General features: G+C 38.4%; 184 protein-coding genes, 1 tRNA gene and 1 pseudogene (1 of these 186 cut by a window edge). 127 read left to right on the forward strand and 59 right to left on the reverse strand.

The annotated features are described in order from the left end of the window. The 7 genes from R3X28_RS05400 to R3X28_RS05430 all read left to right on the forward strand — a co-directional run. On the forward strand, positions 1-1,229 hold a 1,229-nt coding region (locus R3X28_RS05400), incomplete at its 5' end, for a DUF4861 domain-containing protein (RefSeq protein ID WP_317663083.1). A gap of 365 nt (positions 1,230-1,594) precedes the next feature. Further along, positions 1,595-2,896: a sugar phosphate isomerase/epimerase family protein gene (locus R3X28_RS05405; RefSeq protein ID WP_317663085.1), complete on the forward strand. Its 1,302-nt coding sequence runs from the start codon at positions 1,595-1,597 to the stop codon at positions 2,894-2,896. A gap of 19 nt (positions 2,897-2,915) precedes the next feature. Next, entirely contained in the window at positions 2,916-3,692 is a 777-nt protein-coding gene (locus R3X28_RS05410) for a ThuA domain-containing protein (RefSeq protein WP_317663087.1), read from the forward strand. A 118-nt stretch (positions 3,693-3,810) separates the two neighbouring features. After that, positions 3,811-4,740: a gluconolaconase gene (locus tag R3X28_RS05415; RefSeq protein WP_317663089.1), complete on the forward strand. Its 930-nt coding sequence runs from the start codon at positions 3,811-3,813 to the stop codon at positions 4,738-4,740. Positions 4,741-5,139: 399 nt separating this feature from the next. After that, positions 5,140-6,285 (forward strand): helix-turn-helix domain-containing protein, encoded by a 1,146-nt coding sequence (locus R3X28_RS05420; RefSeq protein ID WP_317663091.1) that lies wholly within the window; start codon positions 5,140-5,142, stop codon positions 6,283-6,285. 610 nt (positions 6,286-6,895) lie between these two features. Continuing rightward, positions 6,896-12,949, forward strand: coding sequence for a BspA family leucine-rich repeat surface protein (locus tag R3X28_RS05425; RefSeq protein ID WP_317663093.1), 6,054 nt, complete (start codon positions 6,896-6,898; stop codon positions 12,947-12,949). 99 nt (positions 12,950-13,048) lie between these two features. Continuing rightward, positions 13,049-13,972, forward strand: coding sequence for a type IX secretion system membrane protein PorP/SprF (locus R3X28_RS05430; protein ID WP_317663095.1), 924 nt, complete (start codon positions 13,049-13,051; stop codon positions 13,970-13,972). Between the two features lie 507 nt (positions 13,973-14,479). Here the strand turns inward: R3X28_RS05430 and R3X28_RS05435 are convergent. From R3X28_RS05435 to R3X28_RS05455, 5 genes are all read right to left on the reverse strand, one after another. Continuing rightward, on the reverse strand, positions 14,480-15,091 hold the full coding sequence (locus R3X28_RS05435) for a TetR/AcrR family transcriptional regulator (RefSeq protein ID WP_317663097.1): 612 nt from the start codon (positions 15,089-15,091) through the stop codon (positions 14,480-14,482). Positions 15,092-15,096: 5 nt separating this feature from the next. Further along, a complete protein-coding gene (locus tag R3X28_RS05440) occupies positions 15,097-19,509 on the reverse strand; it encodes an efflux RND transporter permease subunit (RefSeq protein ID WP_317663099.1) in 4,413 nt (1,470 codons plus the stop codon). 21 nt (positions 19,510-19,530) lie between these two features. Further along, positions 19,531-20,547 (reverse strand): efflux RND transporter periplasmic adaptor subunit, encoded by a 1,017-nt coding sequence (locus R3X28_RS05445; RefSeq protein WP_317663101.1) that lies wholly within the window; start codon positions 20,545-20,547, stop codon positions 19,531-19,533. A gap of 171 nt (positions 20,548-20,718) precedes the next feature. Beyond that, positions 20,719-21,612 carry a helix-turn-helix domain-containing protein gene (locus R3X28_RS05450; RefSeq protein ID WP_317663103.1) on the reverse strand — a complete coding sequence of 298 codons (894 nt, stop codon included), beginning with the start codon at positions 21,610-21,612 and terminating at the stop codon, positions 20,719-20,721. Positions 21,613-21,714: 102 nt separating this feature from the next. Beyond that, positions 21,715-22,386, reverse strand: coding sequence for a hypothetical protein (locus R3X28_RS05455; protein WP_317663105.1), 672 nt, complete (start codon positions 22,384-22,386; stop codon positions 21,715-21,717). A gap of 174 nt (positions 22,387-22,560) precedes the next feature. Between R3X28_RS05455 and R3X28_RS05460 the strand changes: the two genes are divergently transcribed. From R3X28_RS05460 to R3X28_RS05595, 28 genes are all read left to right on the forward strand, one after another. Continuing rightward, positions 22,561-24,351 (forward strand): helix-turn-helix domain-containing protein, encoded by a 1,791-nt coding sequence (locus R3X28_RS05460; RefSeq protein ID WP_317663107.1) that lies wholly within the window; start codon positions 22,561-22,563, stop codon positions 24,349-24,351. A gap of 131 nt (positions 24,352-24,482) precedes the next feature. Further along, the gene (locus R3X28_RS05465) at positions 24,483-25,205 is read left to right on the forward strand and encodes a porin family protein (RefSeq protein WP_154370014.1); all 723 of its coding nucleotides are present in this window, start codon (positions 24,483-24,485) and stop codon (positions 25,203-25,205) included. Positions 25,206-25,225: 20 nt separating this feature from the next. Further along, the gene (locus R3X28_RS05470) at positions 25,226-25,918 is read left to right on the forward strand and encodes a DUF4386 domain-containing protein (RefSeq protein ID WP_317663111.1); all 693 of its coding nucleotides are present in this window, start codon (positions 25,226-25,228) and stop codon (positions 25,916-25,918) included. 263 nt (positions 25,919-26,181) lie between these two features. Beyond that, positions 26,182-27,438 (forward strand): serine hydrolase domain-containing protein, encoded by a 1,257-nt coding sequence (locus R3X28_RS05475; protein ID WP_317663113.1) that lies wholly within the window; start codon positions 26,182-26,184, stop codon positions 27,436-27,438. A gap of 48 nt (positions 27,439-27,486) precedes the next feature. Continuing rightward, a complete protein-coding gene (locus R3X28_RS05480) occupies positions 27,487-28,908 on the forward strand; it encodes an amidohydrolase family protein (protein WP_317663115.1) in 1,422 nt (473 codons plus the stop codon). Between the two features lie 123 nt (positions 28,909-29,031). Further along, positions 29,032-29,913: an SDR family oxidoreductase gene (locus tag R3X28_RS05485; RefSeq protein ID WP_317663117.1), complete on the forward strand. Its 882-nt coding sequence runs from the start codon at positions 29,032-29,034 to the stop codon at positions 29,911-29,913. A gap of 102 nt (positions 29,914-30,015) precedes the next feature. Then, positions 30,016-30,645 (forward strand): CatB-related O-acetyltransferase, encoded by a 630-nt coding sequence (locus tag R3X28_RS05490; protein ID WP_317663119.1) that lies wholly within the window; start codon positions 30,016-30,018, stop codon positions 30,643-30,645. Positions 30,646-30,813: 168 nt separating this feature from the next. Beyond that, on the forward strand, positions 30,814-31,215 hold the full coding sequence (locus tag R3X28_RS05495; protein ID WP_154370000.1) for a response regulator: 402 nt from the start codon (positions 30,814-30,816) through the stop codon (positions 31,213-31,215). Between the two features lie 72 nt (positions 31,216-31,287). After that, complete coding sequence (locus R3X28_RS05500) at positions 31,288-31,830, forward strand: heme NO-binding domain-containing protein (protein ID WP_154369997.1); 543 nt, start codon at positions 31,288-31,290, stop codon at positions 31,828-31,830. Continuing rightward, positions 31,823-34,189, forward strand: a complete 2,367-nt coding sequence (locus R3X28_RS05505; protein WP_317663122.1) for a PAS domain S-box protein — start codon at positions 31,823-31,825, stop codon at positions 34,187-34,189. Before R3X28_RS05500 ends, R3X28_RS05505 begins: the two co-directional genes overlap by 8 nt. Positions 34,190-34,204: 15 nt before the next feature. Continuing rightward, on the forward strand, positions 34,205-35,338 hold the full coding sequence (locus R3X28_RS05510; protein WP_317664078.1) for an FIST signal transduction protein: 1,134 nt from the start codon (positions 34,205-34,207) through the stop codon (positions 35,336-35,338). Next, positions 35,338-36,402: a HAMP domain-containing sensor histidine kinase gene (locus R3X28_RS05515; RefSeq protein ID WP_317663124.1), complete on the forward strand. Its 1,065-nt coding sequence runs from the start codon at positions 35,338-35,340 to the stop codon at positions 36,400-36,402. Before R3X28_RS05510 ends, R3X28_RS05515 begins: the two co-directional genes overlap by 1 nt. Beyond that, a complete protein-coding gene (locus tag R3X28_RS05520) occupies positions 36,399-36,719 on the forward strand; it encodes an Hpt domain-containing protein (protein ID WP_154369991.1) in 321 nt (106 codons plus the stop codon). Before R3X28_RS05515 ends, R3X28_RS05520 begins: the two co-directional genes overlap by 4 nt. 2 nt (positions 36,720-36,721) lie before the next feature. Next, on the forward strand, positions 36,722-37,420 hold the full coding sequence (locus tag R3X28_RS05525; RefSeq protein ID WP_317663127.1) for a LytTR family DNA-binding domain-containing protein: 699 nt from the start codon (positions 36,722-36,724) through the stop codon (positions 37,418-37,420). 547 nt (positions 37,421-37,967) lie between these two features. After that, positions 37,968-38,795, forward strand: coding sequence for a glycosyltransferase family 2 protein (locus R3X28_RS05530; protein WP_317663129.1), 828 nt, complete (start codon positions 37,968-37,970; stop codon positions 38,793-38,795). Between the two features lie 48 nt (positions 38,796-38,843). Beyond that, positions 38,844-39,209 carry a response regulator transcription factor gene (locus R3X28_RS05535; RefSeq protein ID WP_154369984.1) on the forward strand — a complete coding sequence of 122 codons (366 nt, stop codon included), beginning with the start codon at positions 38,844-38,846 and terminating at the stop codon, positions 39,207-39,209. Between the two features lie 290 nt (positions 39,210-39,499). Next, positions 39,500-40,702, forward strand: coding sequence for a sugar transferase (locus R3X28_RS05540; protein WP_317663132.1), 1,203 nt, complete (start codon positions 39,500-39,502; stop codon positions 40,700-40,702). 1 nt (position 40,703) lies between these two features. Further along, positions 40,704-41,444, forward strand: a complete 741-nt coding sequence (locus tag R3X28_RS05545; RefSeq protein WP_179955181.1) for a TolC family protein — start codon at positions 40,704-40,706, stop codon at positions 41,442-41,444. 1 nt (position 41,445) lies between these two features. Then, positions 41,446-43,677 carry a hypothetical protein gene (locus R3X28_RS05550; RefSeq protein ID WP_317663135.1) on the forward strand — a complete coding sequence of 744 codons (2,232 nt, stop codon included), beginning with the start codon at positions 41,446-41,448 and terminating at the stop codon, positions 43,675-43,677. Next, positions 43,623-45,023: an oligosaccharide flippase family protein gene (locus R3X28_RS05555; RefSeq protein WP_317663137.1), complete on the forward strand. Its 1,401-nt coding sequence runs from the start codon at positions 43,623-43,625 to the stop codon at positions 45,021-45,023. Before R3X28_RS05550 ends, R3X28_RS05555 begins: the two co-directional genes overlap by 55 nt. Next, a complete protein-coding gene (locus tag R3X28_RS05560) occupies positions 45,020-46,495 on the forward strand; it encodes an O-antigen ligase family protein (RefSeq protein ID WP_317663138.1) in 1,476 nt (491 codons plus the stop codon). The genes R3X28_RS05555 and R3X28_RS05560 overlap by 4 nt, the downstream gene beginning before the upstream one ends. Next, entirely contained in the window at positions 46,492-47,388 is an 897-nt protein-coding gene (locus R3X28_RS05565) for a glycosyltransferase family 2 protein (RefSeq protein WP_317663140.1), read from the forward strand. The genes R3X28_RS05560 and R3X28_RS05565 overlap by 4 nt, the downstream gene beginning before the upstream one ends. A gap of 238 nt (positions 47,389-47,626) precedes the next feature. Then, positions 47,627-48,595, forward strand: coding sequence for a UDP-glucuronic acid decarboxylase family protein (locus tag R3X28_RS05570; RefSeq protein ID WP_154369973.1), 969 nt, complete (start codon positions 47,627-47,629; stop codon positions 48,593-48,595). A 27-nt stretch (positions 48,596-48,622) separates the two neighbouring features. Continuing rightward, complete coding sequence (locus R3X28_RS05575) at positions 48,623-49,837, forward strand: glycosyltransferase (RefSeq protein ID WP_317663144.1); 1,215 nt, start codon at positions 48,623-48,625, stop codon at positions 49,835-49,837. A gap of 9 nt (positions 49,838-49,846) precedes the next feature. After that, a complete protein-coding gene (locus R3X28_RS05580; RefSeq protein ID WP_317663147.1) occupies positions 49,847-51,004 on the forward strand; it encodes a glycosyltransferase family 1 protein in 1,158 nt (385 codons plus the stop codon). A 1-nt stretch (position 51,005) separates the two neighbouring features. After that, positions 51,006-52,211, forward strand: a complete 1,206-nt coding sequence (locus tag R3X28_RS05585) for a glycosyltransferase (RefSeq protein ID WP_317663149.1) — start codon at positions 51,006-51,008, stop codon at positions 52,209-52,211. A 1-nt stretch (position 52,212) separates the two neighbouring features. Beyond that, on the forward strand, positions 52,213-52,851 hold the full coding sequence (locus R3X28_RS05590) for an acyltransferase (protein ID WP_317663151.1): 639 nt from the start codon (positions 52,213-52,215) through the stop codon (positions 52,849-52,851). An 11-nt stretch (positions 52,852-52,862) separates the two neighbouring features. Beyond that, positions 52,863-54,080 carry a glycosyltransferase family 2 protein gene (locus R3X28_RS05595; RefSeq protein WP_317663153.1) on the forward strand — a complete coding sequence of 406 codons (1,218 nt, stop codon included), beginning with the start codon at positions 52,863-52,865 and terminating at the stop codon, positions 54,078-54,080. Here the strand turns inward: R3X28_RS05595 and R3X28_RS05600 are convergent. After that, positions 54,077-55,186, reverse strand: a complete 1,110-nt coding sequence (locus R3X28_RS05600) for a hybrid sensor histidine kinase/response regulator (RefSeq protein ID WP_317663155.1) — start codon at positions 55,184-55,186, stop codon at positions 54,077-54,079. The two genes, R3X28_RS05595 and R3X28_RS05600, sit on opposite strands and share 4 nt — an antisense overlap. A gap of 289 nt (positions 55,187-55,475) precedes the next feature. Here R3X28_RS05600 and galE point away from each other — a divergent pair, with 289 nt between their 5' ends. Further along, positions 55,476-56,507, forward strand: a complete 1,032-nt coding sequence (gene galE, locus R3X28_RS05605; RefSeq protein WP_282056348.1) for a UDP-glucose 4-epimerase GalE — start codon at positions 55,476-55,478, stop codon at positions 56,505-56,507. A 655-nt stretch (positions 56,508-57,162) separates the two neighbouring features. Then, on the forward strand, positions 57,163-57,993 hold the full coding sequence (locus tag R3X28_RS05610; RefSeq protein ID WP_317663159.1) for a DMT family transporter: 831 nt from the start codon (positions 57,163-57,165) through the stop codon (positions 57,991-57,993). 53 nt (positions 57,994-58,046) lie between these two features. On the opposite strand, the gene R3X28_RS05615 is transcribed toward R3X28_RS05610, so the two are convergent. Next, complete coding sequence (locus R3X28_RS05615) at positions 58,047-61,844, reverse strand: glycoside hydrolase family 2 TIM barrel-domain containing protein (RefSeq protein ID WP_317663161.1); 3,798 nt, start codon at positions 61,842-61,844, stop codon at positions 58,047-58,049. A 212-nt stretch (positions 61,845-62,056) separates the two neighbouring features. Between R3X28_RS05615 and R3X28_RS05620 the strand changes: the two genes are divergently transcribed. From R3X28_RS05620 to R3X28_RS05630, 3 genes are all read left to right on the forward strand, one after another. Next, positions 62,057-62,794, forward strand: a complete 738-nt coding sequence (locus tag R3X28_RS05620; protein ID WP_317663163.1) for an NUDIX hydrolase — start codon at positions 62,057-62,059, stop codon at positions 62,792-62,794. 84 nt (positions 62,795-62,878) lie between these two features. After that, positions 62,879-63,703, forward strand: a complete 825-nt coding sequence (locus R3X28_RS05625) for a sugar phosphate isomerase/epimerase (protein ID WP_317664079.1) — start codon at positions 62,879-62,881, stop codon at positions 63,701-63,703. 26 nt (positions 63,704-63,729) lie between these two features. Continuing rightward, positions 63,730-66,024, forward strand: a complete 2,295-nt coding sequence (locus R3X28_RS05630) for a glycoside hydrolase family 3 protein (protein WP_317663165.1) — start codon at positions 63,730-63,732, stop codon at positions 66,022-66,024. A 94-nt stretch (positions 66,025-66,118) separates the two neighbouring features. On the opposite strand, the gene R3X28_RS05635 is transcribed toward R3X28_RS05630, so the two are convergent. Next, on the reverse strand, positions 66,119-66,799 hold the full coding sequence (locus R3X28_RS05635; protein WP_282056357.1) for a hypothetical protein: 681 nt from the start codon (positions 66,797-66,799) through the stop codon (positions 66,119-66,121). A gap of 276 nt (positions 66,800-67,075) precedes the next feature. On the opposite strand from R3X28_RS05635, the gene R3X28_RS05640 reads away from it, so the two are divergent. The 6 genes from R3X28_RS05640 to R3X28_RS05665 all read left to right on the forward strand — a co-directional run bounded on the left by R3X28_RS05640 (position 67,076) and on the right by R3X28_RS05665 (position 72,299). Further along, positions 67,076-68,578: an aminotransferase class V-fold PLP-dependent enzyme gene (locus R3X28_RS05640; protein ID WP_317663168.1), complete on the forward strand. Its 1,503-nt coding sequence runs from the start codon at positions 67,076-67,078 to the stop codon at positions 68,576-68,578. Between the two features lie 177 nt (positions 68,579-68,755). After that, the gene (locus tag R3X28_RS05645; protein ID WP_154369939.1) at positions 68,756-69,388 is read left to right on the forward strand and encodes a Crp/Fnr family transcriptional regulator; all 633 of its coding nucleotides are present in this window, start codon (positions 68,756-68,758) and stop codon (positions 69,386-69,388) included. Between the two features lie 316 nt (positions 69,389-69,704). Further along, complete coding sequence (locus R3X28_RS05650) at positions 69,705-70,046, forward strand: rhodanese-like domain-containing protein (RefSeq protein ID WP_154369937.1); 342 nt, start codon at positions 69,705-69,707, stop codon at positions 70,044-70,046. Positions 70,047-70,103: 57 nt separating this feature from the next. Next, positions 70,104-70,376, forward strand: coding sequence for a heavy-metal-associated domain-containing protein (locus R3X28_RS05655; RefSeq protein WP_154369935.1), 273 nt, complete (start codon positions 70,104-70,106; stop codon positions 70,374-70,376). After that, positions 70,373-71,392 (forward strand): DUF3365 domain-containing protein, encoded by a 1,020-nt coding sequence (locus tag R3X28_RS05660; protein WP_317663171.1) that lies wholly within the window; start codon positions 70,373-70,375, stop codon positions 71,390-71,392. Before R3X28_RS05655 ends, R3X28_RS05660 begins: the two co-directional genes overlap by 4 nt. A 106-nt stretch (positions 71,393-71,498) precedes the next feature. Next, the gene (locus R3X28_RS05665) at positions 71,499-72,299 is read left to right on the forward strand and encodes a carbonic anhydrase family protein (protein ID WP_317663173.1); all 801 of its coding nucleotides are present in this window, start codon (positions 71,499-71,501) and stop codon (positions 72,297-72,299) included. 33 nt (positions 72,300-72,332) lie between these two features. Here the strand turns inward: R3X28_RS05665 and R3X28_RS05670 are convergent, their stop codons facing one another. The 3 genes from R3X28_RS05670 to R3X28_RS05680 form a co-directional block, all read right to left on the reverse strand. Then, the gene (locus tag R3X28_RS05670; RefSeq protein ID WP_154369929.1) at positions 72,333-73,211 is read right to left on the reverse strand and encodes a sterol desaturase family protein; all 879 of its coding nucleotides are present in this window, start codon (positions 73,209-73,211) and stop codon (positions 72,333-72,335) included. 138 nt (positions 73,212-73,349) lie between these two features. Further along, complete coding sequence (locus R3X28_RS05675) at positions 73,350-73,835, reverse strand: monoheme cytochrome C (protein ID WP_282056365.1); 486 nt, start codon at positions 73,833-73,835, stop codon at positions 73,350-73,352. Continuing rightward, entirely contained in the window at positions 73,836-75,056 is a 1,221-nt protein-coding gene (locus tag R3X28_RS05680; RefSeq protein WP_317663177.1) for a sulfite oxidase, read from the reverse strand. It abuts the gene before it with no gap. A 591-nt stretch (positions 75,057-75,647) separates the two neighbouring features. On the opposite strand from R3X28_RS05680, the gene R3X28_RS05685 reads away from it, so the two are divergent. Beyond that, positions 75,648-76,961: an OmpP1/FadL family transporter gene (locus R3X28_RS05685; protein WP_317663179.1), complete on the forward strand. Its 1,314-nt coding sequence runs from the start codon at positions 75,648-75,650 to the stop codon at positions 76,959-76,961. 55 nt (positions 76,962-77,016) lie between these two features. Here R3X28_RS05685 and R3X28_RS05690 read toward each other — a convergent pair whose 3' ends face one another. Both R3X28_RS05690 and R3X28_RS05695 read right to left on the reverse strand, forming a co-directional pair. After that, positions 77,017-79,293 (reverse strand): TonB-dependent receptor domain-containing protein, encoded by a 2,277-nt coding sequence (locus tag R3X28_RS05690; RefSeq protein WP_317663181.1) that lies wholly within the window; start codon positions 79,291-79,293, stop codon positions 77,017-77,019. 88 nt (positions 79,294-79,381) lie between these two features. Next, positions 79,382-79,759, reverse strand: coding sequence for a hypothetical protein (locus R3X28_RS05695; RefSeq protein WP_154369918.1), 378 nt, complete (start codon positions 79,757-79,759; stop codon positions 79,382-79,384). A gap of 133 nt (positions 79,760-79,892) precedes the next feature. On the opposite strand from R3X28_RS05695, the gene R3X28_RS05700 reads away from it, so the two are divergent. From R3X28_RS05700 to R3X28_RS05760, 13 genes are all read left to right on the forward strand, one after another. Continuing rightward, positions 79,893-80,603: a DUF542 domain-containing protein gene (locus tag R3X28_RS05700; protein WP_317663184.1), complete on the forward strand. Its 711-nt coding sequence runs from the start codon at positions 79,893-79,895 to the stop codon at positions 80,601-80,603. Beyond that, positions 80,603-81,577, forward strand: a complete 975-nt coding sequence (locus R3X28_RS05705; RefSeq protein ID WP_317663186.1) for a DUF438 domain-containing protein — start codon at positions 80,603-80,605, stop codon at positions 81,575-81,577. The genes R3X28_RS05700 and R3X28_RS05705 overlap by 1 nt, the downstream gene beginning before the upstream one ends. A gap of 282 nt (positions 81,578-81,859) precedes the next feature. Beyond that, positions 81,860-83,191 (forward strand): cytochrome ubiquinol oxidase subunit I, encoded by a 1,332-nt coding sequence (locus R3X28_RS05710; RefSeq protein ID WP_282056374.1) that lies wholly within the window; start codon positions 81,860-81,862, stop codon positions 83,189-83,191. A 2-nt stretch (positions 83,192-83,193) separates the two neighbouring features. Next, on the forward strand, positions 83,194-84,270 hold the full coding sequence (gene cydB / locus R3X28_RS05715) for a cytochrome d ubiquinol oxidase subunit II (protein WP_317663188.1): 1,077 nt from the start codon (positions 83,194-83,196) through the stop codon (positions 84,268-84,270). Between the two features lie 197 nt (positions 84,271-84,467). Further along, positions 84,468-85,925 carry an NAD(P)/FAD-dependent oxidoreductase gene (locus tag R3X28_RS05720; protein WP_282056377.1) on the forward strand — a complete coding sequence of 486 codons (1,458 nt, stop codon included), beginning with the start codon at positions 84,468-84,470 and terminating at the stop codon, positions 85,923-85,925. A 502-nt stretch (positions 85,926-86,427) separates the two neighbouring features. Beyond that, a complete protein-coding gene (locus R3X28_RS05725) occupies positions 86,428-86,886 on the forward strand; it encodes a hypothetical protein (protein WP_317663192.1) in 459 nt (152 codons plus the stop codon). 73 nt (positions 86,887-86,959) lie between these two features. Continuing rightward, entirely contained in the window at positions 86,960-87,613 is a 654-nt protein-coding gene (gene upp / locus R3X28_RS05730; RefSeq protein WP_154369904.1) for a uracil phosphoribosyltransferase, read from the forward strand. 144 nt (positions 87,614-87,757) lie between these two features. Beyond that, entirely contained in the window at positions 87,758-89,062 is a 1,305-nt protein-coding gene (locus tag R3X28_RS05735; RefSeq protein WP_317663195.1) for a TolC family protein, read from the forward strand. A gap of 27 nt (positions 89,063-89,089) precedes the next feature. Further along, a complete protein-coding gene (locus tag R3X28_RS05740; protein WP_317663197.1) occupies positions 89,090-90,166 on the forward strand; it encodes an efflux RND transporter periplasmic adaptor subunit in 1,077 nt (358 codons plus the stop codon). Positions 90,167-90,316: 150 nt separating this feature from the next. Continuing rightward, the gene (locus tag R3X28_RS05745) at positions 90,317-93,511 is read left to right on the forward strand and encodes an efflux RND transporter permease subunit (RefSeq protein WP_317663199.1); all 3,195 of its coding nucleotides are present in this window, start codon (positions 90,317-90,319) and stop codon (positions 93,509-93,511) included. A 70-nt stretch (positions 93,512-93,581) separates the two neighbouring features. Next, positions 93,582-93,887 carry a hypothetical protein gene (locus R3X28_RS05750; protein ID WP_282056384.1) on the forward strand — a complete coding sequence of 102 codons (306 nt, stop codon included), beginning with the start codon at positions 93,582-93,584 and terminating at the stop codon, positions 93,885-93,887. A gap of 22 nt (positions 93,888-93,909) precedes the next feature. Continuing rightward, positions 93,910-94,095: a DUF2892 domain-containing protein gene (locus R3X28_RS05755; RefSeq protein WP_282056386.1), complete on the forward strand. Its 186-nt coding sequence runs from the start codon at positions 93,910-93,912 to the stop codon at positions 94,093-94,095. A 459-nt stretch (positions 94,096-94,554) separates the two neighbouring features. Continuing rightward, positions 94,555-95,433 carry an AraC family transcriptional regulator gene (locus tag R3X28_RS05760; protein WP_154369891.1) on the forward strand — a complete coding sequence of 293 codons (879 nt, stop codon included), beginning with the start codon at positions 94,555-94,557 and terminating at the stop codon, positions 95,431-95,433. On the opposite strand, the gene R3X28_RS05765 is transcribed toward R3X28_RS05760, so the two are convergent. From R3X28_RS05765 to R3X28_RS05780, 4 genes are read right to left on the reverse strand one after another with little or no spacing between them, the layout of a single operon-like run. Beyond that, on the reverse strand, positions 95,430-96,635 hold the full coding sequence (locus R3X28_RS05765; RefSeq protein ID WP_317663203.1) for an AGE family epimerase/isomerase: 1,206 nt from the start codon (positions 96,633-96,635) through the stop codon (positions 95,430-95,432). The two genes, R3X28_RS05760 and R3X28_RS05765, sit on opposite strands and share 4 nt — an antisense overlap. 16 nt (positions 96,636-96,651) lie before the next feature. Then, positions 96,652-97,839, reverse strand: coding sequence for a glycosidase (locus R3X28_RS05770; RefSeq protein WP_317663205.1), 1,188 nt, complete (start codon positions 97,837-97,839; stop codon positions 96,652-96,654). Positions 97,840-97,841: 2 nt separating this feature from the next. Next, positions 97,842-99,245, reverse strand: a complete 1,404-nt coding sequence (locus tag R3X28_RS05775) for an MFS transporter (RefSeq protein ID WP_317663207.1) — start codon at positions 99,243-99,245, stop codon at positions 97,842-97,844. Positions 99,246-99,281: 36 nt separating this feature from the next. Beyond that, positions 99,282-100,328: a glycoside hydrolase family 26 protein gene (locus R3X28_RS05780; protein WP_317663209.1), complete on the reverse strand. Its 1,047-nt coding sequence runs from the start codon at positions 100,326-100,328 to the stop codon at positions 99,282-99,284. 407 nt (positions 100,329-100,735) lie between these two features. Here R3X28_RS05780 and R3X28_RS05785 point away from each other — a divergent pair, with 407 nt between their 5' ends. Together R3X28_RS05785 and R3X28_RS05790 are read left to right on the forward strand one after the other, a co-directional pair. After that, on the forward strand, positions 100,736-102,457 hold the full coding sequence (locus R3X28_RS05785; protein ID WP_317663212.1) for a GMC family oxidoreductase: 1,722 nt from the start codon (positions 100,736-100,738) through the stop codon (positions 102,455-102,457). Positions 102,458-102,461: 4 nt separating this feature from the next. Then, a complete protein-coding gene (locus tag R3X28_RS05790; RefSeq protein WP_179955179.1) occupies positions 102,462-103,184 on the forward strand; it encodes a gluconate 2-dehydrogenase subunit 3 family protein in 723 nt (240 codons plus the stop codon). A gap of 328 nt (positions 103,185-103,512) precedes the next feature. Here R3X28_RS05790 and R3X28_RS05795 read toward each other — a convergent pair whose 3' ends face one another. Both R3X28_RS05795 and R3X28_RS05800 read right to left on the reverse strand, forming a co-directional pair. Further along, positions 103,513-105,294, reverse strand: a complete 1,782-nt coding sequence (locus tag R3X28_RS05795; RefSeq protein WP_317663214.1) for an arylsulfatase — start codon at positions 105,292-105,294, stop codon at positions 103,513-103,515. 77 nt (positions 105,295-105,371) lie between these two features. Beyond that, the gene (locus R3X28_RS05800) at positions 105,372-106,505 is read right to left on the reverse strand and encodes a glycoside hydrolase family 130 protein (RefSeq protein WP_317663216.1); all 1,134 of its coding nucleotides are present in this window, start codon (positions 106,503-106,505) and stop codon (positions 105,372-105,374) included. 107 nt (positions 106,506-106,612) lie between these two features. On the opposite strand from R3X28_RS05800, the gene R3X28_RS05805 reads away from it, so the two are divergent. Then, entirely contained in the window at positions 106,613-107,326 is a 714-nt protein-coding gene (locus R3X28_RS05805; RefSeq protein ID WP_317663218.1) for a M15 family metallopeptidase, read from the forward strand. 15 nt (positions 107,327-107,341) lie between these two features. Then, complete coding sequence (locus R3X28_RS05810) at positions 107,342-108,253, forward strand: alpha/beta hydrolase (protein WP_154369873.1); 912 nt, start codon at positions 107,342-107,344, stop codon at positions 108,251-108,253. Positions 108,254-108,338: 85 nt separating this feature from the next. Here the strand turns inward: R3X28_RS05810 and R3X28_RS05815 are convergent, their stop codons facing one another. Continuing rightward, positions 108,339-109,358, reverse strand: a complete 1,020-nt coding sequence (locus R3X28_RS05815; RefSeq protein WP_317663220.1) for a bile acid:sodium symporter family protein — start codon at positions 109,356-109,358, stop codon at positions 108,339-108,341. A gap of 416 nt (positions 109,359-109,774) precedes the next feature. Here R3X28_RS05815 and R3X28_RS05820 point away from each other — a divergent pair. The 7 genes from R3X28_RS05820 to R3X28_RS05850 all read left to right on the forward strand — a co-directional run bounded on the left by R3X28_RS05820 (position 109,775) and on the right by R3X28_RS05850 (position 125,407). Beyond that, positions 109,775-109,851 (forward strand) — tRNA-Pro (locus R3X28_RS05820). Positions 109,852-110,618: 767 nt separating this feature from the next. Next, entirely contained in the window at positions 110,619-114,797 is a 4,179-nt protein-coding gene (locus tag R3X28_RS05825; protein WP_317663222.1) for a two-component regulator propeller domain-containing protein, read from the forward strand. Positions 114,798-115,379: 582 nt separating this feature from the next. After that, positions 115,380-118,058, forward strand: coding sequence for a glycoside hydrolase family 3 protein (locus R3X28_RS05830; protein WP_154369847.1), 2,679 nt, complete (start codon positions 115,380-115,382; stop codon positions 118,056-118,058). Positions 118,059-118,095: 37 nt separating this feature from the next. Continuing rightward, positions 118,096-121,248 carry a TonB-dependent receptor gene (locus tag R3X28_RS05835; protein WP_317663225.1) on the forward strand — a complete coding sequence of 1,051 codons (3,153 nt, stop codon included), beginning with the start codon at positions 118,096-118,098 and terminating at the stop codon, positions 121,246-121,248. Between the two features lie 20 nt (positions 121,249-121,268). After that, on the forward strand, positions 121,269-122,786 hold the full coding sequence (locus R3X28_RS05840; RefSeq protein WP_154369844.1) for a RagB/SusD family nutrient uptake outer membrane protein: 1,518 nt from the start codon (positions 121,269-121,271) through the stop codon (positions 122,784-122,786). A gap of 9 nt (positions 122,787-122,795) precedes the next feature. Next, complete coding sequence (locus tag R3X28_RS05845) at positions 122,796-123,926, forward strand: IPT/TIG domain-containing protein (RefSeq protein WP_317663229.1); 1,131 nt, start codon at positions 122,796-122,798, stop codon at positions 123,924-123,926. A 71-nt stretch (positions 123,927-123,997) separates the two neighbouring features. Beyond that, positions 123,998-125,407 carry an endo-1,4-beta-xylanase gene (locus R3X28_RS05850; RefSeq protein ID WP_317663231.1) on the forward strand — a complete coding sequence of 470 codons (1,410 nt, stop codon included), beginning with the start codon at positions 123,998-124,000 and terminating at the stop codon, positions 125,405-125,407. Positions 125,408-125,942: 535 nt separating this feature from the next. Here R3X28_RS05850 and R3X28_RS05855 read toward each other — a convergent pair. Beyond that, positions 125,943-128,162: a beta-glucosidase family protein gene (locus R3X28_RS05855; protein ID WP_317663233.1), complete on the reverse strand. Its 2,220-nt coding sequence runs from the start codon at positions 128,160-128,162 to the stop codon at positions 125,943-125,945. Positions 128,163-129,063: 901 nt separating this feature from the next. Here R3X28_RS05855 and R3X28_RS05860 point away from each other — a divergent pair. From R3X28_RS05860 to R3X28_RS05900, 9 genes are all read left to right on the forward strand, one after another. Then, the gene (locus R3X28_RS05860) at positions 129,064-133,002 is read left to right on the forward strand and encodes a two-component regulator propeller domain-containing protein (RefSeq protein ID WP_317663235.1); all 3,939 of its coding nucleotides are present in this window, start codon (positions 129,064-129,066) and stop codon (positions 133,000-133,002) included. 381 nt (positions 133,003-133,383) lie between these two features. Further along, positions 133,384-134,367, forward strand: a complete 984-nt coding sequence (locus tag R3X28_RS05865; protein WP_317663237.1) for a hypothetical protein — start codon at positions 133,384-133,386, stop codon at positions 134,365-134,367. 19 nt (positions 134,368-134,386) lie between these two features. Then, positions 134,387-135,604, forward strand: a complete 1,218-nt coding sequence (locus R3X28_RS05870; protein WP_317663239.1) for a DUF11 domain-containing protein — start codon at positions 134,387-134,389, stop codon at positions 135,602-135,604. 83 nt (positions 135,605-135,687) lie between these two features. Further along, positions 135,688-136,203: an outer membrane protein gene (locus R3X28_RS05875; protein WP_317663241.1), complete on the forward strand. Its 516-nt coding sequence runs from the start codon at positions 135,688-135,690 to the stop codon at positions 136,201-136,203. A 252-nt stretch (positions 136,204-136,455) separates the two neighbouring features. Beyond that, on the forward strand, positions 136,456-136,827 hold the full coding sequence (locus tag R3X28_RS05880) for a hypothetical protein (protein ID WP_154369830.1): 372 nt from the start codon (positions 136,456-136,458) through the stop codon (positions 136,825-136,827). Between the two features lie 264 nt (positions 136,828-137,091). Beyond that, entirely contained in the window at positions 137,092-137,691 is a 600-nt protein-coding gene (locus R3X28_RS05885) for a hypothetical protein (protein ID WP_154369828.1), read from the forward strand. Between the two features lie 342 nt (positions 137,692-138,033). Next, positions 138,034-138,441 (forward strand): hypothetical protein, encoded by a 408-nt coding sequence (locus R3X28_RS05890; RefSeq protein ID WP_317663245.1) that lies wholly within the window; start codon positions 138,034-138,036, stop codon positions 138,439-138,441. 22 nt (positions 138,442-138,463) lie between these two features. Continuing rightward, on the forward strand, positions 138,464-139,015 hold the full coding sequence (locus tag R3X28_RS05895) for a hypothetical protein (protein WP_317663246.1): 552 nt from the start codon (positions 138,464-138,466) through the stop codon (positions 139,013-139,015). A gap of 11 nt (positions 139,016-139,026) precedes the next feature. Further along, positions 139,027-139,989 carry a hypothetical protein gene (locus tag R3X28_RS05900; RefSeq protein WP_317663248.1) on the forward strand — a complete coding sequence of 321 codons (963 nt, stop codon included), beginning with the start codon at positions 139,027-139,029 and terminating at the stop codon, positions 139,987-139,989. A 398-nt stretch (positions 139,990-140,387) separates the two neighbouring features. Here R3X28_RS05900 and R3X28_RS05905 read toward each other — a convergent pair whose 3' ends face one another. The 3 genes from R3X28_RS05905 to R3X28_RS05915 all read right to left on the reverse strand — a co-directional run bounded on the left by R3X28_RS05905 (position 140,388) and on the right by R3X28_RS05915 (position 146,709). Continuing rightward, positions 140,388-141,200: an FRG domain-containing protein gene (locus tag R3X28_RS05905; RefSeq protein ID WP_154369819.1), complete on the reverse strand. Its 813-nt coding sequence runs from the start codon at positions 141,198-141,200 to the stop codon at positions 140,388-140,390. 336 nt (positions 141,201-141,536) lie between these two features. Continuing rightward, the gene (locus R3X28_RS05910) at positions 141,537-144,773 is read right to left on the reverse strand and encodes a VPS10 domain-containing protein (protein WP_317663251.1); all 3,237 of its coding nucleotides are present in this window, start codon (positions 144,771-144,773) and stop codon (positions 141,537-141,539) included. Between the two features lie 199 nt (positions 144,774-144,972). After that, positions 144,973-146,709: a M14 family metallopeptidase gene (locus tag R3X28_RS05915; RefSeq protein WP_317663253.1), complete on the reverse strand. Its 1,737-nt coding sequence runs from the start codon at positions 146,707-146,709 to the stop codon at positions 144,973-144,975. A gap of 417 nt (positions 146,710-147,126) precedes the next feature. Between R3X28_RS05915 and R3X28_RS05920 the strand changes: the two genes are divergently transcribed. From R3X28_RS05920 to glgX, 3 genes are read left to right on the forward strand one after another with little or no spacing between them, the layout of a single operon-like run. Beyond that, positions 147,127-148,947: a pyruvate kinase gene (locus R3X28_RS05920; RefSeq protein WP_317663255.1), complete on the forward strand. Its 1,821-nt coding sequence runs from the start codon at positions 147,127-147,129 to the stop codon at positions 148,945-148,947. Then, a complete protein-coding gene (locus tag R3X28_RS05925) occupies positions 148,944-150,113 on the forward strand; it encodes an alpha-amylase family glycosyl hydrolase (RefSeq protein ID WP_317663257.1) in 1,170 nt (389 codons plus the stop codon). The genes R3X28_RS05920 and R3X28_RS05925 overlap by 4 nt, the downstream gene beginning before the upstream one ends. A gap of 26 nt (positions 150,114-150,139) precedes the next feature. Continuing rightward, entirely contained in the window at positions 150,140-152,224 is a 2,085-nt protein-coding gene (gene glgX / locus R3X28_RS05930; protein WP_317663259.1) for a glycogen debranching protein GlgX, read from the forward strand. A 48-nt stretch (positions 152,225-152,272) separates the two neighbouring features. On the opposite strand, the gene R3X28_RS05935 is transcribed toward glgX, so the two are convergent. From R3X28_RS05935 to R3X28_RS05955, 5 genes and pseudogenes are all read right to left on the reverse strand, one after another. Beyond that, positions 152,273-153,469, reverse strand: a complete 1,197-nt coding sequence (locus tag R3X28_RS05935) for an ABC transporter permease (protein WP_317663261.1) — start codon at positions 153,467-153,469, stop codon at positions 152,273-152,275. After that, positions 153,466-154,653 (reverse strand): ABC transporter permease, encoded by a 1,188-nt coding sequence (locus tag R3X28_RS05940; protein WP_317663263.1) that lies wholly within the window; start codon positions 154,651-154,653, stop codon positions 153,466-153,468. The genes R3X28_RS05935 and R3X28_RS05940 overlap by 4 nt, the downstream gene beginning before the upstream one ends. 6 nt (positions 154,654-154,659) lie before the next feature. After that, positions 154,660-155,634, reverse strand: coding sequence for an HlyD family secretion protein (locus tag R3X28_RS05945; protein ID WP_317663265.1), 975 nt, complete (start codon positions 155,632-155,634; stop codon positions 154,660-154,662). An 8-nt stretch (positions 155,635-155,642) separates the two neighbouring features. Continuing rightward, entirely contained in the window at positions 155,643-157,151 is a 1,509-nt protein-coding gene (locus tag R3X28_RS05950) for a TolC family protein (protein ID WP_317663267.1), read from the reverse strand. A gap of 144 nt (positions 157,152-157,295) precedes the next feature. Beyond that, positions 157,296-157,933, reverse strand: a pseudogene (locus tag R3X28_RS05955) (NUDIX hydrolase). Between the two features lie 362 nt (positions 157,934-158,295). Here R3X28_RS05955 and R3X28_RS05960 point away from each other — a divergent pair. The 12 genes from R3X28_RS05960 (at position 158,296) to R3X28_RS06015 (ending at position 176,442) form a co-directional block, all read left to right on the forward strand. After that, positions 158,296-159,966, forward strand: a complete 1,671-nt coding sequence (locus R3X28_RS05960; protein ID WP_317663269.1) for a ribulokinase — start codon at positions 158,296-158,298, stop codon at positions 159,964-159,966. Between the two features lie 6 nt (positions 159,967-159,972). Beyond that, the gene (locus R3X28_RS05965) at positions 159,973-160,674 is read left to right on the forward strand and encodes an L-ribulose-5-phosphate 4-epimerase (protein ID WP_317663271.1); all 702 of its coding nucleotides are present in this window, start codon (positions 159,973-159,975) and stop codon (positions 160,672-160,674) included. A 20-nt stretch (positions 160,675-160,694) separates the two neighbouring features. Then, complete coding sequence (gene araA, locus R3X28_RS05970) at positions 160,695-162,197, forward strand: L-arabinose isomerase (protein WP_317663273.1); 1,503 nt, start codon at positions 160,695-160,697, stop codon at positions 162,195-162,197. Positions 162,198-162,331: 134 nt separating this feature from the next. After that, positions 162,332-163,408 carry an aldose epimerase family protein gene (locus R3X28_RS05975; RefSeq protein WP_317663275.1) on the forward strand — a complete coding sequence of 359 codons (1,077 nt, stop codon included), beginning with the start codon at positions 162,332-162,334 and terminating at the stop codon, positions 163,406-163,408. Positions 163,409-163,427: 19 nt separating this feature from the next. Beyond that, the gene (locus R3X28_RS05980; protein WP_317663278.1) at positions 163,428-165,047 is read left to right on the forward strand and encodes a sodium:solute symporter; all 1,620 of its coding nucleotides are present in this window, start codon (positions 163,428-163,430) and stop codon (positions 165,045-165,047) included. A 65-nt stretch (positions 165,048-165,112) separates the two neighbouring features. Further along, a complete protein-coding gene (locus tag R3X28_RS05985; protein WP_317663280.1) occupies positions 165,113-167,617 on the forward strand; it encodes a glycoside hydrolase family 9 protein in 2,505 nt (834 codons plus the stop codon). An 11-nt stretch (positions 167,618-167,628) separates the two neighbouring features. Beyond that, a complete protein-coding gene (locus R3X28_RS05990) occupies positions 167,629-168,627 on the forward strand; it encodes a glycosyl hydrolase (RefSeq protein WP_317663282.1) in 999 nt (332 codons plus the stop codon). A 121-nt stretch (positions 168,628-168,748) separates the two neighbouring features. Then, a complete protein-coding gene (locus R3X28_RS05995) occupies positions 168,749-171,565 on the forward strand; it encodes a TonB-dependent receptor (protein WP_317663284.1) in 2,817 nt (938 codons plus the stop codon). A gap of 434 nt (positions 171,566-171,999) precedes the next feature. Next, positions 172,000-174,030 carry a transketolase gene (locus R3X28_RS06000; RefSeq protein WP_317663286.1) on the forward strand — a complete coding sequence of 677 codons (2,031 nt, stop codon included), beginning with the start codon at positions 172,000-172,002 and terminating at the stop codon, positions 174,028-174,030. Between the two features lie 240 nt (positions 174,031-174,270). Beyond that, entirely contained in the window at positions 174,271-175,116 is an 846-nt protein-coding gene (locus R3X28_RS06005; RefSeq protein ID WP_317663288.1) for a sterol desaturase family protein, read from the forward strand. Between the two features lie 157 nt (positions 175,117-175,273). Continuing rightward, positions 175,274-175,573, forward strand: coding sequence for a ribosome hibernation-promoting factor, HPF/YfiA family (gene hpf / locus R3X28_RS06010; protein ID WP_154369795.1), 300 nt, complete (start codon positions 175,274-175,276; stop codon positions 175,571-175,573). A 32-nt stretch (positions 175,574-175,605) separates the two neighbouring features. Next, positions 175,606-176,442, forward strand: a complete 837-nt coding sequence (locus R3X28_RS06015; RefSeq protein WP_282056438.1) for a universal stress protein — start codon at positions 175,606-175,608, stop codon at positions 176,440-176,442. A gap of 2 nt (positions 176,443-176,444) precedes the next feature. On the opposite strand, the gene R3X28_RS06020 is transcribed toward R3X28_RS06015, so the two are convergent. Beyond that, positions 176,445-176,840, reverse strand: a complete 396-nt coding sequence (locus R3X28_RS06020) for a hypothetical protein (protein ID WP_317663292.1) — start codon at positions 176,838-176,840, stop codon at positions 176,445-176,447. A gap of 130 nt (positions 176,841-176,970) precedes the next feature. Here R3X28_RS06020 and R3X28_RS06025 point away from each other — a divergent pair, with 130 nt between their 5' ends. After that, positions 176,971-177,921 carry an ROK family protein gene (locus tag R3X28_RS06025; RefSeq protein WP_317663293.1) on the forward strand — a complete coding sequence of 317 codons (951 nt, stop codon included), beginning with the start codon at positions 176,971-176,973 and terminating at the stop codon, positions 177,919-177,921. A gap of 3 nt (positions 177,922-177,924) precedes the next feature. Here the strand turns inward: R3X28_RS06025 and R3X28_RS06030 are convergent, their stop codons facing one another. From R3X28_RS06030 to R3X28_RS06045, 4 genes are all read right to left on the reverse strand, one after another. After that, a complete protein-coding gene (locus tag R3X28_RS06030; RefSeq protein WP_154369786.1) occupies positions 177,925-178,374 on the reverse strand; it encodes a hypothetical protein in 450 nt (149 codons plus the stop codon). A 267-nt stretch (positions 178,375-178,641) separates the two neighbouring features. Continuing rightward, the gene (locus R3X28_RS06035) at positions 178,642-178,932 is read right to left on the reverse strand and encodes a chaperone modulator CbpM (RefSeq protein WP_154369784.1); all 291 of its coding nucleotides are present in this window, start codon (positions 178,930-178,932) and stop codon (positions 178,642-178,644) included. Then, positions 178,932-179,828 (reverse strand): J domain-containing protein, encoded by an 897-nt coding sequence (locus tag R3X28_RS06040; protein ID WP_317663296.1) that lies wholly within the window; start codon positions 179,826-179,828, stop codon positions 178,932-178,934. The genes R3X28_RS06035 and R3X28_RS06040 overlap by 1 nt, the downstream gene beginning before the upstream one ends. A 53-nt stretch (positions 179,829-179,881) precedes the next feature. After that, positions 179,882-180,334 carry a hypothetical protein gene (locus R3X28_RS06045; protein WP_154369780.1) on the reverse strand — a complete coding sequence of 151 codons (453 nt, stop codon included), beginning with the start codon at positions 180,332-180,334 and terminating at the stop codon, positions 179,882-179,884. Between the two features lie 156 nt (positions 180,335-180,490). Here R3X28_RS06045 and R3X28_RS06050 point away from each other — a divergent pair, with 156 nt between their 5' ends. From R3X28_RS06050 to R3X28_RS06060, 3 genes are all read left to right on the forward strand, one after another. Next, positions 180,491-181,735: a PAS domain-containing sensor histidine kinase gene (locus R3X28_RS06050; protein ID WP_317663298.1), complete on the forward strand. Its 1,245-nt coding sequence runs from the start codon at positions 180,491-180,493 to the stop codon at positions 181,733-181,735. Between the two features lie 6 nt (positions 181,736-181,741). Continuing rightward, complete coding sequence (locus R3X28_RS06055) at positions 181,742-182,794, forward strand: response regulator (RefSeq protein ID WP_154369776.1); 1,053 nt, start codon at positions 181,742-181,744, stop codon at positions 182,792-182,794. Positions 182,795-182,880: 86 nt separating this feature from the next. Then, positions 182,881-183,720, forward strand: a complete 840-nt coding sequence (locus R3X28_RS06060; RefSeq protein ID WP_154369773.1) for a universal stress protein — start codon at positions 182,881-182,883, stop codon at positions 183,718-183,720. A 9-nt stretch (positions 183,721-183,729) separates the two neighbouring features. On the opposite strand, the gene trxA is transcribed toward R3X28_RS06060, so the two are convergent. Then, complete coding sequence (gene trxA / locus R3X28_RS06065) at positions 183,730-184,029, reverse strand: thioredoxin (RefSeq protein ID WP_317663300.1); 300 nt, start codon at positions 184,027-184,029, stop codon at positions 183,730-183,732. Positions 184,030-184,143: 114 nt separating this feature from the next. Between trxA and R3X28_RS06070 the strand changes: the two genes are divergently transcribed. The 8 genes from R3X28_RS06070 to R3X28_RS06105 all read left to right on the forward strand — a co-directional run bounded on the left by R3X28_RS06070 (position 184,144) and on the right by R3X28_RS06105 (position 190,901). Then, on the forward strand, positions 184,144-184,989 hold the full coding sequence (locus R3X28_RS06070; protein ID WP_154369769.1) for a universal stress protein: 846 nt from the start codon (positions 184,144-184,146) through the stop codon (positions 184,987-184,989). A gap of 15 nt (positions 184,990-185,004) precedes the next feature. Continuing rightward, positions 185,005-185,853, forward strand: coding sequence for a universal stress protein (locus R3X28_RS06075; RefSeq protein WP_154369767.1), 849 nt, complete (start codon positions 185,005-185,007; stop codon positions 185,851-185,853). A gap of 2 nt (positions 185,854-185,855) precedes the next feature. Then, positions 185,856-186,716 carry a universal stress protein gene (locus R3X28_RS06080; protein ID WP_154369765.1) on the forward strand — a complete coding sequence of 287 codons (861 nt, stop codon included), beginning with the start codon at positions 185,856-185,858 and terminating at the stop codon, positions 186,714-186,716. Positions 186,717-186,779: 63 nt separating this feature from the next. Continuing rightward, entirely contained in the window at positions 186,780-187,187 is a 408-nt protein-coding gene (locus R3X28_RS06085) for a hypothetical protein (RefSeq protein WP_154369763.1), read from the forward strand. 19 nt (positions 187,188-187,206) lie between these two features. Then, positions 187,207-188,112 carry a mechanosensitive ion channel domain-containing protein gene (locus R3X28_RS06090; RefSeq protein ID WP_154369761.1) on the forward strand — a complete coding sequence of 302 codons (906 nt, stop codon included), beginning with the start codon at positions 187,207-187,209 and terminating at the stop codon, positions 188,110-188,112. Positions 188,113-188,178: 66 nt separating this feature from the next. Next, positions 188,179-189,024, forward strand: coding sequence for an ATP cone domain-containing protein (locus R3X28_RS06095; protein ID WP_154369759.1), 846 nt, complete (start codon positions 188,179-188,181; stop codon positions 189,022-189,024). Positions 189,025-189,030: 6 nt separating this feature from the next. Further along, positions 189,031-190,401, forward strand: a complete 1,371-nt coding sequence (locus R3X28_RS06100; protein ID WP_317663308.1) for an MBL fold metallo-hydrolase — start codon at positions 189,031-189,033, stop codon at positions 190,399-190,401. A gap of 86 nt (positions 190,402-190,487) precedes the next feature. Continuing rightward, entirely contained in the window at positions 190,488-190,901 is a 414-nt protein-coding gene (locus tag R3X28_RS06105) for a hypothetical protein (protein ID WP_317663310.1), read from the forward strand. Between the two features lie 14 nt (positions 190,902-190,915). Here the strand turns inward: R3X28_RS06105 and R3X28_RS06110 are convergent, their stop codons facing one another. Next, positions 190,916-191,623: a LytR/AlgR family response regulator transcription factor gene (locus R3X28_RS06110; RefSeq protein WP_154369752.1), complete on the reverse strand. Its 708-nt coding sequence runs from the start codon at positions 191,621-191,623 to the stop codon at positions 190,916-190,918. Between the two features lie 322 nt (positions 191,624-191,945). Here R3X28_RS06110 and R3X28_RS06115 point away from each other — a divergent pair, with 322 nt between their 5' ends. From R3X28_RS06115 to R3X28_RS06125, 3 genes are read left to right on the forward strand one after another with little or no spacing between them, the layout of a single operon-like run. Further along, the gene (locus R3X28_RS06115; RefSeq protein WP_317663313.1) at positions 191,946-192,389 is read left to right on the forward strand and encodes a hypothetical protein; all 444 of its coding nucleotides are present in this window, start codon (positions 191,946-191,948) and stop codon (positions 192,387-192,389) included. Positions 192,390-192,409: 20 nt separating this feature from the next. Next, positions 192,410-193,072 (forward strand): hypothetical protein, encoded by a 663-nt coding sequence (locus R3X28_RS06120; RefSeq protein WP_282056459.1) that lies wholly within the window; start codon positions 192,410-192,412, stop codon positions 193,070-193,072. Beyond that, on the forward strand, positions 193,053-194,060 hold the full coding sequence (locus tag R3X28_RS06125; protein WP_317663316.1) for a 2-hydroxyacid dehydrogenase: 1,008 nt from the start codon (positions 193,053-193,055) through the stop codon (positions 194,058-194,060). The genes R3X28_RS06120 and R3X28_RS06125 overlap by 20 nt, the downstream gene beginning before the upstream one ends. Here the strand turns inward: R3X28_RS06125 and cls are convergent. Continuing rightward, positions 194,055-195,482 carry a cardiolipin synthase gene (gene cls / locus R3X28_RS06130; RefSeq protein ID WP_154369743.1) on the reverse strand — a complete coding sequence of 476 codons (1,428 nt, stop codon included), beginning with the start codon at positions 195,480-195,482 and terminating at the stop codon, positions 194,055-194,057. The two genes, R3X28_RS06125 and cls, sit on opposite strands and share 6 nt — an antisense overlap. A 202-nt stretch (positions 195,483-195,684) precedes the next feature. On the opposite strand from cls, the gene trxB reads away from it, so the two are divergent. After that, positions 195,685-196,653, forward strand: coding sequence for a thioredoxin-disulfide reductase (gene trxB, locus R3X28_RS06135; RefSeq protein WP_154369741.1), 969 nt, complete (start codon positions 195,685-195,687; stop codon positions 196,651-196,653). Between the two features lie 79 nt (positions 196,654-196,732). Here trxB and R3X28_RS06140 read toward each other — a convergent pair whose 3' ends face one another. The 8 genes from R3X28_RS06140 to R3X28_RS06175 form a co-directional block, all read right to left on the reverse strand. After that, positions 196,733-197,203, reverse strand: a complete 471-nt coding sequence (locus R3X28_RS06140) for a hypothetical protein (protein ID WP_317663319.1) — start codon at positions 197,201-197,203, stop codon at positions 196,733-196,735. A gap of 119 nt (positions 197,204-197,322) precedes the next feature. After that, positions 197,323-198,369, reverse strand: a complete 1,047-nt coding sequence (locus tag R3X28_RS06145; protein WP_317663321.1) for a pyridoxal phosphate-dependent aminotransferase family protein — start codon at positions 198,367-198,369, stop codon at positions 197,323-197,325. Continuing rightward, complete coding sequence (locus R3X28_RS06150; RefSeq protein WP_154369735.1) at positions 198,369-199,379, reverse strand: dipeptide epimerase; 1,011 nt, start codon at positions 199,377-199,379, stop codon at positions 198,369-198,371. The genes R3X28_RS06145 and R3X28_RS06150 overlap by 1 nt, the downstream gene beginning before the upstream one ends. A gap of 105 nt (positions 199,380-199,484) precedes the next feature. Continuing rightward, positions 199,485-200,216, reverse strand: coding sequence for a head GIN domain-containing protein (locus tag R3X28_RS06155; protein WP_154369733.1), 732 nt, complete (start codon positions 200,214-200,216; stop codon positions 199,485-199,487). 166 nt (positions 200,217-200,382) lie between these two features. Beyond that, positions 200,383-202,215 carry a PspC domain-containing protein gene (locus tag R3X28_RS06160; protein ID WP_317663325.1) on the reverse strand — a complete coding sequence of 611 codons (1,833 nt, stop codon included), beginning with the start codon at positions 202,213-202,215 and terminating at the stop codon, positions 200,383-200,385. Further along, the gene (locus R3X28_RS06165; RefSeq protein WP_109650550.1) at positions 202,215-202,553 is read right to left on the reverse strand and encodes a PadR family transcriptional regulator; all 339 of its coding nucleotides are present in this window, start codon (positions 202,551-202,553) and stop codon (positions 202,215-202,217) included. The genes R3X28_RS06160 and R3X28_RS06165 overlap by 1 nt, the downstream gene beginning before the upstream one ends. 164 nt (positions 202,554-202,717) lie before the next feature. Then, on the reverse strand, positions 202,718-203,173 hold the full coding sequence (locus R3X28_RS06170; protein ID WP_282056470.1) for a nuclear transport factor 2 family protein: 456 nt from the start codon (positions 203,171-203,173) through the stop codon (positions 202,718-202,720). Continuing rightward, a complete protein-coding gene (locus R3X28_RS06175; protein WP_154369729.1) occupies positions 203,173-203,655 on the reverse strand; it encodes a DUF4870 domain-containing protein in 483 nt (160 codons plus the stop codon). Before R3X28_RS06175 ends, R3X28_RS06170 begins: the two co-directional genes overlap by 1 nt. Positions 203,656-203,788: 133 nt before the next feature. On the opposite strand from R3X28_RS06175, the gene R3X28_RS06180 reads away from it, so the two are divergent. The 3 genes from R3X28_RS06180 to R3X28_RS06190 all read left to right on the forward strand — a co-directional run bounded on the left by R3X28_RS06180 (position 203,789) and on the right by R3X28_RS06190 (position 206,271). Beyond that, a complete protein-coding gene (locus R3X28_RS06180) occupies positions 203,789-204,247 on the forward strand; it encodes a DUF4442 domain-containing protein (protein ID WP_317663331.1) in 459 nt (152 codons plus the stop codon). Between the two features lie 172 nt (positions 204,248-204,419). After that, positions 204,420-205,319, forward strand: a complete 900-nt coding sequence (locus tag R3X28_RS06185) for a DUF6268 family outer membrane beta-barrel protein (protein WP_154369727.1) — start codon at positions 204,420-204,422, stop codon at positions 205,317-205,319. A gap of 154 nt (positions 205,320-205,473) precedes the next feature. Next, on the forward strand, positions 205,474-206,271 hold the full coding sequence (locus R3X28_RS06190) for a TIGR00266 family protein (RefSeq protein WP_317663334.1): 798 nt from the start codon (positions 205,474-205,476) through the stop codon (positions 206,269-206,271). A 111-nt stretch (positions 206,272-206,382) separates the two neighbouring features. Here the strand turns inward: R3X28_RS06190 and R3X28_RS06195 are convergent, their stop codons facing one another. Beyond that, complete coding sequence (locus R3X28_RS06195; RefSeq protein ID WP_317663336.1) at positions 206,383-207,957, reverse strand: M81 family metallopeptidase; 1,575 nt, start codon at positions 207,955-207,957, stop codon at positions 206,383-206,385. 195 nt (positions 207,958-208,152) lie between these two features. Between R3X28_RS06195 and nudK the strand changes: the two genes are divergently transcribed. After that, complete coding sequence (gene nudK / locus R3X28_RS06200; protein WP_317663338.1) at positions 208,153-208,737, forward strand: GDP-mannose pyrophosphatase NudK; 585 nt, start codon at positions 208,153-208,155, stop codon at positions 208,735-208,737. Between the two features lie 34 nt (positions 208,738-208,771). Here nudK and R3X28_RS06205 read toward each other — a convergent pair whose 3' ends face one another. After that, entirely contained in the window at positions 208,772-210,040 is a 1,269-nt protein-coding gene (locus R3X28_RS06205) for a D-alanyl-D-alanine carboxypeptidase/D-alanyl-D-alanine-endopeptidase (RefSeq protein WP_317663340.1), read from the reverse strand. Positions 210,041-210,185: 145 nt separating this feature from the next. Between R3X28_RS06205 and R3X28_RS06210 the strand changes: the two genes are divergently transcribed. Next, positions 210,186-210,383, forward strand: a complete 198-nt coding sequence (locus tag R3X28_RS06210) for a hypothetical protein (protein WP_154369718.1) — start codon at positions 210,186-210,188, stop codon at positions 210,381-210,383. 110 nt (positions 210,384-210,493) lie between these two features. Beyond that, positions 210,494-210,889: a hypothetical protein gene (locus R3X28_RS06215; protein WP_317663342.1), complete on the forward strand. Its 396-nt coding sequence runs from the start codon at positions 210,494-210,496 to the stop codon at positions 210,887-210,889. Here R3X28_RS06215 and R3X28_RS06220 read toward each other — a convergent pair whose 3' ends face one another. Beyond that, positions 210,890-211,831: a LysR substrate-binding domain-containing protein gene (locus R3X28_RS06220; RefSeq protein ID WP_154369714.1), complete on the reverse strand. Its 942-nt coding sequence runs from the start codon at positions 211,829-211,831 to the stop codon at positions 210,890-210,892. It lies immediately after the preceding gene. 102 nt (positions 211,832-211,933) lie between these two features. On the opposite strand from R3X28_RS06220, the gene R3X28_RS06225 reads away from it, so the two are divergent. Next, positions 211,934-212,413, forward strand: a complete 480-nt coding sequence (locus R3X28_RS06225) for a Dps family protein (RefSeq protein ID WP_154369712.1) — start codon at positions 211,934-211,936, stop codon at positions 212,411-212,413. Between the two features lie 75 nt (positions 212,414-212,488). On the opposite strand, the gene R3X28_RS06230 is transcribed toward R3X28_RS06225, so the two are convergent. Both R3X28_RS06230 and R3X28_RS06235 read right to left on the reverse strand, forming a co-directional pair. After that, a complete protein-coding gene (locus R3X28_RS06230; RefSeq protein ID WP_282056478.1) occupies positions 212,489-212,911 on the reverse strand; it encodes a DUF2141 domain-containing protein in 423 nt (140 codons plus the stop codon). 202 nt (positions 212,912-213,113) lie between these two features. Continuing rightward, the gene (locus R3X28_RS06235; RefSeq protein WP_411556595.1) at positions 213,114-214,454 is read right to left on the reverse strand and encodes an MFS transporter; all 1,341 of its coding nucleotides are present in this window, start codon (positions 214,452-214,454) and stop codon (positions 213,114-213,116) included. Positions 214,455-214,763: 309 nt separating this feature from the next. Here R3X28_RS06235 and R3X28_RS06240 point away from each other — a divergent pair, with 309 nt between their 5' ends. Continuing rightward, entirely contained in the window at positions 214,764-215,753 is a 990-nt protein-coding gene (locus tag R3X28_RS06240) for an NAD-dependent epimerase/dehydratase family protein (protein WP_317663346.1), read from the forward strand. Positions 215,754-215,755: 2 nt separating this feature from the next. On the opposite strand, the gene R3X28_RS06245 is transcribed toward R3X28_RS06240, so the two are convergent. Together R3X28_RS06245 and R3X28_RS06250 are read right to left on the reverse strand one after the other, a co-directional pair. Next, complete coding sequence (locus R3X28_RS06245) at positions 215,756-216,358, reverse strand: FMN-binding negative transcriptional regulator (protein WP_317663348.1); 603 nt, start codon at positions 216,356-216,358, stop codon at positions 215,756-215,758. Further along, a complete protein-coding gene (locus R3X28_RS06250) occupies positions 216,358-217,197 on the reverse strand; it encodes an endonuclease/exonuclease/phosphatase family protein (RefSeq protein ID WP_246200224.1) in 840 nt (279 codons plus the stop codon). Before R3X28_RS06250 ends, R3X28_RS06245 begins: the two co-directional genes overlap by 1 nt. Before the next feature lie 65 nt (positions 217,198-217,262). On the opposite strand from R3X28_RS06250, the gene R3X28_RS06255 reads away from it, so the two are divergent. Continuing rightward, on the forward strand, positions 217,263-217,637 hold the full coding sequence (locus tag R3X28_RS06255; protein WP_317663352.1) for a glyoxalase superfamily protein: 375 nt from the start codon (positions 217,263-217,265) through the stop codon (positions 217,635-217,637). 78 nt (positions 217,638-217,715) lie between these two features. On the opposite strand, the gene R3X28_RS06260 is transcribed toward R3X28_RS06255, so the two are convergent. The 4 genes from R3X28_RS06260 to R3X28_RS06275 form a co-directional block, all read right to left on the reverse strand. Continuing rightward, entirely contained in the window at positions 217,716-218,597 is an 882-nt protein-coding gene (locus R3X28_RS06260; protein ID WP_317663354.1) for an ester cyclase, read from the reverse strand. Between the two features lie 123 nt (positions 218,598-218,720). Beyond that, positions 218,721-219,233 carry a nuclear transport factor 2 family protein gene (locus R3X28_RS06265; protein ID WP_317663356.1) on the reverse strand — a complete coding sequence of 171 codons (513 nt, stop codon included), beginning with the start codon at positions 219,231-219,233 and terminating at the stop codon, positions 218,721-218,723. Between the two features lie 57 nt (positions 219,234-219,290). After that, complete coding sequence (locus R3X28_RS06270; RefSeq protein ID WP_317663358.1) at positions 219,291-220,055, reverse strand: hypothetical protein; 765 nt, start codon at positions 220,053-220,055, stop codon at positions 219,291-219,293. Positions 220,056-220,144: 89 nt separating this feature from the next. Further along, on the reverse strand, positions 220,145-220,663 hold the full coding sequence (locus R3X28_RS06275; protein WP_179955172.1) for an ester cyclase: 519 nt from the start codon (positions 220,661-220,663) through the stop codon (positions 220,145-220,147). A gap of 209 nt (positions 220,664-220,872) precedes the next feature. On the opposite strand from R3X28_RS06275, the gene R3X28_RS06280 reads away from it, so the two are divergent. After that, positions 220,873-222,828 carry a sensor histidine kinase gene (locus R3X28_RS06280; protein WP_317663361.1) on the forward strand — a complete coding sequence of 652 codons (1,956 nt, stop codon included), beginning with the start codon at positions 220,873-220,875 and terminating at the stop codon, positions 222,826-222,828. Positions 222,829-222,830: 2 nt separating this feature from the next. Continuing rightward, positions 222,831-223,565, forward strand: a complete 735-nt coding sequence (locus tag R3X28_RS06285; RefSeq protein WP_317663363.1) for a response regulator — start codon at positions 222,831-222,833, stop codon at positions 223,563-223,565. A gap of 37 nt (positions 223,566-223,602) precedes the next feature. On the opposite strand, the gene R3X28_RS06290 is transcribed toward R3X28_RS06285, so the two are convergent. Further along, entirely contained in the window at positions 223,603-224,898 is a 1,296-nt protein-coding gene (locus R3X28_RS06290) for a DEAD/DEAH box helicase (protein ID WP_282056492.1), read from the reverse strand. A gap of 508 nt (positions 224,899-225,406) precedes the next feature. Between R3X28_RS06290 and R3X28_RS06295 the strand changes: the two genes are divergently transcribed. The 5 genes from R3X28_RS06295 to R3X28_RS06315 all read left to right on the forward strand — a co-directional run bounded on the left by R3X28_RS06295 (position 225,407) and on the right by R3X28_RS06315 (position 228,651). Further along, complete coding sequence (locus R3X28_RS06295; protein ID WP_317663366.1) at positions 225,407-226,729, forward strand: 2TM domain-containing protein; 1,323 nt, start codon at positions 225,407-225,409, stop codon at positions 226,727-226,729. A gap of 116 nt (positions 226,730-226,845) precedes the next feature. Further along, a complete protein-coding gene (locus R3X28_RS06300) occupies positions 226,846-227,151 on the forward strand; it encodes a 2TM domain-containing protein (RefSeq protein WP_317663368.1) in 306 nt (101 codons plus the stop codon). After that, on the forward strand, positions 227,151-227,471 hold the full coding sequence (locus R3X28_RS06305; RefSeq protein WP_317663370.1) for a 2TM domain-containing protein: 321 nt from the start codon (positions 227,151-227,153) through the stop codon (positions 227,469-227,471). The genes R3X28_RS06300 and R3X28_RS06305 overlap by 1 nt, the downstream gene beginning before the upstream one ends. Beyond that, complete coding sequence (locus R3X28_RS06310; RefSeq protein ID WP_154369685.1) at positions 227,468-227,800, forward strand: 2TM domain-containing protein; 333 nt, start codon at positions 227,468-227,470, stop codon at positions 227,798-227,800. The genes R3X28_RS06305 and R3X28_RS06310 overlap by 4 nt, the downstream gene beginning before the upstream one ends. Positions 227,801-227,895: 95 nt before the next feature. Then, complete coding sequence (locus tag R3X28_RS06315; protein WP_154369683.1) at positions 227,896-228,651, forward strand: LytR/AlgR family response regulator transcription factor; 756 nt, start codon at positions 227,896-227,898, stop codon at positions 228,649-228,651. 78 nt (positions 228,652-228,729) lie between these two features. Here R3X28_RS06315 and R3X28_RS06320 read toward each other — a convergent pair whose 3' ends face one another. After that, on the reverse strand, positions 228,730-229,920 hold the full coding sequence (locus R3X28_RS06320; RefSeq protein WP_154369681.1) for an LETM1-related biofilm-associated protein: 1,191 nt from the start codon (positions 229,918-229,920) through the stop codon (positions 228,730-228,732). A gap of 244 nt (positions 229,921-230,164) precedes the next feature. Further along, positions 230,165-230,686, reverse strand: partial view of a YceI family protein gene (locus tag R3X28_RS06325; protein ID WP_154369679.1) — the 3' portion only. 120 nt of this gene lie beyond the right edge of the window; the window shows 522 of its 642 coding nt (coding positions 121-642); its start codon lies off the right edge, out of view; its stop codon occupies positions 230,165-230,167.

Consider the following 230,686-nt stretch of genomic DNA (forward strand, 5'->3'; position numbering starts at 1 on the left):
CATTGGTAAACCATCAAACGAATAATACAATGAAAGTAACCCGTAATAAAAGTTTTATTTATTTAGTCCTGGCCTGTTTGGTTGCAGTTGCTTGTACCCAAAAACCTGAGGCATTGCCGAAGTTCATGGTAACGAATGACCTTAATATGGATCGCTCGTTCGAAACCGTGGAAATTGAACTAAAGGATATAAAATCTGAAGGGGAAACTCTTGATACTTCCAAAAACTACACCATTATCGATGCGGAAACGAAGAAAGAACAAGTTTCCCAGTTAAGCGATACCGATGGGGACGGTACCCCCGATGTTTTGTTGTTTCAGCCAGAAATAAAAGCGAATTCGACTAAAACTTATGAAGTTGTTTTAAAGGAAGATCAGTCTCATAAAGATACGATTCCAAGCTGCTACTCCCGATTTGTACCTGAAAGAACCGATGATTATGCTTGGGAGAATAATCGGGTAGCCTTTAGGACCTACGGTCCCGTAGCCCAAAAGATGATCGAGGAGAATGTTCCGGGAGGAACCCTATCCAGTGGCATTGATGCTTGGCTGAAAAGGGTAGATTACCCCATTATCAACCGATGGTATAAAAAAGAATTGGAAACCGAAGGTACGTACCATGAGGATACCGGTGAGGGCTTGGACAATTTTCACGTCGGTTCCAGTAGAGGGGTAGGCGGTATAGCGGTAAAGGTTGATACTACCTACAGTTTCTCAAAGAATTTCACTAAGTGGAAGACGTTGGAAACCGGTCCCATACGTACAAGTTTTTGGTTGGATTATGCCCCTTGGCAAGCTGGTGATAAAACTATTTCGGAACGAAAATACATATCACTCGATTATGGTAGTAACCTATCCAAGTTCGTTATTGAGGTCACCGGAACCGATGAGGTTTCAGTAGGGCTAACCTCCCATGAAAAAGACGGGGAAATAAGTACCCAAGTGAATCAAGGTTGGGTAAGCTACTGGGAACCACATGGCGATTCTGAAATAGGAACGGGAATTGTTGCCGCTGAGGGCACTATGACCGCCTATGATAACTATATAACCAACAAAACGGATCAGAGCAATTTATTTGCCCAATTAGGGGTTGCTGATGGCCGCGTAACGTATTACGCAGGTTTTGGTTGGAAAAAAAGTGGACAATTTACCACTAAGGAAAATTGGAATACTTACCTAAAGGATTTTGCCCAAAAAATCAATAATCCTTTAAAAATCAGTAAATTATAGTATTTGTAAATAGCGGCCTTGACACAAAAGTTGATTTCGATTCTCTTGGCCGCTATTTTTATATATCTTCTTTTGAGAAGGAGGTTTTAAAAGTTTTGTTATTTTACAATAAACCCCATGTTGATCCTCCCGGCCAAGAAAAAGGTTAGGGCTTATCCTTTCCGTTGAACATGGGTTTGTTATTGAAACGTTTTGGTTCCCTTCACATCGATTCCGGATTTGGGATACTGATAAATTATTGGGTAAAACCATAATTCATTCGTACAATGCATCAAAAGTGCTATTCTTTGCTTCCGTTCTCCTAGAATGGCATTATGATAAATCGATATTTTTGATTGTATTATGTATGTATAAAACAATTTATGATGAGTTTATCGATTTCTCCCTTGAACAATCGTTTTATAATTTCCATTATTTTCATTTCTTTTTTTATTGCCACTCTTTTTTCCCAAAAACCATTGGAACATCAAAAAGATATGTTACATCAGTATTCTGGAGTTTGGTATAGCAGTATTGATGCCCAAACGGACAGTATCGCTTCCAATCCATTACTTAGGATGACCAACACCCCAACAATGGATAAAAGTGCCATGTTCGTTAATGTGGAGCAATGGGAAGATGGCGACTATGATTTTATACTTTCAGAATTCATAGGGTATGATATTAAGACCAATGCAATAATAGCAACGGGTCAAAATGGGTTGGGGGAAATGTTCCATGGTGAAGGAAGCTTTTCAAATCCGAACAATTGGCATATGGAAGATACCGATATGCTTGATAACAAAATCTTGCTAGTCGACTTTAAATTCTATGATCAAACCGATGTATTGGTAACAGGTACAACGCCAGAACATAAAGAACTTTGGTCTACCCGATACGTTAAACAGAATCCCAAGGACAAGAATATCGGTATCCAATTGGTTTCCGCACATAAGCAAATGCAGTTGGATCCAGAAAAAACCTTACGGTTATTAGATCGGTTTGGTTATAGTTTTATAGAGACATTTGTTTATAAAGACCGTGGTTTTTATGGGTTTTCCCCGAGTGAATTTAAAAAAATGGTAAACGACAATCATTTGAAATTCAAAGGGTCCATGACTTTTTATGATTTGCCAAAAAATGCGGAAGACTGGGACAATGCATTGCAATGGTGGGCCAATTGTATTGATGACCATTTGGAGGCCGGGGTTGAATATTTGACCACCTCCAATACCAATTTGAAAAATCTGGATTCTCTAGAAGAATTAAGGGCCTACTGTCACTATTATAACATCATTGGTAAAATGTGTGCGGAAAAAGGATTGAAGTTTGCCTATCACAACCATGCAGATGAATTTCTAAAAATAGAAGGAAAGACTATGTATGACTTTCTCTTAAAAAACACCGATTCTGAGGTGGTATCCTTTCAGGCAGACCTCTATTGGATGCATGTGGGTAAGGCCGACCCTGTCGATTATTTAAAGGCATTTCCAGGAAGGTTTTTTAGCTGGCACGTTAAAGATTACCAAGAACTCGGGGAAAGCGGTAAGATGGATTTTACCCGTTATTTTGAATATGCGGGTATTGCTGGCCTTCAATATGTAGTTGCCGAGGTGGAAGATTATAATTTTCCACCACTTTTTAGTGTGGAACGCGCTTGGAGCTATCTTTACTACTCTATTTTGTAAATTGTAAATCCTTAAATCAATGTACTATCCTAACAAAAAGAACATTTTTTCGATTATATTCCTTATGGCTTTTATTAATGGGGCTTGGGCCCAAGATCAGTTTAAAGTTTTATTGTATACTAGGCAAGATGCCTGGCATTACGAAAGCATTCCGACAGCCATTGAAGCTTTCAGAAAGATGTCGGATCAACATCAATTCGATTTTTCATGGACCCAAAATGCAGATGATCTTACCCAAGACCTTTCGTCTTATGGTGCGGTAGTCTTCTTAAATGCAAATGCAGATATCTTAACACAGGAACAGTTGGCCGGACTTAAAACTTATATGAATGCCGGCGGCGGATTTGTGGGTATTCATGCCTGTTCCAATGGGGATATAAGAAAACCTTGGTTCGATAAACTTATTGGAGGGGTGTTTAAGGATCATCCAAAATTACAAACGGGTATAGTGCAAAATGTGGCACCATTGTTTCCTTCCAATCTACATTTGCCCGAACAATTTCTTTGGAGCGATGAATGGTATAATTTTACCCATTTACAAAGTCAAGCTATGCGTGTGGTGCTCACCGTTGATGAAAGTTCTTACGACCCTGCGATGGGTTATAATGAAACACCACTTACGGGGATGGGTAAAGTACACCCAGTGGCTTGGTATCAAGAGTATGATGGTGGCCGTTCTTTTTACACATCTTTAGGGCACAAACCAGAAGTTTTTTTAAGCCAAATGTTCTTAGACCATATTTATGGCGGACTCTATTGGGTTGTAAATGGCAAAAAGGCGAATAATGAACATTGAAAAATAGGCAAATTACCTACTTTTATAAAGAAGGTGGTTCGGGATGGTCTAATTTGATTTATGACGGTATGAGTACCCAAGGATAAAATGTCTATTAATAGTAAGTAAACATAAAACCATGAAAACTTTAAAAATGCGGTTTAAAGCAAAAACAATGTCAATCAATTTTTATCTATTGTTGCTGTGTTTAACATTTGGCTATGGCCAAGCACCCCAAATTACCTTCCCTATAGAAGTAGGGGTGAAACCGGAAAGTATAACCAAAGGTTTTAAGGGTAACTATTATGTGACCATAATGAACGGCAAAGAAGAAGGGGATGGTGAGGTGGTTGAAATTTCCGAGGATGGTGTTAAGGTATTCTCAACAGGTTTTAATGAACCAAAAGGAATCGTTTATTTGGACGGTCATCTTTACTTTTCCGATATCAACCGTATTTGGAAAGTTGATGAAAACGGCAAGGCAACTATTTTTGTATCTAAAGACCAATTTCCCGTAGAAGCCTTATATCTTAATGATGTCTCGTTGGATGCGGATAAAAAAGGAATTTACGTTGCGGATATGGGGGCTTCAAATTATATGCGTGATGAAAATGGCGATCTTTGGCCTTTGGAAAGTGAGCAGGCCAAAAAAATACCCCAAGTAGGGCGCATCTTCCATATTTCCAAAGACGGCAAAATTACCATTGAGCAAGATACTTCCCCGTTAATGTTAAACCCAAATGGGGTAGGGGTCGATAACAATGGAAACATTATGGTCAGTGCTTTTTTTCTTGGTAATTTATTGGTGCATAAAGATGGCGAATTCAGACCATTGAAAGGGCTTTTTCGGGGAGGTGATGCGGTAGAACAGGATAGTAAGGGAAATTATTATATAAGTAGTTGGGTACAAGGTAAGGTCTGGAAAATAAATGGGGAAACGGAAGAGGCCGAAGTGTTGGTGGAAGGTCTTCAGTCCGCCGCGGATTTTTATTTGGAAGAGGCCAATGGCCGATTATTATTGCCAGATATGAAGGCTGGTTTAATTTATTCGGTGGATATTGAAAAGTAAGAAGACACTAACAAAGGTTTTACTTTTAAATCACAATTTATTGTAATTGGCTTGTTTTTAGATATTTAGGAGAGCTGTGATTAGGCTGATTATATGCTTACCTATATAAAAGCCAATATTCGATATAATAGATAGCTAAAAGCTGTTCAGTTCAACGGGATATTACTTTAAGGTATAAAAAGGTTTGTCGATTATGTGTTTTGTCAAATTCAAATGAAAGAAACAGCATACATTTTCGCGTTTTGATATTTATGGAGATTGTTTTTTATACGATTGGGGTTTTAGTAAACCGAATTCGGTAAAACAAAAAAACGGAAATAAAATGTTAGGGGTAGTTTGTTTACATTGAAAAAAAATTAATTTTACGATTATTACCACGAATATGTAATAACCTACAATTTGCAAAATATTTTCTTAGTTCTTGGTGTTTTCGGAATGGTATTGGCAATTTCCTTTTTTGCCAGAAAGTCCGTTAATAGATATTCCACCTTCTTTTTGGGGGCGTTTTATGCGATATTCTCTATTTATACATTTCAAACCTACGTTATTGAATCCGGTTTACTGTTGAAGTTTAAATGGTTCTACGTATGGCCACTGCCTTTGTATAATTTAATAGCCGTACCCATATTTTTTTATTTTTTAACCCTGATCAAAGATGAATTTGTTTGGCGTTGGAGGTATTTGCTAGTGTTTATACCCTTTATAATCGGTTTTGTTGATGTTGTGAATGTTTATGCCAAACCACAAGAGGTATATGATGTTATTATTGAAAATGCGTATGCAAAACCAGAGGAAAGACTTGACGTGCAATATGGATTGTTTAATATAAACCAACATTATGCAATGCGCTTTCTATGGCAGTTTTTAGCCTTGATCAGTCTATTGCCTTTATTGTTGGATTTTATTCGAAACTTATTGAAGGAAAAAGATCGTAAGTTGCTTATTTGGGTAATTTCCTTATATGTCCTATTTATTTTAATGTCCTTATTGGCGACAATGTTCGCATTTGAAAAATTGCTGAAGATCGATTTCTTACGTTCTTCGGGACCAATTTTACAAACCGTCAATTTTGTATTTTATGTGGTCCTATTTGCCATAGGTATAATGCCCATATATTTTCCTTCAATTTTGTACGGGTATCCTAGGAGCAAAAAAACCAGAACAGTATTATCAACTGCACCGAAGCAAGAAGAATTGAAGTTCGGGTTGGATGTTGATGTATTGTTAAGTCAGTTAAATGGTATAAAAGAAAGTGGGGCGTTCTATGAACAGGATTTTGATTTGACAAGTTGTGCCAAGGCATTGGAAATACCTACACACCATTTATCCTATTTTCTAAATCAGCAATTAGGGCTCAGTTTTTCGGCGTATAGGAACAATGTGCGAATAGAAAAAGGAAAGAAACTTATTATCCTCGGTTATTTAGAGAGGAATACCATGGAGGCCCTTGCACAGCAATGTGGTTTTGCCAATAGAAGTTCTTTTAGCAAGACGTTTAAAAAGGTTACTACGATGAACGTTACGGAATTCAGCTCAAATAGTTGATAGAAAAACATTCTTTTTTTGGCATGAATACAGTCGAGGTTTGTCAGGTCGAGCGCAGTTGGGGTTTGTCAGGTCGAGCGCAGTCGATTTATGTCAGGTCGAGCGCAGTCGAGACCTAAATAACCAACTAAAAACTATCATAAAAATTACCATATTAAATGAGATAAGACCAATGATTTTTGCTCTGGAATCGAAACAATGCCCTTGGATTATCATACGGTTCCACTTAAAAAAACACGTCATTTAACTCATTTTTGTCGCTCATTCACCTATTTGTGTGTCCAAATCGTATTTGGACACATATTTAAAGATAATTTTTTAAGACATCGAGGTCATAAAAATATTCCTTTTTTACATGCAGTTTAATAGTCATTTAAATTACTTGTTTACAAGTAATTATATTGTAAGAAACTTCTTTCTTTCTTTTCTTTTTATGGGCCGTTAACGGTGTCCAAATCGTATGTAGGCCCATATTCGCCAAGTTCCCTATATATCATTCTCTTTCATGCTCCGTTCTAAACCCATCAGAAATAAATATCGGCATTTTCCTACATAGAATGTAAAGTCGATAAAGTATGTACAAATCAATTATCAACCAATTAAATTATTTATGAAAAAGAAATTTACACATCCCTTACTTATCCTGCTAGCGTTTTTAAGCTTCGGATTTTTACAGGCACAAGATGCATTTATTACCACCTGGAAAACGGATAATACCTCTTACCAATCTACGGATGACAATCAAATTACCATTCCCACAGGTGATGGCGCATTTGCCTATACGGTGGATTGGGGCGATGGTACTAACGATACTGCGGTATATACGGGTGATGCCACCCATACTTATGCAACAGCAGGCACCTATACGGTAAGTATCAGTGGAGATTTTCCTCATTTAAAATTTCCCTTTTATGGCGATAATGAAAAACTACTTTCTGTAGTACAGTGGGGAACCCAACAATGGGGCTCTATGCAGGAGGCTTTTAAAAGATGTGGAAACCTTGTGCTAAATGCTACAGATGTGCCGGATCTTTCTTTAGTTGCCAATATGAGTCAAATGTTTTATCAGGCTACTTCTTTTAATCAAAATATTAGTAGTTGGAATGTAAGCAACGTAACTGATATGGAGAAAATGTTTTACCATGCAACTTCATTTAACCAAGATATTGGCAGTTGGGATGTAAGTAGCGTAACCACTATGTCCGAAATGTTTTACTATGCAACTGCATTTAACCAAGATATTGGCAGTTGGGATGTAGGTAGCGTAGCCGATATGTCTGGAATGTTTTACAAGGCTTCTGCTTTTAACCAAAATATTGGTGGTTGGGATGTAAGTCTCGTACAAGATATGTCCGGTATGTTCGCAGATGCTATTCTCTTTAATCAGGATATCGGTAATTGGGATGTAAGCTCAGTCAGATTAATGGGAACATATTTGGATGTCATGACGGAACATATTGAGACCTATAAGGGAATGTTTGAAGGGGCAACAGATTTTAATCAAAATATTGGCAATTGGAATGTTAGCAATGTAGTTGGTATGGGCGGAATGTTCGCAGACGCAACTAACTTTAATCAGGATATCAGCGGATGGGCTGTAAGTAACGTAGTTACTTTTGGAAGTGTTCAAGATCCAATAAGGTTTGAAGACCCTTACTTTCCAGAGGAAGAATTTCTGATCGGTAAAGGTATGTTCGAAGAGGCTTCTGCTTTTGATCAAAACCTCGGGAATTGGGATATTAGTAATGTTTCCCATATGAAACGCATGTTTCAAGGAGCAAAACTTTCCATAACAAATTACGACAACACCCTAATTGGCTGGAGTACTTTAGATACAGCCGCAGGGGAAAGACAAATACCACTAAATATTACATTCAATGGCGGTAATAGCACCTATTGTGCTGGAGCATCAGCAAGACAATCTTTAATTGACACCTATGGGTGGACGATTAACGATGGGGGCAAGGATTGTTCTGAAACTGCCTTCGTCACCACTTGGAAAACCGATAATGAAGGGTCATCAAACGACAATCAAATTACCATACCCACCGGTGATGGTACATTTGCCTACACGGTGGATTGGGGCGATGGGACAACCGATACTGCAGTATATACGGGTGATGCCACCCATACCTATGCAGCTGAAGGCACCTACACGGTAAGCATCAGCGGGGTTTTTCCGCATTTAAAATTTCCGGATTCAGGGGATAATAAAAAATTACTTACCGTAGAACAATGGGGAGACCAGACATGGTTGAGTATGTACTATAGCTTTAGCGGGTGTACTAACCTTACTATTAACGCAGAAGACACCCCAGATCTTTCTTTGGTGACAGATATGGGAAGAATGTTTGCTAATGCAGGTTCCTTTAATAGTGATATAAGCAACTGGAATGTTAGCAATGTGACCAAAATGGGTCATATGTTCTATTTTGCCACATCGTTTAATCAAGATATCAGCAGTTGGGATGTGAGCAGTGTGACCGATATGAATCTAATGTTTTTTCGGGCATCATCTTTTAATCAAGATATCAGCAATTGGGATGTGGGTAATGTGAGTAACATGTACAGCATATTCGAAGCAGCATCGAATTTCGACCAAAATTTAGGAAGTTGGGATATAAGTAATGTAACGGATATGGAGTATTTCTTCGACGATACAAATATGTCAATGGAAAATTACGACAGCACCTTAATAGGCTGGAACACTTTGGATACAGCTGCCGGGGAAACACAAATACCAACAGACATTGTGTTTACAGCAAGACAAAGCAATTATTGTGAAGCAGCAACAGCACGGCAAGATTTAATTGACACCTATGGGTGGTCTATTACCGATGGCGGAGAGGATTGCCCCTTCTTGCCTTTTATCACCACTTGGAAAACGGAAAGTGCAAATGAACGGATTACCATCCCGGCCAATACATCAGAATACACCTACGCCTATACCGTAGATTGGGGTGATGGTTCTACGGATACTAGGGTTTATGAGAGTAGGGCAACCCACTACTATGATGATGAAGGTATTTATACCATAACGATTTCCGGTGTTTTTCCACATATTTATTTTGAAGGTATGACGCAACTTCTAACTATTGATCAATGGGGAAACCAACAATGGGCCAGTATGAACCGTAGTTTTTCGCTTTGTTCTAATTTGGAATATAATGCCACGGATGCGCCAGATCTTTCTTTGGTTACCGGTATGTATAAGATGTTCTACGAGGCAACTAAATTTAATGGGGATATCAGTGGTTGGGATGTGAGTAATGTTACCGATATGGGTTATATGTTTCATGGAGCATCAGAATTTAATCAAAATATTGGAGGCTGGGATGTAAGTGCTGTAACCAACATGGAATCTATGTTCCATATGGCAACTAAATTTAATGGGGATATAAGTGCTTGGGAGGTTTCTAATGTTACCAATATGGCGAGTATGTTCCGTAGTGCAGGAAATTTCAATCAGGATATTGGTTCCTGGGATGTGAGTAATGTTACCGATATGACTACTATGTTTTATATAGCAGAAGCATTTAACCAAGACATTGGCGGATGGAATGTAAGCAAGGTAACCAGTATGTCAGGTATGTTTTCCCAAACAACAGCTTTTAATCAAGATATCAGTAATTGGGATGTAGGCAATGTAACCATAATGGGAGGTATGTTTTACATGACAACGGCTTTTGACCAAAACCTGGGTAATTGGGATATAAGTAATGTAACCTCTATGGATTATATGTTCAAGAGCTCAACATTATCACAGGAGAACTACGATAAAACATTAATTGGCTGGAACACTTTGGATACAGTTGCCGGGGAAACACAAATACCAACAGGAATCATATTTAATGCCGATAATAGTACGTATTGTGAAGGAGAAACAGCAAGACAATCTTTAATTGATACCTATGGTTGGACGATTTTCGATGCCGGTGAGGGTTGCCCGGACATACCCTTTATCACCACTTGGAAAACCGATACTGCAAATGAGTCAATAACAATACCAATCTATGAATATGGAAATATTTACTATGCCTATACTGTGGATTGGGGCGATGGATCTAACGATACTAGAGTGTATGACAAATGGGTAGATGCCACCCATAAATATACAGCGGCAGGTACTTATACAGTAAGTATTAGTGGGGATTTTCCAAGGATATTTTCTAGTAATTCTGATAGTGATAATAGAAAGAAATTGCTTTCCGTAGAGCAATGGGGTAATCAAGAATGGATAAGTATGGCTTCAGCTTTTTCTGGTTGTGTTAATCTTGTTATCAATGCTACTGATGTGCCGGACCTTTCTTCGGTAACAGATATGCGTAGTATGTTTAGTAATTCCACTTCATTTAACGAAGACCTAAATGATTGGGATGTGTCCAATGTTACGAATATGGAAAATATGTTTACAGGGGCTTCGGCTTTCAATGGGGATATTAGCAATTGGAACGTTAGTAATGTTACCAATATGAATGAAATGTTTTATTATGCTTATGCATTTAATGGGGATATATCACAATGGGATGTAAGTAAGGTTACGAATATGGAGTCAATGTTTTACTATGCAACTGCATTTAACCAAGATATTGGCAGTTGGGATGTGAGTAGCGTGACAAATATGGCTAACATGTTCAATAATGCAAAAAGCTTTAATCAAGACTTAAATGATTGGGATGTGAGCAATGTTACTAGTATGTGGTCTATGTTTCATAGTGCTTATGATTTTAATGGCAAAATAGCTGATTGGGATGTAAGCAATGTGACCCTTATAGGTAGAATGTTTTACCGAGCAAGTACTTTTAACCAAGACCTAAATAATTGGGATGTGGGCAATATAATCAGTATGGAAAGTATGTTCTCCTTTGCAACAAAATTTAATGGAGACATCGGTGATTGGGATGTTTCTAATGTTACTTATATGACCTATATGTTCCATAGTGCAGAAAATTTCAATCAGGATATTGGTTCCTGGGAAGTCGGCAATGTTACAGATATGAGTCAAATGTTTAATAATTCGGGTTTCAATGGGAATATTGGTAATTGGGATGTGGGCAATGTAACTGATATGTCGGGAATGTTCTACTCTGCTTTAGCTTTTAATGGGGATATATCACAATGGGATGTGAGCAATGTTACTAATATGTGGTCTATGTTTGATGAGGCTTCGGATTTCAATCAGGATATTGGTAATTGGGACGTAGGCAATGTTACAGATATGAGGCAAATGTTTAATCGTTCCGGTTTATCAGCCACCAATTACGATAATATCTTAAATGGTTGGAGTGATTTGTCCCTGCAAAAAAATGTAAGTTTTAATGGTTATACCAGTTATTGTATAGGTGAAACCGCTCGCCAAAAAATTATCGATACCTACGGTTGGTTAATTTTCGATGCCGGTCTAAATTGTGACAATGTTGATTCGGATGAAGACGGTGTGTCAGATGATTTGGACAACTGTACAGATACCCCTGCTGGGGAAACCGTAGATGCCAATGGTTGTTCCGATTCCCAAAAAGATGCCGATACCGATGGTGATGGTACTCCTGATACGGAAGATGCTTTCCCATTGGATGAAAACGAAGATACCGACACCGACAATGATGGTACAGGAAACAATGCCGATACCGATGATGACGATGACGGCACCTTGGATACCGAAGATGCTTTTCCATTAGATGCAAGCGAAGATACCGATACCGATGGTGATGGTATGGGCGACAATGCCGATACCGATGACGATGATGATGGTGTTTTAGATGAAAACGATATCTGTGCCAATACACCGGTAAGCGAAACTGTAGATGCCAATGGGTGTTCCGATAGCCAAAAAGAGGCCGATAGCGATGAAGATGGTATCAACGATACCTTGGATATGTGTCCAGATACCCCAGCTGGCGAAACGGTAGACGCTGAAGGCTGTTCAGAGAGTCAAAAAGATTCCGATTTCGACGGGGTAAGCGATGCCGAGGACCAATGCCCCGATTCCCCGGAAGACGAGGCCGTGGATGCCAACGGATGTGCCGATAGCCAAAAGGATACGGACGGTGACGGTACTGCAGATGGGGAAGACACCGATGATGACAATGATGGCACCCCGGATACCGAAGACGCTTTCCCATTGGATGAAAACGAAGATACGGACACCGATGGCGATGGTACGGGCAACAATGCCGATACCGATGACGACAACGATGGCACTCTGGACACGGAAGATGCATTCCCATTGGATGCAGATGAAGATACCGACAACGATGGAGACGGAACAGGGGACAATGCCGATACGGATGACGACAACGATGGTTACACTGATGAGGATGAGCTGGATGAAAACACAGACCCTTTAGATCAGAACAGTTATCCGACAGATGAAGGTGCTGCCACCGAAGGGGCTACCTTGGTGCCCGCCCAGGCCTTTACCCCGAACGGCGATGGTATCAACGATGGTTGGGTCATAAACGGAATCGAAAATTACCCGAACTCAATCGTAAAAGTGTACAACCGATGGGGCCATGAGGTATTCTCGGCATTAGGTTACCAAAACGATTGGGGCGCTATTTATAACAATAAAAGCGAGAAGGTACCTACGGGATCCTACTATTACATCATTAACTTAAATGATGGTTCAGCACCACAGGACGGCTGGATTTTCATCAACTACTAATAAAAACAAAAAACCAATACTGTTGCATGGGTGAAGGTCGGGTCAGAATGTGTTCCCACAAAAAAACTCGGCCTTCATTAAACAACGAAAAAATATAATATGAGAAAAAACACGATCAAAACAACCGTTCTATGCTTACTGGGATTTTTAACACTGGTGAGTGTCATGGGGCAACAAGACCCCAACCGAGCTTTTTACCGTTATACGATGAACTTGGTGAATCCCGCCTATGCGGGTGCCGCTATGGGTGTTGAGGGTGTTGGGGTATCCCAGGGCACCGAAGTGGGGCTGAACATAAGGAGTCAATGGGTAAATGTAGAAGGTGCGCCGGAAAGCCAAAGTGTGTTTTTCGGGACCCCTATGGGCAAGAACCTGGGCTTGGGAATATCAATCATCAATGACCAAACGTTCATTGAGAAAAGTACATCCATAAATGTCGATGTATCCTATAAATTACAACTATCGGCGGTAACCGAACTCTATTTCGGGGTAAAGGCCGGGGCCAATTCCTATGATGCCAATCTTTCGGGTTTAACGACATTCGGTATTGGATCTGATCCAAATTTAAACAATATCGATGGTAGTTTTAAACCGAACATAGGTGCCGGGGCATTGCTCAAAGGGGAACGTTTTTTTGCTTCCCTTTCGGTACCGGCACTATTAAGTAATGATCGGTTAGAGGAAGAGGAAGGCGTGGCAACGTATGCAGCCGGTAAGCCACATGTGTATTTGGCCGGGGGATATGATTTTGAGCTTTCCAAGGGAATAATGTTCAAGCCCTCCACGATGTTCAGGTATGTAGAGGCTACCCCGCTTTCTGTGGATATTACGGCAGCGTTCAGTTTTAACGATAAGGTTGAGCTGGGCCCCACGTATAGGTATGAAGAAGGAATTGGGGGATTGTTTATCTTTAATGCGGCCAATTGGATCAATATGGGCTATGCCTATGAGGCACCGTTCGACAATGAGATCGCGTCACAATCGAACGGTACACACGAGGTATTCATTAAATTGAGGATGTGATCCAAAAGAGGGAAAGGTTTCCTGGGCTATGAACGTAGTCCAGGTTTCTGTGTTTGGGCTGGTCGGAAAGAGGTCTCGACTGCGCTCGACCGGACAGGGGTATATAAATGTGGCTTTTAGCGCACCAATGATAACGACCATATCAATAGTAATCCAAAAAACAAGGCAAGAATTGTTAGGCAGGCATAGTCGAGGTATGTCAAGTCGAGGTATGTCAAGTCGAGCGCAGTCGGGGTTTGTCAGGTCGAGCGCAGTCGTGGTTTGTCAGGTCGAGCGCAGTCGAGACCTCATGGGTATGATTTTCATTTTCACTGACCGGACAGGGTCACCAATAATTTTTAGCTATGCTTCTTATCAAATATCCAAGTCAAGGTTTGTCAGGTCGAGCGCAGTCGAGACCTAAAAAGGTCAAAAATAAAAAACAAAACCCCTTGTATGATTAGAATACAAGGGGTTTTTATCAGGTAAAAGTTTTGGGTAAGTATGTTATAAATTCTACAAGATGGTTTATGAGTTCTGTGCATTTAACTCATCCAATCCTCCCACTGTTACCAATCTATGCATCAATAGCTTTCCAAAAAAATCCAACGTTCCGTATGTATTTTCAATATGGGCGAGTGAATTTTCGCTAAAAATGTAGCTTAACATGTTCAAAACGGATTGGCTCATTTCTTCCTGGTCCAAATCTTGCTTATAAAGCCCTTCTAGTTGGCCTCTTTTTATATTTTTAAGGAAGAAAGGTAGTATGATTTCATTGTTGATATTCGAATATTTTACATAGAATATTAGTTCAGAGCGCTTTAAATCCCTTAAGAAAGTAGGTGAATAAGAGGATATTACTTCTTTGTAGTACATAAAAAACCAATGGAGTTCTACAACGGCATTTTTCGACTTCATGGTAATATCCTCTAAATTTTCTTGGAACCTTGTAATTTTTATTCCGATAATTTGATTAATGAGATCGGCCTTATTCTGGAAATATTTATAAACGGTCCTTTTTGAAACGCCACATTCATTTGCTATATCATCCATCGATAAGCTTTGGGTCCCATATTTTGTAAACAAGAGGGTTGCCTTCTTCAAGATGATGTCTTTTTTACCAAAGATTGTCGTTTCCATATCATTTACTGATTTAATTGCCCGATACTTTTGAAATATGTTGCCTTGCGAATATTGTAGTTGGCCTTTGCATCAATCAAGTCGGAATAGGCTTGTTGCCAAAGTACTTGGGCTTCCAAGACCTTACTGCCATTAACAGTTCCGGCATCAAACCTATCTTGATGTAGTTTCAGGTTTTCATCAGCTTGTTCCAATGATTTTTTCGCAATTTCGACTCTTTTTATAGCCTGATTCAGCTCTAAATTGGCGTTTTGAATTTCAATTGTGACCAATTCTTTTGTCTGTTCCAACTCGGCCTTTTGGGCCTCAACCTTAAAACGTTGTTCTTTTACCCGTTGTTTTCTTCCTCCCCAATCAAAAATGGGAATGTTCAAACTTGCCAATCCCACAAAGTTGGTTAAATCATCTTCGCCCTGAGTGGCATCTATATTATCACCGTACGTATAGGACTCGGATAGGCTTACACCAAGGGTAGGTTTTCTTTCTGCTTTCAACAAATCCGTTTGAAGGTTTCCAATTTCAACAGCGTTTTCCATCATAGCGATTTCAGGTCGATTTTCCACTGCAGACGAGATCATAGCTTCTTCTATCAAAATTGCTTCTTCGTTTATGGTGCCGTTCACATCAAAATGGGTGTTTTCCAATCCGGTCAATTGCGCCATCCGTAATTTGAGCATTTGTAGATTGTCATTGGCTATGGTCAGGTTCAACTCTGCCTGATTCGCTTCTACCTGCACTTCCAGTAAGTCATTTTTATAGGATAATCCGGCTTCAAACAGGTTAGTGAGATCGACCAATAATTCTTTCAACAACTTTTGATATTTCTGGGCCAATTCTACCTTTCCTTTTACATTGACCAATTGCCAATAAGTTGTTTCCACATCTAACAGCACCTCACTTTGTGTCAATTTCTTTTTCGAAGTTTGAAGATCAACGGCTGTATGGGCTAATTTCTTGGCTTTATTGATCCTGCCCCCTGCATATACCACTTGGGACACCCCAACTGAAGAATATAACATGGTATTCGGCAGTAAGTCCATAGGAATGTTATCAATATATATTCCATAAGCATTTGCCTCAATTGACGGTTTATCCATTGTTTTTGTAGCCTTTAGGGCGGCTCCGGCCGCATCTAACGAGTACTGTTCCTTAGCTATCTCTTTATTATTCTCAATCGCCAAAGCCTTTACATCGTCTAGACTCAGCTGTTGCTCTTGACCATAACCGATTTGTAACACAAACATGAAAAGGATTGCAGGCAGTATTTTTGATAATTTCATTTTCAACATTCCGAAACTTGGTTTGTATAAAATTTTCTTCACCTTTGGGCGATCATGTGTTCGTGGGTATTCTTTTTTGGCAAACTTGTAATATAGGATCGGAACTATGAACAAGGTCAAGACCATAGAGACAATCAATCCGACAGCCAAAACACTACCCAACGGAGCCCAAAGTGGGGACTTGCCCACAATCATGGGAATTACCCCTACTGCGGCAGCTGCGGAGGTCAAGAAAATTGGGCGCATTCTTCTTTTACCAGCGGCTTTGGCAGCTCCTTTAATGGAATAGTTATGGTCTATGGCGAGTTCGTCGGCATAATCCACCAGAATTATTCCGTTCCTTACCACAATACCGATTAAACTGATAACACCCATAAAGGCCGTAAATCCAAACGGATTTCCAGTAAGTTGTAATCCAAGGAAAGCACCGAGTAGGCTCAAGGGGAAGGTGGCCAAAACAATAAGGACCCGCGTAAAATTTTTGAACTGGAACAATAAGACCAAAAATATCAGAACTAGGCTAACAGCCAAAGAGGTTGCCATTTGTGGCATTGTTTCAGACGAACTTTCGTATTCGCCCCCGTAATTAAGGGTTATTCCTTCGGGCAATTCAAGATTGTCTATAGAGGGTTTTATTTTTTTTAGAATGTTAGAGGCCTTTATTCCCATTTGGGTCTCGGTTTGTACGGTCAAGGTCCTTAACCCATTTCTTCTGGCAATAACACCAGTGTGCCATTCAGGGGAAATCGAAGCAATTTCTTTTAACGGTATTTTGGTCCCGTAAAGGGTAGGAATACTTACTTCACCGACATCATCGATGTCATTTCTGTTTTCAACATCCAAACGCAGTAGAATATCAATTGGTTTATCGCCCTCGTATAATGTTGAAACTGGATAGCCACTTAAGCCGGCCCCTAAGGTTTGTGATACCATGGCATTGGTAACCCCGACCCGATTGGCTTTGTTATCGTCTAAATTTACATTAATACCGAAGTAATCGTCTTGATATGTGGTTCTGACCCAGTTCGTTCCCTCTGCATTTTCCAGAATGGTTTTTACCTGTTCGGCGACCTTTTTTTGATCGTTCATATCTTCCCCTACAATACGAATCTCTATAGGGGCAGGTGATTCTTTAAGTGCTAATTGCCGCACCCTTATATATCCGTCAGGAATATAGCCGTCAAATTTTTTCAAATATTCATGGGCCAACTCATCGGTTTCATCATTGCCTATTGTGGTAATGAAAATCTGTGCAAAATTCTCACGGGGAACTTCGGGGGCGTAGGTAGTATGGAAACGTGGGGAACTTGTGCCGACAAAACTGGCCACAGTAACTATGCGCTCATCATCTCTTATTTCTTTTTCGATTCGGTTGACCACTTTTTCGGTTTCTTTTAACGGGTAACCATTGGGCAACCAAACTTCAATATTGAACTGGTTTCTTTCGGCTGTCGGGAACAGTTCCTGTTCGGTGTTTCCGGCAATGATGAATGCCATTATAATTGAAACTATACCAAAGGCCAATGTAATATTAGGATGGCGAAAACTATAATCAAGCCAATTATTAAAACGGGATTGTATGCGATCAAGTAATGATAATTTTGGGGGTCGTTCACTTACCTTGTGTTTCAATCCTTTTTTGATAGATACATAACACATGTACGGCGTTAATAAAAGGGCAACTAAGAAAGAAGTGACCAAGGCGATAGCAACCGCTATGGGTAATGATTGTATAAATTCCTTGGCCAAACCATTCAAGAAAAGGGCTAAAGGTAGAAACGCGAATATGATGGCCAAGGTTGCCGTGAAGATTGGGACCATCAATTGGGTAGCAGCTTGCCAAGCGGCCGTCCAATTATCAATACCCTCATCAAGTTTTTCAATATAATTATCGACTACCACAATAGCATTGTCAACCACCATTCCTAGCACAATGATCAAAGCGGCAAGGGAAACCTGATGGATTTCTATACCTATCATGTTCAATATTCCGAAAGTGATGATAATGGCAATGGGACAGGCCAAGGCCGATACAACGGCAACCCTGAATGGTAATAAAAGGATTACCACTATGATTACGGAGGAAATGGCGATAATGAATTCCAGCATAAAATGATTTATGCTTTCTTTTACGACCTCAGGCTGGTTTACAATGGTTTTAATTTGAACATCTTGGGGTAAATGCTGCTTTATTTCGCTTATTTTTTCTTCGACTTTTTCTCCGAATTTCACGATATTATTTCCGGGCTGCATTTCAACCGACAGCATGGTGACACGTTGGTTGTCTACTTGAATGTAGCTTTCCTCTTCTTCGTATTTGCGTTCTATGGTCGCTATATCCTTCAAACGGATTATTTTACCCATTGGGTCACTAAAAACAATTTGATTACCCAGGGCCGTTGCGTTTTTGTATTGATTTTTCGCAAATACATTGGCATTTACATGCTGTAATTTTATTTCTCCGGCATACCCGGTAGCATTCTGGGTCTGGATAATCTGTGCTATATTGGAGATGTCTATCCCATATTGTTTTAGCTTTTCATTATTCAGGGTTACATAAATCTGTTCTTTCTGTTCGCCATACCGATTTATTTTTGATGTTTCATCAATGGTTTTCAGTCCGTCTTCCAACTTGTCCAAATAGGACTCTATTTCTGCATAGCTTCTACCGGGAGCTGAAACGGTGATCATTTGTGCGACTACATCACCAAAATTGCTGTTTACGATAGGCCCGACAATTCCATTTGGCAGGGTATAGTTCATACGGAAAGTGGTGTTCAATCCATTTTGTAAAGTAGCCCAAAACCTGTCGGTATCCTTGACGTTTTCATTCAATTCAACGGTAATGACCACTTGTCCGGCTTTTGTATCCGAAATGGTTTCATCTTTTTTCACTTCCTCAAAACTGAAGAGGTATTGTTCTATTTTTTCAGTGAGCTGTTGCTCTACCTGAAGTTCATCGGCCCCAGGGTATGCGGCAATGACCAATCCCTTTCTGACCGTGATCTCCGGGTCTTCACTACGTGGCATTGTGAACAGTGAATAGAGACCAAAAACCATTAAAAGCAGTGTAAGCACAATGGTTACCTCTCGGTATTTCATTGCTGCTTCTATAAAATTTATCTTTACATTCCTCATTGTACGATTACTTTGCTTGAATTAGAAGGTTACTTTCTGACCATCTTTTACAGAGGTATATCCTTTAGAAATCAATAGGTCACCTACAGATAGACCTTCAGTGATTATTACCTCGTTTCCCTTGAAGTTACCCGTGTCTACGCGTTTTTTGATCGCCTTGTTATTTTCAACGATATAGGCGTAGGTGATATCATTTACATCACGTACAATCGTCTGCACGGGTATGCTGATAACCTCTTTAGGGTTATCGGTATTTATTTTGATGGCCGAAATCATTCCGGGAAGCAGAAGGTTTTCAGTATTGTTCAATCTAACCTTTACGTTGAAGGTCCTTGTGAGTGCATCGGCACTATGGTTAACGATGGCGACATTTCCTTTAAAGGTTTTGTTCATTGAAGGAATTTCGACCAAGGCCTCCGAACCTACTTTCAATTTTGAGATTTCCGATTCGCTAATAGATGCCTTTGCGTACACCTTATCGGTTTTCATTACTGTAAAAGCTGGCACTCCTGGGGCGGCCGTAGCACCTATTTCGGTAAGTTTTGCTGTAATCATTCCAGAAAAAGGGGCATATAATCTCGTGTCCGATAAATTTTTGGCAGCCATGTTCTTATTGGCATTGGCCTGGGCCACACCTACCTTTACGGCAATATAATCCCGTTCGGGTAAGCTACCTTTTGTATAAAGTTCATTTAAGCGTTTATAATTGTCATTGGCAAGTTCAAGTCCGGCATCGGCTATGTCATAGGCATTTTTATACGATGTGTCATCGATTGTGGCGAGTAGTTGGCCTTTTTTTACTTTCTGTCCTTCCTGGACATAAATATCCGCGACCCTTCCGGCAACTGAAAATCCTAAAGAAACCGTATTGTCGGCTTCTATGGTTCCGCTATAGTGCAAGGTCTCATTTTCAAGGTTCGAAGCTATTTTTGTGACTTCAACTTTATGAGCTTTTTGTTCTTTTACTTCTTCTTTCTTTTCAGAACAGCTGCATAATATAAGTGCCGTTATTATAAAAAATAAGTGATGGACTTTCATTTTAAAATTACTTTTTTAGTTTAGAGCTTTGTGATTTATTGAAAAATTAAGGCACAAAATTGAAACTATTTGAAGTAATTAAATAGGTGTTAAGAAAGCATAAATTGGTCAAAATCGATTATTTGGACTTCTATTGATGTATAAAATGTAATATTTAAATGAAATATTGGTCTATTTTCTGTTTTCTTTTCGATAGGCAGAAGGGGACAGGCCAACATGTTTCTTAAAGTATTTCCCAAAAAAGGATTGATCGGGAAACTGTAGTTCTTCTGCAATTTGGGCAATAGAAAATTTGGGGTCGACCAAAAGTAACCGAGCTTCCAGAATTACTGCCGCATCGATCAATTGTGAGGCCGTTTTGCCGGTAACCTCTTTTAAGATTTTCGAAAGATGGCCTGTGGTCACATTAAGTACATCGGCATAAAATTGAACTTTACGATCCGTTTTCACATTTTCTTGAAGAACATTCCAAAAACGTAAAACCAATTCTTCTTGCCTAGTTAGCTCTGCTTTAAGATTGGGGTATTCCTTTTTGAATTTCTCGGCATAGTTATAGACAATAACACCAAAAGTACTGCGAATAAGATCTTCTTGAAAGGCACTGTTTTCCTGTTGATTGTAGAATTTTAGCATTTTGACCAACATTCTTAAAACCTTACCTTCTTGTTTGGTGAATTGTAGCTTTGGCACATTGTTGTGGGTAAAATATCCAAAGGCATCAACTCTGGCTTTATTGAAAAAATTATCGAAAATGAACTGCGTTGTGAAATTAATATTGAATACTTTTAGGTCGTTACTGATTTCAAGAATCTGGATAACGGATTTTGGGTCGATTCCGATAGATTCATTCTTTTTTAAGGTATATATAATTAGATTGATCGATAATTTAAAAACACCTTTTGCTACATGTATAAGATGAAAATCAGCAGTTCGGAAAGGGTAGTTTATGGGTATTTGGGTAATTCCTTCAGTTATGGATACATGAAGTTGTTCGGATTGGGGTTCTTCCCCCATAATCTGAACAAAATCGTTCGTCGTTAATTTCTTGATAAATTCTTCTTTCAAGATACCGAAAGTTTACCCAAAGATATTCACTATTTGGTATAATCGGGTGCATTTTCAGTTTTGGAATTTAAAAAATTGGAATACCCTTAATACATGTGACCACTATAAATGGGTTAAAACCTCAAGATCCTCAATTTCGTTCAAGTACCCCGTGGCTTTTCTGGTTTTTGTTCCAGAAAATAATCCGATTGTTTTTCGAACCCACCCAATATGTGTGTTTTTATAGGTCAACTTATTGAATGACCATATAATAGGTATTACCAACGCCGTATTACAAATTAAATACCAACTTATGAAAACGTCATTTAAATGGGTATAAAGGTCAAACCCAAGGAAAACATCTAGGGACAAAAGAGAAAAGGACCACCATAAAGGAATCGAAAGTAAAATTAGTTTAATGAACAATATATTTTGGGTGTTTACCAATTCTATTTTTTTTCTGATATCCACTAAAGGTTTTGAAAAATCAATTTGCTGTAATAACGCCACTTGCCCAATGCTCCCTGCTAAGGCTATTAAAACGAATACACTTACTATGATAGCACTAATCGCCAAATGTGTTTCACTCCAATGTGTTACAACATAATTGCCTAAATAAAGGGTTAAGAACGCAAACAAAAAAAGGTCGATAGTTCGGTAGACGAGTATTGATCTAATCTTCTTTTCCGATTTCTCAAGTTGAATCGTTTTTAAGATGGCCTTGTTCAAAGTCAGGCTTTCTTCTATTTTAATTTCATATGCTTCAATCTTCTTTATTATTTCAGTTGTTTCCATGATTTTTATTTTTCTAAATAAGTTGCTTTCGATTGCAAATTAGTGGAGGGTTGGCTGGTGAAAGTTCTGAAGATCATATAATGGTTCTATATTTTAACTAGCTTTGTTTTTTCATGAATTTTGGTATTTTTAAATCAAATTTTCTCCCCCGGGAAAGCAACCCTATTCAGACTTATGAAAACCTCTTTTAATTCAAAGTCCATCGCAGTACTGCCTTTCCTTAACATAGGAAAGCAGGAAAACGAATATTTTGCTGACGGAATTTCTGAGGAGATCATTAACGCGTTGACCAAAATAACGGAGTTGAAAGTAACTGCCCGTACTTCCTCATTCTACTATAAGAATAAACCGTTGGATGCCCGTCAAATTGGAAATGAACTGTGTGTGGAAACGCTTTTGGACGGGAGTGTCCGCATTATAAATGACAGGGTTCGTATTACGGCCCAATTGATTAGAACAGATACCGGTTTTCATATATGGTCAGAGAGTTTTGATCGTAACCTTTCAGATATTTTTGAATTACAGGACGAAATAAGCTTATTGATAGCAGATAAGATAAGGGAGAATTTTGGTCATTTTGACGTACAGGAACATTTAGTGGATGCCCCAACTAAGAATATTGAAGCATATAAACTCTTACTCAAGGCCCGTGAACTTCGAATGCGATGGAATTCGAAGGATGTAAAAGATGCCATTACCTATTTAGATCAAAGTATAGCGCTGGATTCCGCTTACGCCGATGCGCATCTGGAAAAAGGTTGGTGTATAGGAATGTTGGCAAGTTGGGGGTATTGGGATAGGAAAGAAGGGCTAAAGGAAGCCAATAGACATATTGATATTGGCTTACAATTGAATCAGGATTCGGCCATTGGTCATTATGTTAAGGCTACGATAAGTTTTTGGGGATATTGGAATTATAAGGATGCTTATGACCATCTGAAAAGATCAATAGAATTGAACCCTAATTTTTCTGAAGTTCGAGATGCTTTGGCCGATTGCTATTCCGGTATGGGAAGAATTGAAGATGCCCTTGCAAATAATGAAATAGCACTGCGAATTAACCCCTTATCGGCAAATCTCCATTTTACCAAGGGGAATATGGTGTATTTTAAAAAAGATTACAAAAAGGCCATATCATTTTTTGATAAAGCCTTATCTATAAACCCGATGTTACCCTTGGCCTTGGAAATGAAAGCGGCAGCCTTCATATTGGACAAGGAAAAGGAAGGATTATGGAAATTTATTCAAGAAACCCCTCGCTTAGAAAGGCCCAAAACGTATATGGGCATTTATAACCTAATGTCTAAGGATGAATTTTTTGAGGTAACCGATGCGGAGATACTCGCCGAGAGTAAAAGCTCACAGGAGATGAACTTACGTGCGTGGGATTTATACCTTGAAGTGTGCCGGGGAAACCATGAAAAGGCATTGAACATACTTGAAAGTAAAATAGACGAAAGGTCGGGGCAGTTGTTCAATTTTAGAAATGATCCCTTTTTAGAACCCTTACGTAATTACAATAAATATCGGGAAATAGAGGATTCCGTATTTAAATCCCACTATTTGCCCGAATTCGTTTCAAGTTCCAAAAAATCGGAGGCTCCTTCTCCTTTTACCGCGGAACAGCTTAAATGTTATGCCGAGGCGATTGAAGTAACTATGAATGAGGATAAACTTTTTACCGACCCTGATCTTAGTTTAAAACAATTGGCAGGGGATATAGATTTACACCCGAATAAACTTTCTTGGTTGTTGAACAATCATATGGGAAAGAATTTCAATGATTTTATAAATCAGTACAGAATCAAGGAATTTCAAAAATTGGCCGTTGCCCCCCAAAACAAGAACATTACATTACTCGGTTTGGCCTATGATAGTGGTTTTAATTCAAAGACTGTCTTTAATACCTTCTTTAAAAAAGAAACGGGCATGACCCCGAAACAGTGGGTCAAGGCCAACTCTTAAACATCTTTTCCCAAAGAATCCAAAAAAGTTCCAAATCCCATTTAAGAAGTTCCGATTCATAAGTTCGGGCGTTTGGTCTATGCTTCAATTTCATCTTTGTCCCATCATTAATCTTAAAATAATCGAACAAGATGAGAAAGCAATTAGTATTATGTTTTACCCTTGGCCTTATGGCCATAAATGCAATCGCCCAAGAGACCTATTTAGATGTGGTCATCAACTACACACCGACTACAATGGACTTTGGTGATAATAATAAAACCGTAAAGGATTTCAAAAAAGGGTATTGGGGCCTACAAGCTGGAGCATCCCTTCAACTAGGGGTTACCGACTATTTTTCCGTTGTTCCTGAATTGTATTTTGTGATGAAGGGTGCAAAGTTGGAAAAAAACAATCCACTTACCGGTCAAGAAACCCGTATTCGTTTCAACACGATCGATCTACCGGTTTTGGCACGTTTGCACCTGTGCGATTTTTATGTGAACGCAGGTCCGGTCGCAAGTTATAATTTGGGAGGACATGTAAAAGCAAAAGCCAATGGGGAATTACCAGACAGTAAAGTAATGATGGATTTTGGTTCTGATGAAAGCCAGTATAGTAGGTGGGATGCCGGTATACAGTTTGGTTTGGGGTATGAGATACAATTGAAGAAATCCCGCTTGCTTCTTGATCTACGCTACCACTATGGTATGGTCGATATGGGCAATGGTTCGGATATCTACAACCGATATTTTAATATGAACATCCTTCTTGCAAAAAAGTGGAAAAACAATCCCTTGGCCAAGGCTAGGAAAAAGGATATGGCTTTATGGCAAGATGTGGATAATCGACCATTTGCTTCGGAAAACAACTAAAATTAAGGGGTTTATTCATCATGAAATCAATCAAAACAAAAGCAAGGGTAGCCGGTGTATTGTATCTCGTAGTGATTCTATGTGGTATTTTCGCCGAAAAGTATGTAAGGGCTACCCTCGTGGATATGGCAAATGGGGTAAAAACCATTGAAAACATCACCCAAAATGAATTTTTGTACCGTTTAGGGTTCGTAAGCGACTTAATGATGCAATTGGCGTACTTTCTTCTGCCTTTGGTATTGTATCGTATTCTAAGGAATACCCATAAATGGATGGCATTTATAATGGTTTTGAGCGTTGCCGTTGCCGTGGCCATAATGTGTTCAAATATGCAAAACCATTATGCACCGCTATTATTTCTTAAAGGAGTGGGGGAAGGTTCCGAACATTTGCAAAGTCAGGTTTTGTTCTATTTGGGCCTACATAATATAGGTTATCATATTGCACAATTATTCTTTGGGTTATGGTTGTTACCATTAGGGTGTTTGGTCTATAGATCAGAGCTTTTCCCAAGGATTATCGGGGTTTCACTAATGATGGGATGCATGGGTTATCTATTGGATTTTCTCGTGTATTTCATACTTCCGGATATTGGCAATGAATTATCGGCATGGATAACGCTACCTGCAGATTTGGGGGAGTTTTCACTTTGTCTCTTTTTGTTGATCAAAGGAGTTCGGTCTAAACCCTTTAAAAAAAGTACTGATTCATAAATCCGAACGACCAGCGTCGTATTTCATTCAATATTTGCATCATTCAATAATCAATTAAAAAACATCATCATGAAACTATTTAGAAAAGAAACATCGACCGTATCAAGAAAACATTTGATATTCTCCAATTTCAGGGATAGCAAGCGTGTCCGCTGGGCACAATACAGGAAATACGGTTATTAAGCTTATCATTAATCATCAAAATCAAAAAGCCCTGGCCGTTTCAGGAAATCAGAAAGGTTCGGGGCAAAAACAGACAAATCATGACAACATTGATTAAATTCATAATCACAACTATCTTATCGATATTTTTATTGACCTCTTGTACCGATGATGACAATGGTACAAACATTTTGCAAGAACCATCGAGAATTACTTCAGCCGATGAGCTTACCGCCTATCTTAAAGAAGTGGTAAGCCAGGAAAATGCTCTTGGTTTTGCCATCAGTATTGTTAAGAATGATGCTATGGTGTATCAAGAAGCTTTCGGTTTTGCCAATATTGCGGATCAGGTACCTTATACAAATAAAACCGTAAATTCAATAGCTTCAATAAGTAAGACTTTTGTGGGTGCTGCGGTGGCAAAAGCCATAGAACAAGGATATTTTACCATGGAAACAGATATAAATGAACTGCTTCCCTTTACTGTAATAAACCCCAAACAGCCGAATGCGATTATAAGAATAAAACATTTGGTGACCCATACCTCAGGACTTTTGGACATGCCGGAAGTGTATTTGGCCAATAACTACTACATTTTGCCGGGAGAGGATATTTCAACCGTTGGAGCGCGAACGTTAATTGATAATATCGGTATTGAACAACGTGAAGCGTATGATCTTTCTGATATCCTGTCCGAGTATTTTTTAGAAGATGGAGAGCTCTACAGTTCTGATAATTTTGCGAATACCGAGCCGGGCACAACGTGGGCCTATTCTAACTTGGCAACGGGATTGACAGGAATTATCATTGAATCCGTTACAGGACAGTCCTTCAAGGATTATGTTCAGGAAAATATTTTATTGCCTTTGGAAATGACCCATTCAACCTATGATATTTCTGAAGTGAACACTTCGGAGATGGCCGTAAGGTATATCGATGATACAACTCCATTGCCCGTTTATGGCAATGATTCTTATCCTGAAGGAAGTATATATTCCACGAATGAAGATATGGGAAAGTACCTTTTGGATATGGCCAAAGGGGTAAAAGGAGCTACTTCAACTTTGTTTTCAGAGGCAGGTTATATGAACCTTTTTCAGGCCAAATTGGAGAGTGGAATCGTTCCTGACGATTTTGCGGACAATCACGGGTTATTTTGGTATATAAAAGAAGGGAAAGTAATGCATAGCGGCAATAGTCTCGGAATCTCAACACATTTGGAAATAACCGCAAATGGAAATTCAGGATACCTTTTTCTCTCGAATATTGATGCTACTTTTACAGGTAATGTTCAAAATTATAATAACATTATTTCAAAAATTGATGCTGCCATAAACCAATTTCTAACCGCTGACTAATCCATATTCAATCCGTTTTTATAAATTAAAATATTAAATCGAACGATCATGAAGAAGTGGTTAAAAAGAGTAGGGATTTTGCTGTTAGGTCTCACAATATTAATGGTTGTGGCCATTTCGGTTATCTTGATTTTAGATAAGAAGAAAACATCGTATTTGAAAATCGGGAAGACGACTGACTCCTACGTAATCAAAAACGTGAATGTGGTTCCAATGACCCGTGATACTGTTTTGTACAAGCAAGATATTTTGGTGGAAAATGGATTGATTTCTAAAATCGCCCCAAATCTTGATGCTGATTCAATGGTTCAAATAGATGGATCCGGCAAATATTTAACTCCCGGTCTAGCAGATATGCATGTACATGTTTGGGATTACTATGAGCTTGGGCTGTATTTGGCTAAAGGAGTGACAACCGTGAGGAATATGTGGGGCATGCCATTTCATTTAAGAATGAAAAAAAGGGTAGTCAATAATGAGATTTTCGCCCCCCTTTTCTTTACGGCAAGTCCCAAAATTACGGGGCCGGAAGACCATGGCATTGATAAAAAACAGGTGGCGGATGCCAATGAAGGTAGACGGTTGGTGGGCAAGTACAAAGAACAGGGTTATGATTATATTAAAACTTATGCTGGCTTGCCCAAGGATATCTTTGATGCAATAAAGGAAGAGGCCATAAGGCAAGATATCTCTATTGCCGCTCATCCAAGTTTTGAAGTACCATATAGTTATCATTTTTCACGACCGATAAAAACCATAGAACATACCGAGGATGTTATACAGCAAGCGCTAAAATTTAAAAATGATAGTGTATTATTGACAAAAACCATTGAATCCTATGTTCAGGGGAAAATGGGTCATATCCCAACTTTGACCGTTTTTCATAAGATTTCGGAAATCATGGAAAAGGAGTCCGATTTGTTTAAAGAACCTACTTTGGGTTATATAAATCCGGCATTTTTAGAGGTTGGTTCACAAGACGATTTTAATCGTTGGACAAGCACCAAATCCTACGATTCCTTAGTTGAAGAACGAATTATGAACCAGCATAAACAACATTTGAAAATCGTAAAACAGATGAATGATGCTGGGGTCATTCTGGTGGCGGGTACCGATTCGGGCATATCATATGCCATACCTGGTTTTGGTATCCATGAAGAATTGGGGTACTATGTCGAAGCAGGATTGACCAATTACGAAGCACTTAGGACAGCAACGGTAAACCCATCAAAAATCTATTTGTCACTTTCGAATACGGGCACGTTGGAAGTTGGGAAAATGGCAAATATGGTTCTTACAAACGAAAATCCTCTAATTCATTTAAAAACCTTGGCCAATCCTGAAAAAGTCTTTATTAAGGGATATTTGCTCGATGCGGACAAACTTTTGCAGTTTAAGGAGAAGGCCTATAAAAGAAACAATTATTTGGCCACACTGGTAAGGATGGGAGAGGGACTTTGGTTACAGTAAAAATGGCCCCTCCAAGAGGTTCGGTTTCATATTTCGGAACGACCTATTGCTGTTTGATGAATAGTTTTGAGTCAGGATATTTTAATATGGACAATGGTAATACCATTAAATACATACCATAAAATGAACGCAGATAACATAAAAACCAAAGTCTTATTGGCAGGAGCTACGGGGTATCTCGGAAGGCATATTGCCAAAGAACTTGAAATACGTAATATTCCAACCAGGATACTGGTTCGAAATACAAAAAAAGCAAAGGGACTCAGCTCTGAATCGGCTACGATAATAAAGGCGGAAGTTACCAAGCCAGAAACTTTGAAAGGACTATTTAGCGGAGTGGATACTGTAATCTCAACAGTGGGCATCACTCGGCAAAAAGACGGATTGACCTATTGGGATGTTGATTACCGGGCCAATGTGAATTTATTGAAAGAAGCTATGGCCTCAGGGGTAAGAAAGTTCATTTACATATCGGTTTTGAACGGAAACCGTCATAAAAACCTTAAAATTATGGAAGCCAAGGAATCTTTTGTAGATGAACTGGTAGCCTCGGGATTGCAGTATACGATCGTAAGGCCCAACGGTTTTTTTTCCGATATGAAAGATTTTTTGGAGATGGCCCAAAAAGGAAAGGTGTATCTCTTTGGAAATGGGGAACAAAAGTTCAATCCCATTCACGGGAAAGATCTGGCCATTGCCTGTGTGGATGCCATTGAAAACGAAAATAACGAGATCAATATCGGCGGACCCGATATCCTGACCCACAATGAGGTCGCCGAAATGGCCCTTTTAGCTTGTGGCAAGCCCATTAAAATCATTCATTTGCCCCATTGGTTAAGGCGATTGATTATTTGGGCCTTACGAACGTTCACTTCCTCAAAGACTTACGGTCCTATCGAGTTTTTCCTTACCCTTATGGCCGAAGATGCCATTGCACCAAGATATGGTAGTCATCGTTTGTCCACTTTTTTCCAAAAAGAAATGGATACCCTAAAAAAGAAATAAAGAAAAGGTTTAGTTCTACCTAAGTTCAGACCTGTTCCAATTTCACTAAATTGAGAAGCCGTTTCCCTTATAGTATAAAATAATTCAACCAAAATATTTTCTATGAGCATACCAGACAAAAACAAACCATTTCCTTTAGAAGGTTACAATCGCCTTTGCTTCTTGAAGAACTGTATTAAGAACCCAAATATCAGTGTTGGTGATTATACTTATTATGATGATTTCGAGGATGTTGACAATTTTGAAAAGAACGTTAAGTATCATTTTGATTTTGTAGGTGATAAATTGTTGATCGGTAAGTTCTGTATGATAGCTTCGGATGTAACCTTTATAATGAACGGTGCCAATCATTTGACAGATGCCATCTCATCTTACCCGTTTGCCATCTTTGGTGCGGATTGGAAAGACGCCATGGATGGTAAGTCCTATCCCTCTAAAGGTGATACGGTAATAGGCAATGATGTCTGGATTGGTTATAAGGCTACGATTTTGCCGGGTGTGCAAATCGGTGATGGGGCCATAATAGCGAGTAATGCAACGGTCACCAAAAATGTTGAACCGTACGCAATCGTTGGGGGAAATCCTGCAAGGTTGATCCGTAAGCGTTTCTCGGAAACCGAAATCGAAAAATTATTGAAACTAAGTTGGTGGGACTGGCCTATTGAAAAAATCACCAAAAATCTAAAGGCTTTAACCGGCGATAAATTACAAGAGCTAGGGGGTTACATTTAAATGATGCAAATTTTTAATTACTTTTTTTATGAGGTGAACCATAATTTAGGCAAATCATTTAACAGAAGTAAATTACCATTCGTCGACACTTAAATGCTTTTCACCTATAGTCGGCCTTTTTTATAAGTTTAATTTAGGAGTTTCGATTTTTGATGCATTACTTACGCTATGGATATATTACTTATTGAGGATGATACAATTGAGATTATGAAGTTGCAACGAACAATCTCAAAATTACACTTGAAACATAAAGTTAAAGAGGCCAAAAATGGGGAAGCGGCCTTAGAGTATCTTAGATCGGGTAAATGCTTGCCAGATATTATCCTGCTCGATTTGAATATGCCAAGAATGAGTGGTATCGAATTTCTTTCGATCCTAAAAGCGGATGAAACATTAAAGTACCTTCCTACAGTAGTTCTTACAACTTCGGAGAATAGGGCAGATTTACTTGAATGTTATCGAATAGGGATTGCAGGATATGTAATAAAACCTCTCAAATATGAAGATTACGAGTCCAAACTTCATAAGGTCCTTAGTTACTGGGACATCAATGAACTAGTGAAAGCCTAACAAAAAAGCGCATTTCACAACAAATTTTGACCAACTCGTATTACTTTTCTTACTTTTAAAAAAAATAATGGAATGAAAGGAATTGTATTTACCGAGTTTTTGGAAATGGTCGAGACCCAATTCGGCTTGGAGGTAGTGGAAGATATCATAGAAAAAGCTGATCTACCCTCAGAGGGGATTTATACTTCGGTAGGCACCTATGATTTTAATGAAATGGTGAGCTTAATCACAGAATTGAGCAAACAAGTAAATTTACCACCTGGAGACTTGATTTATGCTTTTGGTAGATACCTTTTCACAAGTTTAAAAGATGCACATCCGGAGGTAATTCAGAGTTACAATTCTCCATTAGGCCTTTTATATTCGATAGAAGACCATATTCATGTGCATGTCCAGAAATTATATCCTGAGGCCGAATTGCCTACATTCAAGATTTTAGAAAAAACCGATACGACCATTTCAATGATCTATTCTTCTTCTAGGGGGTTATATCGATTGGCCCAAGGTCTTATAGAAAAGGCCTTTGAGCATTTTAACGGTAGTGCCCAGATTTCTTATGAACTACTGAAGGAAGATGGTACCGAAGTGAAATTTGACATTTCCCAGAATGGATAATAAAGAGGTTGCCCTTCTGAAAAAGGCCCTTGAGAGGCAAAAGAAAGCAAGGAAACAGGCGGAAAAAATCTTAGAGGAAAAATCGAAGGAGCTGTATGATGTTATGCATCATTTAAAGTCGGCCAACAATAAGTTGGAAGGTCTTTTAAACGAGCGGACTTCAGAACTAGATGGGGAATTTATAAATATCATTGATCCTTACGTGGTGATGGATCTTAAGTATAACGTGATCAACATGAACCTATCTGCCAAGGAATTCCTTGGTTTTGATCACACCAAAGAGTTGGTCAATCTTTCAGAATTTGTACATCGGGATTATTTGGAATACACCACGGAATCCATGCGCTCTTTAATGGAAGTGGGCGTGTTAAGAAACTATAGGGCTAAGATCATTACACGTAATAATGAGGAAAAATGGGTGCAGATCAATTGTTGCCTTATTTTCAATAAAGAAAGAAAACCCATTGCTGCCCAAGGTATTTTAAGGGATATTAGCCAGGAAATGGAGATCAAACAAATGCTTTCCGAACAAAAAAAGCAGTTGGATGTTATTGTGGAGAATTCCCCATTGGGAATTGTCCTAAGTGTTGATGGACGTATTGTGAAGACCAATAGCACGTTTTGTGAAATGGTAGGTTATTCCGAGAGTGAACTGAAACAAGTTTCGATACCTGAAATTTCACGACCCGAAGACGAGCAGGCCACTGCCATATTATGGGAGCGGTTCTATGCGGGGAAACTGGATAAATTTGCGGTTACGAAAGAATTTTTTAAGAAAGATAAATCAACCTTCTTGGCAAAGGTCCAAATAGGTGCAGTTACCGATATTCATGGTAATATGGAATACCAGGTGGCATTGATTGAGGATATTTCAAAAGAACGGGAGGCCGAACGGCAATTGAAAGCATCGGAGAATAGATTGGCTACTTTAATAGCCAATTTGCATACGGGGGTACTTTTAGAAGATGAAAATAGAAAGATAGCCTTAGTGAATCAGATGTTCTGCGATCTTTTCCATATTTCCACACCGCCGGAACAAATGATAGGTATAGAAAGCAATACCTCGGCGAAGAAAACCAAAATTCACTTAAAGCATCCTGAAAAATTTGTTGAACGTGTTGATGAACTTCTGGAAAATCGCGAAATCGCGATGGCCGATGAGGTTGAAATGAGCGACGGCCGAATATTGGAGCGTGATTACATCCCTATATTTACCAACGGCAATTATAAAGGTCATTTATGGACGTATGAAGATGTTACGATTCGCAAGAACTATAAAAAGAACCTAGAGGCACAAAGGGCAAAGTACAGCAGTATCATTGCGAATATGAACTTAGGTCTGGTAGAGGTAGATAACCATGATGTTATTCTTATGGTCAACCAAAGTTATTGCGATATGATCGGTTTTTCCAAGGAAGAATTGCTGGGTAAAAATGTAAATGAAATGGCTCAATTCAAAGATGAGCAATTTATTTTGAAGAAGAACAAGGAACGACTTCGTGGCGAAACTGACTCTTATGAGGTATCGGTTAGGCACAAGAACGGAAGTTTGCGACATTGGCTTATCAGTGGGGCTCCAAGATTCGATGATTCAGGTATAGTGGTAGGGTCAATAGGTATCCATTTGGATATTACCGACCAAAAATTACTGGAATTTCAAAAAGAAAAATTACTTCGCGAATTGGAATCCAGTAATCAGAACCTTCAGGAATATGCCCACATCGTATCCCATGATCTGAAATCCCCTTTACGAAGTATAAGTGCCTTGGCCACCTGGTTAACTGAGGATTATAAGGATAAACTCGACGAAGGTGGGCTACAGAACCTTGAGTTAATGCAAGAAAAAATTGCATCTATGGATCGCCTTATTCATGGGATACTGGAATATTCCACCGCCAATAGCTCAGAACTCGATAATACGGATGTAGACACCAACGAAGTAATAGCGGAGATCAAGGATAGTATTTTCATTCCTGAACATGTAGAACTTTCAGTTCCCGAAGTATTGCCGACCATAAAGGCCGATAAGACCAAAATGCATCAATTGTTCCAGAATATCATTGGGAACGCCGTGGTGCATATTGAAAAGGAAGTAGGACTTGTAGAAGTGCTATATACTGATGAAAATGATTTCTGGAAATTCACCATTAAGGATAATGGCGTGGGAATTCCAGAAAAATACCATAAGAAGATCTTCGATATATTCCAGTCTATCGGTGATAACGAAAGATCAACGGGAATAGGACTATCCATTGTAAAGAAAATAATAGATCGTTATGAAGGTAAAGTTTGGGTAGATAGTACCTTGGGGAAAGGCACCCAATTCCATTTTACCATAAAAAAGAATTTAGATACCTAATAAAAAACCTGGATGATGATCATAAAACAAGCTATAAAACAGGCCAATACTCCCTTCGAACTCCAATTTGACCCAACAGAATTAAAGAATCCGTTGGTATTCGTATTCGGTAATCGATATATTTTGGAAGAACCTTCCATTTATGAAGAAGTAAGGGATTTTTTTCCCTCAGGGCATATTGTTTTTGGGTCAACCGCAGGGGAGATTGTAAAAGATGAAGTTCAGGAGGAAACCGCGGTGTTAACTGCCATTGAGTTCGAGAAAAGTACTTTTTTGGTAAAAAGGAAGAATGTAACCGAGTTCAACAATGAGGATGATCGACTAGGGGAAGCCTTAATGGAAACCTTTCCACAAGAAGACCTGAAACATGTATTCGTTGTTTCTGAAGGAAGTAATGTAAATGGAAGCGCACTAATAAAAGGACTGGAAAAAACAAAAGCCAAGTCCATTGGTCTTTCAGGTGGTCTTTGTGGGGATGATGACCGTTTTGAGCGAACCTTGGCATCGTATAATGAAAACCCTAGGGAAGGGGAGGTAATAGCCATAGGATTCTATGGTGAAAGTTTAGAAGTGTCCAGTGCCAACTATTGTGGATGGGCAACTTTTGGTCCGGAGAGGATCATTACAAAATCTGAAGGAAATGTTCTTTATGAGTTAGACGGCAAACCGGCACTTGATCTTTATAAAATGTATTTAGGGGAGAAGGCGAAAGAACTGCCCAAATCGGCACTGCTTTATCCATTAAGTGTTCAAACTTTGGAAGATGAATACCCTATTGTAAGAACGGTACTCAATATAAATGAAACTGACAATACCATGATTCTGGCTGGTGATGTGCCAGAAGGGTCTAAGGTGCAATTGATGTTATCATCGGTAGACGATATTGCCAATGGTGCCAAACGTGCAGGAAATTTGGCTATGAAAGGTCGACAGACTGCACCAGAATTAGCCCTATTGGTAAGCTGTATCGGAAGAAAATTGGTTATGGATCAACGTACGGAAGAAGAAATTGAGGAAGTTAGGGAAGCTATCGGGGACAAAGCTATAGTAGGCGGGTTTTATTCCTATGGTGAAATGGCACCCTTTTTTGAAAGAAATTCTTGTAGATTGCATAACCAGACCATGACATTAACCTTATTCAGCGAATAATGCATTCCTTGCTTAAAAGACAATTGAGAAAATACCTTCCGGAAAGTTATGTGCAAGATCCAGGGTTGGGCGTATTCTTAGAGGCCATAGAAAAGTCATATGATAATTATGATGATAAGCTATCCATGATGCAGCGAGCTTCCACTATTAGTTCCAATGAATTATATGAGGCTAACCAGCAATTGCAGAAAGAGGCAGTTCGCCAAAAAAATATCCTTGCATCATTGGAGAAAGCCATCGGCAGTCTTACTATTTATTTGGATGATGGCAATTCTACCGATTTAAACGACAAAGAAAATTTCAATGCAGAACATCTTGCCAAGAACATTAGTAAGTTAGCGGCCCAAATGGCCGGGATGACAGCGGAAAAGGATAGGTTGTTGAAAAATTTGGAAATCCAAAACGAATCCTTGAACAATTATGCGCATATGGTTTCCCATGATCTAAAATCACCGATACGGAACATAAATGCTTTGATGAATTGGATTCAGGCAGAGGAAAAAGAGAAATTTTCCGAGGAAAGTAAGGAGAATTGTTCTTTGATTTCCCAGAACCTTGAAAAAATGGACAAGCTTATCAACGGCATTTTATACCATGCGACTTTAGGTAAAACAGATGAAAAGCGAATTACGTTCGCAATTGAAGATCTTTTAAATGAAATTGAAGAAAATATTGAAATTCCGGAAAATATCCAGATTGTGCATGTGAACGAATTTCCAACGATTTCATTCGAAAAGTCAAGGATAGAACAGCTATTTAAGAATTTGATTACAAACGCAATAGCAGCTTCGAAAGATAAAGAACAAGGTCTGGTACGGATAGAATATATTGAAGACCCGGAATTTTGGAAGTTCAAAGTATCGGATAACGGAAAAGGTATTGCGAAACGCCATCAAGAAGGAATATTCGAAATGTTCAAAAAATTGGAAAACGATGGTAATACCATAGGCATAGGTCTTGCTATTTCTAAGAAAATAGTGGATTTCTATAATGGTAAGCTTTGGATGGAATCTGAAGAAAACCAGGGTGCAACTTTTTATTTTACATTAAAGAAGACGATATGAACGACAAGCCCAACCTAAATTATATTGATGAATTGGCAGAAGGTGACGTCGCCTTCAGGGAAAAGTTTATCGGCATTATCAAAACTGAATTCCCTTTGGAAAGGGAAGAGTATATGGATCATCTGAAAAACCAAAGATTTAAGGAAACCGCAATGGTCGTGCATAAAATGAAACATAAGTTCAATATTTTAAGTATGCAAGAGGCATATGGGTTCGCTGTGCGCTATGAAGAAGAACTTTTAGAGGGAAATTCTGGTATGGATTCTTCATTTAAGGCTATATTGCAGGTCGTAGATACCTATATTGAAAGTATTTGACCATGAACTGTATAATCATTGACGACGAAACTGCAGCCCGTGCGATTGTAGGGCAATTATGTACAAAGGTTCCGGAATTGCATATTCTGCAAGAATTTGACAATGCCATAGAGGCTATTAAATTCTTGAATCAACAAGAGGTTGATGTCGTTTTTTTAGACATTCATATGCCTGGATTTACGGGAATTGATTTTGTTCAGACACTTAAGAACCCACCTAAAATTGTCTTGACTACTTCAGATACTGAATTTGCCATTGCAGCATATGAATATGAGTTCATTGTTGATTATTTGGTGAAACCCATAACTTTTGAACGTTTTGAAAAATGCATTCAAAAAGTAAAGAAGTCCCTTTCAAAGAAACCTGTTTCAACCGCAATGGTTGAACCTACTTCCGATTTATATATCAACATTGATAGGCGTCTTATTAAATTAAGATTAAATGAGATTTTGGTCATAGAGGCCGAAGGTGATTACATTAAAGTTAAAACCGAGAAAGAAGAACATCGCGTTCATACGACCTTGAAGAAGATCAAGGAAAAATTACCTGATAACCTCTTTTTGCAGATTCACCGGTCCTACATAATCAACTTCACCAAAATAATCGATATTGAGGACAATAGCGTACTGATTGCCAAGAATGTTGTCCCCATTAGCCGTTCCAATCGTCCTGAATTAATGCGTCGGTTAAATTTACTATAGCTTTATTCTAAATATAGGACTTTCAATAGGCATAGAGTATTCGGCATATTCGTTTAAAATCAACTTATTTTTTTACTTAAGCCCATTATTATAGGCGAAGTCTGTTTTGTCTTTATTCAGATACCTTTCTGTTCAACATCAGGGTTCTACCATTCATCTATAGAAAATAACAACTAAACACCCTCGGTCAAATTTAAATTAAGGTTTAACCGATTTTTGAAGGGTAGATAGGCAATATTGACATTAGTGAATGACTTATGGGACAACGATTGTTAATCATTTATCCAAAGTATGGCTTTTCAGGTTGACATGGGAAAGTCCAAAAATAGGTTTTTGGTCGATTTAATTTGCGTTTTATCGGAGAAATATAATTGAATTAAGAAAAACCTTACAATAAATAAAGAATATGGCGTTATTAAAATATGATTTACTAGGATACTTTTTATATACATGTTCAATAGATTTTCAACGTGAAAGAATCTTTGAACCTGTGATCATTAATAACTCCATTAAATCTATCAGTTTTATCTAATAACCCAAAATGGCCATGAAGCTTAATAAGTTCCAAAAATATTATAATCTAATACCTTCTAAACTAGGTGATCAGGATTATATTAAACTCGTATCCTATTTCAAGTTTTTGGCGGCAGTGGAGAAACCGATGGTCAGTCTTGTCATTCCCGTGTTCAGGGCAGAGAATACACTTTTGGCCCATATCATTTCCTTAATGGAGCTTAAGACCATTTTACCGTATGAAGTTATTTTTATAGACAACAATGCGAATAATGAAACCCTTTCAATCTTAAAGAATTTAGGTGCCTTTGTAATCAAGGAAACAAGACAGGGTATTACACACGCAAGACAAAAAGGCTTGGAAGTGGCTAGGGGAGAGGTGGTTTGTACAATGGACCCTGACACCTTATATGAACCGCATTATATAGATAAAATGGCTCTTCCTTTTTTCCTTGAAAGTAAATTGGTGCTGTGTTATTCAAATACCATAAGCTATGTGGATGGCATGACGCTTTCTTCGAAGATGAGGTTTCGTAATTATCTAAAAACCCAATATTTCAGGTATCGATTGTCACAAGGTCCTTTAAAAAGAATGAAGTTCGTCCGTGCGGCCTGTTTGGCCTTTAGACGGGAACCCTTTTTGAAAATAGGGTATCGTACCGACCTTAAGGCCGTTGCTGGTTGTGATGATGGTATAGTTGCGATTGATTTGAACAATTCCGGTACCAGTAAATATATCGCGACAACGGTGTATACCGCACTACCCCCTGCAAGGGAACCCGGTAAGCCATTCCCTTTTTGCAATGAAAAATACCTTGAACAAGATGTAGCTGCAAATAAGGATGTGGTACTCAATTACTAAAAGTTATAAATAAAGAGCATTCAATTAAACACTAAACCTTAACGAATTATGAAAATATTAGTCGTAGATGATAAGCAATCCTTAAGTGATATGGTAGCCCAATTTTTAGGTCAATCATTTTCGGTTGAAACCCAGAAAAACGGATTCGATGCCCTAGAAAGGTTACAAGAGGGTAATATCCCGGATTTGATCATAACCGATCTCGAAATGCCCGTAATGGACGGTTTTGAGTTGATTACACAGCTAAAGCAGAGTGGTTTTTTTACCGACATTCCTATCATTGTATTAAGTTGTAGGGATAATAGTTCCGATCGTATAAAGTGCTTAAAACTTGGGGCTGATGATTATATGGTAAAACCCTTTAATCCGGAGGAACTTTTAATAAGGGTTGAAAAGTTGTTGGTTCGTAATTAAAGCCCTTATTTACAAGAAAGATAAATTTCAGAACCCTGAAACTGATTTTATTTTAAGGTCTTCCGATTAGTACCGAAACTAAAATCTATCGTACCCTTTCCCACAAAACTCATAGACTGGTTGTATGGTTCCTTTTTAAAGCTAAAGGTTCTTTGTACCCTTTTATTAGTAAAAGGAACAATGCAATGGGTATGTATTCACAACAAATACAGTGTCTTACACAACAACAATTATTTAAAATGTAGTACTAGGACTACTTTTATTGAAAATAAATAAACACGAAACCGTAAATGATGTTGCAAGTTAGCCAAGAGTGTCTAAAAATAGTATACATCGGAAGTAATCCTGATGTGGTCACTGCTTTTTCCGATGACCAGGATAAGGTAGAGGTCCTTCCTTTTAAAAACACCCTAGCAGCTTCAAAGTTGATATTGGGTGATTTGAAAATTGCTGCAGTATTATGCGAAGCAAAGCTACCTGGACAAACGGGAGCATCATTTTTTAAGACTTTTAAGCAGCAATTTGAAGAAAAGGGGATATCCTTTATTCTTTTGGAAGATGAAAAAACCGATGAACTTAGACAGGAAGCACTTGCATTGGGTATAGACGACCTTTACGCCAGACCTTTGCAATTAGAACGGTTAAAGGGACGAATTATATTTCTGAACGAGTTGAAGTCCAACTTAAAAAGAAACAAGATCCTGACCTCAAAAGAAGAAGTGAAACCTTACAAGACCAAGTTTCTTAAAAGGGTATTCGATATCGCGGTTGCCGGTACAGCGTTGATATGCGCGGCCCCTTTACTTTTGATATTCATCATAGCCATACGATTAGAGTCCAAAGGTAAGGTGTATTACATATCGAAACGTGTAGGCACAGGATACAAGATCTTTAACTTTTTGAAACTTCGTTCCATGTATCCAGATGCCGATAAACGACTTAAAGAGTTTGAGCATTTGAATCAATATGTACATGGGGAAGATGCCGTAGATCTTCAAAAAGAGGCCATTGATAAAAGGGAAACAATAGAGGCCAGTGGTACCATGTTGATAGGGGATGATGATCGCATAGATGAAAATCAATATAATAAGAAGAAAAAGGAAAGCGCCAAGAGTACCTTTATAAAGTTTGATAATGATCCTAGGATTACGAAAGTAGGCAAGATCATCAGAAAATTGAGTATTGATGAATTGCCACAATTGATCAATGTGCTAAAAGGTGATATGTCTATCGTAGGTAACAGGCCATTGCCTTTGTATGAAGCTGAAATGCTTACGACCGATGAATGGACCGAACGTTTTAATGGTCCTGCCGGTATTACAGGTCTTTGGCAAGTTGAGGCCCGTGGCCGTTCCTCTAAAATGTCTCCAGAGGAACGCAAACAATTAGATATTAAGTATGTTGAATATTCCCATAGCAATAAAGCGTTCATGATCGATATGTGGATCGTTTTACGAACTTTTAAGGCTGTTTTTCAAAAAGAAAATGTTTAAGATGTACAAAAGAACCCTATTGTTTTTAATAGTTCTTTTTCTATCCCACCAAAACTACGGGCAGTCGGTTACCGATTTCCTTGAAGCAGGACTGGAAGAAAATGATATAGCACAAAAGTTACCTCCGTTAGACTCGCTCATTTCTTGGGCTAGGGAGAACAACCCATACTTAAAATCCTTTGATTCTGCCAAAGAACTGGGAGAAGGTAAGGTGGCACTTGAAAAACGCTCTTGGTTGGAGTATATAAGTTTGGATGCCGGCTATGGCTATGGTATTTACGACAACTTGAGTAACTCTCAAATAGGTGGTGACCCATCAAGCCAGACCCTTTTTACTTCTGAACAGAACAGATACAGTGTCGGGGCGTCTGTAAAAATGCCGCTCAGTGCCATACTGAATAGAAAAAGGATGGTAAAGAACACCAAACTGGAGGCGGAAACTTTTAAATATGAACAACAGCAAGCCGAGAATGAATTACGGCTTCAGGTAACCGAGCAGTATAACGAACTCATTAAGTTTTACCGATTACTTTTTATAAACAACTCAATCGTAGACACCTATAAAGCCCAGACTGTAAGGGCTGAAAGGGAATTTGCCGACGGAATAATGAACGTAACCGATTATACGAGATTATTACAAATGATAAACCAAGCTAAAATGGCTCTAGAGGCCCAGAAATCGGAATTTTACAAGGCATTTATGACTTTGGAAAGTACGGTTGGGGTCGATTTGAAGATTTAATATGAAATTTAACCTGCTATTTTTTATCCGCCTATTGCTTCGCCATATTGGTTTATTGGTGGGCGTTCCTATTTTACTGGGTGTTATGGTTTTTCTGTTAACACAGAACCAACCCAAGGTATTTAGCTCAAAAGCCCGTGTTTATACAGGTATATCTTCAGGGTCGGGTATTGATCTCGAGAATACCAAGATAGATTATAGGGGTACTGGTATTGCCTACGGTAACCTGCTTAATTTAATAAAGTCCAGATCAACTCTTGAAATAGTCGGATTAAAACTCTTTGCCCAACATATGGCTCTTGACAGTGCCGATAATCGGGTAATTTCCGTAAAGAATTATGAGGAATTGGTAGAAACGGTACCCGACGAGGTAAAGGCCCTGGTCGTTAAAGGTAACCCTACGGCTACCTACGATAACTTTGTTGAACTCAAGAATTCCGATAACCAGAATTATATATATGAATTGGTGAATTTGGACCACCCGATTTATAGTATAGAAAAGATTTCAGGGAAAATAGGCTTGAACCGAGTACCGAGCAGTGATTTTATTGATATTGCCTACGAATCCGAAGATCCTGCGATTTGCCAAAATGCATTATTGATTCTTTGCGATGTTTTCGTAAGACTTAATACTGAAATGGGTGTTAATCAATCTGATGTGGTGGTTAAATACTTTGAAGGTCAATTAGGTGAATCTACCGAACATCTGAGGGATGCTGAAGACGACCTACTTCAATTCAATAAGAAGCATAACATCATCAATTACTATGAGCAAACCAAGCATATAGCTGGGGAAAAGGAGGAGTTCGAAATAAAATTTTTCCAGGTTCAGCGTGAGTTTTCGGGGGCAAAAGCAGTACTTGAGGTTTTAGAATCCAAATTACAGACCCATGATAAAAAACGTATTGCAAGCCAGAAAATAATAGACCTGCGTAAAGAACTCTCGACTAAGAATTTTGATTTGGCAATGTTGCGAATGAACCTGGAAAGGGATTCAACCTCAATGAAAAAGAACGCAATTTCAATTTTGGAAGCCGAGAAAAATATCAAGGAAATCGAAAACCAACTAAATGCACAGGTAGATACGATTTACAACACCGATTATGACACAAAAGGTGTTGCTTCTTCAAGTATCTTGAGCGATTGGTTGCAAAAAACGATAGAATATGAGGATGCCAAGGCCCAGTTAAAGGTCATGGAAAAGAAAAAGCTCGAGTTTGAAAAACTGTATCAGGTGTTTTCTCCTTTGGGGGCTACCATGAAAAGACTGGAACGTAAAATAGATATTGCCGAGCGCGAATATTTAAGCTTGTTACACAGCTTGGGGCTTGCAAAACTCAGACAACAGAATGTTCAATTAAAATCGAACATTAAATTGACGGAAGCTCCTTTTTTTCCGATCAATCCGAAGCCAAGCAAACGCATACTACTGGTTATCGTTGCCGCTTTGGCCGGATTTATAGTGGTTACTTTGACCATTCTTATATTGGAATTTCTTGATGGCAACTTAAATACTGCGAAGAGGGCCGAAGAAAAAATAGGATTGGAAGTGTCCTCCATTTTCCCGGTGATCAAGAACAATGATAAAAATATTGATTACGAATATATAAAGAACAAGGCGGTTACCGCTATTTCCCGGAATATCATATTAAATCAGTTTAAGAAGAATGAAGATGAAAAGCCCGTGGTAAACATGCTTTTTTCTACTCAAGAAGATGAAGGCAAGACTTTTATCTGCCAAAACCTGATTGCCAACCTGTGTGAGCTGGACTATTCCATTTTGCACGTTACCTACGACACCACCGACTTGGTTATTGATCATCCAAAGTATAGTAAAGTCACGTATCCGATAAGTGATCGTCTTTTCAGAATATCATCTATCGGCGAATTTGACGTGGAAAACACGATCCCTGATTACAATATTTTCGATTTTGTGATATTGGAAATCCCAAGTATAATCAAAAATCCGTTCCCGGTAAAATTGGCTTCGACCATGGATTATACTTTTTTGGTCACCAGGGCCAATAGGGCATGGACCGAATCTGATAAAAATGCCTTGCGCTTGTTCAATGAAGCGACTACAGGACCTGAACCAACGATTATTTTGAATGGTGTCAAGGTTCTGGAAATGGAAACGGTAATTGGTGAATTGCCCAAAAAGAGGTCAATCATAAGACGATGGGTAAAGCAGCTGGTACAATTCAGGTTCTTCACCAAAAAATCGGTAGCGTAATGGTAGGTAAGCTCAAAAAATTAGGGAAAGAGAAAAACCTGTCATCATTGCTCTCGAATGTGAGTGTGGCCTTTGCTGGACTCCTTTCTTTTATGCTTTTGACAAGACAATTGGATAAAGAGGCCTTTGGGGATTGGGTGCTTTTTATAACACTATCCACCTTTGTAGATCTTTTACGTTTTGGACTTACTAGAAATGCTTCCGTTCGCCTATTATCAGGTACAACTTTTACCGAGAAAAAACAGATTTTGGGTTCTTCCTATAGAATCAATCTTTGGCTTTTAATCATTATTACCCTCGTTTGTTGGGTCTTGGCCTTGGTATTGAACTTCTTGGCCATTGATGTCAATAATGGATATGAACTATTCTTGATTTGGTATCCCATATTGGCTTTGGCTAATTTAGGATGGAACAACGCCCTTGCACTATTCCAAGCTGAGCAGAATTTTAATAGGATGATGGTCGTTCGTCTGCTCAATGTAGGTCTATTTCTCGTTTTCTTGCTTTTAAACCATTTTTGGTTGGGATGGGGACTAATGGAAATCATCTGGGTGAACCTCTTTGTGAATTTGGTTTCCAGTCTTTGGTGTACCTTAAGAAAATGGGACGGACTCCTTTACTTACCTAACGCCGTAAAATCCGTAGAAAAAGAACTTATACATTTTGGTAAATATTCCATGGGGACTCTAGTGAGCTCAAGCTTACTTAAAAGTGCAGATACTTTTATTATAGGGTTAAGTCCATTTTTAGGTTCTTCTGGAATTGCGATGTATGCGATTCCGTTAAAACTGACCGATTTATTGGGTATTCCATTGAATAGTTTTACGATGACGGCCTATCCAAGAATGAGTAAAAGCTGTTTGGAAGGAAAAATGCATGAAGCCCGAAAGATTTTTTATACCTACACCGGAATCATTACCATATTATTTCTGCCCGTAGCGATTTTCAGTTTTATAATGGCGGAAGAAATGGTTTTATTCTTAGGAGGTGATAATTATGCCGATTCTTTACCGTTACTGACATTTATTTTTCGAATATTCACGGTGTATGTAATGTTACTTCCCTTAGATAGGTTTACAGGAGTTCTGTTGGATAGCTTAAACAGGCCCAAGTATAATCTGTATAAGGTCATTGTGATGACATTGGCTAATATACTCATCGACATTATTGCGGTTTTCGTCTTCGAAAGCTTGGTTCTCGTCGCTGTGGGAACCGTATTGTTTACGCTCATCGGTATTTTTATGGGGTTCTATTTGCTACGTAAAGAGATAGAAATTCATAGTAAGGACATGATAACCGAAAGTTTTCTATTTATCAAAAAATTAAAAACCCATTTGCCGGTATGAACCCTTTTCAGGCTACATATGGCGCAGAAAGGCTAAGGCAACCCTTACCCATGGTTTTATTGGTGGGTATTGCCCTTGCAATAGGATATTTAACAGCCACACGTGGTTTGGTTGTAGGGTTGGCCCTAATGATGTTCCCTTTTGTGATCGTCTATTTAGGGGCTATACTGTTAAACCCCAGAATTGGGATAATAACCATTCTGATTTTTAATTTCATTGTTCTGGGAATTGGGCGCTATGTTCCTATGACATGGGGCCTTTTGATGGATGGCCTAATGGTCCTCATGTATCTGGCCTTGTTTTTTAAGGCATTCCATATTAAAATCCCTTGGGACAATGCAAGGTCCCAATTGACCTTATTGGTATCCATCTGGTTTGGTTATGCTGTATTTCAAATTGTTAATCCTGAGGCTGTTAGTATTGCTGCCTGGTTTTACGCGATGAGGGGAGTGGCATTATACCAGTTTCTTTTGATACCCTTGGTTTTCATATTGTTCAATAAATATACCGACTTAAAGATATTATGGTATATCTGGGGCATTCTATCCCTTTTGGCGACCATGAAGGGGATGATGCAGTTGATATTGGGGGTTGACCGTTGGGAACAGGCATGGTTAGATGCCGGTGGTGATGTTACCCATATCCTATTCGGTAAATTACGAATATTCTCATTTTATTCCGATGCGGGACAATTCGGTGCCGCCCAAGGGCATGCCGGTGTAGTTTTCGGGGTACTTGCATTATTTGCAAAGAACAGGAAATTCCAGATATTCTGTGGAGTTGTGGCACTGGCCGGATTCTTGGGAATGATGATTTCCGGAACCCGAGGGGCAATTGCCGTACCGGCCATGGGAGGTGTAATGTTCATTCTGATCCGAAAGCATTTGCCCAGTATAATCTTAGGTGCTTTGGTAGGGATTAGCGTTTTCGTTTTTTTTAAATATACCATGATCGGAAACGGTAACGATCAAATACGAAGAATGCGTACCGCTTTTGATCCCAATGATGCCTCTTTGGTAGTACGACAGGAGAATCAGGCAAAACTTGCAGGGTATTTGGCTTCTCGCCCTTTTGGCGGAGGAATCGGATCTACAGGAAACTGGGGAAAACGTTTTGCCCCCAATAGTTTCCTTGGAAATACGGCCACCGATAGCTGGTATGTTGCCATTTGGGCAGATACGGGAATCGTGGGGCTCTATCTTCATCTTTTTATCGTTTTCTTCTGTTTGATTACGGGCGCTTATAATGTTATGTATAGAATACGGGACGATTGGCTCAAAGGACAAATTTCGGCCTTGGTCTGTGGTATGGCGGGTATTATGTTGGCCTCATATGGCAATGGCATATTTGGACAGTTTCCTACGGCCATTCTAATGTACGTTGGTATGGTTTTTATGTTTTTGTCCCCCAAATGGGACAAGCAATTAATGAAAGAAAAAGGTTTGGACGAAGAAAAAACAGCAATCGCATGAAAAATGAACATCCATTGGTATCCATTATTACCATAAATTATAATGAATCGCAGGTAACGTTGGATATGTTGGAGTCTTTGAAGGGGCTTACCTACAACAACTATGAAGTCATCGTAGTCGATAATGCATCTCCAAATGATAATCCGGATGTTATTATAGAACAATATCCAGAGGTTCAACTTATCAAGAGTAAAGAAAACTTAGGTTTTGCCGGTGGTAATAATTTAGGAGTGAGAGTGGCCAAAGGGGAATATCTTTTGTTCATAAACAATGATACCATCGTTCCGGCCGGTTTTATCGAGCCTCTAGTGAAAACTTTGATTGATGATAGTACTATCGGTATGGTAAGTCCGAAAATCAAATTCCATTGGGATCCAAGCCTAATACAATTTGCCGGTTATACACCAATGAATCATTTTACCATTAGGAACAATAGTATCGGTTATCACCAAAAAGATGATGGTTCCTATGATGTTGCCCAAGAAACCGCTTCCATACATGGTGCTGCAATGATGGTGCCTAAGAGGGTTGTTGATGAAGTAGGGATGATGACAGAAATCTACTTTCTATATTATGAAGAGCATGATTGGGCAGAACAAATCAAACGGGCAGGGTATAAAACCTACTATCAACCAGCTTCCTATATTTTGCACAAGGAGTCTTTATCTACTGGTAAAATGAGTCCACTAAAGACTTATTATATCACAAGGAACAGAATCGTTTATGCCCGACGAAATTTTAATACCGTTCATTTGGTCATTAGTATGTTGTTCCAAGTTTTTATATCCATTCCAAAGAATAGCCTAACCTTTTTGGTTAAAAAACAATTTAGTCACTTAAAGGCATTTTGGAATGCAATAAAATGGAATATGACCCATTTGAAAACCGCTTAGAATTGGCCCGCCAATTGCTTAGTTGGTTGATATAAAGGAAATAGACAACGAAAAATACCTGTTTCACAACAATAATTCAACCAAACAAAAAAGTAAGAATATATTTACAAAATTAGATAAAATAATAATTTGAACTTGAAGATTGCTTTACAAGGAACAGGTTCATTTAAGGTAGTTTGAATGTTTAGGAATAACAGTTATAGAGGTAACCTGTCTCGACTTAGATAAAAAGAAAATTATGAAACGAATATTGGTAACAGGCGGCGCTGGCTTTGTAGGCTCACATTTGTGTGAACGTCTTTTAAATGAAGGCAATGAGGTTATTTGCCTCGATAATTACTTTACAGGGCGTAAAAGCAAGATTTCCCACTTAATGGATAACCATTATTTTGAATTGGTGCGGCATGATATTACAATGCCTTATTTCATTGAAGTCGATGAGATATACAATCTTGCCTGTCCGGCTTCACCGGTACATTATCAGCATAACCCGATTAAAACGATCAAAACTTCTGTCATGGGGGCCATTAACATGTTGGGATTGGCAAAACGAACAGGAGCCAAAATACTGCAGGCCTCTACAAGTGAGGTTTATGGTGATCCGGAAATGCATCCTCAGCCCGAACATTATTGGGGACATGTAAATCCGATAGGAACCCGTTCCTGTTACGATGAAGGCAAAAGATGTGCGGAATCACTTTTTGTTAACTACCACGATTCCAACGACGTTCTTGTGAAAATCATAAGGATATTCAACACATACGGACCTAAAATGGAGCCGGATGATGGTCGTGTGGTTTCCAATTTTATAGTACAAGCCCTTCAGGGTCAAGATATAACCATCTTTGGCGACGGTACGCAAACACGAAGTTTTCAATACGTTAGCGATTTGGTTGATGGTATGATCAAAATGATGGATACCGAAGATGATTTCATCGGGCCCGTAAACATCGGTAATCCTGTTGAGTTCACCATGTTGGAATTGGCGCAGAATATTATAGAGTTAACAGATAGTAAATCGAAGATTATCCACATGCCATTGCCATCGGATGACCCTACACAGCGCAAACCCGACATTACCTTGGCCAAGGAAAAATTGAAAGGTTGGGAACCAAAGGTTTCCTTGCGTTCCGGTTTGGTAGATACCATTGTTTATTTTGATGAACTATTAAAGGAAAAAGCGACCACAATTAAGGTCAATAATTAAATAATAAAACGCCTCAACACTTTTTCAATGGATTATGTAAAACTTCTTATTTCTACCATCGAATGGCTTTTGGCCCTTTATTTGGGTATCGGAGCTTTGTATATTTTCTTGTTTTCCTTGGCAGGTCTTTTTAGAAAGAAGACAACTATGGTCAAAGCACTTAAGTATACAAGAAAATATGCTGTTCTTATTCCGGGTTATAAAGAAGATGCCGTAATTCTGGATGTAGCGAAAAAGGCGTTGGACCAAAGTTATCCCCAATTTTTATTTGATGTGGTGGTCATTGCAGATTCCTTTAAGCCCGAAACCTTATCGGAACTGGAAAAAATGCCGATAAAATTGGTTGAGGTTGATTTTGAGGTGAGCACTAAATCCAAAGCTTTGAACAAGGCAATGAAAACCATAGGTGATGGGTATGATGTGGCTCTGGTCCTTGATGCGGACAATATCATGGAGCATGGTTTTATTGAAAAAATGGATCATGCTTTTGAAAACGGATTCAAAGTGGTTCAAGGGCATCGTGTAGCGAAAAACACGAATACCTCTTTTGCTATTTTAGATGCTATAAGTGAGGAGGTCAATAATCATATTTTCAGAAAAGGGCATCGAGCACTAAGACTATCATCGGCCTTAATAGGTTCGGGAATGGGTTTTGAATATTCTTTTTTTAAGCGAACAATGGCACAAGTGGAAGCTGTTGGCGGTTTTGATAAGGAATTGGAACTTAAACTTTTACGCAGCGGTGAAAAAATAGAATACTTGCACCATGCGATCGTCTATGATGAGAAAGTACAAAAAGCGGCTGTTTTCGCCAATCAAAGGAAACGTTGGTTATCCGCTCAATTCATTTATTTCAGAAGATTTGTAGGTTCCGGAATCAAAGAACTATTCTTAAGGGGCAATATCGATTTCTTTGATAAGGTTTATCAAATGATTGCTCCACCAAGGGTTTTATTGGCCGGAGTAGTTACACTTATCTCTCTATTCTATGCTGGAATTCATTTTTTGTTTCCAGTTGTTTCAGGGTTCATGGGAATACCTTATCAGTTTTGGCTTTTCACATTCTTAGTAGTGGTTTTCGCCTTCCTTATGGCCATTCCCAAGAAATTTTATTCTATAGATACTCTTAAAGCTTTATTGACTTTGCCTAAGGCTTTCGGGCTTATGTTTCTTTCCCTCTTCAAATTAAAAGGGGCGAATAAAAAATTCATTCATACCGAACACGGTACCATTAATTCGTAACAACGTGATATGAAAATAGGAATAGAGGGGCAACGCCTATATCGAAAGAAAAAGCATGGAATGGACATGGTGGCTTTGGAGCTTATCAAGAACCTCCAAAAAATAGATACCGTAAATGAATATGTGATTTTCGTAAAACCAGATGAGGACAATACGTGTATACCTTCAGCGCCTAATTTTAAAATTGTTGAGTTGGAATCCAAATTCGGCTATCCCGGGTGGGAGCAATTTGCTTTACCGAGAGCCGCTAAGGAAGAAGGCTGTGATGTATTGCATTGTACCAGTAATACCGGGCCATTGTTCTCTTCAGTACCTCTTATAACGACATTACATGATATAATTTACTTGGAAAGTATCAGTATTTTCAAAAAGGAAGGCACATGGTACCAGAAACTTGGCAATATGTACCGAAGATGGTTCGTGCCGGGTGTTATTAAGAAAAGTAAAAAAGTAATCACGGTATCCAATTACGAAAAGGACCGGATCAATAAATATTTCAATTTCACTGATAATCGCCTAACAGCCATTTATAATGGGGTTGGGCAACATTTTAAGCATATAACCGATGAATCGGTTTTAAAAGAGATCAAAGATAAATATGGGCTACCTGAAAAGTTCTTATTTTTTCTTGGCAATACCGATCCTAAAAAAAATACAAAGGGGGTGTTAGAGGCTTTCGGGCATTTCAACAGACGTTCTAATAAGGAATATACATTGGTCATGTTGGATTATGACGAGCAGGAACTGCAAAAACTGTTGCAATCTATAAGCATGCCCGAAATAAGGGAGCAAATTCATTTATTGGGGTATGTACCCAATACCGAACTTCCGGCAATCATTAGTCAATGCGAGATATTTTTATATCCGTCATTACGGGAGAGTTTCGGTATTCCCATTTTGGAGGGAATGGCATGCGGAGTGCCTGTTATTACATCGAATACATCTTCTATGCCGGAAGTAGCGGGAAAAGAAGCGGCTTTGATCATAGACCCCCATAACCCACAAGAAATCACAGCTGCCATAGAGACTTTGGTAGATGATAAACAATTGGCAAAATTGTTAGCGGAAAAGGGCATACTAAGGGCAAAGAACTTTTCATGGAAAGCCATGTCGGAAAACGTATTGGACTTGTACCAAGAGGTTTACCTAGAATTAAAAAAGAGCTGAGATGATAAAGAATAGGGATATCGTTGTTTTCGGCATACAGGCCTGGGATATAGAAATCGGTAGCAATTGTAAGAACATTGCGTTGGAGTTCGCTAAAAATAATCGCGTATTATATGTGAATCCGCCTTTAGATAGGGCCACGTTAAAACGCAATGCCGACAAGGAAAAGGTCCAGAAGCGAATTGCTATAAAAAATGGGGAACAGAATGCATTGGAAGAGATCGATACCGATTTATGGAATCTTTATCCTAAATCCTTGACCGAGTCCATAAACTGGATTCCATCACACACCTTGTTCAAACTATTGAATAAAAGAAACAGTGTAAAATTTACCAAGGATATTCAAGAAGCTATTAATGAATTAGGGTTTAAGGATATTATACTTTTCAATGACAGTTCAATGTTCTTGGGGCTTCACATCAAATCATTGCTAAAACCGGCCCAATATGTATACTACATGCGTGATTATTTGGTCAAAGTTCCCTATTGGGCGAAACATGGGGAACGTATAGAACCCCAAACCATTAAAGAGGCGGATATTGTGGTCAATAATTCCACGCTGTACGAAGAATACGGGAAAAAATATAATCCGAATAGTTTTATGATCGGTCAAGGGTGCGATGTTTCCCTTTTTAACGATGCGGATGATACCATAGTGATCCCTTCAGAATTCGAAGGTATAAAGAAACCCATCATAGGTTATGTAGGTTATCTGACCAGTATGAGGTTGGATATTGAGTTGTTGGAGTACATTGGCAAATATCACAATGAATGGAGTATTGTTCTAGTAGGTCCGGAGGATAAGGATTTTAAGAATTCGGAACTGCATCAAATGGAAAATGTACATTTTTTCGGGAGCAAGGATGAATGCGATCTACCGGCTTATGTAAAAGGATTTGATGTTGCCATGAACCCCCAAATAGTCAATGATTGGACCATTGGAAATTATCCAAGGAAAATCGATGAGTATTTGGCCATGGGAAAACCCACAATAGCGACTGCTACAAAGGCTATGGAGATGTTTTCCGACCATGTTTACCTAGGGTCTACCAAGGATGAGTATGTTCAGCTCATAAAGAAATCACTTGAAGAGAACTCAGAAGAATTAGAGCAACAACGAATTGCTTTCGCCAATAGTCATACTTGGGAAAACAATGTGATCGCTATAGCGAATGCCCTCAAGGAAACCAATATAATACAGTCTTGAAATGGGATTTAAGGATAAAATAAAAGGAAATTCCAATCTGAAAAAGTTCGTTCATTGGTTGTTGGTACCTAAAAACCAAGCAAGGCCAAGACGTTGGGTCAGTTGGTTCGTAAATCCGTTCTACCATAAAAAAGGCAAGGGCTCTTCCATTCGAAGAAGAACACGAATGGATGTGTTGCCATGGAATCCTTTCGAATTGGGAAATCAATCTACAATAGAGGATTTTTCCACCATAAACAATGGGGTAGGAGGTGTGTTTATCGGTAATCAAGTCCGTATAGGATTGGGGAATACCCTTATTGGTCCGGTAACGATTAAAGATGATGTACGATTGGCACAGAACGTTGTTTTGTCTGGCTTAAACCATAACTACGAGGATATTTCACAGCCTATTCACGCCCAAGGAGTTACAACTAAAATGATTACAGTAGGAGAGGCTACCTGGATTGGTGCTAATACAGTTGTTGTCGCCGGGGTCACCATTGGTAAGCATTGTGTCATAGCAGGTGGTAGTGTAATTACCAAAGATATACCTGATTATTCAGTAGCGGTAGGTAATCCGGCAAGAGTGGTTAAACATTATAATAGCCATTCAGGGGTATGGGAAAAAGTAAAGAATAATAAGCCTGTCTTGGTCTAAACAATAAATATATGGAAGTATTGAAATATTTGTTCTGGGTTTTTCTTTTCATCATTTTTTATTCATATCTGGGATATGGAATCGTATTGTTCTTGATTATTAAGATTAGACGAATCCTAGGTTTGTCAAAAGAATTTACTGGGAATACTGATTACGAACCAGAGGTAACCCTTTTTGTTGCCGCTTATAATGAAAAGGATTATTTGGACAGAAAGATTCAAAATTCGATAAATCTAGAATATCCGCAAGATAAGGTTACCCAATTATGGGTAACGGATGGTTCCGACGACGGTACTCCCGAAATATTAAAGAATTATGATGATATAAAGGTTTTGCATCAGCCTGAACGGGCTGGTAAGATTGCGGCAATGAACAGGGGAATGAAGCATGTAAAAACCCCTATTGTGATTTTTTCCGATGGAAATACAGATCTTGGAAAAGAGTCTATTAAAGAAATCGTAAGGTTATTCAGAAACCCCAAAGTAGGTTGTGTTTCCGGTGAGAAACGTATCTATGGAAACGATGCCGATAGTGCTTCTGGAGCAGGCGAGGGTATGTATTGGAAATATGAATCCCAATTAAAAAAATGGGATGCCGAACTATATTCAGTAGTTGGTGCCGCTGGTGAACTGTTCGCTATTAGAACCGAACTGTGGCAAGAAGTTGAAAAAGATACATTATTAGACGATTTTATGATTTCGCTAAGAGTGGCCATGTCGGGATATACCATTCAATATAATCCGAATGCTTTTGCTATTGAAACGGCTTCGGTCAATGTTAAGGAAGAGTTGAAACGTAAAATACGTATATCCGCAGGTGGAATACAATCTGTAGTACGTCTACGTTCCTTATTGAATGTCTTCAAATATGGGATCCTTTCTTTTCAGTATATATCGCATAGGGTCTTACGATGGACATTGACTCCCTTATTGTTATTATTGATTCTACCCATGAATTATCTTCTGGCAAAAAGCGAAGGATTATTGAATTTCGGAATGTATAGTTTTCTATTTTGGGGACAAATTGCTTTTTATGCCGCCGCCTTGTTAGGCTGGTTCTTAGAACATCGTAAAATAAGGCTGAAAGCACTTTTCATCCCTTATTACTTTTTTATCATGAACCTGTCCGTATACTTGGGGTTTGGGAGGTATCTAAAAGGAAACCAAACAGTGAATTGGGAAAGGGCGCAACGTGGGAAAACGGAAAAAATGGCCGTGCAAGATGCTTAGTTGGCCATTGGCATATCGAACGCAAAACGACTGCCTATTCCCAATGTACTCTCTACTGATAATTTGCCGCCGTTCTTTTGAATAAAATCTTGGCAAAGAACCAACCCTAGTCCGGTTCCGGCTTCTTGTTCGGTTCCTTCCTTTGAAAAATGGGCATTCTTGTCCATTATTTTTTCGAGCTCTTCAGGAGACATTCCTGTTCCACTATCAGTAACGGAGATAGACCATTTAGATTTATTTTGAGTAGCTGCAATTGTAATGGTACCTTTTTTTGGGGTGAACTTCAGGGCATTTGATAACAAGTTTCTTAGAATGGTCTTGAGCATATTCAAATCGGCCATAATAAAAGCGTCTTCAGGTACTTCGATATTAAATGCAATCTGTTTGTCATCCAAGGCCATTTTTATCAATCGCTCATTTTGTTCAACAATTTCCTTTAGGTTTATTTTTTCATCGATTATACTTAAGACACCACTTTCGGACTTTGCCCAATTCAAAAGATTGTCCAAGAGGTTAAAAGCCTCATCTGTTGTGTTCGCGAGGTTATGAATAGTTGAATCAACGAATTTTTTATCGGACGGGTCAATGATACCACGTAAGATAAAATCCAATTGCATTTTTATGGCACTTAAGGGAGATCGTAAATCATGGCCGATAATTGAAAAAAGTCGATTCTTGATAACAAGGTCCTGTTCAAGTTTTTGTGATTGTAGTTCTATTTTTTGTTTGGCCTTTACCAGGCTAACATGTGTTCGAATACGGGCAATTAATTCTTGCTTGTTAAATGGTTTGGTTATATAATCGACCCCTCCTAACTGTAGTCCTTTTATTTTATTCTCGGTTTGGTTTAATCCCGTTAGGAAAATAATTGGAACTTCTTTTAATACATGGTGGGATTTAAGATTTTCACAGAGTTCAAATCCGTCTAATTTAGGCATTTGAACATCAAGCAATATTAAATCCGGTTTCTTTTCTTCTAAAAGGGGAATGGCTTTTTCACTTTCTCGAATACCCAAAAAACCGTAATCCATAGAACTAATTACGAACCCAATGAGTTCAATGTTCATTAGCTCATCATCAACTGCAGCGATTAAGGGTTTTTTCATTTAAAAAATTATTGAAGAAATGTTGGGATTAAGAAGTGATAAAAGTAGGAAAAATAATATGAAAATATAGCGACGGAATTAACTTGTACGCCAAGGATTCATTTTAATGTACCCTACCACAGTAAATTGGCTTTTCACAACAATATTTTAAATTCTATTTTTTGTAGGATTATATTTACATTTTAAAATTCGGATATTTTTAAAAATTAAAATCCCTTATTGGAGGGATAGCTTAAAAAAAGCTTGCAATACGCTTGAATAACCAAATAAACAACCATAAAACAATAAAATGAAAATATTAGTCACAGGTGGATTGGGTTTCATAGGTTCCCATACCGTTGTTGCCTTGCAAAATGAAGGGTTTGAGGTAGTGATCATTGATGATCTAAGTAACTCCTCGGAAGATGTACTGCAAGGAATAAAAAAGATAACTGGAAAAGAAGCTATATTCGAAAATATCGATTTACGGGATAAATCAAGTGTTAATGGTTTTTTCAAAAAGTATACTGACATTGAAGGGGTAATTCATTTTGCGGCTTATAAGGCGGTAGGTGAAAGTGTGGCAAAACCCTTGGCATATTATGAAAACAATATTTGCTCCTTGGTTTATCTTTTACAGCATTTGCAGGATAAAAACCGGGCTAATTTTATTTTCAGTTCTTCCTGCACCGTTTATGGCCAGGCAGATGAAATGCCAATAACCGAAAATGCACCCGTAAAACCGGCCGAATCGCCATATGGTAATACTAAACAGATCGGGGAGGAAATATTGCGTGATACGTGCAATGTGAAAGAAGGGTTCAATGCCATAGCCCTAAGGTATTTCAATCCAATGGGCGCCCATCCTTCTGCTGAAATCGGTGAATTACCGATTGGCGTTCCACAGAACTTAGTGCCTTTTATTACCCAAACAGGAGTTGGACTACGCGAATGTTTATCCGTTTTCGGTGATGATTACCCTACAGAGGATGGTACTTGTGTGCGTGACTACATTCATGTTGTTGACTTGGCAATGGCACATGTAGTAGCCCTAAAGCGATTACTAAAACAAGAAAACGACACTAATTATGAAGTGTTCAATTTGGGGACAGGAAAAGGAAGTTCCGTTCTGGAGGTTATCCATAGTTTTGAACGCATTTCGGATAAGAAATTAAATTATAAGCTCGTTGACCGTAGACCGGGTGATGTCATCACCGCTTATGCGAGTACCAAAAAGGCTAATGATGTTTTAGGTTGGAAGGCGGAGTCTACACTGGACCAAGCTATGAAGTCTGCGTGGGATTGGGAACAGAAAGTACGTAAGTCCGTCAAAATCTCATAGTTTAAGATAAATGAAAATTCAAAAGCATTCATCCTTAGTTATTGGTCATCCACCGAAAGAAGGATTCCATTCAAAGTTGTTTGCGATTATTCCCCAACCCAATGTTCTACATTTGAATCAAATATTCAATGAAACATTATGGTTGATGATAAAATACATATACAAGAGAAAGGGTTTGTGCAACCCATTGGTACAAATGAAATACATCTTATTTGCGATATTGAAATTTCACACCATGAAATTACCATGAGTACCCTTATGCAATAATCTATCAGAAGTAGTTTCCCCAAATCTTACTGATAAAGACCAGTTCCTGTGGAGCTGGTCTTTCTGTTTGTTTTAAAATCAAATTTGAAGAGATAAATTATATGTAATTGAAGGTTAAAAGAGAGGTTTTCATTTTCATTCGATTATTGAAAGTAGGCTATTTTAAGATGTAACTAGGAAAAGTATTGGCTTTTTACCAAATATCATGTGCCTTTTTTAAAGGATAGTGGATGTAATAACGTGATTATGTTATAATTCCGAAATCTCGGGTAATTATCATACAAGTGGGGAATTTGCAGTAATTTTGAAGCTTATTTTCTATTCTCGTCCTTTGTTTTTCCCTATTTGAAACAAAAGGGATTGGGCTTATATCGTTCAAAACTAAACTGTGAAAAAAGCTATCCTTTATATGATTATCAGCACCTTTTCATTCACTTTAATGAATTCGGTGGTAAAATATCTGTCTGGCTTCCCGACTTTTGAGATTGTTTTTTTCAGATCCTTGGGGTCCTTTGTTCTGGGAACTACTTATATATTATGGAAAGGCATTGATATTTGGGGTAATAAAAGGTCATTAATGTTACTTAGATCAATTATAGGATTGACAGCCATGAGTCTTTTCTTTATGTCATTAAAGTATCTATCAGTGGGAACGGCCGTTTCCCTGCGGTATTTATCTCCCATATTCGCTACTTTTTTTGCCCTAATATTGTTGAAGGAAAAACTTAAGCCACTACAATGGCCCTTATTTTTCATGGCCTTTTTAGGCGTTCTTGTGTTGAAAGGATTCGATGGCGCTATTGATAATACAGGACTTGTTTTAATATTGGCCGCTTCGGTTTTCAGTGGTTTGGTTTATGTTGCCATTCGTAGGATAGGAAAAAGTGACAAACCAATTGTAATCGTAAATTATTTTATGTTCGTAGGAACGGTTATCGGGGGTGTTCTGAGTATATTCAATTGGAAAAATCCTGAAGGTAACGATTGGTTGTTGTTTTTAAGTTTAGGGATATTTGGTTTTTTTGGTCAGATATTTATGACCAAGGCATTTCAAGTTGCCAAAACCAATTTAGTGGCACCATTAAAATATATTGAAGTAATTTTTACCCTAACCGTAGGTGTTTTATGGTTTGGCGATGTATATACCATATGGAGTCTCTTGGGTATTCTTATGATTGTTGGGGCACTTGTCGCCAATGTTTTTGTAAGCAAGGATTGAACATTGTTTACTGGGATAAACGGACATAAAATTATAACGCTTTAATAAATCTACTATTTAGTAAATGGTTTTATTTTTAGTTTATAATGACCGCTTGTCGCTTTTTCACGATAGGTTTGTAACTGTCTTATAGCAGTGCCACCGACCCCTGAAACTTTATGGTCAATATTCAATATGATATTTGGTGATTCTTTTAGCTGATAGGTGTAAACAGCACGCGAGAGGTTATCGGTGTCATATTTGTGTAAACTGAAATTCAGTGGTAGATTACCCGAAATCAATAATCCATTTCCTTTTTCGTCACTAACTTTCAACCACCTAACATCGGTACGGTTGCCATAATCCTGGGGCAAGATATAAGGCACGTACATTTCATTGGCATTTGAATTATACACTCCGAATTTAGCCCCGGTCTTTCTATCGGGATAGGTTTCAAAAGGCCCTCTTCCGTACCAAGAAACTTGATTGAAGCTCTTTGGTAATTGAAATTGTAACCCTTCTTTTGGAAGAATATCTGGCATGGGGCCATGAGGGGTTATTTCTTGATCCAGTTCCAAGGTTCCGTCAGGGTATATTGTCCAGGTTTCATCTCGCTCAAAAGCAGAAACGTCGTTGCTTTGTTTTATCGAAGTATAAGGGTCTAAGGATGATGAAGACCAAATCTTCACTTTCACCCTAACTTCTTTAGGACTTTTTGTAATGTCAATAGAATCAACTAGGTTATGCAAATCGCGCAGCCCTAGAGTACGCAACTGATTATCTATGGATCTACCATAACCAGGGGTCATGTTCTTGCTAGGATATTTATAAGCTCCCCAAGGATCAACGTCATTTGCCAACGGAGCGCGCCATACCGTAAAATCCGGACCATTTTCCAAATACTCGGAGCCTTTAAACAAAAAGGACGTCCATTTGCCATTTTCCTTATTGAATATATAAGTGAAATCCTTGTTGTAGATCTTTATTTCCGTGCTACTTTCATTAAACTGTATTTTTTCTGAAACCGGTATTACCGATTCCGGTGTAAAAGCTTTTTTCAAAACGAATTGTTCCCAGGCTACTTCATGATTATCGGATGCCCAACTTACCTTTTCCTTCAGAGTGAATCCTATGGTTAAAATAAGCTCTCCTCCGCTCGATTTCGTTTTACATGGAATATTGATTTCGCTTGATTTTTGGGCAGCTAGGTCTAAGGAAAGGCTTCCGTTTTCAATTTCTTTACCATCTTCCAATAGGGACCAATAACCATTCAATTGGTTGAGGTTTTTAAAATGATGGTAATTGGTTATTTTAACCTTATATGTTAAAGCGTCAATCAGCTCGAAGCTAATAGGTTGACCAGATTTTTTTATTTGATGAATTTCAGGTTGTACGGTGCGATCTGGCCAAATTACCCCATAGCTTCTTCCCCCCAATCCAACAGCATAAAAGTCCTCACCTTTTGTATCAGTATCAAAATCCAATGCCAAAACGGCATCCTGTATGTTATTTTGTAACTGTAATAAGGAAACTGGGTGGTCAAAGATCCGAACATCATCAATGATCATGCTAGACATGCGTCCACTATATTCCCCTTGATCCTGTTTTTCGGCTTCCCTTCCTATACATAGTGGAAAAGCTGTGGTGGATATGTTTCCTGAAAATTGCGTTTGCGATACAACTTTTTCATCTACATATAATTTCAAATATTGGCCATCATATATCCCAGCTATATGGTGCCATTTATCATAAAAATCAGGTCCTACCTTTACTTTGGCCGAAACCCTATCATTGATCAAGTAATTAGTTGCATTTTTTGAATTCACATAAAATTCCAAGGTTTCTGAATCTCGCATTTGTATGCCATATTGCTCAATTCCTTTACTCAAGAACACATTGGTTTGTGGAATTTTCGAAGGCTTAACCCAGAAACCTATGGCAAGGGCCTTACCGGTAATATCAAGAGATGGGTCTCGATAAAACTCCACCCAATCATCATGTCCTGAGAACTGTAGACCTCTGCCATGATTTCCTTCAACAAAAGATGGTCTTCCCATAATTTGTCCATCATTCTTTTTGGGTGATTTATCTGGTAATGTCCAGCGAGGAGTGTTGATACCTGGGCTAACAAAATCCCAAATGGCTCCGCCCATTGATCTCGGGGAACGTCGTATTACTTCCCAATATTCATCCAAACCACCCAAGCTATTTCCTGTTGCCGCCAAGTATTCATCCATAAAAGAAGAGCGGTCGTCACCTTTGGGCAACATATCACCTTTTACAACATGGCGTAAACCTAAGGGGATGTAATATCGAGGCCCGACAATATCCTCAAAAGGGATATAGAAGGTGTTCCCTCCGTACATCCATGCAGGTCTACTTGGGTCTATTTCTTTTCCGGTTTCAATTACGGCCTTTATATTTTCCCCGCTCCCAGATTCATTACCGGCACTCCATATAATCACTGAAGGATGGTTTCTGTCCCTATACACCAATTTCCTGCTTCGGTCTTTGTACATCTCTGTCCATTTTGGATTTTCGGACAGCTGAATATTGGCATGGGCCTCATCGCCAACTTCATCTACCATATAGATTCCCAATTCATCGGCAAGGTCTAAATACTCCGGGGTGGGAGGGTAGTGGCAGGTTCTTACACAATTCAGGTTGAACCGTTTCATGATTTCAAGATCTTTTCTAAGGGTGGCGATCGGCACGGCCTGACCTTTTTCCGGATGATGCATATGACTGTTTATGCCATTGAGTTTGATCGGTATACCATTTACCGTTAAGACATTGTTTGTATACTGCACTTCTCGGAAACCAATTTTTTCAGAAAAGGATTCTAACAGCTTACCGTCGTTATCTTTTAAATTCACTAAAAGGGTATAACGATTCGGCATTTCTGCCGACCATTTTTTAGGATGTTGAACCTTTACGGCAATATCTATTTTTTCCGATGCGTTTGGATGCACGTTCAAGAGACCTGATTTGGCCTTTCTTCCAAGGATGGAGTTGTTATTGTCATCAAAGACATCGATTTCAAGTTGTATTTTTCTTGCGGTATCTTCTAGGTTCCCAATAATTGTTGATAGGCTTAGGGTAGCGTTTTCGTATGCCCCGTCCAGATCGGTAACCACATAATGGTCCCGGATCATGGTTTTGGGTTGGGCGTATAGTTTAACATCCCTGAAAATCCCCGATAAGCGCCACATATCTTGATTTTCCAAGTAAGAACCATCACTAAACCGAATGACTTGTACGGCCAAAATGTTCTTACCGGTTGTAACAAATGATGAAATATCGAACTCTGCAGGTTCAAAACCACTCTGGTTATATCCAACACGTTTTCCGTTTATCCAGATATAGGAGGCCGATTTTACACCTTCAAAACGTAATTTTATATTCATGCCTTCCCAAGTTTCGGGAATATCAAAAGGTTTACGATAGCAGCCAACGGGATTATAATAAGAAGGTATATGGGGAGGGTCGCTCTCAAAGGACAAACTGATATTTCTGAATTTTGCATGTCCGTAACCTTCCATTTGCCAGTTACTTGGCACCTTTATTTTATCCCACTCAATGGTATTGAAACTTGGAAGCCAAAAACCTTCAGGAACTTTATCTACTGTGGCTACCCATTTAAAATCCCATTCGCCATTGAGTAAATGATAGTTTTTACTTTCCGAGGGATCATTTTTTAAAGCTGCCGATTCTGTGTCAAAGGAAACATGGAATGCGTGGGGTGCCGTTTGTCCTTTCTCGAAAATAGAAGGGTCTTGCCAGTCATTAGGAGAAAATAGTACCTCTTGGGAAATGACCATTGCAGGAACAACAAACAAAAGAAAGATGGAAATGGATATGGTTTTGTTCATTTCTTAAAGGGATTGGTATGGATTAAGTTTTAATAGGGTCTGGTGTCCTGTAAAGTTAAAATAATGATTTGATTATAGGTTTTAATATGACTGGTAATTCTATAAAAAGGGCAGTTAAAATCAAAAAACAAACAAGATTATTTGTTTATTGTCTCATTTAGTGACAATAATACTTTGTTTTATGGAAGTTTTGTCTTTAATTTGATAAGGTTATGGCAGAAAAAATTAAAATTGAATCGGAAATAACTGAAAGTAAGAAGTTTATACCCAACCTTTCTTACGATTCCGTCATTTTCGGTTTTAATGGTAAGCAGCTGAAAATATTGATTTTAGAATATCATAACACCGGTTTTTTTGCTTTGCCAGGTGGTTTTGTCAGACGAAATGAAAGTTTGGATGATGCCGTGAAAAGAGGAGTGAGGCACCGTACCGGTTTAGACCGGATTTACCTTGAACAGTTTCATACCTTCGGGGACATAGAACGCTCCGATTCAGAAGCCATGATGCGCATACTGGAAGAGAATGGAATGGATCTGAAGACCAATCAGTGGATGTTGGATAGGTTTCTTACCGTAGCATATTACGCTCTTATTAATTACGATGAGGTGACACCTAGGCCCGATAAGTTGTCGGATAGTATAAACTGGTATTCTATCGATGAATTGCCTGCATTGATGATGGATCATAAAAAAATCGTAGAAAAAGCATTGCAGGTATTGCGCGAAAATTTGGAAAAGAAATTGATAGGCATGAACCTTCTGCCTCCCAAATTTACCATGAAACAATTGCAACAGGTTTACGAGGCCATTTTGGGTGAAAATTTGAGAAGGACTACTTTCCAAAGGCGTATTTTAAGTATGGATATCCTTGAACGGCACGATAAGTTGTTTCAGGGAAAAGCCCATAAAGCGCCATATCTATATAGTTTCAAATCAGAAAAAAATATTTAAACTAGAATAATCAACTTTAAAACAATTACTAATATGAAAAATTTAAGACTGAATAGTAAATTCAAGGGATTATTGCTTGCCTGTATGCTTTTTGGGGTTCTTACGACCTACGCCCAGGAAAAATTTGGCGGATTGGCGCTCTATACCGTACGTGATGCCATGGGAGAGGATGCCAAGGAAACCCTAAAGGCCGTGGCCGATGCAGGATATGAAAACATTGAGGCTGCTGGCTATTCCGATGGTAAGTTTTATAATATGACACCTTTGGAATTCAAAGCTTTTGTAAAAGAACTCGGGCTTAACCCTATCAGTACCCACCAAGGTTCGGTTACTTTGGATAATGCCGATGCCATGATGGCCGATGTAAAAGCGGCTGGGTTTAAGTATTTTGTGGTACCGGTACCTCCTATGGGCCTGTTTAAGGTTGATAAGGAAACTAGAACCATGGGAATGTCCGGTGGGGCAGAGAATTTGGCCAACATACTTACGACACTTGGGAAAAAAGCTAAAAAAGCCGGACTTAAATTGCTTTATCATAATCATGATTTTGAATACAAAAAAGATGCCGATGGCATAATACCCATTGAATATCTATTGGAAAATTGCGATCCTAAATATGTAAACTTTCAAATGGATCTGTATTGGGTCACCAAAGCGGGTGCCGATCCAGTCGCTTATTTCAACAAATACCCTAAAAGATTTAAAATCTGGCATGTTAAGGATATGGATGATCAAGGAAGGTTCGCCCCTGTAGGTAACGGCCATATCGATTTTGCAAGGATTTTGGCGAACAAGAAATTATCAGGTATGAAATACTACATGGTAGAACAAGATAAGACCTTTAATATGGAACCACTTGAAGCCATAAAAGTTAGCCATGAAGGGTTACAGAAGATTGGATTTAAATAGGCCGGTAAAATCTTTAAAATAGATATATGTGTCAATACAAAAGAATTTACGCCATAGGAATTTCTTCGATTCTACTTGTTCTGGGCAGTTGCGGAAATAATTTCACCACAGAACAAAAAGACGGTTATGTAAGTGTTAAGAACAAAGGCGTAACAGAATTGGGGTATACCCCTGAATCCGGTGTTACCCTTTTAACGGTAGATAAATACGCTTTCAAAGACTTGAACAAAAATGGAGGGTTGGATCCTTATGAGGATTGGCGTTTATCCGCTGACGAACGGGCAAAGGATTTGGCTTCCAAGATGACTTTGGAAGATATTGCCGGTCTCATGCTTTACAGTTCCCACCAATCAATACCTGGTGCAAGTCATGGTTTTGGTTCATCAAACTACGGTGGTAAACCCTTTCCTGAAAGCGGTGCTAAAGCCAGTGATCTTTCAGATGAGCAAATGAAATTCCTAAAAGAAGATCATTTGAGACATGTTCTAATTACTAAAGTGGAAACCCCTGCAATTGCTGCTCAATGGAATAATAATGCTCAAGCTTATGTTGAGGGCATTGGTTTTGGTATTCCAGTGAATACCAGTTCGGACCCTAGGCATGGTAGTGATTCATATGCTGAATTCAATGCAGGCGCTGGTGGGGCAATTTCAATGTGGCCGGGAACGCTTGGTATTGCGGCATCTTTTGACCCAATGTTAATGCAAAAATTTGGTGAAATAGCATCTAAAGAATATCGTGCCTTAGGCATTGCTACCGCTCTTTCACCCCAAATAGATTTGGGAACCGAACCCCGTTGGAGCCGCTTTGATGGCACCATGGGTGAAGACCCCGATATGGCAACAGATATGGCAAGGGCATATGTAGACGGTTTCCAGTCTAGTGAAGACGGGGATTGGGGACTTGAAAGTGTCAATGCCATGGTAAAACATTGGCCAGGTGGCGGACCGGAAGAAGGAGGTAGGGATGCCCATTTTGGTTATGGGGCATATGCCGTTTATCCTGGAAAGAACATAAAGGATCACATGCAAACCTTTATCGAAGGAGCATTTAAATTAGATGGGCCTACCCAAAAGGCAGCTGCGGTTATGCCGTATTATACCATTTCATCCGGTGAAGGTGAAAAGGTTGGGAACGGCTTCAATAAATATTTGATCACTGATGTATTACGTGGGGAATACGGCTATGATGGTGTATTATGTACGGATTGGGCTATTACTAGGGATATTTCCGCAGTGGACAAGTTTGAAGGCAAAAGTTGGGGTGTAGAAACCATTTCAGTAGCAGAGCGGCATTATAAAGCTATCGAGGCAGGTATGGACCAATTTGGCGGGAATAATGCTATGGGACCCATATTGGAGGCCTATAAAATGGGTGTTGCCGAGCATGGGGAAACTTATATGCGTCAACGATTTGAAGCTTCTGCGGTACGTTTACTAAAGAATATTTTTAGGGTAGGCTTGTTTGAAAATCCCTATTTAGAGATTACGGAAACAGAAAAAACCGTAGGCAATCCGGAATTTATGACGGCTGGTTTCGAAGCTCAATTGCGTTCAGTGATCATGCTTAAAAATCAAAATAAAGTACTTCCCATTAAGACTAAAAAGAAGGTTTTTATTTCAAAAAGATATATTGCACCAAGTACCAATTGGTGGGGTGTCGTAACACCGGAAAAAATCGAATCACCTTTTAACAATGAGGTCGTGGCCAAATATTTTGAAATAGTAGAAAGTGCCGATGAAGCTGATTTTGCCATGGTGGGTATTAATAGTCCCGATGGTGGTGTTGGTTATGATAAGGCCGATTTGGACAAAGGCGGTAATGGGTACGTACCTATTAGTTTACAATATAGTCCTTATACGGCAACCCATGCCAGGGAAACAAGTTTGGCAGGAGGTAGTCCGTTTGAAGATTTCACCAATCGTTCGTACAAAGGTAAATCGGTAAAAACCAATAATACCACGGATATGGCTTTGGTCAATGATACAAAATCAAAAATGGGAAATAAGCCGGTAATCGTAGTAGTTCACGTTTCGAAACCTATGGTCTTTTCTGAAATAGAGAAGAGTGCAAGCGCCATTTTGATTCACATGGGTGTTCAGGATCAGGCTTTATTAGAAATTATTTCGGGTAACATAGAGCCTTCGGCATTACTTCCTTTTCAAATGCCGGTTGATATGAAGACTGTTGAAACCCAATTCGAAGATGTACCAAGGGATATGGAACCTTATGAAGATGCCGATGGTAATCTTTATGACTTTGCATTTGGCTTAAATTGGAGCGGGGTAATTAAAGATGATAGAGTGGATAAATACAAATGACTTTGACTACCAGTTTAATTAAAACCTAGATTTTCATTGCAAAAAAAGTCCCGAAGAAGTTTTCGGGACTTTTTTTAATAGGTATATAAAAGTTCTAATCCTTAACATCTGGAAGGTTTATGCCTTTGGTCAATAAGGTTGATCCCATTAACACAAGCCAAATAACCTTAACATGGAATATGGGCTTATATATTTCAAAGTTATCAGGAATGCCCATTATAATGCCCATAGCGGCAATTCCCATAACAATGGTCAACCAACCTAATCCTTTGTTCAAGATATTCCATTTTACAAATGCCGACCCTAAAATAACCAGTCCTACACCGGAAAATACACGTCCAAAACGAACAAAACAGGTTACATAATGGTTCGTAAATAGTAATCCATCCATAATCTGTTGGGTCTCTTCGGGTGTTTTGCCCATTGTATTACCAACACCCCAGGCTCCAAATGTATAATAAAAAGCGGCTGCTATCGCCAATGTAAAGGTACCGACGATTATCATTCCGGTTCCAGGGTAGATCAATACACGATAAGGTTTCTTAGTTGCTATTCCGGTCAATGCGAACATGGCAATGCCCATAATTACCCATCCAAAGATATGTACACGATATAACCATATCCATGTCCATAAGTTTTTATTGATCTCTTCAAAGTCAGAAGCCACAATATATTCACCCAAATGATGGGGCGAAAAGAACCATCCCCCCCATAGCAATATGGCCGATACGATAAAGGCCCATCCGATAATCTTTGTTTCGAAATCTTTTTTCATAATTCTTTATTTTGATTTCTTCAATGTATTGGAAACAGTCCTTTTTATTTGTAACATTTGTTACATTCTTTTATTTAATTAGCATAATTTCAGTGTTTTAGGTTTCATTTTAATATGAAAATCATAATATTGGTTGCATTTTAAAGGCATCAAAAAGAGACATTAAAAGTGTAGGTGAAAAGTTTTACCTATTTTTAAAATGCTATTGGTATTTTTGACTTTTTAATCTATCAAATAATATAAAGGAAATTTACCTATCAATCATTAATATGTGTCATGGGAAGAACAGCGACCAGTGCAAAGCAAACAACTTCGGGATTGGAAGAATACTTTCAACAATTTAGGTCACATATAGTTGGGGTAGGGCAATCTTTTTTATCCCCCTATGGAGAACAGAAGATACTATACGCGGATTGGACGGCAAGTGGAAGGCTGTATGGTCCTATTGAGGATAAACTAACGGGAATTATTGGTCCTTTTGTAGCTAATACCCATACGGAAACTTCTTTTACGGGCTCGGTGATGACCATGGGTTACCATGAAGCACGCAAAAAAATAAAGCAGCATGTAAATGCGAATTCTGATGACGTATTGATTACGGTAGGTAGTGGTATGACAGGTGCGGTGAATAAATTTCAACGTATTTTAGGTCTAAAAGTATCTGAAAACCTGCGCAAGCATACCGAGATTCCTGAAGAATTAAGACCTATTGTCTTTGTTTCACACATGGAACACCATTCTAACCAGACCTCTTGGTTAGAAACCATCGCCCAGGTTGAAGTGATACCCTGTAATGAAGAAGGACTTATTTGTTATAACAGTTTTCAAGACTTATTGGCTAAATATTATGATCACCCACTAAAAATAGCTTCAATAACAGCATGTTCCAATGTTACAGGCATACAGACCGATTATCATAGGATCGCAAAGATGATACATGCCAATAATGGACTTTGTTTTGTGGATTTTGCTTGTTCGGCGCCCTATGTGAATATTGATATGCACCCTGAAAATGAAGAGGAATATTTGGATGCCATCTTTTTTTCTCCGCATAAATTTTTAGGAGGGCCGGGCTCCAGTGGGGTTCTGGTATTCAATAAAAAGTTATATAAAAACCTTATTCCCGACAACCCGGGAGGAGGCACGGTTACTTATACGAACCCTTGGGGAGACCATGATTATATAGATGATATCGAAACTCGGGAAGATGGGGGGACCCCTGGTTTTTTACAGGCCATTAGAACGGCATTGGCTATTCGGTTAAAGGAGAAAATGGGTGTGGAGAATATCCATGCTCGTGAAAATGAGATGAATAGCCGAATTTTTCAGCAGTTGGGTAAAATTAAAAACTTACACATACTTGCCGAAGAACATAAGGATAGGCTGGGTATTTTTTCGTTTTATATTGATGATGCCCATTATAATTTGATCGTTCGGCTTTTGAATGACAGATTCGGTATTCAAACAAGGGGAGGGTGTTCATGTGCCGGAACTTATGGGCACTTTCTATTGCATGTAGACCAATTGACCTCAAAAGCGATCGAAAAAATGATTTTGGAAGGTTGTTTAATGGAAAGACCAGGTTGGATCCGAATGTCCATTCACCCTACAATGACCAATCACGAAATTGATTTTATCTGCGACGCGATTGCTCAAATAGCCCAAAACCATAAGGAATGGAGTAAGGATTATACACATAATCTGGCCAAGAACGAATTTGAACATATAAAAGGAAACCAAAATGAGCAAAGTTTGGTCAACTCCTGGTTTAAGGATTAGGGTACATTTTTAAGAGTTGAATCTACAGAATTAAAAGCTTTTCAGTTTTTTTATAAAATTCTACCAAAAAATCAATGGATTTTTAAAAAGTAATCGGGTTAAAGGTTTAGAATTTAAAATTAGAGGGTTATTTTTGATACGCTCCTAGTGTACAATTTAAATCTCGGCAATAATCGTATGATTAAAGAACTGCAAGCGAATTACGGACATATTTTTGAAGAGGAATTAATCAATGAAATTAACCAGACAGGAACATATAGAGAGGTTCATGAAGGTCATAAACTCATGGAAATCGGCGAATATGTAAAGTCTATGCCCTTGTTGATTTCCGGTGTCATAAAAGTGCTACGTGAGGATGGTGATGGCGATGAATTATTGTTATATTTCTTGGAACATGGCGATACTTGTGCCATGACCCTCAACTGTTGCATGGGGCACACCAAGAGCGAGATCAGGGCGATAGCGGAAACCAATGCCAAATTGATCATGATCCCTATACAAAAAATGGAGGAGTGGTTGGCGAAGTATACCAGCTGGCGAAATTTTGTTCTACTTAGCTACCACAATAGATTGAATGAGATGTTAGAGACCATTGATAGCATTGCTTTCTTGCGGATGGATGATCGTCTTTTAAAATATTTAAGGGATAAGGCCAGAGTAACCAATGATAACGATATCAGTACCACTCATCAACAAATTGCCTATGAATTACATACTTCCCGGGTTGTAATCTCAAGATTATTGAAAAAACTTGAAAACTTGGGAGAGATAGAACTTCATAGAAATCAAATTAGGCTGGTTAACATTTAAAAAACGTAAGTTCTTCATTTTTTTGATAACGCGGTTTTGAATAAGCTCGGGATAAGCGGGGTGAGATCAAGGTAACGGATGCATATTGTAATGAACTTTGTAACCTATGTTACTTAATAACCGGGGAAACGATTATACTTTTAACTCATTGGTATTTTAGACCTTTTGTAAGGTTGTAGAACTCGTTTATAAGGTCCTATAATCATGTAGAAGTGCCTATAAAAGCAGTTAGTTGATAGCAAGGGAGGGACACATTCATTACTGTCGTTCCCTTGTTTTAATCTGAATCGGAATCGATTCATTAAAAAAGAAACAAATGTCATTTTTAAGTTCACTCTTTGGGGGAAAAGCCCTTGACCCGGATAAGTTCAAAGTACTTGATGCAAAAGCCTTTAAATCGGCCGTAAAAAATAAAAAAGTTCAATTGGTAGATGTTCGTACACCTGGAGAATATAGGGCTGGACATATTGGAAAAGCCGTGAACATAGACCTTTTCCAGAGGCAAAGCTTTAGGTCTTCTTTTGAAAAATTGGATAAGGGCAAACCTGTTTATCTGTATTGTAGATCAGGGGCCAGAAGTAGAAAAGCGGCACGCAAAGTTTTGGATATGGGGTTCGAAAAAGTATATGATCTTAAAGGAGGTTATATGCAATGGTGATAAACCCATTTATCCTAATGTTAAAAGATTAAACAACCAAACTAAATAATTTCAGCAATGAAAAAAACGATTATAGTTCAGAACTTGAAATGTGGCGGATGCGCCAGAACCATTACCAATAAACTGTCCGAATTAGAGAATATTTCAGAAGTAACGGTTGTACCCGAAGACTCTTCCGTAACATTTACCTATGGTACGGCGGATGATCTTTCAAAAGTCGAGGATAAACTTCAGCACTTGGGGTATCCTTCCATTGATAGTAAAAACACCCTGGCTTCTAAGGCAAAATCTTTTGTAAGTTGTGCTACGGGTAAAATGGCGAAAGAATGAAAACACTATATCACATTGCCATTATCCTCTTGTTTTTCGGTTGCAAGGATGCGAAGAAGAATGAGACGACCGCAATAGATAACGCCCCCGAAACAGCAACCATGATTTCCGACCATCCAGGAAAGAAAATCATGGAAACCAAATGTTATGCGTGCCATGATTCGACCACTCCTGAAGAAAGTCGATTGGCACCACCTATGGCAGCCGTTAAAATGCGATACCTAATGGGTGTTTCGGACAAGAATGAATTTATAGATGATTTTTTGGATTGGGCCGATAAACCAACATTGGAAAAATCGAAAATGCCGGGAGCCGTTCAACGATTTGGCGTAATGCCCTATTTGCCATATCCCAAAGAAGATATAAAACTCATAGCCGATTATCTTTATGAAAACGATATTGACCAACCAGAATGGTTCGAGGAACATTATCAAAAGAACCATGGCAGGGGCCAAGGTATGGGAAGGGGAATGGGCAATGGTAACGGAATGGGTAGACAAATGCGTATGGGTACCGGTCAAAATATTATCGATTATAATGCCTTGGGTATGAAATATGCCCTTTCGACCAAGGCACAATTAGGTAAAAACCTGATAACGGCAATTGAAAAGAAAGGAACTGTGGGTGCTGTTGAATTCTGTAACGTTAGGGCCATTAAATTAACCGATAGTATGGCAACGGTTCATGGAGCAAAAATAAAAAGGGTTTCCGATAAACCTAGAAACCCTGATAATATGGCAAATTCCAAAGAGCTTGGGTATATCACGGCCTTTAAACAAATGGTTGCAGATGGTAAGGATATCAGTCCCATGATAGATGAAATAAATAATGAAGTGCATTTTTATTATCCCATAACCACGAATACCATGTGCCTTCAGTGTCATGGTGTGCCTAACCAAAAAGTGACAGGGGAAACCTTAAGTACATTAAAGGCTTTATATCCTAAAGATCAAGCCCTTGGCTATAATGAGAATCAAGTAAGGGGCGTATGGAGTATTGTTTTTGATAAAAAGTAACCTTAACGCTTTTAATACTTAAATAATAGATTTAATTTCGATTCGGATTTCCATTATTGGGTTATTCAAAGTGAATTTTATCCTAGTATTAAATACGTATTACCTAATGAAATATTCTATTTACACCCTCATTCTCTTAATAATGTTGGGTGCCTGTAAAGAAAACAGATCAACTACCCCTCAAAGTACTTCCGCAATTGAAAATCCTGAGCATGGTAAAGCCCATAAACATTGGAGCTATGCAGGTGAAACAGGTCCGGAACATTGGGCAGAGATAGAGGTTGAATCTGATTGTAACGGGAAGTTTCAATCCCCCATTAATATGGTGAATTACAAAGAAAACAATAGTTTGAAGCGTATAGACCTACATTACGCGGAGGAGACTAAAATACATGATGTTACCAATAACGGCCATAGTATTCAATATAATTTCGAATCAGGTGATTATATCATGGTAAATGGTTTAAAATACGATTTAAAACAAGTGCATTTTCATGAACCATCGGAGCATACTATTGATGGGGTCCGTTATCCGTTGGAAATGCATTTGGTACATATCAACGATTCTGGACAGTATACCGTGATTTCGGTTATGGCCAAGGAAGGTGCCAGCAGTTTACCTTTCGATTTTCTGGAAAGTTTTTTACCACTTAAAGCGGGGGAGAACAAAAAGGTGGATCGCCCTTTTAATATGAACCACAATTTACCGGAGAATAAAGATTACTTCTTCTATACCGGTTCCCTGACAACGCCCCCTTGCACCGAAGGTGTTAATTGGTATATCTTAAAAGAACCTATCACGGTCTCTTTGGAGCAGGTCAACCTCCTAAAAGAATTAATGCCCATAAACAATTATAGGAATGAACAGCCCCAGAATGGCAGGGAACTATATGTTACGGGCAATTAATCGTTTATCGAAAAGAAGCTTTAGGTTCAACTATCACTCTTTTTTCTTTTTACCAAAGCCATAAATATTTTGGTGAAAGAAATCCTGCGGAAACTTGTCATCCCCAGGGAATCCCAATTCTAGATTACCACTGTCTTCTGGAACATAATTGGTTTTGAATATATAATCCCATAGGCTAAGGCTAATGCCAAAATTGATGCCATATGTCCCCTTGGGCAATGTATAGGCATGATGATATAAATGCATCACCGGATTATTGATGATATACTTTAATGGTCCCCAGGTTATTTTGATGTTGGCATGGTTGAAATGACCTATTGTAATGGCCACAAAATGAACAATATATGCTTGTTCGGGTTCAAAGCCTCCCAAGACCATTACCCCAAGGGTTTTTAAAGGCTTATAGATAATGTTTTCCATCCAGTGATAACGAAGATGTGCGGCAAATCCCATTTCTTTTACTGAATGGTGCACTTTATGAAACTTCCATAGAAAAGGATATTTGTGCAACAATACGTGGGTAAACCATTGAACAAAATCCAGAATGATAAAGAAAATTATCAGCTGGCCCCACATGGGAAGTGATGAAAGGTCTAAGATGGTAAGACTTTTAGAGGAAATTCCCAAATCATTGAATAGCAATCCCAATAATTTATAAAAACCACTTATGGCAATAGCGAACAAGAAAAAGTTAAAGTACATATAAAAACCATCCAACCAAAAATCCCGACGAAATATCGATTGCTCCTTTCTCCAAGGAAAGGCGATTTCAAGTCCCCATACAACCAAAGAGATAACGGTTAATCCCCAGAAATAATTCGTGTACCAGGGAACTTCAAAGATAATGGACTTCCAAGTCCAATCAACACTCCCTAAAAAGGAGTTTACAAAGGCGTCTACATATTTTTCCATAGCATTTTTATTTAAGTTGAACTGTTTTCATTGCCCATATTGGCCTGCTTATTTTGTGAATTACGGCCCATATCGAGGCTATTTATAATTGTTTTTTGTGATTAGGAAACTAGGAGAGAATTGATACGGCTATATTTTCTAATTTAGGGTGTACCACTCAATATTCTTCAAATTTTCCCTTCTACCTTTTTTTGTCGGTGGATAATTGGTTACCAAGTAATTAATGATAATGTCTTCGTTAGGCCCCAAATCCCATAAATTCTGGGTTTCCTGCATCCAACGTATAGTCGATATCCACCGTTCTTTATTCATTTTGTTTTGGGTAACCAATTTAGCTGAATGGCAATTGGTACAATTGTTCACTACGGTCATTAATCCTTCTGCATCGACCAAACCGGTGCGTACATGTACCCCGTTTTCTATTTTGTCAAAATCTTCTTCCGAAGGTACCGCTGTATATTCCACCGCAATTTCTTCAATCTGGGAATTTGATTTTTTAAGCATATTCGGGTTCAATAGAACAACCAGAATGGTAAAAGCGGCAATGGCGAACAAACCGAAAATACCTAATAGCAATCGATATATGGCCTTAACTTGTAGTTTGAATTTCGTTTGATCCTCCATCTATACTACTTTTATAGCAATTCTATGGCATGCATTGTTCAAGTATCCTTTAGGATTCCAGCCCGGTAACAACATGGGTTGGTTTATTCCTTGGGAATCCATTGCTCTGGCCCAAACTTCATAATATCCCTTTTTAGGAAAGTCCACGTTTGCCGCAAAATGTTGCCAGGCCAATCTATTCGTGGGTTTTTCAAGTTCGCAATCACTCCAAGTAGACCCAAAGTCTATGGAGTATTCCATTTTTGACACTTCCAATTCCCCTGCCCAAGCATGTCCACGGATATTCAAAGATTTTCCTTCTTTAATGGTTGCTCCGGTTTTGGGATAAGTAATCAGGGACTTAACGGGCATTGACTCTATGATGCACATATCCTCGTCTTTTACCTTTTCTCCGGGAGCAACGGGATTACAAGGAACCCGATAAGCCGTACCGGTCATTTTGGTACCGTCATGTACTATGTTCCTTACACTGATTCTGGTAAGCCATTTACCTGAGACTGAAGCAGGCCAACCACCTGCCACCAATCTTAATGGGTAGCCATGAGCCAATGGAATATCCTTTCCGTTCATTTTAAAAGCGATAAGGGTTTCGTCCTGCATGGCTTTTGGCATAGGCGCGCCCCTTGATATAGGTTCTTTTTGAGGGTCTCTACTAAGGTGAACATCGGCAGCGTGGTAACCTATATAAACGGCATCACTTTTTATACCGACATCTTCAAGTACATCGCGCAGACGAATTCCCGTCCAATTGGCACAGGATACGGCACCGACCGTCCATTGGTTCCCTTTAGCAGGAGGGTCAAATTCACTTCTGCCATTTCCGCCACATTCCAATGTCAATTGATAGGTATATTGCGGAAACTTTGTTTTCAATTCTGCCAAGGAATAGGTCTTCGATTCATTTGCCGATTCCCCGTCTATGGTCAATGTCCATGTACTCGCATCTATGTTCTCTGGAATTAAGCCATTGTTACGAATGAACATTGATGAATTCGGCGTTATCTTATCATCCAGCAAATGGGCTTTTGCTTCGATATTCCATGGTTTATCGTTAAGAACTTCCATGCCCTTGTCCTTGTTGAACATTTTAAAGGGGTCAGGATCCTGTATGGCCAGTGGTCGATAACCCTTGGGCATTGTATCGGCAAAGACGACCTCTGCTCCGATCAACAGACTTAATGAGCCTAAAGCAGTTCTAGTAACAAAATTTCTTCTTTTCATCTTATGGGTTGAGATTCAAGGTTTTAAGATAGGTATATTTTAAGGGTAAACTCTGTAACAAAAGTTACACTTAATCATAAAGATAGTTAAATGGTTATTTTTTCCCCATGACGGGGCTCATTGACAAAAACCCGGTTGAGGTACGTTTTAAGCGGAATTTCATTGATGTTATTTAGGATTGAAAAAACCGTTTTAAGTTTAAAAACAATAAAGATCCATGTACTAAACACCCGTTTTTTTATCTTTATTTTATGAAGATTAGCAGTAAGACCGGTTTTTTAATTTTAGGAAAGCAGGTTAATCGGTTAAATTACAATCCAATGTTCTTTGTAACATTTGTTACAAAAATGTTTGATGCATCTATGCCTATACCCTAAAACCGTTTTTCGGTGTATCCTAAAATAGTAGTAAAATACAGCTATGCCAAGGATTCGGCCCTTGTAATTTGGGTCTATGATAAATGTCATTATATCAGATAGTTATGTTTTATATATTTATTTAATACAAAACTAAACCGACAACTTGTGATGATTGGGCAACAGTTATATCGTTGTATGACCACACAGGTTGTTCCACTAAAATCAAACTCTTATGAAACGATTATTCCTGAATTCCTTTTTTTTGATTTTCGCAACTGCTGCCTTGGCCCAGTCGGGCCATATTATGCAAGGTGTAGGAGCTGTTAATATGTCTATGGGAGGAGCTGCTACAGCCCAACCTTTGGATATCTCCGGAGCACTTCAATGGAACCCTGCTTCCATTTCAACTTTTGATGATAAAATAATAAAGTTCGATATGGGGCTGTTCTTTTCATCTCCCCAACTTTATTCAACCGTTCCCGAATTTGATGGGGAAGGCCAACCTACCGGTATTTTTTTCAGTGGTACAACTGAGGATGACAGGGGTGTTTCCCCTATGCCGGCCCTTGCAATGGTTTGGGGCAAAGAGGGAAGTAAACATACTTTTGGGGCATCGGCATTCGGTATCAGTGGTTTTGGTGTTACTTTTCCTGAAAGTACCAGTAATCCTATTAACATGCCGCAAAGTATGGGAGGTTTTGGTGCCATTGAATCCGATTACATTTTGTTGCAAATAGGGTTCACATATGCTTATGAAATTTCAGAAAGGTTTTCGGTAGGTATTGAGCCGACCATGAATTATGCAACCTTGGAATTAATGCCGAATCCGACAGCAAATCCAAGTCAAACCGCAGGTTACCCCTCAACGGACAAGGCAACTGCTCTTGGTTTTGGGGCACAATTCGGTGTTTTTTATGATTCGGGCAAAGGATTTAAAGCAGGGGCTTCATATAAGACCACTCAATCTTTTGGGGATTTCGAGTTCGATAATACCTATTTAGATGGGTCTACCGGAACTAATGATTTTAATATGGATTATCCCGCGATATACTCCCTTGGTTTAGGGTACTCGTTAGGTAATGTTGATTTGGCCTTGGATTATCGAATGGTGGACTATGAAAATACGGATGGTTTTTCTACAACAGGATGGACAGAAACTGCATCTGTCGCTGGTTTTGGATGGGAAAATATTTCGATCATCTCAGCGGGAATACAGTATAAGGGTATTGATAGATTCCCGATTCGCTTGGGATATACCTACAGTAGTAATCCAATCAACGATGAGGTTACCTTTTTCAATATTCCGGCAACGGCAGTTATTAAAAATGCTTACCAAGTTGGTTTTTCATATGAAATAAACGATAATTTTTCGTTGGATGCCGTTTATCATCATGGAGCTAGTGGTGATGCAACAAGTGGACCCCTATTGAATCCTATGTTCGTTCAGGCATATCCTCCTTATGGGGCCATACCAGGAAGCGAGGTTTCTTATGACATGACCACCGATATGATCATGTTCGGGGTTGCCTATACCTTTAAAAAATGAATAAACAAATAAAGGGGAAAATAAACGGGGGCACTGGCCCCCGTTTTCAATTGTATTAAAATTTATACTGTACAAAAGCGGTTAAATTACGACCAGGGTCGTTAATTGGAGTTCTGGTAAAATCCGCTTGATTATTGAATGAGAAATTCAAATGGTTGTAATAGGTCTCATCAAAGACATTGAGTGCAGCAACCCCCAAAGTCAGGTTTTTGAATGGTACAACACCCAAACGAAGATCCATGACCTCATAGCCCGGAGTAGTGGTTTCTCCAAAGGATAAAGAAATATTATCCTGTTTGGAGGTAATTCTATATGTGGCATTCACCCAAAATTTTTCTTTCTCAAAGCCAAATTTGAAACTAGTGGTCAAAGGCGGCACAAGGGGTAATGATTCGTTCAAATCCTTGTTTTTGGCATAGACATAAGCCAATTCAGATGTAAAGTTGAAATCATTTAGAAAATCGACCCCAGCGGAAATCTCGAATCCGGTTTTGTAAGCCTTGTTCAAGTTCCTGAAAACCTTGGGGTTTACAGGTTCGCTGGTTGGCATGAACTTTCGGGTTTGGCTTTCATCGATTACCGCTACGATATAGTTGTCATAAAAAGAATAATAGAAAGAACTGCTATAGTTAAAGTGATCGGTTGAATTTTGGGATAATGGAAGCCTACCGGAAAACCCAATCTCGAATTGATTGTTGACCTCTGCATCCAAATTAGGGTTACCTATATATTCATAAGAATCTTGACCAACAGTAAAATGATTGATAACACGTTCGATCATATTGGCGGATCTAACACCTCTACCATAGGCCAATTCCATTATAAATTGATTATTGGGAACATATTTTAGAGAGACCGTACTACTTAAATTATGTTCGTTTCTTTTATCCAAATCTGGGTATAAGGCCGCAAAATCAGCTTCCGGGTCTCTGATTTCCGAAACAACCAAATCATAGCGCAATCCTGCGGTAAGTATGGTGTTTTGGGTTAAATTGTATTTGCCTTCGGCAAAAAGCCCCAGGTCATTTATGTAAGAGTCTTGCCACACTTTATCAGTGAATTCCATCATTGAACTTTGAATTATCCGTGTTCTGTTCCCATCTCGGGCAATGTGCATGGCATCCAATCCTGTAAAAAACATTGTTTTTTCACTAGGTTTCAGTTTGAATTCGATTTTTCCCCCAGCAGTTGTAGCATTGATTTTAGAAACGGCATCCGTCATCATAAAACTTGGTCTGTTCGCATTGCTCATAATATGGTCTACATAGCTATAATATAGTTTGGCATCTATGGTTTTTAGCATGCCTTTTAGACCGGTCAATCTATAATCCAGAGATAGGATACTGCTGTCATCCAAATCAGTATCCATAGGTAATCCGGCATGCAGAACATCCCTTCCGAAAGACTGTCTCCAGTGGGCTTGCAAGCGTTGGTTGGGCGTAAAATTATAGCCGGCTTTCAATCCATAATCCAAACTTCGGAAAGAAGAAGGAATCTCGATACCATCCCCATCTTCATAATTCCCAAAATCCCTGAAGCCAATATTTCCCATAATATCGTATTTTTCTGTGGCCTGTTGTAAACGGGCCATAGAAACCAAGGAACCCCCGTTACTCTCATAACCACCATGTACACTGCCATGTAGACCGTAATCACTGGCATCCGGTATAGTGGTGACCAGATTGACTATGCCCCCGAAAGTAGCTCCGTAACGAACCGTGTACGGACCTTTGATAATCTCTATTTTTTCAATTTCTTCAGGGATCACATGTGTGGTAATGGGGTCCATTCTATTTGGACAGGCGTGCATGGCCTTAGTACCACCGTCGAACTGAACATTCAATTGTTCATATTGGGAAGCCCTAAAACTAGGGTCAATCGCATAATTGCCCCTTTTTATCAAAGCAAAACCGTTTACGTCCGTAAAGAGGTCGGCAACATTTCTGGGCTGCACGATCTTCTTTACATAGTCATTGGTTTCTAAAGTGAAAACAGGATCCATTTTAGAATTTCCGCTTACAATAACACCCGAAATACTTATGGGCGCTTCTTTAAGATAGAAAGATTCCACCTTTTTCTGTGGGGTAACCCGTTTTTCAACAGATTCATATCCAATATGGGATATGGTTAAATCGGCACCTTTCACTGGGAGGGTAATCTCAAAATATCCATCGGCATCCGAATGGCCAACGGGTTTGTTGTTCAATAATATATGAGCTTCTTGTACGGGTACGTTATTCTTTTGGTTAAAGACCTGCCCCTTAAAATTTTGGGCACTTATCCAGTGACCTAACAGGGTACAAGTAATCACCATTAAATGTTTTGCATTCATTGTTGATTCTTTTTAGTATAGTTAAAAAAGGCTGAGGGACAATACGTTAAAATGTACTGCCCACCATAGAAAAGAATTGGAATAAATGCTACATGCGTGGTGGGTGGGTGGGCTTTTTTTGGTAGTTGTATTCGTAGTGATTCGTGTACTGATAATTGGCTATAACCGAATCTTTGTCACCTATAAACTCAAAAACAGGACTTTTTTCTAAAAAGAGAACAGTTTCGTTTTTTAATAGCTCAACATTTATGGGCGGATTATCATCATTGGATTCTTGCAAGAGCATTTTCGCCAAATAACACTTGCCATCACAATGTAGTTCGGGCCGCTCTTTATTTTCACAATAGCGCTCAATAAAATCATCGGTGAACAGTGCATAATAGCCAAGGGTGCCGGCAACTTTTAAACTACTGGCGAGGGTTAAAACCAAGAATAAGGTCGTTATGGTCCTGCGATATTTGTTCACAATACAAAGTTAAGGCAACTTTTATTCATAAACTGATATTTATCATAATTTAGATTTATAAAGACTGTTTTCTTTGTATTAAAGATAAACAAGTCTTTTAATCTTTAATAAATATACTACTAAAAACTATGCTATGGCAATAGTAAAAGAAAATACAGTCGCTGAAGTAGTCTCCAAAAATTTGGGGTCAGATCATATTTTCAGTAAATATAAAATAGATTTTTGCTGTGGGGGAGGTATGACCTTGGAAGCAGTATGTAAGGAAAAAGATATTGCATTTGAAGTCTTAAAGCATGAGATTGAATCGGTTAACGACAAAATCAATGGAACGGGCAGCCTAACCGATCATGACCTTGGTTCGCTTATGCAAATGGCGCAAAATGAATACCATCAAACCATAAATAATAGTTTTGAACTTATAATGCCATTGGCCTCTAAAGTTGCCGATGTGCATGGTGATAGTCATATTGAGGTTGTGGCAATAAATGAACATCTTCAGAAAATTAGAGCGTATACAAATAGGACAATCGCAAGTACTTTGGATAGCTTTTTTCCAGCAATCGATGATATATTGAGGTTGGACCATCCTAGGGCAGAAATTACAATGAAACAGATAAAAACGCTAAAAAGAGCAATAGAAACCCTTTCTTCGGAGAAAAGGCCCATCGTTGATCTGTTCAATAAGATATCAGACCTGTCATCGAACTACACCGCACCGGAAGATGCCTGTAATTCATACCGATTCTTGTACCAAAGTTTACAACAATTTCATAATGAGGTACATAAATACTTGCACTTCGAAAAACATATTTTGAAACCTAAAGCTTTAAAAATCATAGCATAATGAATTCATTTTTACCCACAGTTGAAACATTGCCCGTTGGGCATCCTGTTAAAGTATATTACGAGGAAGGTGCTTTGATCAATGATTTGTTGTTGGAACTTTACGAGGCCGATCCCGTTGAGGATTTTGAAAAGTATTTCAATATTTACAATCAACTCACAACTATCGAAAAGAGATTCAAACGTAAGGAAAATCAATTGTTTCCTTATTTGGAAAAACATGGTTGGAACGGCCCGAGCCAGGGAATGTGGTCTTTTCACGATAACTTAAGGGACCAGATCCGATTGATCAATATGTACAATGCTGAAAGAAACATTGAAAAAATAGTTGATAACCTACCGTACCTTATTGATGGGATCAAGAGGTTAATGGGAATCGAGGATATGCGTTTGTTCCCTACAGCAATGGAATTATTGACAGAAGATGAATGGAAGGAGTTTTATCAAGGGGATGAGGAGATTGGATGGATGTTGTTGCGGAAACCATCCCCTTACCCTTTTATTGAAGAGAAGTACGTACATCCTAGCGAAGATTTTAAAAAGCGGGATTTATCCTTTTCCTTAGAGAACACTTTTCATTATGATGAAGGTTATATGACCCCGGAACAGGTTAATTTATTGTTGCGTTTTTTACCTGTCGATATTACTTATGTAGATGAAAATGATAAAGTGATTTTCTATAATAGGGGAGATGATAGGGTATTTGCCAGGAGTAAAGGTATTATTGGTAGGGAAGTCCGTTTTTGTCATCCGCCCAAGAGTGTTGATATGGTGTTGAGGATTGTAGCTGAATTTAAGGCAGGCACCAAAGATGTGGCAGAATTTTGGTTCAATTTTAAAGGAAGGGTCATTCATATCAGATACTTCGCTATACGAGACAATGACAAAAACTATAAAGGGGTCATTGAAATGTCTCAGGATATAACTGATATCCAAAAGTTGGAAGGACAAAAAAGATTGTTGGATTGGGATTAATCGTTTGTCCCATGTTTTGTTTTAAATAGGATTTTTTTATTGATGACGTTAAGCCCTGTGAATTTAATTCATAGGGCTTTTTTTATGGAAACGGGTAGTTTTTCAATGACCAATTTATTTTCAAATTATTAGGTTTGAATGCACTTGCCGTGACAACTTTTTTTAATTTTACATTATTGTAACAAAGGTTACGGTTTTTCTCTTATTGATAAGTGACATTTGATGCTTCTTAACATGGATTCAAGCTCTATTTTATATACATTCATTTAAAGAATTTCTGGTATGGAAGACATGCTTTTTTATGACAGGATGCAATTTGCGTTCACGATTACCTTTCACTATCTCTTTCCACAATTGACCATGGGGCTGTCCTTGATGATCGTCTATTTCAAATGGAAGTTCCTTAGGTCTAAATTGGAGAAATACAATGAAGCGGCAAAATTCTGGATGAGGATTTTCGCCCTCAATTTTGCGATGGGGGTCGTTACCGGAATTCCGATGGAGTTTCAATTTGGAACCAACTGGGCCAAGTTTTCCGAACTGACCGGAGGCATTATCGGGCAAACTTTGGCAATGGAGGGTATGTTCTCCTTCTTTTTGGAGTCCTCTTTTTTGGGCCTGTTTCTTTTTGGTGAAAAGCTGTTAGGGCATAAATTGCATTTTGTGACCGGTTTAATGGTCTTTTTAGGCTCTTGGGCAAGTGGCTTCCTCATTATCGCCACCCACTCCTGGATGCAATTTCCTGTGGGTTATGAGATTTTGGAGAACGGAAAATTCGTACTCAATAACTTTTCTGCCCTATTTTCAAATCCTTGGTTATGGCCGTCATACCTACATAATCAATTGGCTTCGGTAATTACATCATCTTTTGTCGTAGCGGCAATTGGGGCTTTTTATATTCTGAATAATAAGCATAGTGAGTTCGGTAAGTTGTTCGTGAAAACCGGGGTTGTTTTTGGTCTTATATCCAGCATACTGGTAGCCTTCCCAACGGGTGATATGGTTGCTAAAAATGTGGTAAAACACCAGCCAGTGACCTTTGCGGCCATGGAAGGTATTTTCGAGACCGAACAAGGAGGGTCGGAAATCGTACTGATCGGTCAACCCAATATGCTCGAGAAAAAATTGGACAATAAAATAGCGGTTCCCAATATCTTGAGCTTTTTAACCTATCAGGATTGGAATGCAGAGATCAAAGGACTAAACGAATTTGATGCCAAGGATTATCCTACCAATGTGCCCGGACTTTACTATTCGTATCATATAATGGTCGGTTTGGGAACTATTTTTATAGCATTGATGCTTGTTGCTACCGTTCAATTATTTCGAAAAAAATTATATAAGACCAAATGGATATTATGGTCGTTACTGTTCATGCTGCCGTTCCCATATATAGCCAATACTACAGGATGGTATACTTCGGAACTGGGACGCCAACCTTGGTTGGTCTATAATCTATTGCGTACGTCCGAAGGGGCTTCTCCAACTGTTTCTTCAGGAAACACGTTATTTACTTTGTTAGGTTTTATAGGGCTTTACTTGTTATTGGGCCTCTTGTTCCTAATGCTGGTCGGTAAAATCATCAATAAAGGTCCTCACATTATAAAACATTGAATATGGAATTATTTTGGTATATCGTTTTAGTAACAATGTTGGCCATCTATGTGGTTCTCGATGGCTATGATTTCGGAGCAGGAATAGTTCATTTGTTTTTTGCAAAAAAAGAGAAGGACAAAAAAGCCATTACCAGTGCTATCGGACCCTTTTGGGACGCAAATGAGGTTTGGTTGATTGCAGCCGGGGGCGTATTGTTTTTTGCGTTCCCTACACTTTATGCTTCTTCTTTCAGCGGATTTTACCTTCCATTGATCATGATACTATGGTTGCTTATTTTCAGGGCCATAGGCTTGGAGTTGAGGGGGCAGGTGCATAATAGTTTATGGGAATTGATCTGGGACAAGGCTTTTGGTGTTGCCAGTTTATTGTTGGCACTGTTCTTTGGTGTAGCCCTTGGTAATGTGGTAAGGGGTGTTAATTTAGGAATGGTCGAAAATGGGGTTTCTACCCAAGAGGCCCATTATTTCTTTTTGCCATTATGGAACGCTTCATTCAGCCCCCAAGCCGAACAATTGGGTATAATCGATTGGTTTACGTTGTTCTTGGGTGTTGTTAGTGTGGTGGCCTTGACCATCCATGGGGCCAATTGGATTATATTCAAAACGAATTCCAGTATAAATGAAAAATTGAAAAAAACAGTCTTTATCCTGAATTTCGTATTGCTGGCCTTAGTGGTTGTTTCATTGTTGGTTTGGCATATAATAGAACCTGATCCTTTTCATAATTTCATAAAATATCCCTTAATGTGGATATTCCCGATTATAACTTTTGTGGGCTTGTTCGGCTTGTTCAAAGTAAGGGCCTTTAAAAAGCACGGTATGGGATTTTTGTTTTCCTCATTGTTTTTGTTGGGAGGCTTGTCTTCAACCGTTGCATCCATATTTCCTAAATTATTACCGTCTACGAATGATTTGAACCCTTCATTGACCTTGAATAATGTTGCTGCTCACGACTATGGTTTATCCGTAGGTATGAATTGGTTCTTTATAGCATTGGTATTGGTCATTTTCTATATGGTAATACAATATCGTGTATTCAAGGGCAAAATGGATGATGTTGGCTACGGGGAACATTAAAAAAAGCCCTTCACTGATTTTTTAATGATTTCTATACACAATAAGTTATAAACTTGTTGGATGTGTAACAAAAGTGGCAGTATAGGTTTCCTCAAAATATAATCTTTACAGAAGTAATGCAAAAGATCGTACATGATTATGGTCATTGCGTTCATTTCACATCCAGATTAATTTTGTTGAAATTTAAATAACCAAGAATGTCTAGAATTGTTGTTTTGGGTGCCGGTATTTCCGGGCACGTTGCAGCGACCCATTTACGCAGAAAACTATCAAAGAAGCATACGGTAACCGTAGTTTCCCCCAATAGTAATTATCAATGGGTACCTTCTAATATTTGGGTCGGCACAGGACGTATGCAACCAAAAGACATCATTTTTCCTTTGGCACCTTTATACAAGAAAAAAGGAATAGAATATAAACAGGCTAAAGTGGTTACTTTTCATCCGGAAGGGGATACTGAGATTGAAAAACCTTATATCCTTGCTGAATACGTTGCTGGTGAAACGGCCGGAGCGATGGAAAAGGTCACTTACGATTACCTTATAAATGCCACTGGTCCAAAGCTGGCCTTTGATATGACCGAAGGTTTAAAACCCGCAACCAACAAGGCTTATTCAGTTTGTACGTATACCCATGCTACAGAAGCATGGCATGCTTTGGATCAATTGATCCAAGAGATGAAACAAGGCAAAAAGAAGAAAATATTGATTGGGACCGGTCACGCTAAATCTACATGCCAAGGTGCTGCATTTGAATATATTTTGAATGTGGAGCAAGAATTGAACAGACATGGTGTACGGGACATGGCCGAACTCACATGGATAGCCAACGAACCTCAATTGGGTGATTTTGGTATGGATGGCATGCTCCTTAGTTATGGCAGCAACATCATGAAATCGAGCGAGTTGGTAGAAATGGTGTTCGAAGATCGGGGAATCAAATGGATAATAGGGGCAGGCGTCAATAAAATCGAGGATGGGATTGCCCATTATGAAACCTTGGACGGGGAATACCATACGGAAACCTATGATTTTGCGATGTTGATTCCTGCATTTTCAGGACATGGTTTCAAGGCCTATGATAAAAATAACAAAGATATAACGGACAAACTGTTCAAGGGTTTTATGATCGTAGATGCTGACTATACACCCAAGCCTTATGAGGAATGGACTGTACAGGATTGGCCAGAAACGTATCAAAATCCTTCATATGCCAATATTTTTGCCCCGGGAATCGCATTTGCCCCGCCACATGCTATATCCAAACCTAGGGTAAGTAAAAACGGTACGCCCATTTCACCAGCGCCACCCCGTACAGGAATGCCTTCGGGTATTACGGCCAAATTGGTGGCGGATAATATCATAGACACCATAAATAATAAAAAACCATCATTGCGTCATAAAGGTTCAATGGGGAATATGGGAGCTGCCTGTATAGCATCTTCAGGTTATGGCATAACCAAAGGAAGTGGTATAAGTATAACGACCTTCCCTATAGTTCCCGATTTTAACAAATACCCGGATACTTATGGTAGGCGCTTAGGTAAAACCTTTGGGGAAATAGGATTGGCAGGGCATTGGCTAAAATTGGCCTTGCACCATGCCTTTTTGTATAAAGCTAAAATGAGGCCATTTTGGTGGCTGATTCCAGAATAAAATATATATAAAATGACTCGTAGGATTTCAAAGACAAAACGATTTATAATGATGAACCCGATCATTCAATTCTTTAAGTTCATCTACTTAAGTTTAAAAATATTGGTCATTGTTGCTGGTGGCCATGGGGGAACCCGTAGGGTTGATCAATGACCCCCTTGATTTTCATTGATTTGTTTGGTTGTTGAAAAAGGACCCTGATATTTTTGTCAGGGTCTTTTTTGTGTAACAAATGTGACAGTAGGGCTCGATTTTTAACATCATATTGCTAGTTGAAATTGATTATTTCAATTTTTTGAACTTAAATTGACCGCTGCCCATTGGTCAATTTTGTTTGGTTGTTGATAAAAGCATTCGCCTTACGGCGAGTGCTTTTTATGTTCTGGGGGTATTCCGGTTCAACCCAACCTTTTGTTTGTTAGATTATCTATATGATTCTGGTCATTGCACCAAGTTTAAAGCAGGGATAACTTTGGCCTTCAAATAATTAAATTTAAGTAACATGAAAAAATTAATATTGTCGATGGTATTGGTTATTCTCGGAACCATGATGCTATCGGCCCAAAGAGGAAGTAGGGGATGGGGCCAAAACTCGAACTACGGTAGAATGTACAACCCTAAAACAGTCGAAACCATTGTAGGTACGGTTACAGCGATTGAAAGAAGGGTACAGGATACCAAAATGTCGCAAGGCCTATTTTTGACAGTAAAAACCGAAACAGAAACCATATCCGTTCATTTAGGTCCGACTTGGTATATGGACAATCAGGATATCCAATTTCAAAAAGGCGATGAAATTCGCATAACAGGCTCTAGGATAACCTTTGAAAATGCACCGGCCATAATTGTAAAAGAAGTTGAGAAGAACGATAATATATTAAAACTAAGGGATAATAATGGTTTTCCCATTTGGAGTGGTTGGAGGAAAAAAAACACGGGAAAAAGAATGATCAATAGGTAAGATTGTTTTTATCTCTATTTGTAAAGGCAAACTACCGATTATGATGTATTTTAGATGCTAAAATCCAAGGTTTATGATATTGCATGATTTTGAATCGGAATTTTCAGTGTTGAATAGCTTTATTGCGGAAATCCGTGATATTGAAATACAGAAAGATCCAATGCGGTTTCGAAGGAACATTGAGCGTATAGGAGAGATTCTTTGTTATGAAATGAGTAAGACCTTGAATTTTGAGACCAAGACCGTACAGACGCCTTTAGGCACCAAGGACATTGCATTGCCCATAAATGAACTTGTACTCTGTTCGGTATTAAGGGCCGGAATTCCATTGCACAATGGATTGTTGAACTATTTAGATCACGCGGAAAACGCTTTTATTTCAGCTTATAGACATCACCCAAACGGAGGAGATGATTTTGAGGTCATTGTAAAATATTTTGCAGCACCTAGCCTAGAAAATAAAACCTTGGTTTTAACCGATCCCATGTTGGCTACGGGCAGAACCCTTGAGAATGTTTTAAAGGCGCTGAAGACCCATGGTGAACCTGAACAGATCCATATTATTTCGGTAATCGGTTCTAAACAGGGTGTAGACTATGTTGAAAAGGTTTTTCCTGAAGGCACGCATTTATGGATCGCGGCCATCGACGATGAACTGACCAAGAAAGGGTATATACTTCCCGGTCTTGGGGATGCAGGTGATCTATCGTTCGGAGTTAAGTTGTAAGAAAACCAAAAACTTTTTGGTTCATGTTTATTATCTAATTCTTCCTACCTATTTTTTGGGGTAACATATGTTACAATCCATGGTAACATATGTTACTGTCAGGTCTTGTGCCACCTTCTAATTTTACCCGAAATTAATTGAATAATGAAGAAACTAGTATTGATCCTAACATTTTTCGGTGCTGCATATGGCATGCTGGCACAAGAAGCAGTGTTGATTAGTAAAGAGGAGGTTCTTGATCAGGTCCTTGAGGGGAATAATGCCTTGAAGATATCTGAACAAGAGGTTTTGGTCGCGAAAGGTGATTATAACCAGACCAACGCCATTTTACTTCCTAATATCAGTATTTCGCATACCGCGATCGCTACCACGAACCCTCTAATGGCCTTTGGTTCAAAATTGAACCAAGCGATACTGACATCGGGTGATTTTGACCCTTTATTACTTAATGAGCCTAGTCAAATAGAAGATTATGCCACTCGAATAGAGGTGCAACAGCCTTTATTGAATTTTGACGGGTTATATCAGCGAAAAGCGGCCAAAGCAAAATTGAACGCGACGCAATACCAAGCAGAACGTAAGCAAGATTACATACGGTTAATGGTAGATAAGGCCTATATGCAATTACAGTTGTCGTATAAAACCGTAGAGGTGTTGCAAAAAGCCAAGGAAGCCGCCCTTGAGAACAAAAGATTGGCAGATAATAGTTTTAAACAGGGATATCTACAAAAATCGGATGTGTTGGCCGTACAGGTGCGGGTTACTGAAATTGATAATCAATTACAATATGCACAAAGTAACATCAAGAATGCATCGAACCAATTATCGGTTTTAATGAACGATGATAGTTATAGGATCTTACAACCTACCGATTCCTTGGCCGTAATTACCCAAGAAGTGGATTTTGACTATTTACCGGAGAATAGAAAGGATGTATTGGCCATGTCTTCGGCCTCTGAAGCGTATCGGCAAATGTACAAGTCCGATAAAATGGGTTTTTTACCTCGCTTGAACGCTTTTGGTACTTATGAATTGCATGATGACGAAGTGTTTCAGGGTGATGCCGATGGATATCTTTTCGGGGCGGAATTGAAGTGGAATATTTTTGAAGGATCAAAACGATTTGGAAAAACGAAGAAGAGTAGGGCCGAGTATGAAAAATCTAAATTGGAACTGAACCAATATAAAGCAGAAAGTCAGGTAGAGTTGAATAGGGCCACACGTATGCTTCAGGATGCGAAAAACAACTTGGAGCTTACGGCTCTGGCCTTGGAACAATCGGGGGAATCACTTAGGATCCGAACCAACCGCTTTGAACAAGGGTTGGAGAAAACTACGGATCTGCTGATGGCAGAGACGCAATTTGCCCAAAAGCAGTTGGAGTATTACGCGACTATTTTTCAACATAATTATGCCTTGGCATATGTTCAATTTTTAACCAAAGAGTAACTCAAAAGAAAAAAAACATAAATCGAAATGAAGAATACATTAATCATAGGGTTGTTTTCACTGGCATTTTTAATGGCTGGTTGTGGAGATGGGGAAAAGAAGGCCACTGCGGACAATTCCCCGGCTATAAACGTTTCAGTTAGTTCCGTATCAGGGGAAAGTGGTGATTCATTCTTGACCGCTAGCGGAAAGGTTGAAGCGGTGAACAGTGCCAATTTGAGTACGCGAATGATGGGTTTTGTAGATAGGATATACGTTAATGTTGGGGATAAGGTAAGAAAAGGCCAACAATTGATCAGCATAAGTGATGCGGACTTATCGGCTAAATTGGCGCAAGTGAACGCGGGTATTACCGAGGCCACGGCGGCATATGGTAATGCTGAAAAAGATTATAAGCGTTTTACAGCTTTGTTTAAGGAAAATAGTGCTTCACAAAAAGAATTGGATGATATAACGGCCAATTACAATATGGCAAAAGCGCGGTTAGAAGCTGCCAAGCAAATGAAGAACGAGGTAAATGCACAATTTTCATACGCCAATATTCGTGCCCCTTTTAGTGGAATCGTTACCAACAAGTTCATTAATGTAGGTGATATGGCAAATCCCGGTATGCCTTTGTTAGAGGTTGAATCTCCCGGTAAATTCCAAGTATTGGCCATGGTACCGGAATCTGAAATTCTTCGCATAAAGGAAAATACAGAGGTAGATGTAGTCCTTAAATCCTTGAATACTTCTGTAAAAGGAAAAGTCGTGGAAGTAAGTACTTCGGCAAAAAATACGGGAGGGCAATATATGGTCAAAGTGGTACTGGATAAATCTGAAGAGAATATTTTGTCGGGTATGTACGCTACGGTGCGTTTTCCGGTTGCAAAAAAGGAAAATGTTAATTCGGTAATGATTCCCCAAACGGCCATTGTGACCAATGGTGAGCTTAAAGGGATTTATACGGTAAGTCAAAGTAAAACGGCCCTTTTGAGATGGTTGCGATTAGGTAGGACAATGGGTGATCAGGTAGAGGTGCTCTCAGGTTTATCACCGGAAGAACAATATATAGTTTCCGCAGAAGGTAAATTGTATAACGGAGCCAGAATCAATATTCAATAATTGTTGCCGCGTTAGGGATTGAAGCGGTTACCCCGCATCCGCAAAAGCGGGAGGAGTAAAAGTGAAAAGCCCGGCCTGCACGAATTTCATAAGGTTTTGAACCAAATGAAAGGAGTGAAAGGAACGCCAAAAAACTTAATAATATAAAACATGAAGGAAGGATTAGCTGGCAAAATCGCCAAATTATTCATAGGATCCAAATTAACGGTACTTCTGATGATCGTATTCATGGTCATCGGGGTGTACAGCTCCTTTTTGATTCCGAGGGAAGAGGAACCGCAGATTGATGTGCCCATGGCCGATATCTTCGTAGGGTATCCTGGGGCGAGTCCGACCGAAGTGGAATCAAGGGTGGCCAAACCACTCGAAAAATTGATTTCAAACATAAAAGGGGTCGAGTACGTGTATTCAACTTCGATGAAAGAGCAGGGAATGGTAATCGTTCAATTCTACGTTGGGGAAGATATTGAACGTTCATTCGTAAAACTCTATAATGAGATCAATAAGCATATGGACGTTATGCCAGAGGGAGTAACTTTCCCATTGGTAAAAACGCGTTCTATCGATGATGTTCCGATGTTGGGCTTAACGTTGTGGAGTGAGAGTTATGACGACTACCGAATTAAGCAAATCGCCCAAGAACTTACTGATGAGATCGGAAAGATAAACGATGTTTCGGCCACACAGAAAATAGGGGGTAGAAATAGGCAATTACGGGTGGTCCTTGATAAGGAAAAGATGGCCGAAAGTGGATTGGATTTTATAAGCGTGGCCCAAATGATCAAAGCCAATAACCAACAATTAGGTGGTGGGTCTTTTGATAAGAACGATACGGAGTTTACCGTAAGTACCGGGAATTTTCTTGAAACTCCGGAAGATGTGGAAAATTTAGTGGTTGGTGTTCAGCAGAATAGGCCTATTTACCTAAAGCAGATCGCAAGCATTCAGGACGGACCTGAAATTCCAAAAAATTACGTGTCCCTTGGATTTGGGCAGGCGAGTGAAAAAGCCGGGGATTTTAAATCGGAATATCCTGCGGTAACCATTTCGGTCGCGAAACGAAAAGGGGCCGATGCCATGAAAATTTCCGATGTAATCTTGGATAAAGTGGAGCATTTGAAAAAGACCTTGATTCCTGATGATGTTCATTTAGAGGTGACAAGGAACTATGGGGAAACAGCCTCCCATAAGGTGTCTGAGCTATTGATGCACTTGATCGGGGCGATAATCGCCGTGACCTTTGTGGTTATGTTGGCAATGGGCTGGCGAGGTGGTTTGGTCGTGTTCTTATCTGTTCCTATTACGTTTGCTTTGACTTTATTGAGTTACTATATGCTCGATTATACACTGAACAGAATCACGCTTTTTGCCTTGGTTTTCGTAACAGGTATCGTGGTCGACGATTCGATTATTATAGCGGAGAACATGCACCGGCATTTTAAAATGAAAAGATTGCCGTTTAAACAGGCGGCTTTGTATGCGATCAACGAAGTTGGTAACCCTACCATTTTAGCAACATTTACGGTAATCGCCTCCGTATTGCCGATGGCTTTCGTTTCGGGATTAATGGGGCCTTATATGAGTCCTATGCCTATAGGTGCATCGATAGCCATGTTATTGTCGTTGTTCGTTGCTTTGACGATTACCCCTTATTTGGGTTATATTTTCTTAAGGGAAAAGGAGAAAAAAGGAGAAGAAGCGAAAGAGGAGAAACCCATGCAGGATTCTTTTATTTATCGCATGTATGAAAAGTTTGAAAAACCTTTGATCGAGAATAAAAGCAAAAGATGGTTGTTCTTGGGGATTACGTTCTTTCTATTACTTGGGTCAGTGGCCTTGTTCTTTACCAAATCGGTAGCGGTGAAAATGTTGCCTTTTGATAACAAGAATGAGTTTCAGGTGGTCATTGATATGCCCGAGGGAACGACTTTGGAACGAACCGGAGTGGTTGCCAAGGAGATAGCCCAATATTTGGCCACAAGGCCAGAGGTGGTCAATTATCAAACCTATGTGGGAACATCGGCACCTATCACTTTTAATGGACTTGTGCGTCATTATGATCTACGTGGTGGCAGTAATATGGCCGATATTCAAGTTAACTTGATAGATAAAGGGGAACGAAGTGAACAAAGTCATGACATAGCAAGTTTGTTGCGACCAGAGATCCAACGAATAGGAGAAAAATTCAACGCGAATGTCAAAATCGTAGAGGTGCCACCAGGGCCTCCTGTAATGTCGACCATAGTGGGTGAAATTTATGGTCCTGATTATGATAAACAGATAGATATTGCCAATCAGGTTCAGAATATCCTGAAAAATACCGATGATGTGGTAGATGTGGATTGGATGGTGGAAGCCGACCAAGTCGAATATGAATTTATCATTGATAAGGAAAAAGCCATGTTGTACGGTGTTGCGCCACAACAGATCGCGCATACCATGAATATGGCATTGTCAGAAAGGGCTGTGACCAATTTGTACGATGAGGATGCCACGACCCAAGTTGGTTTGATTTTGGCTTTGGACGAAAAGGAGAAATCCACTATTGGTGATATAGCTCAATTAAAAGTGAAGTCACAACAAGGTAACATGGTTACTATCGGGGACCTGGTAGCAGTTCAAAAATCTACAAGGGCGAAAAGTATCTATCGAAAGAACCAGAAAAGGGTAGTATATGTCTTAGCCGATATGGCCGGGGAATTGGAAAGTCCCGTATACGCTATTTTGGGAATGACCGATAAATTGAAAGAATTGAACCTTCCCGAAGGTTATGCAATAGACGAACTTTATATAAAACAGCCCGATTTTGAAGATGACTATACAGTAAAATGGGATGGTGAATGGCAAATAACCTTAGAGGTTTTTCGTGATTTGGGTATCGCTTTCCTTGGGGTTATCGTAATCATTTACATTTTGATCGTCGGTTGGTTCCAGAACTTTAAGGCACCTGTTGTAATGATGGTGGCCATTCCACTTTCTTTAGTGGGTATTGTGTTGGGGCACTGGTTATTGGGGGCTTTCTTTACGGCCACTTCTTTTATTGGTATGATTGCCCTGGCGGGTATCATGGTAAGGAACTCCGTGTTGCTGATCGATTTTGTAAACCTACGTTTGGCAGAGGGTATTCCCATTAAACAAGCGGTTATAGAGGCTGGAGCTGTACGTACAACCCCGATTTTGCTAACGGCAGGCACCGTTGTTATCGGAGCATTCGTGATTCTGTTCGATCCCATTTTCCAAGGATTGGCCATTTCGTTAATGGGGGGTACCATTGTATCGACAGTACTTACGCTTTTGGTGGTGCCATTGGTTTACTACATGATAGAGCGCAAGAATTACAAATAAGGGCGTAATTAAAAGAAGCGCTTTGTTTTTTGATTGATTCAATTACTAATGACAAAAAAGTTTTAGAGGTATGAAGCTATTAATGGTAACTGTGGTTGAGCAGTATGAGAAAAAGGTAATGGACCTTTTTAAAAAAGCCGAAATAGAGAATTTCAGCGGTTCTGATATTGATGGCTATAAAAATCCTATTTCCCTTATGATGAAATCTACATGGTTTCCCAATGTAAAGGGAGGTGTTGAGTCGAGTCTGTTTTTTTCATTTACCGAGGCAAACAAAATCGATGTACTTTTTGAACTGATCAAGGAGTTCAACGAAAATCTGGAAACCAATAATCCTATTAAGGCGATTGTTGTTCCCGTTGAAAAAAGTATTTAAGTTAAATTAAAAAACGTATAACATGTTGAATAAGTATTTTAGGGTTATTGTTGGTAGTTTCATTCTATTAAGTGTTGTATTGGCAGTTTATGTGAATATTAATTGGTTGTGGTTTACCGTGTTCATTGGTGTCAATATGATTCAATCCGCATTTACGAAATGGTGTTTGTTAGAATCCATATTATTAAAGCTCGGGGTTGAAAAATAAATTTTAGAGGGAATTCAAATCTTTAGGCAATAAACTTTTTTTTGATTCTTTGAGTAGTTATCCAAGCTCCTATGCGGCTTTGGTTTTTAACGGCAAATTATAAAAACAATACCTTTGTCCATTATGGGCAAAGGTGTTGTGGTTAAACAAAAAACTAACTCAATGCAAAAATTATGATTACATTCTTACTCAATTTTGTCATTTATGTGGTAAGTTGTGTACAGAATGCCTTGTTTTTATTGTTATTTCATTGATTATTAGTAAAAATCATTCGATCCAATATAATCAAATGACAACTCTATTTGTCTAAAAAGTGATATTTTGAGAAAAATTCATTAAATTGCTTAGACCAAATAGCATTAAATACATTACCTATTCAAATCTAAATAAATAAGTTAGGGTTTAGTTCCAATATTTTGTCATTTGGGTAATGTATTACTTCAAAAACAACCGCAAGTGATGGATATTCTTAAAAAAATTCACAGGGAAATCGTTACCCTGTCTTCAGAGGATAGTTTTTTAGTAGAGGATCGTACCAAAGAGTTTTTTGATTACCCTATACATTTTCATCCAGAGTTTGAACTGAATTTTATTTTAAATGGAAAAGGGGTTCGTAGGATTGTTGGTGATAGTATGGAAGAGATAGATGAAGTAGAGCTGGTTTTGGTTGGGCCCAATCTATATCACGTATGGGAAAAGCACGTATGTGAAAATAAGAAGATCAGGGAGGTGACCATTCAATTTCAAAATGACCTCCTTGATGATGGATTATTACATAGAAGTGTAATGCGGCCGATAAGGGAAATGTTCGAAAGGGCTTCCCATGGTATATTATTTTCCCAAGAAGTATCACTGTCCCTTAAAAATAGGTTGTTGAAAGTTTCAAAAATGGGTGGTATGGATAATTTTATGGAGATACTATCCATTCTTTATGATCTTGCCATTTCAAGAAACCAACGTTTGCTTTCTACTTTAACCCCTGAGCCCCCAAATTTTGAGCATAGCAACAAGATAAAAAAGTTATATGAATTCGTGCAGCAGAATTATGCCCGTAAGGTTACTTTGACCGAGGCTGCGGAATTGGTAAATATGAGTAGTGTATCATTCAATAGGTTTATTAAAAAAAGAACAGGTAAAACTTTTGTTGATTACCTGAACGAAGTACGCATAGGGTACGCATCGAAATTCTTGATCGAGCGCGATCTGGCGATTTCCGAAATAGCCTTTATTTGTGGTTTTAATAGCATTGCCAATTTCAACAGGGTGTTCAAAAAGAATAAGAAAAGGACCCCGACCAAGTTTCGTGAAGATTTTTCAGGAATTAAGAGGGTTCTTTAACCGCACTTTTCATTTATTTTGGTAATCACTTCAATCATGGCCCTACTATTGTGGTAGGGACATTTCCATGGTCCTACTTTATCTTCTGAGGTGTAGGGTTTTCCGTTTGAGTCGACCCTGAAAAACCATTCGCCATTTTTATGGTCAATGATATGTTTTTTTGTAAATCCCCAAATCTTGAAAGCCGTATTGAAATAGGCATCATCATGTGATAAATGCCATGCATGGACCAGGCCTACCATTGCTTCGGCCTGCGGCCACCAATGTTTGTCGTCATCAAGCTCCCTAGTCAGGGTATCCTGAGCATTGAATACCCCAAAATCTTTGTCCAATGCCTCGTCAATAAAGGTATTGGTCACTTTTATTAGGAGAGTTTTCGTTTTTTCTATTAAAGGTTTATTGTTGATTGTTCGTGCCCCAACGAGCAATAACCAGGCCGCTTCAATGTCATGCCCATAGGATATTTCAGTAGAGAGGCTTTTCCAATCATTGGTAAAGAATAAATCCAAATGGTTGTTGTTCAAGAAAATCCTATTCAGGAACAGATCGTATAGCCTTTCCAATGAGTTTTTCACCTTAATGTCCTTGGTTACCTCATATAGTATCGTATAGGCTTCTAAAACGTGTAAATGGGTGTTTGTGGTTTTTGGGGCATTAACCTCTTTTTCGCTAAGCCTCAGGTCTTCTATGGAACTCCAGTTTTCATCGAAAGCCTCAATATAGCCGCCTAATTCCATATCATACGAATGCTCTTCCAACAAGGCATATATTTCTTTTGCCCAGTTAAGTGCTTGGATGTTGGTACTGTATTTATAGTATTCGGCCAATGCATAGATACAAAAAGCTTGGGCGTAAACTTGTTTTCTTTTGTTTGATGGTTTTCCGGTATGATCAACCTCCCAAAAGACACCTCCTGATTTTTTATCCCTAAAATAATCGTACAGGTAATCAAAGGCTATTTGGCACTCGGCATCGTACCTATTATCCTGAAAAAAGTTGTTTGCTCGTGAGAACGACCATAAGATCCGTGTGTTCAATATGACTCCTTTTGGGGCTTTTTCCACGATTTTGTTGTTATGGTCAATACGTCCTACGAAACCACCATGATCAAGATCTTTGGTCGTGTTCTTCCAATAGTCAAGTATACGGTTAAGTTCCATTTGTAATTGAAAGGAAACTTCGATAGGGTCGTTCAGTGTCATGCCTAGGGGTTTATCTTTAATATTTTCCTTTGTTCTTTTCGATCAAGCTGTAAATGAGTTCTACCGATCCCCTTGAGGTGAGTTTGTCTTCTGGTGTGTTCTTGCAGTAATCAATTAAGATTTCAATCTTAGAAGTCGCTACATGCATACGTGTGTCAGAAGATGCATAATAAATAAATACATCGCCATTTTCATCATTTATCCACCCATTTGCAAAGAGTACATTGCCGACATCACCGATTATTTCTTGATCGTCTGGCGCCATAAAGTACCCAGCCGGTTGATGGATTACTTTGGAGACATCATTTAGGTCTGTCATGAACAAATAGAGTACATACCTTAGTCCGGCTGCCGTATTTCTTACGCCATGAGCCAGATGCAGCCAGCCTTCCTTTGTTTTTATAGGGGATGGTCCCTGGCCATTCTTTAACTCATAGACCGTATGGTATTCCTTGGGATTGATGATGACCTCGTTCATCACCTTCGGATGTTTCATGTCATCTACGTAACCTAATCCGATTCCACCACCGGCACCAGTTTCTATAAAGCCGTCCTGGGGCCTAGTGTATATGCCGTATTTGCCACACACGAATTCGGGGTGCAAGGTTACGTTGCGCTGTTGGTTAGAGTCGGAAATCAAATCTGGCAATCGTTCCCAGTTTATCAGGTCTTTGGATCTGATGATACCCGCATTGGCTATAGCGGATGAAGTATCGGATTCCGGGGCATTTGGGTCTTTTCTTTCTGTACAGAAAATGCCGTAAATGAATCCGTCTTCATGTAAGGTGAGGCGCATGTCGTATACATTCACATCGGGGTCATTGGTTTGGGGCAGTAGTATGGGTTTATCCCAGAATTCGAAATTATCGATGCCATTTGGGCTTTGCGCAAGGGCGAAGAACGATTTTCTGTCCTTTCCTTCAACCCTAAGGGCCAGTATATATTTATTGTTCCATTTGATAGCTCCGGCATTGAATGTTGCATTGACACCGATTCTTTCCAATACATTGGGGTTTGTATCGGTATTCAGGTCAAATCGCCAATGCAAAGGAGTGTGTGCCGCTGTAACAATAGGATATTTGTATTTTGTGAATAACCTTGAGGGATGGGGTATTGCTATATTTTTTCGTTGGATGAATTCCTTGTGTTCATCGAACAATTTCTGAATGATTTCGTTTTTAGACTGCTCTTTTAATTTGGACATGGCTATTTTTCTGTATTGGGTTCTTTATTTCTTCTTAGGCTCAATTCCTTGTTTATCTTGATCATGAAATTATCGTCTAGTTTATAGAAAATCATGAAAATGGATGATATCAATGCTCCTAGAGCAGGTAAAACACTCATCATGAGTCGAATACCGGTTTTTGCTTCTTCTGTTTGATCCATGTTGGCTTCAAATCCATAATAAGCCAAAATCCAACCAGTGAGGGCGCCTCCGAGGGTCCATCCCATTTTCTGTGACATAGAGGAAGATGAAAATATAAGTCCGGTCGCCCTACGGCCGGTTTCCCATTCGGAGTAGTCCGCAATATCCGCATACATGGACCATAGTAGGGGAAAAACGATTCCTGCGCAAATACTGATCAAGAATTGAAATGTGAAAATCAATGACAATTGTTCGGCACCAAAAAAGAAGAATATGCAGCTTAATACGGTTGCTAGGATCATGGCGCCCATAAATGTCTTCTTTTTCCCTATCGCATCCGAGATGGGCTTGGCTAAAACCACACCGATTATATTGGCGGCTTGGCCAAGTACCAAGTAAAGTGTACTATAAGTCAAGGGGACGTTCAATAGAGGCAGTTGAAACGCTTCTTGGGATACAAAATAGTATTTGAAATAATAGATGGTAGACCCATCGCGAATGGAGTTGAAAATAAGCGTGAATATCCCAGCACCCAGTAAAATGAACCATGGGACGTTTTTGGCCAAATCCTTTAGGTCTGACCGTAGGTCGGTTTTTTGTTCTTTAGGCGGTTGAATGCGTTCTCTGGTCAAATAAAAGGTTCCAAAGAAGAAAATAGCCGCGATAACACCATAGATGGTCATGGTTTGTTGCCATCCTTTCTGGGGGTTTATAATCCCTTGGTCATTGCTGAGGTATTCTACAAGGGGTTCTGCAGTGGCAAGCACTAAGATACTGCCGGCAAAAGCAAAAATGAATCGGAATGAGGCCAATGAGGTCCGATCCTTTAAGTTTGAGGTCATTACGCCCAAAAGGGACGCATAAGGCACGTTTACCGCAGTATAAACGATCATCATAAGACAATAGGTTACATAGGCGTAGATTATTTTTGAAGAAGTCGTTAGGTCGGGTGTAGTGAACGTAAGGACCCCAAAAAGGGCAAACGGAATGGCCATCCAAAGTAAATAAGGCCTGAACTTTCCCCACTTGGTATTCGTTCGGTCGGCAAGGATTCCCATAATTGGGTCGTTGAGACCGTCAAAAATCCGGGTTACCAAGAACATTGTGCCCACAACAGCTGCAGATATTCCAAAAACATCGGTATAGAAAAACAATAGGTATACGCTGAACATTTTCCAGAACATCGAAGAGGCGAAATCCCCGAAACCATAGCCTGCTTTTTCTTTTAACTTTAGTTTTTCCATAATATACTTTTCTGGCCTCAGGATTTTTATAAAAGATTAGTTGATTTTCTTTAATTTTTTCAAAAAAAGTACATTGGGCAACTTCTGGAATTTTTTGAAATCTGGACTGCTTTTTTGGCCTTTAAAGGGTACATAGTAGTGATTGGGCCATGCGTTTCTCCAAAAAAGGGCCCATGAGATGCCTTTATCAGCAATATTTTTATCGAGCACCTCTGTCCACCAATTGTCGACCGTAACCATATTCAATCCTCCTTCTGTCATGGCATAGGGTTTCTTTTTCTTTTTGGCGATCTTAGCAAGGATATTTAGGTTGTTGTTGAGCAGTTGAATGTATTCTTCGGTGGAATTCTTATGGTAAAGGTCTATACCTAAAATATCTACATGTTCATCCCCGGGATAAAATTTCAAGTATTCCCCTTCATCTTTTATTGCATCCGTCGAATAGCAATATAATAGGTTATGTACATTGTTGTTTATGGTTAGAAACTCGAATGTCTCTATCCACAGTCTTTTAAATTCCTCGGGGGTACAATTGCCATGACCCCACCAAAACCATGAACCGTTCATTTCGTGGTACGGTCTAAATACCACGGGGATGGGTTTTCCTGAATCGCTTTTGAGACTTTTCATGAAATCAGCTACTTTTATGAGCCAACTTCGATATTTTGGATGCAGTGCCCCGCCTTGTAATACCTCTGAAACGGCTGGTGAGGGGTCCCATGCGGATTTAAGGGTGACCGGGTTGTCAGGATGCCAACTTAAAGTTATGATACCCCCATTTTTATGGGCTTTTTTAATAAGGTTGCCCATAAGTTTAAAATTCACCGTATCTAAATTTTGTGTGTGTCCCAATTCAAGATGTCCTAATTCAAATCCGTAAACCCCGGGAAAATCCCCTGTAACATCATGTACATCACTTCTATGATCATTACCATTGTTTTTCCAACCCATACCATAGGCCGTTGCATCTTGGTGGCCAAACGCATAACCTGTTTTTGGTATTTCCTTGATTCGCATCATTAAATATTTTGTGGACATGTCCGCTTTGCGATCGGCCAATACCTGAACAGAAGATTGTTTCATAAGACTTGTTTTACAGGATAAAAAAGTAGAACCCAATACGACAAAAAGTAAATATTTTGAAAGTCTATTGTACATCATATGGTTATCAGTGGTAAATTGATTGGTACTTGGACATTAAAAGTATTAAGTCCTGAGTGCATTTTTATATACTATTTTGTCATAAGCTTGAAGGAATAACACATCGATGATTCTTTATGTTAAAAGAAGCATTGAAAAATCTGCATTTTTATGAGGATACTTTATAATTTTAGGGGAAAATTTGAGAGAACAAAAATTGATTATTGAGACTATTTTGTCAAAATATTATGTTATAGTTTCAAAAGCATTCGGTGGTAGATTTGATTGGGTGAAAAGGCAGTTTTTTAAAGGTATAATTTTTAACTTGTGGCTTCAAGTGATTTTCTACTATGCAGATTAAAGAATTAACTGAAGTCTATGATGTCATCATCGTAGGCTCAGGTGCAGGTGGCGGTATGGCTACCAAACAATTGGCAGATGCCGGTTTAAACGTTGCAGTGGTCGAGGCAGGACCTTTTTTCGACCCCAAGAATCCAGAACAGATGACCCAATTTAAGTGGCCTTATGAGTCACCCAGGAGGGGTGCACCCAAGACCCGTGATTTTGGTGAGTGGGATATGGCCTATGGGGGTTGGGAAATTGAAGGTGAACCTTATACCCATACCGAAGGCACCAAATTCGATTGGTTCAGGTCGCACATGCTGGGAGGCAGAACCAATCACTGGGGGCGTATTTCGTTACGATTCGGCCCTAAGGATTTTAAACATAAGGATGTTGATGGGTATGGGGATAATTGGCCCATAAGCTATGAAGATGTAAAACCTTATTATGACAAAGTGGATAAATTGATCGGCGTTTTTGGTAGTAAGGAAGGGCGACCCAATGATCCGGACGGTTTTTTTCTCCCTCCTCCCAAACCAAGATTGCACGAACTTTTTTATATCAATGGGGCAAAAAAGTCTGGGATTCCCGTTATTCCGGGGCGACTTTCAATGCTTACGAAGAAAATAAACAATGACCGTGGTATATGTTTTTATTGCGGACAATGTTCACGCTCCTGTTCGGTTTATGCTGACTTCTCTTCAGGGAGTTGTTTAATATTCCCGGCACAGAAAAATGGTGGAAGGGTAAAAATATTCGTGAATTCAGTAGTTCGTGAAGTGACGACCAATGAAGAAGGTAAAGCAACCGGGGTGTCCTATATAAGTAAGGATGATAGAAAAGAGTACAAGCTTAAAGCAAAAGTCGTGGTGCTCGCGGCATCGGCCTGTAGTTCGGCTAGGATATTATTGAATTCAAAAAGCAAACAACACCCTAATGGTCTGGGTAATAGCAGTAACCATGTGGGCAAGTATTTACACGATTCTACCGGGTCAAGTAGAACAGGGTTCATTCCCGGTTTAATGAACCGTAAAACCTCTTATAATGAAGATGGTGTAGGCGGTATGCATGTGTATTCACCATGGTGGGGCGATAATTCCAAATTGGACTTCCCTAGAGGTTACCACATTGAAGTTTGGGGCGGTATGGGCATGCCCAATTATGGTTTTGGTTATGACCCCAATGAATTCAATAAATTCTTCGGATTGAAAGTCGGAGGATACGGCGATTCCCTCAGAAATGACGTCAAAAAATATTATGGTTCCGTTGTAGGTTTTGGAGGTAGGGGAGAGGCCATTGCCAGAAAGGAGAATTACTGTGAAATTGACCCTACAACAGTGGATAAATTCGGAATTCCCGTATTGAAGTTCAATTATAAATGGTCAGATTTTGAAATAAAACAGGCCAAGCATATGCAAGATACGTTTGAAGAACTTATACATAATATGGGAGGTGAACCTATAGGTAAAAAACCGGGAGCGGAAAAAAATTACGGACTTCTTAATCCTGGTGAGGTTATTCATGAAGTAGGTACCACCCGTATGGGAAACGACCCTAAGACTTCGGTTACAAATAAGTACCAACAATTACATGATGTCGACAATGTTTTTATCGTAGATGCAGGGCCATTTGTTTCCCAGGCCGATAAGAATTGTACTTGGACGATTCTCGCCCTTTCATGGAGGGCATCGGACTATATTATTGAACAGTTGAAACAGCATAATATTTAAATAGGTGGATAGAAGGAAAAGTTTAAAGGCAATAATTTTAGGAGCTGGGGCAGCATCAACCGGTTTGGTTTTTAACGGGTGTAATACTGAAGGAGAACCGACGGTGGAAACCAACATTTCCGAAGGGGCCGAAAAATTCTTTGGAAGAACACCGGAAGAATTGGCCCTGATTGAAAAATTGAACGCAGAAAAATTGTTCAATGCACATGAGATGGAAACCATTACAATTTTAAGTACCATCATTTTACCCCCAAAAGAGCCACACGGTGGCCCAGTTGAGGCCGAGGTACCAGAATTTATAGAGTTCATCGCAAAGGATTATCCCGAAATGCAGGATACTTTGATTGGCGGACTTATGTGGTTAGACCATAAATGTAATACCATGTTCCAGGTCGAGTTTAAAACCGCCACGTTGGAACAGCAAAAACAAATTCTAGATACGATAGCTTTCCACGATCCCGAAATACCGTTAAACGAACAGCCCTTGGAGATCCAATTCTTTCATATGATGCGAGGACTTACGGTCACGGGCTACTATACTTCTAAAGTGGGTATAGCCGATTTAGGGTACAAGGGCAATATGCCCAATGTTTGGGACGGCGTGCCCGAAGATGTTCTGGAGCAGCATGGAGTAGCATATGATCCGGAGTGGATTGCCAAATGTGTGGATCAAAGCAAGCGTGGTATTATTGCAGAGTGGGATGATGAAGGTAATTTGTTGACCTAATTTAGCTTTGATCGCATTCATCACATTCTTTTTTTTGGAATGATGTGGTGCAATATGGGTTGAATAATAGAGACATGACATTAGAAAGCATCCATGGAGGCTCAAAAAGGTTATAATGGAAAAATATTATAGTATGAGGCAATGGGTTAATGTGCGTAGAATTATATTTTACGCCATATTACTGTGTTTACAAAAGGCCTTTTAGGACAGGAACCCAATGATTCGGTTTGGCGCATATATGATGAACCATTGCCTTCAGGAATTGAATTCGAAGCTAAAGCAGAACGAATAGGTTATTTGGATTCAGAGGTTTTAAGAAACTATTGATTTATGAGATTCGTTTAAACAACAGTAACCGAACATCCGGAGCTTGGAGACCTTTAATTTCAGGTGCTTTTAATTTTAAGGTAGCCCTTCCTTTTTTTAGGTTGATGATGCCTAACTTCATAGGAACGAAATCCTTCACATAGGACTCCATTCGAGGATCACGGTCATTCTCCATACCTTTTAACGGCGGGTTATGGGCCTTCAATATTTTCGATGTCAACTTACTTTTTCCAAAACTCAATTCCAAAATAGAGCCTAAACTCTCTTCTGGGCATGTGTAATAAAGTTCAACTTCAAAATTTCCATCGGCCAATACCTCTACATCCCATGTGATTTCATCCTCAATACTGGTCCAATTCGTAAAAAAGCTACAATTGGGCCATTTATTACTTCGTTCAATTGTTCCGTGGGGAATGCCGTCCCTTGCAGGAATCTGGGTATAAACAAAATCGGGATGCCCTAATGTAATAGGCCTTTCACCTTTCTCAACAGTGTTTTCGACAGATTCGGATTGCCAATAATGTTTTATGTTGGCCAATGAGTCGCGGAGTTTCGGTAATTTAGCCGAAAGGTCATGTTCCTGTCCTAGGTCGTTGACCATATTATATAGTCTATTTTCATAATCCAATCTAAATTCCTGGGTTCTGATACTGGTTTTGCCTTGCCAATGGTTAACTAAAACCCTTGGTTTCCATTTTACGGAATCATCAAAAAGTAAAGGTTTTAAATCGACCCCGTCAATAGGGTGTTCGGTTTTTACTTTTATATTGGCCAGACTTGCTAGGGTCGGTAAAATATCAATGGCTCCCGCAATGTGGTTTACGCTTATTCCCATTGGAATATGGTTTTTCCATTTTATAAAGAAAGGAGTGCGCACCCCACCTTCATCCGTTGAACCTTTTTTACCTCTCATTCGGCCATTCCATCGCCATCCATTTGGTCCATTGTCCGAAAGGTATATGACAATGGTGTTTTCTTCCAAATCCAGTTCTTTTAGTTTATCATTGATTCGCCCTACGTTCCAATCAATATTTTCCACCATGGCCAAAGCCGCCTTTGTGAAATTTTCAGGCTCCTTTTCTGATCCATGATAGGTCATGCCAAGTTTTTTGTTCTTGAATCTATCCCAAAATGCATCGGGTACTTGCATAGGGCTATGCGGTGTATTGTAAGGTAGGTAAAGGAAGAAAGGTTCTTTTTTGTTCTTGTCTATAAAATCCAAACCATGATCGGTAAGGTCATCTGCCAAAAAACCTTTACCCTTTACGATTTTTCCATTGTGTTCCAGCATAGGATTGAAATAGTTTCCCCAGTGCCCTGATGCAAAACCATAATAGTCATCGAAGCCTCTAGCGTTTGGATGGTACGGGGGTTGCATTCCATTATGCCATTTGCCATAGGCAGCTGTTTTATAGCCGGCTTGTTTGAATATTTCAGCTATGGTGGTTTCTCCTAAATTGAACCGTTCCCCACCGGCTGATGTAGAATAGACCCCTGTACGGGCCGCATATCTTCCGGTCAAAAGTTCTGCCCTGGTGGGGGAACATACCGGCTGAACATAAAAATGCTCAAATGAAACACCATTATTACCAAGTGCATCAATATTCGGGGTAGAAAGGTTAGTATTGCCGCTATGGCTTAAATCGCCCCATCCTTGATCATCGGCCATAATCAATATGATATTCGGATGTTGTATTTTTACTATCGGATTTTCTTTGGGACCATCCTGACAGAAATAGCAAATGATTGTAAGCAGAAATATTTTTAAAGATTGGATTTTCATTCTTTATAAACTTGAGATTGAATGTACAAATTCAGCCCCACTTTTAATAACTTGCAATTGTCAATAATTAACTAGATTTAATCTTTGACTGCAAGACCAACCATAGAGTCAGCGGTTCCATAATATAGGAACCATTTGCCCTTAAAATAAACCAAGCCTTCGATAAAGGTAGTGCCGGCCTTGTACTGTCCCGTAATTTCATGGGGAAGATCAGGACAGATGAACGGGGTTTCCAATCTTGCCACTACCTTTGTTGGTTCGTTTTTATCAAAGAGTACCTGTCCGCCGCAGTAGGTGCCTTCCGGTACTTTTGTTGTAGCCCCTTCACCACTTAGGTTTTTGCCATTGTACAATAGTAAAATTCCTTTTTCAGTGTATATAGCCGGTGGTCCGGGTTCGGTGAGGTGACTATCGAATTCATTCGGAGAAGGTTTAAATACATGAAGTAGTTCTCCGTTGGTGTCCAATATAGGGTCCCAATCGATTCCGTTATCCGAAAGGGCCAGATTCACAAAGAGTTCCCCCCAGTACATTAGGTATTTCCCTTTGATTTTCTTGGCCACAAGTTTTCCATTGACCAATTCGGTGACGATTGAGCCGGATTTACTCCAAATATCCAAAAATTTACCGTCATGGGCAGTTTCAAAAACAGGACCTTGCTTCGTCCATTTTTTCAAGTCTTTTGATGTTGCACTGGAAAGTCGTGCTACATCTTTGTTCCAACTTGTATAAAGCATAATATAGCTTCCGTCCGGTGTTTCCACTATTCTAGGGTCTTCAATGCCTCCAGGTTGGTCCCATTTATTGAAGACATCATTATCAGGATAAAGAACCGGTTCTGGATATTTGGTGAAATGAATGCCATCGGTACTGAATGCAAGTCCTATTCTAGAAGTTCTTCCACCTAATATAGCATCCGGATTGTCTTCTGCCCTAAAGAGTAAAAAAACGGTATCGTTCCTTACTATGGCACCTGGATTAAAGACATCGGCTTTTTGCCACTGTACTTGTTCTTTCGATATAGGGTCTAGGAACGTGTAGCTGGAATCGGCCACCATAATGGGGTTTGTGGTTGTTTTTTTGAACCCGAGCATCCATTTTTCGGTAATTGGGCCGTTCTGTTGTTCCGGGATTACCTTTTTATCTTTACACGAAAGGAAACCAAAGAATACAATGATCAGGAAAAATTGTCTAAGTACTATTTTTTTCATGTGAATTTGATGTGTTTGGACTTGGATCAAACAAAGAATTATGTGTAACTTGATCTATCTTAATTCAATCTCTTAAATATAAAGGATTCAAATCACGAAACAGTTTTATGGGCCGATTAATTCTACTTTTTAGTTTGTTGCTAATATCTAGTTGCAAGGAGTCTCCAACAAAAAAGAATATAGAAACCACAACTACATTGGAGGTGGTTGATACGATTCAAACCAAAAAGGAAAAAGACGTTGTAAAAAAATTCAGGACTTTTGAAGGTTTAGCGGATACGACTTTTGTTCGTTTGGCGGATTTCAGTGATGGTTTTGCATATGATATGCGTTACGCCACCACCAATAATTTCCTAAAGGCCAAGGTATATGAATGTGCAGAGTGTTATACCCGGGTAAAAACGGCAAAAGCACTTTTAAAGGCAAATGAAGCTTTTAGGGCAAAAGGGGTAAAGATAAAATTCTTTGATTGTTATAGGCCAAACTCCGTTCAGTATAAAATGTGGGAAATAGTGCCTAATCCGCAATATGTGGCAAATCCTGTAAAAGGTTCTATTCACAACAAGGGAGGCGCTGTTGATATTACATTGGTGACCCTTGAAGGGGAAGAGTTGGATATGGGAACGGATTTCGATTTTTTCGGTAAACGTGCTTACCACGATAACTTTGATTTGCCCAAAGAGGTGTTGGATAATCGAAAATTATTAAAAGAAACCATGGAAAACCATGGGTTCTGGTCCATACGAACCGAATGGTGGCACTATAACCTTTCTGCGGGTTCCAATGATAAGGTGGCTGATTTTAAATGGGATTGCAATTAAAATATTTTAAACACTATGAAATACTATTCACTACTCATTCTTCTTATACTTTCCTACAGCATGGTCGCCCAAGATACTATTATGCCTTTATGGCCTAAAAACAATATCCCGAATCACATAGCCTCTGATGAAAAGGAGGTGCATGAGTATAAAGATATTTTATATATCAGCAAGGTCCAGATGCCAACGATTGAGGTTTATCTTCCTACGGAGCGAAATGCAGTGGGTTCGGCCATGGTTATTTTCCCAGGAGGGGGATATCGTATTCTGGCCTATGATTGGGAAGGTTCGGATATTGCGAAATTTTTAAATGGAAAAGGCATTGCGGCCATTGTCGTAAAATATCGCCTTCCGTCAGATGTCTCCCAAAAAGAGAAATACAATGTGCCCTTGATAGATGCGCAGCGCGCTATACGGTTGGTACGCAGTAAAGCTGAAGATTTTCATATAGATCCGAACAAAATCGGTATTATCGGTTTTTCTGCAGGAGGTCATTTAGCGTCGACCTTAGGTACACATTTTAACGAAGAAGTTTATGATAGAATCGATGATACCGACGATTTAAGCGCTAGACCTGACTTTATGGTTTTGGGTTACCCTGTAATTACTTTCGGTGAAAAAGCCCACGCAGGTTCTAGGATGTTTTTGTTGGGGGAAAATCCTACCCAGGAAATGATCGATCATTTTTCCAATGAAAAACAAGTTACCGAAGATACGCCTCCAACCTTATTGTTTCATGCTACCGATGATGGATCGGTACCTGTAGAGAACAGTTTGTTGTTTTATCAGGCTTTGAAGAATCATGGTGTATCGGCTTCAATGCATATTTATCCGAAAGGGGGTCATGGGTTTTCTTTGGCACTTAAGGACAAACATTTACGTGGCTGGACAGAGCGGATGTTCGAATGGATTGAAAGTTTGGAATAGATTTAAGTTTAAGTGGGTAGTCTATTTTACCTGAAAATTACCTCCATTTCAAATTATGTGACCTTCTGTGTGAGGAGGTGTATGGTCAACCTTTGATATCTCCACTTTTTGGTGGCTTTTTATACCAGTATGACGCTAAAATAGAGCCCGTGATATTCATCAGTGGGCCAAAAACTGCTGGGGCCAATCCCATTGTAGCGATTTTTCCGAGGGAGTTTGCTATACCCGAAGCCAAGCCTCCGTTTTGCATGCCTACCTCAATGGCAATTGTTCGTGCATCTTTTTCGGTCAATTTCATTAATCGGGCGTACCAATACCCGAGAAAGTAACCGAATAAATTATGAACTAAAACCAGAAGCATCAAAATTCCACCGATTTCCAATAAACTATCTCTTCCGGCAGCAGTTATAATAACGATTATCAAACCAATTCCCACCATGGATATAATGGGCATTAATTTGGAGAACCATTGAATGTTCTTTCCAAGAAGTTTATTGAAGAGTAAACCGGCACCAATAGGGATTATGACCATTTTCACAATACTCCACATCATGTTCAGAACATCTATTTCGATGAACTCACCTGCCAAAAACTTCATGAGTAGCGGTGTAACGAAAGGCGCCATTAGCGTAGCTATGGATGTGATCGTAATAGAAAGGGCTAAATTTGCTTTTGCCAAATAGGCCATAACGTTTGAGGCCACCCCGCTTGGTGAACATCCAATCAAAACAATTCCTGCAGCGATTTCCGGTGGAAAACCACTGAGCTTGGCCAGCAGGAACCCCATTATCGGCATAATACCCAATTGGGCGGAAACCCCAATAAATACCCCTTTAGGTGATTTGAAAATCTCTGCAAAATCATCCAAACTCATAGAGGTACCCATTCCGAACATTATGATCTGGATTAAGGGTATGATCAATGATGTTAATTTAAAAGTTCCGATTTGAATAAAATAGTAAGGATAGTAGAGGGCAATGACAACGCCGGCAAAGACCATTGTGGTGAACACATAACTTTTCAATGTTTCATATCCACTAAATCCTATGGCCAACAGCATGAAAAATGAAGTTATCAACGGGCCTAAATCGACTAAAAGTCCCATTGATAATAAAATGCAAATGATAACAATTAATAAAAGGGCAATACCAATTGAAGCGGAATAAAAATTGAATTTTCCCAAACTGTATTAACTATAGGGTTACAATTGATTACATGGAATTAGTAACTAAAGATAAATAACTAAGGAGCCAAATCACAAAATATTGGGAATTTATTTGTGTCTGTCAAGAATCTCGTAAGGCAGTTTTTTTTTAACCGCATTTCATTTTGAAAAAGTGAAACAACATATTTTCAAAGGTTATGTTCGATTGAAAAGTGAATATTTTAAATTGGTATTTCTTACTATTGAATAGTAAATTGGAACAAAGAATTCTAATGTTGTTTTGTTTTGATTATTTAAGGAACAATTATATCTTTGTCGCCCATAGAAAGCCATAATTTTTTATGGCTTTTTATTTTCGGGATGTGGCGCAGTCCGGTAGCGCACACGGCTGGGGGCCGTGTGGTCGCAGGTTCAAATCCTGTCATCCCGACCAAGTAGAAAAGTGATTTGCCAAAGCAAATCACTTTTTTAGTTTCCAATGGAGCCAAACGCTGTTTGGGCGACATGGGAAGCAAAAAAAGGCGGAAGGCGCCTGTCTCCACTTTTATATTTTCAGGGAGGGATTTTAGGATTCTGTAAATCCTGTAATCCTAACGAAGGTATATTACTTAAAATTATTAAGCCTGTAGATCATTCGGTATACTGGCTTTTTACATTTATAATAGTTTGATTAGAATTTCATAATTCTGTTAAGATAACAAATCAGAGAATGGATTTATTTTTACAAATATATTAGTCTAAATGGTGGAATTGAATATTTGGTTTTTCGGTTTGAGGGATTTTAAAAGACGTTTGACTAGTATTTGGGGATAATGCGATTTTTGACAAACGACCAAAGGCATAAAGAACAGCAATCTTCAGAATATAATGTATAGGTGGGGCACACTGGGATAAAAAAAACACACCATTAATTATGTGAAAATTAATGTCAAAGGAAAACTAACTACCATGAGATTTAAAGCCAAAATGTTATAAGGGAAGTACAGGCAATTCAGGAAAAATGGAGTAGGATAATCTATTTTTATATTGAAACTACAAATGCTAGATGGTCAACGGCCATTGACAAAATGTTAGATTGTATCTTTATTGGGTTTTGAGAGAAGATATTATATTTTAAACATGATAACAGAATTTCAATAATATTGATTAATAGCCACAAAAAATGCTACATTTAGCTCGCAATAAAAGTTAAGTTCTAGAATGATTTTTAATAGTCACATATACAGACATCTAATTTTTTACTTCTTTTTTACTTTGCAGATATGGGGGCAAGGAGGCTTTAAGGAATTCAATTTTGTTAATTTAAAAGATGGTATTTCCAAGGTAGCCGTACCTAGTATTACCCAAGATAAAGACGGTTTTATATGGATAGGGACCAACGGCGCCGGATTATATAGGTTTGACGGTGCTGATTATCTTTCTTACAAACATATACTTAACGACTCAACATCTTTAATCAGTAATATTATTTATTGTTCCCATTTGGATTATGAAAATAGATTATGGATTGGTACTGAAGATGGGCTTAATTTATATGATAGACAGTATGATAGATTTAAGAAAATCCCAATAAATAGGATAAACAAGATTAAAAATGTTTCTGTTGCCGTTAGTAGCTTGGGTTCGGATAAATCTGGCAATATATTCATCGGAACTTTTGAAAATGGCCTTTATAAATTTAATGTAGACAGTGAGATAATTGAACAAATACCTATCGATGGTGTCAATTCTGAATTAAGTTATATTAATATCAATGGTATTCAGGTAAGCGATAAAGGAAAAGTATATGCAGGCTCCAATATAGGACTTTTGGAATATGATAGTATAACCAACACTTTAAAAAAATGTTTTTATTCCTCTAAACAAGGGATTGTTTCGATAGATGAATCCATTCAGTCATTATTTTTGGATAATTCAAATAATATATGGGTTGGCACACTTGAAAATGGATTATATAGAGCGTCTATTTCAAATAGTGGTAACCAAGAGTCCTTTAGTTTAAATCATTATGAAATCACCAATAAACGAATTTTGTCAATGATTCAAATCCCCGATGGGACGTTGTTAATTGGAACTGAAAATGCTGGGTTGATACATCTAAATCAAAATGGCTCGGTAATTAAAAAATATACATTAGATAAAACAGATAAGGATAGCATAAAATCAAATTCAATTTGGTCTTTATTCGTTGATAAAAACGAAAGAATTTGGATGGGGTATTATAATAGTGGGGTAGCAGTTTATGACAAATTATATGATAAGTTTAATAGTTTGGAAAGCGTACCAGGTAACCCTAATTCCCTACAATTCTCATCTGTTACGGCTATTGAACAAGATGAAAACGGGAATTATTGGATAAGTATGGACGGTGGTGGTATAGATATTTATCACCCCAAAACGAACAAATTTGACCATATTAATAAAGCAAGCGCCAATGGTTATTCAGGGTTGACCAGCTTGGATATTCAAACCCTTTTTATTGATAGCAAGAAAAATATTTGGGCTGGCAGTTGGAATAATGGTTTGTTTTTATTGAAAAACGGTTCTAAAAAGTTTATCAATTATAATTCAGAGAATACACCTAATCTTGATGCCAATAGCATTTTAAGTATTGACGAAGATTCAGATGGAATCATTTGGATAGGGACTTTTCATGGTGGGGTTGTTAGGTATGACCCTGAAAATGAAGATTTTGTAAATCAATATATGCCACCTTTTCCAAAAAACCAATTAATTGGAAATGCCGTAAGGAAAGTGTTGGTAGATTCCAAGAATAATGTTTGGGTCGGTACTACCGAGGGGGTGTTTAGAATAAATAATGACAGAAAAACTGAATTCCAAGTCGATTTTGTTTCAAATAAAGAAGCAAATGGTAATAGAAATAAAAAAAGTGCAAACCATATATTGTCATTATATGAAAGTTCAGATGGTTCAATTTGGTTTGGTACCAGAGGCTCGGGATTATGTCGTTATACTGAGGAAAGGAAATTTCAATGGTATAATGAATTGTATGAGTTCACAGAGGAAAGTATATCGAATATTATTGAGGATAAAGAGGGGAATTTATGGGTCACTGTGAATTCAGGACTTTCAAAGCTAAATTTAAAAAATAATGAAATAACCAACTTTACATTAAACGATGGACTCTTGTCTAATGAGTTTAACTTTAATGCCGTTTATAGAGATAAGAGAGGATATTTGTATTTCGGGAATTATAAAGGAGTTGATTTTTTTAATCCAGAGGATATCAGTTTAAATAAAATCGTTCCGAAATTATACCTTACTGGGCTTAAGTTGTTTAATCAAGAAGTCTTACCAGCTAAAAAAGGTTCCCCTCTTAAGGAGGTTTTGGCCGAAACCGAAGAAATAGAACTAAACCATAACCAATCTGTTTTTACCATAGAGTATTCAGGAATAAGTTATACCAGACCGGAAAAAAACCAATATGCTTATTATTTGGAAGGTTTAGAAGAATCTTGGAATTATGTTGGAGGGTTAAGAAGTGCAACCTATACGAATTTAGATAAGGGGACTTATGTTTTTAAGTTAAAAGCAGCTAATAATGATGGTGTTTGGAATGATGAACCGTTAGAACTGAAAATAATTGTTTTGCCACCTTGGTGGAAGACCAATTGGGCCCTTCTATTGTACGTTCTGATGTTTTTCGGTGCGTCTTATGTACTGAACCTAGTAGCCCAACGGCGTATCAAAGAAAAAGAATTATTAAGAAATGAAAGAATCCAAAGAATTCAAGAGGATGAATTACATGAGAAGAAAACCCAGTTCTTTACTAATATTTCCCATGAATTTAGAACACCATTAACATTAATGATCAACCCCTTACAGGATATCATTTATGATGAGAAGTTAAAGTTGCCAGAACGGGTAAAGGAAAAACACAATGTTATTTACAAGAACGCTTATAGACTTTATAGGCTCATCAATGAATTGATGGATTTTAGAAAATTAGAGCTAAATAAAATGACGATTAAGGCTCAAGAATTAAACCTTGTTAATTTCACTAAAGAAATCATCAGCTACTTTAAGGAAGAAGCCTCTAAAAGAAATATACATTTAGTTATAGATGCGGATGTGCCAATTATTCCGCTTTGGGCTGACCAAAGTATGTTGGAAAAGATTATTTTCAATATACTCTCCAATGCCATGAAGGTAACACCAGATGGCGGAGCTATAAATATCGATATTTTATCTAAAGATGATTTATGTATCTTGCCATTGGTCGATGAAGCGAAGCCTGTTAAAGTTGTGGAAATTATTATTTCCGATACAGGTCCGGGCTTAGAAAAGAATCAAATCAATAAAATATTCGAGCGATTCTATCAGGTAGAAAACTTGAATAAAACTTACTATGGAGGAACAGGGATAGGTCTTGAGGTAGTTCAAAATTTCGTTCGGTTACATAAAGGGAAAATTGAAGTTGAGAGTGAATTGGGAGAGGGGTCTACCTTTAGGGTTCTGTTGCCAGCCGGCAAAAATCATTTTGTTGAAAATGAAATTTTTTCTGAAGTTACTACTGCGATTCCTTTGAAAGATATGTATGTTTCAGTTACAGGTTCTGAACCTTCTGGAGATGATATTTCATTAGAAGAAAAAGCGCTTAAACCCAATACTGTTTTAATAGTTGAGGATAACATTGAACTTAGGGATTATTTAAAGAATGAACTGAAGAAACATTATGAAGTTCTAGTGGCGAACAACGGTAAAGAAGGTTTGGAAAAAGCTAGAGAGGTGATTCCTGATGCGATTATGACAGATGTTTTGATGCCAGAAATGAATGGTTTTGATTTTTGTAGAATCATTAAAACGGATATTCGCACAAGTCATATCCCTTTATTGATGCTTACTGCTAAAACGAGGATAGAAGACCGAATTGAGGGGATTGGGTATGGTGCGGATGCATACATGGTAAAGCCTTTTGATATGAGGTTGTTAAAACTTCGTTTATCGCAACTAATCACAAGTAGAAAATTAATTTTTGATAAGTATTTTGGAGAAATAAGTGGAACCAAGGATTATGAAAACTCAACATCTATTGATAAAGAGTTTATTGAGAAAGTGTTAAGCTATATTAATGAAAACATGGACGATACTGATTTGAGTGTAGAATCTTTAGCAGTAGAACTAAATCTAAGTAGAAGTCAGCTTTATAGAAAAATTAAAACCCTAACTGGGCAAACAGTTAATGAGTTTTTAAGAAAAATAAGACTACAAAGAGCTAAGAAGTTGCTTGAAAGCGGAAGTGTAACTGTGGGTGAGGTTTGTTGTAAAGTTGGGTTTTCTTCACCTTCCTATTTCACTAAGTGTTTCAAAGCTTATTTTGGGATATTGCCAACAGATATAGAATCTAATACCAAATGACCTCCTCTCGTTTAGATTCCGGTCATAACTTGACAATCCGGACATGGACCTATAAAACATATTATCTGTTCCAAAACGACCCTCCTTTATCAAGCCTGTAATGTATTTCAGAATCCTGTTGGTTCTCTTATTTTTTCGTTGTTGATTTGGTGCTATGTCAAATTACTTTTTTTAGCGTACACTTAAAATTCTAATTAGGAATTTAAAGTTTTAAGATGTCCCGTTTTTAAGGAAGGTTACGCATTAGTCTTCGATAAACTGTTTGTGTTTTATATATTCTTCATGCATTTTGCATCTTTACTATAACAAATGTAGCGATCCTTGTCTCTTATGTTGCGTTTGGTGTTTAAAAGGTTCTGTTGCAACAATTCTTCTAATACTTGCTTTATAAGTCCTAGTAAAAGCTTTGGTCGCAATTTACATTTGTTAATACATTTTCAGTAATCAATAATGATAGCACCAAAAAAAGCAAAAAATAGAATCTGGATAGAGGTCTTGATTATAATATTTATGTTGTTTTTACTTTCACTTATTTTCGATTACTTATAAAGAATCATCCCTAGTTTTAAAGAACCTTATAAAATGAATTTTAACAGAAATAGAGGAACACAATTTGTGGTTTGTTTGGCAAGCTTTCGTTTGATTTTAGTCATCGCATTGCTATTCTTTTCTTCATGCACAACAAATGAAAAAGAGGTCCCCTCTTACGAATTTAAGTTTCAAGATCCATCATTGAAAATTGAAGAACGTGTCCAGGATTTAATACATCAAATGACGCTTACGGAGAAAGTTTCCCAAATGCGTTATGATGCTCCTGCAATTGACAGGTTGGGGATTCCTGAGTACAATTGGTGGAATGAATGTTTACATGGGGTTGCGAGAGCAGGTGAAGCTACGGTTTTTCCCCAAGGTATTGGTATGGGTGCTACTTGGAACGCACCTCTTCTTTTTGAAATGGGTACAGCTGTTTCTGACGAAGCTAGGGCAAAACACTATAAATTCATTTCTGAAGGTAAAAGGGGTATTTATCAAGGTTTGACATTTTGGACACCGAATATCAATATTTTCAGGGATCCAAGATGGGGACGTGGACAGGAAACTTATGGTGAAGACCCATATTTGATCAGTAGGATGGGTGTTAATTATATAAAGGGACTACAAGGGGACGATTCTAAATTTTTGAAAGTAGTAGCAACGGCAAAACATTTTGCCGTGCATAGCGGACCGGAAAAATCAAGACATGAGGATAATTTCCAAACTTCTGACAAAGATTTGTTTGAAACCTATTTACCTGCGTTTGAAGCTGCCGTAAAAGAAGCCAATGTGCATTCCGTAATGTGTGCTTACAATCGTTTTAGGGATGAAGCTTGTTGTGGTAGTAATTTATTGTTACATAAAATTCTACGTGATGATTGGGGCTTTGATGGGTATGTGGTTTCCGATTGTTGGGCGATTAATGATTTTTGGGAGCCTGGGAAACACGAGCTTGTAAAAACCCCGGAAGAGGCAAGTGCTTTGGCTGTTTCTAGAGGAACGGATTTGAATTGTGGAGATTGTTATGACCCTAATTTGAAAGAGGCAGTCCTTAAGAAAATGGTAGATGAGGATAAAATAGATTTGGCACTCACTAGATTGATGACGGCGCGCTTTAAATTAGGGATGTTCGATCCCGAGAAAGACGTAAAATGGTCAAAAATCCCGTACAGTGTTGTTGCTAGTAAAGGACATTATGATTTGTCAAAGAAAATCGCGAGAGAATCAATGGTTTTGTTGAAAAACCAGAACAATATACTGCCGTTAAACAAAAATGTAAGATCCATTGCCGTAATAGGACCCAACGCAAATTCCAAACCAGCTTTGTTAGGCAATTATAACGGCACACCAAATAATTACAACACACCATTAAAGGCAATTGCCGATAAGTTACCCAGTGCTACTATAAATTATGCATTAGGAAGTGATATAGCCATTGGTTGGCCCATGCTCCATACCATACCATCTTCAGTACTTAGAAATGGTGCAAGTAAAGGGTTGAAAGGCGAATATTTTAAAAATAGAAATTGGGAAGGAACTCCAGAACTCATTAGAAACGATAGCGTAGTTGATTTTATTTGGACGTTGGAAAGACCTTTGGAAAACTTGAATGCAGATGATTTTTCAGCTAAATGGACAGGGCAATTGGTGCCAAATGAAACAGGAAAATATAGAATAGGCCTTAGGGCAGGTAGTGCCGGTAAATTATATTTTGATAATGAATTGAAGTTTGAATTTAGTGACGACCATAGGCCAAAAACCGAATATTTTGATATCGATTTAAAAGAAGGGCAGATCCATGACATCAAAATAGAATATTACAACTATCACGTAGATCCCCAAGCGCAATTTGTGTGGGCCAAAATGGACCAGGATTTATTAACGCCGGCTATTGATGCTGCCAGAAAATCCGAGGTCGTGGTGCTCTGTTTGGGATTGTCCCCAGATATTGAAGGTGAAGAAATGCCCGTTCAATTAGAAGGTTTTGATAAAGGTGACCGATCAGAAATCAAACTTCCTAGAACTCAAATTGAGTTAATGAAAAAAATCCAAGCATTAGGCAAGCCAACTATATTGGTTTTAATGAACGGCAGTGCCTTGGCCGTTAATTGGGCAGCAGACAATGTTCCAGCCATTTTAGAGGCCTGGTATCCTGGGGAATTCGGCGGAAATGCAATTGCAGATGTTTTGTTTGGTGACTATAACCCTGCAGGTAGACTGCCTGTAACTTTTTATAAGTCTGTGAATGATTTGCCAGATTTTAAAAATTACAATATGGAGAACAGAACCTATAAATATTTTAAAGGAGACCCATTGTTTCCTTTTGGCCATGGTCTAAGTTATACGAATTTCACATATTCGAATTTAAATATTCAAGATATGGTAAGTACCGGTAGTGATATTGAAGTGAGTGTTGAGGTTAAAAATACTGGAGCTATTGATGGGGATGAAGTAGTGCAATTGTACATTTCCCATGAAGGTAGGCCAAATGAAGCCATAAGGACTTTGGTGGCTTTTGAAAGAATTCATTTAAAAGCTAACCAAACAAAAAAACTAAAATACTCAATAAGTCCAACACAGTACGCTATAATTAATGCAGATGGTAAGTCTAAATTGGAGGCTGGTGTTTTAGTGATAAGCATAGGAGGAAAACAACCAGGTTTTAAAGGTCTTTCAGATACTAATTCAACAAGTGTTTTGACAAAAAGAATATCATTGAAACAATGATTTAAATTAACTTAATTAATAACTCAAACTATTTAATATGATAAAATTAAAACTATTAGGTATTGCATTCGTAATGTTATGTATGCAAAATGCCTTTTCACAGGTTAAAACGGTCACTGGTTTAGTTACAGATGAGGCAGGTGTTCCGATGCCCGGGGTAAATGTTCTTATAAAAAACACTACAAATGGAACCTCAACAGATTTTGACGGAAAATATGCCATTAACGATGTAAAAGCAAATAGTGTACTTGTTTTTAGTTATTTAGGATTTGCAACTCAAGAAATCCCTTTTATCGGTAAGAATGTAATGAACATTACTTTAATGGAAGATGCATCGAAATTGGATGAAGTAGTATTGATTGGTTACGGTACTTCTAAAAGAAAAGATTTAACGGGGGCTATTGCCTCTGTTTCCGCAGATGAGTTAAAAGATCAGCCTTTTTCTTCTGTTGACCAAGCCTTAACCGGTAAAGCTGCCGGTGTTACGGTTTCTCAAAACTCCGGAGCTCCAGGTGGCGGTGTTTCAATTAAGATTAGAGGTATAACTTCACTTTATGGTAATGAGCCTTTATATGTTATAGATGGTACTCCAATTTTTGCAGATAGAAATAATACATCTTTAGATTTGGGAGCAGCTACAGGAGGTGGTTCTGGCCAAAATGTAAATTCAGCTTTGTCCGGTTTAAATATGTCCGACATTGAATCTATTGATATTTTAAAGGATGCATCGGCCACGGCCATTTATGGGGCAAACGGTTCAAATGGTGTAGTATTGATAACAACAAAAAAAGGTAAAAGAGGTAAAGCTACCATTTCTTTCGATAATTATACGGGTATTCAAAGTGTTGCCAAATACTATGACATGATGGATTTGCAGCAATATGCCCAATATACAAGTGATTTATTGAAATCAGATAATAGGGATGTTCCTTTTATATTTAAAGATCCCAGTTTGTTGGGTAAAGGTACAGATTGGCAAAAGGAAATTTTTAGAAGTGCTCTGGTTACAAATAATCAACTTGCGGTTTCAGGTGAAAAAGACGGAACACGATATTATACGTCCCTAGGCTATTTTAAGCAAGAAGGTGTTATTGTAAATACCGATTTTGAGAGAATTTCGATGCGTTTGAATATAGAGACAAAAGTTAATGATTGGTTTAAGATAGGAAACAATATATCCTTGAGTAATGTTAAGCAACGTATAGTGAAGAACGACGATAGGGGAGGTATCGTTTCTTCGGCTTTACGTTTAAGTCCTTTAGTTCCAGTTAGGTACCCAGACGGCAGTTATGGTGCTCCTGGGGGTGGCGTAAATGGTGCCTCGAACAATTATGAAGCGGTAAACCCAGTAGCCTATTCGGAATATGTTAACAATCTGGATAAAAAATTCAAAATAAACGGGAATTTATTCGCAGAGATTTCATTCTTGAAACATTTGACTTTTAGAAGTGAATTAGGATATGATTTGAATGCTGGGGACGGAAGGGTATTTATTCCAACATATGATAACATAGGTACAGCTGCAAATGAAGTGAACTCCTCGCTTAAACAGCAAGATCAAGGTTATTATTGGACGGCCAAGAACTTTTTAACATACAGCCAGGCCTTGGACAAACATAATATAAATGTAGTTTTAGGTCAGGAAAGGCAAAAAAGTAATTTTGAGTATTTAAGAGGTTCTAGAAGGGATTTAGAAGGGAATAATGAATTTGATAATTTGGTATTGGGTTTAAAATCGACCTCAGAGGTAGATAACCAAAGCTACGCGTGGGCCATGCAATCGTACATTGCAAGAGCCAACTACAACTATGATAGTAAATATTATTTAACTGCTTCTATGAGGGCTGATGCGTCTTCAAATTTTGGGCCAAATAATAAATGGGGTTATTTTCCAGCAATTTCAGGAGCATGGACCATTTCAAATGAAAATTTTATGAAATCTTCATCAGGTCCCATAAATTATTTGAAATTACGAGCTGGGTATGGAGAAGTAGGTAACCAGAACATTCCTAGCTTTTTATACCAAACACAATTTGCTGCAGTTCCTTCATCAAGTGGACTATCCTATGTTTACACTGTAGATGGCAACCCAGATATTAAATGGGAAACTTTGAAATCAACGAATATTGGTTTGGAAATCGGTTTGTTGGATAATGCCATTAGATTGGATCTAGACTTATATCAAAAGAAATCCTCAGATTTATTAATTCAAAGACCAGCTGATGATAGAACAGCAGGAAGGGTTCTGCCATATGAGAATGTAGGTGAAATGCTCAATAGGGGTATTGATATAAAATTGAACACAAGAAATTACGAAACAGATGATTTTTCATGGAATTCCACTTTCATATTTTCAACATACACCAACGAATTGACCAAATTCTATGATGGTACAAAACCGTTGACAGCCAATATTCCACAGTCAGATGGCGAATTATTGTATAGCTATGTTGAAGAAGGAAAATCATTAGGTCAAATTTACGGTTATGTTACAGATGGTATTTTCAGGACCCAACAAGAAGTTGATGAAAGCGCCGTTCAAGTTCCAGGTAAAACTAGTGTAGGTGATATTAAATTCAAAGATTTAAATAACGATGGTGAAATTACACTTGACGACAGAACGTATATAGGATCGGCTCTTCCAAAATTCACTTTTAGCGTAAACAACAACATTAATTATAAGGATTTTGACTTAAGTGTTGTGGTTAATGGATCTTATGGTAACAAAATATATAATCAAAATAGGTTTTATACAGAAGCATTGCGTTTCTTGGGAGAAAATCAATCCACTGATGCCCTAGATCATTTTGTCGTGAATTATTTACCGGATGGTGTTACTTTGGATGATGCTGCGAATATTGCCCAAAACACCGATATCCCAAGAATTGATTTAGCGAACGGTAATTCAAATACACGTGTTTCGGATCGCTTTGTAGAGGACGGGTCCTACATTAGAATCCAAAACATTACTATGGGTTATAACTTAAGTCCTGAGTTTTTAAGTAAAACTAACCTCTTTACGAAAGCTAGACTTTACCTTTCAGGACAGAATTTATTCACTTTCACCAAGTATTCCGGTCTAGATCCGGAAATTGGAAGCAGAAATTCGGATATAAGGTTTGCAGGTTTAGACGTGGGTAGATACCCATTGGCAAAAACAATAACCTTAGGTGTTAATCTAACATTTTAATAAAGTTAAAATTGATTATTATGAAAAAACAAATAAAAAAGGCATTGATGCTATTGACCGTGATTCTTGTCATGGTATCATGTTCAGATGACTTTACCGAGCTTAGATCTGAGAATTCATTATGCGTAGACTGTTTACCTCCGGGAGCTTCCCCATATGAAGGAATTCAAAACGGCCTATATACAAAAGGATGGTTTGATTATAATTTTAAGGGTATGATAACCCAAGGAGACACCTATGCAGGCAATGTATGGGCCAACGATGGTGAATTCAGACCATTCGCAGAAGCATCAGTATTGAATGATAATGCCGTTCTTAATAGTAATTGGACAGCGTTGTTTTCAGTAGTGAACCAATCTAATTCCTTAATGCAGGATTTGATCAGGGATAAAGATAATATCCCCGAGGATGCTTATGACCAAGGTATTGGGGTGTCTAAGTTCATGAGGGCCACCGCCTATTATTATTTAGTCAGAATTTGGGGCCCCGTTCCGATTTTTGACGAAAACTCCGATGGGATAAATTCCAAGAGGAATTTAGAGTCCGATGTTTATAAATTCATCGAGATGGATTTGGCAGATGCCGCAGAAAAATTGACGACCGAACCAAAAACGGGAAGAATTGGGAAATACTCTGCCATGGGTATGTTGGCAAAAGTGAAATTAAATTTAAAAAAATATGATGAGGCTGCAGATTTATGTAGAGGGGTCATTCAAAGTGGCAAGTTCGATTTGCTTGAAGATTACGGAAATTTGTTCAACAACCCAAACTATAACAATAGCATCGAGAGTTTATTCTCTTTACAATGGACGGTAAATTGTAATGAATGGGGCACTCAAAATACCGAACAAGCCTTTATAGTACCATCGGGTTCCGGTATAACCGGAGGTGGAGATGGATGGGGGTCTTATATGCCTACCATTGATTTGCCAGGATTGTATGAAGATGGAGATAAGAGAAGAAAACCATCCATAATGATAGAAGGCGATGTATATCCTGAACTATTAAGCAAAAAAGGCGGTTATACGTTCAACAAACTTCCTTCACAGACAGCATTGAACTTTAGAAAATATATTGTGGGTTCGGCAGATGATGGATATAATGTTTGTTTTATGCGAACAGATCAAAACACTAATATGTTAAGATATGCAGATGTTCTATTGATGATGGCCGAAGCCAAATTAGGGGCCAATGCATCTACCTCTGACAGTGAAGCGCTATCTGCTTTTAATAGGGTGCGTTCACGTGCAGGTTTAAGTTCGGTAAGTACTATAACCCAAGCGAGTTTATTTAAAGAAAGAAGAATAGAATTTTTGTTGGAAGGGCAATATTATTTTGATCTACAACGTAGAAATAGAGCGGATGCATTGGCAGAAATTGCGGCCCAAGAAAGAGGTTTCTACGGTGACGATGCCAGAACCGAGTTGGTTTCCATTAAAATAACACCAACAGATGATTTCTTCACTATGCCGCTACCATCCGGTGCCATAAGTATCAATGAGAATTTGACAGCTGAACCGGTTCCTTTTAATTTTTAAACTACAATTATGAAAAATTTGATAAAAATATATTTAGTTTCGGCAGTTTTTGCCCTTACGTTATTTTCATGTTCAGAAGATGAGGTCGAAATGCCGACAATAGCTACTTTTTCTTCACAGTCAAGCCCAAATGCATCAGGTACACCTGGTGAGTTGCTTAAGATTGAAGGAACAAATTTAACTGGTTTGGAAAAAATTATTCTGGACAATACATTGGAGGTGTCTTTTAATCCGAATTTAAATTCTGATAATGCGATTTTTTTCAATATACCTAATTATGATTTTGAAAACCCATATAATTTTGGGGTTCAACCAATAAAGTTCATCACGGCAAATGGGGAAATTGATTCTCAAATTAACATTATACAACCTACACCTGTTTTTGGGAACTTAAGTATACCCAATCCTAAACTTGGCGAAAAGGTAACTATAAAAGGAAGTTGGTTTATAGGTATTCAATCAGTGACTTTCGGAGGGGAACCCATAGAGTATAATTTGGTTTCGGATCAAGAAATGTACTTTATAGTGCCTACTGATGCAACCAAAGGGCAACATGTTGTTATTACGACCGATGCGGGAAGTACTGCAATCGTGGAGCCGGGTCCTGGTATCGGAAACACTACATTCGTTGATATCAATTTTGGATTTGTAGATTACTTGTTTGAAGATTTTGATGGTAATGGTTTGTACACTAGTACTTGGGGATTTTATGGTGATGCAGGTGATTTGTCTCTGACCGCTGAAGGTGAAACCGGTAATTGTGCCCAATATGATTATAATGGAGCAACAGCAAATGGGTATAATGGTTGCCAAAATAATGAGGCTGGCGCATTTTTACCCAGTTCCGCTACTGACGCATCTAAAGCCACCTTCAAAATGATGGTAAATGCCGTTGCAGGTACGTCTTTTGATGTAATTCTAGATACTTGGGCGTATAATTTTACCCTTGAAACAAGTGGGTGGCAAGAAGTTACAGCTAGATTAGATCAATTTGGATCTGGTTATAACCCTGGTAATGCTGCCACGGATACAGAAAAAATCGATCCGTCCGGTGTATTACAGGTTAAGGTCTCTTTACCTAATAATGGTACTGTTTCAAGTGTGAAATTTGATGACATTAAATTCAGGGTAGAAGAGTAAACCAATTTATAGAGTAGAATAAAAGGTTACTAAATAAAAAATAGTAACCTTTTTTTAAATAAAAAATGATTATGAATAACACAAAGATACTTGGAGTCGCCATTTTTATGGCGTTTGTATTACTGTTGAGTTGCAGTAAAGATGAAGATAACCCTTCTCCTGAACCGGGAGTCGTTTTAGCAACCCCGTTTGCCTCTAATGCAAGTAATATTGGCAATACATCTTTTGATGCAAATTGGGTTTTGGTACCTGAAGCGGAAAGCTATTTGATCGATGTTTCAACATCTAACAGTTTTTCAACTTTCATTACGGGGTATAATGCTCTGGAAAAGAGTGGAAGTACAGCTGAAATTACTGGGCTTTCACCTGGTATAACCTATTTTTACAGGGTACGGGCAAAAAAAGGCACGGAAATCACCAATAATTCAAATGTTATAACAGTTACAACAACAGGGGTCGCCCCTGAAGAATCTGAAGACCCTACTTTTCTTAAGGTTAAAGCAAATGCTTTGGAAAATCCTTTTTTTGTTGGTGTAGCGGTTAAATCGAATCAATTAACGGAGGGGAGTGCTTATGATGTGGTGCTCAAAAATGAATTTAGCAGCATTACGGCTGAGTATGAAATGAAAATGAACCCTATTTCCACAGGGAGTGGGTCTTATAATTGGGACGCTGCCGATAAAATAGTTAATTACGGAAATGACAACGGAATAAATGTTCATGGTCATGCTTTAGTGTGGCATAATGCCGTCCCCGATTGGTTATCTAATTTTTCGGGTACAGATGCTGAGTTCGCATTGGAAGTAAAAAAATACATCACCGACGTGGTTACCCGTTATGCAGGAAAAGTAAGTTCTTGGGATGTAGTAAATGAGGCCGTTGATGACAATGGTAATATGAGGAATACTATTTTTCTCCAAAAAATGGGTCCTGATTACATTAAAGATTGCTACCAATGGGCGAGAGATGCTGCAATTGCAGCCGGTGATACCGACTTGTTATTGTTCTATAATGATTATGCCACATCAACCAATATACCCAAACAGGATAAAATGTTCAACATCGTAGATGATTTAAAGACAAGTAATCTTATTGATGGTGTTGGTTTTCAGATGCATAATACGTATTTAAGTCCTACTAAAGAACAAATAGAGACAGACATTAATAGAGCTGTTGCCTTAGGCTTGAAAGTACATATTTCCGAGTTGGATATTCAAGTGAACCAAAATAATGATATCACTTACCTAACAGCGGAAAGGGCATTGGCTCAAAAGGAAAAGTATAAAGAAATAGTTAAAATATATAACGCGCTTCCTGAGGCAAATAAATATGCTTTGACAGTGTGGGGTTTTAAAGATAATGAATCTTGGATACCTTATAGTACCGATCTTAATCATCCGGGAAATGACTGGCCGTTATTATATAATGATAAATTTGAGATTAAAAGCGCTCATACAGGATTTTTAGAGGGGTTAGAATAAGTTTTGTTAGTTTTGGAGAATCGTCTGAAAAGAAATTTTCAGGCGATTTTTTATGCGTCATGGTTTTTTAAAGCATTAGTTATGTCGGTTTAAATGAATTATACCTAAAACACTACGTTCTTGTACTGGTTTACATTTTCTATACATGATAACGCGGGTTGTAGGTTTTTGGGATTATTTCCATTACACAACGTGTTTGCATTACTTAAATCACTTTTTAGAAAAAAATCAACCTTGTTTTCCCATTCACGAAAAAAATGTGTAGAACATTTACTTTAGCCCAATACTGAATTACAAGGGTGAAAAATAGATTGGAGTATTGGGATTCTTTGTTTTTAGAGAAAAAAGCGATTAAAAAAAGTGGGACTGTATAATTTTTAAATTGTCTGATTATTTCCTGGATTCAAAAAAGAACGGCTTTTAAAGTCAAAGAATAAAAAATCCCAGGTTAATGATCAACCCGGGATATTAAAACTACAACGTATAGTAATGGTTTATTGCTTTTTAAGCAGTACTTTCTAGTGTTTATTTGTAATTACTTTATGTTTATTTTTATGGTTTTAATAATGTTATTGGAGGCGTTACCCACATAAACCACGTAATCCCCTTTTTCTAGATTCCAGTCAGAAATAGATTCGTCATAGAAAGCAAGATCGGAAGCGTCTATACTAACTTCTACAGTCTTAGATGTCCCTTTTTTTAAATTGATTTTTTCAAATCCTTTAAGCTCTTTTAAAGCTCTTTTTACTTTGGATTTTGGTTTGCCTACGTATACTTGGACAACTTCGGCACCATCAAGATTACCGCTATTTGTTACTTGGCAGGTTACTTTGATTTTATCGTTGGGGAGGTATGTTTTTTTATCCGTTTTTACATTGTTGATGTTAAAACTAGTATATGAAAGGCCGTAACCGAAGGCATAAAGAGGTGTAATTTTCTTAGTGTCGTGCCACCTGTAACCGACTAAAATACCTTCCTTATAGTTTTGTTCCTGATCTATCCCGGGATACGATGATACCCCAAAGGAGTGAGCGGCATTATCCTCTAGTTTGGCAGGGAAAGTGAACGGTAGTTTTCCAGAAGGGTTTACATCTCCGCTAATGATATCTGCAATGCCGTAGCCGGCCATACTGCCTAAGTACCATGTTTGTATAAGACCATCTATATTTCTTAACCAAGGTATTTCAACCGCATTTCCGGACATTAAAATGTAACCAACATTTTTGTTTACCTCTAATATATCATTGAGTAATTCGTCTTGGCCAAATGGTAAGTTGAACTGCGTTCTATCGGCACCTTCACAATCTTGAAGGTGGCTTTTGTTCAATCCGCCAAAAAATAAAACGATATCGGCATTTTTAGCAATCTTTACGGCCTCAATCCTAAGGGAATCCGCATTAAGTTTGGAAGGGATTACGGCATCATAGACCGATGGCCCGGTTGCATACCCCATAGAATGTACAATATTTACATTTTCATAACGAGCTTTTAAGCCTTCCAACGGGGAGATTTCAAATTGAGGTTTTAATTCAGAAGACCCTCCACCAGCTGTCATGGATCGGGTTGCATTTTCACCAATTACGGCAATGGTTATGCCTTCTTTGTCCTCAATAGGGAAAAAACTATTTTCATTTTTTAACAAAACGATTCCCTCTTGAGCAACTTTTCTGGCTACGGCGTGATGTTCTTTATTATTGATTTTTCCAAAACCTCTATTGGATTTTAAAGTGGTTCGAAACATTAATCTCAAAATACGCCTTACTTTGTCGTTAAGAACAGTTTCATCAATTTCTCCTGATTTTAATGCTTTTAAAAAAGGTGATGCCAAATAATAATTGTCATAATGATTCAATGAGTTGGTGCCTAAGCCATCTGTTCCTGTCCCCATTTCAAGGTCTAATCCATTCATTGCAGCTTCCATAGTATCGTGCGTAGAACTCCAATCACTGATCACCACTCCATCATAATCCCAGTCACCCTTCAAAATCTTTTTGGTAAGTAATTCGTTATGTGTAGCGTATTGCCCTCTAAATTTATTGTACGCCCCCATTACTGCCCAAACACCGGCTTCTTGTACAGCTGCTTTAAAGGCGGGAAGATAAATTTCGTATAGTGCCCTATCACCAACTTCTACATTGACAGTATTTCTCCAATGTTCTTGATTGTTCAATGCAAAATGTTTTGCACAAGCGGCAACATTATTTTTCTGAACACCCTTAATATATGGAACAACCATTTTTGAAGCCAAAAATGGATCTTCACCCATGTATTCGAAATTTCTTCCGTTTAGTGGGGTTCTGTAAATATTGACTCCAGGTCCGAGTAGAATGTCTTTTTCTCTATATCTCGCTTCTTCCCCTAGGTTATAACCATAATCTCCCGATAGTTTTGGATTAAAAGTTGCGGCTAAACAAGTTAATGCAGGGAAAGCGGTGATTGAGTCATTTGTCCATCCGGCATAGTCCCATGAGTCCCAACTAATTTCGGCCCTTACACCGTGAGGACCATCTGACATCCACAATTCCGGTATCCCTAGCCTCCCTACTCCTTTAGTGCTGAATTTAGATTGTGCGTGACACATATCTACTTTTTCTTTCAGCGTTAGTAATGGTATAATACTATCGATTTTAGACTCAATACTCTTTTCTAAAGTAGAATTGGTTTTTTGCGCAAAAACATCTACTGTTTTTGTAAAAACAAAAAGGATGATTAATACTTTTTTCCAAGTATTGGAATAAGCAATTTTAATATTCATGGTTTTATTTTTTTAGTCTCGTAAAATTACTCCCTACAAGAAAATCATATCTGTATTTTTGATGCGTTAATTAGAACATTTGTTGCAAATCACCCTTTAAAAGCATACCTAAAATGTGATATTCTTTAATTCCGATTTAATTAGAAGGTTGCTCCTTGCTATAGTAAAACCCTTATATGGAAGTTGCCGTTTTTATTGCCAAAAAAGGCTCGTGTTGGGTTGTCTTGATTTTATAAGTTTAGCGTATTTTCATCAAATTAGTACTTAATCGACGTACAGATAAGTTATCTTGAATTTTCAAAAATAGAATGAAGAGTAGCTCATTTATAAATCAATTCATTTTGCACTTAAAGATCGACTGGCAATGTTTTTTTTATAAATGATTGATGTATTATAATGTCTAAATGCTACAGTTTTCTGTCATCCCGAACAGACAAAAAGTTATTTGTGAAAGAAAATTACTTTTTGTGTAAAATAAATCGAAACTTTACTTGCAATATGGGTTTTTGTAGGATTATTTAAATCCTGACATGGTGATTAAAGCCATTGATTGTTAGTGATTCTAATTTTTTTAAAAGGATGTTCATTATTTTATCATATTTAGTTGTTATGATAAAGGGTAGAATATCATTTTAACCAATACTTTCCAATATTTCTATACTACGAATTATTAGTTTGCTTTTTCACTTAATATAGGCTTACAATTGTTATTTGCTTTTCCAAAATAAAACCTGATAAGAAAGGAAGTTTTGGGAGAGCATTAAGAAATTTGTAATTTAAATCAAAAAACATAAGTTTAATTCGATATGAATTCTTATTGACAAGTCCATATAGTATTGGAAAGCCAATCGGAAATATCCGTCTTTTTAGTACAATCTTATGTGTTTATACTTTTGTAAATTTGAAATTTGAAATAACATTATTATTTACATGGATTTTTTTCCAGACAGCTTTTTCACAGCTCAATAAACAAGTAGCTTTTAAGCAATTGACTGTTGAGGATGGCTTGTCACAGAATAGTGTAATGAGCATAGCCCAGGATAGTCTCGGTTTTATTTGGTTCAATACTGAAGATGGTCTTAATAAATACGATGGTCGAGAATTTAAACATTACAATGTTCCCTCTAGTCATGCAAAGCGAGAAGTAAAGTATATATCTGGCGAATTATTCGTTGATAGATCTGGTATAATATGGGTGGTGGCTAATTCTGGCAAATTAAATCGCTATCAACAAAAAACAGATAGTTTCCATGAAGTTTCAAAATTTGAACAGGTAATAACTATCGCTCAGGATACTGATCATAACTACTATATTGGTACTTATGGTGAAGGGCTTTTCAAAATTGACCATCAAACCAAGGATACGGTTCAAATTTTAAAACCAAAAGACAAACATTTTGCGGTTTGCAGTTTTGTGGAAACAGACAACAATTCCATTTTTGCTACCACAGATGACGGTATCATTGAGATTAAGGGTGAGAATTATAGGTTTATAGAACTTGCACCTGAAACCATATTTAGTCGATTCGCGAAGTCTAAAACAGGCACTGTATTTCTTGGGAGTTATGAAAAAGGACTTTTTTTTAAAACTCCAAATGATACTGGTTTTGAGGCATTCAGAGGTTTTGCAAATCAACCTTTACCCCAGGATTTAATTGTTAAGGATCTATTGTTTGATAAAGAAGACCGGCTCTGGATTACAACTGAAAGGCACGGTATTTACCTTGTGGATTTCAATTTAAAAACCGTACAGAATTTTACCAGCAATAAAAAGGATCCTAATGCGCTGCCTTCCGATTCATTGTTTTTTTTGCATGAAGATAGTACTGGAACCATTTGGATGGGAACTCAAGGGGCTGGTGTGTGCTATTATGATGCGTATTTGACAAAGTTCAACGTATTGACTAATGATCAGGTGCCACAAAGCGTCAATATTGATGCTATAAGGGCAATAACCACAGATGGTAAAAACACCATATGGGTTGGCACCGATGGCAAGGGGTTAACCAGAATAAACCCATATCGGGAAGAATATTTCACCTATACAACTTTAAATTCCAACCTTTTAGGAGATAGGATTGTAAGTTTGTTTTTTGATAAAGGAAGCTTATGGATAGGGCATCTAAACCATGGACTTCAAATAATGGATGCCAATGGCAAAATGACTTCCTTTAAAGAAACGTCACTATTCACTGTTTTAAAGATTTTTAAAGACACGGTTGGAAATATTTGGCTTTGCACCAACCATGGTTTACTGCGGTTTGATAGAAATAAAGGTATTGTCAAACAATTCACTTCTGAAAATTCAAGCTTAGCTTCAAATTATTATATCAGTACTATTGAGCAGGATATAAATACGATTGAGCAAGGAAATTTAAATACCCTTTGGGTAGGTACAGAATTTGATGGGTTGTACCAGCTTGATATTAAAGAAGATAAATTCTCTAAGATTGATGCTATACCTGATAGGATTTTTTCATTGTACTATGATAATTCCACGCTTTGGATCGGAACAAACGGCAAAGGGTTAAAATCATACCACATTGAAGATGGCACAGTTACAACGTATACCAAAAAAGAGGGGCTGCCAAATGATATTATTTACGGAATTTTACCAGATTCCAGTGGAAATTTATGGTTGAGTTCTAACAAGGGAATCACCAAGCTCAGCATAGAAAACGATACTATTTCAGATATTGAAAACTATAGCAATTACTTTGGATTGCAATCCTACGAATTTAATGCCGGAGCTTATCATAATGCTGCAAATGGCATTCTATATTTTGGGGGGATAAAAGGACTCAACTGGTTTAACTCAAAACAACTTAAAAAAAATCCAGCTCGCCCCAAAACGGCCATTACAAAAATGGAGGTTTTCAACAAAGAACATCCTTTGACAAGTGAATTAAAGTTACAGCACAACCAAAATACGGTGTCGTTTACATTTGCATCTCTACAATTTTCACAACCAGAGCTGAACCAATATAAATACCGTCTTGTTAACAACGATTCACATTGGATTGATGCTAGCAACAATAATGTAGCGCATTATACCAATTTACCCCCCAATAACTATGAATTTCAGGTATTATCAAGCAATTATGATGGTGTCTGGAACGAGGCGCCTACAACCTATTCATTTACCATTTTAAAACCTTGGTATACGACTAACCTTGCCATGGCAATTTATGTGCTTTTGTTCGCATTGCTGGCTTATCTCTTATTTTATTATTTAAAATGGCGCTTAGATGTAAAAAACCAATTGCGCTTGGAACATGAGGAAACTGAGCGTCTCAAAAAATTAGATGAGCTTAAGACAAATCTATATGCAAATATTTCCCACGAGTTCCGTACGCCACTTTCACTCATTGCCGGTCCGGTTGAAAACCAACTAAAGAAGGAAAATCTAACAGAAAGGGACAGAAGAGAGCTTGGTCTGGTTAAAAAACATACAGATAGATTGGTTGAACTCATCAACCAGATGATGGATATTTCAATTTTAGATTCTGGCCAAAGAACGCTCAATCTATCCCGTGGTAATTTAAACGCTTTATTGGCACAACTTGTGGAAGCTTTTCAATATAAGGCACGCGGTAGGAAAATAACCATACAAAGCACAATACTCGATTTGAAAGATTGTTGGTTTGATAGGGATATGATGGAAAAAACCATTTCTAATCTACTCTCAAACGCCATTAAATATGCCCCTGAAAATAGTGATGTATTGGTCCATGCCAATGAACAAGAAGGTGCTTTTATTTTGATTGTGGAAAATGAAACCCGACAAATGAACGGCAAAAACCTATCAAAACTTTTTCAACGATTTTACCAAGACAATGAAGCTTCGGAAGGTGTTGGCATTGGATTGGCCTTGGTTAAGGAATTGGTAGAACTGGCTCAAGGTACTATCTCGGCCCATACGTTGGAGGATTCCAAAATACAGTTTACATTGTTTATTCCTGTAAAACAAACAGAGTTTATTGAAAGCTCTACAGGTAATGACAATGTGCAGACAAATCAAAAGAATATAGACCAATTTAAAGCCGATAAAGTTGGAAAAGAGGTTTTAATTGATACGAGGAGTATAAATCTGCCACAATTGTTAATAGTTGATGACACTTTGGATATGCGAGCATTTATTGTTTCAAATTTTGAAGGTGAATATAAAATTCTAGAAGCTGAAAATGGTAAAGAGGGTGTGGATATGGCTGTAAGACATCTTCCCGATTTAATTATTAGTGATGTGATGATGCCCATTAAAAATGGGTTTGAGCTATGCGATGAAATAAAACAAAATGCACTTACCAGCCACATTCCGGTAATTTTATTGACAGCCAAAGTTGGTGAAGAAAATGAGATACAAGGTTTTAAGACCGGGGCTGATGATTATATTACCAAGCCTTTTAATCCTGAAAAGCTAAAAATAAGGACAAAAAACCTCATTGATGTCCAAAAACGTTTGGCCAATCATTATAAAAGTTCGTTAAACATCAATCCCGATTTGGCTATTACCAACACCGAAACTAAGTTTTTGGAACAACTAATAAATGTGATGGACGAACATATTACCGATACCGAATTTAACAACGAGTCATTTAGTAGGTTAATGCAAATGAGCGAGCGACAACTGCACCGTAAACTAAAAGCCATTATTGGAATGACCCCTACGGAATTTGTTAGAAATGAACGTATAAAATTAGCATCCAATCTGTTAAAAAAATCCGATGCTACGGTATCTGAAATTGCTTACCAAGTAGGTTTTAATACACCTTCTTATTTTATTAAGTGTTTTAAAGAAACTTATGGGTGTACCCCCAACGAATTTTCTATAAAAACATAATTTTTTCTCGTTTTACTTCCTATAAAATTTTGATTGTAATTCTTTGAACCCCCTTAAAACGTTATGTTTTTTTGGGGTTGTCCATTTTGTTGCATCTTTTGGCGAATGTATGGTATCCATCTAGTGCAAGCCCTTCTACTTTTACTCCAAAGTAACTAAAAGGACATTTTTGGCTAGAATGAAATAATGAAAACAATTATGGATACAATACCACAAAAACCTCTAACAAACAATAATATTTATATGAGTATAGACCATCTTAAAAAAGGAACATATTCGCTTAATATTTTGGAAAAAGAAAAAGTGATAAAATCCATTGAAATAATAAAGCACTGACCAACCTCACAAATTTATTTTATAACCCATAAAAAGTTAAACACTATGAAAACAAAAATAATTATAGCCACACTATTGGCATTGTGTTTGGCGATGCCTACACAAGCCCAGTTTTTTAAAAAGCTTAAAAAAGTGGCTGAAAATGCAGTTGAACGAACCGTTTTAAATAGAACGGATAAAGAAGTGTCCAAAACCACGAACAATACCATAGATTCCATTGCAAAAGGAGGGAAAGACAAGAAAGATAACTCCAAGAACATTGGGGAAACCGAAAAAGACCTTGACAAAAAGGAAAAACAAATACCGACTGGAACCGAGTTTGAAAATCCATCCTTGAAAAAAAATACCGATGCCAAATGGGCATGGTACACTTCGGATGTTAGGGTAACCTCATACGATAAACAAAAAGAATCAAATATGGTAAGCTATTTTGATGCCGATGCTGTTGCAATGCGCTCGGACTATGTTGATCAAGTAACGGGGGCTCCACTTACATCCTATACTGATAGTGAGGGTTTCTTTATCAGTTATAACCCAAGGGAGCAAAGGTATACCAAAACGTCCCTATTTGCAATGCCCGGTATGAGCATGATGGCGCCCAGTATGATGGCCAGTGCCTATAAATTACCCGAAGGCAGCATTTTTGAAGGGATGGAGGCCATGGAAAAACAAGGACTTGCTGTTTATCCGTTCATGCACGTAGACTTTCCATTTGTAATCCGACCTGAACATTTTAGGGATGAAATGATTGCTGACAGATATAAAGAATCACAAATAGCTTGTAGAGGCAGTATGGATTGCACCAAATTCAGTGTAGTTGAGAGTGGCCATGAGGGCAGCTACATCTTGTTCGACAATCAAAACAGATTGATTGAAATAAACATTGTCATAAAAAATGACCCCTATTTTGAATCGGGCAAGGGAAAAATCGAATACTTCTACGAAAATGTTGAAGTACAAGTACCGGCCGCCGTTGAAAAAAAAATGTTTGGGCAAGACCTATTGAAAAAAGGAATGGAGAACAATTGATGATCATTAAACTAAAAAAATGAAAACTCTCATAATAACAAAACACTTCATAGTAACACTTTTGCTGCTCAGCACCCTTAATATGGCCCAAGCAAACTGTACAACAACAGAAACTACCAGTACGGTATTGCCTAACTATGAAGAAGCAGACCTTCATGTACAAAATAGTGTCCAGCCTATGGTTACTGAACTTGGGGGTGCTGTAACTTTCATCATTGCAGTCAACAATAAAGGCCCTGCAACATCCAACGACATTGTTTCCAAAGTAGTTTTTCCCAGTAGTTATAGCATCACAAATGTTTCAGTGACCCATGGCAACTACGACCAAACCACCAAATTATGGAATGTCGGCACGCTCGATGCATGGAAGCGAGCGGTTATGACTGTAATGGTAATTGTTTTGGACGATACCGATCTTATGACCACTGCCGAACTGATCAAATGTAGCACAACAGACCCGGACAGTACTCCCAATAATGGCATAGATACCAATGGCAATGGACTCATAATTGATGATGAAGGTGATGAAGACGATGGAGACGGACAGGATGTGAAAATAAGTGATCTTCATAGATCTAGCAATAATGAAAGTGCCAACAACAGAAGTAAAAAAATTACTCCAAACGAGTTCAGCTTTGATACGGACGTAAAAATGGTGATGGAGCATAAAAAGGACAAAATTATTTCCTTTCTGGACTTCGATACCATGGCCATGCGCATGGAATACCATAGTAAAGGTAAAAACCCAGATCCTGTGTATTGGGACAAAGATGGCTATATCTATTCTGGCGAAAAGGGCAACTATTACAAAATCCCTTTTGATGAAGTGAAAAACATGGGCAAGAACATCGTAAAAATGTTTAGTATGGGCAATGAGGACATGCTCGGCGACCTTAATGTAGAATGGCCCAGTGAACCCATAATTTACAATGGTTACGAACTCCACGTGTATCCCAATCGCTATCCAATGGTAGAATGGGTGTTTGTGTACCACCCGGATGTTTTTAGGGGAGCCGAAAATATCACCGAAGAAAAAGTAGATTGCCGGGGCGATGGAGGTTGCTCAAAGTTCACCCTCACCAAGGGTGAAGGAGCAGGATCTACTGTTTTATTTGACACTCAAAACAGGTTGGCCGAAATCACAAATCCAGATGGCGCCTCGATGATCTATACTTATGAACGCTGCTCGGTAACCTTGCCTCAAGCGCAATCCTTCAACTTTATTTTTAAAAATTGATATGAATAATCCAATCCTTTAAATGACAAATTAACACACGTTTCACGAATAAATATTTTTACTCTTAACATTAATTCTAAATCATGAAAAAAATCAATCTCATTATTACAACAGCTTTATTGTACTTTACATTTTCTTTCACTGTAAATGCCCAAACCGACAACAAATTGGGTGTATTTCTTGCCTACGGCACCGAAATTGAAAATATAGGTATAGGTGCCAATGCGGAATTTCCAATTATTGACAAATTGACCATTTCGCCTTCGTTTATTTATTATCTACCTAAAGACGAATCCGGTGTGAAAATCAACTGGTTTGAATTCAATGCCAATGCCAATTATTATTTTTTGGATGAAGAAACAATTGGTGTTTACGCAATTGCAGGACTAAATTATTCCAGCGTTAAGGTAAGCTACGATGACAACGATCTTGGTTTTTTGGGAGACTTTTCGGCCAGTGATGGGCGTTTTGGACTTAACCTGGGCGGTGGTGCCAATTTTAATATAGGAGGGAGCATTACCCCGTTCGCTGAAGTAAAATATGTAATCATTGATGAAGGCCAATTGGTAGTTGCTGGTGGCGTAAAGTTTAGGATATAAGAATCGAAAACACACAACAAGAGTTTTACCTATGTGGCTTTAAAGCAAACACCCAAGAAAGTCAATGTCTCCGAGTTTGATTTCAGCGTTCAAAGCACATTTGAAAAAGAAGGAGGGGTTAAACACGTAAAGATCACCGTAAACAATTGAATATGGAAAAGTTTTTACCCGTATATCTCCGTTCTTTTTTATAGGATTGGTTCGGAGAAAACAAAGTAACAGATGAAAATAACAACCTTAAAAATCAATCGAATGAGTATCCATGTATTTATCGACAAATTAACAAGTAAACAAATATTCAGAACCTGTTGTCTGGCAATAGCATTTTTAATCACTATAAGCTGTGGCAGCGACGACACCGATGACGACGCATCATCCTTTGATTGCCAAGCCGGAACATGGACCGAATGGGTCGAAAACGAATTCACCGCATATTATAATGCTATAAATGCTTATAGTCAGGACCCTACTGAGTCGAATTGTACCCTTGTTGAATCGACAGCTTATGATTACCTGGAAGCATTACGGAATATAGTCGATTGTGTTCCTACGGCAAATCAAGACGCAATCAACCAAGCCATAGATGAGGCAAAAGAAGAAGTGGACAGTAACCCTTGCGGTTAATCGCATTTTGAAACATAGGATGTAATCAAACCACAAAGCATATCCCTTATATAGTAGAAGTATATTTCACACAAGTTTTTTATAGTCTCTTTTGATGTAGGTGGTTTTCTGAAATCCTGCAGATCAATAGCGGGTAAAAGGGAAGTTCAAAGAAAAAAGGAACTGGAAAAATTAGAAGAACAATTAAAAGAAGGAGCTACATCCTGGTAAAGGGTTAAAAGAACTTGGTAAAAATAAAAATTGATGATAAACCTTAGATTTAAAATGAAATATCCACTAAAAACTATTGCAATAACTTTTAGCTCCTTCTTTTTATTTTCTTGTGGCGGAGATAAATCAAAAAACAAACAGATTATTCAAAAAACAGTAAAAGTAGTTAAGGAAACACCTAAAACAAACGATTTTAGAGAACACTTAAAAATGACAGAACCTGCTACAGAAACACAATTCCAAAACTGGTTACCGACCAATCTTGAAAATTTCAAAAGGGCAGAGTTTACCACATCCCGCATTTCGCAAAACGATATTGCATCTGCAGGAGCTATCTATACAGATGGAGACGGCAAAAAACTAGAACTCACCATTGTGGATGGAGCCAGCAAGGATGGTTTATTGGCAATAAACTCTCATTATATGGCTCAGACTATGAAATTTAGTAGTGAAAAATCATCTGGCTATCAAAAAACGTATGAAAACAAGGAACTCAAAGTATTGGAAACCTACGTTGAAAAAGATAATTATTATGAAGTCAAATTTTTGGTTGATATGCGCTTTGGAATAACCATAGTTAGCCTTGGAATTAACCATGATAAGCTTTGGGATGTGATTTCAACTTTGGATTTAAAATCCCTTAACGCTATGTAAGTAATTAAAAACACCTGCTAAATCAGGTCGTATTGAAATAAGAGAAGGAAACCCAACATTTAGTTTTGGTATTTCCGTAGGAGCTATTAACCATAAAGCACAATCAGTTTCTGTAAACACCGAAGACGTTGTTATTGATAAACTTCCAATGCATACAATATTGTCTTCAACAGTGTTCACAATATCTTCTTGTGGTCAAGATACCAAACAAGAATTAAAAGCAATTACACAAACTTTAAAAAATGTATATCACCAATAGAAAAAACAAGAGCATTTAAAAAAAGAGATTAATGCCTTAAATCCTTCAAAACCCATTAATGTATAAAACATATGAAATCACAAATGAAAAAAGTAGTTGTTTTGGCCCTACTATTATGGGCCGTACACCCATGTGCAAACGCCCAGGGAAAATCCTCCAAAGGGGAAAATGTGGTAGTGGTGGTGAACAAATCCAATAAGAAGCTAACCCATATTGTTCCTTTTGAAGAGGGTAATATACGTAACTTGAACAAGTTATACCCCAAAAGTACTTTCTATGCTGGTAAACTGTACCGTTCATCAAAATTCAAAAGGGCCATTACCAAAAAAAGTCAACTTAAGGGGACAGAGAATTTAAACCTCCCGCAAGGTTCGTTGGTGTCCATTAATACTGATAAACCCTTTATTCCTGGTAATCAATTCGTTCCCGGAGACCAGTTCCTTATAATGTTTGATAAGAAGAAAAAAATGGTTGTTTTAAAAGTAAGATAACCCCATCTTAAAAACTTTGGTAATGAATATTCCAACCTCAAAATTAAAAAGCTGCTTGCTATATATTTTCATAGTAGGTATACCAATGGTTGTTGTTTCGTGCAAAGATGCCCAAAAGCAAGAGGCCAACACTTCGGTAAATAACCTCAATGGAAACTATGCAGTAGAAGTTTCAATGGAAAACCAAGTATTTCACATTCAGCAAGAAAGCCTATTGCCCGTAAAGACCATATTTACAAAAGACAGCATCTTACTATTATTCAGGGAAGAGGAAAACCCATTTCAGCTCAATTTGAACCTTACCCATACCGATATTTTGGTTGCCCAAAATGCAAAATATAGTATTCCGGACGAAAATGCCGGAAAAATCAAAGTAGACCTGAACTTTTTCAATTCCGACAGGAATACAAAAAGTATAAATAAACGAATCATATTCAGAAAAGGAATCATTAAAATTGATAAATTGACTGAAAACGAATTGGACATGACTTTTAAGGGAGAAGGCAGTGGAATAACCGAACGCGACAATAATTTTCTTATTTCCGGTAAAATAAAAGCAACATTTACCCAATAACATTAAAGCAAATGAAAACAACACTTAAAACAATAAGCCTATCAGTGCTTGTATGTATAGTAGTTAATTGTAAGCAGAATAACAAGCAATCTGGTACAGTTGAAGAGGACCCAGTAGTAACTGAATCAGTCAGTATGTCGAAAAATGCAATCAGGGTTACAACCCGTAGCATGGAATTTCAATCGGTGGATACCATTTCTTCTGGGTGGAACACCTTTGTTTATGATAACCTGTCAAATGAGACCCATTTTTTTTTATTGGATCAATATCCTGAAGGTAAAACTATTAAAAACACGATTACCGATGTAGCCCCCGTTTTTGAAGATGGAATGGATTTAATCAATATGGGGAAATCAGAAGAAGGCTTTGGAGCATTTGGTAATCTGCCTGCTTGGTATTTTGATATTGTTTTTAGTGGTGGATCAGGTCTAATCTCACCTAAACATACAGCAGTGAGTACCTTAAAATTAGACCCCGGTTATTATGTTATGGAGTGCTACGTAAAAATGCCAAACGGTAAATTCCACACTCTTATGGGCATGGCCAAACCACTCATAGTTACAAAAGAAGCTAGTGGTCAAGAACCCCCACAAGCGACTATTAATATCATACTTTCAGGAGAAGAAGGTATAAGTTGGGACCAACCTATCACCCAAGGTAGACACACTTTCTCGGTCTTTGTAAAAGACCAAAAAGCACACGAGAATTTTATTTGGCACGATATTAATATCGCACGATTGGATTCCCATGCAGATATTGAGGCCTTGGAGAAATGGATGGACTGGTCGCACCCCAAAGGGCTTATCACTCCAGCTCCCAATGGTGTAACATTTCTTGGAGGTGTAAATGATATGCCGTCCGGTAGTACGGGTTATTTTACAGTTGATTTAGAGCCAGGGAAGTATGTTTTTATTTCTGAAGTACCCAATTCAAAAGAAAAAGGCCTCTTGAAGACCTTTGAAATCAAGGACTGATTAATACAAAATTTTATTGATGTTGTGATTACATAGTTTGTTTGCCTAGGTAAAGCATTTTTTTGAATATTTAAAAAAAGACGAAAACGGAAAGGATAAATTTGTATTGGTTATATGGCTGGCTTATATGAATTGAATTTTTTTTGGTATTGGGTGATTTCTATAGGTTAATATGCAAAAGATGCGCAAAATTCACCTCTGAATGTACCATTTTGAAACAAGTTTTGATTTTAGTCAACCACTCAAAATTAAACCTGTACATAACTGATAGTTATAATAAAGTGATGGTAAAAATAGTTTTAGATTCCTGTGAAAAGAAAACCGTAAAAATAAAGATAGACTTTGATGTCATATTAATCTTTCAACATTTTTTGGCTGATCTTACTCATAACACCCTATTAGATTTTGTTCTTGTCACTATACCATCTTTTCAACCATTTGGAAATACCTTCCAACCCGGGATAAATAATTCTTTCGGTAATGTTCGCTTGGTCGAGTTTATCGCGTATTTCCCACTTTAATCCTGAAGGGATAATTACCTTTTTTAAATATTTGGGATGTTTTTTAAGCCACTCCAATGGATTGGAATCCGGATCCAACATAAACGAAAAAAGGGCGAATTGGTTTATGATGCGATCATCGAGGGATGGTGGCTCAAAAAATATCATGGTATTTGCATTCCTACTCGAAAAATCATAGAGTTCCTCCAAAGAATTGCCTATGGTTTGTTTCAATTCCTTTGAGCTAAAATAAAATATGTCCTTGTTGAAAATAGGTGTTTTAAGCTCTTCCGGCAGTTCTTCCCTTAGTGCTATATAGTTCACCATCCATATGGCTCCGTCCATATCATAAGTGTCCATGTCCTCCGTTAAAAAATGTAAGGCAACATTTGGGGAGTGGGTCCAGTCGATCAGTCTAGTGGGTAGTCCGTGGTGTTGTCCTAAGGAAAACCAGTTCCAAAGATTGTTATTGTCATCGATCAAGGTATTTATCGGAGAGTACTTCTTAAAGTTTCGGATCATGGTACCTTCAACCTTTGAGGGTTTTCTTCCCATTCTTTGCAGGCTTGGCTCTAATCCAAATTCGGCATTATGAACACCCCTATAGGCATAAGGTGATCTAAACCTATCAATTTTATTGTCCTTTTCATTGAATAAAAATTCTTGTAGTTCTATCCAATTTTTTGGTTCAAATAGCTCAAAATCTGTCATTTCACTAATAATTTTATGGTGCACCCAAACAGGGTACTATTCTTATTAACAGCTCTAAAACCACTAAATGTTTGCATGCATTGTATTGGCATTGTGTTTTATCCATAAAGATGACCAATTTTTGGGGCTCTAGGAGCATACCGAATAACCGGTTTTGAAGTTAGTTTTTTTATGGATACGTATTACCAAACGGTTAAGTTTTTTTCAGTAGTCCCAGTGGTTTAAAAACTTTTAAAGTCCTTCAAATTTAAAAGGCAAAATCCATTAAATACGAATTGTAAAAAGAAAAAGCCCGAATACTATATTCAGGCTTTTTTATAATCTTGTGGTAAGGGTTTAATTCTTGATTAATCCTTGTCCTTCTACCCAAGGGGCTCCCGTTTTCTTCAAATCACTTTCAAGTCCTGGGAGTGTAGAATCAATGATAGGCAGTAATTTATTTTTTACCATCTTGAGTTGATTCTGTACGCGGTTCAAGAAACCTTTATGCTCTTCCGTTGGACCGTAGGTATTGCCCAAAGCCCTCCAGCTAATCGAATTACCTTCACGAGCCGTAGGATTAGATCGTTCCCCGATTTCTCCCTTTATTTTGTCGCCGTTAAGCTCTTTATCAATATCCAACAAGGTATTTTTCACTGTATTTAATCGTTTATACAAATCATCGGTAGGCGACGTTGCCTTATTCAAGGCCCTTAACATGGCATCAACGGTTTGCTGACTGGTTGATAATGCTGTGCTGGTTGCCGTTAAATCTTGCTGAAATGCAAAAGCAGCTTCCCGGAACGAATCCATTTCCTCAAATGATTTTCTAGGTAAGGCCCCTTCGAACAAGGGGGCTACTTTGAAGGTCTCCGGTCCTTGTAAAACGGTATTGATACCATTGACCCGTTTGGTCAAAGTCACGGAATACTCCCCGGGGGTAACCATTACGCCACCCCTACGAAAACCTCTTCGCCCTTCTGGAGCCTTTAATCGCTCTCCACTTTTACTCGGATAACTTAAGTTCCAATTTACGCGGTTAAATCCTTTTTTGTTGGATCCCTTCACTGTATTGATTACGTTTCCTTGAGCATCTTTAATTACCAAAAGTATTGATGGCCCATCTTGTCTACTTTCCTCTTCAAGAGCATCCCATCCTGGGAATTTGGCAGTTCCTTTTTTCTCTTTTTCCCTCCTGAGGTCTGTTTTTGATTTTATCTTATCTGCCATGTAATAAGTGAAATTGGCCCCGAAAGGAGGATTTTTTGCAATCCACTCAGCATCACCTTGACTTCCTATCCTATTGGATTGTTTGTACCACTCAACCGGTTTTATGGGAAAGAGCTTTGCTTCAGTAGACTCCAAGCTTTCATCAAAATCCCGTAAAGGAGAGATATCGTCCAAAATGAATATTCCCCTACCGAATGAACCGGCAACCAAATCATTTTCACGTCTTTGTATGGTAATATCCCGAATGGGAATGGTTGGCATTCCACCCTCTAATTCCATCCAGTTTTTACCTCCATTTAAAGTAGCATAGACTCCGAATTCGGTGGCGGCAAATAATAGATCTTTCTTTACGTGATCTTGTACCAGTCTCCAGATCAATAATCTATTGGGAAGATCCCCGTTGATCAAAGACCAAGACTTTCCTTTGTCAGTACTTTTGATAATGTAAGGTTTATAATCACCATACTTATGGTTATCCAAGGCCGCGTATACAACGTTGGCATCAAAAAGATCGGCGCGAACATCGTTCACAAAGGGTGTAGTGGGTAATCCTTTTATGGTATTCAAAGTGAATTTTCTCCAATTTGCACCTCCGTCTTCCGTTACTTGAATGAGTCCATCATCGGTACCAGCGTAAATCAAACCTTCTTGTTTTGGTGATTCGGCTAAGGAAGTAATGGTATTATAATTTGACATTGCGCCTATGTCCCAAGCATTATCCCAACTTTGGGATGTACCGTAATAAGGAAAGTCCATCCTTTCCTGGTTCAAGGTAAGGTCTGTTGAAATCGGTTTCCAGGAATCGCCCCTGTCTTCTGATTTCCAAACCCGTTGCGAAGCAAAATATAATCTTTTTGGGTTATGTGAACTCACTAGAATTGGAGCATCCCAATTAAAACGTTCAAAGGGATCACCCTCTCTTGCTTGGGGCTGAATAAATACGGTTTCCCTTGTTTTACTATCTATACGCCATAAGGCACCTTGTTGGAACTCTCCATAGGTAATATCGGGATTTCCAGGCTCAGTAGCCGTTTGGGCCCCATCAGCCCCAAGTGTTTTCCACCAGTCGGCACTTGCAATACCATCAGAACTAATGGTTCTCGACGGACCGCCTTGTGAACCATTATCTTGTGTGCCACCATAAACATTGTAAAAAGGTTCGGCATCATCGACCGCAATTTTAAAAAATTGGGTGATCGGCAAGTTTCGTACATATTTCCAACTACCCGTATTGTCAAAACTTTCATAAAGACCACCATCGGTACCGATCAATAAATAATTAGGGTCGGATTTCTTAAAAACCAAAGCATGACTGTCACTATGTTGGTTTGATCTACTCATGAAGGTAAAGGTTTTTCCATGATCTGTTGAAACCAAGGCACTGTTATTCATAAGATAAAGCGTTCCTTCTTTATGTGGGGAAGCTATTAATTCCTGATAATAGTGTGGCCCGGTACCACCAGAAACGGCATCTGATTGTTTAGACCAAGATGCACCCCCGTTCCATGTTATAAAAACACCGCCCTTTTTTCGGTCCAATTCGATGGCCGCATAAATAACCTGTGAATCGAAGGGAGACATGGCCAAGCCGATTTTACCGAGATTGGATTTTGGAATACCATTTTTAAGGGGTTCCCATGTTTCCCCGCCATCGGTACTTTTATGAAGTCCCGATCCAGGGCCACCCCCTAAATAACCCGCTACTGTTCTGTGTCTTTGCCATGTAGCGGCATAGAGTATATCCGGGTTGTTCGGGTCGATAAGCATATCAGTTGCACCCACCCATTCGGTATCCCCTAAGGTACGTTCCCATGTTTCCCCACCATCGGTGGTTTTAAAGACGCCTCGGTCTCCCCCTTTACTCCAAAGAGGTCCTTGGGAAGCTGCCCAAACTATATTCGAATTGGTCGGGTGAACTATGATTTTTGATAAGTGTTCGGAATTTTTCAATCCCATATTCTTCCAAGTCTTACCGTCGTCATGACTTACATAAATGCCATCACCAAAGCCGGCATGTCGCCCACCAACATTTTCACCGGTCCCTACCCAAATGGTATGTGGGTTATTGGGGTCAATGGTTACGCACCCTATGGAATAGGAGGGTTGATCATCAAAAAGGGATGCCCATGTGGTTCCTGAATTCATGGTTTTCCAGACCCCACCAGATCCAACGGCCACATACCAAATGTTTTCATTTTCAGGATGAATTGCAATATCGGCGATTCTGCCAGAGGCCATTGCCGGACCAATATTTCTAAATTCCAATCCCGTTAACGGGTTTTTGGATTTCTCTTGGGCACTTAGGTTAAAAGCAAAGCAGAATGTAATTGAACAGAGCAATGCAAACTTGATGACATTTTTCATTTAAGGTTGGTTTTAGTTCTTTACTCGGTGGAATTTTATCAAATGACAGAATAATTCTAAAACTACAAAAAATGGGACTAAATGTTATGGCTCCTAGGTTAGTGGGTTTGAAATTAACGCATAATTAACATTTGAAAATCAACGATATACAGTAGTTTGATTTTAGCTTTTTTAAGATTCCCATAATGAACAATGTGATTTAATCCATTATCCTAAATACTGGATATTGTAAATGTGCTTTTTCATAATATTCGGTATGTTTATGTATCCAGTCCAGTTGTGCGTACCAATTTTTGGCAAATTCCTTATCCTTCGATTTTTTTGCGGTGAAAGCAGATGACAATTCGGGATTGTCGTCCAGAATTTCAAGAGCTTTATCTTCCCAAACATAGGGTGAGAATCCTTCTTTCTGTTGAAGAACGGTATCGAAAAAATTCCAATTAAAGAAAGAATCCGGGGCCTGGGGTTCCAAAGTTTCAATCAAATACCTAAAAGCATATTGATCGGTATAGATAAGATAATCCCCTTTGGCGAACTGCATTATGGTATGGTTTTTCTCCACTCTGGTGTCATAATGCATATAGTGGCCCTCATAAGGGGTTTTCCTGGTTTGGTAACTTTCTATTTTATAAGACTCAACGTTGATTGTGGAGTCTTTTTTTAATGTTGTCATTTCAACTGAATTTTTTTTCAATAGGTTAATGACGTTAAACCAACCTTGTGGAATTATGTACGCTTTTGGTACATTAACTGTAATTTTTGCTTTAAAGTAATTTTGATATTTTACTTTTTGGTTAAAGGGCTTTGTCCTGTCATATTTTAATCGGTTTAATCCGGTAATGTCACTTTTGATTATATCCCCTTTAAAACCCTTAAAATCTAAAGTAGAGGTCATTGTTGTGTCAACCTCCCAATCTAAAGGGTAACTTTCACGGTGTTGGTCTTCAATAAAGGCGTTTTTTCTTAATTCTGATATCTTACTGCCATTTTCTTCGGTAATCTCCAACATGCTTTTCATAAGCTCATAGGTGCCTTCTACCCGCTGTTTATAGGGTTTGAGCATGTGGGTTTCCACCATCATTCCCAGTGTATTGAACAGTGTAGAGTAACCCGAGGAATAACGAGGGTAATCCATAAACTGTGAAAACCCGTTTTCGGGTACTTGATTAAAGACATTTACATAAGGTGTAATATCCCAATCTTTTTCTGCTAATTTCCGTTCCAATTCCGGCATCATTCCGGTATGTAAATAATTGCCTAATTCCCCACCAAGTTTATTGTGCTGTGTAAACAAATGGGTAAGGGTATATTGATAATCCGCACCATTACTAACGTGGTTGTCAATAAAAACATCAGGTTTCACCAAATGAAAAATTCGGGCAAAGGTCCGTGCATTTTTGGTGTCACTTTTGATAAAATCACGATTTAAATCGTAATTTCTGGCATTGCCTCTAAAACCGTACTCTTTTGGTCCGTTTTGATTGGTACGGGACGTTGAATTTCGGTTCAGGCTACCTCCAACATTATATATGGGAATGGTGGCCAAAACAGTATTTTCAGGTTTGTTGATTTTACCTTGCACTATATCCCTAAAAAACATCATGGTAGCATCAATACCGTCTGGTTCTCCAGGATGTATACCGTTGTTGATTAAAATAATGCGTTTTGTTTTTCTTATTTCGGAAAAATTAAATTTTAAATCAGGGTTAAGGGTTATTAAATATAAGGGTTTACCAGAGTCGGTCATGCCCATACTATCACAAGAAATTTCGGGATAAGTTTCAGCTAGAATATTATAATACTTTATGACTTGTTGGTAGGTGGCAGTTTCTAACCCTCCTGTTTTTTCAAAATGAGTCTCAAAATCGTAATTTGAAGGATCCTTTGAAGTATTACAAGCAGTCAAACAAATCAATAAACAAAAAAATACTCTCATAAAAATTGGCTAATTACTTTATAAAACTACAATTTTTAAAGAAGAAATTGTTTTGGGTTCAATAACTTTAAGAACAATAGCTTCAATAAGCAATATACTGATTTAAGTAGATGATTATAATGGTTAGATTTATAGTTTGTTGGGTTGTTATTTTATGATAATTCATATAAGAAATTGATGCCCGGGTTATCGTTTCTGACTTGGATGAAAAATAGTCGGGTATTGTAGTTCACGTGTATTTCTAGGATGATTTTTCCAAATCAATATATTTAGGAAAATGGTCACTAAATTGGATTTTGCATTTGTTTTCAAAGAAAGACGAAAACTTTAAATTAAGATTATGACCAATGTCATAAAATGCTGGAAACCTATGAATATATTTGTATAGGAATAACAGCGTATGCAAAAAGGGGAAATATGAAATTAAAGACTGAGAAAATAAAGGAGCTGATCGCACAGATTGAAACCATAATCATTGCGGTACAGCAAGAAGAAAACGAAGCGGAAGGTCTTTTAAGTCAGATTCACCCCGACTACCATAAAAGTGCAAGGAACTTAATCCACTATAATGCCTTTAGGAAATTTGACCTTAGGGATATCCAAAAAAAATTACAGAATCTAGGTTTAACAAGACTTGCAAAAGCAGAAGGACATTTAATGTCGAGTTTATTAAAAACCAGGTTCATCTTATATAGTCTTATTGGAGAACTGCCCGCCGAAAATCTGAAAGCAGGATTATCGATAAAAAACGGTAAAAGACTTTTAACGAACCATACCAAAGAGTTATTGGGAAATCGCTCCAAAGGTAGAAGGGTTAGGATAATGGTAACCTTACCCACACAAGCCGCTTATGATTATCAAATGGTACATAATATGGTTCTGAACGGAATGAACTGTGCACGAATCAACTGTGCCCATGATAATCCGGCCATTTGGGAACAAATTATCCAGAATGTAAAAACCGCCTCTGAAACATTGAAAAGAAAGGTGAAGATTACGATGGACCTTGCAGGGCCAAAAATTAGGACAGGAAGTATAATACCCGGTCCCAAGGTGCGTAAATTTTCCCCTAAACGAAATGAAAGTGGAGTAGTGGTAAATCCGGCATTACTTGTATTGGTTCCTGAATTAAAAGATACCTCTGAACCCAATGCATTACCCGTGGGTTTGGGTTGGCTACAGAAATTGGAGCTTGGTGATAAATTCACATTGAAAGACACCCGAGGTAAGCAACGTAAATTAAAAGTGGTAAAAGTAGGGGAACAGCAAGTATTGTTACATTGTAATAAAACATCCTATATAAGTACCGGTACCATTCTAAAATGCCGAAATAGGGAAATACCGGATGGGGTAATAGGGGAATTGCCTGCCATTGAACAGTCGATTTTATTGATGACCAATGATATTCTTACAATTACCAAGGGCGACACATTCGGTTATCCCGCAAAATTCGATGAGGAAGGTAATCTTATAGAACCGGCCAGCATATCTTGTCAACTTCCCGAGGTTTTTGATCGGATAAAGAAAGGGGAAACCATTTTATTCGATGATGGTAAGATAGAAGGAAGGGCCGAAAATGTATATCCGGACCGTATTGATCTACGAATCGTTCGCGCCAATGAGAACGGATCTAAATTAAAGGCGGAAAAGGGAATGAACTTCCCGACCACATATCTCGGAATAAGTGGGTTGACCGAAAAAGATAAAATAGATCTAAAATTCGTTGTTGAGCATGCCGATGTTGTTAATTTTTCCTTCGTCAACTCTAAAAAGGATGTTGAGGAATTATTGACGGAATTGGAAAAATTGAATGCGATCGACAAATTGAGCATAATCTTGAAAATAGAAACCCGATTCGCTTTTGATAATCTGTTTGAGATACTACTTTCGGCCATGAAGGTCAAATATATCGGGGTAATGATCGCGAGGGGAGATCTTGCGGTAGAAACGGGTTGGGATGCCATAGGAAAGGTGCAAGAAGAAATATTGACCTTATGTGGAGCAGCACATGTTCCCGTGGTTTGGGCCACTCAAGTTTTAGAGAGTTTTGCGAAAAAAGGGTTGCCATCAAGGGCAGAAATTACTGATGCAACGGCCTCATTGAAGGCAGAATGTGTAATGTTGAACAAAGGCCCTTACATAAATGATGTATTGCTACTTTTGAATAAAATACTATCGCATATGGAGCAGTTTCATGAAAAAAATGAAAAGATGCTCCCAAGGATGGAAAAACTATGAGTACTACGGAATGGTTCAGGAAAGCCGTGATCTACCAAGTGTTCATTGATAGGTTCAATGGCTTTGAAAAGACAGAAAACAAACCCGAATTCCTCGGTGGAAATCTCAATGGGGTAATTGGGAAACTCGATTACTTTGAGAGTTTGGGCATCAATGTTATATGGCTTTCCCCTTTTTATGAATCCTTGAATTACCATGGGTACCATATAACTGATTATAAAAAAGTGGATCCACATTTTGGTTCAATGGAAGATCTTCAAAGACTGATCCATGAAGCGCATAAAAGAGGGCTTTATGTTATAGCTGATTTTGTTCCCAACCATTGTTCCCATGAACACCCTTTCTTTAAAGATGCGCGTCAGCATAGACATAGTAAGTATTATGATTGGTTCATTTTTGAACATTGGCCAGATACTTATCGTTGTTTCCTGGATTTTGGTGAGTTGCCCAAACTTAATTTAAATAATGTAGGGGCAAGGGATTACATGATCAATGTCGCCGACTATTGGATGTCCTTAGGACTCGATGGCTTTAGAATAGATCACGCCATAGGGCCATCACATAAATTTTGGAAAGTATTCAGGAAAAGGATGAAGGCCAAATATCCCCATGCTGTGTTCATTGGTGAGGTTTGGTGCGAAGGTTTGGAGAAAAAGCTTATTAAGACTACAGGTTTAAGGAACAAAACGCTGAAAAGGAAATTTGGAATATCACAGGAAGGGATTCAGTTGGAGTACCATGGAGAATTGGATGGGGTGTTGGACTTTGCCCTCAACAAAATGATAGTGGAAGCAGTTGAGAATGGGGTTGATCTCTTATCAAGCAAAAAGCTGAAATCCAAAATCAAAAAGCACTTTAAGCGCATACCTTCCGATTATCATATGGTTACTTTTTTGGATAACCATGATATGAACCGGTTTTTATTGCATTGTAAGGGTGATGTTCAAATTATGCTACAGGCATTTGAGTTGTTACTTTCTTTAGGACATCCCGTAGTTATTTATTATGGTACCGAAAATTGCACCTACAACAGATCCCCTATCAATGGGTCGATTCCCCATTCAGATTTAGCGGTCAGGGAACCAATGGATTGGAACGCCATTGATCATGAATTTTTAGAGGGATTTAAAAATTTGATTGCAAAATATAGAACACAAGCGAATTGATTGTTTTGAAAACTTCTAGGAAAATAATGAAAGGTTGGCCATACCCGATTGGGGCATCAATCAAGGGCAATGGGGTTAATTTCAGTATTTATTCCAAGAACAGTACTGCTGTAGAATTGTTGTTGTTCACTGATCCAGACGATACTGAACCCAATGAAACAATTGTTTTTGATAATAAACTGAATAGAACGGAATCGTACTGGCATGTTTTCGTTCCGGGGTTAAAGGCCGGTCAAATCTATGGCTATAGAATATATGGGCCTTTTCGTCCTGAAAAGGGATATCTATTTGATTCCCAAAAAGTACTGTTGGATCCCTATAGCAAACTGGTTGTGCTTCCTAAAACGTATCAACGTGAGTTAGCTGAGAAACCTGGTAATAATCAAGCCAGCGCTATGAAAAGTGTCGTGGTAGATACCAGCACGTATGATTGGGAAGAAGATCGTTGTCCCCGTCATTCCTTTGTTCAGACCATAATCTATGAACTCCACGTAAAAGGGTTTACACGGCATCCCAATTCTGGGGTAGTGGAAGGGAAGAGGGGAACCTATGCCGGATTGATAGAGAAAATCCCCTATTTAAAAGATTTGGGAATTACGGCCGTAGAATTACTACCTGTATTCCAGTTCGATAATCAAGATGCCCCTCCAGGCAATAAGAATTACTGGGGATATAGTCCCGTTTCTTTCTTTGCCCCACATAGGGCATATAGTTCGCGTAAAGATATTTTGGGCCCGTTGGATGAATTCCGTGACATGGTAAAGGCCTTGCACAAGGCCGATATAGAGGTAATTCTCGATGTAGTTTACAACCACACCAGTGAAGGCGACCAAAATGGGCCGACATTATGTTTTAAAGGGGTTGAAAACAAGGCATATTATCTACTTAACACGGATGGGACCTATGGGGATTATTCTGGCTGTGGCAACACCATAAACGCTAATCATTCCATTGCCCGAAGAATGATTTTGGACAGTCTGCGTTTTTGGGTTTCCGAAATGCATGTTGACGGATTCCGTTTTGATCTGGCTTCTGTTTTATCAAGGGATGAGTATGGAAACCCCTTGCAGAGTCCACCCATACTTTGGGAGATCCAATCCGACCCGATCCTTGCGGGAACCAAACTCATAGCCGAAGCTTGGGATGCGGCCGGACTTTATCAAGTTGGTAATTTCATAGGCGATAAATGGAAAGAATGGAATGGAAAGTTCCGGGATGACGTTCGCAGTTTTATTCGGGGAGATGAAGGTTCAATATCGAATTTCGCATCCAGGATATTGGCTAGTCCTGATCTCTATGGGCATAAAAACCAGCCCGCGGATACCAGTATCAATTTTATTACCTGTCATGATGGCTTTACCCTTAATGATTTGGTAAGCTATAATGAAAAACACAATAGGGCAAACGGGCAAGATAATCGTGATGGTACCAACCACAATCTGAGTTATAATTTTGGGGAGGAAGGTCCATCGACCGATCCAGCGATTGTACGGATAAGGGAACAACAAATAAAGAATTTTTTGGCGGTAACGCTGCTTTCTTATGGTACGCCCATGATCTTGATGGGGGATGAGGTTAGAAGAACCCAGAAAGGCAATAACAATGCCTATTGTCAAGACAATGAAATAAGTTGGTTTGATTGGGATTTGCTTAAAAAGAACGCTTCACTCTACCGATTTGTACGTCTTTTGAACGGTTTTAGATTGAACACCAATTTAAGTGAAGCTGACGATGCATTGCCATTAATGGAATTTCTTCAAACTAAAAGGCAGATTGATTGGAGCGGTGTTCATTTAGGGAAACCCGATTGGAGCGCTACATCACATAGCTTGGCAGGTACCGTTAGATCCAATAAAAAAGATTCTGTATTGTTTCTGGCCTGCAACGCGTACACCGAGGATATGAATTTTGAAATTCCGGATTCCCACGATTTTAATAAAATGAACTGGTTTCGTATTATCGATACTTCCTTGCCTTCACCGGATGATATCGTATTACTTGAAAATGCGGAAATTGTAGAGGGGGATTCCTATTTGGTAAAAGCCAGATCGGTCGTTTTTCTTATAGCGCCTTCCAGTTCTTGGTTTGCAGATTTTTATTCTAAAATATAATTCCTATACATAACATTAAGTTTATAGGTTTAGTTTGTTTACGGGCAATTACACCTGTTGAGCCCTATCAGGAACCATTTCTTTTATAACCATTTTCTTTTGTAGATGACGAAACCTGAGGAAGGCGGCCACATAACCTATCAAGAGTAAAAGAAGCAAATGAACTATTTCATTGGTGTACAAGAGATGGTCTACACCCATAATGGCATGTTTCTTTATAAAAACGAAAAATGGCTGTAACGGAATAAGTTTTGAAACAAATTGTAAAAGCAAAGGCATTTGGTCAAGAGACCAAGTAATCCCCGTTATTAAAAAAACAGGATAGGATGTAAAAGCCATTATTTCCATGGCTATTGCCTGTGATTTAAAGAAAGACGATATGAACCAGCCGTACAATATCGTTGCTGTAAAAAACACGAGGGAAACACCGATCAATGCAAAGAAATTACCCTTTATTGGGAGGTTAAAATATGGAAAAGCCACTGCAAAGGTAAATAACATATAGGCAGAATATAGCAGAAGATAAAACCCTAGCTTACCTATTATATAATTAAGGAAGTTATCATTACTTTCTTTAAAACTTATCTGCATTACCCCTTTTTTACGGTCAGAAGCAATACCCTCCGAAAGACCTATCAGCAAGGTTTGGTGCAAGATCAAAATCAAAAGGGCCGGTAACAGGAAATCCCCGTAATTATTGGTCGAATTGTAGACTGCATTTATTTGGGTAGTTATGGGGTTGGCCTTCAATTCGGCAAATGAGGGGTTTAAACCTTTCGATTCAAAGAATTTTTTACGCGATTCAAAAGCGTATTCCAGAGCTACTAAATTTACCGCTTTGTTAATATCGTTTGAGGATAAGAATTTCGTATTGTTCAATATGAGTCCAATTGGGGAACTTTCATTTTTCTTGAGCTTTTTCTCAAAATTCTTGGGTATGCTCACAATCCCTTGAATTTCGAATTTCGACATTCCGTCCTCAGCTTCCGAAAGACTTGTATAACTATGTGTAATATCAACCTTTTGGGTCGCATTGATCTTGTTCAAAAATGACTTGCTGCTTTTTGTCAGGTCTAAATCAACAACACCTACACTTACTTTTTCCTCATCCTTTTTTATATAGGTTGATCCCATTAGGACAAAATAGAGAATGGGGGCGGCCAATAATACCAACAAGATACTATGGTCGTTAAGGACCAGTTCAGCTTCCTTCTTGATTAATTTCCAAATTAGGCCTAGATTCATAATGTTGCTGTCTTTGGAGTAAGAAATATTTTCTTCCTATTAATAAAGAGCCCTATGGCTATCATGCATAATCCTATTAAAAGAAATAACAGGAGTTTCCAAACTTCCGGCCAGATGAAGTTTAAGGGAGTGTCTATTTGATATAGTTTCAGAAAAGCCGTTAAAAAATGGGTATAAGGTATTATTTGGGCATAAATGGTGTTTGGCCATGGCATAGCCCAAATGGGAAAGGTAAAGCCACTGAAAACAAAGGCCGGTGAATTATAGAAAATGGCGGCATCTAGGGCTATGATTTCATCTTTTACAATTAAGGAAAGCCCAAACCCCATTAAAATGTTCACAGTGAGAAAAAGTAATAATAAGGTGAAAATATTCAGGAAACTACCATAAATAGGAATTCCGAAAATCGGGAATACCATGGCAAAAATCAAACCGCACAGACTAAGTGCGTATATCATGAACGCAAAGTATTTACCCAAAATCATGGTGCCTATATTCCCTTCGGAAATAGAATAAAGTTCGGTATAGGTCTTTTTCTTCCATTCGCGGTTAAAGGCCCTTGCCGATGCTAGGAAAATGATCATTTGTAATAATACCGTCGTCAATCCGGGGAGTAAATAATATACATAATTGTATTGAGGATTGCCTAAAACCCTGGTGTTGATGTCTATAGGTAGTATGGTACCCATTATTTTATTCGGGTCTATTCCCAGAGGAGCTATTCTTTTTGCCACGATTGCACCACTAAGGGTTTGTGTAACCTCTAGGGCTGATTTGTACAATAAGTTTCCGAAAACTATATTGGTGGAATTGGTATAAATCCTGATTTGCGTCGGAACGCTCTTCAGAATGTTCTTATGAAAATCCTGCGGAATGTAGAATACACCTTGAACCCCTTTTTCAACAAAAGCATTTTCTAGGGCATCGGTAGACGACAGGTAATGGGTTACTTGTAGACTAGGTGAAGATTCTAAAAATCGGATATAGGTTCGGCTTAAGGTACTGTTGTCATTATCATAAACCGCGATGGGTACTTCCCTTAATGCCCCTTTATAATATATGGAACCCAATACAAAGAACACCACTATCGGAATAATAATGAATAGGTTCCTCACAGATTTCTCTTGGGACAAACGCAATAGTTCCCGTCTAAAAACTCGATATACAGGCCAATTCCTTAACATAATGGCTTATTTGTAAATCTGTATGGACATGCCAGGACGTAATTCCTCGATACGTTCTTGGGGTTTAAGATGTACTTCAAAGGTTTTAAGTTCAAATTGTCCCTTGGCTTTTACCGGAACCCATGTTGCAAAATCTGCCATAGGCGAAATGTAAGTTACTTTGAACTCAACCGTTTCATTACCTAATCCGGGCACTTTTGCTTTATGGGTTTGACCAATTTTGAAATCTGCCAGATTATCTTCCCTTACATTGAAGATAGCATATATTTTTTCCGGCCTTTGAATGGTCAAAATAGGATACCCTGCTGCCATTACTTCCCCTTCTTCCGCAATTTGGTTGCTAATGATTCCTGCTGTAGGGGCGGTAATCTGTAATTCATCATAAAAGGCCTCAACCTCCTTATAGGCACCTTTGGCACTTTCATAACTACCGTAAGCTGCTCTGATATCTTCTTTCCGTGCCCCGCTTTTTGCCATCTCCCAAATGGATTTTGCGGCATTCATCTGTTCTTTGGCCGCATCGTATTTAAACTGAAGTTCATCCATTTCCTGTTTAGAAATAATATTGTCCGCATACAAAGCCTGATATCTCTGGTATGTTTTTTCCGCAAAATCAAATTGGCTTTTTGCCATTTGATATTGGTTTTTCAATGCATTGATTTCTTCTGTTCGCGCACCGAATTCTGCTTTGTCTACCAAAGAACGTGCTGCCTTGACCATACCTTCTGCCTGACCTTTTTTCGCATCAAGGATGTCAGGTTCCAAAGTCGCCAGCACCTGTCCTTTTTCAACGGTCTGCCCTTTTTCTATGATAATGGTATGCACCCTTCCAGCAATTTCCGAAGAAACACTTACCTCTGTGGTTTCCAGGATTCCCGAATATATCTCAGGTTTAGAGGTATTGGCCCGTATTATCAAGAATACAATTGAAAAAAGGATAATCAGTACTGGTATGCCTAATGTGATATAAGATTTTTTCACAGTCTTACTTATTTACTAATGATTTGAATTATTTTTTCCGGCTCCCCGATTGCTGTATATAAATTTGCAATAGCCTTATAATACCCATCCAATGCCACTAATTGCTCTACTTTTGATTTTTCATACAAGAGGGAAGCATCAATCACATCTATTGATTTACCCAAGCCTTCCTCAAAACGCCGCTTGTTTATTCTTAGGTTTTCTTTTGCAAGGTCAACGGTAGTTATATGGCTATTGTATTGTTTTTTCTGGTTAAGGGCATTCGTGTAGTTGCTTTTAACAAGAAGGTTGATTTGTTGGGTAGCGTATTCTTTGGCGTTTTCAACTTCCTTTTGTAAATGCTTGCTGGCTTTCAATTTATTTATATCCTTGAATCCATTGAAAATATTTATTTGGGCCTGGACCCCGACCATGAATTTAGGTGGGACAATAGGTAGGTCTTCCCGGAACATATTATAGCTGCCGAATGCTGCTATGTTGGGCATGAATTTTGACTTTTCAATGGCATGGGCTTGTTTTGCCATTACTTCTTTTTGATCGATCAACTCCAAAACGGGTTGCTTGGTATAAGCCGTATTGAGAAGGGTGTCAAAATCCAAATAAATATCCTTGTAAGCAATACTGTCCATGATCTTAAAAGGGATAGAGTCAGGTAAATTCATAGTAGTTCGCAAGGCCATTTCTGCGAGCTGTATTTTGTTCAGGTCATTGTTCAGGTCTTTTTCGGCATCTGCCACGGCAACCTGCGCCCTTAATAAAACGTGCTTGGGAAGAATCTCAAGTTGAATGGCACGTTCGGCTTGTTCCTGATGTTTGACCATGCCTTCATAAACCTGCTGACGAACTTTGATAACCTGTTGTAATAAGACGACATTCAGATAGCGTTCGATCAGTTCATTGGCAATTTCATCCTTAACCTGTTTTAGCTCAATATTGGCAGATTGCAATTCTGCTTTTGCATATTTCTTTCCAGCGATTATCTTTCCACCTGTAAATAAAGGTTGTGTGGCGGTAAGGGCTGCGGTTACATATTCTTGATTATCGATGACCATGTTGGTGTAATCGGGAAATTGACCCAGAACGGTAACCATGGTACTGAATGCACTTTCCGCACTTACCCCAGATAGGCCGATCTGTTCGCCATAAGCCTCTACAAAAGCGGCACTATATTTACCTCCCAATTCATCTAAGGAACTGGACATCTGGGATGAGTTCACTTCTATATTCTCACTTAAGTAAGTGTAGCCTCCCAAAAGGTTGACAGAGGGAAGGAAATTGCCCATTGCAGCCTTGTCCTCATAGGTTTTCTGTTTAACTCTTTCAATATAGCGCTTAATTTGTTCATTGTTGTTGTAGCTCAACTCCAATGCCTCGGCAATACTTATTTCCCGTTCCTGAGCGCTCAAATATGACGTAAATGAGGTCATGATGAACAATGCCATCATAAGTGATTTGAACGGGACTTTTGAAGGTTTCTTGGTCCTATTATCCATCTGAAAACAAAAATGTAAATCCATGATTCTAGCATACAAAGTTCCCTTGATATGATAACACTATTTATGACATTCATCATAAAATCGAGGATTTTGATCTTTCTATTAGAATATCAGTGAAGGAAGTGAAGTATTGAGCAAAGGAAGTTCTCGGTTTGTAGCTGGCAATTAAAGTTTGAAGTTGAATACGTCTTCTACCTTCCTTATGTATATTTCTTCAGCGAATTTGAATGGATAGGCACCTTTTCTTGAAACTGACATGTCCTTTTCATCAAGTTTGATAAGGATATCGAGGGAATTGAATTTATTGATAAGGTTTTGCTTGTCCAGTTTTTTATCCAATAGGGCCTCATAGTGCGATTGTAATTGTTACATGGTGAATTTTTCAGGTAAAAGTTCAAAACCTATAGGTTTGTTAATGGCCCTTCTACGTAATCTTCCAATTGCTTTTTTGACCATTTGTTCGTGATCGAAAATTAGTTGTGGAGTCTCATCCAATTTAAACCATTGGGCATAATTATGTTGAACGAGTTCCTTATTATGTTTTTCAATATCGATAAGTGCATAGTAGGCTACGGAAATGGTTCTTTCCACTGGATCTCTATCAATTTCGCTAAAGGCGTTTAATTGCTCCATATAAATATCATTCAGATCGGTCAATGAATGCAATACACAGGTTGCAGCTTGGTCAAGATTCTCAGAAGCCTTAAGAAACCCACCCATGAGCGACGATTTACCTTTCTTTGGTTTAAATCCCTCTTAATCAATAATATCTTCAAATGTTCTCCGTCGTAACCAAAAATAATACAGTCAACCGCAAGGAGTACCTTATTTTCATTGTTTTAATTATTGAAGGCCATAATTAAAATGGGTTAGGATTAGATGAAAATAATACCTCGCTTTCAATTGGATTAAAATATTTCAAAATTTAAAAATTCAAGCATCAAAGGCGTGCATTGAAAATGATTTTTTTTCTAATGGTTGTGCGTGTCAAAAACTTTCTTAATTTTATATGTGTAAATTACACACTTATTGTGGGCGTGTCCAAAAATTCAATAAATTATAGGTGAACCACGAAATGGCTTTTTGGTATATGAAGACTGAATAAGGAATAAGAACCCACCTTTATTTAAAATCACTGAAAAGTGATTATTAATTAGAATTGCAAATGAAGAATTATGTGATTGGATTGGATTATGGTTCGGATTCCGTTCGGGCTGTTTTAGTCGATACCGAAAATGGAAATGAATTGGCGTCTGAGGTACATAAATACCAAAGATGGGCAAAAGGGAAATACTGTAATCCAGCCATAAATCAATTTCGGCAGCATCCATTGGATCATATTGAAGGTCTGGAAAAAACGATTAAGGCCGTCGTTCATAACAGTAAAGTATCGTCTGAAATGATAAAGGGTATTTGTATCGACACGACAGGGTCTTCACCGATACCTGTTGCAGAAGATGGGACGCCTTTGGCCCTTTTGGAAGGATTCAAGGACAATGCCAATGCCATGATGGTTTTATGGAAAGATCATACAGCTGTGCAAGAAGCCGCGGAAATAAATAATTTGGCAGCTAATTGGGGAGGTGTTGATTTTACTAAATATGAAGGTGGAGTTTATTCTTCGGAATGGTTTTGGGCTAAGATCCTACATATTATCCGAGTAGACAAAGAGGTAAAACATGCTGCATTCTCTTGGGTTGAGCACTGTGATTTAATGACCTTTATTTTAAGTGATAACAAAAATCTAAAAACATTCAAGAGAAGTCGTTGTGCAGCAGGGCATAAGGCCATGTGGCATGCTGACTGGAACGGATTGCCGCCAACAGAATTTTTGGGCCAATTGGATCCATATTTGGCCGATTTAAGGGGTAATTTGTATACCGAAACTTATACCTCTAATGAAGTTGCTGGCAAGCTCAATAAGGAATGGGCAGATAAATTGGGACTTTCAACAAATACTATTATTGCGGTAGGGACTTTTGATGCCCATTCCGGGGCTGTGGGTGCCAAAATCGAAAAAAACATGCTGGTTAGGGTCATGGGGACATCAACCTGTGACATCATCGTTTCACCAAAAGAAAATATCGGAACAAGAACAGTGAGGGGTATTTGCGGACAGGTAGATGGTTCGGTCATACCAGATATGATTGGTTTAGAAGCAGGTCAATCAGCTTTTGGCGATGTATTGGCATGGTTTAAAGATGTTTTGTCTTGGCCGATTGATAATTTGATAATGAACTCCGAGATAATTTCTGAAGACCAGAAAGAGAGATTAAAGCAAGAGATAGAGGAAAGTTTTATTGCAAAACTTTCTAAGCAAGCAGAGCACATTCCTCTCTCGGAAAGTATTCCGATTGCTTTGGATTGGATTAATGGTAGACGATCACCTGATGCCGATCAAAACCTGAAAAGTGCGATTGCAGATTTATCCTTGGGAACGAAAGCTCCACATATATACAAAGCATTGGTTAATGCCATTTGTTTTGGCTCCAAAAAAATTGTAGATCGTTTTAAAGAAGAAGGTGTGCAAATTGATGCCGTTATCGGCATTGGAGGGGTGGCAAGAAAATCCCCCTTTATAATGCAAACATTGGCAAATGTACTGAACATGCCCATTAAGGTAGCAGCTTCAGATCAAGCGCCAGCATTAGGTGCGGCCATTTATGCTGCTGTGGCGGCCGGTATTTATGTCGATGTTTTTGAGGCTAGCAAACATATGGGAAGTGACTTTGAAGCGGAATATGTTCCCGATTCAAATTCCTTATTGGAATATAAAAAATTGATGGCTTCTTATAGCGATTTGGGGGCTTTTGTTGAATCGATCAACCAAAAATAGAGAAGTATGGGGTCTAAATACAAAGAATTACAAAGAGAATGTTATGAGGCTAATATGGAGCTGAATGCATTGGGATTGGTTATTTATACCTTCGGAAATGTAAGTACGGTACATAGGCAAGAAGCTATTTTCGCCATTAAACCAAGCGGAGTGCCATACGAGGAATTGAAACCTGAAGATATTGTAGTTATGGACTACGACAATAACATTGTCCAGGGATCGATGCGACCTTCGTCCGACACAAAAACACATGCTTTTTTGTATAAAAATTGGGGAGATATAGGAGGAATTGCCCATACACATTCAATGTATGCCGTTGCATGGGCACAAGCCCAAAAAGATATTCCGATTTTCGGAACAACCCATGCGGATCACCTCACTGTTGATATACCATGTGCACCTCCAATGAAAGATGAATTGATCAAGGGTAATTATGAACACAATACGGGAATCCAAATTTTGGATTGTTTTAAAGAAAAAGAGTTGTCATTCAATGAGGTTGAAATGATACTAATTGGCAATCATGGTCCATTTACATGGGGTAACGATGCGGCAATGGCGGTTTATAATGCAAAGGTTTTAGAGACCGTGGCCCAAATGGCTTATTTGACCCTTCAAATTAATCCGAATGCCCATAGATTAAAAGATTCACTAATCAAAAAACATCACGAGCGTAAGCATGGCGAAAATGCGTATTACGGACAATAATTATTTAAAAGAAGAAATTGATGAACATCGATATATCAGATAAGGAAATTTGGTTCGTAACGGGTAGCCAACATTTATATGGGGAGGAAACCTTGAAACAGGTTGCTGCAAATTCTCGGGAAATTACGAAAGGGTTAGATGGTTCTAGAGATATTCCAGTGAGAATTGTTTATAAACCGACCGTAAAAACCCCAAATGAGATTACAGATTTATGTTTACAAGCAAGTACCAATAAGAACTGTATTGGGATAATAACATGGATGCATACCTTTTCACCTGCAAAAATGTGGATAAACGGGCTTAAGGTTTTAACAAAGCCTTTATGTCATTTACACACACAATTCAATGCGGAGATACCCTGGGAATCCATTAATATGGATTTTATGAATTTGAACCAATCCGCACATGGAGATCGTGAATTTGGTTTCATGATGTCCAGAATGCGGCTTAAAAGAAAAGTGGTAGTTGGGCATTGGAAAGATTATAAGGTACTTCGCAAATTAGGCATCTGGACAAGGGTAGCCTTGGGTTGGGACGAGCTTCAAAATCTTAAAGTGGCCCGAATAGGGGATAATATGCGTGAGGTTGCCGTTACGGAAGGGGATAAGGTAGAAGCGCAATTGCGTTTTGGATTTTCAGTGAATGGTTATGATACTACAGATATATTAAAACACATAGATACTTTGTCCGAAGAACAGATCAACGATTTGTTAAAAGTATACGAAGAATCGTATACACTAACCCCTGCATTGAAAGAAGGAGGTGAAAAAAGGCAGTCTCTGGTAGATGCGGCTAAAATAGAATTAGGCCTTCGTGCTTTCTTGGATGAAGGGGGATTCAAGGCCTTTACCGATACCTTTGAAAATTTGGGTGAGTTAAAACAATTACCGGGTATAGCGACCCAAAGACTTATGGCCGATGGGTATGGTTTTGGGGCAGAAGGGGATTGGAAAACGGCAGCTTTGCTACGGGCTTTAAAAGTCATGAACGTAGGACTTGAAGGTGGAACTTCATTTATGGAAGATTATACCTATCACTTTTCTCCCCAAAAAGCATATGTCATGGGATCCCATATGTTGGAAATATGTGCTACGATAGCCAAGGACAAACCTTCGTGTGAGGTTCATCCATTAGGCATTGGCGGTAAAGAAGACCCGGTCAGATTGGTATTTGACTCCACAGAGGGGCCGGCAATAAATGTTTCCCTGGTCGATATGGGTAATAGATTTAGGTTAATATTAAACGAAGTTGAAGTTGTAAAGCCTATGGGAGACTTGCCAAAATTACCCGTAGCAAGAGCACTATGGGATCCAAAGCCCAATCTGGATATTGCTGCGACAGCATGGATTTTATCGGGAGGAGCGCACCATACCGTGTTTAGCCAATCTATAACTACTGAGTTTATGGAGGATTTTGCCGATATGGCGGGTATTGAATTATTGGTTATCGACAAAAAGACTTCCATAAGGGAATTTAAGGACAAGATAAATTCCAATGAAGTATTTTATCATTTATTCAAGTAGGGAAAATAACATTGATCAATCCGATTTATATGAAAATTTTAAAACGCAACTTCTTAATTATGTCCATAATTGGAGTGACCTTTGTACTGCTTAGTTGCAAACAAGAAACAAAAAAAGGAAAAATAGCAGAACCAATGAAACAACAATCAAAAACCACTATCACAAAGAGTACTTACGGAAACACAAAAGAGGGAACTCCGGTTGAACTCTATACCTTACGGAACGATAAAGGAATGGAAGTGGCTATTATTACCTACGGTGGCCGAATTACAAGGCTATCCGTACCAGATAAAAATGGAAAATTCAGTAATGTGGTCATAGGATTCGATTCGATCGAACAGTATGAAGAGGATAATCCGTTTTTCGGTGCATTGGTCGGTCGTTATGGCAATAGAATAGCAAATGCCGAATTTTCATTGAACGGTAATGCATATAAATTGGCAGCGAATAACGGACCAAATAATTTGCATGGAGGTATTAAAGGGTTTGATAAGGTAGTTTGGAAGGTCGAAGAAACTACCGAAGGTGATAATGCCTCGTTGAAGCTTAGTTATTTAAGCAAGGATATGGAAGAAGGTTTTCCAGGTAACCTCGCCAATAGTGTTACCTATACACTAACAGATGATAATACTTTGAAAGTCTTATATGAGGCAACAACGGACAAACCGACCGTGGTAAACCTTACGCAACATAGCTACTTTAATTTAAGTGGTGATTTTTCGAAAAATATATTGGATCATGAAATTACATTGAATGCTGATAAACTGGTTCCTGTAGACAGTAACTTGATTCCGACAGGGGAATTAATGGATGTTGCCGGAACCCCATTCGATTTTAGGTCACCTAAATTGGTAGGAAAGGATATTGAAGCGAATCACGATCAAATCAAAAAAGGGGGTGGCTATGACCACAATTGGGTATTGAATGATCAGAATAAAGGTTTACGAATAGTGGCCAAAGTTTATGAACGGGAAACAGGTAGGGTAATGGAAGTTGCAACAACAGAGCCCGGGGTACAATTATATACAGGTAATTTTTTAGATGGTACGTTGCCTGTACCAGGAGGTGGCACATATGGCAAAAGAAGTGGCCTTTGTTTGGAAACCCAACATTATCCGGATTCACCGAATCAGCCAAGCTTTCCTTCAGTAACCTTAAATCCGGGCCAAAAGTATACAACTACCACTACGTTTAATTTCACGACCAAATAATTTTACCTAAAACTTTCCTATGAAAACATTGGATACCCTAGACTGGATCAGTATTGCCTTATATTTTATAATATTGTTAGGAATTGCTGTTTGGGTAATCCGAAAGAAAAAGAATAATACAGAAGATTATTTCCTAGCAGGTAGAAATATCGGTTGGTTCGTCGTCGGGGCTTCCATTTTTGCATCCAATATCGGCTCTGAACATGTAGTGGGTTTGGCTGGTACGGGAGCAAGTAATAAACTGCCTTTGCTAATTTATGAAATACAAGCCTGGGTGGTATTGATTTTAGGATGGGTGTTTTTACCTTTTTATGCCCGTAGCGGAGTTTTTACCATGCCTGAGTTCTTGGAAAAACGTTTCGATGCTAGATCGCGATGGGTTCTTTCCGTATTTTCAATCGCCGCTTATGTATTGACCAAGATTTCGGTCACTATATATGCGGGAGGGGTAGTCGTCTCTGCACTTTTGGGAATAGATTTCTGGACGGGAGCCATAGCCACGGTTGTTCTAACGGGTATTTACACCGTTTTAGGTGGAATGCGTGCGGTTGTTTATACAGAGACCCTGCAAGCTGTTCTTTTGATTTTGGGTGCAGCGGTATTGACTTTTATTGGCCTTGATAAAGTCGGTGGATGGGGAAGTATGACAGAAACTTTAAAGCCAGAATATTTTAATATGTGGCGACCAGCCACAGATCCTGACTTTCCATGGCCTTCATTACTTATTACCAGCACTATTGTAGGTATATGGTATTGGTGTACGGATCAGTATATTGTTCAACGTGCCTTAACGGCGAAGAATATAAAGGAAGGACGTCGAGGCACCATTTTTGGTGCAACCTTGAAATTGCTACCTGTTTTTTTGTTTTTGATTCCAGGTATGATCGCTCTTACTCTGAAAATGAGAGGGGAATTACATTGGGATTCACCAGATCAAGCCTTTCCGGTATTGATGAGTAACCTTTTGCCATCAGGTTTACGAGGATTGGTAGCTGCTGGCTTGTTAGCGGCCTTAATGAGTTCTTTGGCTTCTGTCTTTAATTCATGCTCCACACTTTTTACCGTGGATATCTATAAAAAATTGAGACCAAATACCCCTGAAAAAAAATTAGTGAGAACAGGACAGTTCGCTACCGTAATAGTCGTGATTATTGGTATTATATGGATTCCCATAATGGCCAATATCTCTGGCGTTCTATATGAATATTTACAAAGTGTGCAGGCCTATATAGCACCACCTATAACTGCAGTATTCCTTTTAGGTATATTTTATAAAAGAATAAATGGTACGGGTGCTTTTGCCACATTGATTATGGGAGTTGTGGTAGCCTTTATTAGGATTACCCTCGAATTGATAAAAGATGGTTTTGACTCCAATAGCTTTTTATATAAGATGGGAGATATGAATTTTTTAAGTTTCGGGGCATGGTTTTTCCTATTCTGTATGATATTCTTGGTTGTGGTGAGTCTTTTAACACCGCCTCCATCAAAAGAGCATGTGGTCAATTTAACTTTTGGGACAATTACGGAAGAAGAAAAATCGAAGAACAAAGACAGTTATAGTTGGGTCGATATAGCTGTTTCAATAGTGATAGTGGCCATTGTGATAGGTGTAATGGTTTTCTTCAATGGAAATTAAATTACAGTAAATACCGAAATAGCTTTTCTTTTTAATATGGGTTAAGAACTTATAAATTTTATGTTATGAAATACCATTTGATATTTTTCTTCATTTTAAACTCGCTTATTGTTCACTCGCAAGTTCAATTGGATTCTTCCAAGGTCTTCAAGATAAACGAACTTGAATACCTTGAAATGAAAGGGGCGGATGTTATGTTGGCCCATGATTTTTATCCAGAAAGTCATCAAGGTGGAGTTGGGATAATTCAAAACGGAATACGGGTTGCCACGAATGGCGATCTTAGATTGGAGCCAACACCGGGTCAATGGCAACCGGTTCCAAAAGTAGGGGAGCGGATGGTAGATAGGTCAAAACAGGAAATCAGTGTAAAAATGACTTATCCGGATGAATCAAAGGATAGAAAAGGATTCAATCCTATCGAATATCCAGATTTGAATTTGTCCTACACTTTAAAAGTAAAACCCATGGGAAAATCGTTTAAAATCGTTGTGGATTTGGATTCTCCATTGCCTGCAGAATGGGTTGGGAAAGTAGGGATGAATATTGAGTTGTTTCCTGGTATTTTGTTTGGCAAGTCTTATTATATGGATGATTCCTTTGGTATTTTTAACAGACAGGCCAATGGTCCAGGCTATACGGATCAAGATGGCGAATACCAAATAGTTCCAATGGCAATCGGAAAGGAACTCATAATTGTTCCAGAGGATGGGCGCCAAACTTTACGCATACAAAATCTTCAAAATTCGCAACTGCAATTGATAGATGGTAGGGCTAAACATAACAATGGTTGGTTTGTGGTTCGTTCTTTGGTCCCAGCTGGTAAAACCAAAAATGCCATAGAATGGCTGGTTACCCCAAATGTGATTTCTGATTTCAAATATTCACCTGTTGTTCAGGTGTCACAAGTTGGTTATCATCCTGAACAAGAAAAAATAGCCGTAATCGAAACCGATAAAACTGATTTGGAAATTGAAGAGGTGAAACTTCAAAAAGTTAATAGCAGGGGAGGTTTTACTACTGTAATTTCGAAACGACCAAAAGAGTGGGGAGATTTTTTAAGATATAAATACTACCATTTTGATTTTTCTGAAATAAAAGATTCCGGTATGTATGTTGTTTCATATAAGGATTTTAAAACACGTCCTTTCCAAATAAGCACAGAGGTATACAAAAGGGATGTATGGCAACCCACGTTAGAATATTTCTTACCGGTGCAAATGTGTCATATGCGCATTAATGATCGATATAAGGTTTGGCACGGGCGTTGCCATTTAGATGACGCAAGAATGGCACCAATCAATTCAAATCATTTTGATGGCTATTTACAAGGACCCGAAACAATGACCAGATACAAATCGGGGGAACATATACATGGAATCAACATAGGTGGATGGCACGATGCGGGTGATTTCGACTTGAGAGTTGAGTCCCAAGCAGCAACGGTGCAAGGACTCGCTCATATCTACGAAATTTTCAAAGTTGATTATGACAATACCACTATAGACCAGAATACGAAAACAGTGGAGATACAACAACCGGACGGGGTGCCAGATGTTATACAGCAAATTGAGCATGGGGTACTTTCGATTATCGGGGGATATAAATCCTTAGGTAGATTTTATCGCGGAATTATTGTTCCTCACAAGAGACAATATGTTTTGCTTGGGGATGCAGTAAACCATAGTGATAATATTGATTATTCTGGGGACAGTAATTTATCGCAAACAGATATAAAGAATATTGAAATTGGCAAAGTTGGAGCACCGGACGATCGTTGGGTTTATACAGAGGACAATCCTAAGAGGGAAATGAGTACGGCAGCTGCCCTTGCTGCCGCAAGTAGGGTTTTGGGCGGTTATAATAAGGAAATGGCCGAGAGTTGTATAGAGATATCAATCGCGATTTGGAAAAAGACAACTACCGAAAACCCCTTGGATAAGGTTGAATTGGCCGTTGAATTGTTAAGAACTACCAGGAATGATGAATATTCCCGGTTCCTGACCGACAATCATCGAATCATTACTGAAAATATAGCCCGTACAGGATGGTTGGTAGCACCAGCTTTACCATTGATAAAGCAAAAAAGTTTCAAGGTAAAAGTGAGTAAAGCGGTTCAAGGATATCTCAAAGAGATTAATGGTCTCGAAGAGGAAACTCCCTATGGTTTGGTATATAAACCCAATATTTGGGGAGCAGGTTGGGGGATCCAGAATTTTGGGATGCGACAATATTATTTGCATACGGGTTTTCCTGAATTCTTTCCCAAAAAATATATATTGAATTCCTTGAATTTCATATTGGGTGTTCATCCAGGGATAAACACATCATCATTTGTGTCTGGGGTAGGTTCTAGGTCTATTACGCAGGCATATGGTATGAATCGTGGTGATTTTTCGTTCATTCCAGGAGGAATAGGCTCCGGTACGGCCTTGATCAGGCCCAACTTACCTGAATTGTTGGAATGGCCCTTTTTATGGCAGCAAACGGAGTATGTGTTAGGGGGTGGTACTACCGATTATATTTTTCTGGTCCTGGCTGCTGATCAATTACTTAATAAAAAAGAATAGAAAATTGCGCTATGAAATATTCAGTTATAATGATTTTGGTTTTTTTCTGTCAGCTTGGCCAAGCACAATTAGAACCGGTAAATAAAAATGCATCAAAAGAAGCAAGGGAATTATTGGCCTATATCGGTAGTATGGGCGATAAGATTTTATCTGGACAACATTGCTACAGCCATGAACCCGACAGGTATTATGAAAAAGTGAATGAATTAACTGGGAAATATCCTGCTATATGGGGTGCTGACTTTTATTGGAGTAATGAAAAAACAGATCCAGGTTCTAAAATCGTAAAGGAAGTTATCGATAAACATGAAAAAGGGGCAATTATAACCCTTATGTGGCATGTTGGCAGGCCAATTGATGATGCTCCTTACGGATGGAAAGAGAGTGTTCAAAATAAAATTTCAGATGGTGATTGGACAAAATTGATTTCACCCGGTTCGGAAGTCCATCAACGATGGGAAGATCAGGTAGATCGCTTGGCGGTACATCTAAAAGAAATTGAAAAACAAAATATTCCGGTATTATGGCGTCCATACCATGAGATGAACGGTGTATGGTTTTGGTGGGGAGATAAAAAAGGTGAAGATGGCTATATAAAGCTCTGGAAAATGTTATACCAAAGGCTTGTTGAGTATCATCATATAAATAACTTGATTTGGGTTTGGAATGCGAATGCCCCTAGGGATATTCCTGAAGATGAAGCTTTCGCCTATAAAGACTTTTATCCCGGACATGACTTTGTCGATGTTTTGGCAACCGATGTATATCACTTCGATTATGAGCAAAAGGACTACGAAGAATTATTGAAATTAGCTCAAGATAAACCTATAGCATTGGGAGAAGTTGGGGAATTGCCCAAAACCAATATTTTAAAAGTACAGCCGAAATGGTCTTGGTTCATGGTTTGGTCCGGATGGTTAATGACAGCAAATACTGAAGAGAGGGTCAAAGAGGTATATCAATATTCCAAAATAGTTACCAAAGACAACATTAAGATTAAGAATGAATAACTATTTATGTTTTAAAGAAATAACAATCCCTTGGCCAGCGAAATTTATAAATAGTGATTCTTAAAAGATTGGAAGTATATGTTATCCGGTTCTTGTATATTTAGGTTATTAAAATCTGAAAATGCAAAAAGTCCTACTCCCGTATTCTTTATTAATATTTTTTATCTTCCATTGCTATGTTTATGGGCAAAATAGTGTTAGTGGAGAAGTGAAAAACAGCTTGTTGGAACCTATTGTTGGTGCTCATATTGTCATTGAACCAGGAAACCATTCAACAATTTCAAATTTCCAAGGGAGATTTGAATTCCCAAATTTGAAACTTGGTGAATATCTGCTATCCATTTCTTATTTGGGGGCAAAAAAATATTGGGAAAAAATAAAATTAAAAAAGGAAGATGTTCAATTAGTAATCGTGTTGGATGATGATGTGCTCGCCTTGCAGACGGTAGTAGTTACCGGAAACTTCGAACCTCGAAGTAAGCTTTCGTCCGCTACCTCTATTAGCACCCTGCAAGGTAAAGATTTGATGGATGGACTTTTAAGGGGAACGGCAGATTTATTGCAGGCCATTCCCGGAACTTTTACTGATGCTTCGGCAGGTGAAGTTTTTACTAAGGTATATACCAGAGGCATATCCGCCTCTGCCGAGGATGATATGGGCTGGTATTATGTTTCACTTGAAGAGGACGGTTTACCAGTTAGCTTGGTGCAACATTCTTACTACGGTCCCGATATTTTTTATCGTTCTGATGTATTTACCGATAGGGTAGAAGCCATACGGGGGGGGGGTGCCGCAATAACAGCCCTAAATGCCCCTGGAGGTATTTATAACTTTATTTCAAAAGGTCCTAGTGATGTTTTTGGAGGTGAAGTTCTTCTTCAGGGTGGCCTCCAAGGAAATAATAATCCAATGTTCAGGGTTGATGGTAGATTTGGAGGTCCGATAGGTAACAATTGGTTTTTCAGTTTCGGAGGTCATTACCGTAAGGATGAAGGGGCTAGGAATACCGACTTCACTTTCAGTAAAGGTGGACAATTGCGATTCAACCTTATGAAAAAACATGAAAAAGGATTTATTAAATTCTACGGTAAGTTGTTGGATGATTTCACCAATAGATATACAGGTGTTGCCGCTACACAATGGGATGACCCCATTGCAGCCTATGGTCAGGATTTTAATACAACTGCATTGTTAATGCCAGCCTTTTCTGTCGATGTTCCCGATGGAAGAAGATTAAGTGAAGGCGCTATAGGTCGTTTTGATCCTTCCCAAGGTGTTCATGCCCAAGATAAGGCCTTCGGTGTTGAGTTTTTACAGGATTTAGGAATGGATTGGTCCGTACGTTTCAATCTAAAATATTCCCATAAGAGTGCCAATTGGCAAACGGCCATTAGCAATGCATTCGTTTCTTTGGACGATCCTTTGGCGTATTTCATTTCAGGAGCCCAATTTCCGTTAGGTCAAGTGGTTTTTAATGAGGTGGTTTCTGGAGAGGAATTGGCGCGTTTGGACAATAGTGGCATTTTATCGGGGGAATCCTTTGAATATATAGGAACAGGCACATTGCCTTATGATGCGATTATGGGTACGGCTTCTTGGTTGAAACAGAACAAGAGTGATGAATGGATGAATAAAATAACCATTCGTAAAATGACTGATAATCATGATATTACCTTTGGTTTGGGATTGGGGTTCTCCAATACATCCCTTTTTACCCAAGGCAGTTTTGGTTATGTGACCTATGAACCCAATCCCCGGATGTTACAGGTAACCCTTGAAAATCCAGGTCAACCTATGATTGCCCTTTCCGATTCAAATGGATTAAGTAATTACGGGGGCTTATTTTTCGATAATGCCAGGGCTGACGTGGCGCAGGTCGCATTTTTTGCGAATGACCGATGTAAATTGTCCGATCGTTTACATATTGATATCGGATTGCGATATGAATCCATGGGTCATAAAGGAAGCAAAGATCAGGCGGTTCCTTTTGAAAGGGAAGGCGGATATGACGGTAATCCAATAACGGATTATGACAATGGTATTTTAATGCCTTCGGGCGAACGGGATAGTTTCGATTTTAAGTATGATTATTTGTCTTATTCAACGGCATTGAATTACGCAGTCAATGACCATACCAGTATTTTCGGCCGTTTCTCTTCGGGTAATAAGGCACCGGAATTGAATTATTATTTCAATAATTTTTCCGGGGTGCCCATCAATCAAAAAGGACAGGTGCAGGAAATCAACCAGTTGGAAATGGGCTTTAAGGGGCAAACCAACCAATTTTCCGTTATGGCAACAGCATTTTGGAGCCAATTGAGGAACATAGGTATTGCGGATTTTCAATTTGACCCTGATGATGGTAGTGTGTTTTATGCCCCGGTACAGTTCAATGATTCACGTACGGTTGGTATAGAATGGGAAAGTGCCTATACACCACTTTCATATCTTGCGTTCACTTTTAATGGGTCGTTGCAAAATGCAAAAGCTACGCAATGGACGGTTTATGACGCTTCGGATTCCGTGGATAGGTCAGATGATGTTATTTTGGATTATTCGGGGAACACCTTGGCATTCAATCCCAAAATAATGTTCAACCTAGGGGTTGCGTATAACAAGGATAAATGGAACGGCTATTATAGGTGGCAGTTTATGGGGGAACGGGAAGGAAACGTTGGAAATGCCTTTCAATTACCTGCTTATAGTATTTTTAATACAGGAGTGGGCTTTCAAATCAACAACAACCTTTCTGCACACTTAGAGGTTACCAATCTTTTCAATTCTGGGGGTCTTGCCAATTTCTTTGGTCCCAATAATTTTGGGGCAAGTGCCAATAGTGCTACAGCGGACTATATTCAAGCGAATCCAGATGCAAGTTTTATTGTTGTTCCGGTATTGCCTAGGGGTACTTATTTGAGCTTGGATTATAAGTTCTAGGTATTGCTGGTGGTCTAATAAGGGGTTATCAAGGAACATGGGATTTGCATATGGCCGGTCTTTACATCAGTTTCACGTTGAATACCCCATAGGTCCCAAGGGGAGGTAAAGACCTTCACCACAAATGTGGGCAGCTTTCCTGTACCACAATATACCGAATACAAAGCTTTTACCTTATTACCTATTTAGGTAATACATAAAAATACGAAATCGTTATATGAAATCCATGGATTGGAGCGAACGGCCAAAGGCATAATAAACTATAGGCCTACGGATTGCACAAAAAAAGAGGCTCTTGTTGTGAATATTAAAAAAAACAGTTTTTAGAGGTATACCAATCTAAAAAACAATAAAAAAAGTTAGATTTGTCTGAATTTTTTTTAGAAAATTTTGATTTTAAAAGACTAACTGATAATTCTTACAAAAAACATCGAATGAACAAAGAAATTAATCTGCAATCGGCTGATAATATTAGGGCTCTGGCAGTAGCAATGGTTGAAAAGGCCAATTCTGGCCATCCTGGTGGCCCAATGGGAGGTGCCGATTTTATGCACATATTGTATTCAGAGTTTTTCAACTACGACCCAAGTGATATGACTTGGCCGTTCAGGGACCGTTTCTTCATGGATGCAGGTCACTTATCCACTTTGATGTATGCACAGTATTATCTTTTGGGTAATTACGCCAAAGATGATGTAGCGAATTTTAGACAATGGGGTTCCATTACACCAGGACACCCGGAAGTTGATGTGGCAAGAGGTATAGAAAACACATCCGGTCCTTTAGGACAAGGACATACAATGGGTATCGGTGCGGCCATAGCATCAAAATTCTTACAGGCCCGTTTTGGTGATTGGATGAACCATAAAATATATGGTTTCATTTCCGATGGAGGTGTTCAAGAAGAGATTTCTCAAGGCGCCGGAAGAATTGCTGGACATTTGGGATTGAATAATTTCATCATGTTCTACGACTCCAATGATGTACAATTATCCACGATGACCGATGAGGTAACCACAGAGGATACCGAAATGAAATATAAGGCATGGGGATGGAAAGTTATCACCATTGATGGCCATGACCATGATGCCATAAGAAAAGCATTGGTAGAAGCCAATGCCGAAACCGAAAAACCTACTTTGATTATCGGTAAAACCATAATGGGCAAAGGTTGTGTTACCGCCGATGGCAGCATGTTCGAAGGGCATTGTGAATTGCACGGACAACCTATAGGGCATACAGGTGCTGATTATGAAAAGACACTCGTAAACCTTGGAGTTGACCCAAGTGATCCTTTTGAAATTAAACCGGATGTTAAGGCGTTTTATGCAGATATCCTGGAAAAAAAGAAAGCCGATGCCAAAGTTAAAAAGAATGAAATTGATGCTTGGAAAAAGGAAAATAAAGAGTTGGCCGATAAATTAGACCATTTCCTTTCCGGCGAATTGCCAGCATTGGATTTTGAGTCCGTTGTACATAAAGACGGATTGGCAACTAGGGCCGCTTCTTCAAACGTATTGGCTTATTTAGCTGAGAACGTTGAGAATATGATCGTATCTTCCGCCGATTTATCCAATAGTGATAAGACCGACGGATTCCTTAAAAAATCGAAGGCCTTGAAAAGAGGTGATTTTTCAGGAGCGTTTTTACAAGCAGGGGTGGCGGAATTGACCATGGCATCCATAGCAAACGGTATAGCACTTCATGGAGGGGTTATTCCTGTCGTAGCGACTTTCTTCGTTTTCTCCGACTATATGAAACCAGCTATCAGATTAAGCTGTATTCAGGAATTGCCCGTTAAGTTCGTTTGGACTCACGATGCCTTTAGGGTAGGGGAAGACGGACCAACGCACCAACCCATAGAACAAGAAGCACAAATACGCTTGTTGGAGAAATTGAAAAACCATAGTGGCGATCCTAGCTTTGTGGCATTACGCCCAGCTGATTCCCAAGAAACCAGTGTTGCTTGGAAAATGGCCATGGAAAACACCAAGACCCCAACAGGTCTTATACTTTCAAGACAAGGAATCAAAGATGTTCCTGCAAATTCAGGTTCTAGATATGCAGAAGCCTTGAATGCGGAAAAAGGAGGTTATCTAGTTAAGGAAACTTCGGGTGCTGACGTAGTTTTGGTAGCCAATGGTTCAGAAGTATCCACTTTGATAGAGGCTGCTGGATTATTGGAAGAAAGAAAGAATTTGAAGGTCAGTATCGCTTCAATTCCTTCAGAAGGTGTTTTTAGGTTACAATCTAAAGATTATCAAACCAGTGTGATCCCTGAAGGTGTTCCCGTATTTGGACTTACAGCCGGATTGCCCGTTAACTTAGAAGCGTTGGTAGGGCCAAATGGTAAGGTTTTCGGTTTGGATCATTTCGGATATTCAGCGCCTGCTAAAGTGTTGGATGATAAATTCGGATTCACAGGAGAGAAAGTATATAACGAAGTACTTGATTTCTTGAAATAGTAAGAATGTAAAATTGTCGCTTAAAAGAAGCGGAGATATCATATTAAGCGGTTTGGATGAATGTATCCAAGCCGCTTTTTTTATGGTTTTTTATGAAGATTAATAGGGTGAACGAAGTATTTTTAAAGTAGTCAAGAAGAATGTCATGTGTTAATGACTCAATAATTTTATTAGTTTTTTGAATATTTGAAGTATATTCAGCTAAAAATTTATTGATATACTAAAGTAGTTGATTTGAACATGAATGCATTTATCGATTTTTTTGCCCATTTGACCAGTCTTCAAAAGTTTGTGTGGATTGTTGGACTGTTAGTGGTTTTTTGGTTGCTAGAGGGGGCTTATCCGCTCCGTAAATTCAAATACGACAAGTGGCAACATGCATTCACCAACTTTATATTGTTGTCAACCACGATTGTGATCAATGTTCTCTTCGGTATTGCTACGGTAGATATTTTCAGTTGGCTCGAGGTAAGTGGATTCGGTTTATTGAATATGGTAGATTTACCCATATGGGTAGAATTGATATTGGCCGTGATGTTATTGGATTTCCTTGCCCAATATGTGGTACATTTTATGTTGCATAAAGTTCGTTTTATGTGGCGGTTTCATATGGTTCACCATAGTGATACCAATGTAGATGTAACCTCTGGAACGCGTCATCATCCAATAGATTATTTTATGAGGGAACTATTTTCGTTATTGGCCATTTTAATTGCGGGTTTACCCTTGGCATACTATCTCGTTTACCGGATATTAACCGTGCTGTTCACTTACTTTTCACATGCCAATATACAATTGCCACGTGCCTTGGATAAGGCAATAAGTATGGTTTTTGTATCGCCTAATACACATAAATTCCACCATCATCATGAAATGCCATGGACCGATACCAATTTTGGGAATATTTTTTCTATTTGGGATAGGGTTTTTGGAACGTTCGTTTATCATGACACCAAGGATATCGTTTATGGGCTAGATATTCTGGATGACGGTAAAGCCAACGATATCATGTACCAATTAAAGGTGCCTTTTGCCTATAAGAAAAATAGTTCGGGAATATCCACTCAGATAATCAAGGAAGAATAATGAAACTTGTACTTGTAATGAGGTAATAGCCTTTTTAACTTATTTTCAGATGTGGTAATGGCACTATTAAATCCGAATTATTTTAAGGTAATGACATATGTCATGGTTTCCTTTTTATAAAGATTATAGCTTTATGTAAATCTAAAATCAAAATAATATGACAATTAACATTCAATATGTTCAAATGCCTACAAGTGAAGCGATGAATGAATTAATAACTTCTAAATTAAATCGACTCGCAAACAAATTCGAATGGGTAATCAGGGCCGAAGTACATTTTAAGAAAGAAAACGATCCATCAGGTAAGGGTAAAATTTGTGAGATGGAACTCAGTGCCCCTGGACCAAGGATTTTCGCCAGTTCCAATGAAGACGATTTTGAGAAGGCTGCGGCCAATACCATAAAGGATCTCGAAAAACAATTGAATAAGCGCAAAGCCATTATGAACAAACATTGAGTATTAATTCCTAATCCTTAAACTATTGTATTATGGATAAAATCCTTGTACCTGTAGATTTTTCTGAATTTTCTGAGAATGCATTGGAAGTCGCGGCACATTTAGCCAGTAAATTCAACGCTGATTTGATCTTATTGCATATGCTAGGACTCTCTGAGGCCATTTTTACAAAAAATGAAGCCCAAGAGTTCATGGAGGCTCAATACTACATGAAATTGGCCAAGAAGAGGTTTAATGAGTTTTTGGATAAACCATACCTCAAAGGGGTAAAAGTGTTCGAGATCGTTCAGAATTATAAAGACTTCAACGAAATGAACAATGTCGTAAAAGAACGGAATATAGACCTTGTTGTCATGGGCTCCCACGGCGTAACGGGCCTTACAGGTCTTTTTGTTGGTTCAAATACTGAAAAAGTAGTTCGTAATTGTTCTGTACCTGTTTTGGTGATAAAGAAGAAAAGAAAGGATTTTGATATAAAAAAAGCGGTCTTCGCCAGTGATTTTGGAGTAGAACATATTGAGGTTTATATGAAGGCGATGAACTTCTTCAATAAATTGAAAGTAGAGGTTCATAAGGTGTATATAAACCGTCCTAATCAATATTTTAGAAGTACGGAGGAAATCAAGGAGCAAATAGGGATTTTTATGAGAACGGCCCATCATGGGGAAAATCCGTCCAAAGAAAAAGTCACTATTTTGAACGATTACAGTATAGAACAGGGAATTTATAATTATGCCCAGAAAATTGACGCTGATATTATCGCACTTCCTACTCAAGGAAGAAAAGGATTGTCACATTTTTTCAAAGGAAGTATAGGGGAAGATATCGCCAACAGGGCCGATCTTCCCGTTATTACTTTCAAGGTATAGGTTCAATCCTGAAAAAGGATACGTAACTTGGCTAGAATAACCAGTTCGGATTTGTTTTTTTTAGCAAAGATGGTTGCTATCGATTGGCCCGTTTCCCATATGAGCGCTTTGAGTTCATCGGTAAATTTTGGCTTGTTCTTTAAGAAGTACGTTCGATAACGGTTAAAACATTCCTCGCTATCGGTTCCTTGTTCTAACATTTTGGTAAATGCGTTGTATATTTCCAGAGCGTTGTCCTTGTTCGTTTTTTCATCGATATCAGGATACTGCAACCATTTTTGCCTGAGAAGGATTTTCAGTTTGTTATATTCTTCTTCATGAACTTTTTTGTCTGCCATGGCAATGGCATAAAAAAGTATCCCGATGTGATAATACAATTGGGCCGTTTTATTTTCCATGTTTTCGAAAATTAAATGTTGGTCGTCTTTTAATAGGTTAAGTATAATCCTAAATTTCGTTTTTTAGGATGATTTGCATCAGTCGTTAAAGTAATATTTTTTAAGTCCTTTGTAATTAAAATAATGGATTATGAATACTGTGTTGGCCATTGATATAGGCGGAACTTTCACAAAAATAGGTGTTGTTGATAAGAAGGGGGAAATACTTGGGTCAAAGGTGTTCGGTACAAGATCAAAAGAGCCATTTGCCGATTTTCTAAAGGAATTGGTTCTTAATATCAATGAATTGATTGCCTTGGTAGGTACGGATAACAAACCTATTGCCATTGGTATAGGGGCTCCCAATGCCAATTCCTTGACCGGTAATATTGAGAATCCTCCCAATTTGAATTGGGGAAAAGAAACGCCAATCGCGGCGGAAATATCCAGAACTTATAATTTACCCGTGTATATAGCGAATGATGCCAATGCTTCGGCCTTAGGGGAGTTGGAGTTCGGTTTGGGCCAAGGAATGCGCAATTTTGTTGTACTGACCTTAGGTACCGGATTAGGAAGTGGTATTATCGTAAACGGGGAGCTTCTTTTGGGCGAGCATGCCCAAGCTGGGGAAATCGGACATGTGAATGTAGATCCCCATGGAAGGTATTGCAATTGTGGTCTTCAGGGCTGTTTGGAAACCTATGCCTCGGTTACGGGAATTAAAAGAACTGTATTTGAGCTAATTTCTGAAATGCGTGAAGATTCACCATTACGTAGTATAAGTTTTGAGGATTTAACCGGTGAGGATATTGCCAAAGCTGCAATTGAAGGTGATGTCTTGGCTCTAAGGGCATTCGATTTAACAGCAGAGATTTTAGGCCGTAAAATGGCTGATACGGTCGCTCATTTAGATCCGGAGGCTTTTATTTTGGCAGGTGGACTTAGTAAGGCTGGTGATATTCTATTAAAACCGGTTAAGGCCAATATGGAAAAAAACCTTTTTGTCGCCTACAAGGGCAAAGTAAAGGTGTATTTGTCGAATGCACCACGCAATGCCGCAATTTTGGGGCCTGCGGCATTGGCATGGAAGCATGTTTCTTAAAAATTATTTCTCCAATAAATGTCCCAAACTTTCACTGTCCATAATGTGTTCGGTTATGGCAAAGACTTGTTTTCTGTTTTCACGTACCGTTTTATAAAAGCGAGCGATATCGTCTTCAAGGGCTTGATGTTCTTCACGGAACAATCGGGTGTCATGTTTAAAGGGGTCTTCAATGGTCTGTGCAATATGGTTCAGGTGTTCGCCCACTCTTTCTAGAAGTTTTTTGCCGACTTTTCTATCGTTCATGATTCCCTCGGCAATTTTTTTTACGGCCTCAAGATTGTCCTCTTTGGTAATCCAAATAAAATATTTATTCAATAGGTTATGCAGAAAAACCAAGTCTTGTTTATAGAAGGTTAAATCAGATTTCCAATGTTTGGTCAAAACGTACAACTCATCCCAATCCGTAAGTTGAATATAATCTCCTTTCGGTCTTATTCTATAATTTTCCATATGAATAGTATTTAGTCCAAGCTTAGTGCTATTCTTTAAAGTTACCTACAAAACACCCTATTTTTCATGATAATTATCATAATGTTTAGCTAAAAATAGTGGGTGCTATGAAGTTTATTAACAGGGAGTTATCACTTCAATTGCATCTTGCAAAGGACTGTTTTCAATAAACAATGTAGTATGGGGATAGGGGGGTAAAAAGCATGGGGCTACCTTCAGGTTCAAAAGAAGTAGTAGCAGTCCTAGTGCCTTTTAAACTTAATGGGATTATTCGTAAAAATCCAGTTTGTTCTTTAAGTTGATGATTTCGTTTTGCATTTGTTCAACCCGTTCCAATAAACTATTGATAACATCAATACCCTCTAGATTAATGTTAAGGTCATCATGTAGGCGAACTATTTTTTCCACCTTTGGTAGTTCATCATATTGCAAATATTCGGTGTTTTCTTTTTTGACTACCTTAATCAAACCAGTATCATGCAATTGTACAATGAATTGGGTACTGATTCCATGACTGACACAAAAATCCCTGACTTCTATGTATTTATACTGTTCCATTATTTAGGTGATTTTAATTTGGCCAATTCCTTGAAGAGTTCTTTTTCTTTGGCAGATAAATTCGTAGGTGTTTTAATGGTATAGGTGATGAACAGGTCACCGAATTTGCCTTCTTTTTTATAAATTGGAAACCCTTTCCCTTTCAACTTTACCTTTGTTCCGTTTTGGGTCTCTGGTTTTACGTTCAGTTTTACCTTACCATCAAAAGTGCCGACTGTGATCTCACCACCTAAAACAGCGGTATATATGTCCAGGTCTACATTTTTATATAGGTTATTGCCATCGCGTTTAAATGGGGTGTTGTTCTCTATAATAAAGGTAATATAAAGGTCACCTTTTGGTCCGCCATTGCGCCCAGGGCCACCATGCCCGTTTATTTTTATGGTCTGCCCATTTTCTATACCTGCGGGAATGGTTATTCTTATGTTCTTTCCGTTTACCGTTAAGGTTCTCTTATGCGTAGAGTAAACTTCGTTTAACTGTAGTTTGAGCTCGGCATTGAAATCTTGCCCCCGATATTTTGGTTGCCTACCACTGGAATAGCCTCTAGTGGTTCTTCCCCCGAACATAGATTCAAAAAAGTCTGAAAAATCGTGCTCCCCGAATCCGCCCGACGACTGGTATTGTCTACCTTGTTGTTGTGCTTTGCGGGCTTTTTCTATTTCATCGGCATGTTGCCAATCCTTCCCGTATTCATCATATTTTTTTCTGTTCTCAGGATTACCCAATACTTCATTGGCCTCATTGATCTGTTTAAATTTTCGTTCGGCCTCCGCATCATTTGGGTTTACATCAGGATGATATTTCCTCGCGAGTTTACGATAAGCTTTCTTAATCTCGTTGGGTGTGGCGTTTTTTGAAATTCCCAATACACTATAATAGTCAATGTAATCCATTTTGCAGATTCGATTAATTGGTATTCAGTTCTAAATGTGCCGTGTGTAATGCGTTAACAAATGAATAGATGGTTTCTGTTTTCCTTGTCTTTTTGTATTACGTTGTCCGCGATGACCAAAATTTCTTTTTCAACGGAAATGAAGTCATGCGTAAGTGAAGCAATACGTTTTTCTATCCAAGTCTGTTCCTTGGTTAGGGCATTGGAGTTAAAACCTTCATATCCCTTTAGAATCCCGACCAATTGGCGTTGGTGGTCTTTTATACGTTTTTTTAAACGCGAACAATTATAACAAAGATCTTGAAAACGCATTAAACTTTCACGTATTTCATCCAGGTTTTCATTTTGTACAATTTCATCGAAATACCGATCCAAAAGTTGTTGTAGAAAGCGTATGTCTTTCGTTTTCAATGCAATATCGGATTTTAATTTTTCACATTCCAAAATATAAGTTTGTAAAGAATCCACACTGTACAAAATATCCGAAGTAGCACTTACTTTTTCCATGATAAGATCATTTTCATTAAAAATACCCTTATCAATAATCTAAAAAAATGATTTTTATCATAAGTCCGTAGTTGCTAAAGAATTACCTTTCATTTAATATACAGTCATTTCCATTTGTTTTGAAGACCTATGGTAGTTTGGCGCAATTCTATTATAATGAGGGTTTTTGCGAAGAACAACTACATTTTTAATCTACTCTCAGAGGCGGTTTCCGAAGGACTATTGGTGGTGAATAGGGAGCAATTGATCGTTGCTTCGAACAAGAAGGCGGATACAATGTTCGGTTACGACGATCGGGAACTTGTAGGCAAACCCGTAGATGTCTTGGTTCCAGGTGCGTACAATATGGGGCATAAAGATCGTGTTGAAGCGTTTTTCAAGGCGAAGACAACAGGAAGAATGATGGTTGACCGCATTCTTTTGGGCCAACACAAATGTAAGGGTGATTTTCCGGTGAAAATTAGTCTAAACCCTTTTAATATTGAGGGTGTTGATTATGTTTTGGCACTTGTTTTCGATAAGACCGAAATCAGTAAAAGGGATTATCAGATCAAGGAGTTGAATGAACATCTTGAAAAGAAAATCAAGACCAGAACTTTTGAACTCAGGGAAACCGTATCGATGCTCGAACAAGAAATCAAAAGAAGGGAGCAAGCAGAAAAGAAGATGAAATCGGCACTTCAACGTGAACGGGAATTAAGCGAGTTGAAGACAAAATTCTTATCTTTAGTATCACATGAATTTAAAACGCCTTTGAGCGGTATCCTTACTTCTGCAACCCTTGTCGGAAAATATAAGGGAGCAGGGGATCAGGAAAGAAGGGACAAACATTTATCAACGATAATCGGCGAGGTGCGTCATCTGAACAGTATCCTAACCGATTTTTTGTCGATAGAAAGGCTCGAAAAAGGAAAAGAAATATATGATTTCACTGACTTTTCTTTGAGCAAAGTGGTAAACGAGGTTATTTATAATGCCAATATGTTGGTGAAAATAGGACAGCGGATAAATTATCCCCATAATATTGATGATGTGATTATTTACCAGGATGAAAAAATAGTTACACTTATCCTGACCAATTTGCTCTATAATTCAGTAAAGTATTCCCCTGAGGATTCTGAGATAGATATTTCAATAAAGGTCGAGGATGGGGTAATGTTTTTAAAGATCAAGGATCAAGGTATCGGGATACCCACTAATGACCAGAAGCATATTTTTGAACGCTATTTTAGGGCAGAAAATGCACTATTGAACCAAGGAACGGGGATTGGCCTTAATATTATAAGGGACCATATTGAGAATCTTGGCGGCAAAGTTTATTTTGAAAGTAAAGAGCATATAGGAACTACCTTTACGGTTGAGCTTCCTGTTGATAATCGAATTCATTCAGGATTAAATTAAATAATGATGAACAAAGTACTGTTGATAGAGGATGATCCCGTATTAAGGGAGAACACCGCCGAACTTCTAGAGCTTTCGGACTATAAGGTATATACAGCATCCAACGGAAAGAAAGGGGTTAACGTTGCCAAAGAAAAGTTACCCGATGTCATCATCTGTGACATTATGATGCCCGAGTTGGACGGGTACGGGGTTCTGGAGCAATTAGGGAAAGATATTGATACGAAATATATTCCCTTTATATTCTTATCGGCTAAAACCGAACGTAAGGACATTCGCAAAGGAATGAACCTTGGGGCAGATGATTACCTCACCAAGCCCTTTGAAGAATCAGAATTGATAAGTGCTATAGAAAGTAGGTTGGCGAGGGCCGCTATTTTACAGGAAATCAAAAGTTCAGAATCTGAGCATGGCCATGCAAGTGGACTTGAGGTTCGTAACATTCACGAATTCAAGAATTATTTAGATGATAACGGACAAGAATTTGAATTCGCACAAGGCGATGAAATCTATCGGGAAGGTGGTAATGTCCATATGGTCTATTTGATCATTAAAGGGGTCGTAAAGACCTATAAATTGGATGAAAACGGCAAGGAATTGATAACAGCCATTTATAATGCGGATGAATTCTTCGGATTTACTTCCTTAACGTCACAAGAAGTTTATGAGGAGTATGCGGTAGCTATTGAAGATACCGTACTTGTCGGGGTCTGCAAGGATGAACTCAGAACCGTGGTTAAGGAAAACCATGATCTTGCCATTGAATTGATGCACGTTTTGGCAGAGAACCTTACAGAAGCCAAAAAACAATTATTGGAAATGGCATATGGCTCAGTTCGGAAAAAAACCGCCAGTACCTTATTGAAATTTGCCGATAAATTGGAGCAAGACAATCAAGGTAACATCCATATTCTGCGGAGTGATCTGGCCAGTGTGGCCGGTATGGCCACGGAAACCTTGATACGTACTTTGTCTAGTTTTAGAAAAGAGGGTTTAATCGCGATGGAGGATCATAATATTAAAATCTTGGATCAAGAAACCCTTAGCCGTATATATTAAAAATCATGTTTGCTCATGATAGGGATCATTTACAGGAATGCAATAACGTCCTATTTTTGTATTTATAGTAAAAAAATGGTCATAAAATGATGCATATACTAGTCCCTACCGATTTTTCCGATAATGCGTGGAACGCCCTTAAGTATGGCTTTCGATTGTATAAAGACGTCGATTGCACTTTTCATCTTTTACATATTAACCCCATACCCGCATATTCTGGAGCGGGATCAAGTGTAAAGGTTTCCTCAAAAATGGTCGATGGGGGCATTTTAAAAGAAAGCAAGATCAGTTTAGATCATTTATTGGCACAAGCGGAAAAAGTAGATCCCAGCAGTAAACATACCTTTAAGACCATAGCCTCACATAATTTTTTTGTGGAATCGATAAAACGTCAAGTAGAAAACAACAAAATTGACTTGATCATTATGGGGACTAAAGGTGCATCAGGTCTTAAAAAAGTTACATTGGGCAGTAATACGGGAGATGTACTTACGAAGGTTAAATGCCCGCTTTTGGCCGTCCCTGAGAATGCCGTATTCAAAACACCCAGGGAAATAGCTTTTCCTACCGATTACCACTTGAGTTATGATCTTAAGGTACTTGATACACTTATAGATATGGTCAATTTGTTTAAATCCGATCTACGCATATTGCATATTTCCAAAAGAGGGGAAAGACTCACCGATGAACAAGCTGGAAATAAGGAATTTTTAAATGATTATCTACAGGATGTAAAGCATAGTTTTCATTCCCTTACAGGAACCGATCTGGAAACATCGGTACAATGTTTTACCGAGTCAAGGGACATAGACATGATTGCCATGGTGGCCAAAAACCTTAATTTCTTTCAGCGAATCCTATTTAGGCCCAAGGTAGAACAGATCAGTTACCATACCGATATTCCTTTCCTTATTCTGCATGAATAGGCTTTACTTTTATCGGTGGGATTGAATTATCTGTATAATATCTTTTTTTTGAAGCACTCCGGATTGCCTCCACAATTGTTTTCCATTTTTGAACAAAAGCATGGTGGGCACACCCCTTACTTGGTATTTAGAGGCTATTGAAGGGTTTTTGTCCACATCGATTTTTACGATTTTGATACTATCTCCCAGTTCGCTCTTCACATCTTTGAGGATGGGGGAGAGCATTTTGCAGGGGCCGCACCAGTCCGCAAAGAAATCTACGAGAACCGGGGTATCCGAATTTATGATATCACCGAAACTACTTTTCATGACTAATAATTTGAATGCAAATTAATAAAATACGTTGATTTTCTAACTGACCAAAATCATGGTTATTACAAGTGTTAAAAGTTAAATTTGGTTATAACGAATAAATCGAGCAACATGAGAAAGATTTTGGTACCTATGGATTTTTCGGACAATGCTTTCAATGCCTTAAAATATGCATGTCATGTATTTAAGTATGAAAAAAGTGAGATTTTCATCATGCATGCCTACGCTGATGAGGTTTATCAACAAGATAAGCTTACGAAAAGGAGTCTTCTGGAACAGGTTAAAGAAGAAACATTTAGAAAGTCGGAAGAAAACCTGGACAAGGTTTTTAAACAGATCAAACACGAATATCCCAACCCCCATCATAAATATAAGTTGGTATCGGCATTCGGTTCCTTGATAGATGAGGTAAACGATTTGGTAAACAGGGAGAATATGGACATAGTTGTCATGGCGACAAGGGGAGAGACCAATGACCGTAGGCTTACCTTTGGTAGTAACACCTTGCAAGTATTGAAGTATATAAGTTGTCCCGTTTTAGCCATACCAGAGGGGTATGCCTACCATCCGCCCAAAGAAGTATTGTTCCCTACCAACTATTTGGTACCATATAAAAGGCGCGAATTAAAGTTGCTCTGCGAAATATCCGGTTCTTTTAGGTCTACCATACATATGCTATATATAGATCCCATTAAAAAGCTATCCTTTCGACAAGAGGATAACCAACAATTCTTAAGAGAAAGTCTTCCCAAGGCCAAATTGGTTTTTGAGACGACCCAAGAAAAGGATAAATCAATCGCCATTACCAAATACATCTTACATAACAATATTGACATGTTGGTTTTGGTAAATTCAAGGCACTCTTTTATCGAAGATATGTTGGTACAATCAACTTTGGATAAAATCGGCCTGCATATAAAAATTCCGTTTTTGGTGATGCAAAATTTATATAGATAATTAAAATAAAACAAGATGAAACGTATAATCCTACCCACCGACTTTTCAGACAATGCCTATAATGCCATTCGTTATGCCGTTAAACTATTTAAGGATGTAAAGTGTACGTTTTATCTTTTGCACACTTATACACCGGCCATTTATCAAGCCGAATATGTTTTGCACAGTCCCGGTCAGATTGGTCTAGGGGACATTTACCAAGAAAATTCATTGAATCAATTAAATGAACTGAAAAAGAAGGTTACATCAGAATTCAATAATAAGAACCACACCTTTATGGTACATTCGGCATTCAACATTTTGGTTGATGAAATTGTTGAAACCGCCAAAAAGGAAAATGCGGACTTAGTGATCATGGGTACCCAAGGAGCTACAGGGGCCAAAGAGATTTTTATAGGAACAAATACCGTGCATGTCATAAAAAGGGGTTGCTGCCCAATATTGGCCATACCTCCAAATGTTGAATTTGAAGTTCCGAAGGAGATTCTTTTCCCAACTGATTTTGAGATCGATTATCAAAAAGAGCAATTAAATGAAATTATGGATTTGTCAGCAAGATATAAATCCAAGATTAACGTAATGCATGTATCCTCTGGTTATGATCTTAACGACACACAGTTGAAGAACAAGGCCAAATTAGATAGTCTTTTGGGTACAACGCCCCATCTGTTCCATGAGGAGCCCAACCAGGAGATCATGACGGCCATAAACACATTCCAACAAAAGAAACAAATCGATATTTTGGCAATGATTCAGAATAAGCACACTTTCTTGGAACGCTTGTTCATAGAGCCTATAATCAAGAAATTAGGTTTTCATGAGACCATTCCGTTTTTAGTAATTCCATCCCATAAAAATAATTGAACATGAAAAATATATTGATACCGACAGATTTTTCGAATGATGCGTATAATGCACTTTTTTATGCTTCAAAATTATTCAAGTCAAAAACTTGTAACTTTTATCTTTTGAACGCCTATAATGAGCGTACGCCCTTATTGAGTATAAATTTGGAAAGAACCAATGATGATGGCCATCGTAAAGGACTGTTAGAGCAATTGAAAGATGAATCCTGTGAAGAACTTAAACGCACCTTCCATAGGATTAACCTTGATCATAAATGCCGTAACCATACCTATAAATTGATCCCGATAAAAATGGATCTAACCGAAGCCCTTAACAAGACTATCGATGAGTACGACATAGATCTTATCGTAATGGGTAATAAGGGGGAAAGTAATAGCTTTGGCCTGTTTTTGGGCAGTACAACGGTCAAAACAATTTCCTCGATAAGAAAATGCCCCATTCTTTCGGTTCCTATTAATGCCGATTTCCAAATGCCTTATGAGATAGCCTTTGCAACCGATTATAAAAGGAATTATGATGCCCAAGTACTTGATTCCTTAAAAGAAATGGCCATTAATTGCGGTTCTGCCATAAGGGTGGCACATATAAACGAAGAGAAAACCTTGTCTAAGACCCAGGAGAGTAATCTGGAAACCTTGAAGACCTATTTAGCACCAATTGACCATTCCCTACATTGGATGCCCAATTATAAAAGTAAGACAACCGCGATCCGCACCTTTTTAGATGAATTGAATATAGGGATGGTGGCAATGGTGAATTATGAGCATAAGTTTTTCGAGAACTTGCTGAAAGAACCGATTATCCAAAAATTGGCCTGTAAAATAGATATACCATTTCTGGTAATACCTGCGAAGGCCTGATTTGCGTCATTGTTCCAGGTCTTTTTTTTGAAGATATTGAATGTACTAATCTAAACATGTATTATGAATAATATTGGTATTTGGCTCGATAAGGAAAAAGCTCATATGGTATTCTTGGACAAGGATTCGGAAAAATTTGAAACACTGCTTTCAGAAATCGAAAACTATAGACCCGCAGGGGGTTCAGGTACGAAAACCGCTAAATGGGGACCTCAGGATGTTGTGCAGGACAGTAAATTCCTGGAACGTGAAAAGCATCAACACAAAGCCTATTTCAAAAAATTGGTAGAAGCCATTAAATCGGCAGATAATATTGCCTTGTTCGGTCCGGCCGAAACTGCGTTAAGATTCAAAAAGGAACTGGACAAGAATTATCCGGAATTGGCCGCTAAGGTAAAAACAGTCGAAAAAGCGGATAGCATGACAAATAACCAAGTCAAGAAATTGGTTCGCGATTTCTTCAAGACATAGTCTTTAAAACCGCTTAATTATGCAAGTATTCGAAGATTTCTTGAAGGATCCCTTTGTCCTAAAAGGACTAAGGTTGTTCATATGGATCGTCTTCATCATAGTTTGCATAGGGTTTCTTAGAAAATTGGCAAAAAGAAGAATCGAAAACCTTAACCTGAGGTATAAAGCCCAAAAAGGTATAGAGGTTATCGGTTATTTGTTGATAATTCTGCTTTTCCTGATAACCTTTACCTTGGAAAGTGTTAAGGATTACACCATTATCATCGGGCTTTTTACAGCCGGACTCACATTTACCTTACAGGAACTGATTTTAAGTGTTGCCGGTTCATTCTATATTTTTTTCGTTAGGGTCTATAAACCGGGCGATCGCATAGAGATTAACAATATTATGGGTGACGTAATCGATATTGACAGTATTTATACTACCATTATGGAAATGGGGGAGTGGGTCAGCTCTGACAATTACTCAGGTAGGATAGTGAAGATCAGTAATGCATTCGTATTCAAGGGGCCTATAAAAAATTATTCAATGGACTTCCCCTTTGTCTGGGACGAACTCAACATTCTGGTCACCTATGATTCGGATATTGAAATGGCAAAAGAAATCATACAGGGGAGTGCTGTCGAATTGTTATCTGACTATACCGATAAGTCCAAAGCGAACTGGGCCAAAATGGTAGAACGTTACTATATTGAAAATGCGAAATTGGATCCTACCTTGGCTATAGGGTTAACCGATAATTGGATTACCATCAACCTTAGGTACATTACCGATTACAAATTACGAAGAAGTACTAAACATAGGCTGTTCGAAAGCATAGAGCATTCCATTTCATTAACGAACGGGAAAGTGAAATTGGCATCGGCGACCTTACAGTTGCTAAAAATACCTGAGATGAATGTTCGTGTAAATCCAATGCGATAAAAATATGTTTCTTTAAGGGGGTCTAGGCGAAAACAACATAAGAACAGTCACTGAAATCATGCTAAAATGAAAGAGCAACAAGCAATAGAAATCATAAAATCGTCAGGCGATAAGGTGAAATTCTCCCTTTCGAAATTACGTAGGTCGTTACAACGCAGTGGAGCCGACGATGTCTTTGTTGAACAGATCGTAAATCAAGTCCGGGATGAGCTTTATCAAGGTATCTCTACCCGCGAAATATATAATAGGGCTTTTGCCCTGTTAAAAAAGAAAAAATCGATTTTGGCGTCTAAATACAAGTTGAAAAAGGCCATATATGAACTGGGTCCTACAGGTTTTCCTTTTGAAAAATTCATTGCAGCGATATTGCGTTATTCTGGCTACACCACTGAGGTAGGTAAGGTATTACAAGGTCATTGCGTGACTCATGAAGTTGATGTTTTGGCCAAGAAAAACGGACTTGTAGCCGTAATCGAATGTAAGTTCCACAGTGATGAGGGCCGCAATTGTAATGTTAAAGTACCCTTGTACATCAACTCAAGATATAATGATATAAAACAGCATTGGGAGCGAGAGAAAAATGGGAATAGTGAATTGGATAAAGGCTGGGTGGTAACCAATACCCGTTTTACCGAAGATGCCCTTGCATACGGCAAATGTGTTGATCTTTATCTGTTAAGTTGGGATATTCCTCACGGTGATGGGTTAAGGGACCGAATAGATAGGTTGGGGTTATATCCCATAACCGTTTCAACGTTATTGAGTCAGCGCGAAAAGCAGTTTTTGCTGAGTCGTGATGTCGTTTTATGTCGGGAATTGTTGAACGACAGTTTTTTTCTTGATCATTTAGAGATCAAAGAGCCGAGAAAAGAAAAAATAATGAAAGAATTACGCCAATTATGTAACTGCTAGTTTGATATGAATACGGTAAAAATCCAATTTTTAGGTGCTTCAGGAACAGTAACGGGATCTAAGTATTATGTAGAGACACCTGAGTTGAACCTTATGGTCGATTGTGGAATGTTCCAAGGGTTGAAAGAACTTCGGATCAAGAATTGGGACCCTCTACCGATCAATGTGACCCAATTGGATTACGTATTGCTTACCCATGGTCATCTTGACCATACAGGATATTTGCCCAGGTTATTGAAAGAAGGCTTTAAGGGAAAGATACTAGGTACCTCACCCACCTTGGCCATTACTTCGATAATATTAAAGGATAGTGCTAAAATACACGAGGAAGAGGCAGAAAAAGCAAATAAGGAGGGGTATTCCAAGCATGATCCCGCATTACCGTTCTATACCCTGAAGGAAGCGGAAAGGACCATTCAACTTTTTTCATCCGTAGAAAATGACGAATGGGTGATCTTATCCCCAAATGTGCGTTTTAGAACCAAATACAACGGACATATCATTGGTGCTACATTTATTGAGCTTGAGATTTTTGAAAAGCGGTTTGTCTTTTCCGGGGATGTGGGTAGAACGGTGGATTTTCTATTGGCGCCACCTGAACGTCCTGAATGGGCCGACTACCTGTTTATAGAAAGTACATATGGCAATAAAAACCATCCGCAAGAAGATGTGGAGGCAATTTTGGCCCAATTGGTGAATAAGACCATTCATCAAAAAGGAAATCTCATTATCCCTTCTTTTGCCGTTGAGCGTTTACAATCACTTATGTACCAATTATGGATGCTCTATAAAAAGAACAAGATTCCGAATATCCCTATTTTTGTTGATAGCCCTATGGGAAACAATGTCTTATCGGTTTTTGAACGGTTCCCGACATGGCATAAACTCTCTTTAAAGGAATATCATTCTATGTGCGATCACGTGAATATCATCAGTTCTTACAAGGAAACATGGGAAACCATAGACGACCCAAGACCAAAAATCGTAATTGCCGGTAGTGGTATGGTAACCGGTGGAAGGGTACTTACCTATTTAAAGCAGTTGATCGATGTTGAGAGCACAATAGTTTTATTGGTAGGCTACCAAGCCGAGGGAACAAGGGGAAAACAACTCTTGGAAGGCGCCCATGAACTTAAGCTTTTTGGTAAATATTATCCGGTAAAAGCGAGAATAGAACATTTGGAGAGCCTTTCGGCACATGCTGATCAATCAGGACTGTTACATTGGGTAGAAGCCTTGAAAAACGTACCGGAAAAGGTTTTTTTGGTACATGGGGAGCCCACGGCACTCGATACGTTTAGGAGTAAATTGGTATATGAGCATAATTGGCAGGTGCATATACCTAAGCTCTATGAAACCATTGAGTTAATGGTTTAGGCGGCAGACTGATCTTCGTCATTGTAAAACAATGAGGTCATGGATAATTTTACTTAAAATTTAAGGCCATGGTTTCCCATAAAAAAATGACAAAGAAGATCGTATCGGCAAAAGTGGATGAGATGTACAGGGAATCCAAGCATTGGAATTCTTGCTTGCAGCTCATAAACGACGAACTGACCTTTATTCAGCACTTATTGAATTCCTATGTATTTGAGCCCAATACACCGAACTTGTTCGAGCGTTTACAAGACTACCAAGCACGTATAAAAAGGTCAAAGGACGATTGGGACAAGTTATCGAAAATGATCGGGCGCCATGAAAATAGTATTGGTGGTATACTGGAATGTTCAGATAGTGTCTGTGATAATTTCTATCATCAAAAACATGAAAAACTCAAAGCGGAAGCGGTCAATTATATGGAGAATTTCAAAGATTTGAAATACGAGATTTTCGAATACGCCGGGTGTATATTAAAAAAACGTAAACCCAATAACTAATATAATTGATTCTGTTATTCCGTGATGATAAGGATTTTTTCCAGTTGATCTTTATGTGATCTGCTCATGGGAAGTTTTGTACCGTCGACCTCGACCTTGGTGCTACTCCAATTATCGATCTTATTCACGTTTACGATATATGATTTGTGTATTCTAATGAGTTTGTTCTCGGGCATTTGTTCCAAAAATGCTTTCATAGTGGATAACACTACAAATTTGCCTTCAGTGGTCACGATTTTAATATAATCGCCCATGGCCTCTACCCATTGAATGGAATTTATAAAGATTTTTTTCTTTTGAAGGTCAACATTAACATAAACGAACTCTCCCTCATCATTATCCCTATTGATTTGGTTTTGGGTCTTCACGGCCCTATCTATCGCCGTAGCAAACCGTGATTTGTCTATCGGTTTTTGTAAATAGTCGGTTATATTATTGTAATCAAAGGCTTTTAGGGCATAATCACTACTATCCGATATAAGGATGATTTGAGGTGGTTTCTCTAAAGAATCGAGTAAATCAAAGCCATTTACCACAGGCATAACAATATCAAGCAATATTAGATCTACTTTGGTTTTTTTAATAGCATTCAAGGCAAGTATACCATTTGCATAATCACCAACAACATTCAAATGGGGATTGTCTTTGGCTAGTTTGGTAATCACGGCCCTTTGAGTTTCAGAGTCTTCGACTACAACAGTGTTCAAGGTTATTTTAGTCATCTTGGGGAGCAACTTTAACGTTGATGTAAATTCGTGTTTGTGTCAGTCAGTTGTTTTGCAACGATGCAAAATAGTCATTGACATCGACTTATAAAAATTGAATCATCCTCAAAAATAAGAATACTTAATCAAATCTGTCGTAAAAATAAGACATAACATGTCGTAGAAAAGTAAATCATTGGGATTAAACCGATCGCTTTATGATTGACTGATCTAAATCATTGAGCCCAAACCGCAAAATAGATAACTTGGTATATGTAATCGGAGCCTGGAAAGCATAAGGATGCACCGTATGATGAAAGTAAAATAAAAACAATAGACTATGAAAGCTAAAAATCAGATTTACAGGTATTTAGAATGGAAAAGCCCAGAAGAAATGCATCAAACCTCTTTGGATTGGATTTCAGAATTGAAATTTGTCAAGGATGAGCAGATTTTTTTGAACGACTTGGTCAAGTCCTATACGCTTCAAATCACAAGTTCGGGAATGTACGATGAAAGTAGGGAGTTGGTCACTGCTATATCCAATTCGGAAGTGGAAGCAGAGAAACTACTGAAAAAGGCCAAAATACACGAAAATCAACTATCCATTATGGTCGACGATATCGATCAACCCAAAATGGAGAAAGCTTATACCGAATCCCATAGGGATATGATTTTTGCTATTGATAACTATTTGGCCGATTACAGAAAACTCAAAGGAAGTTTGTTCCAAATGATTTCGAAGGTCATGAAGAAGGAAAAACAAAAAAGGCTGTTGAATTAAGCCCCTATAAATAAAATACCATGAAAAAGTTAGGTCTCTTTACACTTGTCGTCTTTTTGATATTGGGTTGTTCCTCTGCCGAATTGGTAGAAAATTGGAAGAATCCGGATATTGTGATATTCAATGCCAATAAAGTACTGATAGTGGGGATGACCTACAACAAAGATGCCCGAATGGAGTATGAAACCAAATTACGGGATCAGTTTGAAGCGCGTAATGTAGAGGCTATGCGGAGCATAGACGTTTTTGATGTTGATTTCACCTCCTCGGAACGTTCTGAGCAAGAGCTGTCTGATGTTGAGCAACAATTGTTGGACAAGGACTTCGATGCCATACTTTTCTCTAAGGTAATCGGTGTGGAGAATGTAGAGAAGAACAGAAGGTTGTTGAATAATCTAGATCGCTATAATAGGGGTTTTGATGAAGATTACCTGAGCAGCCAAAGAATTTACTATGAGCCCGATGAACATGAAACTTTTGCTGTTTATCATGCGGAAACTTCCCTATATTGTATTTGTCCGGGTAAGGAAAGGGAATTGATTTGGAGGGGTTCTATAGATATCTTGGATCCTGTAGATATTGAGGATGTGATCGATGATTATATAAAGTTGGTCATTACGGCGATGGAAGATCAAGATTTAATATTCAGAAAAGAAGACAAAAATGAAATTACTGGTCTATAGTGCGCAGGATTTTGAGATTCCCTTTCTTAAAAAGGCAAATGGGTTACGCCATAAAACTACATATATAAAAGAAGCACTTGATACGAACTCTGCGATAAAAGCAATGGGTTTTGATGCCATCAGTATATTTTCAGGTGATGATGCCAGTTTGATCGTTTTAGAGAAATTAAGGGATTTAGGCGTTAAATACATTTCTTTACGATCGGCCGGTTATAATAATATTCAGATCAAGGCAGCCAAAAGATTTGGACTCAAAGTGGCCAATGCCCCGGACTATTCCCCAAATGCCATTGCAGAGCATGCCGTTGCATTGCTTATGGCCGCAAATCGGAAAACACATATTGCCGATCGGCAGGTACATGAGTACAATTTTAAACAGAAACGATTGTTAGGTTTTGATTTGGTCGGTAAAACCGTGGGAATCGTTGGTACAGGACGTATAGGTTCTGTAATGGGCAAAATTATGCACGGATTCGGTTGTAAGCTCCTGGCGCACGATTTACAAGTTAAACAAGAACTCATACAGAACTTCGGTGTTGAATATGTTGATATGGCCAAGCTATTTGAGCATGCAGATATAATCAGTCTTCATGTGCCATTAAATTCTGTAACCCATCATATGCTCAATGAGCAGGCTTTTGATAAAATGAAATCGAAAGTGGTACTTGTGAATACGGCCAGAGGTGCGATCGTAGATACTAAAGCCTTGATCAATGCGTTGAGGAACAAAAAGATAGCTTTTTATGCAGCCGATGTATATGAGCGGGAAAAGGGGTTGTTTTTTAAAGATAATTCATCCATTGGTATACAAGATGAAAACTTAAGGACCTTACTTACTTTCCCCAATGTCTTATTAACCCCGCACCAAGCATATGTAACCAAAGAGGCCCTTACTAGGATAGCGGAGATTACCTTCGATAATTTGGATAGTTGGCAAGAAGGAAAACCTTGTAAGAACGAATTGGGATATGAAACCCTCGTGCTATAACAATGGGCTGAATATTTTGGCAAAACCTTCCTTGATTTTTTCCAGATAGGGTCTATTCATAAAGGTTTCATAGTCTAAAGGTATACTTTGGTCAATCTCATTTAAAAAATCCTGTTTTAGTAAAAGGGCTGTTTTTTGATCATAGACCAGGGCATTTACCTCATAATTTTGTTCAAAGCTTCTTATATCCATATTGGCGGTACCTATAGAAACAAGATTATCATCCGAAACGATGATTTTACTGTGTAGGAATCCTTTGGGGAACAGATATATTTTTACCCCGGCCCTTAGAAAAGTTTCAAAATACGATCTAACACTCCAATTCACCAAAGTGCTATCAGCATTGGCCGATACCAGAAGCCTAACATCGACACCGCTATTGGCGGCAACTTCCAAAGACCTGAGAATCGCTGTGCCCGGAATTATATAGGGATTGGTTATGTAGATATATTTTTTGGCATTATTGATCATAGCGAAGTACGTTTGCCCTATTGGGGAGAAATAATCGTCAGGTCCGCCATAAACAATCTGTACGATTTGGTTCCCTACCTTTTCTTCCAAAGAAGGCAAATCACGATTTAATTCCGAATTGTCACCGGAGACCAAGAACCAATCAATCTCAAATACAACTTGCAATTCTAAAACCGAAGCACCACGTAATTGTATGTGCATGTCGTGCCATTTACCAAGTACCAGATCACCTTTCAGGTATTTATCCGAAATGTTTATCCCCCCTGTAAACGCGATCTTGCCATCAACGATAATTATTTTTCTATGGTTCCTGTAGTTGATAGATGCTAAGAACCTTCCTAATTTAAAGGGCAGGAAAGGATAAACCTCTACACCGATCGATTTAAGTTGGGTAATATATCTTTTACTCAGTGAATAACTGCCGACCCCATCGTAGATGATCTTTACCTTAACACCTTTTTTCACTTTTTCGTCAAATAAAGCTATCAATCTGTCCGCGAGTTCTCCTTCTTCAAAAATGTAATAAAGTAGATAGATATATTTATCGGCAGATTCAAGGGCTTTAAAAATGGCATCGAATGTTGCCTTGCCATCCTTCAACAATTTAACCTCATTGTTCTTGGTGGGCTTAAAACCATTGTTCTTTTCAACAAGGTGGGTAATTTTGGAATATTCTTCAGCCTCCATTTCCACTGTTTCCGCAGCGTCTTTGTTTTCCTGTATTTTTTTTAGGTAATTGTTGATCGCTATATCTTCCTGAATGTCTTTCCAAGAATACTTTTTTCTGTTTCTTCCGATCATCCAATAAAGTAGGATACCTCCGATGGGAATAGTGAAAATAGTTAATAACCAAGCTAGTGTTTTGGCCGGTTTAATTCCGTTGACCAACAAGCTAATGACCATACCAATGGCAATAAGCACATAAATTATCAAGGCTATTATCCAATACATAGCGGTTTTTAGGAATAGGGTTTAAAAATACGAAACATAACGGGAATTTTTCATGATGCCCATCATGGGCAGGGAGCCGGCTAACGCTTTGATTTTGTTATGGCACAAGAGGTTTCTTTAAAAACTTTTGATAACTTTGGCTGTAAGGTTTTTGACAAAAAACCTACTTTTGTTTTATCAAACCCAATTGAATAATTTGAATATGTCAGACAAAATAGAACAAATCAAAACATTGATTATTGGATCCGGTCCTGCAGGTTATACCGCTGCGATTTATGCTGCCCGCGCAGATCTGAAACCTGTTGTTTATACAGGTATGGAACCTGGCGGACAGTTGACAACTACAACTGAGGTAGATAACTTTCCAGGGTATCCTGAAGGTATCGATGGTCCTTCGATGATGATGCAGTTGCAACAGCAAGCTGAAAGGTTCGGGACAGATGTTCGTATTGGTATGGTAACAGCTGTTGAGTTGAGTAAAGTAGCAGGTGGTACCCATAAAGTTACAGTTGATGATAATAAGTTAATTGAAGCGCAAACCATTATAATTTCTACAGGGGCCACAGCCAAATATTTAAATTTGCCCAGTGAGCAACGTTTAAGGGGTGGTGGAGTTTCTGCCTGTGCGGTTTGTGACGGCTTTTTCTACAAAGGACAAGATGTTGCCATAGTAGGGGGAGGGGATACCGCTGCTGAAGAAGCCTCCTATCTGGCAAATATTTGTAATAAAGTAACCATGCTCGTTCGTAAAGATCATATGCGGGCATCAAAAGCCATGCAACATAGGGTAAACAGTCTTCCTAATCTAGAAGTTAGATATAATACCCAAGTTGATGAGGTTTTAGGTGATCAAGTGGTCGAAGGACTTAGAATGGTGAACAACCAAACCAATGAAAAAGAGGAAATCGCCATAACCGGTCTTTTTATCGCTATCGGCCATAAACCGAATACCGATATTTTCAAAGGGCAGATCAATATGGACGAAACCGGATATATTATTACAGAAGGAAAGTCTACCAAGACAAATCTTCCAGGTGTTTTCGCTTGTGGCGATGCACAGGATAAGGAATACAGACAGGCAATTACCGCAGCAGGTACAGGATGTATGGCTGCCTTGGATGCTGAACGTTATTTAGCTTTGGTCGAATCCGCAGAGGAGGAAGTGGCTTAGTTAAGAGGAATAATAATGAAACCGTCCTTACGATGATATTCATCATAAGGACGGTTTTATGGTTAAAAGTGGGAATGGTTTAATCTATTCTTCTATAATTTTCAGAAAATGTTCTGTTACCTTCCTCATCAAGTGTTATCTGGCTATATCTATCATCATCGAGCCAAAGTTCAAATTTGAAGTTGCGTAACGTATCCAGCTCGGTCATCATGCCAATGTCCCCGTATTCAATATTTTCTTCCAATCCATTCATCGTAATCTTGTAGGTACCGTAACCAAACCTACCCTTTACATCATTACCATCAGCATCCTTAATGAATTTTTGAGTGGTACGTGACCACATCACCTTACCATTATAATACATTTTCACCTGTCTGTATCCTTCAGTGGTAGGTAAGGTGTCCGTTATGTTCTCACCATCAAAATTGTAAAAATTCTCTAGCTCCCAAGTACCTTCAATAGAATGATATGTATCGGGCTTTGAACTCGTAAATGCTACTATAGTCACAAATATTACCGTCATAAATACGGCACCAAGTAATTTTTTCATAGTTATTTGTTTTAGGAGTTAATATCCTTTAAAAGTTACAAATAATTATGTTAAAATCATAATTCTAAATTGCTATAATTGTGCATTTTATATTTTGGACCGGGGTAAAAAACGTACTGTTAAAGAAAGGAATTTAAAAGAAGAGAGAAGCGATCCATATCTTTTTTGGTATGATGACTGCTCAAAACAATACGGCTCATAACAGATGAACTTTCTGCGGGGTAATTGAAGTTGGTAATTATATGACCGTTTTCTTCAAGATAATCGGCCAATTTAGGAGAATTGAAGGAGTACGTAGGGTGACCGTGCATATGATTGAAAAAAACGAGTTGGTGTATTGTTTTTTCAAAGTAGGACATATTTTGAAAGAGTTGTCCTCTTTTTTTGTTGTAAATATCTTGTCCATCAAGGAATGTTGCCATACTTGAAGGAGCGGCAGGACTAGCTCCGCCAAAAAAAGCCGTATTACCAAGTTGTTCTATTCTGTCTTCGGTGCCGAATACCGCCCCGGCCTGTATGGCATAACCTTTGCCCAAAGAGCAGCAGACTATCAATTCCTTAGGCTTAAATCCTAGTAATGTCCTAAAAACCCCTTCACCGTTATTCCCAATTATACCAATGCCATGGGAATCATCGGCTACAATGATTATCTTGTCTAAAGGAAGGGTTTTTAATCCGTTGAAATCAGGATAATTTTGACCACTGAAATCCACGGAATCGATAAAAACCACAGGAGTAACTTTATTATTGCTTTTTAAATGTTCTAGAATCGCACATTTCAATTCAATGAAGTCTGTATAAGGTTTGTTGTAATTATTGTAAAGTGCCGAATGGGTGTTTGGGGCATAAAATAGCTTGTATTCCGGTTTGTTGAAATTTTGGGCAACGAATTGGCCGGCCAAATAACCGGAGGATAATGTTAGGGCCGATGCACTGCCGACGGTATCAGCGAGTAAAGATTCGGATTTTTCATAAACGGAAAGGCGAATATTCGATTTTCTAGATGCACCATAATTAGTGCCGTATTGCCTTATGTTCTTGATAAATAGATCTTGATATTCCAGATCGGTCTGGAGCCCTAAATAAGAGGTTCCACCAAAATAGTGGTATTTTGAGCCTTTTACCGTTATTTCCCGTCCAGGAAAACCATCGATATAATGTGCCATTATTTTAAGGTTATTCCGCTGCCGCCCAATTTCGGAAATTCAAGGGAGGCATCTTCATTTATACGTATTCCGTTGGCAATATCTTCCTTTAATAACATTGCGCCGTCCATATCAACAAAATCCAGTTGTGGTGCAAGTTGTGCAATGGCCGAGATTCCGACAGAAGACTCGGTCATACAACCAACCATTACTTTTAACCCCATGGCTTTACCTTTTTTGATCATACGAAGAGCCGGCGTTAAACCACCGCATTTGGTCAGCTTAATATTGATTCCGTCGAAATATGGCCCACATGCTTCAACATCGGATTCAAGGATACAGCTTTCGTCCGCTATAACAGGTAATACACAATGTTCCGATACTTTTTTCATACCATCCCAATCAGATGCTTTTAAGGGCTGTTCTAAAAATTCAACCGCTAACTCTTTAAGTAATGGGGCATTGGCTATGGTTTCCTCGGCTGTCCAAGCACAATTGGCATCAATCCTGAATATGGCATCGGTATGTTTGCGTAATTCACGTACGATTTCCACATCATTTTCGGTCCCAAGTTTAATTTTATAGATCGGCCATGGTTTTTCTTCCATTTTGCGGACCATGGTTGGTATGTCGGCTATCCCTATTGTGTAATTTGAAGTAGGGTAGTGGTTAATTCCCGTTCCCCAAATATCGTATAGGGGTTTGCCCAATAATTTGCCATAAAGATCATGAGCTGCCAAATCCAGGGCACAGATGGTAAAATTGCTCAATCCTTGCTCTGTAAGAAATTGATGAAATACCTCGGGAAGGGTAAAATCAAAGGATTCTATTTTCTCCCTTACGGTTTCAATCTCACCCATCATACTTTCAACCGTAATTTTGTAATAGGGGTTTGAAGTGGCCTCGCCATAACCCGTTTGTCCGTTCAAAGATAGACCCACGATCATAGTGTCTTGATAATCATGTGACTCCCTGGAAATACTAAAGGTATGTTTTAAGGCTAAGGTGTATTTTTTTAATAGGATTTGCATGCTGAAAAATGTTTACACTAAGATAGATAAAGCCGATGGACTATAAATTAAAAAAACCATCGTAATTTCGATGGTTCTTTAAGTAGGTTTTAGATGGTATATCACTTAGTTTTTATGTACACTCCCCGATACAGATTTCTTTTTGGTGACATTGGCATCCCCAGAATAAGAAATGTTACCACCACTACTGGCATCAGCGGTTAGATCATCAGAAACATATACCGATACGTTACCACCGCTACTGGCATCGGCATGGCATACTTTAGAGGTTAATTTTTTTGCGTTGATATTAGCTCCGGAACTTGCATCTACGTAGATGGTCTGGGAATCGCCGGATAAATTAAGGTTGGCCCCACTGCTGGCATCGATATCCACCTCACTTACATTCATTTCTATTTGAATGTTGGCCCCACTACTGCCGTCAATTTCCAATTTATCGGAATTGACCATGTTCTCAGTACTTAAGTGGGCACCGCTAGAACTCTTTAAGGCAGTAATTTCGGGCAAGGTAACAAAGACTTTTTTAGTGGCCCTTCCGATATTTTCTTCGGCATGGATTCGTAGTCTGTCATTTTTAATATCCGTTGCGATTAGATCGATGATGTTCTCATCCGCTTCAACGGTAATACCGAATTCATCCCCTTGGGTAACATAAACATCAAGGCCCTCTGAAGCTGAAACCTCTGTAAATTCACTGGTTATCTCCCTAGTTTCGGAAGTAACGTTCCCATTTCCTTTCTTACCACTACCGAAATCCCCGAAGTTGATGTCAAATCCACAGGAAGATAGAAATAAGGCTAAAATCAGTGCGATTGTAATTCTTACTAGTGTTGTCATGATTGTTTGTTTTTACCTTGAGAATACTTCAAGGTCAGATTAATGATTTTTTGGTTGTTTACCGAAACAAAATCGGTATGAGTCAATAAATTTATTTTTTATCTGGTATTTAAAAAATAGTTGGTTACCCAGTTGTTGATTATGCTTACTGAACTGTATTGATGATTTAACTGTTCTTGTTTTTGATGACGACACCTTCCTCGTCTATGTTCATTTTAAGTCCATCACCTTTATCGTTCAGGTCAATGTTCAATACTTCCCCATCGGTGCTGTCGTCGGCCTGGATTTTAACGCCGTTCTGATCGATCTTCATTTTAAAGGAATCCCCATTGTCCTTAATATCGATGTCTATGCCATCCTCATTTATGATTATTCGGTCATTGCCTTGTGCGTCTTCTTCTTCAATGATTTCGGGACAATCCAAACATTTCAGTTCACTATCGGTTCCCATATCCCAAATATGTTCCTGTAAATCACATCGTCCCATATCTTGGTCATTATTCGCACTTATTGGCATGCATCTTTTAGACTCACTATCGAATTGAATCTTTTTACCTTCCGGTACATAGAGAGTTATCCAGACCTCTTGGTCCCTGAACTTATATTGTAAGGATGTAGTAAGAAAATCATCGAAAGCAATGGTATTACCTTCCACCTTATAAGAATATTCAATATTTCGGGCAATCTCCTTTGCTTCGTTAAAAGAGCTGCCATTGGCATCTTTGCGAATTTTAACACGAACAATACTATCCTTTGACTTTTTTAAGGACAGGCGAACATCGTCCGAGACCAAGATTTCTTCTCCCTCATCTGTTGAAGTTACCATAACCCCATCAATCGCCATATTTCTTCTTTTTTCGAAATATTCCGAAGTCTGCATACTAATTGTCAAGGTATCATTGGGCACCTCGAAATATAAAGACTGTTCAACAGTTACACTATCTGAATAGGCATGTGCCGCTGCTTGCCGAATACCTAAAACGACCAAAGTAACCAATGATATAAGCCATAAGCCCAATAAAGTGAATTTGGCAATGTTACCGATGGATTTTAAGTTGTTCACTAAAATCTTTAGTCCTAGATAAAGTACAAAGAAAAAAGGTATGCCAATCGCGAAGAACGCTAATAAAGAGACCAACCAAACCGGCGCATTGGTAGAGTTGACCATGTTGTAAAAATCTACTCCTGGAATATGTATCATGTCCAAAACCCCAACGGTGAAAAGGCCTATGAACAAACCGATCAACGTAGCTGCTCCGATCAAGATCAAGAGAATTCCTATGAATTTTCCGAAGACCTTAAAAATGAACATGAATATATCGCCGATGGTATCAAAGAAGCTTTTACTACTGCTTTTTACCTTATTGCCCACCTTTTCATAATCCACACTTTTTACCCTGTCTGTAACATCATCAATACCTTCTTTAACTTTGCGCTCTATATTGCTGATGTTCACGGGCTTTCCCGTCATATCCAATTTTTGGGAGGTTGTAACTGCTTCAGGAACCAATATCCAAAGAAGTATATATGCAATGAAACCAAAACCGGTGGTTACCGCAAGGAGAATGAAAATTATACGGATCCATAGGGCATCGAGACCAAGATAATGTTCCAATCCGGCACAAACACCACCTATATATTTATGCTCCATATCCCGGTAGAGTTTTTTGACCCTAGAAGTGGTATTCGCAGATTTTTTCCCTTTATTAATAGGTTCGTCTTCGAAAATATCCTCATCGATCATATAATCCTCAGGTTGTCCCATGACCGAAATTATGGTATCAACTTCTTTCAAGGTGATGACCTGTCGTTCATTTTCCAATTTTTCATAAAAAAGTTCTGCAATTCTCGCTTCGATATCAGCTTGTATCTCATCACTGCCCGGGGTGTTGGCGAATGAACGTTTTATAGCTTCCAAATATCGACGCATCTTGTTGTATGCCTCTTCATCCATGTGAAAAAGCCTATTTGCGAGATTTATGTTTACTGTCTTGTTCATTATTTTTTGTTTTTTTTGTTGGTTACCACGTTGGTGGCCATTCTTAATTCATCCCAGGTAGTATCTAGTTCTTTCAGGAACAATTTTCCTGTTTCGGTCAAGGTGTAATATTTTCGTGGAGGTCCGGAAGTAGACTCTTCCCAACGATAGTTGAGTAAGCCGGCATTCTTAAGCCTCGTCAATAGAGGGTAAATGGTACCTTCAACGACAAGCATCTTAGCGTCTTTAAGGGTACTAAGAATTTCGGAAGCATATTTGTCCTCTCCGTTCAGGATAGACAGTATGCAGTACTCCAAAACCCCCTTTCGCATTTGTGCTTTTGTGTTTTCTACATTCATAATTTCATGATTCTATTAATTTAACTGTTCGTTTTTCCTGGCCTGGGTCTATTTCAATGTGTGACACGTGATTAAGATGTCTTGAAATAGATCCAGTTCAGGTTTTGATTGATGATTAAACTCCTCCGGGCAACTAGGGTGTTCCCTATTCCCATTTCCTCCATTTAGTGTAAACTGATGATTCTGGTCATCTGCCATTTATTATTGTTTTGTGTCCATATACCTATAAATTTGCTTGGTTTTGAAATCGCATCCGGTTCCTGGTTATTGTAAAATTTATGAAGCCCCATGGCTATCGCCCCGAAACCTTTGATTTCGTGAACTTCGAAGCTGTCCTCAACCAATTCACGGGTTACTTTGCCACAAATGTTTTTTTCTATGCTTTCGAGTATTTCTTCCTTAGAGGTTGATAATCCCCCTTTGTCATGGTAGAATTCCAGATCTTCGGCCAAGATCATTGCTTGGGTTTCCATATCACAAGTATTATAAGCCGCGAAATAAGCAGTGTCCATGGCCAATATGGTTTCATATAATTCAGAACCCTCAGGCACTTGAGCCGTTGATAGGTTGGCCATCAAGATCATACAAGAAAAGAGTATTATGTTTTTTAGTGGCCTCATTATTTTATAAAGTTTATGGTGAAAGGGTATCTAAAAGTCTCTCCCTCATTGGTTTTCATGGTTGCCAAAATGGTATATACCACATTTACGATGAATAAGGCACCGTGCAATAAACCAGCTATTCCAACGGGGAAAATCCATCCGTTGAAAGGAAAACCGTCCAAGTCTATATCTATATTGAAATTGTTATAACTGTTTAGGCCATCGAAGCCGAAAAAGCCGTGATCGAAAATATTGGGAAGAAAACCAATGAAAAACGGAATGCTTATCATACCTAGGATTATAGAATATAAAAGCATGCTAATCTGAAAGTTCAATGCCTGTTTACCGTTGTGGTCAACAAATTCATAATCCCTCTTGTTCGCTGTCCATAATACCAACGGAATAATGAAATTACCAAAGGGAATAAAGAACTTGCTAAAGGTAGATGCGTGTATGATCGCTGATAAATTTCGTTCGTGTTTTGAGATGGTGTCTGTCATGGCCTATTATTTTCTTATACAAATATATGGCTAAAAGAAGGTACTTTGCAAAACATAGTACTAAAAATTAACATAGTATTAACATTTAAAAGGTCGATTATTTTGCATACATTTAGTGAAAATTATAATGATCATGGGTACTACCGTACGAAAATTCAATACATTCTCTTTTTTTAAATTACCATCGGCTTGGTGGTGTGGTGTGCGATTAAAGTATATAGATAAGCAAAAAGCCATCGTTACGGTTAAGCATAAATGGTTTAATCAGAACCCCTTTAACTCCATGTTTTGGGCCGTACAAGGTATGGCGGCAGAATTCAGTACGGGTACGATGGTCATTGATCAGATAAAGGAAAGTGGTAAAAAGATTTCGATGCTGGTGTTGAACAACACGGCCAATTTTTCAAAAAAGGCCACCGGCAGAATTACGTTTACTTGTGAAGATGGCCATAAGATAAAGGATGCACTGGATAAAACTATTGCTACTGGAGAGGGGCAGACCGTTTGGATGAAATCGGTAGGTGTAAATGAGGATGGGGTAGTGGTATCTACCTTTGAGTTTGAGTGGACGGTTAAGTTAAAAAAGAAATAAATTTTACGCTTTAAAAGCATTCCGTAGATAAATACCCCTGTTTGGTATACTTAAAACCCTTACAGATCTATTTGCTTTGTTGTTCTTAGGCATAATCACCAATTTCGTTTCTAATTGGTCTTGGAGCTAGTCTATAGTAATCAAGACCGGATCAATAATCTTTAAATTAGAAATGAAAATGCGAAAATTGGTGATTATCTTTATTTTAAGTGCGGTAGGTGTGGGCTTTTCACAGGAAACCGGGAGTGTTTATTTCAACTCTGAAATCTTACCTAATTCCGAAGTGGGAACTTTTAAAAAGAATAGCGTTGGGTTCGATTTTCCGATAAAGAACTTTTCAAGTAAGGAAAGTATCAGCTTAATTGGTGAATATCAAAATTTGAACATTGGTTATGTTGACGAGGACGTACCTTTTGAAACATACCAAATCGATAATTTCCAGACCTTTAGTTTAGGCTTATTATATAATCGAATACTTGAGAACGGATGGGGGTTTTCTTTAAAAGTGGCTCCACAGATATCCTCTAATTTTGATGAAGAGGAATTGGGTAACGAAGATATCTTTGTTAATGGTTCGTTGGTATTTGATAAATTAAACGAGGAAAACAACTCTATGTGGAGTTTCGGGGTTGAATATGATGCCCAAAACGGATTGAATTTCCCGATTCCGGTCGTTGCTTACACCAAAAGGATAGATGATCAATGGGCATATAAAATAGGTTTTCCCGATAGTAGGTTAAAATGGTCTTTTCGTGAGAACCATAATTTTGAAGCTTTCACAACCTTGGATGGTTTCGCGGGAAATATCAATGATGATATTGAAATCTATAGAGAAGATTATACCGGAAAGTTGAAAAACACCTATTTGGTCGGTGGGGTAGGTTATAATGTAACTTTCCTAAAGGCTTTCGTATTCAATGCCAAGGCCGGTTATTCCGCTTTTAACACGATGGAAGTTCAAGATTACGATTCGGACGAGATTTATGATTTTGAATTGGAAAATGGCTTATATTATAATTTTGGGTTAAGGTACAACTTTGGTAAAAAAGCAAAAGTTAAAAGCCCTTATTAGCCAAAGTGGTTCATGAATAGTTGAAACGGTGTTTTTTTAGTTGAACTTGATTTTTTATACCTTGTATTTTTCAATTAAAATGGAAAAAATCAATGAGGTGTAACAAAAGATGAAATTCAGCAACTAATCAATGTCAATCACTAAAAACTTTTAAATGAACGCACACGAAATAGATTACCAGATTTACGGGGAAGAAATGCAATATGTCGAAATAGAACTGGATCCGCAAGAGGCCGTTGTGGCTGAAGCGGGTAGTTTTATGATGATGGATTCCGACATTAAGATGGATACCATTTTCGGCGATGGATCTAATCAGGACAATAGTGTTCTTGGTAAAATATTCTCAGCCGGGAAAAGGGTACTCACAGGAGAGAGTCTTTTTATGACCGCTTTTTTAAATGCAGGACAAGGAAAAAAGCAAGTAAGCTTTGCTTCTCCCTATCCTGGAAAAATATTGCCTATTGATCTTTCTGAAAAAGATGGGAAGTTCATTTGCCAAAAAGATGCCTTCCTTTGCGCTGCTAAGGGTGTATCGGTAGGGATTGAGTTTTCGAAACGCTTGGGTAGGGGGTTATTTGGGGGTGAAGGTTTTATTATGCAAAAGTTAGAAGGTGACGGAATGGCTTTTGTACATGCTGGTGGAACATTAGCAAAAAAGGTTTTGGCCCCTGGCGAAGTATTAAAAGTGGATACAGGCTGTATTGTCGGTTTTACCAAAGATGTAGATTATGATATCGAGTTTGTTGGTGGAATAAAAAATACGGTTTTCGGAGGTGAGGGATTGTTCTTTGCGACACTTCGGGGACCAGGAACGGTATACATTCAATCTTTGCCTTTTAGTCGATTGGCCGGAAGGATAGTGGCATCGATTCCCAGAGGAGGTAAGGACAAAGGTGAAGGAAGTATTTTAGGGACTCTAGGCGATATCGTTGGTGGGGATAACCGATTTTAATCGGGTATTTACGCCTTATATGTCCTTATTATAAATACTTAAAAATCAAAAAATAATGTTTAAAGAAGGGGAGATTGGTTCTTATGCCATTTCCCCTTCTTTTTTTTAACATTACTCTAGTTTGTCCGAAGCCTTGATCAATCGTGCGCTTAAATCAGGTGTCTCCATATCTTTGTCTAACGGGAACATAGGGCGTTTAATGTGCTTGTGGCCCAAACGCTCCAAATCTTGGTCAACTCCGCCTGGGGTCAAGGCCATGATCCAATCGCCCCGCATTTTATAAAGTTCGGGAACCAAATACCCGATTTTAACTACTACGATATCCGATTTTTCAGGATCTAGGTTCAAATCTGTAAAATCGGCCTTGTAGTGGTATGGTTTTCTTTTTTTCGTAACAATGACCTTTATGCTCCCAATTTGTACAACGACTTCAACTTCCGCATCACGGTCCCCTTCTTTTATGGCCGTTACCGTACCGGTAAGTTTTAGGGGAGGGGCGAAACGATCGTCAACTTCGGCACCTGCCATTGCGGAAACTTTTCCACCGACACCGACTTTTAAAGCTTCATTGATCAATTCAGGCCCGGGTATTGAGGCATATATCAAAGAAGGGCCTTTTTCCGATTTGAATTCAGGTCGTGCCAAGAGTTCCGTTAATGTCCAAGTAACATCACCGGCACCCCCTGCGGTAGGGTTGTCACCCATATCACTTATGATATAGGGATGTTTTTTACTCTTCAAAGCCTTGGCTAAACTCTCTTCAAAAGTAGCGACAGGGGCTACGAATTCAAATTCATTACGTACCTCCCAGAAAGCTTTGGCTAAATCTTCAGCTCCTTTTGTAACTTCCTCTTTATCATCTCCGGTTACCATTACCACGGCATGGTTACGGGGTTCGTCGGCCCAAGCATAGCCAATCCATATGGCAGCGTCTATAACGCCTTCTTGCTGTTCAATGGCCGGTATTTTAGCGTAAAGGCTTTTTCCGGGTTCTATACGGGTACTTGTTTTTTCGCCTGGCAACAGGATCGGTACGGGAATCCATGCCTTATATTCAGGTTTGCCCTTGCCGTTTTCCAAACGATCTAACATGTTGGTAATCGCCCTTGCTTTTGATTCCAAAGCGTCTTCATGCGGAGCCATGCGGTAGCATGTGATCAGATCGCTCTGTTCGGCAAGGGTTTCTGTTACGTTACCATGTAAATCCATAGAGGTGGAAATCAAAACCTCAGGGCCTACGACTTCTCGAATACGTTTAATGAGGTCGCCTTCGGCATCTTGTAAACCTACTACGCTCATTGCACCATGAATATCGAAGAAAAGTCCGTCATAAGGGCCATTTTCTTCCAGCATTTTCAAGGTTTTGCCTACCATACTTTCATAAGCTTCCCTTGTAACGATTCCGCCAGGTATAGCTTTACCCAAAAGTGTCGGAACCCATTCGGCCCTATTTCGTATGTCACTTCCTTCAGCAAAAAACGGATATCTTCCAAAGATAGAATCCCCGATTCGCGCATGAAATGCTTCTTCATGGCTCTGGGCAGGGGAGAAGGTACTCGATTCAATCCCTATTCCCGCAATGGCGACTCTTGGCAGTTTTTTGGTTTCTTGTTTTTCTTTTTGGACTTGTTTGCAACTTACTGTTAGAAAAAATGAAATAAGTAGCAGTACAAAAGACTTTTTCATGTGGTTTATGCTTTGGTTTGGTTAAAATCCCGGAAATTAGCTCTCGAATATAATTGAATTCGTTTTTATCCGTTGATTAAAAGTAGTATTAAAATTTCATTTCTAGCCCCTGTTTATTGGGATAATGTCCCATTATTTTTATCGACATTTTAAATGGGGTTTCAATAAATAACAGTTATAAAAACCAGAAGGATTTTGGAAAAAGGAAGCATAAGGAATATAGAAACCGAATTGTTATCGGATAATTGGTACATTCTGAATAAAATGACCTTTGAATATGAAAGGGAGGATGGTACTTGGGAAACCCAATCCCGTGAAGTGTACGATCGGGGAAATGGGGCGGCTATCTTATTATATAACAAAGAGAAAGGTACAGTTGTGTTAACACGGCAATTTAGGATGCCCACATATGTAAATGGCAATGAAGATGGAATGATGGTCGAGGTCTGTGCCGGACTTTTAGATGGCGATCATCCTGAGGTTTGTATTAAGAAAGAAGTGGAAGAAGAAACAGGTTACAAGATTGGTGAAGTACGTAAAATATTTGAAGCATATAGCTCGCCTGGTGCCGTAACCGAGGTTTTGCATTATTTTGTCGCAGCCTATGAAGACGGTATGAAAGTAAGTGAAGGAGGTGGTGTGGACCATGAAACCGAGAATATAGAAGTTTTGGAGATGCCTTTTCAAGAAGCCATTGATATGATCAAGTCAGGTGAAATCAAAGATGCAAAGACTATTATATTATTACAGTATGCCCAAGTAAACGGATTGGTTGTTTGATAGTAAATCTTCTTCCTTATAATCCGGATCTTAATTAATACGTGTCCCGTACTTTTTCTAAGATACTTTGCATCCGTTTTTTTACTTCGGAAGAATTTTCGGTAAAATGGTTGTTCATAAAACTGAAAATCACTGTTTTTCCTGATTTGGTCAGTAAATAACCACTTAAACAATGATTATTGCTTAAGCTGCCGGTTTTTGCATGGATATAGGGTTCGGGGTCGCCAGGGTACCAATCTTCCAACGTACCGTTAACTCCTCCGGTAGGGAAAAATTGAAATAACCTTTCTTCGGGGATTTCTGTATAAAGCTTGTCCAAAACATGAACCATGGATTCCGGTGTGAACAGGTTATATCGGGAAAGTCCAGAACCATCGACCCATCTGGGCGGTTGTCGTAAATCGATCAAGTGTTTTTCTAGCACATATTTCCGTGCTTTGGCACTGTTCAATGTGTCAGAAATCGTAGAGGAGGCTACGAACAATAACTGTTCCGCAAGGAAATTGTCACTTACTTCCATCATCCTTTTATAAATTGTATCAGCATGTATTCCAAATAAAACTTTGTGTTCCCCAATCGGTTTTGAATTGGTGATTTTGACTTTTTTACCCAGTACTTTCTCCAATAAATTTCGTGTGAGACTACTATCGGTCACCAAAGGAATTTCAAGAGTGTCTTTCTGTTTAGGGTCAAAATAGAACATGTTCCGATTGGGTTCGCGCCGATATGAATGCTTTATTGGTACAATACTGTCACTGAAATATTCAGGGAAGACCCTAAGGCCATCTCCATTTTCAATAGTTAGCACGTTGCCATAAAGGGGAAGCCCACTACGCTCGGGAGAATAGTAATATTGATAATCGTCCCACGACCAACCCGGACCATATTTGTCATCTTGAAAATTATTTAGGTAAAGAACAATGTGTTCATAGGGTTTCATAAAATTAACCGCTGTACTATCATTGAAATACGGGTGTAAATTGGTTGGGTTACCCGTACCTTGAACATAAAGCGTATCATGCCGAACAAGATATTCGAGGACGGGTATTCTTTCGGGAATCAATTTTAAAGCTGCGTAAAGTGTATATATCTTGGTGTTACTGGCAGGTGTAAAAAACTTGGTACTGTTACTTTTGAACAAAGTATCTTTAGTTTTAGCATCAACCAACAATAATCCGGTGAATTGGTTCTTGTACGCCTTGGTTTTCAATTGGCTTCCGATTTCTTTTGATATCTGCCTTTTAGCACTGGAACAGCTTGTGAATAAGATAGTTAATAAAAGTAGAACAACGATTTTTCTCATGCCTTTATCGTGAAATTTATCAATTTCTTCCTATGATTATTAAATTAACAGGAATTTATTGAATATTTAACGATTTGCAAGCAATAATGTATCTGATTTTATAGTTAACTTTGAGTAAACAACAACTAATTAAATATTTTGGAATATGGCAAGAGCTATGTTTGAGTACACTAAAACGGTACTGAAAAAAGTTAGTTTTGACGCTAAACTCTTTTGTAAAGAGTTAGAAAAGGCAGTAAAAAGACTACTGCCGGCCGAAATTGAAGAACTGAAGTACTGGGTACAACAGTTCATTACCGACAAACCGCAATTACAGGATAGTCTTATTTTATTAAAAGCATAATGTATAACCACCCGAGAGGGTGGTTTTTTTTTGAGGGATTAGGACAACCACAATTGCATTTGTACCGTATATAATTTAATATACCGTACGTAAATCGTAGTAAGAAATTGATGAGGTACCTTTTTCCATTTTTGTTCGTAATGTTGCTTGGTTGTACTGATGATGATTTGAATGGTGATGTTATTGTACAGGACATTATCGGAAAATGGCAACTTGAGGCAACAAAAATAAGTCCCGGCGGCATTGTTGATTGGACCTTCGTTGATGATGGTGTGGTTTATGAATTCAGTAAGGACGGTACGTTGCAACTTTCTAAGTGGGAAGGCTGTAAAGCACCGGTAAATGGTACTTTTGCCATTGGTGAGGAAAGGCTTTATCTACGGTTTTTGTGTAATTCTGAGCTGTATGAACCTGTTTACCTCATTTCATTTGAGGAAAGCAAATTGATCTTGGGTTTTTTAGGTTGTATTGAGGAATGTTCATATCGATTTAAAAAAATCAATTGATCACGATTTATTGATCGGACTGATGATCTTTACATCCTGAAAGGCAATCGCACCTCTCACAATTCCTGAAATAACATCCCTTAATGCCTCCGTAATTTGAATTTTCAATTCACTCTTATGATAAATCAAACTCACTTCACGAGCAGGGGAGGGGGCATTGAAATGTTTTAAGTATTTCTTTTTGCTCTCATCCAGGTCAAGGGTGTTCAGGTAGGGTAAGAGGGTCATTCCAAGTCCTTCATTCGATAAGTTTACCAAGGTCTCGAAACTACCACTCTGTAATCTAAAATGTTCTTCCCCATAATTTTTGGTCGCATTACAGAGGTTGATGACACCATCCCTAAAACAGTGCCCGTCTCGCAATAAGAGTATATCCGAGATATCCAGGTCCGACGGATCAAGTTTTGTTGAGTTAGCCAATCTATGGTTCGGCGGTACATAACCCACAAAAGGTTCATAATATAAAGGCCTTTCCTTAATGAATTCAATTTCTAAGGGAGTAGCTGCAATAGCTGCATCTATATGGCCATCTTGGATATTACGAATAAGGTTTTCGGTATTTTGTTCTTTAATGATCAGGTTAACTTTCGGATATTGTTTAATAAACGTTTTTAGGAACATGGGTAAAAGTGTGGGCATAATGGTAGGTATAATACCCAATGTATAATCACCACCGATAAAACCCTTGTCCTGATCTACGATATCCTTGATGCGATTTGCTTCGTTAACTATGTTTTTCGCCTGCTCCACAATTTTTTCCCCTACCTCGGTAACAGCGATCGGTTTTTTTGCACGGTCAAAAATGAGTACGTCCAATTCATCTTCAAGTTTCTGTACTTGCATACTTAACGTAGGTTGAGTAACAAAACTTTTTTGGGCGGCCAAAGTAAAATTCTTGTGCTCGGCAACAGCCAATACATACTGTAATTGAGTAATGGTCATGGATTATAATTTCAGCTTATAAAAATATAAAAACTAACGATCAAAACTACCCTCAAAAGGCTGAATATTCATTAATTTTATATCACAATAAAAACAAACATTATGTCTTACAATAGTATTGGTTTAAATGCCGAAAAATCATTGGCTTTAAGTGATGATTTAAACGAGTTATTAGCAAATTTTCAAAGATATTACCAGAATTTAAGGGGTATTCATTGGAATATTAAGGGGAAACGTTTTTTTGACCTTCATGTTAAGTTCGAAGAGCTTTATGATGATGCGAATATGAAAGTAGATGAGATAGCCGAACGTATCCTTACCTTAGGAGGAGTGCCTTTGCATACTTTTGAGGATTATATAGCTAATTCCAAGGTGCCGGTAGGTAAGAATGTCACCAAGGATGAGGAAGCCATACGTTTGATCGTGGAATCATTGACGCAATTGTTAATGATCGAGCGTAAGCTTTTAAATGCTTCCGATGAAGCTGAAGATGAAGGAACAAATTCAATGATGAGCGATTTTATCTCTGAACAGGAAAAAACCGTGTGGATGATGAAAGCATGGTTGGCAGAAGATATTTAGTAGTTTCTGGAATATTGACAGAAAAAAGGCTTCCATCTTGGAAGCCTTTTTTATTTTTTGATTGATGATGGTTGTCTAAAATCTAATATTGAACTCAATATCTTCATCGGTAACTTCAAATTTTGAGGCATCAAAAGTCGGTGGCCCATATAATTGCATACTACCACTAGTGGCATAGTTTTCTTTGGGCATTCCGTTGGCTTCAAAATCCATTTGTTTGTTATTGTTCTCATCATGTAGTAACATAACGGCATATTCACCGGGAGTAATGTTCTCAAAGGTAAGGGTCAATTGGCCTTTTTTGCTGTCTGCCGAGGCATAGTCAACACCTGCTCCTTTCATAAAGGTTTCTGAATTGTGCAAGGTTGCCAGAACCTTACCGTTATCGTTCATTACATTTTCGATATGTACAGTCAACGTAATACCTTCTTGAGGGTCTTGGGCAGTTGCGATTAGGTTGGAAAGGGTCAAAGTGATAATAAGTGCTAAAGTTTTCATCTATCGTGGTTTATTTGTTAATGATGCTTCAAAACTCCACTAATTACCCACTTTTTAAAAACTACATTGACCCAATTGTTGTTTTATAGGACTGAACTGTATTTTATGGCAATAATGTAATTGCCATAAAATGCACGAAAAGAATTATGGGATCTTTTGGCCTTTATGTTCGTATGATTTTAGGAATAAAGTCTTGGATAAGTTATTCCGTACTTTCAACGGAATTTTCATTATCATGTACGATCAAGCACAACAAACCAGCTATGAAAAACGAAACACCCCCGATAATCATTGCATAAATGGCATCATTATTAAAAAATGATTTCAACATAAAACCTAGTATTCCCGCAGCTACAATTTGGGGGATTACGATAAAGAAATTGAATACGCCCATATAGTAGCCCATTTTCTTGGCAGGTAAAATGCTGGAGAGTATGGCATAAGGCATAGAAAGAATACTGGCCCAAGCTATACCAATACCTACCATCGATACCAAAAGCATATTGGGGTCGGTGATGAAATAAATGGAAATGAGTCCAAGTCCCCCGATGAACAACGCCAATAAGTGGGTTATTCGTCTACTCGTTTTTTTGGCGATTACAGGTAATAAAAAGGCAACGACAGCCGCTATTCCATTATAGATGGCAAAACAGATGCCTACCCAATCGGCACCTTCGTTATATAGTGCTGATGTGGTGTCCGATGCTCCATACACATGGCTAGTTACGGCCGATGTTGTATAGATCCACATGGCGAATAGGGCGAACCATGAAAAAAATTGTACAAACGCCAATTGAACCATTGTTTTGGGCATTTTGAAAATACCTATAAAGGATTCCGCCAAGCCTGTAAATACACCTGTTTGTGCATTTTCCAATTTTAACTTTTCAACATCATCGGGTGGGTATTCCTCCGTGTTGAATACGGTCCACATTACCGCACTGAAATAGGCGATACCACCAACATAAAATGACCATTTTACTGCATCTGGGATTCCTCCATCAGTTGCTATATTGCTGATGCCGAACCAATTGGTGAAGATATAAGGAAGTGCGGAAGCGACTACGGCCCCAATTCCAATGAAAAAACTTTGCATGGCAAAACCACTTGTACGTTGCTCATTGGGCAACATATCCCCAACAAAAGCCCTGAACGGCTCCATACTTATATTTATTGAAGCATCCATTAACCAAAGCATTATCACGGCCATCCATAATGCCGTTGAATTGGGCATGGTAAACAATGCTATGGTCGCCAAGATGGCCCCTATGGCGAAAAAAGGTCTTCGACGCCCCCATTTCTTATGCCATGTGCGATCGCTGTAATATCCGATAATGGGTTGTATCAAAAGCCCAGTAACAGGAGCGGCTAGCCAGAGGATTGGGAGTTCATCTTTTGAAGCTCCTAGGGTTTCGAAAATTCGGCTGACATTGGCATTTTGCAAGGCAAAACCAAATTGAATCCCTAAAAACCCGAAGCTCATATTCCAGATTTGCCAAAATGATAACTTAGGTTTTTGGGAGCTGATGGATACTTGAGACATGTAATTATTTATTTAGGTTGGAATGAATTTAAACGACTATAAAATTAGCGCTTTTAATTATTTTGGGCTATATACGATTGCTATTTTCTTAGGTGATATCCCATGTTGTTAGAAGAGAGGCAACCCTTGTTGAAGTGACTTGTTTTAAGGTCCGATGAAAAGTGATTTTCAAAGCTTTTTGTTAAGTTCTTTTTGGTATTAAAAAGAAGGACGAAAACTTTGTGATTTATTGGTTATTAGGTGAACTACAATAGTCATTCTCATCTTTTATTTCTAACTTCAATTTTTATTTTAAAAAAAACTATTTCCATGAAAGTATTGTTTATTGGGGGTACGGGTAATATCAGTTCGGCCTCAAGTCGTTTGGCCATAGAGAAAGGTATTGACCTTTACCATTTAAACCGGGGAAATTCGGAGAATAGAATTGTAGGGGCCAAGAAAATCCTGGGAGACATAACGAAACGCGAACAATTATCTGAATTGGAAAAGCATGATTGGGATGTTGTGGTCAATTGGATCGCTTTTACCCCTCAGGATATTGAAAGGGATATCTTGCTTTTTAAAGGAAAGACCAAACAGTACATATTCATTAGTTCTGCCTCATGTTACCAAACCCCTTTGAGCTACCCGATTATTACTGAGTCCACACCTCTCTGTAATACCTTATGGGATTATTCCGAAAACAAGATTAAATGTGAAGATAGATTACAAAGGGCTTATCGCGAGGAAGGGTTTCCGATTACCATTGTGCGCCCGTCCCTTACCTATGATACCGTAATACCCATAGCCATAGGAGGGTTTAATGAATATACCGCAGCGGATAGGATTCTAAAAGGAAAGGAGATAATCATACATGGTGATGGTACCTCTTTATGGACCGTTACCCATTCCGATGATTTCGCGAAGGGTTTTGTTGGTTTGTTGGGATTAACACAGGCCATTGGCCATGCCTTTCACATTACTTCCGATGAAATTTTAAGTTGGAATATGATTTACAAGATTCTAGCCGATAGTCTGGGAATAGAAGCCCGGGTGGTACATATTGCCTCTGATTTCATTTGTTCGGTAGAACCTTCCTATACTGGTACACTTCTGGCCGATAAGGCCGAAAGCGTTATTTTCGACAATACCAAAATAAAGACTTTTGTACCTGAATTTAGGGCTACTATTCCTTTTGCCACAGGAATTAAAAGGACTTTGCAGTGGTTGGATGAAAATCCGGAAAGGAAATTCATAAATGCTGAAAGCAATGAAAAGATCGATCGTATTTTAAAAAAATATAAATCAATTAAAGCTTAGGATTATTCTTTCATCATATTTGCAATATCCCTTGCGTTGGGGTTGTTGGTGTTTTCCAGTTCTTCTATTATACGTTCATGGTCATGTTCCCGGCCTTGGGAAAGTTTGTAGGCCGCCTGAATACTTTCTATGGTGATTTGAAAACCAACTACTCCTTTTACTTGTCGCAAGGTCTTTTCCGATAAATTATGTAGTGAAATGGGTTTTTTGGAATTCAACTCGTATTTATCAACCAATTTGTGCATAGATGCCATTACTTCTTCTTCGGTTAAAATCTTGATTTTTCCGTAAACATGAACCGCAATGTAATTCCATGTGGGGACTTCTTCCTCTTTGTACCAAGAAGAGGAGATATAACTGTGCGGACCGTTGAAAATACATAGAACATTGTCATTTTCAGCAAAGTGTTTCCATTGGGGATTGGCTTTGGCAATATGGCTAATCAATACATCCTTACCGTCATCGGTAGTTTCCAATTCCATCGGAATATGAGTGGCCCATGGCTTACCATCGACTTGGTTCACCAATATGCCAAAACTATTTTTGGTTAGGAAATCTTTCACTTCAGTTATATTCCCGTTTTTATATTTATGGGGTATATACATTATTTTTCTTTTTCCAAGGTTGCCATAACAGGTAGATGGTCCGAAATATGTTTATTGTTTTCCATACGGTCATCAATATGTATATAAGATAGTACTTTAAATCCTTTTACAAATATATAATCGATTTTATGGTCCAACGTTCTATTATGGTCAAAACCACTGAAGGTTCCACTAGGCCCATAAAACGGTTTCAGGGTATGGTCCATGCCCTCTTGTAGGTTCTTTTTAAGTAGTTGAATAGGTTTTTCCATAGGACTAAGGTTAAAATCCCCCGTTAAAATCACTGGGTAACCTTTGTCATTTATTTCTTGGATTTTTTTAAGGATCAATTCGGCCGATTTTTCCCGGGCAATAACCCCCCTATGGTCAAAATGTGTGTTGAAGAAGTAGAATTTACTTTGGTCTGTCTTGTTTTCAAAAAGTGCGTAGGTACAAATGCGTTCCAAAGCGGCATCCCATCCTTTTGAGATCTTTTCAGGCGTAGGGGATAACCAGAACGTATTGCTTTTTAAGACCTTAAGTTTGGTATGGTCATAAAATATGGGGGAGTATTCCCCTTTTTGTCGTCCGTCATCACGGCCTACCCCAATATGGGAGTAATCTGTTAAAGCACTGTCGATATAGGTCAATTGGCGGTGAAGTACTTCTTGCATTCCAAGTACAGCAGGTTCATAGTGTTCTATTAGTTTTACCATGCTTTCCTTGCGGTCGTTCCAGTTGTTCACCGTATCGTTTATGTTGTCGTATTTGATGTTATAAGTCATTGTCCTGAGTTCTTGACTCTGAGTTACTTTAACAATAAAGACCAATAGTAGAAAGAGGGTGAATCGTGTATTCAAAATATGTGATTTTATTTTTTTGTAAATTAATACACAAGGTACTTATATATGATCAAATTATAAATATGAAAGGGTATTTACATCAAATTCATCCGGTTCTTCCTGTAAAGGATGTGGTTGAGGCACTTGATTTTTATGTAAATCGATTAGGTTTTAAAATAGCCTTTGCAGATGATAGTAAAAAACCGACCTATGCCGGTGTTATTCGAGATGCGATTGAGATACATTTACAAAGGCACGATTCCCGGGAATGGGAGTATTCTGTAAATAGACCAATGGTCCGCATTGTTACCCAGCATATTGAGGCACTTTATGAGGAATACTTTGAAAAAGATGTTTTTAATGCCCATACCCTTTTAAGGGAAACAGCCTGGGGAACAAAAGAATTTGCCTTCTACGATCCTTTTGAAAATGGGTTGACCTTTTATAGGGATAGATAATATGTTGCCATAAATCCAAAAAACCCGTTTATAAACGGGTTTTGTTAAAATATAGTTTCTATCGGTTCTTGTAATTCTCTACTTCTTGTTTGCATCTGCAAGTTGTTTGGTGTCGACATATTGTTGAAAGCCGATGACCTTATTGTTCTTAAGTGTCCATAAATGAGCTACTTGGGCATCTATATGGGCTCCGTTTTTCTTTAATTTGCCTTTGTACCGTAGACTGGCAAGAACCTGGTTTCCGTACATTTCATGAAGTTCTATATTTTCCAGATTAAAATAGTCGTAATCCTTTCCTATTGGGGTGAAAACCCCATTAAGGACGGCATCTGGCCCTAAATACGGGTTACCTTTTGCATAGATGTTACCTTCAGCTTCGTTCCAGACTACATTGGCATCCAACAATTTTAAAACTGAGGGAATGTCACCAGCTGCAAATGCATTGTACACGGTGTTGATCACTACGACATTGTCAGGGTTTGAGAGGATTCCCAATTGTTGCATAAAATCCATATTGTCCATGAAGTCCTGCTCTTGGGCAATCTTGTCATTTTTCATGTCAATCAGGGTAACGCCATCAATATCCACTGATTTACCCGTTGCCGGAATCCCAAAAAATTCGCCGGTATGCTTCCCTTTAAAATGCCAATGCTTTACCATTTTGTCACCTTGGCCGAATATATCTACAATACTGAATTCGATATCGGAAAATCCGTTCAGATAGTTTGCATAAAAATCCTTTACATTCTCAATACCCACAATATTTTCAGGGGACATGAGTAACGTAACATTGGTATCAAAATGTTCATCATTGATCAAATCTAGTTTGCCATTGTTCAGTACTTCATCCCAAGTATTGGAATACATATTGATATTGGCGGTTAATTGCTTGTTTTCATTAGAACATGATAGTATACATGTAATGATGAAAAAATACAGAATTTGAATTTGTTTATTCATGGTCAATTCATTGTAAACCCGACAGGGTGCTAGCATTGTTCCCCCGAAAAATGTTCAGCGTATGTTTCTGCCGGGTTTGGTTTTTGTTTTAATTATTCTGTTATCTTCAACAGGATGGATGTACTAATCGGATTCTTCTTCATCGGCAACTTTTTTAGCCTCTGCTTCATTAAATGCCAATACAAGAGCCGAGGGGTCCCAATACCCATATTCCTTCACTATTTTTCCATTTACAAATTGATAAGTGAGGTGAACGGGCATATCGTATTTCTGATTGTTCGCCGCTAAGGTAGCTTCCCAGTCCAACCAACAATTCACCCATGTTTCACCATCATCGGTGACTACCATTTCATATTCCTGATCGGCATCCAAAAAACCTCTTTTTGAATAAACCGCGTCATTTTGTTTATGGTATGCGATGGTTTCGGAAGGGGACATGTGATTGTCTTTGGTGTTGTAATAGGTCTTGGCGGTATCGGCATATAGGTTGATATCGTATGATTTATTGTTATAATTAGCTGTCAGTTTTTTAACCGTATCGATTTCAGGTGATTTTTGCGTATACCTTTTCTGCCCTTTTTGTTGGCATCCTATAAAAAGAATTGCAGTGAGTAATAGTAAACTTAGATTTTTCATGCTCGTAACATTTACGTGATTGGTAATGATTCTTATAAAATTTAAATCGGAGATATATTATTTTGGTGAATACGCCAATTCTGGGTGCATGCCTCCTGATTCAACTTCATATTTAGATACATATTTGAAGATTTCATCGAATAACATTTTACCTTCCTCCCCTAAAAGAACTTGATTCGCCTTTGATTTTTTGGCATAGTCCTCCTCGTCAACTGCGGATAAAATGGCAATATAATAGTCTCCCATGTTACCGAATCCGTTATGGTAAATGCGGTAGTATTCCTTTGATCCCTTCTTCGTGAATAAGGCCTTCAGTTCTTTAAGTTTTCCTTTAAGGTTTTGTATGTTTTCTGGGGTTACATGTAAAAAATGCCATTTTCTATAATTTTGCCCCTCGGTCGTAATACTTATGCCTTCGGGCATATAGGTTAATTCTTCATTGAGATATACAATATAATCCCCGTGTTTGTCATAGCATTTGTTGAATCGTTTGAACATGTCCATAAATGCTTCTTCACCCATTTTTTCGGCTAATGGGGCCATAACGTTCTTGTCCAGTTCGGCCATGTTCTTAATTGGTGAAATGTTGAAATACCGTCCTGATGAGGTTGAGGCAACCTCCCAACTCAGATCTTGAAGGTCGTGCTTGGTACATGCCTCCTTAAATTCTTTGGAGATTTGTTCATATTCTTGTACCATTGAAGGTTTAACTTGGTCTTCATGAACATAAAAGGCCTGGTTTTTACTTTCCTGTGCAATGTTCAAATTCGGAAGCAATAAAAGCATCACTGCGATCAATACTGTTGTTTTTAGAGTTCTCATGATTTACTTAGTATAAGGATTAATAAATAGTTTTTGATTTAATTATAGTGGGAGGTATTCGATATCCGATAATACATGGCCTAGGGGAGTTATTCAACAATTGGAGGTGTCAACATATATCCCAATTGTTGTAAAAGCGCTAATTCATTGTAGTAAACATCTTCTTTGATCAATTTGCCTTCATTAGTAAAGGTGATTTCCGAGAATCCGTTTATTACGACTTTTTTCCCCGTAGGGGGCGATTCCCCAAACGTTCCCGTATTGGTACCTTCGAATATCCAACTGGTAAATAAATGATGGTCAATGACAGCGGTTTTTTTTATTGATACCTTCAAATCTGGAAAACCGGTAAAATAGATGTTCATATTGGCTTCGAGTTCGTTTTTGTTTTCAACAACCGTTATCCCATTAAATTCACGAGTGAAGTTTTCAACGGTAAGTGACTTTAAACTGTCCATATTTTTATGATTCCATGCATTTGCAATAAAATTTTCAAAGTTTTTCGACATGGTTTGCTCAAGGGCCGTCTTCTTTTCGATATTTACCTTGTGCTTACAGTTTGTGCTGAGTAGCGCTATTATGGCCAAAACTATTCCCAATCTCCCCATAATTTCATTAGTTAGTAGCAATGACCGTTTGGCACCACAAGTGTAAACTTTATGAAGCCTAAGGAATGCAATTCCATTCCATGATGAAAGCCGATAAGGATGAGGTAATGTAAAAACTGTCCGAAACCCCATTTTTTATTATCTGCCATATCCTTCCTAAAAAGTTGTATATTTAGAAAACTCGTTTCCCCCGGTGAAAGAATCCAGAAATGAGAATAAGACTTTTTACGGTTGCCAGTACTTTAGCCATTATCCTCTTCAGTGGCTTTATGGGCATTTCCCAAATAGTGGACTTTGATCGCGAAAAACCTTACAAAGAAGTTTTTGTTGATACCGATAACTTTGGACCCTCATATTTAGATGTCCTAGAAGAAGCCTATCCTATTGCGAAACCGGATTCCCTTCAATTTTCCATACTCAATGACCTTGCTTATTATTGGCATACAAGGAATTTAAAACGGTCTATGGACTTTACCCTAAGGGGTTTGAAATTAACCAAGGAAAAGAACAATGCTTTATGGGAAGGGAGGTTTCAGATTACCCAAGGGGCAATTTTGTTGCGTATGGAAAAATTGGATAGCGCTATGACGGTTTTGACCCTAGCCAAAGAAAAGGTCTTGGAATATGACCTTCCGTTTCTTTATACACAATTGGGATATGTTTTTGAACGAAAAGGACAATTAGACCGTGCAGCGGATTATGCCATGTTGTCCTTGCAACTTGGAGAAAAGCATAACGACAAGAAAGCTATGGCATTGGCATATAGTGATTTAAGTAATTTGTTTTGGAAACAAGCAAAGTTTGAATCTGGATTGGATTACGGATTAAGGTCAGTTGATATTTTTGAGCAACGTGCTATCAATGATCTCGATTATGGTTTTACATTATATGTAGTCGGGAATAATTATTTGGAGCTGAAAGCCTATGAAAAAGCCCTTTATTTTTATGATCATTCTATTGCTATTGGTGAACGATATGGTTTTTATAACAACCTAAGCGATGTGTATATATCCAAAGTAGATTTATATACCTATTTGAATAAATTCGATGAAGCAAGGAAAGCTGGCGAAAATGCAGTAAAGTATGCCGAGTTATTAGACAATGAATTTATGTTGATGCGCTCATGGTTGTCTATCGGAAAATTACAGAATATACAAGGCAAGTATGTTTCGGCCATAGAAAGTCTAAGAAAAAGCATAAAAATTGCCTCTGATGATTTTGGGGATGAGTTTTATTTGAGTCAGGCGTACGAGACATTGGGCAGGGCTTACGCGGGCAATCATAATTATCAAAAAGCCTATCAGGCCTTCGCGGTATATGATGAACTAAAAGACAGGATTTTTACAGCAGAGGCCGACCAGCGGATCTCACAACTTAGAACCGAATACGATGTTGCCCAAAAAGAAAACACCATTCAATTACAGCAAACCCGTATTTCGAAACAACAAACAAGGCAAATAATGATCATGGCCCTTGTTTTTCTCTTACTTCTTTACTTGTTATTGCTCTATAAGTCATTAAAGACGAATGGTAAAAAAAACAAAATGCTTCAAAAACAAAATGAGGAAAAGGAGTTTCTTCTTAAAGAGATCCATCATAGGGTCAAGAACAACCTCGAAATCGTATCCAGTCTTTTGGCACTGCAATCTGCAGAGTTAAATGATGGGAAGATTATGGAAGCCATGCAAAATAGCCAGCAGAGAATTCAAAGTATGAGTATGGTTCATCAAAAGTTATATCAAGAAAAAAGTCTGTCGGCAATAGAAATGAAGTCTTATTTTTTGAACCTCTCCAATTACATCGTCAATATTTTTGACCGGCAAAAAAACATTGAAGTGATTGTTGATATGGATAAGATGGAGTTGGATGTTGATACGGCCATACCTATTGGTCTTATAGTAAACGAACTGTTGACCAATTCGATGAAATATGCCTTTCCCGAAAATTCTATGGGTCGTGTCAGTATTTCCATGTTCAGAACAGGATCACAATTATTCTTGAACGTCTCTGATAATGGGGTGGGTTCTAAGGTTAATACTTCAGAATTGGGTTTTGGAACAAAGTTGGTGAAATTATTAACTCGACAGTTAGATGGTAAAATGCAATTGGAAATAGAAAACGGAACAACCGTTTCTTTTCAGTTTCAATATAATAAAGCAGCGTAAACATGGATAGTAAAATAAAGGTCTTGGTAGTTGAAGACGATATGATCATTGCAGCCAATATCAGTATGCAATTGACCAATTTAGGTTATGAGGTAACAGGTATTGAAACCAGAGGGGAGGATGCAATAGAACATGCGCGGGAAAATAGTCCTGATATTATTTTGATGGATATCAACTTAAGGGGTGGGTTAGATGGTGTGGAAACTGTTCTGCGCATTCATGAAATATTGGATATACCTATTATTTACCTAACCGCTAATACCGATGAGGCCTCCTTTAAAAGGGCTAAAGAAACCCATCCGTTCGCTTTTGTCCCTAAGCCCTTGAATACAATACAATTACAGCGAACCTTTGAATTGGTCGTTCAACACATTCGCTTGGTAAAAGACGGTAAATCAAGTGAAAACATAACTTTAAAGGTTTTGGATGATCGTATTTTTATACGACATAAAGGTAGAATGGTGAAATTGTTATTGGCCGATATACTATATATTGAAGCTGATAGGAATTATTGTAGAATCGTAACCCAAGAGAACGCATTTGTATTGGCAACAACCTTGAAGACCATGCAAGAACGATTGTCCAAACTTGTTTTTTTGAGGGTACATAGATCATATATGGTCAATATAACCAAACTTGATGTCGTTGCCGAAAATCATCTGGAAATTGGCAGAAAGGTAATTCCTATCGCAAAAATGCATAGGGGTACCTTATTGAGTCGTCTACAGACCATTTAAATAAATAGGAAGGTCGTTTTCTAGGTTTTACTTGGGGTTAATCCCGGCTTTCTGATCTATTACGATTGTTATTTCTTCGGTTCCTATTGTTTTTGCCCCTATAATTTGTACTTCTTGATTTATTGCGATTTCCGTTTTGACCCGAATTTTTGGATCTTTGGTTACCTTGTTTTCTTGCAGGTGTCCCTTCAGATATTTCTTCGTGGTAAGGGTGTTCCAAAATTTTTGGGACATTTGATTTGATAAGCTTTTCAATATCCCTTAAATAAGGACGCTCTTCCTGGTCGCAAAAAGAAATGGCGATACCACTCGCATTTGCCCGTCCCGTTCTGCCGATTCGGTGTACGTAGGTTTCGGGTACATTGGGTAAGTCGTAGTTGATTACCAAGGAAAGATCATCAACATCAATACCCCTGGCGGCAATATCTGTGGCAATTAAGACCCTTAACGATCCGTTTTTAAAATCATTTAAGGCATTTTGTCTAGCTGTTTGGGATTTGTTGCCATGAATGGCTGCAGCACGTATATCGGCCTGCCCCAATTTCTTGACTATTTTATTCGCACCATGTTTGGTTCGTGAGAAAACCAAAACAGAAGTATCCGGTTTCTCTTCTAACATATGAACCAATAAATGAACCTTGTTTCCCTTGCTTACGAAGTATACGGCTTGTTCTACCTTTTCTGCAGTAGCTTGTTCCGGTTTCACGGTAACCCGTTCAAAATCACCAAGTATTTTGCGGGATAGTTCAACAATGTCTTTAGGCATTGTCGCTGAAAAGAATAAGGATTGCCTATTGGTGGGTAATTTGGCTATTATTTTTTTTATATCATGTATAAAACCCATATCAAGCATATGGTCTGCTTCATCCAAAACGACATATTCTATATCTTTTAATGAAATAAACCCTTGGTTCATGAGGTCCAGTAAGCGTCCAGGTGTGGCAACGAGGACATCGACCCCGTTTCTAAGGGCCTGTACCTGTTTTCCTTGTTTTACACCTCCGAATATAACGGTATTCTTGATTCCGGTGAATTTACCGTAGGCGGTAAAGCTTTCGCCGATTTGAATCGCCAGTTCCCTTGTGGGGGTTACGACCAACGCCTTTATTTTTCGATGGCGCCCTTGTGTGTGATGGTCATTATAAATCTGTTGTATGATCGGAACCGCAAAAGCCGCTGTTTTTCCTGTTCCTGTTTGTGCAACTCCCAAAAGGTCTTTTCCTCCTAATAAAATGGGAACGGACTGCTCTTGGATCGGTGTTGGATGCGTATAGCCCTCTTGGTCTAGTGCCTTGAGGATAGGTTCAATAATGCCTAAATCTTTGAATGTCATGTATCGTAAAGAATAAGCGGCAAAGGTAGTGGAATAGTTGGGATAATGGCATTTCTAATGATATCTGGTGTAATATGCTTGTTTTTAGTTAGTTATATTTTGGTTGTCGTTTTGATGTAGGTATGTGCAAAAGGTTTTTATTTATTTACCGGCGATTACATACTTCGCAACCATGGGTAACTTCATTCATGGAATCAATTGATCCAGTATTGTTACGGTCTTAGTTGGTTTATCAGCTTTTGTTATACACATATACAATGGTTATTTTACATTTCATCATAAAGTTTTGACAGTTGGGTAGTTGTTTTTGCGAAAATTCAGTTCATAGCCTCAATTTTGCGATCATCAATTAATTATGAAGAAGGGCCCTCCTGAATAGTTCATAGGTTTGATTGCGATGGCGGACATACCATGGAACTTTTTGCTAATTTTAAGCCAGAGTGGTTTGTTGATTTCAAATAGAAGAACGAGAAACTTGTAATACTGAATAAGAATCGTAAAACGAAATATGAAGGAGTTTTTAAAATTATTGAGAATAAGTATAATAATTACGGTGGTTATAGCCATAGGTTCCCGTATCATTTTTTGGAGCCAACCCTTTGATTGGAACCAACAATTGGAATATGTTGGAATAAATTTTTTGTTTGCCTTTTCATTGACCTTGGTCAATGCTTATTTCAGTTCTTATATCTCTAAGAAATATAGTTGGGAAACACAGACACAAAAAAGACTTTGGTTCGGTGCTTTGGGGTCTATTTTCCTTACGGTCCTGGCTTTTGGGGTTTTACGATTATTACTGTCCATTGGGGTTTATGGGAAAACGTTGGAGCAGTTTCTTGCGGGGGAAAGACCGGCATATTATTTAATTGCATTGGCAATAGCATTGGTGGTATCTCTTTTTTTTCACGCCTTTTACTTTTTCAGGGCGTTACAAGAGAATAAGGTCAAAGAACAGAAGATTATAGCCGGTACGGCTTCGGCCAAGTTCGACGCGCTAAAAAATCAATTGGATCCGCATTTTCTTTTTAATAGTTTGAACGTATTGACCAGTTTGATCGAGGAAGATCCCATCCAGGCACAAAAGTTCACAACGGCATTGTCCAAAGTATATCGTTATGTACTTGAGCAAAAGAATAAGGATCTGGTTTCCGTTGATGAGGAATTTCAATTTGCCAGGACCTATGTGAAGCTTTTGAAAATGCGATTTGAAGATAGTATTCATTTCGATATTCCTGAGCAAAGCCGCAATCCGGAAGCTAAGATCGTTCCGTTATCCCTACAGCTTTTATTGGAGAATGCGGTAAAGCACAATGTGGTTACTTCCTCAAAACCATTACATATCAAAGTTTACGAGGAAGAAGGTATGCTAGTGGTCAATAATAACCTACAGGAAAAACAAGTAGTAAAAAAGAGTAGTGGGGTAGGGTTGCGCAATATTCATCAACGTTACGGAATATTAACCGATAGGGAAGTGGAGATTACAAAAACCCAAAACGAGTTTAAAGTGAAGCTACCTATCTTAACAAAACAAATTACGATTATGGAAACACAACAGACATATATTCACGATAAAAGATATGAAAAGGCCAAAGAGCACGTAGAAAAACTTAAAGGATTTTATGGGAACCTGGCAGCATACTGTATTGTAATCCCATGTTTGGCAATCCTTAATTACAATACCACAGGATTTCCATGGATAATCTTCCCGACCATAGGATGGGGTTTCGGAGTAGCCATACATGGGATGGAGGTTTTTGGTTATAACCCGTTATGGGGAAAATCTTGGGAAGAAAAAAAACTTAGGCAGTTTATGGATGATGATGATTTTTAAATGACAATCCATCCCGTAAAAACAACAATTGGGTAATGAACATTTAGAAAGAAAGCATGTCGAACGTACTTTTGGGTTATCAATAAAATAGTAATTCAAAACAAACCAACAACATTATGGAAACATCGGAAAACGAAAACAAGTATTTTAGAGCAAAGGATAAGGTAGAGGCCATTAAGAAGTTCTATACCAGTTTAATGTCATATATTTTCTTTGTTGGATTTTTGGCGGCAATAAACTATTGGACCGATGAGTGGAGTTACCCTTGGTTTCTATGGGCGGCCTTCGGTTGGGGAATAGGATTGGTCTTCCATGCCTTTAAAGTGTTTGACCTAAACCCACTATTCGGTCGCAACTGGGAAGAGCGCAAGATCAAGGAGTACATGCAAGAAGATGAAAAGCAACAAAAAAGATGGAAGTAATGGAGAACAACAAATTAGACCGTGCAAAAAAGCGGGTAGAGGAACTTAAGGGGTTTTATATTCACCTTACCGTTTATATCCTGGTAAATACGTTTATCTCTACAATGAAGATCGTTCGTAATTTGGGGGATGGAGAGACATTCGGAGAGGCATTTTGGGACTTTGGAACGTTCGCAGTTTGGTTTTTCTGGGGTATCGGGGTATTTTTCCATGGTGTAAAGGTTTTTTCGTACAATCCTTTTTTTGGAAAGGATTGGGAGAAAAGGCAAATCCAGAAGTATATGGATAAAGACAAAAAGGAAGCTGATAAGTATAGATGATGGAAAATAAAACCAACAGCGTTGAAAAATATGTAAAGGCCAAAAAGCGGGTAGATGACATCAAGGGGTTTTATTTTCATGTAATTAAATTCGTAATCATAACCCTATTGATATTGATTTTCAAAGGAAGGGTATTAGAAATTTTCATTGAAAAAGGGGTTGAAGATAAAAATGTTCTGCAATGGATGGAATTGAATATACTTGCAATACCCATAATATGGGGATTGGTGCTTCTTGTTATGGGATTAAGGTTGTTTGTGTTCAAAACGAATATCCTTAAGAGCTGGGAAAAAAGACAGATTCAGAAGTATCTAGGAGAAGAAAAGTAGAATAGAGAACAGTTGTCCTTATACAGTGGCAACAAACAATTCCAATATTGAAACCAATTATATTTTTGCAATAAACCATTTACCACAAATCAAATATGAGAACCATCATCATAGAGGACGAAAAACCTAGTGCACGAAGATTAAGTAGGCAGTTGGCGGAATTGGGCGTAGAGACGTCCACAATGCTTCATTCCGTAGAGGAATCGATAGCTTGGTTTCAGGAGAATGAACACCCCGACCTTATTTTTTTGGATATTCAGCTTTCAGACGGACTATCGTTCGAGATTTTCGAAGTGGTAGAAGTGAACAGTGCCATAATCTTTACAACGGCCTATGATGAATATGCATTGCAGGCATTTAAATTGAACAGTATAGACTATTTATTGAAACCTATTGATGATGATGAGCTAGAGAATGCAGTAAAGAAATATAGATCAGTTAAACCTGCTTCCCAAAAACTGACCTTGGATTTCGAGGACATTAAAAAATTATTGGTCAACCCGATTGAGCGGGAGTATAAAAAAAGATTCACGACTAGGGTAGGGCAGCATTTGAAAATAATAAATGCCGATGAGGTAGAGTGTTTTTACAGTGAAAATAAAGGCACCTATGCAGCTACCTCTGATGGTAGGAATTATTTATTGGATACCACTTTGGAAAACCTTGAGGTTGATTTGGAACCAAGGGTTTTCTTTCGGGTGAGCCGAAAGTTCTATGTGAACATAAACCACATCAATGATATTGTCGCATACACCAATTCACGGCTTAAAATCAAATTAAATCGCTATATTGACCAAGAAATCATCGTAAGTCGTGAAAGGGTTCGAGACTTCAAGTTATGGTTGGAGTAAGTGGAGTTATAAGGTTGAATTACAATTATATAGATTATTGAATAGATTTTTCTTATAGTAGCAAAATACCGTTCGGTATCATGGTTTTTCAATACGATTTTCATCAAAAGAGGAAGGTAGTAATTTTGGAATCAATTTAATGAAAATCGGCAATAGAACCGCTCCGCCAGGAAGCATGAAAATGGCCAATGAAGGTATGCTTTTAAAGATATCCAATAATTGACTTTGTACTTTTTTCTTTTCTTCCGCAGTCAGGTCCTTGATGGTCGATTTGGAAATCAGGGCAACCAATTCCTTACTTTCAGAAAGTTCTTTTTGTAGTCTTTTACTGTTTCTTAAAATCAATTTATTGACCACCCTTGCCATACTGTCGTAAAACTTCGAGGCAAGATTATGGTCTTTTAGATGGGGAATTATCTTGAAATTTTTATCAAAAAAAACTGAAATATCATCCAACGTTGAGGCTACCTCATTTTTAGAAAACCCTAGGTCTTTTCCAAATTCATAGATGAATTCCGATTCCAGATAATCGATAGAATGATCTTCCCAAATGGTCAAAGCGGCAAGATCCAACAAGTATTGGTTTTCGATTTTGGTAAGCCCTTTTTGCAGTTTATCACGATAATTACCATCAAAAGTATGTGTTTCGCTATCAATGAAAGTTAACGAAGCCTCGAACAAATGTGCAAGTTTATGGTCATTTTTATTGTCCTCTTTAGAGTTCAATGTGTGGTAAATGACGTTCATCGCCGTGTTTTCAAAATTCTCGGCGAACGATTTTATATCCTTGGTATCTTTCAAGTACCTCTTAAACGTCAATACATCTATGTACAACAACGAATTTGTAATGATGCTATTGAACGTCTTGCTGATTACATTATCATCCAAATAAACCCTTGTATCGATTAATTTTTCCAATTGGTCGGATGTCTTGTTCCCTACGAATAATTTTTTTAGAAATGAGATTTGGTTAAGTCCCAAATCTTGATAGAATTGAAATACTATATGAAGAAAATTTTCGAAATCAGTGCTCTTTTTCTCGTATCTAAAAGTGAAATACAGTGCGGCCAATAAGTTTATTTTCGCCTTTTCGTCTTCAGATAGTTTGTGTTCGGGATCAATGAAGCGAGGTATTTTTATATTCAACCCATAAACGAACCCAGTATTTTTTAAGGCAGCATACAGGTCTTTGTAATCCTGATAGCTGTCCTCCTGGTCTCTGGTGAGGTATCCGAATTTATCTATCCAACCTGAGGAAGACGGGTTCATGGTTTGCTTATTTAGGCTTCAAAATAAAACAAATTATAGGACATTTAATGTGTCTTTAGGGCTTTTCAAAATTTAATTGTCGCTTTGGTAAAATCCAGTCGCTAAATTTACGATTCGCTAACCTATTGTATTAATTGGGGCACTATTCGATAATGCATAAAAAAATAGCCGCCCTAAGGCAGCTATTCATTTATGGTTCAATATGTTCTAGGTAATCCTGAATGAAGGAATCCTTTATGTAAAATTAATTTTTTTGAAGCAGGACCTTTGCCTGTACGGCAACATCGCTCCATGTTTTACTTACCCCATCGGTACCCGTATGTAATTCTTTACAAGCCTTGTTGATAGATGCAACCGCATCCAGGGCATTCCAATTTTCCAATTCCATTTCCCCTTTAAAGGTGATGCTGTTTTCAGAGTCCATAGTATATTCCAAGGGAATATTGGCGGTTTCACCGTTTAAAGTCACATCTATGGAACATTTATTGTCGGCCGAGGTCTTGAAAGTTCCCGAAATAAGTTCGGTGTTGTTCATTGCCCCAAAAAAGAACTCCAATATCTTCGGATCCCTAGTACCGGTAGCGTCATTGGTAAACAGGCTACTTACGGGGATACTGAATTCTATACCGTTTAGCGCCTCTAAAGGTGTGCTACCTTCTTTTGCATTCGATATGTCAATATTCTTGAATTGACCGCCAACGGGAACTTTGGCTGTAGTTTTATATGCAGTAAAGCTTACTTTGGTAGAATCGCTGATAATGGAATA

Source organism: Maribacter sp. TH_r10 (assembly GCF_033101095.1).
GTDB lineage: Bacteria > Bacteroidota > Bacteroidia > Flavobacteriales > Flavobacteriaceae > Maribacter_A > Maribacter_A luteus.

Coding starts and splice junctions, on each gene's coding strand:
- R3X28_RS05405 (WP_317663085.1), top strand. CDS start 1,595: ATGAGTTTATCGATTTCTCCCTTGAACAATCGTTTTATAATTTCCATT.
- R3X28_RS05410 (WP_317663087.1), top strand. CDS start 2,916: ATGTACTATCCTAACAAAAAGAACATTTTTTCGATTATATTCCTTATG.
- R3X28_RS05415 (WP_317663089.1), top strand. CDS start 3,811: ATGAAAACTTTAAAAATGCGGTTTAAAGCAAAAACAATGTCAATCAAT.
- R3X28_RS05425 (WP_317663093.1), top strand. CDS start 6,896: ATGAAAAAGAAATTTACACATCCCTTACTTATCCTGCTAGCGTTTTTA.
- R3X28_RS05430 (WP_317663095.1), top strand. CDS start 13,049: ATGAGAAAAAACACGATCAAAACAACCGTTCTATGCTTACTGGGATTT.
- R3X28_RS05435 (WP_317663097.1), bottom strand. CDS start 15,091: ATGGAAACGACAATCTTTGGTAAAAAAGACATCATCTTGAAGAAGGCA.
- R3X28_RS05440 (WP_317663099.1), bottom strand. CDS start 19,509: ATGAGGAATGTAAAGATAAATTTTATAGAAGCAGCAATGAAATACCGA.
- R3X28_RS05445 (WP_317663101.1), bottom strand. CDS start 20,547: ATGAAAGTCCATCACTTATTTTTTATAATAACGGCACTTATATTATGC.
- R3X28_RS05455 (WP_317663105.1), bottom strand. CDS start 22,386: ATGGAAACAACTGAAATAATAAAGAAGATTGAAGCATATGAAATTAAA.
- R3X28_RS05460 (WP_317663107.1), top strand. CDS start 22,561: ATGAAAACCTCTTTTAATTCAAAGTCCATCGCAGTACTGCCTTTCCTT.
- R3X28_RS05465 (WP_154370014.1), top strand. CDS start 24,483: ATGAGAAAGCAATTAGTATTATGTTTTACCCTTGGCCTTATGGCCATA.
- R3X28_RS05470 (WP_317663111.1), top strand. CDS start 25,226: ATGAAATCAATCAAAACAAAAGCAAGGGTAGCCGGTGTATTGTATCTC.
- R3X28_RS05475 (WP_317663113.1), top strand. CDS start 26,182: ATGACAACATTGATTAAATTCATAATCACAACTATCTTATCGATATTT.
- R3X28_RS05480 (WP_317663115.1), top strand. CDS start 27,487: ATGAAGAAGTGGTTAAAAAGAGTAGGGATTTTGCTGTTAGGTCTCACA.
- R3X28_RS05485 (WP_317663117.1), top strand. CDS start 29,032: ATGAACGCAGATAACATAAAAACCAAAGTCTTATTGGCAGGAGCTACG.
- R3X28_RS05490 (WP_317663119.1), top strand. CDS start 30,016: ATGAGCATACCAGACAAAAACAAACCATTTCCTTTAGAAGGTTACAAT.
- R3X28_RS05495 (WP_154370000.1), top strand. CDS start 30,814: ATGGATATATTACTTATTGAGGATGATACAATTGAGATTATGAAGTTG.
- R3X28_RS05500 (WP_154369997.1), top strand. CDS start 31,288: ATGAAAGGAATTGTATTTACCGAGTTTTTGGAAATGGTCGAGACCCAA.
- R3X28_RS05505 (WP_317663122.1), top strand. CDS start 31,823: ATGGATAATAAAGAGGTTGCCCTTCTGAAAAAGGCCCTTGAGAGGCAA.
- R3X28_RS05510 (WP_317664078.1), top strand. CDS start 34,205: ATGATCATAAAACAAGCTATAAAACAGGCCAATACTCCCTTCGAACTC.
- R3X28_RS05515 (WP_317663124.1), top strand. CDS start 35,338: ATGCATTCCTTGCTTAAAAGACAATTGAGAAAATACCTTCCGGAAAGT.
- R3X28_RS05520 (WP_154369991.1), top strand. CDS start 36,399: ATGAACGACAAGCCCAACCTAAATTATATTGATGAATTGGCAGAAGGT.
- R3X28_RS05525 (WP_317663127.1), top strand. CDS start 36,722: ATGAACTGTATAATCATTGACGACGAAACTGCAGCCCGTGCGATTGTA.
- R3X28_RS05530 (WP_317663129.1), top strand. CDS start 37,968: ATGAAGCTTAATAAGTTCCAAAAATATTATAATCTAATACCTTCTAAA.
- R3X28_RS05535 (WP_154369984.1), top strand. CDS start 38,844: ATGAAAATATTAGTCGTAGATGATAAGCAATCCTTAAGTGATATGGTA.
- R3X28_RS05540 (WP_317663132.1), top strand. CDS start 39,500: ATGATGTTGCAAGTTAGCCAAGAGTGTCTAAAAATAGTATACATCGGA.
- R3X28_RS05545 (WP_179955181.1), top strand. CDS start 40,704: ATGTACAAAAGAACCCTATTGTTTTTAATAGTTCTTTTTCTATCCCAC.
- R3X28_RS05550 (WP_317663135.1), top strand. CDS start 41,446: ATGAAATTTAACCTGCTATTTTTTATCCGCCTATTGCTTCGCCATATT.
- R3X28_RS05555 (WP_317663137.1), top strand. CDS start 43,623: ATGGGTAAAGCAGCTGGTACAATTCAGGTTCTTCACCAAAAAATCGGT.
- R3X28_RS05560 (WP_317663138.1), top strand. CDS start 45,020: ATGAACCCTTTTCAGGCTACATATGGCGCAGAAAGGCTAAGGCAACCC.
- R3X28_RS05565 (WP_317663140.1), top strand. CDS start 46,492: ATGAAAAATGAACATCCATTGGTATCCATTATTACCATAAATTATAAT.
- R3X28_RS05570 (WP_154369973.1), top strand. CDS start 47,627: ATGAAACGAATATTGGTAACAGGCGGCGCTGGCTTTGTAGGCTCACAT.
- R3X28_RS05575 (WP_317663144.1), top strand. CDS start 48,623: ATGGATTATGTAAAACTTCTTATTTCTACCATCGAATGGCTTTTGGCC.
- R3X28_RS05580 (WP_317663147.1), top strand. CDS start 49,847: ATGAAAATAGGAATAGAGGGGCAACGCCTATATCGAAAGAAAAAGCAT.
- R3X28_RS05585 (WP_317663149.1), top strand. CDS start 51,006: ATGATAAAGAATAGGGATATCGTTGTTTTCGGCATACAGGCCTGGGAT.
- R3X28_RS05590 (WP_317663151.1), top strand. CDS start 52,213: ATGGGATTTAAGGATAAAATAAAAGGAAATTCCAATCTGAAAAAGTTC.
- R3X28_RS05595 (WP_317663153.1), top strand. CDS start 52,863: ATGGAAGTATTGAAATATTTGTTCTGGGTTTTTCTTTTCATCATTTTT.
- R3X28_RS05600 (WP_317663155.1), bottom strand. CDS start 55,186: ATGAAAAAACCCTTAATCGCTGCAGTTGATGATGAGCTAATGAACATT.
- galE (WP_282056348.1), top strand. CDS start 55,476: ATGAAAATATTAGTCACAGGTGGATTGGGTTTCATAGGTTCCCATACC.
- R3X28_RS05615 (WP_317663161.1), bottom strand. CDS start 61,844: ATGAACAAAACCATATCCATTTCCATCTTTCTTTTGTTTGTTGTTCCT.
- R3X28_RS05620 (WP_317663163.1), top strand. CDS start 62,057: ATGGCAGAAAAAATTAAAATTGAATCGGAAATAACTGAAAGTAAGAAG.
- R3X28_RS05625 (WP_317664079.1), top strand. CDS start 62,879: ATGCTTTTTGGGGTTCTTACGACCTACGCCCAGGAAAAATTTGGCGGA.
- R3X28_RS05630 (WP_317663165.1), top strand. CDS start 63,730: ATGTGTCAATACAAAAGAATTTACGCCATAGGAATTTCTTCGATTCTA.
- R3X28_RS05635 (WP_282056357.1), bottom strand. CDS start 66,799: ATGAAAAAAGATTTCGAAACAAAGATTATCGGATGGGCCTTTATCGTA.
- R3X28_RS05640 (WP_317663168.1), top strand. CDS start 67,076: ATGGGAAGAACAGCGACCAGTGCAAAGCAAACAACTTCGGGATTGGAA.
- R3X28_RS05645 (WP_154369939.1), top strand. CDS start 68,756: ATGATTAAAGAACTGCAAGCGAATTACGGACATATTTTTGAAGAGGAA.
- R3X28_RS05650 (WP_154369937.1), top strand. CDS start 69,705: ATGTCATTTTTAAGTTCACTCTTTGGGGGAAAAGCCCTTGACCCGGAT.
- R3X28_RS05655 (WP_154369935.1), top strand. CDS start 70,104: ATGAAAAAAACGATTATAGTTCAGAACTTGAAATGTGGCGGATGCGCC.
- R3X28_RS05660 (WP_317663171.1), top strand. CDS start 70,373: ATGAAAACACTATATCACATTGCCATTATCCTCTTGTTTTTCGGTTGC.
- R3X28_RS05665 (WP_317663173.1), top strand. CDS start 71,499: ATGAAATATTCTATTTACACCCTCATTCTCTTAATAATGTTGGGTGCC.
- R3X28_RS05670 (WP_154369929.1), bottom strand. CDS start 73,211: ATGGAAAAATATGTAGACGCCTTTGTAAACTCCTTTTTAGGGAGTGTT.
- R3X28_RS05675 (WP_282056365.1), bottom strand. CDS start 73,835: ATGGAGGATCAAACGAAATTCAAACTACAAGTTAAGGCCATATATCGA.
- R3X28_RS05680 (WP_317663177.1), bottom strand. CDS start 75,056: ATGAAAAGAAGAAATTTTGTTACTAGAACTGCTTTAGGCTCATTAAGT.
- R3X28_RS05685 (WP_317663179.1), top strand. CDS start 75,648: ATGAAACGATTATTCCTGAATTCCTTTTTTTTGATTTTCGCAACTGCT.
- R3X28_RS05690 (WP_317663181.1), bottom strand. CDS start 79,293: ATGAATGCAAAACATTTAATGGTGATTACTTGTACCCTGTTAGGTCAC.
- R3X28_RS05700 (WP_317663184.1), top strand. CDS start 79,893: ATGGCAATAGTAAAAGAAAATACAGTCGCTGAAGTAGTCTCCAAAAAT.
- R3X28_RS05705 (WP_317663186.1), top strand. CDS start 80,603: ATGAATTCATTTTTACCCACAGTTGAAACATTGCCCGTTGGGCATCCT.
- R3X28_RS05710 (WP_282056374.1), top strand. CDS start 81,860: ATGGAAGACATGCTTTTTTATGACAGGATGCAATTTGCGTTCACGATT.
- cydB (WP_317663188.1), top strand. CDS start 83,194: ATGGAATTATTTTGGTATATCGTTTTAGTAACAATGTTGGCCATCTAT.
- R3X28_RS05720 (WP_282056377.1), top strand. CDS start 84,468: ATGTCTAGAATTGTTGTTTTGGGTGCCGGTATTTCCGGGCACGTTGCA.
- R3X28_RS05725 (WP_317663192.1), top strand. CDS start 86,428: ATGAAAAAATTAATATTGTCGATGGTATTGGTTATTCTCGGAACCATG.
- upp (WP_154369904.1), top strand. CDS start 86,960: ATGATATTGCATGATTTTGAATCGGAATTTTCAGTGTTGAATAGCTTT.
- R3X28_RS05735 (WP_317663195.1), top strand. CDS start 87,758: ATGAAGAAACTAGTATTGATCCTAACATTTTTCGGTGCTGCATATGGC.
- R3X28_RS05740 (WP_317663197.1), top strand. CDS start 89,090: ATGAAGAATACATTAATCATAGGGTTGTTTTCACTGGCATTTTTAATG.
- R3X28_RS05745 (WP_317663199.1), top strand. CDS start 90,317: ATGAAGGAAGGATTAGCTGGCAAAATCGCCAAATTATTCATAGGATCC.
- R3X28_RS05750 (WP_282056384.1), top strand. CDS start 93,582: ATGAAGCTATTAATGGTAACTGTGGTTGAGCAGTATGAGAAAAAGGTA.
- R3X28_RS05755 (WP_282056386.1), top strand. CDS start 93,910: ATGTTGAATAAGTATTTTAGGGTTATTGTTGGTAGTTTCATTCTATTA.
- R3X28_RS05760 (WP_154369891.1), top strand. CDS start 94,555: ATGGATATTCTTAAAAAAATTCACAGGGAAATCGTTACCCTGTCTTCA.
- R3X28_RS05765 (WP_317663203.1), bottom strand. CDS start 96,635: ATGACACTGAACGACCCTATCGAAGTTTCCTTTCAATTACAAATGGAA.
- R3X28_RS05770 (WP_317663205.1), bottom strand. CDS start 97,839: ATGTCCAAATTAAAAGAGCAGTCTAAAAACGAAATCATTCAGAAATTG.
- R3X28_RS05775 (WP_317663207.1), bottom strand. CDS start 99,245: ATGGAAAAACTAAAGTTAAAAGAAAAAGCAGGCTATGGTTTCGGGGAT.
- R3X28_RS05780 (WP_317663209.1), bottom strand. CDS start 100,328: ATGAAACAATCTTCTGTTCAGGTATTGGCCGATCGCAAAGCGGACATG.
- R3X28_RS05785 (WP_317663212.1), top strand. CDS start 100,736: ATGCAGATTAAAGAATTAACTGAAGTCTATGATGTCATCATCGTAGGC.
- R3X28_RS05795 (WP_317663214.1), bottom strand. CDS start 105,294: ATGAAAATCCAATCTTTAAAAATATTTCTGCTTACAATCATTTGCTAT.
- R3X28_RS05800 (WP_317663216.1), bottom strand. CDS start 106,505: ATGAAAAAAATAGTACTTAGACAATTTTTCCTGATCATTGTATTCTTT.
- R3X28_RS05805 (WP_317663218.1), top strand. CDS start 106,613: ATGGGCCGATTAATTCTACTTTTTAGTTTGTTGCTAATATCTAGTTGC.
- R3X28_RS05810 (WP_154369873.1), top strand. CDS start 107,342: ATGAAATACTATTCACTACTCATTCTTCTTATACTTTCCTACAGCATG.
- R3X28_RS05815 (WP_317663220.1), bottom strand. CDS start 109,358: ATGGGACTTTTAGTCGATTTAGGCCCGTTGATAACTTCATTTTTCATG.
- R3X28_RS05825 (WP_317663222.1), top strand. CDS start 110,619: ATGATTTTTAATAGTCACATATACAGACATCTAATTTTTTACTTCTTT.
- R3X28_RS05830 (WP_154369847.1), top strand. CDS start 115,380: ATGAATTTTAACAGAAATAGAGGAACACAATTTGTGGTTTGTTTGGCA.
- R3X28_RS05835 (WP_317663225.1), top strand. CDS start 118,096: ATGATAAAATTAAAACTATTAGGTATTGCATTCGTAATGTTATGTATG.
- R3X28_RS05840 (WP_154369844.1), top strand. CDS start 121,269: ATGAAAAAACAAATAAAAAAGGCATTGATGCTATTGACCGTGATTCTT.
- R3X28_RS05845 (WP_317663229.1), top strand. CDS start 122,796: ATGAAAAATTTGATAAAAATATATTTAGTTTCGGCAGTTTTTGCCCTT.
- R3X28_RS05850 (WP_317663231.1), top strand. CDS start 123,998: ATGAATAACACAAAGATACTTGGAGTCGCCATTTTTATGGCGTTTGTA.
- R3X28_RS05855 (WP_317663233.1), bottom strand. CDS start 128,162: ATGAATATTAAAATTGCTTATTCCAATACTTGGAAAAAAGTATTAATC.
- R3X28_RS05865 (WP_317663237.1), top strand. CDS start 133,384: ATGAAAACAAAAATAATTATAGCCACACTATTGGCATTGTGTTTGGCG.
- R3X28_RS05870 (WP_317663239.1), top strand. CDS start 134,387: ATGAAAACTCTCATAATAACAAAACACTTCATAGTAACACTTTTGCTG.
- R3X28_RS05875 (WP_317663241.1), top strand. CDS start 135,688: ATGAAAAAAATCAATCTCATTATTACAACAGCTTTATTGTACTTTACA.
- R3X28_RS05880 (WP_154369830.1), top strand. CDS start 136,456: ATGAGTATCCATGTATTTATCGACAAATTAACAAGTAAACAAATATTC.
- R3X28_RS05885 (WP_154369828.1), top strand. CDS start 137,092: ATGAAATATCCACTAAAAACTATTGCAATAACTTTTAGCTCCTTCTTT.
- R3X28_RS05890 (WP_317663245.1), top strand. CDS start 138,034: ATGAAAAAAGTAGTTGTTTTGGCCCTACTATTATGGGCCGTACACCCA.
- R3X28_RS05895 (WP_317663246.1), top strand. CDS start 138,464: ATGAATATTCCAACCTCAAAATTAAAAAGCTGCTTGCTATATATTTTC.
- R3X28_RS05900 (WP_317663248.1), top strand. CDS start 139,027: ATGAAAACAACACTTAAAACAATAAGCCTATCAGTGCTTGTATGTATA.
- R3X28_RS05905 (WP_154369819.1), bottom strand. CDS start 141,200: ATGACAGATTTTGAGCTATTTGAACCAAAAAATTGGATAGAACTACAA.
- R3X28_RS05910 (WP_317663251.1), bottom strand. CDS start 144,773: ATGAAAAATGTCATCAAGTTTGCATTGCTCTGTTCAATTACATTCTGC.
- R3X28_RS05915 (WP_317663253.1), bottom strand. CDS start 146,709: ATGAGAGTATTTTTTTGTTTATTGATTTGTTTGACTGCTTGTAATACT.
- R3X28_RS05920 (WP_317663255.1), top strand. CDS start 147,127: ATGAAATTAAAGACTGAGAAAATAAAGGAGCTGATCGCACAGATTGAA.
- R3X28_RS05925 (WP_317663257.1), top strand. CDS start 148,944: ATGAGTACTACGGAATGGTTCAGGAAAGCCGTGATCTACCAAGTGTTC.
- glgX (WP_317663259.1), top strand. CDS start 150,140: ATGAAAGGTTGGCCATACCCGATTGGGGCATCAATCAAGGGCAATGGG.
- R3X28_RS05935 (WP_317663261.1), bottom strand. CDS start 153,469: ATGAATCTAGGCCTAATTTGGAAATTAATCAAGAAGGAAGCTGAACTG.
- R3X28_RS05940 (WP_317663263.1), bottom strand. CDS start 154,653: ATGTTAAGGAATTGGCCTGTATATCGAGTTTTTAGACGGGAACTATTG.
- R3X28_RS05950 (WP_317663267.1), bottom strand. CDS start 157,151: ATGGATTTACATTTTTGTTTTCAGATGGATAATAGGACCAAGAAACCT.
- R3X28_RS05960 (WP_317663269.1), top strand. CDS start 158,296: ATGAAGAATTATGTGATTGGATTGGATTATGGTTCGGATTCCGTTCGG.
- R3X28_RS05965 (WP_317663271.1), top strand. CDS start 159,973: ATGGGGTCTAAATACAAAGAATTACAAAGAGAATGTTATGAGGCTAAT.
- araA (WP_317663273.1), top strand. CDS start 160,695: ATGAACATCGATATATCAGATAAGGAAATTTGGTTCGTAACGGGTAGC.
- R3X28_RS05975 (WP_317663275.1), top strand. CDS start 162,332: ATGAAACAACAATCAAAAACCACTATCACAAAGAGTACTTACGGAAAC.
- R3X28_RS05980 (WP_317663278.1), top strand. CDS start 163,428: ATGAAAACATTGGATACCCTAGACTGGATCAGTATTGCCTTATATTTT.
- R3X28_RS05985 (WP_317663280.1), top strand. CDS start 165,113: ATGAAATACCATTTGATATTTTTCTTCATTTTAAACTCGCTTATTGTT.
- R3X28_RS05990 (WP_317663282.1), top strand. CDS start 167,629: ATGAAATATTCAGTTATAATGATTTTGGTTTTTTTCTGTCAGCTTGGC.
- R3X28_RS05995 (WP_317663284.1), top strand. CDS start 168,749: ATGCAAAAAGTCCTACTCCCGTATTCTTTATTAATATTTTTTATCTTC.
- R3X28_RS06000 (WP_317663286.1), top strand. CDS start 172,000: ATGAACAAAGAAATTAATCTGCAATCGGCTGATAATATTAGGGCTCTG.
- R3X28_RS06005 (WP_317663288.1), top strand. CDS start 174,271: ATGAATGCATTTATCGATTTTTTTGCCCATTTGACCAGTCTTCAAAAG.
- hpf (WP_154369795.1), top strand. CDS start 175,274: ATGACAATTAACATTCAATATGTTCAAATGCCTACAAGTGAAGCGATG.
- R3X28_RS06015 (WP_282056438.1), top strand. CDS start 175,606: ATGGATAAAATCCTTGTACCTGTAGATTTTTCTGAATTTTCTGAGAAT.
- R3X28_RS06020 (WP_317663292.1), bottom strand. CDS start 176,840: ATGGAAAATAAAACGGCCCAATTGTATTATCACATCGGGATACTTTTT.
- R3X28_RS06025 (WP_317663293.1), top strand. CDS start 176,971: ATGAATACTGTGTTGGCCATTGATATAGGCGGAACTTTCACAAAAATA.
- R3X28_RS06030 (WP_154369786.1), bottom strand. CDS start 178,374: ATGGAAAATTATAGAATAAGACCGAAAGGAGATTATATTCAACTTACG.
- R3X28_RS06035 (WP_154369784.1), bottom strand. CDS start 178,932: ATGGAACAGTATAAATACATAGAAGTCAGGGATTTTTGTGTCAGTCAT.
- R3X28_RS06040 (WP_317663296.1), bottom strand. CDS start 179,828: ATGGATTACATTGACTATTATAGTGTATTGGGAATTTCAAAAAACGCC.
- R3X28_RS06045 (WP_154369780.1), bottom strand. CDS start 180,334: ATGGAAAAAGTAAGTGCTACTTCGGATATTTTGTACAGTGTGGATTCT.
- R3X28_RS06050 (WP_317663298.1), top strand. CDS start 180,491: ATGAGGGTTTTTGCGAAGAACAACTACATTTTTAATCTACTCTCAGAG.
- R3X28_RS06055 (WP_154369776.1), top strand. CDS start 181,742: ATGAACAAAGTACTGTTGATAGAGGATGATCCCGTATTAAGGGAGAAC.
- R3X28_RS06060 (WP_154369773.1), top strand. CDS start 182,881: ATGATGCATATACTAGTCCCTACCGATTTTTCCGATAATGCGTGGAAC.
- trxA (WP_317663300.1), bottom strand. CDS start 184,029: ATGAAAAGTAGTTTCGGTGATATCATAAATTCGGATACCCCGGTTCTC.
- R3X28_RS06070 (WP_154369769.1), top strand. CDS start 184,144: ATGAGAAAGATTTTGGTACCTATGGATTTTTCGGACAATGCTTTCAAT.
- R3X28_RS06075 (WP_154369767.1), top strand. CDS start 185,005: ATGAAACGTATAATCCTACCCACCGACTTTTCAGACAATGCCTATAAT.
- R3X28_RS06080 (WP_154369765.1), top strand. CDS start 185,856: ATGAAAAATATATTGATACCGACAGATTTTTCGAATGATGCGTATAAT.
- R3X28_RS06085 (WP_154369763.1), top strand. CDS start 186,780: ATGAATAATATTGGTATTTGGCTCGATAAGGAAAAAGCTCATATGGTA.
- R3X28_RS06090 (WP_154369761.1), top strand. CDS start 187,207: ATGCAAGTATTCGAAGATTTCTTGAAGGATCCCTTTGTCCTAAAAGGA.
- R3X28_RS06095 (WP_154369759.1), top strand. CDS start 188,179: ATGAAAGAGCAACAAGCAATAGAAATCATAAAATCGTCAGGCGATAAG.
- R3X28_RS06100 (WP_317663308.1), top strand. CDS start 189,031: ATGAATACGGTAAAAATCCAATTTTTAGGTGCTTCAGGAACAGTAACG.
- R3X28_RS06105 (WP_317663310.1), top strand. CDS start 190,488: ATGACAAAGAAGATCGTATCGGCAAAAGTGGATGAGATGTACAGGGAA.
- R3X28_RS06110 (WP_154369752.1), bottom strand. CDS start 191,623: ATGACTAAAATAACCTTGAACACTGTTGTAGTCGAAGACTCTGAAACT.
- R3X28_RS06115 (WP_317663313.1), top strand. CDS start 191,946: ATGAAAGCTAAAAATCAGATTTACAGGTATTTAGAATGGAAAAGCCCA.
- R3X28_RS06120 (WP_282056459.1), top strand. CDS start 192,410: ATGAAAAAGTTAGGTCTCTTTACACTTGTCGTCTTTTTGATATTGGGT.
- R3X28_RS06125 (WP_317663316.1), top strand. CDS start 193,053: ATGAAATTACTGGTCTATAGTGCGCAGGATTTTGAGATTCCCTTTCTT.
- cls (WP_154369743.1), bottom strand. CDS start 195,482: ATGTATTGGATAATAGCCTTGATAATTTATGTGCTTATTGCCATTGGT.
- trxB (WP_154369741.1), top strand. CDS start 195,685: ATGTCAGACAAAATAGAACAAATCAAAACATTGATTATTGGATCCGGT.
- R3X28_RS06140 (WP_317663319.1), bottom strand. CDS start 197,203: ATGAAAAAATTACTTGGTGCCGTATTTATGACGGTAATATTTGTGACT.
- R3X28_RS06145 (WP_317663321.1), bottom strand. CDS start 198,369: ATGGCACATTATATCGATGGTTTTCCTGGACGGGAAATAACGGTAAAA.
- R3X28_RS06150 (WP_154369735.1), bottom strand. CDS start 199,379: ATGCAAATCCTATTAAAAAAATACACCTTAGCCTTAAAACATACCTTT.
- R3X28_RS06155 (WP_154369733.1), bottom strand. CDS start 200,216: ATGACAACACTAGTAAGAATTACAATCGCACTGATTTTAGCCTTATTT.
- R3X28_RS06160 (WP_317663325.1), bottom strand. CDS start 202,215: ATGAACAAGACAGTAAACATAAATCTCGCAAATAGGCTTTTTCACATG.
- R3X28_RS06165 (WP_109650550.1), bottom strand. CDS start 202,553: ATGAATGTAGAAAACACAAAAGCACAAATGCGAAAGGGGGTTTTGGAG.
- R3X28_RS06170 (WP_282056470.1), bottom strand. CDS start 203,173: ATGAGGCCACTAAAAAACATAATACTCTTTTCTTGTATGATCTTGATG.
- R3X28_RS06175 (WP_154369729.1), bottom strand. CDS start 203,655: ATGACAGACACCATCTCAAAACACGAACGAAATTTATCAGCGATCATA.
- R3X28_RS06180 (WP_317663331.1), top strand. CDS start 203,789: ATGGGTACTACCGTACGAAAATTCAATACATTCTCTTTTTTTAAATTA.
- R3X28_RS06185 (WP_154369727.1), top strand. CDS start 204,420: ATGAAAATGCGAAAATTGGTGATTATCTTTATTTTAAGTGCGGTAGGT.
- R3X28_RS06190 (WP_317663334.1), top strand. CDS start 205,474: ATGAACGCACACGAAATAGATTACCAGATTTACGGGGAAGAAATGCAA.
- R3X28_RS06195 (WP_317663336.1), bottom strand. CDS start 207,957: ATGAAAAAGTCTTTTGTACTGCTACTTATTTCATTTTTTCTAACAGTA.
- R3X28_RS06205 (WP_317663340.1), bottom strand. CDS start 210,040: ATGAGAAAAATCGTTGTTCTACTTTTATTAACTATCTTATTCACAAGC.
- R3X28_RS06210 (WP_154369718.1), top strand. CDS start 210,186: ATGGCAAGAGCTATGTTTGAGTACACTAAAACGGTACTGAAAAAAGTT.
- R3X28_RS06215 (WP_317663342.1), top strand. CDS start 210,494: ATGAGGTACCTTTTTCCATTTTTGTTCGTAATGTTGCTTGGTTGTACT.
- R3X28_RS06220 (WP_154369714.1), bottom strand. CDS start 211,831: ATGACCATTACTCAATTACAGTATGTATTGGCTGTTGCCGAGCACAAG.
- R3X28_RS06225 (WP_154369712.1), top strand. CDS start 211,934: ATGTCTTACAATAGTATTGGTTTAAATGCCGAAAAATCATTGGCTTTA.
- R3X28_RS06230 (WP_282056478.1), bottom strand. CDS start 212,911: ATGAAAACTTTAGCACTTATTATCACTTTGACCCTTTCCAACCTAATC.
- R3X28_RS06235 (WP_411556595.1), bottom strand. CDS start 214,454: ATGTCTCAAGTATCCATCAGCTCCCAAAAACCTAAGTTATCATTTTGG.
- R3X28_RS06240 (WP_317663346.1), top strand. CDS start 214,764: ATGAAAGTATTGTTTATTGGGGGTACGGGTAATATCAGTTCGGCCTCA.
- R3X28_RS06245 (WP_317663348.1), bottom strand. CDS start 216,358: ATGTATATACCCCATAAATATAAAAACGGGAATATAACTGAAGTGAAA.
- R3X28_RS06255 (WP_317663352.1), top strand. CDS start 217,263: ATGAAAGGGTATTTACATCAAATTCATCCGGTTCTTCCTGTAAAGGAT.
- R3X28_RS06260 (WP_317663354.1), bottom strand. CDS start 218,597: ATGAATAAACAAATTCAAATTCTGTATTTTTTCATCATTACATGTATA.
- R3X28_RS06265 (WP_317663356.1), bottom strand. CDS start 219,233: ATGAAAAATCTAAGTTTACTATTACTCACTGCAATTCTTTTTATAGGA.
- R3X28_RS06270 (WP_317663358.1), bottom strand. CDS start 220,055: ATGAGAACTCTAAAAACAACAGTATTGATCGCAGTGATGCTTTTATTG.
- R3X28_RS06275 (WP_179955172.1), bottom strand. CDS start 220,663: ATGGGGAGATTGGGAATAGTTTTGGCCATAATAGCGCTACTCAGCACA.
- R3X28_RS06280 (WP_317663361.1), top strand. CDS start 220,873: ATGAGAATAAGACTTTTTACGGTTGCCAGTACTTTAGCCATTATCCTC.
- R3X28_RS06285 (WP_317663363.1), top strand. CDS start 222,831: ATGGATAGTAAAATAAAGGTCTTGGTAGTTGAAGACGATATGATCATT.
- R3X28_RS06290 (WP_282056492.1), bottom strand. CDS start 224,898: ATGACATTCAAAGATTTAGGCATTATTGAACCTATCCTCAAGGCACTA.
- R3X28_RS06295 (WP_317663366.1), top strand. CDS start 225,407: ATGAAGGAGTTTTTAAAATTATTGAGAATAAGTATAATAATTACGGTG.
- R3X28_RS06300 (WP_317663368.1), top strand. CDS start 226,846: ATGGAAACATCGGAAAACGAAAACAAGTATTTTAGAGCAAAGGATAAG.
- R3X28_RS06305 (WP_317663370.1), top strand. CDS start 227,151: ATGGAGAACAACAAATTAGACCGTGCAAAAAAGCGGGTAGAGGAACTT.
- R3X28_RS06310 (WP_154369685.1), top strand. CDS start 227,468: ATGATGGAAAATAAAACCAACAGCGTTGAAAAATATGTAAAGGCCAAA.
- R3X28_RS06315 (WP_154369683.1), top strand. CDS start 227,896: ATGAGAACCATCATCATAGAGGACGAAAAACCTAGTGCACGAAGATTA.
- R3X28_RS06320 (WP_154369681.1), bottom strand. CDS start 229,920: ATGAACCCGTCTTCCTCAGGTTGGATAGATAAATTCGGATACCTCACC.